This is a genomic window from Streptomyces sp. BBFR51 (assembly GCF_044591655.1).
Lineage (GTDB): Bacteria > Actinomycetota > Actinomycetes > Streptomycetales > Streptomycetaceae > Streptomyces.
On record NZ_CP172448.1, the window covers coordinates 2,871,661 to 3,102,346 of the forward strand.

General features: G+C 72.0%; 185 protein-coding genes, 6 tRNA genes and 4 pseudogenes (2 of these 195 running past the window's edge). 78 read left to right on the forward strand and 117 right to left on the reverse strand.

The genetic code is table 11. The annotated features are described in order from the left end of the window. A protein-coding gene (gene hrcA / locus ACGH7X_RS13065; RefSeq protein ID WP_399884877.1) for a heat-inducible transcriptional repressor HrcA crosses the window boundary here: on the reverse strand, nt 1-421 show its 5' end (the start). 596 nt of this gene lie to the left of the window's left edge; 421 of the gene's 1,017 nt are visible here — the first part of the coding sequence; it begins with the start codon at nt 419-421; its stop codon lies beyond the left edge, outside the window. A 163-nt stretch (nt 422-584) separates the two neighbouring features. On the opposite strand from hrcA, the gene ACGH7X_RS13070 reads away from it, so the two are divergent. Together ACGH7X_RS13070 and ACGH7X_RS13075 are read left to right on the forward strand one after the other, a co-directional pair. After that, a complete protein-coding gene (locus tag ACGH7X_RS13070; RefSeq protein ID WP_399884879.1) occupies nt 585-1,331 on the forward strand; it encodes an MBL fold metallo-hydrolase in 747 nt (248 codons plus the stop codon). A 34-nt stretch (nt 1,332-1,365) separates the two neighbouring features. After that, nucleotides 1,366-2,190: a DUF3097 domain-containing protein gene (locus tag ACGH7X_RS13075; RefSeq protein ID WP_399884881.1), complete on the forward strand. Its 825-nt coding sequence runs from the start codon at nt 1,366-1,368 to the stop codon at nt 2,188-2,190. Here the strand turns inward: ACGH7X_RS13075 and ACGH7X_RS13080 are convergent. The 5 genes from ACGH7X_RS13080 to lepA form a co-directional block, all read right to left on the reverse strand. Next, nucleotides 2,168-2,746 carry a Uma2 family endonuclease gene (locus ACGH7X_RS13080; protein WP_399884883.1) on the reverse strand — a complete coding sequence of 193 codons (579 nt, stop codon included), beginning with the start codon at nt 2,744-2,746 and terminating at the stop codon, nt 2,168-2,170. The genes ACGH7X_RS13075 and ACGH7X_RS13080 overlap by 23 nt on opposite strands. Before the next feature lie 100 nt (nt 2,747-2,846). Beyond that, nucleotides 2,847-4,079, reverse strand: coding sequence for a radical SAM family heme chaperone HemW (gene hemW, locus ACGH7X_RS13085; protein WP_399884885.1), 1,233 nt, complete (start codon nt 4,077-4,079; stop codon nt 2,847-2,849). Between the two features lie 44 nt (nt 4,080-4,123). Next, nucleotides 4,124-6,295: a SpoIIE family protein phosphatase gene (locus ACGH7X_RS13090; protein ID WP_399884887.1), complete on the reverse strand. Its 2,172-nt coding sequence runs from the start codon at nt 6,293-6,295 to the stop codon at nt 4,124-4,126. Between the two features lie 271 nt (nt 6,296-6,566). Beyond that, the gene (locus ACGH7X_RS13095) at nt 6,567-8,444 is read right to left on the reverse strand and encodes an AMP-dependent synthetase/ligase (protein WP_399884889.1); all 1,878 of its coding nucleotides are present in this window, start codon (nt 8,442-8,444) and stop codon (nt 6,567-6,569) included. A gap of 297 nt (nt 8,445-8,741) precedes the next feature. Beyond that, entirely contained in the window at nt 8,742-10,610 is a 1,869-nt protein-coding gene (gene lepA / locus ACGH7X_RS13100; protein WP_399884892.1) for a translation elongation factor 4, read from the reverse strand. Nucleotides 10,611-10,847: 237 nt separating this feature from the next. Between lepA and rpsT the strand changes: the two genes are divergently transcribed. After that, nucleotides 10,848-11,114 carry a 30S ribosomal protein S20 gene (gene rpsT / locus ACGH7X_RS13105; RefSeq protein WP_399884894.1) on the forward strand — a complete coding sequence of 89 codons (267 nt, stop codon included), beginning with the start codon at nt 10,848-10,850 and terminating at the stop codon, nt 11,112-11,114. 303 nt (nt 11,115-11,417) lie between these two features. Here the strand turns inward: rpsT and holA are convergent, their stop codons facing one another. From holA to leuS, 10 genes and pseudogenes are all read right to left on the reverse strand, one after another. Beyond that, nucleotides 11,418-12,407, reverse strand: a complete 990-nt coding sequence (gene holA, locus ACGH7X_RS13110) for a DNA polymerase III subunit delta (protein WP_399884896.1) — start codon at nt 12,405-12,407, stop codon at nt 11,418-11,420. Nucleotides 12,408-12,483: 76 nt separating this feature from the next. After that, a complete protein-coding gene (locus ACGH7X_RS13115; protein WP_399884898.1) occupies nt 12,484-12,729 on the reverse strand; it encodes a hypothetical protein in 246 nt (81 codons plus the stop codon). 54 nt (nt 12,730-12,783) lie between these two features. Next, nucleotides 12,784-13,665, reverse strand: coding sequence for a YceI family protein (locus tag ACGH7X_RS13120; protein WP_399884900.1), 882 nt, complete (start codon nt 13,663-13,665; stop codon nt 12,784-12,786). Between the two features lie 180 nt (nt 13,666-13,845). After that, nucleotides 13,846-14,649 (reverse strand): arylamine N-acetyltransferase, encoded by an 804-nt coding sequence (locus ACGH7X_RS13125; RefSeq protein ID WP_399884902.1) that lies wholly within the window; start codon nt 14,647-14,649, stop codon nt 13,846-13,848. A 4-nt stretch (nt 14,650-14,653) separates the two neighbouring features. After that, a pseudogene (locus ACGH7X_RS13130) lies at nt 14,654-15,124 on the reverse strand (ComEC/Rec2 family competence protein); the annotation flags it as partial. A 28-nt stretch (nt 15,125-15,152) separates the two neighbouring features. After that, nucleotides 15,153-17,657, reverse strand: a complete 2,505-nt coding sequence (locus tag ACGH7X_RS13135; RefSeq protein WP_399884904.1) for a ComEC/Rec2 family competence protein — start codon at nt 17,655-17,657, stop codon at nt 15,153-15,155. Nucleotides 17,658-17,773: 116 nt separating this feature from the next. Then, a complete protein-coding gene (locus ACGH7X_RS13140) occupies nt 17,774-18,844 on the reverse strand; it encodes a helix-hairpin-helix domain-containing protein (protein WP_399884906.1) in 1,071 nt (356 codons plus the stop codon). Nucleotides 18,845-19,020: 176 nt separating this feature from the next. After that, nucleotides 19,021-19,866, reverse strand: a complete 846-nt coding sequence (locus ACGH7X_RS13145; RefSeq protein ID WP_399884908.1) for a DegV family protein — start codon at nt 19,864-19,866, stop codon at nt 19,021-19,023. A gap of 95 nt (nt 19,867-19,961) precedes the next feature. Continuing rightward, nucleotides 19,962-20,696: a hypothetical protein gene (locus tag ACGH7X_RS13150; RefSeq protein ID WP_399884910.1), complete on the reverse strand. Its 735-nt coding sequence runs from the start codon at nt 20,694-20,696 to the stop codon at nt 19,962-19,964. A gap of 168 nt (nt 20,697-20,864) precedes the next feature. Next, nucleotides 20,865-23,765 carry a leucine--tRNA ligase gene (gene leuS, locus ACGH7X_RS13155; RefSeq protein WP_399884912.1) on the reverse strand — a complete coding sequence of 967 codons (2,901 nt, stop codon included), beginning with the start codon at nt 23,763-23,765 and terminating at the stop codon, nt 20,865-20,867. A 502-nt stretch (nt 23,766-24,267) separates the two neighbouring features. Between leuS and ACGH7X_RS13160 the strand changes: the two genes are divergently transcribed. Continuing rightward, nucleotides 24,268-25,515, forward strand: a complete 1,248-nt coding sequence (locus tag ACGH7X_RS13160) for a cytochrome b/b6 domain-containing protein (protein ID WP_399884914.1) — start codon at nt 24,268-24,270, stop codon at nt 25,513-25,515. Next, a complete protein-coding gene (locus ACGH7X_RS13165) occupies nt 25,512-27,125 on the forward strand; it encodes an NADH-ubiquinone oxidoreductase-F iron-sulfur binding region domain-containing protein (RefSeq protein WP_399884916.1) in 1,614 nt (537 codons plus the stop codon). Before ACGH7X_RS13160 ends, ACGH7X_RS13165 begins: the two co-directional genes overlap by 4 nt. A 50-nt stretch (nt 27,126-27,175) precedes the next feature. On the opposite strand, the gene ACGH7X_RS13170 is transcribed toward ACGH7X_RS13165, so the two are convergent. The 9 genes from ACGH7X_RS13170 to ACGH7X_RS13210 form a co-directional block, all read right to left on the reverse strand. After that, a tRNA-Ala gene (locus ACGH7X_RS13170) sits at nt 27,176-27,248 on the reverse strand. 133 nt (nt 27,249-27,381) lie between these two features. Then, nucleotides 27,382-27,615 (reverse strand): hypothetical protein, encoded by a 234-nt coding sequence (locus ACGH7X_RS13175; RefSeq protein WP_003976229.1) that lies wholly within the window; start codon nt 27,613-27,615, stop codon nt 27,382-27,384. A gap of 377 nt (nt 27,616-27,992) precedes the next feature. Beyond that, nucleotides 27,993-28,065: transfer RNA gene (locus tag ACGH7X_RS13180), tRNA-Ala, on the reverse strand. 121 nt (nt 28,066-28,186) lie between these two features. Continuing rightward, nucleotides 28,187-28,858 (reverse strand): histidine phosphatase family protein, encoded by a 672-nt coding sequence (locus ACGH7X_RS13185; protein ID WP_399884918.1) that lies wholly within the window; start codon nt 28,856-28,858, stop codon nt 28,187-28,189. Next, the gene (rsfS, locus tag ACGH7X_RS13190) at nt 28,855-29,301 is read right to left on the reverse strand and encodes a ribosome silencing factor (protein ID WP_399884920.1); all 447 of its coding nucleotides are present in this window, start codon (nt 29,299-29,301) and stop codon (nt 28,855-28,857) included. The genes ACGH7X_RS13185 and rsfS overlap by 4 nt, the downstream gene beginning before the upstream one ends. 82 nt (nt 29,302-29,383) lie before the next feature. Then, entirely contained in the window at nt 29,384-31,186 is a 1,803-nt protein-coding gene (locus ACGH7X_RS13195; protein WP_399884922.1) for an LCP family protein, read from the reverse strand. A 16-nt stretch (nt 31,187-31,202) separates the two neighbouring features. Further along, nucleotides 31,203-31,892 carry a nicotinate-nucleotide adenylyltransferase gene (gene nadD / locus ACGH7X_RS13200; RefSeq protein WP_399884924.1) on the reverse strand — a complete coding sequence of 230 codons (690 nt, stop codon included), beginning with the start codon at nt 31,890-31,892 and terminating at the stop codon, nt 31,203-31,205. Nucleotides 31,893-31,951: 59 nt separating this feature from the next. Beyond that, nucleotides 31,952-32,119, reverse strand: a complete 168-nt coding sequence (locus tag ACGH7X_RS13205) for a hypothetical protein (protein WP_003976223.1) — start codon at nt 32,117-32,119, stop codon at nt 31,952-31,954. Between the two features lie 140 nt (nt 32,120-32,259). Then, nucleotides 32,260-32,421: a hypothetical protein gene (locus ACGH7X_RS13210; protein ID WP_399884926.1), complete on the reverse strand. Its 162-nt coding sequence runs from the start codon at nt 32,419-32,421 to the stop codon at nt 32,260-32,262. A gap of 141 nt (nt 32,422-32,562) precedes the next feature. On the opposite strand from ACGH7X_RS13210, the gene ACGH7X_RS13215 reads away from it, so the two are divergent. Then, nucleotides 32,563-33,726 (forward strand): M48 family metallopeptidase, encoded by a 1,164-nt coding sequence (locus ACGH7X_RS13215; protein WP_399896983.1) that lies wholly within the window; start codon nt 32,563-32,565, stop codon nt 33,724-33,726. A 4-nt stretch (nt 33,727-33,730) separates the two neighbouring features. Here the strand turns inward: ACGH7X_RS13215 and ACGH7X_RS13220 are convergent, their stop codons facing one another. The 5 genes from ACGH7X_RS13220 to proB form a co-directional block, all read right to left on the reverse strand. Beyond that, nucleotides 33,731-34,801 (reverse strand): hypothetical protein, encoded by a 1,071-nt coding sequence (locus ACGH7X_RS13220; RefSeq protein ID WP_399884929.1) that lies wholly within the window; start codon nt 34,799-34,801, stop codon nt 33,731-33,733. An 85-nt stretch (nt 34,802-34,886) separates the two neighbouring features. Then, nucleotides 34,887-35,456 (reverse strand): hypothetical protein, encoded by a 570-nt coding sequence (locus ACGH7X_RS13225; protein ID WP_399884931.1) that lies wholly within the window; start codon nt 35,454-35,456, stop codon nt 34,887-34,889. A gap of 120 nt (nt 35,457-35,576) precedes the next feature. Next, nucleotides 35,577-36,863 carry a glutamate-5-semialdehyde dehydrogenase gene (locus ACGH7X_RS13230; RefSeq protein WP_399884933.1) on the reverse strand — a complete coding sequence of 429 codons (1,287 nt, stop codon included), beginning with the start codon at nt 36,861-36,863 and terminating at the stop codon, nt 35,577-35,579. Nucleotides 36,864-37,051: 188 nt separating this feature from the next. Next, a complete protein-coding gene (locus ACGH7X_RS13235; protein WP_399884935.1) occupies nt 37,052-37,600 on the reverse strand; it encodes a hypothetical protein in 549 nt (182 codons plus the stop codon). 136 nt (nt 37,601-37,736) lie between these two features. Next, nucleotides 37,737-38,840 (reverse strand): glutamate 5-kinase, encoded by a 1,104-nt coding sequence (gene proB, locus ACGH7X_RS13240; RefSeq protein WP_399884937.1) that lies wholly within the window; start codon nt 38,838-38,840, stop codon nt 37,737-37,739. Nucleotides 38,841-39,096: 256 nt separating this feature from the next. On the opposite strand from proB, the gene ACGH7X_RS13245 reads away from it, so the two are divergent. The 3 genes from ACGH7X_RS13245 (at nt 39,097) to ACGH7X_RS13255 (ending at nt 47,617) form a co-directional block, all read left to right on the forward strand. Further along, entirely contained in the window at nt 39,097-41,226 is a 2,130-nt protein-coding gene (locus tag ACGH7X_RS13245; protein ID WP_399884939.1) for a hypothetical protein, read from the forward strand. Between the two features lie 572 nt (nt 41,227-41,798). After that, nucleotides 41,799-44,030, forward strand: coding sequence for a CDP-glycerol glycerophosphotransferase family protein (locus ACGH7X_RS13250; protein WP_399884941.1), 2,232 nt, complete (start codon nt 41,799-41,801; stop codon nt 44,028-44,030). 23 nt (nt 44,031-44,053) lie between these two features. Continuing rightward, on the forward strand, nt 44,054-47,617 hold the full coding sequence (locus ACGH7X_RS13255) for a CDP-glycerol glycerophosphotransferase family protein (RefSeq protein ID WP_399884943.1): 3,564 nt from the start codon (nt 44,054-44,056) through the stop codon (nt 47,615-47,617). A gap of 13 nt (nt 47,618-47,630) precedes the next feature. On the opposite strand, the gene ACGH7X_RS13260 is transcribed toward ACGH7X_RS13255, so the two are convergent. The 3 genes from ACGH7X_RS13260 to ACGH7X_RS13270 all read right to left on the reverse strand — a co-directional run bounded on the left by ACGH7X_RS13260 (nt 47,631) and on the right by ACGH7X_RS13270 (nt 54,402). Further along, nucleotides 47,631-48,854 carry a glycosyltransferase family 2 protein gene (locus tag ACGH7X_RS13260; protein ID WP_399884945.1) on the reverse strand — a complete coding sequence of 408 codons (1,224 nt, stop codon included), beginning with the start codon at nt 48,852-48,854 and terminating at the stop codon, nt 47,631-47,633. 162 nt (nt 48,855-49,016) lie between these two features. Beyond that, nucleotides 49,017-49,985 carry a UDP-glucose 4-epimerase GalE gene (gene galE / locus ACGH7X_RS13265; RefSeq protein WP_399884947.1) on the reverse strand — a complete coding sequence of 323 codons (969 nt, stop codon included), beginning with the start codon at nt 49,983-49,985 and terminating at the stop codon, nt 49,017-49,019. A 7-nt stretch (nt 49,986-49,992) separates the two neighbouring features. Next, entirely contained in the window at nt 49,993-54,402 is a 4,410-nt protein-coding gene (locus ACGH7X_RS13270) for a glycosyltransferase (RefSeq protein WP_399884949.1), read from the reverse strand. 510 nt (nt 54,403-54,912) lie between these two features. Here ACGH7X_RS13270 and ACGH7X_RS13275 point away from each other — a divergent pair. Then, complete coding sequence (locus ACGH7X_RS13275; RefSeq protein WP_399884951.1) at nt 54,913-55,914, forward strand: CDP-alcohol phosphatidyltransferase family protein; 1,002 nt, start codon at nt 54,913-54,915, stop codon at nt 55,912-55,914. Nucleotides 55,915-56,046: 132 nt separating this feature from the next. Next, on the forward strand, nt 56,047-57,435 hold the full coding sequence (locus ACGH7X_RS13280) for a glycosyltransferase family 2 protein (protein ID WP_399884953.1): 1,389 nt from the start codon (nt 56,047-56,049) through the stop codon (nt 57,433-57,435). Between the two features lie 27 nt (nt 57,436-57,462). Here ACGH7X_RS13280 and obgE read toward each other — a convergent pair whose 3' ends face one another. The 4 genes from obgE to ACGH7X_RS13300 form a co-directional block, all read right to left on the reverse strand. After that, entirely contained in the window at nt 57,463-58,905 is a 1,443-nt protein-coding gene (gene obgE / locus ACGH7X_RS13285) for a GTPase ObgE (protein ID WP_399884955.1), read from the reverse strand. A gap of 111 nt (nt 58,906-59,016) precedes the next feature. Beyond that, nucleotides 59,017-59,271, reverse strand: coding sequence for a 50S ribosomal protein L27 (rpmA, locus tag ACGH7X_RS13290; RefSeq protein WP_003976205.1), 255 nt, complete (start codon nt 59,269-59,271; stop codon nt 59,017-59,019). 14 nt (nt 59,272-59,285) lie between these two features. Then, nucleotides 59,286-59,606 carry a 50S ribosomal protein L21 gene (rplU, locus tag ACGH7X_RS13295; protein WP_007449531.1) on the reverse strand — a complete coding sequence of 107 codons (321 nt, stop codon included), beginning with the start codon at nt 59,604-59,606 and terminating at the stop codon, nt 59,286-59,288. A 245-nt stretch (nt 59,607-59,851) separates the two neighbouring features. Continuing rightward, nucleotides 59,852-60,334, reverse strand: coding sequence for a hypothetical protein (locus tag ACGH7X_RS13300; RefSeq protein ID WP_399884957.1), 483 nt, complete (start codon nt 60,332-60,334; stop codon nt 59,852-59,854). 176 nt (nt 60,335-60,510) lie between these two features. Between ACGH7X_RS13300 and ACGH7X_RS13305 the strand changes: the two genes are divergently transcribed. Further along, entirely contained in the window at nt 60,511-61,107 is a 597-nt protein-coding gene (locus tag ACGH7X_RS13305; RefSeq protein ID WP_399884959.1) for an acyltransferase, read from the forward strand. Between the two features lie 99 nt (nt 61,108-61,206). Here the strand turns inward: ACGH7X_RS13305 and ACGH7X_RS13310 are convergent, their stop codons facing one another. The 18 genes from ACGH7X_RS13310 to ACGH7X_RS13395 all read right to left on the reverse strand — a co-directional run bounded on the left by ACGH7X_RS13310 (nt 61,207) and on the right by ACGH7X_RS13395 (nt 89,114). Then, the gene (locus ACGH7X_RS13310) at nt 61,207-63,300 is read right to left on the reverse strand and encodes a glycosyltransferase family 1 protein (RefSeq protein ID WP_399884961.1); all 2,094 of its coding nucleotides are present in this window, start codon (nt 63,298-63,300) and stop codon (nt 61,207-61,209) included. Beyond that, entirely contained in the window at nt 63,300-64,676 is a 1,377-nt protein-coding gene (locus tag ACGH7X_RS13315) for a glycosyl transferase (protein ID WP_399884963.1), read from the reverse strand. Before ACGH7X_RS13315 ends, ACGH7X_RS13310 begins: the two co-directional genes overlap by 1 nt. 56 nt (nt 64,677-64,732) lie before the next feature. Further along, a complete protein-coding gene (locus ACGH7X_RS13320; protein ID WP_399884965.1) occupies nt 64,733-66,016 on the reverse strand; it encodes a nucleotide sugar dehydrogenase in 1,284 nt (427 codons plus the stop codon). A gap of 76 nt (nt 66,017-66,092) precedes the next feature. Continuing rightward, nucleotides 66,093-67,073, reverse strand: coding sequence for a Gfo/Idh/MocA family protein (locus tag ACGH7X_RS13325; protein WP_399896986.1), 981 nt, complete (start codon nt 67,071-67,073; stop codon nt 66,093-66,095). Between the two features lie 41 nt (nt 67,074-67,114). Then, on the reverse strand, nt 67,115-68,230 hold the full coding sequence (locus tag ACGH7X_RS13330; RefSeq protein ID WP_399884967.1) for a DegT/DnrJ/EryC1/StrS family aminotransferase: 1,116 nt from the start codon (nt 68,228-68,230) through the stop codon (nt 67,115-67,117). A gap of 473 nt (nt 68,231-68,703) precedes the next feature. Further along, on the reverse strand, nt 68,704-72,687 hold the full coding sequence (locus tag ACGH7X_RS13335; RefSeq protein WP_399884969.1) for a ribonuclease E/G: 3,984 nt from the start codon (nt 72,685-72,687) through the stop codon (nt 68,704-68,706). Between the two features lie 274 nt (nt 72,688-72,961). After that, nucleotides 72,962-73,738, reverse strand: a complete 777-nt coding sequence (locus ACGH7X_RS13340) for a TIGR03936 family radical SAM-associated protein (protein WP_399884971.1) — start codon at nt 73,736-73,738, stop codon at nt 72,962-72,964. A gap of 48 nt (nt 73,739-73,786) precedes the next feature. Further along, complete coding sequence (locus ACGH7X_RS13345; protein WP_399884973.1) at nt 73,787-74,884, reverse strand: hypothetical protein; 1,098 nt, start codon at nt 74,882-74,884, stop codon at nt 73,787-73,789. A 52-nt stretch (nt 74,885-74,936) separates the two neighbouring features. Continuing rightward, entirely contained in the window at nt 74,937-76,880 is a 1,944-nt protein-coding gene (locus ACGH7X_RS13350) for a TIGR03960 family B12-binding radical SAM protein (RefSeq protein ID WP_399884975.1), read from the reverse strand. Nucleotides 76,881-76,971: 91 nt separating this feature from the next. Then, complete coding sequence (gene rodA / locus ACGH7X_RS13355; RefSeq protein ID WP_399884977.1) at nt 76,972-78,171, reverse strand: rod shape-determining protein RodA; 1,200 nt, start codon at nt 78,169-78,171, stop codon at nt 76,972-76,974. After that, nucleotides 78,168-80,456, reverse strand: coding sequence for a penicillin-binding protein 2 (gene mrdA / locus ACGH7X_RS13360; RefSeq protein ID WP_399884979.1), 2,289 nt, complete (start codon nt 80,454-80,456; stop codon nt 78,168-78,170). The genes rodA and mrdA overlap by 4 nt, the downstream gene beginning before the upstream one ends. 67 nt (nt 80,457-80,523) lie before the next feature. Continuing rightward, entirely contained in the window at nt 80,524-81,195 is a 672-nt protein-coding gene (mreD, locus tag ACGH7X_RS13365) for a rod shape-determining protein MreD (RefSeq protein WP_399884981.1), read from the reverse strand. 13 nt (nt 81,196-81,208) lie between these two features. Beyond that, a complete protein-coding gene (gene mreC, locus ACGH7X_RS13370; protein ID WP_399884983.1) occupies nt 81,209-82,252 on the reverse strand; it encodes a rod shape-determining protein MreC in 1,044 nt (347 codons plus the stop codon). Nucleotides 82,253-82,460: 208 nt separating this feature from the next. Next, nucleotides 82,461-83,480 (reverse strand): rod shape-determining protein, encoded by a 1,020-nt coding sequence (locus ACGH7X_RS13375; protein WP_115742108.1) that lies wholly within the window; start codon nt 83,478-83,480, stop codon nt 82,461-82,463. 318 nt (nt 83,481-83,798) lie between these two features. Beyond that, nucleotides 83,799-84,212: a nucleoside-diphosphate kinase gene (gene ndk / locus ACGH7X_RS13380; protein WP_399884985.1), complete on the reverse strand. Its 414-nt coding sequence runs from the start codon at nt 84,210-84,212 to the stop codon at nt 83,799-83,801. Nucleotides 84,213-84,338: 126 nt separating this feature from the next. Continuing rightward, nucleotides 84,339-84,695, reverse strand: a complete 357-nt coding sequence (locus tag ACGH7X_RS13385; protein WP_399884987.1) for a DUF4233 domain-containing protein — start codon at nt 84,693-84,695, stop codon at nt 84,339-84,341. A gap of 6 nt (nt 84,696-84,701) precedes the next feature. Beyond that, on the reverse strand, nt 84,702-86,216 hold the full coding sequence (locus ACGH7X_RS13390) for a bifunctional folylpolyglutamate synthase/dihydrofolate synthase (protein ID WP_399884989.1): 1,515 nt from the start codon (nt 86,214-86,216) through the stop codon (nt 84,702-84,704). Between the two features lie 246 nt (nt 86,217-86,462). Beyond that, the gene (locus ACGH7X_RS13395) at nt 86,463-89,114 is read right to left on the reverse strand and encodes a valine--tRNA ligase (protein ID WP_399884991.1); all 2,652 of its coding nucleotides are present in this window, start codon (nt 89,112-89,114) and stop codon (nt 86,463-86,465) included. 136 nt (nt 89,115-89,250) lie between these two features. On the opposite strand from ACGH7X_RS13395, the gene ACGH7X_RS13400 reads away from it, so the two are divergent. Beyond that, nucleotides 89,251-90,258: a hypothetical protein gene (locus tag ACGH7X_RS13400; protein WP_399884993.1), complete on the forward strand. Its 1,008-nt coding sequence runs from the start codon at nt 89,251-89,253 to the stop codon at nt 90,256-90,258. A gap of 69 nt (nt 90,259-90,327) precedes the next feature. Here ACGH7X_RS13400 and clpX read toward each other — a convergent pair whose 3' ends face one another. The 5 genes from clpX to ACGH7X_RS13425 all read right to left on the reverse strand — a co-directional run bounded on the left by clpX (nt 90,328) and on the right by ACGH7X_RS13425 (nt 95,252). Beyond that, entirely contained in the window at nt 90,328-91,614 is a 1,287-nt protein-coding gene (gene clpX / locus ACGH7X_RS13405) for an ATP-dependent Clp protease ATP-binding subunit ClpX (RefSeq protein WP_217169954.1), read from the reverse strand. A 191-nt stretch (nt 91,615-91,805) separates the two neighbouring features. After that, nucleotides 91,806-92,519, reverse strand: coding sequence for an ATP-dependent Clp protease proteolytic subunit (locus ACGH7X_RS13410; protein ID WP_399884995.1), 714 nt, complete (start codon nt 92,517-92,519; stop codon nt 91,806-91,808). An 80-nt stretch (nt 92,520-92,599) separates the two neighbouring features. Further along, nucleotides 92,600-93,205, reverse strand: coding sequence for an ATP-dependent Clp protease proteolytic subunit (locus ACGH7X_RS13415; protein ID WP_393801497.1), 606 nt, complete (start codon nt 93,203-93,205; stop codon nt 92,600-92,602). A 296-nt stretch (nt 93,206-93,501) separates the two neighbouring features. Beyond that, nucleotides 93,502-94,923: a trigger factor gene (gene tig / locus ACGH7X_RS13420; RefSeq protein WP_399884997.1), complete on the reverse strand. Its 1,422-nt coding sequence runs from the start codon at nt 94,921-94,923 to the stop codon at nt 93,502-93,504. Nucleotides 94,924-95,175: 252 nt separating this feature from the next. Continuing rightward, nucleotides 95,176-95,252 (reverse strand) — tRNA-Pro (locus tag ACGH7X_RS13425). A 163-nt stretch (nt 95,253-95,415) separates the two neighbouring features. On the opposite strand from ACGH7X_RS13425, the gene ACGH7X_RS13430 reads away from it, so the two are divergent. Continuing rightward, nucleotides 95,416-95,486 (forward strand) — tRNA-Gly (locus ACGH7X_RS13430). 92 nt (nt 95,487-95,578) lie between these two features. On the opposite strand, the gene ACGH7X_RS13435 is transcribed toward ACGH7X_RS13430, so the two are convergent. Continuing rightward, nucleotides 95,579-95,773, reverse strand: coding sequence for a hypothetical protein (locus ACGH7X_RS13435; RefSeq protein ID WP_217169938.1), 195 nt, complete (start codon nt 95,771-95,773; stop codon nt 95,579-95,581). A gap of 679 nt (nt 95,774-96,452) precedes the next feature. On the opposite strand from ACGH7X_RS13435, the gene ACGH7X_RS13440 reads away from it, so the two are divergent. After that, the gene (locus ACGH7X_RS13440) at nt 96,453-97,658 is read left to right on the forward strand and encodes an acyltransferase family protein (protein WP_399884999.1); all 1,206 of its coding nucleotides are present in this window, start codon (nt 96,453-96,455) and stop codon (nt 97,656-97,658) included. A 15-nt stretch (nt 97,659-97,673) separates the two neighbouring features. Here ACGH7X_RS13440 and ACGH7X_RS13445 read toward each other — a convergent pair whose 3' ends face one another. Then, on the reverse strand, nt 97,674-98,156 hold the full coding sequence (locus ACGH7X_RS13445) for an HD domain-containing protein (protein WP_399885001.1): 483 nt from the start codon (nt 98,154-98,156) through the stop codon (nt 97,674-97,676). Between the two features lie 12 nt (nt 98,157-98,168). Beyond that, a complete protein-coding gene (locus ACGH7X_RS13450; protein ID WP_399885003.1) occupies nt 98,169-99,392 on the reverse strand; it encodes a PP2C family protein-serine/threonine phosphatase in 1,224 nt (407 codons plus the stop codon). Between the two features lie 162 nt (nt 99,393-99,554). Here ACGH7X_RS13450 and ACGH7X_RS13455 point away from each other — a divergent pair, with 162 nt between their 5' ends. Beyond that, nucleotides 99,555-100,817 (forward strand): GNAT family N-acetyltransferase, encoded by a 1,263-nt coding sequence (locus ACGH7X_RS13455; RefSeq protein ID WP_399885005.1) that lies wholly within the window; start codon nt 99,555-99,557, stop codon nt 100,815-100,817. 24 nt (nt 100,818-100,841) lie between these two features. Here ACGH7X_RS13455 and ACGH7X_RS13460 read toward each other — a convergent pair whose 3' ends face one another. After that, on the reverse strand, nt 100,842-101,660 hold the full coding sequence (locus tag ACGH7X_RS13460) for an Fpg/Nei family DNA glycosylase (protein WP_399885007.1): 819 nt from the start codon (nt 101,658-101,660) through the stop codon (nt 100,842-100,844). Between the two features lie 754 nt (nt 101,661-102,414). Next, a complete protein-coding gene (locus ACGH7X_RS13465; protein WP_399885009.1) occupies nt 102,415-102,900 on the reverse strand; it encodes a ribose-5-phosphate isomerase in 486 nt (161 codons plus the stop codon). Between the two features lie 205 nt (nt 102,901-103,105). On the opposite strand from ACGH7X_RS13465, the gene ACGH7X_RS13470 reads away from it, so the two are divergent. Further along, nucleotides 103,106-104,548: an amino acid permease gene (locus ACGH7X_RS13470; RefSeq protein ID WP_399885011.1), complete on the forward strand. Its 1,443-nt coding sequence runs from the start codon at nt 103,106-103,108 to the stop codon at nt 104,546-104,548. Between the two features lie 89 nt (nt 104,549-104,637). On the opposite strand, the gene ACGH7X_RS13475 is transcribed toward ACGH7X_RS13470, so the two are convergent. After that, nucleotides 104,638-105,219: a biotin transporter BioY gene (locus ACGH7X_RS13475; RefSeq protein ID WP_399885013.1), complete on the reverse strand. Its 582-nt coding sequence runs from the start codon at nt 105,217-105,219 to the stop codon at nt 104,638-104,640. Between the two features lie 339 nt (nt 105,220-105,558). Between ACGH7X_RS13475 and ACGH7X_RS13480 the strand changes: the two genes are divergently transcribed. The 9 genes from ACGH7X_RS13480 to ACGH7X_RS13520 all read left to right on the forward strand — a co-directional run bounded on the left by ACGH7X_RS13480 (nt 105,559) and on the right by ACGH7X_RS13520 (nt 114,849). Next, entirely contained in the window at nt 105,559-106,950 is a 1,392-nt protein-coding gene (locus tag ACGH7X_RS13480) for an amino acid permease (protein WP_399885015.1), read from the forward strand. A 176-nt stretch (nt 106,951-107,126) separates the two neighbouring features. Further along, the gene (locus tag ACGH7X_RS13485; protein WP_399885017.1) at nt 107,127-107,768 is read left to right on the forward strand and encodes a superoxide dismutase; all 642 of its coding nucleotides are present in this window, start codon (nt 107,127-107,129) and stop codon (nt 107,766-107,768) included. Nucleotides 107,769-108,200: 432 nt separating this feature from the next. Beyond that, nucleotides 108,201-109,400: an ROK family transcriptional regulator gene (locus ACGH7X_RS13490; protein WP_399885019.1), complete on the forward strand. Its 1,200-nt coding sequence runs from the start codon at nt 108,201-108,203 to the stop codon at nt 109,398-109,400. Between the two features lie 237 nt (nt 109,401-109,637). Beyond that, nucleotides 109,638-110,702, forward strand: coding sequence for an ABC transporter substrate-binding protein (locus ACGH7X_RS13495; protein WP_399885021.1), 1,065 nt, complete (start codon nt 109,638-109,640; stop codon nt 110,700-110,702). A 5-nt stretch (nt 110,703-110,707) separates the two neighbouring features. Further along, nucleotides 110,708-111,562: an ABC transporter permease gene (locus ACGH7X_RS13500; protein ID WP_399885023.1), complete on the forward strand. Its 855-nt coding sequence runs from the start codon at nt 110,708-110,710 to the stop codon at nt 111,560-111,562. Then, nucleotides 111,538-112,269 (forward strand): ABC transporter ATP-binding protein, encoded by a 732-nt coding sequence (locus tag ACGH7X_RS13505; protein WP_399885025.1) that lies wholly within the window; start codon nt 111,538-111,540, stop codon nt 112,267-112,269. The genes ACGH7X_RS13500 and ACGH7X_RS13505 overlap by 25 nt, the downstream gene beginning before the upstream one ends. Further along, the gene (locus ACGH7X_RS13510) at nt 112,269-113,672 is read left to right on the forward strand and encodes an LLM class flavin-dependent oxidoreductase (RefSeq protein ID WP_399885027.1); all 1,404 of its coding nucleotides are present in this window, start codon (nt 112,269-112,271) and stop codon (nt 113,670-113,672) included. Before ACGH7X_RS13505 ends, ACGH7X_RS13510 begins: the two co-directional genes overlap by 1 nt. A gap of 14 nt (nt 113,673-113,686) precedes the next feature. Further along, complete coding sequence (locus ACGH7X_RS13515; protein WP_399885029.1) at nt 113,687-114,580, forward strand: TauD/TfdA dioxygenase family protein; 894 nt, start codon at nt 113,687-113,689, stop codon at nt 114,578-114,580. Between the two features lie 83 nt (nt 114,581-114,663). Then, a complete protein-coding gene (locus ACGH7X_RS13520) occupies nt 114,664-114,849 on the forward strand; it encodes a hypothetical protein (RefSeq protein WP_399885031.1) in 186 nt (61 codons plus the stop codon). A 54-nt stretch (nt 114,850-114,903) separates the two neighbouring features. On the opposite strand, the gene ACGH7X_RS13525 is transcribed toward ACGH7X_RS13520, so the two are convergent. Then, nucleotides 114,904-115,542: a DsbA family protein gene (locus ACGH7X_RS13525; RefSeq protein ID WP_399885033.1), complete on the reverse strand. Its 639-nt coding sequence runs from the start codon at nt 115,540-115,542 to the stop codon at nt 114,904-114,906. A gap of 145 nt (nt 115,543-115,687) precedes the next feature. Here ACGH7X_RS13525 and pepN (ACGH7X_RS13530) point away from each other — a divergent pair, with 145 nt between their 5' ends. From pepN (ACGH7X_RS13530) to ACGH7X_RS13540, 3 genes are all read left to right on the forward strand, one after another. After that, nucleotides 115,688-118,270, forward strand: coding sequence for an aminopeptidase N (gene pepN, locus ACGH7X_RS13530; protein ID WP_399885035.1), 2,583 nt, complete (start codon nt 115,688-115,690; stop codon nt 118,268-118,270). Nucleotides 118,271-118,517: 247 nt separating this feature from the next. Then, the gene (locus ACGH7X_RS13535; RefSeq protein ID WP_399885037.1) at nt 118,518-119,600 is read left to right on the forward strand and encodes a hypothetical protein; all 1,083 of its coding nucleotides are present in this window, start codon (nt 118,518-118,520) and stop codon (nt 119,598-119,600) included. Between the two features lie 282 nt (nt 119,601-119,882). Then, a complete protein-coding gene (locus ACGH7X_RS13540; RefSeq protein WP_399885039.1) occupies nt 119,883-123,176 on the forward strand; it encodes a S8 family serine peptidase in 3,294 nt (1,097 codons plus the stop codon). Between the two features lie 71 nt (nt 123,177-123,247). On the opposite strand, the gene ACGH7X_RS13545 is transcribed toward ACGH7X_RS13540, so the two are convergent. Next, nucleotides 123,248-123,991: a hypothetical protein gene (locus ACGH7X_RS13545; RefSeq protein WP_399885041.1), complete on the reverse strand. Its 744-nt coding sequence runs from the start codon at nt 123,989-123,991 to the stop codon at nt 123,248-123,250. 1 nt (nt 123,992) lies between these two features. Next, nucleotides 123,993-124,523 carry an RNA polymerase sigma factor gene (locus ACGH7X_RS13550; RefSeq protein ID WP_399885043.1) on the reverse strand — a complete coding sequence of 177 codons (531 nt, stop codon included), beginning with the start codon at nt 124,521-124,523 and terminating at the stop codon, nt 123,993-123,995. A 354-nt stretch (nt 124,524-124,877) separates the two neighbouring features. Here ACGH7X_RS13550 and ACGH7X_RS13555 point away from each other — a divergent pair, with 354 nt between their 5' ends. Beyond that, entirely contained in the window at nt 124,878-125,894 is a 1,017-nt protein-coding gene (locus tag ACGH7X_RS13555; RefSeq protein WP_399885045.1) for an aspartate-semialdehyde dehydrogenase, read from the forward strand. Here ACGH7X_RS13555 and ACGH7X_RS13560 read toward each other — a convergent pair. Then, entirely contained in the window at nt 125,891-126,364 is a 474-nt protein-coding gene (locus ACGH7X_RS13560; protein WP_399885047.1) for a DUF1203 domain-containing protein, read from the reverse strand. The genes ACGH7X_RS13555 and ACGH7X_RS13560 overlap by 4 nt on opposite strands. 111 nt (nt 126,365-126,475) lie before the next feature. Here ACGH7X_RS13560 and pepN (ACGH7X_RS13565) point away from each other — a divergent pair, with 111 nt between their 5' ends. Then, nucleotides 126,476-129,049, forward strand: coding sequence for an aminopeptidase N (pepN, locus tag ACGH7X_RS13565; RefSeq protein ID WP_399885049.1), 2,574 nt, complete (start codon nt 126,476-126,478; stop codon nt 129,047-129,049). Between the two features lie 65 nt (nt 129,050-129,114). On the opposite strand, the gene ACGH7X_RS13570 is transcribed toward pepN (ACGH7X_RS13565), so the two are convergent. After that, nucleotides 129,115-130,038, reverse strand: a complete 924-nt coding sequence (locus ACGH7X_RS13570; RefSeq protein ID WP_399885051.1) for an EamA family transporter — start codon at nt 130,036-130,038, stop codon at nt 129,115-129,117. 137 nt (nt 130,039-130,175) lie between these two features. On the opposite strand from ACGH7X_RS13570, the gene ACGH7X_RS13575 reads away from it, so the two are divergent. After that, a complete protein-coding gene (locus ACGH7X_RS13575) occupies nt 130,176-130,709 on the forward strand; it encodes a MarR family winged helix-turn-helix transcriptional regulator (protein WP_399885053.1) in 534 nt (177 codons plus the stop codon). 8 nt (nt 130,710-130,717) lie between these two features. Here ACGH7X_RS13575 and ACGH7X_RS13580 read toward each other — a convergent pair whose 3' ends face one another. After that, nucleotides 130,718-132,217 carry an FAD-dependent monooxygenase gene (locus ACGH7X_RS13580; RefSeq protein WP_399885055.1) on the reverse strand — a complete coding sequence of 500 codons (1,500 nt, stop codon included), beginning with the start codon at nt 132,215-132,217 and terminating at the stop codon, nt 130,718-130,720. Nucleotides 132,218-132,331: 114 nt separating this feature from the next. Between ACGH7X_RS13580 and ACGH7X_RS13585 the strand changes: the two genes are divergently transcribed. After that, the gene (locus tag ACGH7X_RS13585) at nt 132,332-132,931 is read left to right on the forward strand and encodes a TetR family transcriptional regulator (RefSeq protein ID WP_399885057.1); all 600 of its coding nucleotides are present in this window, start codon (nt 132,332-132,334) and stop codon (nt 132,929-132,931) included. 105 nt (nt 132,932-133,036) lie between these two features. On the opposite strand, the gene ACGH7X_RS13590 is transcribed toward ACGH7X_RS13585, so the two are convergent. The 3 genes from ACGH7X_RS13590 to ACGH7X_RS13600 all read right to left on the reverse strand — a co-directional run bounded on the left by ACGH7X_RS13590 (nt 133,037) and on the right by ACGH7X_RS13600 (nt 135,858). Next, on the reverse strand, nt 133,037-133,330 hold the full coding sequence (locus ACGH7X_RS13590; RefSeq protein ID WP_399885059.1) for a hypothetical protein: 294 nt from the start codon (nt 133,328-133,330) through the stop codon (nt 133,037-133,039). A 95-nt stretch (nt 133,331-133,425) separates the two neighbouring features. Then, nucleotides 133,426-135,537: a 4-alpha-glucanotransferase gene (malQ, locus tag ACGH7X_RS13595; RefSeq protein WP_399885061.1), complete on the reverse strand. Its 2,112-nt coding sequence runs from the start codon at nt 135,535-135,537 to the stop codon at nt 133,426-133,428. Between the two features lie 9 nt (nt 135,538-135,546). After that, nucleotides 135,547-135,858: a hypothetical protein gene (locus ACGH7X_RS13600; RefSeq protein ID WP_217169916.1), complete on the reverse strand. Its 312-nt coding sequence runs from the start codon at nt 135,856-135,858 to the stop codon at nt 135,547-135,549. 354 nt (nt 135,859-136,212) lie between these two features. Here ACGH7X_RS13600 and ACGH7X_RS13605 point away from each other — a divergent pair, with 354 nt between their 5' ends. Continuing rightward, nucleotides 136,213-136,869 (forward strand): class I SAM-dependent methyltransferase, encoded by a 657-nt coding sequence (locus ACGH7X_RS13605; protein ID WP_399885063.1) that lies wholly within the window; start codon nt 136,213-136,215, stop codon nt 136,867-136,869. Here ACGH7X_RS13605 and ACGH7X_RS13610 read toward each other — a convergent pair. Together ACGH7X_RS13610 and ACGH7X_RS13615 are read right to left on the reverse strand one after the other, a co-directional pair. After that, the gene (locus ACGH7X_RS13610) at nt 136,850-137,053 is read right to left on the reverse strand and encodes a DUF397 domain-containing protein (RefSeq protein ID WP_399885065.1); all 204 of its coding nucleotides are present in this window, start codon (nt 137,051-137,053) and stop codon (nt 136,850-136,852) included. The two genes, ACGH7X_RS13605 and ACGH7X_RS13610, sit on opposite strands and share 20 nt — an antisense overlap. Before the next feature lie 3 nt (nt 137,054-137,056). Then, entirely contained in the window at nt 137,057-137,941 is an 885-nt protein-coding gene (locus tag ACGH7X_RS13615) for a DUF5753 domain-containing protein (RefSeq protein WP_399885067.1), read from the reverse strand. A gap of 199 nt (nt 137,942-138,140) precedes the next feature. On the opposite strand from ACGH7X_RS13615, the gene ACGH7X_RS13620 reads away from it, so the two are divergent. Next, nucleotides 138,141-138,758: an ATP-binding protein gene (locus ACGH7X_RS13620; protein WP_399885069.1), complete on the forward strand. Its 618-nt coding sequence runs from the start codon at nt 138,141-138,143 to the stop codon at nt 138,756-138,758. 26 nt (nt 138,759-138,784) lie between these two features. Here ACGH7X_RS13620 and ACGH7X_RS13625 read toward each other — a convergent pair whose 3' ends face one another. Next, on the reverse strand, nt 138,785-139,321 hold the full coding sequence (locus ACGH7X_RS13625; protein WP_217169910.1) for an HNH endonuclease: 537 nt from the start codon (nt 139,319-139,321) through the stop codon (nt 138,785-138,787). 256 nt (nt 139,322-139,577) lie between these two features. On the opposite strand from ACGH7X_RS13625, the gene ACGH7X_RS13630 reads away from it, so the two are divergent. Beyond that, a complete protein-coding gene (locus ACGH7X_RS13630) occupies nt 139,578-140,732 on the forward strand; it encodes a mechanosensitive ion channel family protein (RefSeq protein ID WP_399896990.1) in 1,155 nt (384 codons plus the stop codon). A gap of 246 nt (nt 140,733-140,978) precedes the next feature. Continuing rightward, nucleotides 140,979-141,101, forward strand: a pseudogene (locus tag ACGH7X_RS13635) (MarR family transcriptional regulator); the annotation flags it as partial. A 238-nt stretch (nt 141,102-141,339) separates the two neighbouring features. On the opposite strand, the gene ACGH7X_RS13640 reads toward ACGH7X_RS13635, so the two are convergent. Continuing rightward, a tRNA-Leu gene (locus ACGH7X_RS13640) sits at nt 141,340-141,437 on the reverse strand. 57 nt (nt 141,438-141,494) lie between these two features. On the opposite strand from ACGH7X_RS13640, the gene ACGH7X_RS13645 reads away from it, so the two are divergent. From ACGH7X_RS13645 to ACGH7X_RS13705, 13 genes are all read left to right on the forward strand, one after another. Then, nucleotides 141,495-142,142 (forward strand): ROK family protein, encoded by a 648-nt coding sequence (locus tag ACGH7X_RS13645; RefSeq protein WP_399897763.1) that lies wholly within the window; start codon nt 141,495-141,497, stop codon nt 142,140-142,142. Nucleotides 142,143-142,204: 62 nt separating this feature from the next. Continuing rightward, on the forward strand, nt 142,205-143,548 hold the full coding sequence (locus ACGH7X_RS13650) for an ABC transporter substrate-binding protein (protein WP_399885071.1): 1,344 nt from the start codon (nt 142,205-142,207) through the stop codon (nt 143,546-143,548). A 6-nt stretch (nt 143,549-143,554) separates the two neighbouring features. Further along, the gene (locus tag ACGH7X_RS13655; protein WP_399885073.1) at nt 143,555-144,517 is read left to right on the forward strand and encodes a carbohydrate ABC transporter permease; all 963 of its coding nucleotides are present in this window, start codon (nt 143,555-143,557) and stop codon (nt 144,515-144,517) included. Next, a complete protein-coding gene (locus ACGH7X_RS13660) occupies nt 144,514-145,404 on the forward strand; it encodes a carbohydrate ABC transporter permease (RefSeq protein ID WP_399885075.1) in 891 nt (296 codons plus the stop codon). The genes ACGH7X_RS13655 and ACGH7X_RS13660 overlap by 4 nt, the downstream gene beginning before the upstream one ends. 7 nt (nt 145,405-145,411) lie before the next feature. Then, a complete protein-coding gene (locus ACGH7X_RS13665) occupies nt 145,412-146,677 on the forward strand; it encodes a 6-phospho-beta-glucosidase (RefSeq protein ID WP_399885077.1) in 1,266 nt (421 codons plus the stop codon). Next, nucleotides 146,668-147,639, forward strand: coding sequence for an N-acetylglucosamine kinase (locus ACGH7X_RS13670; RefSeq protein ID WP_399885079.1), 972 nt, complete (start codon nt 146,668-146,670; stop codon nt 147,637-147,639). The genes ACGH7X_RS13665 and ACGH7X_RS13670 overlap by 10 nt, the downstream gene beginning before the upstream one ends. 162 nt (nt 147,640-147,801) lie before the next feature. Further along, a complete protein-coding gene (locus ACGH7X_RS13675; RefSeq protein WP_399885081.1) occupies nt 147,802-149,277 on the forward strand; it encodes a hypothetical protein in 1,476 nt (491 codons plus the stop codon). A 59-nt stretch (nt 149,278-149,336) separates the two neighbouring features. Continuing rightward, a complete protein-coding gene (locus ACGH7X_RS13680; protein WP_399885083.1) occupies nt 149,337-150,383 on the forward strand; it encodes a glutamate ABC transporter substrate-binding protein in 1,047 nt (348 codons plus the stop codon). Between the two features lie 59 nt (nt 150,384-150,442). Further along, the gene (locus tag ACGH7X_RS13685) at nt 150,443-151,777 is read left to right on the forward strand and encodes a hypothetical protein (protein WP_399885085.1); all 1,335 of its coding nucleotides are present in this window, start codon (nt 150,443-150,445) and stop codon (nt 151,775-151,777) included. 48 nt (nt 151,778-151,825) lie between these two features. Then, nucleotides 151,826-154,576 carry a tetratricopeptide repeat protein gene (locus tag ACGH7X_RS13690; RefSeq protein WP_399885087.1) on the forward strand — a complete coding sequence of 917 codons (2,751 nt, stop codon included), beginning with the start codon at nt 151,826-151,828 and terminating at the stop codon, nt 154,574-154,576. Further along, nucleotides 154,577-155,965 (forward strand): PP2C family serine/threonine-protein phosphatase, encoded by a 1,389-nt coding sequence (locus tag ACGH7X_RS13695; RefSeq protein ID WP_399885089.1) that lies wholly within the window; start codon nt 154,577-154,579, stop codon nt 155,963-155,965. Nucleotides 155,966-156,079: 114 nt separating this feature from the next. Then, a complete protein-coding gene (locus ACGH7X_RS13700; protein WP_399885091.1) occupies nt 156,080-157,426 on the forward strand; it encodes a VWA domain-containing protein in 1,347 nt (448 codons plus the stop codon). A gap of 46 nt (nt 157,427-157,472) precedes the next feature. After that, complete coding sequence (locus ACGH7X_RS13705) at nt 157,473-158,960, forward strand: FHA domain-containing protein (RefSeq protein WP_399885093.1); 1,488 nt, start codon at nt 157,473-157,475, stop codon at nt 158,958-158,960. A gap of 32 nt (nt 158,961-158,992) precedes the next feature. Here ACGH7X_RS13705 and ACGH7X_RS13710 read toward each other — a convergent pair whose 3' ends face one another. Next, nucleotides 158,993-159,967 (reverse strand): methyltransferase domain-containing protein, encoded by a 975-nt coding sequence (locus tag ACGH7X_RS13710; protein WP_399885095.1) that lies wholly within the window; start codon nt 159,965-159,967, stop codon nt 158,993-158,995. An 88-nt stretch (nt 159,968-160,055) separates the two neighbouring features. Between ACGH7X_RS13710 and ACGH7X_RS13715 the strand changes: the two genes are divergently transcribed. The 4 genes from ACGH7X_RS13715 to ACGH7X_RS13730 all read left to right on the forward strand — a co-directional run bounded on the left by ACGH7X_RS13715 (nt 160,056) and on the right by ACGH7X_RS13730 (nt 167,840). Next, nucleotides 160,056-160,469, forward strand: a complete 414-nt coding sequence (locus ACGH7X_RS13715) for a globin (protein WP_399896993.1) — start codon at nt 160,056-160,058, stop codon at nt 160,467-160,469. A 197-nt stretch (nt 160,470-160,666) separates the two neighbouring features. Next, the gene (locus tag ACGH7X_RS13720) at nt 160,667-163,993 is read left to right on the forward strand and encodes an FtsX-like permease family protein (RefSeq protein ID WP_399896996.1); all 3,327 of its coding nucleotides are present in this window, start codon (nt 160,667-160,669) and stop codon (nt 163,991-163,993) included. 5 nt (nt 163,994-163,998) lie between these two features. After that, nucleotides 163,999-166,719, forward strand: a complete 2,721-nt coding sequence (locus ACGH7X_RS13725; protein WP_399885097.1) for an FtsX-like permease family protein — start codon at nt 163,999-164,001, stop codon at nt 166,717-166,719. 161 nt (nt 166,720-166,880) lie between these two features. Continuing rightward, nucleotides 166,881-167,840 carry an ABC transporter ATP-binding protein gene (locus ACGH7X_RS13730; RefSeq protein ID WP_399896999.1) on the forward strand — a complete coding sequence of 320 codons (960 nt, stop codon included), beginning with the start codon at nt 166,881-166,883 and terminating at the stop codon, nt 167,838-167,840. Between the two features lie 61 nt (nt 167,841-167,901). Here the strand turns inward: ACGH7X_RS13730 and ACGH7X_RS13735 are convergent, their stop codons facing one another. From ACGH7X_RS13735 to ettA, 3 genes are read right to left on the reverse strand one after another with little or no spacing between them, the layout of a single operon-like run. Next, a complete protein-coding gene (locus tag ACGH7X_RS13735) occupies nt 167,902-168,591 on the reverse strand; it encodes a hypothetical protein (RefSeq protein WP_399885099.1) in 690 nt (229 codons plus the stop codon). After that, nucleotides 168,588-168,998 (reverse strand): acyl-CoA thioesterase, encoded by a 411-nt coding sequence (locus ACGH7X_RS13740; RefSeq protein ID WP_399885101.1) that lies wholly within the window; start codon nt 168,996-168,998, stop codon nt 168,588-168,590. The genes ACGH7X_RS13735 and ACGH7X_RS13740 overlap by 4 nt, the downstream gene beginning before the upstream one ends. A gap of 2 nt (nt 168,999-169,000) precedes the next feature. Next, the gene (gene ettA, locus ACGH7X_RS13745) at nt 169,001-170,665 is read right to left on the reverse strand and encodes an energy-dependent translational throttle protein EttA (protein ID WP_399885103.1); all 1,665 of its coding nucleotides are present in this window, start codon (nt 170,663-170,665) and stop codon (nt 169,001-169,003) included. A 134-nt stretch (nt 170,666-170,799) separates the two neighbouring features. On the opposite strand from ettA, the gene ACGH7X_RS13750 reads away from it, so the two are divergent. Next, a complete protein-coding gene (locus ACGH7X_RS13750; RefSeq protein ID WP_399885105.1) occupies nt 170,800-171,294 on the forward strand; it encodes an HAD domain-containing protein in 495 nt (164 codons plus the stop codon). A gap of 64 nt (nt 171,295-171,358) precedes the next feature. Here ACGH7X_RS13750 and ACGH7X_RS13755 read toward each other — a convergent pair whose 3' ends face one another. The 4 genes from ACGH7X_RS13755 to ACGH7X_RS13770 form a co-directional block, all read right to left on the reverse strand. After that, a complete protein-coding gene (locus ACGH7X_RS13755; RefSeq protein WP_399885107.1) occupies nt 171,359-172,771 on the reverse strand; it encodes a Cys-Gln thioester bond-forming surface protein in 1,413 nt (470 codons plus the stop codon). Between the two features lie 262 nt (nt 172,772-173,033). Further along, entirely contained in the window at nt 173,034-173,501 is a 468-nt protein-coding gene (locus ACGH7X_RS13760) for a single-stranded DNA-binding protein (RefSeq protein ID WP_399885109.1), read from the reverse strand. 266 nt (nt 173,502-173,767) lie between these two features. Beyond that, complete coding sequence (locus tag ACGH7X_RS13765) at nt 173,768-175,873, reverse strand: GTPase (protein ID WP_399885111.1); 2,106 nt, start codon at nt 175,871-175,873, stop codon at nt 173,768-173,770. 3 nt (nt 175,874-175,876) lie between these two features. Beyond that, on the reverse strand, nt 175,877-177,487 hold the full coding sequence (locus ACGH7X_RS13770) for a dynamin family protein (RefSeq protein WP_399885113.1): 1,611 nt from the start codon (nt 177,485-177,487) through the stop codon (nt 175,877-175,879). Nucleotides 177,488-177,808: 321 nt separating this feature from the next. Between ACGH7X_RS13770 and ACGH7X_RS13775 the strand changes: the two genes are divergently transcribed. Both ACGH7X_RS13775 and ACGH7X_RS13780 read left to right on the forward strand, forming a co-directional pair. Beyond that, a tRNA-Arg gene (locus ACGH7X_RS13775) sits at nt 177,809-177,884 on the forward strand. A gap of 30 nt (nt 177,885-177,914) precedes the next feature. Then, complete coding sequence (locus tag ACGH7X_RS13780; RefSeq protein ID WP_399885115.1) at nt 177,915-178,892, forward strand: D-2-hydroxyacid dehydrogenase family protein; 978 nt, start codon at nt 177,915-177,917, stop codon at nt 178,890-178,892. A gap of 6 nt (nt 178,893-178,898) precedes the next feature. On the opposite strand, the gene ACGH7X_RS13785 is transcribed toward ACGH7X_RS13780, so the two are convergent. Continuing rightward, complete coding sequence (locus ACGH7X_RS13785; protein WP_399897002.1) at nt 178,899-179,474, reverse strand: DUF2087 domain-containing protein; 576 nt, start codon at nt 179,472-179,474, stop codon at nt 178,899-178,901. A 288-nt stretch (nt 179,475-179,762) separates the two neighbouring features. On the opposite strand from ACGH7X_RS13785, the gene chpF reads away from it, so the two are divergent. Then, nucleotides 179,763-180,038: a chaplin ChpF gene (chpF, locus tag ACGH7X_RS13790; RefSeq protein ID WP_399885117.1), complete on the forward strand. Its 276-nt coding sequence runs from the start codon at nt 179,763-179,765 to the stop codon at nt 180,036-180,038. A gap of 148 nt (nt 180,039-180,186) precedes the next feature. Here the strand turns inward: chpF and ACGH7X_RS13795 are convergent, their stop codons facing one another. From ACGH7X_RS13795 to chpG, 6 genes are all read right to left on the reverse strand, one after another. Further along, nucleotides 180,187-181,053, reverse strand: a complete 867-nt coding sequence (locus tag ACGH7X_RS13795) for a tyrosinase family protein (RefSeq protein WP_399885119.1) — start codon at nt 181,051-181,053, stop codon at nt 180,187-180,189. Beyond that, nucleotides 181,037-181,633, reverse strand: coding sequence for a tyrosinase family oxidase copper chaperone (locus ACGH7X_RS13800; protein WP_399885121.1), 597 nt, complete (start codon nt 181,631-181,633; stop codon nt 181,037-181,039). The genes ACGH7X_RS13795 and ACGH7X_RS13800 overlap by 17 nt, the downstream gene beginning before the upstream one ends. A 119-nt stretch (nt 181,634-181,752) precedes the next feature. Then, a complete protein-coding gene (locus ACGH7X_RS13805) occupies nt 181,753-182,268 on the reverse strand; it encodes a hypothetical protein (protein WP_399885123.1) in 516 nt (171 codons plus the stop codon). Nucleotides 182,269-182,347: 79 nt separating this feature from the next. After that, nucleotides 182,348-182,638 (reverse strand): hypothetical protein, encoded by a 291-nt coding sequence (locus tag ACGH7X_RS13810; RefSeq protein WP_399885125.1) that lies wholly within the window; start codon nt 182,636-182,638, stop codon nt 182,348-182,350. 206 nt (nt 182,639-182,844) lie between these two features. After that, the gene (locus ACGH7X_RS13815; protein ID WP_399885127.1) at nt 182,845-183,579 is read right to left on the reverse strand and encodes a hypothetical protein; all 735 of its coding nucleotides are present in this window, start codon (nt 183,577-183,579) and stop codon (nt 182,845-182,847) included. Nucleotides 183,580-183,852: 273 nt separating this feature from the next. Beyond that, nucleotides 183,853-184,092, reverse strand: a complete 240-nt coding sequence (chpG, locus tag ACGH7X_RS13820) for a chaplin ChpG (protein WP_007449696.1) — start codon at nt 184,090-184,092, stop codon at nt 183,853-183,855. A 264-nt stretch (nt 184,093-184,356) separates the two neighbouring features. On the opposite strand from chpG, the gene ACGH7X_RS13825 reads away from it, so the two are divergent. The 8 genes from ACGH7X_RS13825 to ACGH7X_RS13860 are packed head-to-tail and all read left to right on the forward strand — an operon-like array spanning nt 184,357 to nt 194,250. Continuing rightward, nucleotides 184,357-185,679 (forward strand): glycosyltransferase, encoded by a 1,323-nt coding sequence (locus tag ACGH7X_RS13825; protein WP_399885129.1) that lies wholly within the window; start codon nt 184,357-184,359, stop codon nt 185,677-185,679. Beyond that, nucleotides 185,676-187,124, forward strand: a complete 1,449-nt coding sequence (locus tag ACGH7X_RS13830) for a sugar transferase (protein WP_399885131.1) — start codon at nt 185,676-185,678, stop codon at nt 187,122-187,124. Before ACGH7X_RS13825 ends, ACGH7X_RS13830 begins: the two co-directional genes overlap by 4 nt. Nucleotides 187,125-187,129: 5 nt before the next feature. Further along, nucleotides 187,130-188,452 (forward strand): O-antigen ligase family protein, encoded by a 1,323-nt coding sequence (locus ACGH7X_RS13835; RefSeq protein ID WP_399885133.1) that lies wholly within the window; start codon nt 187,130-187,132, stop codon nt 188,450-188,452. Beyond that, nucleotides 188,449-190,479 (forward strand): murein biosynthesis integral membrane protein MurJ, encoded by a 2,031-nt coding sequence (murJ, locus tag ACGH7X_RS13840; protein WP_399885135.1) that lies wholly within the window; start codon nt 188,449-188,451, stop codon nt 190,477-190,479. The genes ACGH7X_RS13835 and murJ overlap by 4 nt, the downstream gene beginning before the upstream one ends. Nucleotides 190,480-190,516: 37 nt before the next feature. Beyond that, nucleotides 190,517-191,206, forward strand: coding sequence for a polysaccharide deacetylase family protein (locus ACGH7X_RS13845; protein ID WP_399885137.1), 690 nt, complete (start codon nt 190,517-190,519; stop codon nt 191,204-191,206). 1 nt (nt 191,207) lies between these two features. Further along, nucleotides 191,208-192,368, forward strand: coding sequence for a glycosyltransferase (locus tag ACGH7X_RS13850; RefSeq protein WP_399885139.1), 1,161 nt, complete (start codon nt 191,208-191,210; stop codon nt 192,366-192,368). Further along, entirely contained in the window at nt 192,365-193,093 is a 729-nt protein-coding gene (locus tag ACGH7X_RS13855; RefSeq protein WP_399885141.1) for a lipopolysaccharide biosynthesis protein, read from the forward strand. The genes ACGH7X_RS13850 and ACGH7X_RS13855 overlap by 4 nt, the downstream gene beginning before the upstream one ends. Continuing rightward, nucleotides 193,090-194,250, forward strand: coding sequence for a GNAT family N-acetyltransferase (locus tag ACGH7X_RS13860; protein ID WP_399885143.1), 1,161 nt, complete (start codon nt 193,090-193,092; stop codon nt 194,248-194,250). Before ACGH7X_RS13855 ends, ACGH7X_RS13860 begins: the two co-directional genes overlap by 4 nt. Nucleotides 194,251-194,272: 22 nt before the next feature. On the opposite strand, the gene ACGH7X_RS13865 is transcribed toward ACGH7X_RS13860, so the two are convergent. Beyond that, the gene (locus ACGH7X_RS13865) at nt 194,273-195,457 is read right to left on the reverse strand and encodes a glycoside hydrolase family 26 protein (RefSeq protein ID WP_399885145.1); all 1,185 of its coding nucleotides are present in this window, start codon (nt 195,455-195,457) and stop codon (nt 194,273-194,275) included. Nucleotides 195,458-195,611: 154 nt separating this feature from the next. On the opposite strand from ACGH7X_RS13865, the gene ACGH7X_RS13870 reads away from it, so the two are divergent. Further along, on the forward strand, nt 195,612-196,919 hold the full coding sequence (locus ACGH7X_RS13870) for an ATP-grasp domain-containing protein (RefSeq protein ID WP_399885147.1): 1,308 nt from the start codon (nt 195,612-195,614) through the stop codon (nt 196,917-196,919). A gap of 70 nt (nt 196,920-196,989) precedes the next feature. On the opposite strand, the gene chpA is transcribed toward ACGH7X_RS13870, so the two are convergent. The 3 genes from chpA to rdlA all read right to left on the reverse strand — a co-directional run bounded on the left by chpA (nt 196,990) and on the right by rdlA (nt 198,813). Then, nucleotides 196,990-197,760, reverse strand: coding sequence for an LAXTG-anchored chaplin ChpA (gene chpA, locus ACGH7X_RS13875; RefSeq protein ID WP_399885149.1), 771 nt, complete (start codon nt 197,758-197,760; stop codon nt 196,990-196,992). Between the two features lie 144 nt (nt 197,761-197,904). After that, nucleotides 197,905-198,132 carry a chaplin ChpD gene (gene chpD, locus ACGH7X_RS13880; RefSeq protein ID WP_064727947.1) on the reverse strand — a complete coding sequence of 76 codons (228 nt, stop codon included), beginning with the start codon at nt 198,130-198,132 and terminating at the stop codon, nt 197,905-197,907. Between the two features lie 285 nt (nt 198,133-198,417). Then, nucleotides 198,418-198,813: a rodlin RdlA gene (gene rdlA, locus ACGH7X_RS13885; RefSeq protein ID WP_399885151.1), complete on the reverse strand. Its 396-nt coding sequence runs from the start codon at nt 198,811-198,813 to the stop codon at nt 198,418-198,420. 261 nt (nt 198,814-199,074) lie between these two features. On the opposite strand from rdlA, the gene rdlB reads away from it, so the two are divergent. Then, nucleotides 199,075-199,479 (forward strand): rodlin RdlB, encoded by a 405-nt coding sequence (rdlB, locus tag ACGH7X_RS13890; protein ID WP_399885153.1) that lies wholly within the window; start codon nt 199,075-199,077, stop codon nt 199,477-199,479. Between the two features lie 60 nt (nt 199,480-199,539). Here rdlB and ACGH7X_RS13895 read toward each other — a convergent pair whose 3' ends face one another. The 4 genes from ACGH7X_RS13895 to ACGH7X_RS13910 form a co-directional block, all read right to left on the reverse strand. Next, a complete protein-coding gene (locus ACGH7X_RS13895; RefSeq protein ID WP_399885155.1) occupies nt 199,540-201,471 on the reverse strand; it encodes an AMP-dependent synthetase/ligase in 1,932 nt (643 codons plus the stop codon). A gap of 170 nt (nt 201,472-201,641) precedes the next feature. Beyond that, complete coding sequence (locus tag ACGH7X_RS13900; RefSeq protein WP_399885157.1) at nt 201,642-203,249, reverse strand: von Willebrand factor type A domain-containing protein; 1,608 nt, start codon at nt 203,247-203,249, stop codon at nt 201,642-201,644. A 147-nt stretch (nt 203,250-203,396) separates the two neighbouring features. Further along, entirely contained in the window at nt 203,397-204,302 is a 906-nt protein-coding gene (locus tag ACGH7X_RS13905; protein WP_399885159.1) for an ABC transporter permease, read from the reverse strand. Further along, nucleotides 204,299-206,950, reverse strand: coding sequence for a CocE/NonD family hydrolase (locus tag ACGH7X_RS13910; RefSeq protein WP_399885161.1), 2,652 nt, complete (start codon nt 206,948-206,950; stop codon nt 204,299-204,301). Before ACGH7X_RS13910 ends, ACGH7X_RS13905 begins: the two co-directional genes overlap by 4 nt. A gap of 260 nt (nt 206,951-207,210) precedes the next feature. Here ACGH7X_RS13910 and ACGH7X_RS13915 point away from each other — a divergent pair, with 260 nt between their 5' ends. Beyond that, nucleotides 207,211-208,104: a hypothetical protein gene (locus tag ACGH7X_RS13915; protein ID WP_399885163.1), complete on the forward strand. Its 894-nt coding sequence runs from the start codon at nt 207,211-207,213 to the stop codon at nt 208,102-208,104. A gap of 73 nt (nt 208,105-208,177) precedes the next feature. Here the strand turns inward: ACGH7X_RS13915 and mmsA are convergent, their stop codons facing one another. Next, nucleotides 208,178-209,680: a CoA-acylating methylmalonate-semialdehyde dehydrogenase gene (gene mmsA, locus ACGH7X_RS13920; RefSeq protein WP_399885165.1), complete on the reverse strand. Its 1,503-nt coding sequence runs from the start codon at nt 209,678-209,680 to the stop codon at nt 208,178-208,180. 778 nt (nt 209,681-210,458) lie between these two features. Between mmsA and ACGH7X_RS13925 the strand changes: the two genes are divergently transcribed. Both ACGH7X_RS13925 and ACGH7X_RS13930 read left to right on the forward strand, forming a co-directional pair. Beyond that, on the forward strand, nt 210,459-210,650 hold the full coding sequence (locus ACGH7X_RS13925; protein WP_399885167.1) for a helix-turn-helix transcriptional regulator: 192 nt from the start codon (nt 210,459-210,461) through the stop codon (nt 210,648-210,650). A gap of 89 nt (nt 210,651-210,739) precedes the next feature. Further along, nucleotides 210,740-211,321, forward strand: a complete 582-nt coding sequence (locus tag ACGH7X_RS13930; RefSeq protein WP_399885169.1) for a GNAT family N-acetyltransferase — start codon at nt 210,740-210,742, stop codon at nt 211,319-211,321. Here the strand turns inward: ACGH7X_RS13930 and ACGH7X_RS13935 are convergent. Next, nucleotides 211,308-212,345, reverse strand: coding sequence for a zinc-dependent alcohol dehydrogenase family protein (locus ACGH7X_RS13935; RefSeq protein WP_399885172.1), 1,038 nt, complete (start codon nt 212,343-212,345; stop codon nt 211,308-211,310). The genes ACGH7X_RS13930 and ACGH7X_RS13935 overlap by 14 nt on opposite strands. A 182-nt stretch (nt 212,346-212,527) precedes the next feature. Here ACGH7X_RS13935 and ACGH7X_RS13940 point away from each other — a divergent pair, with 182 nt between their 5' ends. Beyond that, nucleotides 212,528-212,767, forward strand: a complete 240-nt coding sequence (locus ACGH7X_RS13940) for a heavy-metal-associated domain-containing protein (protein ID WP_217169860.1) — start codon at nt 212,528-212,530, stop codon at nt 212,765-212,767. 34 nt (nt 212,768-212,801) lie between these two features. Then, nucleotides 212,802-215,144: a heavy metal translocating P-type ATPase gene (locus tag ACGH7X_RS13945; protein WP_399885174.1), complete on the forward strand. Its 2,343-nt coding sequence runs from the start codon at nt 212,802-212,804 to the stop codon at nt 215,142-215,144. Nucleotides 215,145-215,753: 609 nt separating this feature from the next. Here the strand turns inward: ACGH7X_RS13945 and ACGH7X_RS13950 are convergent. Next, nucleotides 215,754-217,043, reverse strand: coding sequence for a citrate synthase (locus ACGH7X_RS13950; protein WP_399885176.1), 1,290 nt, complete (start codon nt 217,041-217,043; stop codon nt 215,754-215,756). A 237-nt stretch (nt 217,044-217,280) separates the two neighbouring features. Beyond that, on the reverse strand, nt 217,281-219,545 hold the full coding sequence (locus tag ACGH7X_RS13955; RefSeq protein ID WP_399885178.1) for an ATP-dependent RecD-like DNA helicase: 2,265 nt from the start codon (nt 219,543-219,545) through the stop codon (nt 217,281-217,283). 66 nt (nt 219,546-219,611) lie between these two features. On the opposite strand from ACGH7X_RS13955, the gene ACGH7X_RS13960 reads away from it, so the two are divergent. Further along, nucleotides 219,612-220,184, forward strand: a complete 573-nt coding sequence (locus ACGH7X_RS13960) for a Uma2 family endonuclease (RefSeq protein WP_399885180.1) — start codon at nt 219,612-219,614, stop codon at nt 220,182-220,184. On the opposite strand, the gene ACGH7X_RS13965 is transcribed toward ACGH7X_RS13960, so the two are convergent. The 3 genes from ACGH7X_RS13965 to ACGH7X_RS13975 are packed head-to-tail and all read right to left on the reverse strand — an operon-like array spanning nt 220,181 to nt 221,402. Beyond that, nucleotides 220,181-220,375, reverse strand: coding sequence for a DUF397 domain-containing protein (locus tag ACGH7X_RS13965; RefSeq protein WP_399885182.1), 195 nt, complete (start codon nt 220,373-220,375; stop codon nt 220,181-220,183). The two genes, ACGH7X_RS13960 and ACGH7X_RS13965, sit on opposite strands and share 4 nt — an antisense overlap. Then, nucleotides 220,372-220,560 carry a DUF397 domain-containing protein gene (locus tag ACGH7X_RS13970; protein ID WP_399885184.1) on the reverse strand — a complete coding sequence of 63 codons (189 nt, stop codon included), beginning with the start codon at nt 220,558-220,560 and terminating at the stop codon, nt 220,372-220,374. The genes ACGH7X_RS13965 and ACGH7X_RS13970 overlap by 4 nt, the downstream gene beginning before the upstream one ends. Nucleotides 220,561-220,565: 5 nt before the next feature. Beyond that, nucleotides 220,566-221,402 carry a helix-turn-helix transcriptional regulator gene (locus ACGH7X_RS13975; protein ID WP_399885186.1) on the reverse strand — a complete coding sequence of 279 codons (837 nt, stop codon included), beginning with the start codon at nt 221,400-221,402 and terminating at the stop codon, nt 220,566-220,568. 219 nt (nt 221,403-221,621) lie between these two features. On the opposite strand from ACGH7X_RS13975, the gene ACGH7X_RS13980 reads away from it, so the two are divergent. Next, nucleotides 221,622-222,032 (forward strand): ATP-binding protein, encoded by a 411-nt coding sequence (locus tag ACGH7X_RS13980; RefSeq protein ID WP_399885188.1) that lies wholly within the window; start codon nt 221,622-221,624, stop codon nt 222,030-222,032. Nucleotides 222,033-222,169: 137 nt separating this feature from the next. Here ACGH7X_RS13980 and ACGH7X_RS13985 read toward each other — a convergent pair whose 3' ends face one another. From ACGH7X_RS13985 to ACGH7X_RS14000, 4 genes are read right to left on the reverse strand one after another with little or no spacing between them, the layout of a single operon-like run. Beyond that, nucleotides 222,170-223,075: a hypothetical protein gene (locus tag ACGH7X_RS13985; protein ID WP_399885190.1), complete on the reverse strand. Its 906-nt coding sequence runs from the start codon at nt 223,073-223,075 to the stop codon at nt 222,170-222,172. Nucleotides 223,076-223,132: 57 nt separating this feature from the next. Beyond that, nucleotides 223,133-224,023, reverse strand: a complete 891-nt coding sequence (locus ACGH7X_RS13990) for a fumarylacetoacetate hydrolase family protein (RefSeq protein ID WP_399885192.1) — start codon at nt 224,021-224,023, stop codon at nt 223,133-223,135. After that, entirely contained in the window at nt 224,020-224,262 is a 243-nt protein-coding gene (locus tag ACGH7X_RS13995; protein ID WP_399885194.1) for a hypothetical protein, read from the reverse strand. Before ACGH7X_RS13995 ends, ACGH7X_RS13990 begins: the two co-directional genes overlap by 4 nt. Next, entirely contained in the window at nt 224,262-225,371 is a 1,110-nt protein-coding gene (locus ACGH7X_RS14000; RefSeq protein WP_399885196.1) for an epoxide hydrolase family protein, read from the reverse strand. The genes ACGH7X_RS13995 and ACGH7X_RS14000 overlap by 1 nt, the downstream gene beginning before the upstream one ends. A gap of 94 nt (nt 225,372-225,465) precedes the next feature. Here ACGH7X_RS14000 and ACGH7X_RS14005 point away from each other — a divergent pair, with 94 nt between their 5' ends. Then, entirely contained in the window at nt 225,466-226,392 is a 927-nt protein-coding gene (locus tag ACGH7X_RS14005) for a LysR family transcriptional regulator (RefSeq protein WP_399885198.1), read from the forward strand. Between the two features lie 233 nt (nt 226,393-226,625). On the opposite strand, the pseudogene ACGH7X_RS14010 reads toward ACGH7X_RS14005, so the two are convergent. From ACGH7X_RS14010 to ACGH7X_RS14020, 3 genes and pseudogenes are all read right to left on the reverse strand, one after another. After that, a pseudogene (locus tag ACGH7X_RS14010) lies at nt 226,626-226,778 on the reverse strand (flavodoxin family protein); the annotation flags it as partial. 64 nt (nt 226,779-226,842) lie between these two features. After that, nucleotides 226,843-227,247 (reverse strand): annotated as a pseudogene (locus ACGH7X_RS14015) (DUF4241 domain-containing protein); the annotation flags it as partial. Between the two features lie 275 nt (nt 227,248-227,522). Beyond that, nucleotides 227,523-228,128: a TetR family transcriptional regulator gene (locus tag ACGH7X_RS14020; RefSeq protein ID WP_399885200.1), complete on the reverse strand. Its 606-nt coding sequence runs from the start codon at nt 228,126-228,128 to the stop codon at nt 227,523-227,525. Nucleotides 228,129-228,208: 80 nt separating this feature from the next. Between ACGH7X_RS14020 and ACGH7X_RS14025 the strand changes: the two genes are divergently transcribed. Then, nucleotides 228,209-229,069 carry an SDR family NAD(P)-dependent oxidoreductase gene (locus ACGH7X_RS14025; protein ID WP_399885202.1) on the forward strand — a complete coding sequence of 287 codons (861 nt, stop codon included), beginning with the start codon at nt 228,209-228,211 and terminating at the stop codon, nt 229,067-229,069. Between the two features lie 29 nt (nt 229,070-229,098). Here ACGH7X_RS14025 and ACGH7X_RS14030 read toward each other — a convergent pair whose 3' ends face one another. After that, nucleotides 229,099-229,878, reverse strand: a complete 780-nt coding sequence (locus ACGH7X_RS14030; protein ID WP_399885204.1) for an NAD(P)H-dependent oxidoreductase — start codon at nt 229,876-229,878, stop codon at nt 229,099-229,101. 157 nt (nt 229,879-230,035) lie between these two features. On the opposite strand from ACGH7X_RS14030, the gene ACGH7X_RS14035 reads away from it, so the two are divergent. Beyond that, on the forward strand, nt 230,036-230,686 hold the 5' portion of the coding sequence (locus ACGH7X_RS14035; protein WP_399885206.1) for a helix-turn-helix transcriptional regulator. It continues 198 nt past the right edge of the window; the window shows 651 of its 849 coding nt (coding positions 1-651); its start codon is at nt 230,036-230,038; its stop codon lies beyond the right edge, outside the window.

A 230,686-nucleotide genomic window follows, 5' to 3' on the forward strand; every position in this document is an offset into this window, starting at 1 on the left:
GCGAGAGCAGCTCCACGTGCCGCACGGTCGAGCGGGTCAGCGACGGATACTGCACGACGGCGACCTGCCGGGTCAGCTGCGCGAGCAGCCGCACCGTGCGGGCCACGACGTCGTCGAGGTCGACGGCGCCCTCCAGGAAGTTCTGGATGGCACGCCGCTCGGGCGCGGTCATCGGCTTGACGCCGGCCAGCTTGTCGACGAAGAGCCGGTAGCCCTTGTCGGTCGGGATGCGCCCGGCGCTGGTGTGCGGCTGGGCGATGAACCCCTCGTCCTCCAGGGCCGCCATGTCATTGCGCACGGTGGCCGGGGAGACGCCGAGGTTGTGCCGCTCGGTGAGGGCCTTGGAGCCGACGGGCTCCTCGGTGCCGACGTAGTCCTGGACGATGGCGCGCAGCACCTGGAGCCTGCGTTCACTGAGCATTCGCGCGCACCTCCAGCATGTCGTCCGCCCGTTTACTGCCTGTCTGCTACTGCCTGGCCGCCTTGGCACTCACGGCTCGCGAGTGCCAGACTTCCCCGGCCCAGTGTACGGCCGTGGGGTACGCCCCCGGCAAGGGCGTGGCCATGCCGTTAGCGTCGGCGTCGTGACGGTGACTTGGGAAGACCTGGGATGGGAGCGGTTGGCCGCCGGGGTGGGGCGGTGCCGGCTGCCGGGGTGGGACTGCACGGCCGGGCTGGTCGTCGGTGAGGACGCCGCGCTGATGGTCGACGCGGGGTCGAGCCTCGACGAGGGCGCCCGGTTGCGCGCGGGGGCGCAGGAGCTGGCCGGTCGCCGTGTGACACATCTCGCGCTGACCCACCCGCATTTCGACCACGTCTTCGGCGCCGCGGCGTTCCCGGGTGCCCGCGTGTACGGCGCGGCGGGCGTGGACGCGCTGTTCGCGCCGGGCGGACAGGGGCGGGAGGCGCTGCGCTCGGACGCGGTGGCTGAGGGGCTGGACGCGTGGCGGGCGCGGGAGGCGGTGGACGCGCTCGTCACCGTCCGGCACGAGGTGCACCGCGCGTGCACGCTCGACCTGGGTGGCGGCCGCCGGGTCCGGCTCGCCGACGTGGGCCCCGGGCACACCGGGCACGACCTCGCGGTGCTGGTGCCGGTGCTGGTGCCGGGCGCCCCGGCCGTCGTGTTCTGCGGCGACCTGGTCGAGGAGTCCGGTGAGCCGCAGGCGGGGCCCGACGCGGTGCCGTCGCGCTGGCCCGCCGCGCTGGACCGGCTGCTCGAACTGGGCGGTGACGACGCGCTGTACGTCCCCGGTCACGGAGCGGTGGTGGACGCGGCGTTCGTCCGGGCCCAACGGGACGCGCTGGCCGCCCGGTTCGGCGTGTCGCGCTGATCATGGGGCGCGTGTTCCTCGTATCGTCGTCAGAATGCGCCAGTACTCCGCCGACCTGACCCCTCCGTGGAAGAAGCCGCAGCAGCCGGTACCCGAGGTCCCGGCCGACCCGGGCCTGGTGGTCGAGGAGCCCGGCACCGGGTTCTGCGGCGCGGTGATCGGCTGCGAGGCGGGCACGGTGACCCTGGAGGACCGCTTCGGCAAGCACCGGGTGTTCCCGATGGAGCCGCGCGGCTTCCTGCTGGAGGGGCGCGTGGTGACACTGGTACGGCCGTCGTCCGGTCGTCCGGCGCGGTCTGCCCCCTCTCGTACGGCGTCCGGTTCGGTCGCCGTCCCCGGCGCACGCGCGCGCGTGGCTCGCGCCGGGCGCATCTACGTCGAGGGGCGGCACGACGCCGAGCTGGTCGAGAAGGTGTGGGGCGACGACCTGCGCATCGAGGGCGTCGTCGTGGAGTACCTGGGCGGTGTGGACGACCTGCCGTCGATCGTCGCCGACTTCGCCCCGGGTCCGGACGCGCGGCTGGGCGTCCTGGTGGACCACCTCGTGCCGGGTTCCAAGGAGTGGCGCATCGCGGAGGCGGTGACGAGCGAGCACGCGCTGGTCGTGGGCCACCCCTACATCGACATCTGGGAGGCCGTGAAGCCGTCGGCGGTCGGGATCGACGCCTGGCCCCGGGTGCCGCGCGGCCAGGACTGGAAGACCGGGGTGTGCCGGGCACTGGGGTGGCCGTCCGAGAACACGGGAGCGGTGTGGCAGGCGATCCTGGCCCGGGTGGGGTCTTACAAGGACCTGGAGCCGGAGCTGCTGGGGCGGGTGGAGGAGCTGATCGATTTCGTTACGGGTAGCGGTGGGGCTTGACGCCGGTGAAGGTGCCGAATTCGCTGGTGTCGAGTTCGAGCCCGAGCATCTCCAGTGGCAGCGGATCGCCGAACTTCACCGTCAGCTGCGCCTGGTAGTCCGCGTCGTCTCCGCCTCCGGCGGGCAAGGTGAACAGCACGCAGTGCGCCATGATCGGATCGACCACGAGGTAGGCCGGGACTCTGCCCGCGGCGTAGATCGACCGCTTGACGGTGTAGTCCCGGATGACACTGGTCTTGGACACGACCTCGACCACCAGCGTCATGAGCCCGGACGGCAACAGACGGCCGGATCCCGGCAGAGCATCGCGTGTGAGGACCACCAGGTCCGGCACCGGCTCGCTGGCTTCGTCGATGATGTCGACGTCCTGAGTCTGCAGCCGGGACCACCGCTTGCGCGGGATCTGGTCCACAATGTCTTCCACGATCATGTTGTGGACCAGATCAGGGCTGGCCATCATCACGATTTCCCCCCGGAGAAGCTCGACCCGCACACCCTCGGGGGGCTCAAGCTCCTCGAAGTACCTGGTCATTCCGCGTTCGTCCACAGCGGTCATCTCCGTGGCCCTCCACATCCGCCGCGTCCTTTTGGCGGCAGCCTACGAACCAGACTAGGGACCGAACTCCCGATCCGCACCGATTCACTCCCCCGACTGATCAGTCCACCAGGTCCCGCACCACCGCGTCCGCCAGCAGCCGCCCGCGCAGTGTCAGCACCGCGCTCCCGTCCTCGTACGGCCCCTCCTGAAGGAGCCCCTCGCCCAGCGCCCGCCGCGACGCCGTGAGCCCCGCCTCCCGCAGGAGTGACAGCGGGACGCCCTCCCGCAGCCGCAGCTCCAGCAGGATGCGCTCCACGCGCCGGTCCTCGTCCGTGAGGATCTCGCGCCCGGCGCCCGGGGACCTCCCCGCCGCCAGTGCTCCCGCGTACGCCCCCGGGTGCTTCACGTTCCACCAGCGCACGCCGCCCACGTGGGAGTGCGCGCCCGGGCCCGCGCCCCACCAGTCGGCGCCCCGCCAGTACAGCTCGTTGTGCAGGCAGCGTCCGGCGTCGGAGGTGGCCCAGTTCGACACCTCGTACCAGTCGAAGCCCGCCGCGGACAGGGTCTCCTCGGCGATCAGGTACCGGTCGGCGTGGACGTCGTCGTCGGTCATGGGGACCTCGCCGCGCCGGATGCGCCGGGCGAGCTGGGTGCCCTCCTCGACGATCAGGGCGTACGCCGAGACGTGGTCGGGTCCGGCGCCGAGCGCGGCGTCCAGGGAGGCGCGCCAGTCGTCGTCGGACTCGCCGGGGGTGCCGTAGATCAGGTCGAGGTTGACGTGGTCGAAGCCGGCCGCGCGGGCCTCGGCGACGCAGGCCTCGGGGCGGCCGGGGGTGTGGGTGCGGTCCAGGACCTTCAGGACGTGCTGCCGGGCGCTCTGCATGCCGAAGGAGATCCGGTTGAAGCCGCCGTCGCGGAGGGTGGCGAGGTACGACGGGTCGACCGACTCGGGGTTGGCCTCCGTCGTGATCTCCGCGTCCGGCGCCAGGCCGAACTCGTCGCGGATCGCGCCCAGCATCCGTACCAGGTCACCGGCGGCCAGCAGGGTGGGCGTACCACCGCCGACGAAGACCGTGCGGACCTCGCGCGGGTCGTCGCCGAGGACCTTGCGGGCCAGGCGGACCTCGTCGACGAGTGTCTCGGCGTAGTTGTCGCGGGAGGCGAGGACGCCGCCGGTGCCGCGCAGCTCGGTCGCGGTGTAGGTGTTGAAGTCGCAGTAGCCGCAGCGGGTCGCGCAGTACGGCACGTGAAGGTAGAAGCCGAGGGGGCGGTCGGCGGCACCGGCGAGCGCGGGCGCGGGCAGCGCGCCGTCGGCGGGGACGGGTTCGCCGTCGGGGAGTGCGGAGGGCATGCGTTCCATTGTCCCGCACCCGGCCGGATCCCCTGCCCGCCCGCTCACTCCGCCTGGAGGACCAGCAGGGCCAGGTCGTCCTCCGGGGGCCGGGACCCGAACTCGTGCACCAGCCTCCTGATGCGCTCGGCGATCAGCTCGGCGTCCATGCCCGCGCACCCGGCCAGCGCCGCGGCGAGCCCGTCGCCGTCGTCGAACTGTCGGGAGCCGCTGCGCCGCTCGGTGATCCCGTCCGTGACGCACAGCAGGGTGTCGCCGGACCGCAGCTCGAAGGTCTCGCTGGTGTACGTCGCGTCCTCGACGACGCCGAGCAGGGTCTGCGGGCGGGCGACCGTGCGCACAGCGCCGTCGGGTCCGAGGAGCAGCGGCAGCGGATGCCCGGCGGACGCGAGGATGCAGCGGACGCCGCCGTCGAAGGGGACCAGTTCGCCGTAGAGCAGGGACAGGAAGCGGGTCTGCGGTCCGTCGCCCGGGGCAACCGGTGGGCCGCCGGCGGCGACCAGGGCGCGGGCGGCGGCGTCGGCGGCCTCGGTGGCGTCGTCCAGGAGGAGCTGGTTGAGGCGGTCCAGGACGTCGGGGACGTCGTACTCCTCGCGGGCCAGCAGGCGCAGCCAGGGCCGGGCGAGCCCGATGACGACGGCGGCCTCGGGCCCCTTGCCCTGGACGTCGCCGACGGCGAAGCACCAGCGGCCCTCGCCGGCCGGGAAGAGGTCGTAGAAGTCGCCGCTGGGGCCGCCCTTGTCGCACGGTTCGTAGACGAGGGCGCTGCGCACGCCGGGAATCTCGGCGACGGCGCCGGGCAGCAGGCCGCGCTGGAGGACGGCGCTGATGGTGGCCTGCCGGGCGTACTGGCGGGCGGCGCCGATGGCGAGGGCCACCCGGCGGCTGAGATCCTCGACCAGGCCGGTAATCTCGTCGGGGAAACCGGGCGAGCCGGGGGCGCCTGCCCGTCCGATGACGAGGGTGCCCAGGGGTCTGCCGCCGGCGACCAGGCGGTAGGCGAGCGCGGCGCCGTGCGTGCCGTCCGGGCCGAGCGCGTCACCGGGCCAGGGATGTCCGACGGGACCGGATCGCCAGGGGTCGCGCGGGCGGGGCGGTTCCTTCTCCAGGGCCGCGCGCAGCTCGTCGAGGTGTCCCTCACCGGTGTGCCACACGCGGGCCAGCCGTGCGCCCACGGCCGCGCCGGGGCCGTCGCTCCAGGCACCCCGGCCCAGGGACTCGTCCTCCAGCCACACGCCGCACCAGTCGGCGAGCCGGGGCACGATCAGCTGCCCGGTGAGGGAGGCGACCAGGTCCTCGTCGAGCTGCCCGGCCAGGAGGTCGGAGGCCTCGGCGAGGAACGACAGGGCACCACGGCCCAGCCACTCCCGGTCGCGGACGCCACGCCGGACGGTGGGGGCGGAGGGGCCGGTGGCGGGGCCGGTGGCGGTGGCGGTGGCGGTGACGGCGGGCATGCCGTCGGGGCCGTCCAGCAGGTTGAAGATCCCGGGCTGCGCGGGCCTCCCGGCCTCCTCCTCCGCCGACGAATCCGACGAACGGTCGGCCGGTGCGTCGGTGCGCCGCGCCCCACGCCGCCGCGCGCCGTACGCCTCGGTCCGCTCGGCGGCGACCCCGGCAGCCTCGCCGACCTCCACGACCCCGGCAGCCGCTCCGGCCCCAGCGGCCCCGGCTGTCCCGCCACCGGTACCCGCCCCGGCCCCGTCGGCGCCCTCCGTACCCGCGGCCGGCAACCGTGCCCACACCGTCTTGGTGCCCGGTCGGTACGTGATGCCCCAGGCCTCCGCGAGCGCGGCGACGAGTCGCAGGCCGCGCCCGTACTCGGGGAGTTCGTGCGGTGTCTCGTGGTCGCCGCCGCTCGGTGCGCGGGACGGGTGGTGGTCCGTGGCCTCGACGACGAGGGTGCCGGTCTCCTCCACCCGGCAGGTCACCTCGACGTCGGTGCCGGCGTGCACCACGGCGTTGGTGACCAGCTCGCTGACGACGACCAGGGCGTCTGCGGCCAGGTGCTCGGTCAGCTGTTCCGTACCCGGCAGCCCGAGCGCCGACCAGTCGGCGAGCGCGGCCCGCACCATCTCGCGGGCGGCGCCCGGCGCCAGGGAGCTGCCGAGCAGGGTCACGCGCGCCAGCGCGCACTCCTCGGCGGATGCCTCAGTGGTGTGCGCGGGCGCCGCGCTGGCGCGGGAGACGGTCTCCCGCTGCGTCGGAATGGCCCCCATGGACGGCTCCCCGGGCAGTTCGTGCGAATCCCTCGCAGTCAATGCCGACAGAGTGACAGACCGATCCCGGCCATAAGCGCGGAGTTACCGAAGTGGGCCGCCATGGGTGAGAACCGTGCTAGGCGAACACTCGAAGACGACCGGAAAACGGACGTCTTCGAACATCCACCGCGCGGAGCGGACGGTCACGGGTCCGAGCCGTGCCGAGCGCCCCCGCCAGGAGGCCGCGCCTCGCGCATCGCACCCCGCGCCACGCGTCACGCGTCACGCGTCACGCCTCGCGCGAGCCCTCGTACATCTCCTCGATCAGGTGCTTGTACTCCCGCTCCACCACCGGCCGCTTCAGCTTCAGGCTCGGGGTGATCTCGCCGTGCTCGACGTCGAGATCGCGGGGCAGCAGGCGGAACTTCTTGATGGTCTGCCAGCGCTGGAGGCCCTGGTTGAGTTCCTTGACGTAGCCGTCGACCATCTCGACGGTCGCGGGCGCCGCGACGATCTCCGCGTACGGCTTGCCCTCCAGGCCGTTCTCCTTCGCCCACTCGGTGATCGCGATCTCGTCGAGGGCGATGAGGGCGGTGCAGAAGTTCCGGTCGGCGCCGTGCACCAGGATGTTGGAGACGTAGGGGCACACCGCCTTGAACTGGCCCTCGACCTCGGCGGGCGCGATGTACTTGCCGCCGGACGTCTTGATGAGGTCCTTCTTGCGGTCGGTGATGCGAAGGTAGCCGTCGGGCGACAGCTCGCCGATGTCGCCGGTGTGGAACCAGCCGTCGGCCTCAAGGACCTCGGCGGTCTTCTCGGGCAGCTTGTGGTAGCCCTCCATGATGCCGGGGCCGCGCAGCAGGATCTCGCCGTCGTCCGCGACGCGCACCTCCGTGCCGGGCAACGGCTTGCCGACCGTGCCGGTGCGGTAGGCCTCCCCGGGGTTGACGAAGGACGCGGCGGAGGTCTCGGTGAGGCCGTACCCCTCGAGGATGTGGATGCCGGCGCCGGCGAAGAAGTAGCCGATCTCCGGGGCGAGGGCGGCCGAGCCTGACACGCAGGCGCGCAGGTTGCCGCCGAAGGCCTCGCGGATCTTGGCGTAGACGAGCTTGTCGGCGACGGCGTGCTTGGTGCGCAGGCCGGCGGGGGCGCTCGCGGTGCCGGTGCGCTTGAAGTTGTCCTGGGTGACCTTGGCGTACTCGCGGGCGACGCCGGCGGCCCACTGGAAGATCTTGTACTTGGCCCCGCCGCCCGCGCGTGCCTTGGCGGCGACGCCGTTGTAGACCTTCTCGAAGATGCGCGGCACGGCCGCCATGTAGGTCGGCTGGACCACCGGGAGGTTCTCGATGATCTTGTCCACGCGGCCGTCGACGGCGGTGACGTGACCGGCCTCGATCTGGCCGGAGGTCAGCACCTTGCCGAAGACGTGCGCGAGCGGCAGCCACAGGTACTGCACGTCGTCCTTGGAGACCAGGCCGGTCGCCGCGATCGCCTTGGCCATGTACGACCAGCAGTCGTGCGGGAGCCGGACACCCTTGGGCCGGCCGGTGGTGCCGGAGGTGTAGATGAGGGTCGCGAGCTGGTCCTTGGTGAGCGCGCCGACCCGCTTCTTGACCAGCTCGGGGTCCTGCTCCAGGTGGGCCGTGCCCCGGCGCTCCAGCTCGTCGAGGGTGAGGACCCAGTCCTCGGAGGTGTCCGCGCCGGTCGCGTCGATCACGACCACGTGGGTGAGGTCGGGCAGCTCGGCCCGCTTCTCCTTCGCCTTGGCCAGCTGCGCGGCGTCCTCCGCGATCAGCACCCGGCTCTCGGAGTCGGAGAGGATGTACGCCGACTCCTCGGCGTTGGTCTGCGGATAGACGGTGGTCGTCGCCGCGCCGGCGCACATGATGCCGAGGTCGGCGAGGATCCACTCGAGGCGGGTCGAGGACGCCAGCGCCACCCGCTGCTCCGGCTGCACGCCCAGCTCGATGAGGCCGGCCGCGATCGCGTAGACCCGCTCGGCGGCCTGCGCCCAGGTGAGCGACTTCCAGTCGTCGGGGCCCTCGCCCGAGGCCGGCGGCACCGGGTAGCGGTACGCCTCGGCGTCCGGCGTGGCCGCCACCCGCTCCAGGAAGAGTCCCGCCACGGAGGGGGGACGGTTCTCGATCAGTGTCTGCGTGTCGCTCACGACATCCTCCGGGCCCGCGACGGTGCGGCTGGCTCGTTGCGGTTGGCTCAGGTGTGGCTGGTTCACTCTCGGGCGGTGTTCAGGCGGTGACGGGGACAGTTGCCCGATCACTTGTTTAACTCACGAGTAACTACGGGGCAGGCATCAGGGTAAAGGGCGACCGGCCCCGGCGTAAGAGTCCGCGCCCTGTCACTTCCTACAGAGGCGCGCCCGTGACATGCGAAGGGACCCGCCGCACTTTCGTACGACGAGCCCCTTCGTGTCCGTTTCGCCCGGACTTGGCGTGTGGCGTGGTGGTTACTTCTTGCCCTTGCCCGACCCCGCGCTGTCATCGCTGGACAGGACCGCGATGAAGGCCTCCTGCGGAACCTCCACGGAACCCACCATCTTCATCCGCTTCTTGCCTTCCTTCTGCTTCTCCAGCAGCTTCCGCTTCCGGGAGATGTCACCGCCGTAGCACTTGGCGAGGACGTCCTTGCGGATGGCGCGGATGGTCTCGCGGGCGATCACCCGTGAGCCGATGGCCGCCTGGATGGGCACCTCGAAGGCCTGGCGCGGGATCAGCTCGCGCAGCTTGGCGACCAGCCGCACGCCGTACGCGTACGCCGCGTCCTTGTGGGTGATCGCCGAGAAGGCGTCCACCTTGTCGCCGTGCAGCAGGATGTCGACCTTGACCAGGCTGGAGGTCTGCTCGCCGGTGGGCTCGTAGTCGAGGGAGGCGTAGCCGCGGGTCTTCGACTTCAGCTGGTCGAAGAAGTCGAAGACGATCTCCGCGAGCGGGAGGGTGTAGCGGATCTCGACGCGGTCCTCGGAGAGGTAGTCCATGCCGAGGAGCGTGCCGCGCCGGGTCTGGCACAGCTCCATGATCGCGCCGATGAACTCGGTCGGCGCGAGGATCGTGGCGCGCACGACCGGCTCGTACACCTCGTTGATCTTGCCCTCGGGGAACTCGCTCGGGTTGGTGACGGTGTGCTCGACGCCGTCCTCCATGATCACCCGGTAGACCACGTTGGGCGCGGTGGCGATGAGGTCGAGGCCGAACTCGCGCTCCAGCCGCTCACGGATCACGTCGAGGTGGAGCAGGCCGAGGAAGCCGACGCGGAAGCCGAAGCCGAGGGCGGCGGAGGTCTCCGGCTCGTAGACCAGGGCGGCGTCGTTGAGCAGGAGCTTGTCCAGGGCCTCGCGCAGCAGGGGGTAGTCCGAGCCGTCCAGCGGATACAGACCGGAGAAGACCATGGGCCTGGGGTCCTTGTAGCCGCCGAGCGCCTCCTCGGCACCCTTGTGCATGCTGGTGACGGTGTCACCGACCTTGGACTGGCGGACGTCCTTCACGCCGGTGATCAGGTACCCCACCTCGCCCACGCCGAGGCCGTCGGCGGAACGCATCTCCGGCGAGTTGGTGCCGATCTCCAGCAGCTCGTGCGTGGCGCCGGTGGACATCATCCGGATCCGCTCGCGCTTGTTGAGCTGGCCGTCGATGACACGGACGTACGTCACGACACCGCGGTAGGAGTCGTAGACGGAGTCGAAGATCATCGCGCGGGCGGGGGCGTCCTTGACGCCGACCGGGGGCGGGACGTCGGCGACGACCTTGTCCAGCAGCGCCTCGACCCCGAGGCCGGTCTTGGCGGAGACCTTGAGCACGTCGTCGGGGTCGCAGCCGATCAGGTTGGCGAGTTCCTCGGCGAACTTCTCGGGCTGCGCGGCAGGCAGGTCGATCTTGTTCAGCACGGGGACGATCGTGAGGTCGTTCTCCATCGCCAGGTAGAGGTTGGCGAGGGTCTGGGCCTCGATGCCCTGGGCGGCGTCGACGAGGAGGATCGTGCCCTCGCACGCGGCCAGGGACCGCGACACCTCGTAGGTGAAGTCGACGTGCCCGGGCGTGTCGATCATGTTGAGGATGTGCGTGTCGCTCTTGTCGTGGGTCGGGGCCCACGGCAAACGCACCGCCTGGGACTTGATCGTGATGCCGCGCTCGCGCTCGATGTCCATGCGGTCGAGGTACTGGGCGCGCATCTGCCGCTGATCGACCACACCGGTCAGCTGGAGCATCCGGTCGGCGAGCGTGGACTTGCCGTGGTCGATGTGCGCGATGATGCAGAAGTTGCGGATCAGCGCCGGGTCGGTACGGCTCGGCTCGGGCACATGGCTGGGGATCGCGGGCACGCAGGGTCCTGATTCTTGAGGCGTCCGCAGTGTCTGCGGTCTCGGGTCTCGGGTCGGATCGATACGTAGCCTCCATCGTCCCACGGGTGGGGAGTCGGTATGGGTTTGGGACCCTCGATGACCCGCTGGTAGTGTGGGTGGCTGTGTCTCTTGCCCTCTCAGCGCGAGGCACTCCTTCAAGAAATCATCGGCACGGGACCCTCGCGGCCTCGTGCCTGAACCTGCAAAGGCTCATTCGTGGCGAACATCAAGTCCCAGATCAAGCGGAACAAGACCAACGAGAAGGCCCGGCTGCGCAACAAGGCCGTCAAGTCCTCTCTGAAGACCGCGATCCGCAAGGCCCGTGAGGCCGCTGCCGCGGGTGACGCCGAGAAGGCCACCGAGTACCAGCGCGTCGCTTCGCGTCAGCTCGACAAGGCCGTCTCCAAGGGCGTCATCCACAAGAACCAGGCCGCCAACAAGAAGTCGGCGCTGGCGTCGAAGGTCGGCGCCCTCAAGGGCTGATCCCCTTATCTGGTTATCTGGTCTGATCGCCGGAAGGACCCAGAGCGGGCCCTCTCTCATCCGCTCCCGTCCGGCACCCAGGATCCATGCGCGGCCTGCGTTCGCCACGCGGGCATGGATCCGCGAGCTTGATCCGAAGGCCCCGGTGGCCGTCCTTCCCCAGGACGGACGCACCGGGGCCTTCGGTCTGCCCCGGGCAGGGAGGGCGGTCAGGAGAAGGGAGCGGGGCAGGAGGAGGGGCAGGAGGGTGGGCCGGTCAGGAGGAGGGCGGGTCAGGAGGTGGGCGGGTCAGGACGGGGTGGCTTACGACCGTCCTCGCGAACGCGCCGCCCGGGCGATGGTCACCACGGCCTTCTCCAGGGCGTACTCGGGGTCGTCTCCGGCGCCCTTCACGCCCGCGTCCGCCTCGGCCACCGCGCGCAGGGCCACGGAGACGCCGTCCGGGGTCCAGCCGCGCATCTGCTGCCGGACGCGGTCGATCTTCCACGGCGGCATGCCCAGCTCGCGGGCCAGGTCGGCGGGGCGTCCGCCGCGCGCGGAGGACAGCTTGCCGATGGCCCGCACGCCCTGGGCCAGGGCGCTGGTGATCAGCACCGGGGCCACTCCGGTCGACAGCGACCAGCGCAGCGCCTCCAGGGCCTCCGCCGCGCGTCCCTCGACGGCCCGGTCGGCGACGGTGAAGCTGGAGGCCTCCGCCCGGCCGGTGTAGTACCGCCCGACGACCGCCTCGTCGATCGTCCCCTCCACGTCGGCGGTCAGCTGGGACACCGCCGAGGCCAGCTCCCTGAGGTCGCTGCCGATCGCGTCGACCAGCGCCTGGCACGCCTCGGGGGTGGCCGACCGCCCGGCCGTACGGAACTCCGCCCGTACGAAGCCCAGCCGGTCGGCGGGCTTGGTCATCTTGGGGCACGCCACCTCGCGCGCGCCCGCCTTGCGGCCGGCGTCGAGCAGGCCCTTGCCCTTCGCGCCGCCCGCGTGCAGCAGGACGAGGGTGATCTCCTCGGCGGGGGCGCCGAGGTAGGCCTTGACGTCCTTGACCGTGTCGGCGGACAGGTCCTGCGCATTGCGTACGACCACGACCTTGCGCTCGGCGAAGAGCGAGGGGCTGGTCAGCTCGGCGAGCGTGCCGGGCTGCAACTGGTCCGGGGTCAGGTCGCGTACGTCCGTGTCGGCGTCTGCGGCCTTCGCGGCGGCCACCACCTCCTGCACGGCACGGTCGAGCAGGAGGTCCTCCTGGCCCACGGCAAGGGTCACCGGGGCGAGAGGGTCGTCATTCGCAGTCTTCCTGGCCATCGCGACAAGCATCGCACGCACCACTGACAACGGGCGCCGGGCCCGGCGGCTGCGCCGAGGCGGCCCGGGCGGACGCTCACGGCTCCTCGCGCCAGCCCTCCCACTCCCCCGCGAACTCGTCCAGCTCGCCGGGGTCCAGCTGCTCCCTTTCGTCGCGCAGGACGACGAGCCACTGGGCGTCCTCGGCGTCGTCCTCGCCGGCGAGGGCGTCCCGGACGAGCCGGGGTTCCTCGTCGAGCCCGAACCGCTCCCCGAGCGCCTGGGCCGCCTCCTCCGCGGCGTCGCGGTCGGGCAGCACCAGCACATGTCTCACGTCACTCACGGGTGCCATTGTCGGCCACCGGCCGGTGTGCCCGGCGGTCGGGCGGGCGTCGGGTCAGCCCTTGGGCACGATCTGCACGTCGAGGTCGATGCGGATGCTGGGGCCGACGACGGCGATGCCGCGGGCCAGCATCGTCTGCCAGCTCACCGTGAAGTCGTCGCGGTGCAGCTCGGTGGTGGCGCGGCAGGCCGCCCGCGTCTCACCCTCCATGCCGTTGCCGAGTCCGAGGTACTCGGCGTCCAGCGTGACCGTGCGCGTCACGCCGTGCAGGGACAGCGCCCCCGTGACGGCCCACCGGTTGCCGCCTCGGTGGGTGAAGCGGTCGCTGTAGAACTCCAGGGTCGGAAACCGCTGCACGTCCAGGAAGTCGGCCGACCGCAGGTGGTCGTCGCGCATCTTCACGTTGGTGTCGATGGACGCCGCGTCGATCACCACGTGCATCGCGGACTGGTCCATCTCGTCCCCGATCCGCACCGCGCCCGCGAAGGAGTTGAACCGGCCGTGGATCCGGGCCAGCCCGATGTGCCGCGCGGTGAACGCGATCGAGGAGTGCGCCGGCTCGATCTCCCAGTCACCCGCACCGGGCAGCTCGGGCGGCTGGGCCACCTGCAGCGTGACGTCGCCGAGCGAGGCCAGCGAGTCCTCGGTGACCGTCGCGGAGGCGCGGTAGGGGGTGTAGCCCTCGGCGGACACCGCGAGCCGGTACTCCCCGGCGGGCACCGTCGCCACGAACGACCCGAAGGGGTCCGTACCGCCGCCGACCACCTTGCGCCCCATGGCGTCGCTGACCGTGAACTCCGCGTTCGGCACCGGATCGCTGACGGGGTCCAGGACGCGGCAGCTCAGCACACCCGCGTCCGGCGGGGTGCGCACCGCCGCCAGGGGACCCGTCCGTTGCATCCGCTTCGTGCGGCTTCCCAGCAAGCGGCCGATCATCTGCGACACCCTCTGCACGACATGAGAAAAGTAGTTGACGGAGAAACATTCGATCACCGATGTGGCTTTCGAGGCAACACGGGACCACATCGCGGGAAACCGTCGCATGTGCTGGGAGTGCGTACGAGTGGCCTCGTGTGGGCCCGTGTGGCCCGGTATCACCGCACCGGACCGCATTTCTCACAGCCGGGACACAGCGGGCACCCGGTCGAGGTCGATGCCGAAGTGATCGCGGTAGGACGCGAGCACCTCCTCGTCCGTGTCCAGTTCACGCTCCTCCCGGACGCCGTCGGCGGCCGTCGTCGTGAGCCGGCGGCCACTGAGCGTGATCCTGCCTCCGTCCTCCGTGAGCCGCGAACAGACCGGCGACTGGAGGAAGTGCGACCGGGGCGAGGTGCTGTGCCACCAGGCACCGGACACGAAGTCGTCGAGCACCCTGGGCCGCGGTTCCACCCGGTACACGGGCCTCCCGTCCCGCAGGACATCGAGGTCGCCGGTCACCCCGGCAGCGTCCGGCCCCGCCTCGACGACCCGGAACGTCCCCCCGGGATCCACCTGCTCACCCCGCTCCCCGAACGCCAGTGGACCATGACTGTGCGCCCCGAACCCGACGTCCGCCAGCCGCTCTCCCCCGTCCACCGTCCGCACCAGCAGCGCCATGTGGTCGTACGGGATCCCGAGCCGGCCCCCGTCCCCGTACACCCGCGCCGCCAGCAGCGTGACCTCGTACCCGAGGGCCGCGAGCAACGCCCCGAAGAGCCCGTTGAGTTCGTAACAGAATCCGCCCCTCCCCCCGCCCACGACCTTGTCCAGCAGCCGCTTCTCCTCCAGCACGATCTCCTCGCCCAGGTGGACGGACAGGTTCTCGAAGGGCACCGTCCGCAGATGACGCAGGTGCAGCGCGCGCAGGGACTCGGTGCTGGGCCCCGCGGGGTACTCGGCTCCCAGCCGGCGGAGGTAGGCATCGACCTGTGAGGAATCCATTGCGTCAGTCTCCCGCCACCCGCAACTCCCTCCCCGTACCGGCGACCGCCACCGCCCCGTCCTGGTCCGTGCGCAGCACCGTCGCCCCCTGGGCGCGCAGTGCCGCGACCGTGCCGGGCGCAGGGTGGCCGTAGGTGTTGTCCTCACCGCAGCTGATGAGCGCCAGGCGCGGGGCCACCTTCCGTATGAGCGCGAAGTCCTGGTGGGCGGAGCCGTGGTGGGCCACCTTCAGGACGTCGATGTCCTTCAGCTCCGCTGCCGCCGGGGAGCGGGCCAGGTCCCGCTGGGCCGGGGGCTCCAGGTCGCCGAGCAGCAGCAGGCGCAGGCCCGCCGTGCGGACCAGGAGGGTGACGCTGGCGTCGTTGGGGCCGCCTTCCGTGCCCGGTGCCGTGGTCGTCGGTGGGCTCGGCGGAGGCCACACCACCTGCCAGGACAGCGGGCCGGAACGGCGCTGCTCTCCTGCGGCCGCCTGCCGTAAATCGACCTGTGAGGAATCCATTGCGTCAGTCTCCCGCCACCCGCAACTCCCTCCCCGTACCGGCGACCGCCACCGCCCCGTCCTGGTCCGTGCGCAGCACCGTCGCCCCCTGGGCGCGCAGTGCCGCGACCGTGCCGGGCGCAGGGTGGCCGTAGGTGTTGTCCTCGCCGCAGCTGATGAGCGCCAGGCGCGGGGCCACCTTCCGTATGAGCGCGAAGTCCTGGTGGGCGGAGCCGTGGTGGGCCACCTTCAGGACGTCGATGTCCTTCAGCTCCGCTGCCGCCGGGGAGCGGGCCAGCTCCCGCTGGGCCGGGGGCTCCAGGTCGCCGAGCAGCAGCAGGCGCAGGCCCGCCGTGCGGACCAGGAGGGTGACGCTGGCGTCGTTGGGGCCGCCTTCCGTGCCCGGTGCCGTGGTCGTCGGTGGGTTCGGCGGAGGCCACACCACCTGCCAGGACAGCGGGCCGGAACGGCGCTGCTCTCCTGCGGCCGCCTGCCGTAAGGGGATCCCGTGGGCCGCCGCCTGTCTGCGCACGGCCTCGGCCCGGTCCGCCGGCTCCTCCAGGGCCGTCGTCTCGATCGCGCCCACCGAACGGCCCCGCAACACACCGGGCAGGCCCGCCACGTGGTCGGCGTGGAAGTGGGTCAGCAGCACGAGGGGGACGCGGGTGATGCCGAGGGAGCGCAGGCAGTGGTCGACCAAGGTGGGGTCGGGGCCCGCGTCCACGACCACGCCCCTCCCCTCTCCCGCCGCCAGGACCAACGCGTCGCCCTGGCCCACGTCGCACATCACCATCCGCCAGCCCGGTGGGGGCCACCCCTTGATCACCCGGGCCAGTGGCGGCGGCTGCACCACCGCGAGGAGCAGCAGCAGCGCGCAGACACCGCACCACCAGGGGTGTCGCAACAGGCGCCTGCCGACCAGCAGTACGCACACCGTGACGAGGGCGAGCAGCGCCGCCCCGGCCCAGTCGCCCGGCCAGTCCACTCCCGCGCCGGGCAGCGCGGCCCCGGTGCGGGCGATCCCGGCGATCCACTCGGCCGGCCAGCCCCCGCACCAGGCCAGGGCCTTGGCCGCCGGCAACGCCACCGGCGCCGTCGCCAGTGCCGCGAAGCCGAGCACGGTGGCCGGGGCCACCGCGAACTCCGCCAACAGGTTGCACGGCACCCCCACCAGGCTCACCCGCGCCGACAGCACGGCGACGACCGGCGCGCACAGGGCCTGCGCGGCCCCCGCGGCGGCCAGCGCCTCCGCGAGCCGGGGCGGCACCCGGCGCCGGCGCAACGCCGCGCTCCACCGCGGGGCGAGCGTGAGCAGCGCCCCCGTGGCCAGCACGGAGAGCAGGAAACCGTAACTTCGCGCGAGCCAGGGGTCGTACAGCACCAGCAGCAGTACCGCCGTCGCCAGCGCCGGGAGGAGTGATCTGCGGCGTCCGGTGGCCAGGGCGAGCAGGGCGACGGACCCGCAGGCCGCCGCCCGCAGCACGCTCGGGTCGGGCCGGCACACGACGACGAAGGCGAGCGCGAGCAGCACGCCGAGCAGCGCGGTCGTCCGCAGGTGCAGGCCGAGCCGGGGCGCCAGGCCACGGCGCTCGCTGCGCTGGGCCAGTCCCGGCGGGCCGAGGAGCAGCGCGAGCACGATCGTGAAGTTGGCGCCCGAGACGGCCAGCGTGTGGGTCAGGTCGGTCTCCTTGAACGCCTCTTCCAGCTCAGGCGTGACGCGCGAGGTGTCGCCCACGACCAGACCCGGCAGCAGCGCCCTCGCGTCCGCCGGCAGGTCCTCGGTCGCCTCGCGCAGACCGGCCCGCAACCGGCCGGCCAGGCGCTGCGCTCCCGACGGCTCCGCCACCACGTCCGGCGGCTGCCGACCGGCCCGTACGCGCAGCACCGCGGCGATCCGGTCGCCGCGCGTCCTCGGGGGCGCCAGCCGGGCGGCGGTGACGCGGAGGCTCGTGGTCGGCAGCAGGTTCAGCCAGCGGGAGGGTCCCGGTCCTGCGTGGGACCGCTCGTCTCCCTTGCCGACGTCTACGAGTACGAGGACCGGCGTTCGGGTCGTCACCGCCGCCCCGCCCGGTTCCGTCACCCGCCGTACGTCGGCTTCGATCAGCACCGTGGGCGGCATCGCACGGTCGCCCCGGACGCGCGGCCGCGTGAGGCGAGGGTCGGCCGTGACCTCCACCTCGGCGGTGACGGTGGCATACCGCCGCGCCAGGTCCGGCACGGGTCCCCGGCGCAGGTCCGCGCCGTGCAGCGCGGCGGAGGTGGCGGACGCGGCGACGCAGAGGAGCAGGGCGGCGAGTGCCGCGCGGGGGCCTCCGCGCGCCCTCCGCCCCTCCCGCGTCGGCCTCAGCAGCAGTGCCCCGGCCAGGACCACGCCGACGGCCACGACGCCCACGGCCCAGCCGGTCGGCACGTCCAGCACCAGCGCCGCCGTCGCCCAGGCCGCGAGCGCGGGCGGCACCAGCCGCAGGTCCGTGGGGCCTTCCTGCCGGGGGTGGGCCGCACCGAGCCGGTGGCCCGAGGCGGCGTGCACCGCGGCACGTGCGGCCCGTGCCCGGCCGACAGGCTCCCTCGGTTCCCCCGGCCCTCCCGACTCCCCCGGCCCTCCCGGCTCTCCCGGCCGACTCGTGTCCGTCCTCACGTCCGTGCTCATGGCCGTACGAGATCCCGCAGGTCGGCGAAGCGGCGTTCACCGATGCCGTTGACCTCGCGCAGCTCGTCCACCGAGCGGAAACCGCCGTGCTGGGCGCGGTAGTCGATGATGTGCTGGGCGAGCACCGGGCCGACGCCCGGGAGGGTTTCCAGCTGGTCGGCCGTCGCCGTGTTGAGGGACACCGGTGCCGCGGGGGCCCCTCCCGCCGGTGCCCCGCCCGGTCCGCCGGCATCAGGCGCCGCCCCGGGTGCGGGCGCGGCTCCGACGATCACCTGCTCGCCGTCCACCAGGAAGCGGGCCTGGTTCAGTCCGTCGGTCTTGGTGCCGGGCCGCACGCCCCCGGCGGCACGCAGGGCGTCGGCCACCCGTGAGCCGGCCGGGAGGCTGTGGATTCCGGGCTTGCGGACCTTGCCGCCGACGTCCACGACGATCTCGGCCCCGGCCGTGGCTGTGGCCGCGGTCGCGGTCGCCGATGCGGCTTTGGGCTCGCGGTCTCCCGCCGTCGGCCCCGCTTCACCGGCTCCGAATGCCGCCGCCTCCCGCACCACCTCGGGTGCCGCCACGGGCTGGGTGCGGCCGGACCAGAAGTGCTGCATCGCGAAGGCGGCCGCGACGACGAGCAGCACCGTGAGCGCGACCACGCTGCGCCGCTCCAGCCCGCACCGGGTCTGCAGCCACACCGGCATCCGCTCCCGCACCGCCTGCCCGGCTCGCTCCCGCCAGGGCGCCCCTACGACGCCGACGCCCGTATCGGCGTCGGCAGCCGCTGCCTGGCCCCCGTCGTCCCGCCGCACCACGCCACGGCCGGGCAACGGCGGCCCCTTCCCCGACTCACCCTGCGACCCGGCGTGCTCGGCACTCTCGACAGGCTCAGTGTGCTCAGCGAAGAGTGCCTGCGCGCGTCGGCGCAGCTCCTCGGTTGGTGCATGCCGGCGCCCGTGCCGGGCCGCCCTGCCGTGGGAGCCGGGGCGAGGTGCGCGGCGGTGGCGGAGCCGACCGTCGGATGCCGGGGCGCGGCCCGGGCCGCTGGTCGCGGGTGCGGTGCGTGAGCGTGATCGAAGAGCCATGCGCCGAGGATCGGACACTCGGGCCCACCCGCGATGATCATGCTCAATTCCCGGGGACTACTGCCGGGTTGTGGAAAACTCCGGCCCCCACACGGGTGACACGAGACGCCAACGGCGACGACGACACCCACAGCGACAGTGACAGTGACGGCGACGCGCCACCGCGCGGACGCCCCTCACCTCGTCGAGACCACGACCCCCAACAGCCCGGGCCCCGTATGCGCCCCGATCACCGCACCGACCTCGCTCACATGCAGGTCGCCCAGCCCGGGAACTCGGTCCCGCAGGCGGTCCGCCAGGGCCGACGCCCGGTCGGGGGCGGCGAGATGATGGACGGCGATGTCGACGGGCGCACTGCCCGCCCGGTCGGCGGCGATCTCCTCCAGCCGGGCGATGGCCTTGGACGCCGTCCGGACCTTCTCCAGGGGTTCGATGCGGCCGCCGTCCAGTTGCAGCAGCGGCTTCACGGCGAGCGCGGAGCCGAACAGGGCCTGGGCCGCCCCGATCCGGCCGCCGCGGCGCAGATAGTCGAGGGTGTCGACGTAGAAGTAGGCGGAGGTGCCCGCGGCCCGTTTCTCGGCGGCCGTGACGGCCTCGTCCACCGTGCCGCCCGCCTCGGCCGCCTCCGCGGCGGCGAGCGCGCAGAACCCGAGGGCCATCGCGATCATCCCGGTGTCCACGACCCGCACCGGCACCGGTGCCTCACGCGCCGCGACGACGGCCGCGTCGTGCGTGCCGGAGAGCTCGGCGGAGAGGTGGAGGGAGACGATGCCGTCCGCGCCCGCCTCGGCGATCCTGCGGTAGGTCTCGGCGAAGAGTTCGGGGCTGGGGCGAGAGGTGGTGACAGGTCGCCGTTTCTGCAGGGCCTGGGCCAGGGAGCGGGTCGAGATCTCGGTGCCCTCTTCCAGGGCTCTGTTGCCCAGGACGACGGTCAGGGGTACCGCGGTGATGCCGTGCCGCTCCATCGTCCGGGCCGGGAGGTAGGCCGTTGAATCCGTGACGATAGCGACATGGCGGGACATGAGCTGGAGGTTACCTGGCGTAGTGCCCGTACGGCAGTCCGGCCCCGGCGCCCGGGCGTTCACAGGGCCATGATCGGGTGATCGATCCGGTCGGGTCAGGTGGTGCTCTCCGGGCGGGGCTTCTTCTGCCAGGGGTACACCGGGCTCGGTGCGGGTGGGGTGATGGCGGGCGGCGCGGGCTCCTCGGCCGGCTCGTGCCGTGGGGCCTCGGGCCAACTCTGCCGGGCGGACGGGGCGTCGGCGGCCGGGGCCTCGGGCCAGGACTGCGGCGCGGCGGCGGGTTCCGTCTCCGTCCAGTGCCGCAGGGCACCGGCCTCGACGTCGATCTGTGCGCTCAGCGAGTCCAGGTCGTCGTCCGCGAAGCGGCGGGCGCGGTCGCGGGTCGCCCAGCGCAGGGCGTCCGCCGAGCGGGTGATGCGCTCGGTGCGCTCGCGCAGGTCGGGCAGGCGCTCGGCGAGGGTGACGCGGTCCGGCTCGGACTCCAGGCGTCGCAGTTCGGCGTCCAGCTCGAACCCGTGCGCGCCGAGCCGGTCGAAGAGGGCGAGGGACTCCTTGAGGGACTCGTCCTCGGCCACGCGCGCGTGCAGGGCGTCCTGCGTGGCCCGCATCGAGGTACGCAGCGTCAGCCGCAGCTGGGCCAGCTCGGCGGCCGGGCCCACCTGGACGAGGGACTTGGCGCGCAGGGTGTGGTCCTCGACCGTGCGGCGGGCCTGCGTGATGCCGCGGTCCACGCTGCGCTTGGCGGCGCCGACGGCCTTCACCGTGGCGTAGACGCCCAGCACGACGGCGAGCAGGAAGAGCAGGGCGAAGACGGTGATGGCTGCTTCCACGAAGCTCCTCCTCCGAGCGTCCGGCCCGCGGGCCGGCAGGCCACGGCGCGGCACCCGTCGCGCCGCTCTTCCACGGTAAACGCAACGGGCAGGCCCAGGGTTCCGCAAGAACCCCGAACCTGCCCGTACCCGACCCGTAGGGGACGCTCCGGGCGCCCCGGTCGCTGCCTATGCCGGAACGATGTTCACCAGCTTCGGCGCCCGCACGATCACCTTGCGGATGCCGGCCCCGCCCAGCGCGGCCACGACCTTCTCGTCGGCCAGCGCCGCCTTCTCCAGGTCGTCCTCGGAGATGGACGGGGCGACCTCCAGCCGCGCCTTGACCTTGCCCTTGATCTGGACGACGCAGGTCACGGTCTCGTCGACGACGTAGGCGGGATCGGCCACCGGGAAGTCCCGGTGCACCACGGAGTCCGTGTGCCCCAGCTTGCGCCACAGTTCCTCGGCGACGTGCGGGGCCAGCGGGGCGACCAGCAGGACCAGGCTCTCGGCGACCGGGCGCGGGACCGTGCCGCCCGCCTTCGTCAGGTGGTTGTTCAGCTCGGTGACCTTGGCGATGGCGGTGTTGAACCGCATGCCCTCCAGGTCCTGCCGCACGCCGTCGATGGCCTTGTGCAGGGCGCGCAGGGTGTCGGTGTCGACGTCGCTCTCCGCGACGTCGGCCACCGACAGCTCGCCGGTGTTCTCGTCGACGACGTTGCGCCACAGCCGCTGCAGCAGCCGGAACTGGCCGACCACCGCGCGCGTGTCCCACGGCCGGGAGACGTCCAGCGGGCCCATCGCCATCTCGTACAGGCGCAGGGTGTCCGCGCCGTACTCGGCGCAGATCTCGTCGGGGGTGACCGCGTTCTTCAGGGACTTGCCCATCTTGCCCAGCAGCCGGGAGACCCGCTCGCCCTGGTAGTAGTGGGCGCCGTCGCGCTCCTCCACCTCGGCGGCCGGGACGGCGATCCCGCGCGCGTCACGGTAGACGTAGGCCTGGATCATGCCCTGGTTGAACAGCTTGTGGAACGGCTCGGCCGAGGAGACGTGTCCCAGGTCGAACAGGACCTTGGACCAGAAGCGCGCGTACAGCAGGTGCAGCACGGCGTGCTCGGCGCCGCCGACGTACAGGTCGACGCCGCCGTGCGGCAGGCCCTCGCGCGGGCCCATCCAGTACTGCTCGATCTCGGGGTCGACCAGCCGCTCGCTGTTGTGCGGGTCCAGGTAGCGCAGCTCGTACCAGCAGGAGCCTGCCCAGTTGGGCATGGTGTTGGTCTCGCGGCGGTACTTGCGCGGGCCGCGGCCGTCGCCCAGGTCCAGGGTGACGTTCACCCAGTCCTCGTTGCGCGACAGCGGGGTCTCGGGGCGGGTGTCGGCGTCGTCCGGGTCGAAGGTGCGCGGGGAGTAGTCCTCGACCTCGGGCAGCTCCAGCGGCAGCATCGACGCGGGCAGCGGGTGGGCGATGCCGTCCTCGTCGTAGACGATCGGGAAGGGTTCGCCCCAGTAGCGCTGGCGGCTGAACAGCCAGTCGCGCAGGCGGAAGTTGACGGTGCCCTCGCCGGCGCCGGTGCGTTCCAGCCACTCGGTGATGCGCTCCTTGGCCTCGACGACGGGCAGGCCGTCCAGGCTGATCTCGCCGTTGGACGAGTTCATGATCTTCGCGTCGTAGGAGCCGAAGGCGTCCTCCCACGTCGCGGGGTCGGTGCCCCGGCCGTCGGTCGGCTCGACGATGCAGCGGATCGGCAGCTCGAAGGCGCGCGCGAACTCGAAGTCGCGCTGGTCGCCCGCCGGGACGGCCATGATCGCGCCGGTGCCGTAGCCCATCAGCACGTAGTCGGCGATGAAGACCGGGACCTGCTCGCCGTTGACCGGGTTGGTCGCGTAGGCGCCGATGAAGACGCCGGTCTTGTCCTTGGCCTCGGCCTGCCGCTCGACGTCGGACTTCGAGGCGGCCTGCGCGCGGTACGCGGCGACGGCCTCGGCCGGGGTGGCGTGACCGCCGGTCCACACGCCGTGCGTGCCCTCGGGCCAGGCGTCGGGGGTGAACTTCTCGACCAGCGGGTGCTCGGGCGCCAGCACCATGTAGGTGGCGCCGAACAGGGTGTCCTGGCGGGTGGTGAAGACGGTGATGCGCTCCCCGTCGACGGGGAAGTCGACGCGGGCACCCTCGGAGCGGCCGATCCAGTTGCGCTGCTGCAGCTTGATGGCCTCGGGCCAGTCCAGCTCGTCCAGGTCGTCCAGCAGCCGGTCGGCGTAGGCGGTGATGCGCATGTTCCACTGGCGCAGCTTGGACTTGAAGACGGGGAAGTTGCCGCGCTCGGAGCGGCCGTCGGCGGTGACCTCCTCGTTGGCCAGTACGGTGCCCAGTCCCGGGCACCAGTTGACGGGCGCGTCGGAGGCGTAGGCCAGGCGGTACTCGCCCAGTACGTCGGCGCGTTCGGCGTCGCTCAGCGCGTCCCACGCCCGTCCGGGGTGGCCCGGGACCGCCCGCTCACCGGAGGCGAACTGCGCGACCAGCTCGGCGATCGGGCGGGCCTTGTCGGCCTCGTCGTCGTACCAGGAGTTGAAGATCTGCAGGAAGATCCACTGGGTCCACTTGTAGTACTCCGGGTCGATCGTGGCGAACGACCGGCGCTTGTCGTGGCCCAGGCCCAGCCGGCGCAGCTGGCTCTGCATGTTCTTCATGTTGGCTTCGGTGGACGCGCGCGGGTGCGTGCCGGTCTGCACGGCGTACTGCTCGGCGGGCAGGCCGAAGGCGTCGAAGCCCAGGGTGTGCAGGACGTTGTGGCCGGTCATCCGCTGGAAGCGGGCGAAGACGTCGGTGGCGATGTAGCCCAGGGGGTGGCCGACGTGCAGGCCCGCGCCGGAGGGGTACGGGAACATGTCCATGATGAACTTCTTGGGCCTGGCGACCAGCTCCGGGTCGCCCGCCAGGTCACCCTTGGGGTTCGGCGCGGCGTACGTCCCCTCGGCGTCCCAGAAGTCCTGCCAGCGTGCCTCGATCTCGGCGGCCATGGCAGCCGTGTAGCGGTGCGGCGCGGCGTCCGCCGACACAGGGGCACTCGCCGCGGGGTTCGTCTCGCTCATGATCCTCAAAGCTCCATCGATCGTCTCTGCCAGCGGCTGCGACCTTCATGACCAGCGGCTGCGAGGGCCGGGAAATGAAAAATCCCCTCGCACAGGAGGGGACGCCGCGCCGATTCCGGCCACCGGACTACGACCGGGGTCGGGACTGATCAGCGCGGCTCGCTAAGCAGAAGGCGTACGGCACGCATGGCGTCAGGGTACCGCAGTCGCCGAGCGGGCCGCGACGGGCTTTCGGCCACCGAAACGGGCGCCAACCCTGAACCAAGGTCAAAGGTTACTTCGCGTAACGACCACTAAGGGACATCACTACGAGCGCATTGTCGTTTGATAACAACGCAATAACTCAAACCTCGTACCCACGGGTATGACGCCACTTAGAGTGCGGCAGCGGGACCGCTTTCCCGAACCGCTCCGGAGTTGCCCCCATGAACCCTCCCCCGATCCACCCGCGCGACACCAGCTCGCCGCCTCTCCTCACGTCCCTGACGTGGGGTGGTCTGCCGTGGTGACGAACGACAGCACGGTGGACGACACCTTCGCCCAGTTCCTCAACTTCGGCGCCGGAGTCCTCTCCCTGGTCTTCCTCAGCTGCTCGGTGATCTGGGGACTGCTCGCCCAGGACCGGATCGTCCTCGACACCCGGCAGCGGATCCTGGCCCAGGCGGTGCACCGGACCACCGCCGTCGCCTCTGTCGTGTTCCTGCTGGTGCACATCGTCGTCAAGCTGGTCCTCGACCACACCACCTGGGTCGCCGCGATCCTCCCGTTCGGGCTCCTGGCCACGGACGACGAGGAGTTCGGCGGCCGGGCCGTCCTCATCGGCTTCGGCACCCTGGCCAGCATGCTCATGATCTTCGTGGGCGTCACCGGCGCCCTGCGCAACCGCTTCGCGTCCCCGGCCCCCGTGGCCGCCCGCTGGCGGGCCATGCACATGCTGGCCTACCCGGCGTGGTGCCTGGCCCTGGTGCACGGGCTCTACGCGGGTCGCGCGGCGAAGCCCGTCTTCACGATCCTTTACGCCCTGTCCGTGGTCGGCGTCATGGCGGCTCTGGCACTGCGCGCCGCACCCCGCCCGGTCAAGCGCAAGGTCGCCGACCGGATCGCGGGCGTTTTCGGGACCGGGGAGCGGCCGGCCCGCGAGGAGCAGGAGGAGAGCCGGCCGAGGGACACCCCCGCCCTGCCGGGCTACGAGCGCGCCGGGGCCTCGCGAGCGCGCGGAACGTCCCCGTCCGCCCCGCTGTACGAGTCCGCGGAGCGCCTCACCTCCCCCGAACCCGCGGGCGGCTTCGCGGCGGCCTACCGTGCCGTGTCCGGCCCCTCGGGCCCTTACCGCCCGCCGCTGACGGCCGACCCGGCCGCCTCCGCCCAGTTGCCGCCCGACATGCGGCCCACCGAGGCGATGCCCTTCGTGGACGGCGGTGGCAGCACCTCGGGCAGCTGGCCCATACCGTCGCCGCCACCGGTCGGCGAAGCACCCCCGTCGGTCTACGACCCGCTCAACGACACGGGACACACCATTCCGGTCTATGGCAATACGGACGCCTCGGGCTACGGCTCGAGTGACGTGTACGACACCCGTGAGACGAACGCGGTCTACGACACGTACTACCCCAACGACACGTACAACAGCGGTCCCGCCACTGAACCAACCCCCGGTACGCCGTCACCCGGTGCGCCGTCCTCGGCCTACGACTTCGACGCACCGGGTTCGGGTGAACCCTGGAACACGCCTTCCGGAGGCCGGAATTGAACGAGGCCCTGCCCGACGTCCCAGAAGTCCGCGTGGTCGGTCTTCCCCAGCTCACGTCGGGCTTCGACCTTGTCGAGCGCCTGGATCTGCCGATGCACCTCAAGGTGCACGGCCCGCTCGAACCGATGGGCGGGGAGCAGCTCGCGCAGCTCTCCGAACGCATCAACCTCAAGGGCCGCGGCGGCGCGGGCTTCCCCTTCCACAAGAAGCTGCGCTCGGTCGCCGAGGCGGCGATCAAACGCGGCGTACGGCCGGTCGTGGTCGTCAACGGCAGCGAGGACGAGCCCGCCTGCCGCAAGGACACGGTGCTCATCAACCGTGCCCCGCACCTGATCCTGGACGGGGCGCTGCTGTGCGCCGAGGCGATGGGCGCCCGCACGCTCGTCATCGGGGTCACCCGTGAGTCCACGCAGCGCTCCATGGAGGCCGCCCTGGCCGAGCGCGGCCTGAGCAACGGGCGCCGCTCCGCCCTCCGCGCGCGCGTGCAGCGCAACCCGGTGCGCATGGTCACCGGCGCGGCGGCCTCGCTGGTCCGCTCCATCGACGGCGGCCCGGCGATCCCGCCCGGCCGCAAGATCAGCGCCTCCAAGAGCGGCGTCGGCGGCGCGCCGACCCTGCTGTCCAACGCCGAGACGTTCGCCCAGCTGGCCATCGCCGCCCGCATCGGCCCCGAGCGCTACGGCAACACCGGCCTGTACGACGAGCCGGGCACCGTGATGCTCACGGTCTCCGGCGCGGTGGCCCGCCCCATGGTCATCGAGGTGCCGACGGGCGTGCCGCTGCGCTACGTCCTCCAGCTGGCGGGCGCCCCGCCGGTGCCGCAGGGTGTGCTGACCGGCGGCTACCACGGCAAGTGGATCGACGCGGCGACCGTGGACGAGGCGATCGTCTCCCGCAACTCATTGCAGCAGGTGGGCGGCTCGCTCGGCGCGGGCGCGATCCTGCCGATCAGTCAGGACACCTGCCCGCTGGGCGAGTCGCTGCGGGTGGCGCAGTGGCTGGCCGAGGAGAGCGCCGGCCAGTGCGGCCCCTGCTACCTCGGCCTGCCGGCCGCCGCGCGGGGCCTGGAGGACATCCTGAACGGCGGCGGCCCGGCCGCCCTGGAGGCGGTCAAGCAGGTCGCGAGGAACGTCAAGCGGCGCGGCGCCTGTTCGCACCCGGACGGCTCGGCGATGTTCCTGGAGTCGACCGTCAAGGCGTTCACGGACGACCTGGCCGCCCATGTCCTCGGCAACGGCTGCGGACGGCCCGTGGAGGGCGTCCTGCCGCTCTTCGAGGGGGGCAGGGCCCCTACGGGCATTCCGGGCGGCGGCGGGGAGGAGAACGGGCCCAGTCGCCAGAAGATCTTCGTCGACTGGACGCTGTGCCGGGGCCACGGGCTGTGCGCGGACATCCTCCCGGAGGTCTTCCAGCTCGGCGCCGACGGCTTCCCGACCGTCGCGCAGGCGGAGGTGCCGCGCTTCGCGGAGGCCAAGGCGGTGCGCGCGGTGCGCCGCTGCCCGGCACTGGCGCTGCGCATCGAGGAGGACACCCGCGGGCCGGCGCCGGCCTCGCGAAACAACCTGCCGGTGCTGTCCCAGGGCCGCGGCCGCCGGGCGCTCGGGCGCTGAGGCCGAAGACGAACAAACCCCCCGGATCGAAGATCCGGGGGGTTTTCCTGTGGAGCTAAGGAGAATTGAACTCCTGACCTCCTGCATGCCATGCAGGCGCTCTACCAACTGAGCTATAGCCCCTTGCCGCCTGCCGCCCGGTCTCCCCGGCGGCGACGCCAACATTACACGTTCCACCGGGCCCACCGCCAAATCGTTTCCGTTCTGTCTGATTTGACCCGATGTGCCCTTTACTCGCCCGTGAGTCACCCGTTGGTCAGGCCGTGACGAACGAGTAGAACCGCTTGAGCGTGCAGTGCTCCTCCAGGAGCCGGCCGTAGATCGGCTCGCCCTCGAGTTCGCGGTACGTCTCGATCGGGTCGCCCTTTATGATCAGCGCCCGCGCGCACTCCTCGCACCAGTACTGGTAGTCCGGATTCACCGGCTCCATGTCCCGCACGATCGGGGTGCCGCTGCCGCACCAGTCGCACTTTCGCCTGTGTGCACCCATCGATCAGCTCCAGCTGTGGCCGCAGGCCGTGCACACGTACGAGATTCCGCCGTTGTCGCCGAGGACTTGGGCCACATGGCCGGAACCGCAGGAAGGGCACCTGAGGCGGGTGGCCGTGTTCCTTGCCACCGCTCCGCCGAGGAGGTGACCGACCTCCTCGAGGATGCTCCCAGGCATCGCCACTCCCTCCCGTCGGGCCGCGGTCCCCTCCGGCCGTTTGATTCTGCCACGAGCGGGCCAATACGGTCAGCGACGCCTCAGTACCGGTCCGGACACGGAGTCCCACAGGGGTATACGCCTGTGGGACGCCTGTTGCTCAAGCGGGCGGAGACGAAAAATCCCGCCCCCCGAAGGGGACGGGATTCGTCCGTGGGCTGTGGAGCTAAGGAGAATTGAACTCCTGACCTCCTGCATGCCATGCAGGCGCTCTACCAACTGAGCTATAGCCCCTGGTGCCACGCGGCGGGGCCGCATGGTCTCTTTCGCTCCGCTCGGCGGGGCGAACAAGAAGAACTTTAGCCTGCGACCTGCCGGAAAGTGAAATCCGGGTACCGGCCCCAGCGCCTGCGGCTCAGTCGTCGTCGCCGAGCACCGGTTCCGGCAGCGTGCCGGCGTTGTGCTCCAGCAGACGCCAGCCGCGGGCGCCCTCGCCGAGGACCGACCAGCAGCAGTTGGTCAGGCCGCCGAGGCTCTCCCAGCTGTGGGGTTCGAGGCCGAGCAGGCGGCCGATGGTGGTGCGGATCGTGCCGCCGTGGCTGACCACGACGAGGGTGCCGTCCTCGGGGAGCTTCTCGGCGTGCCGGAGCACCACGGGGGCGGCGCGGTCGGCGACCTCGGTCTCCAGCTCGCCGCCGCCGCGGCGCACGGGCTCGCCGCGCTTCCACGCCGTGTACTCGTCGCCGTGCCGGGCGATGATCTCCTCGTGGGTCAGGCCCTGCCAGACGCCGGCGTAGGTCTCCCGCAGGCCCTCCTCCAGGGTCACCTCGAGGCGGGTGAGCACGGACAGCTCGGCTGCCGTGTTCGCGGCGCGCGCGAGGTCGGAGGCGACGATCGCGTCGGGCCTGAGGTGCACGAGCAGCTGGGCCGCGCGGCGGGCCTGGGCCACGCCGGTGTCGGTCAGCTCGACGTCCGTGCTGCCCTGGAAGCGGCGTTCCACGTTCCACGCGGTCTGGCCGTGCCGCCACAGGATGACGCGCCGGCCGCGGCCCGGTGTGCCGGCCGTCACCTCGCCGGTGGCGCTCACCGCCAGTCCCCGTCGGTCTGCGTCGCCTCCTCGGCGGCCTGGAGCTTCGCGTGCTCCTCCGCCTTGCCGCGGGTCTCCTTGGCGTCGGCGGGCAGCTCCAGCTCGGGGCAGTCCTTCCACAGCCGCTCCAGGGCGTAGAAGACGCGCTCCTCGCTGTGCTGGACGTGGACGACGATGTCGACGTAGTCGAGCAGGACCCAGCGGGCCTCGCGGTCGCCCTCGCGGCGCACCGGCTTGACGCCGAGTTCCTTGCCGAGCCGCTCCTCGATCTCGTCGACGATCGACTTGACCTGGCGGTCGTTGGGCGCGGAGGCCAGCAGGAAGGCATCCGTGATCGACAGCACGTCGCTGACGTCGTAGGCGATGATGTCGTGCGCGAGCTTGTCGGCCGCCGCCTGCGCGGCGGTGTTGATGAGTTCGATGGAGCGGTCGGTCGCGGTCACTGCCTGGCTTTCGGGTCGGCGGTCGGTTGACCTCAAGGGTCTCACGACCGCCGACAGCCGCCCACGCGATAAGCGCCCGCCCCTAGGACGCTGGTTTGTAGTCCTGGCCGAGGACCACCGAGACCCGCGCGTTCGCGGAGACCTTCCCCTGGGTGACGGAGTCCGTGGGCAGGCCCAGGGTCTTGGCGACCTGGACGGCGTTCTCCTTGTCGGCGGCCTCGGCGTAGGTCACCTCCGACGCCGCCTCGGTGCCGGACGCGGTGCCGCCGGACACGAAGGTGAAGCCGCCGTTGAGGAGGACGACGCGGGCCTTGCCGGTACGGTCCTCCACGCCGGTGGCGTTGCGCACGGAGACACTGACCGCCGCGTCCTTGTCGGGGGCCTTGGCGGTGCCGCCGAGGACGTCCTTGACGACGCTGTCACTGGCCTCGGCGCTGAGCCCGCCGTCGTCCTGGACGGGGAGCAGCGCGGTCTTGAAGTCGCCGCTCTTGGCGCGGTCGGAGAGGCCGGCGAGGAAGGAGCCGAGGTCCTTCTCGGTCAGCGGCGGGTCGAGGATCAGCCCGAGGGTCTGGACGGTGGTCGTCGCGGCCTGCGGGTCGGAGGAGAGCTTGCGCAGCACCCCCTGCATGACCTGCCCGAACCGCTGCAGCTGGGCGTTCGCCTCCTCGCCCTTGCCGCTGTAGGTGGCGTAGGCGACGGCCATCTTGCCGCTGAGGGTCTGGCCCTCGCCCTTGTGCACGAGGGGCGCGGCGCCCTTGTCCTTGGACTCCGGGTCGGGCACGTCGGCGTCGGTGTCCACGTCGATGTTGCCGACCAGGTCGACGAGGATCTGGAGGTAGGGCGTGTCCAGGCGCCAGGTGCCCTCGATGTCGGTGCCGAGGGCGGAGTCGAGCGCGGTCCGGGTCGCGTCGGGACCCTCGTCGTCGACGGACTTGGCGAGCGTGGTGGTGCTGCCGTCGTCGCCGGTCAGGTCGAGCGCGTTGGGCACCAGTACGGCGGTGCCCTGCTTGGTGGTGGTGTTGTTCACGAGCAGCGCGGTGGAGGTGCCGCCGCCCTTGGTGTCGTGCAGGTGGACGGCGATCACGTCGCGCTTCTGGGCGCCGGCCGTCGTCGCGGCGCCCGTCTTGTCGTCGGAGGAGGACAGTCCGGGCAGCTTTCCGGCGTACCAGAGGTACCCGACGCCGCCGACGGCGACCAGCGCCAGGACGACGACCAGGGCGACGACACGCGCGCGTGCGCGCCGCCGGGCCTCCTCGCGGCGTTCGGTGCGGTTCTCCGTGAACTTCATCCAGTCGATGACGTCCTCGGAGTCGCCTTCCGGCTCCTCGACGAAGGCGAACTGCTCGGTCCGGTACTCCCGGTCGGGTTCGGCCGCGGCGGCCGCCTCCGGGTCCTCGCGCGGGCCCGCCTGCTGCGGGATGTGGGCGGTCTGCTCGGCGACCCGGGGCTGCCGGCCGCTGGTGGCGGCCTGGCCGTACGGGTCGTACGGCTGCTGCGCGGGGCCGCCTCCGTGGGCGCCGGGGGCGTAGCCGTCGTAGGAGCCCTGGTCGGGGACGGGCGGCTGCTGACCGGTGTCGTAGCCGCCCTGGTGGCCGTAGGGGTCGTACGGCTGCTGCGGGGCCTGGTGGCCGCCGGTGGCGTACGGGTCGTAGCCGTAGCCCTGCTGCTGTCCGTAGTCCTGTCCGTACTGCTGCCCCTGCTGCCCCTGCTGCTGTGCGTACGGGTCGTACTGCTGCTGTCCGCCGGGCTGGGTCGGGACCTGTCCCTGGCCGTGGCCCTGGGTCCGGCCCTGGGCCTGGCGGTACACGGGCCGGCCGTACTCGTCGTACCCGACCAGCTCGTACTGGTCGTCGCCGCCGTATCCCGCGTCGTATCCGTCGTTCACCGGTGCCCCTCTCGGCTCACTCGCCGCGGTACAGCTGGCGTTTGTCGATATAGCGCACGACTCCGTCCGGCACCAGGTACCAGACGGGATCGCCCTTGGCGACTCTCGCACGGCAGTCCGTGGAGGAGATGGCGAGGGCGGGGACCTCGACGAGCGAGACACCGCCCTTGGGGAGTCCGGCGTCCGTGAGGGTGTGGCCGGGCCGGGTGACGCCGATGAAGTGCGCGAGGCAGAACAGCTCCTCGCTGTTGCGCCAGGTCAGGATCTGGGCGAGGGCGTCGGCCCCGGTGATGAAGAACAGGTCCGCGTCCGGGTTGAGGGCGCGCAGGTCGCGCAGGGTGTCCGCGGTGTAGGTGGGGCCGCCGCGGTCGATGTCGATGCGGCTCACCGAGAACTGCGGGTTCTCGACGGTCGCGACGACCGTCATCAGATAGCGGTCCTCGGCCGCCGAGACCGCGCGGTGGCTCTTCTGCCACGGCTGCCCGGTCGGCACGAACACCACCTCGTCGAGCTGGAACTGCGCGGCGACCTCGCTGGCCGCCACGAGGTGACCGTGGTGGATCGGGTCGAAGGTGCCGCCCATGACGCCCAGGCGGCGCTTGCCCGACGGGCCGTTGCCGGGGCCGGTGGCGCGGGCGGGCACCGCGTTCTGCGTGCCGCGCGCCGGCGCGTGCGCCGGGCCGGTAGGCGTGTCCTGCTCTCCCATGCGAGCAGACCCTACCGGCCCGCCCCGAGCGACCCGGCCGCGCCCACGGTGGCGCGGGCTCAGCGGTCGCGGTTGAACCGGGTGGTGATCCACAGCAGGAGCAGCAGGATGACGAACGCGCCGATGCCGGTGACGTAGGGGCTGAGGCTCTCGTGGTTGCCGCCGTGCTCCTCGCCGCCCTCGGCGGCGAGGGTGACGAACTGGGCGGCGCTGAGGGGAAGGCTCATCTTCGGCAGGACCTATCCGGTGTGGGCGGGACAAGACGTCCGCTCATCGTATGCGGGCGCCTCGCGGGCGATCACGCCGACTCCGCCGTTGGGGACGGGCCGGGAGGGTCCTGGGAGGTCCGGGGAACCTTGGGATCGCCTCAGTCGTCCTTCTGCTTGTACCCCCGCAGCAGGAACCACGCGGTCAGGACACAGCCCAGCACCATGACGATCAGGATGATCCGGAGCAGATTCCCCGGCCCCTGCTGCTCGGCGGCGGTCGTGGCCCCGGCGAGCCAGTCGGCGTGGGGGATGTGCTGCATTTCGTGGACTCCTTCGACGTACTGCCCGTCCACGGTATCTCCGCCTAGGCTGGGCCCGGCGTCGGGGGCGCAAAGGACCGCACAAGGGTTCGCAAAGGCCAGACATACGCACAGGCCACACACACGCACATGGGGGAAGACATGTCCGACGGCCACCACAACGGGCACGAGAACGTGCCGAGCAGGCAGCGCAGGCGCTTCCCCGGAATCTCCTCGCGTGCGTACGAGCATCCGGCCGACCGCAGTGCCCTGGTGGCGCTGCGCAAGCTGAGCGGCTTCGACACGGTCTTCAAGGCGCTGAGCGGCCTGCTGCCCGAGCGGAGCCTGCGGCTGCTGTTCCTGTCCGACTCGGTGCGCGTCTCGGACCGCCAGTTCGCCCATCTGAACGTCATGCTGCGCGACGCCTGCTACATCCTGGACCTGGAGAAGGTCCCGCCGATGTACGTCAACCAGGACCCGACTCCGAACGCGATGTGCATCGGCCTGGACGAGCCGATCATCGTGGTCACCACGGGCCTGGTCGAGCTGCTCGACGAGGAGGAGATGCGGGCGGTCGTCGGGCACGAGGTCGGGCACGCGCTGTCCGGGCACTCGGTCTACCGCACCATCCTGCTCTTCCTGACCTCCCTGGCCGTCCGGGTCGCCTGGATCCCGCTGGGCAACGTGGCGATCATGGCGATCGTGACCGCCCTGCGCGAGTGGTTCCGCAAGTCGGAGCTGTCCGCCGACCGCGCGGGCCTGCTGGTCGGCCAGGACCCGCAGGCCTCCATGCGGGGCCTGATGAAGATCGCGGGCGGCAACCACCTGCACGAGATGAACGTGGACGCGTTCCTGGAACAGGCCGAGGAGTACGAGGCCGGGGGCGACCTGCGCGACTCCGTGCTGAAGATCCTGAACGTGCTGCCCCGCTCCCACCCGTTCACCACGGTGCGGGCCGCCGAGCTGAAGAAGTGGACGGCCTCCCGCGAGTACCAGCGGATCATGGACGGCCACTACCCGCGGCGCGACGAGGACAAGGACACCTCCGTCCGGGACTCCTTCCGGGAGTCGGCGTCCCACTACGCCACGCATGTGCGCAGCTCCAAGGACCCGCTGATGAAGCTGGTGAACGACATCGCGGGCGGCGCCGGTGACCTCGGCGACCGGATGCGACGCGGCTTCGGCGGCTTCACCGCCTCCCAGCCGAGGCCGCCCCAGGACGAGGGAGGACCGGCGGAGGGCCCTGCGGGGTCCGAGGGCCCCGAGGGGCCTGGCGGCGACGGCCCGGAGTCCGGGGAGGACCGCCCGCCGCGCGACGGCGCCTGACGCCTCACACCTTCGGCTGGGCGTTCGCCGCGAGGGTGCCGCACAGGGCGGTGGCGTTGTCCGAGGTGTACGGGTCGGTGCCGGCCGGGGTGCCGGTCCTGGCCGTCTGGCCGGCCAGCAGCGGACGCAGGTGGTTCGCCGAGTCCTCGGCGCAGGAGAGCGGACCGGCCTGGACGTAGGAGGCGACGAGCTGCGCCTGGTGCAGCCGCAGGTCGTCGCGGTCGAAGCGGAAGTGCAGCTCGCGCCGGACGGTGAACAGCGACGTCTCGGCCCTGGCGTCGCCGGCCGGCCGCAGGGCGTACACCATGGTGTGGTCGGTGGTGACCTCCAGCGTGGACGCGTCGCTCTCCACGACCCGCAGGCTGCCGTTCACCCGGATCTCGGGGTCGGCCAGTTCGGCCCGGGCCGGATCGAAGCGGACCAGCCATCCGCTGGGCGCGTGCCGGCCGTCCGCGGTGGGCCTCTCGAAGCTCTCGTCGAACTGGTGGAGCTGGTCCGGGTCGAGCAGCACCCGCACCGAGCGGACCTCCCCGCCGCCGAGCACGCCGGGGTCGAGCGCCGAGCGGACGATGTAGTTCTTGGCGGTGGTCAGGGCGTTCAGCACCTGGTCCTCGGAGAAGTGCGCGGTGCGCCGGGCCCCCGGCAGCGGGACGCCCTCGGCCGCGGTGCGGAAGTCCGCGGCGGGACTGTGTTCGTACAGGAACGCGGCGTCGTCGGCGCCGGGCACCTTGTCCCTGGGGGCGAGCGGGACGACGGTCATCCGCACCGCCTCGGCGGCCCGCTGCCCGGAGGGGCTCTGGTAGGGGTGCCGTACGCCCATGTAGATGGCGGTGCCGAAGGCGACGGCGATCAGCACGACGAGGATCAGCGCCTGCCGGGACAGGCCGGCCCGGCGCAGGGGCGGACGGCGGCGGACGGCGGGCGCGTGGTCGGTGATGCGCTCCTGGGCGGAGAATTCCTGGAGCCGGGCAGCGCGGACGAACGACTCGTCGAAGACGACGGATCGGTACTCGTCCTCTCCGCCTCCGGGTGCGCCCTCGGGCGTTCCTCCGGGCGGACCGCCAAGCCCTGCCATACCTTCAGAGTAGGTCTGCGGAAGGTCCCGTAAACGCGCCGGTGCAGGTCAAGTTGGGACAGCTTGCCGCCCTCGGAGGGGCAGGTCAGGGGCTGCGCGGAATCACCGACACGGCCGGCTGGGAGTAGTCGGCGGAGGCCGAGGGCGTCACGCTGCCACCCTGTTCGGGGCCGGTCGAGGCGGGAGGCGGCACCGGCTGCGGACCGCCGCCCGAGGACGCGCCCCGGTAGACGGCCACGAAGGCCAGCGCGACCATGCCGACGCCCATCACCAGGGCGAGCATCCAGGCGACCGGCCGGTGCCAGCGCACCTGCTTGCCGTACGCCGCGGGAGCGCCGTAGGGGCGGTCGAGGAGGTCGCGGTCGTCGTCCGGGTCGTCGAGGTCGGGATCATGGCCGAAATCGCCGTACCCGTCGTCGTAGCGCTCGGCCCTGCTGCGGCCGCGGCGGGCCGCTTCCGCCTCGGTGGCCTCGGCTCTGGCCTGGGCGGCGGCCAGGAGGCGTTCGACGGCGGTCGGCTCGTGCACCGCGGCCGCCTGTACGAAGGCCTCGTCGAAGACCACGGAGGCGAACTCTTCGTCCGACACCCCGCGGTCATGATCGTCGTCGGGCTCCCAGCCGTCAGGGAACGGCCTACCCCCCACGTCCTCCGGCACGGCTCCAGAGTAGACCTGGGGGGTCGTTTTGGGCAGACGGCGGGGAAATTCATCCGGTGGGTGAGATGCCCCGTTCGGTCCGCGGGCGCGGGGCCTGCCGGTCAGCGCCGTACGGGCCCGTCAGCGCCGTACGTGCCCGTCGCCGGTGACGATGTACTTGGTGCTGGTCAGCTCCGGCAGGCCCATCGGGCCGCGGGCGTGCAGCTTCTGCGTGGAGATGCCGATCTCGGCGCCGAAGCCGAACTGGCCGCCGTCGGTGAAGCGGGTGGAGGTGTTCACCGCGACGGTGGTGGAGTCGACCAGCTGGGTGAAGCGCCGGGCGGCCTGCTGCGAGGTCGTCACGATCGCCTCGGTGTGGCCGGAGGTCCACAGCCGGATGTGCTCGACGGCCCGGTCCAGCGAGTCCACGACGGCCGCCGCGATGTCGTACGACAGGTACTCCGTCTCCCAGTCCTCGGGACTCGCCTCGACGAGCGTCGCCCGGGAGTCCTTGCCGTACGCCAGCACGCGCTCGTCGGCGTGCACGGTGACCCCGGCCTCGGCGAGGGCGTCCAGCGCGCGGGGCAGGAAGTCGGCGGCGATGTCCTGGTGGACCAGGAGGGTCTCGGCGGCGTTGCAGACGCTGACGCGCTGGGCCTTGGAGTTGATCAGGATGTCGACGGCCATGTCGAGGTCGGCCTGCGCGTCGACGTAGACGTGGCAGTTGCCGGTGCCGGTCTCGATGACGGGGACGGTGGACTCCTGGACGACGGTGTTGATCAGCGAGGCGCCGCCGCGCGGGATGAGCACGTCGACCAGGCCGCGGGCGCGCATCAGCTCACGCACGCTCTCGCGGCTCTCGCCGGGCACCAGCTGCACGGCGTCGGCGGGCAGCCCGGCCCCGCCCACGGCGTCGCGGACGACGCGGACCAGGGCGGTGTTGGACTGGTAGGCCGAGGACGAGCCCCGCAGGAGCACCGCGTTGCCGGACTTCAGGCACAGGGCGGCGGCGTCGACGGTGACGTTGGGCCGGCCCTCGTAGATGATGCCGACCACGCCGAGCGGCACGCGGACCTGGCGCAGGTCGATGCCGTTGGGCAGGGTGGAGCCGCGCACGACCTCGCCGACCGGGTCGGGCAGCGCGACGACGTCGCGCACGTCGGAGGCGATGGCGCGGACCCGCTCCGGGGTCAGGGTGAGCCGGTCGATGATGCCCTCGCTGGTCCCGGCGGCGCGGGCCTTGGCCACGTCCTGGGCGTTGGCCTCGACGATCTCGCTCGTACGGACCTCCAGCGCGTCCGCGACGGCGAGCAGCGCGTCGTCCTTGGCGGCCCGCGGCAACGGCGCGAGGTCGGCCGCGGCGGACTTGGCCCGGTAGGCGGCCCGGGTGACCGGGGACATCGAGTCGTACGGCGAGAGCGTGGTCATGGGGGAAGCGTAGTGTGCCGGGCGGAGCCGCCCAGGGGGTGTCCCGAACCCCGAGATACCCCTTTGCGCCTGAACCGGCGCCGCTCTCGCGGAGGTGGTTGCTCACCGTGGGCTGCGCAATTGATGGTTTCGGTCCGCGGTCGCCATAGGGAACGGTCCGCGGTCGCCTTACTGGTCGTTACTGATCATTAGAACGGATGCACCCCGACCGGGGTCGCCGGGGCCGGTCCGTACCCCGCGGCGATGCGCTGGTGGTAGGTGGCCCGGTCGATGACCTCCAGGCCGACGATCTCCCAGGGCGGCAGGCCCGCGGTCTGCCGGTGTTCGCCCCACAGGCGCAGGGCGACGGCGGCGGCGTCGTGCAGGTCGCGGGCCTCCTCCCAGTACCGGATCTCCGCGTGGTCGTCGGCGTATCGGCTGGTCAGCAGGAAGGGGTGGTCGTGCGCGAGCTGTTCGAGCGCCCGGCGCACCTCGGTGAGCGGGGCGCGGGCGCCGGAGACGCTGAGGGTGACGTGCCACAGGCGCGGGGTGTGCTCGGGCTCCTCGCCGTGGAACCGGTCGCCGGCCGCGACGCTGGTCAGGGCGCGCTCCTCACCGGCCGCGCGGGTTGCGCCCCGGGCGCCGCCGGAGCGCGCGCCGGTACCACCGCGGGCGCCCGCGCCGCCTCGGGAGGCGGTACCGGCACGGGAGGCGCTACCACCGCGGGACGCCGCCGATCCAGGGCGCACTCCGCTCACGACGGCCTCCTTCACGCACACGGCATCGGCCCGGTGGTCGGCCGGGCTTGTCCCTGAGGAAAGTTGAGCAGGCGCCAGGAGATCGCGGGGCGATTTTGCGGAACGTCCACCACCGATTCGGGGACGTTTCGACCCATTACGGGTGCAGGATCACCAGATCGTCCCTGTGTACGACCTCGCGTTCGTACGCGGGTCCGAGTTCGCGCGCCAGTTCCCGGGTGGAGCGGCCGATCAGCCGGGGGATCTCCTTGGCGTCGAAGTTGACCAGTCCCCGGGCCACCGCGCGGCCCGTGCCGTCCCGCAGCTCGACGGGGTCGCCCGCGGCGAACTCGCCCTCGACGCCGGCGATCCCGGCCGGCAGCAGCGACTTGCGGCCCTGGACGACCGCCCGTACCGCCCCGTCGTCGAGGACGAGTGCCCCCTGCGGGGCTGAGGCGTGCTGGAGCCACAGCAGCCGGTCGGCGAAGCGCCTGCCGGTGGCGTGGAAGTAGGTGCCGGTGTCGCCGCCGGCCAGGGCGTCGGTCGCGTGGACCGCGCTGGTCAGCACCACGGGAATGCCGGCCGCGGCGGCGATGCGGGCCGCCTCGACCTTGGTGACCATGCCGCCGGTGCCGACGCCCGCCTTGCCCGCGCTGCCGATATCGACGCCCGCGAGGTCGGCCATGTCCCGCACCTCGGACAGCCGCGAGGTGCCCGGCCGGCTCGGGTCGCCGTCGTACACGCCGTCCACGTCGGACAGCAGCACCAGCAGGTCGGCGCGGACCAGGTGGGCGACGAGGGCGGCGAGCCGGTCGTTGTCGCCGAAGCGGATCTCGTCGGTGGCGACGGTGTCGTTCTCGTTGACGATCGGGAAGGCGCCCATCGCCAGCAGCTTGTCCAGGGTGCGGGAGGCGTTGCGGTGGTGGGCGCGGCGGCTCATGTCGTCGCTGGTCAGCAGCACCTGGCCGACGCGGACGCCGTAGCGGGCGAAGGAGGCGGTGTAGCGCGCGACGAGCAGTCCCTGGCCGACGCTGGCGGCGGCCTGCTGGCGGGCCAGGTCGCTCGGGCGGCGCGGCAGGCCCAGCGGGGCGAGTCCGGCGGCGATGGCGCCGGAGGAGACGAGGACGATCTCCCGGTCCGCCGCCCGCGCCTTGGCCAGCACGTCGACGAGCGCGTCGACCCGGTCGGCGTCCAGGCCGCCCGCCGCGGTGGTCAGCGAGGAGGAACCGACCTTGACGACGATCCTGCGGGCCTCGCCCACGGCCTGCCTGGCCCCTGGCCCTGCCCCCGGCTCTCGCCCCGGCTCTGTCCCCGGCCTTGCCCCTGCCACGGCCCCGTCCGCCTCTCCCGTCGACGCGCGCCGAACCCTGCGCTCGCCAGGCAATCTACGCGAACGGGAACGCGCGCCGCACCACAGTTCAAGCCGCGGACGGGCGCTGTGGAATCCGCCGCGTCGAGGGGAGACGTCAACACGCGCGTGTCGTCGGACGGTCACCGCGCGTTAACCCGTTCGTCCGATGCGCGACGAGCCTGGAGCGACCGCAGTGCCCCTATCCCCGCCCCGCCGCCGACTCCCCCGCCTGCCCGGGCGGCGGACCGCCGTGCAGCTGCTCGTCCTGGGCGTGCTGGCGACCGCCTTCGCCGCGCAGGCCGTGGGCGCCCTGCTGCCGCACGTACCGCTGCTGCTCGCGGCGACCGCCGGCTCGCTGGCCGCCGAGGGGGTGCTGTACCGGTGGCAGCGGGGCATGGTGTCGCTGTTCGCCAAGTCGCACGCCGACGTCACGGTGCGGCACGTGCTGCGGGACCTGCTGCTCGTGGTGGGCCTGCTACGGCTCGGCGAGCAGCACCGGGAGGGGGTGTACGCCCCGCTCGTCGCCGCTCTGCTCGTCTTCTACGCGCTGCACTGGGCGATCCAGGCGCTCTCCGTCCTGGTCCGGCGCACCCGGACACTGCCCGTGGTGACCCGCAACATCGACGCCTCGGCGCTGCGCCTGACCCCGGCGCCCCCGGTGCTGCTGCGCCGCCCAGGGCACCGGCTGGCGGCGTTCGGGCTGCCCGCGACGACCGGGCTGCTCGCGACGGCGGCGACCGACGCGCCGGTGTACGGGGCGGCGGGGCTCGCACTGTCCCTGGCCGTGGCGCTGACGGGCCTGGGCGCCCTGCTGCTGCGGCTGCTGCCGGGGCGCCGTCCCGCCACCGAGCAGGAGGTGCTCGACTGGTTCGAGGCGTGGCTGGCCCGGTACCGGCCGACGGTCGGCCTGTACTTCTCGGGCGGGGCGTCCTCGGCGTACCAGGCGAACATGTGGCTGGAGCCGCTGGCACGGCTGGACGGGCGACCGGTGATCGTGCTGCGCGAGCGGTTCATGGTGCAGCGGATCGCGGCGACCGACATCCCGGTGGTGTGCCTGCCGAAGGTGTCGACCCTGATGCGTCTTGAGCACTCCACGCTCCGCGTCCTCCTGCATCCCTCCAATTCCGGGAAGACCTCGCAGGTCCTGCGCATCCCGACCATCAAGCACGCCTTCGTCAACCACGGGGAGAGCGACAAGCTGTCCTCCTGCAACCCGTACGCGAAGGCCTACGACGAGGTGTGGGTGGCGGGCCCTGCGGCGCGCGAGCGGTACGCGCTCGCGGAGGTCGGCGTCGAGGACAAGGACGTGGTGGAGATCGGCCGCCCGCAGCTGGACGCCGTACGGCCGTACGCGGGGCCGCCCGCGCCCGGGGCGTTCACGACGGTCCTGTACGCGCCGACCTGGGAGGGCTGGGACGGCAACCCCGGCAACACGTCGGTGGTGGAGGCCGGCGAGAGCCTGGTGCGGGCGCTGCTCGCGGACCCGGGGGTACGGCTGCTGTACAAGCCGCATCCGCTGACGGGGTCGGTGGACCCGCGGGCCCGGGCCGCCGATCTGCGCGTGCGGGAGCTGGTGCGGGCGGCGAACCGCGAGCGGGGCGGGCCCCGGCCCGAGGCGTCGGCGACCACCGCTCTGGCCCGGCGGGCGGCGGAGCTGGACCGGCTCACCGCGGCCGGTTTCCGCTCGGCGGCGGACCAGGTGGAGCGGATGCTGCGGCAGCCGGCGCCGGAGCCCGGACGGGCCGAGATGGTGCGGCGGGCGACGGGCGCGTGGGAGGAGGCGTACTGGGCCTCGCTGCCCGAGTGGGAGCACCAGGTCGTCACGGACGCCCGGCCGCCGCTCTACGCCTGCTTCAACCGCGCCGACCTGCTGATCAGCGATGTGTCGAGCGTCATCAGCGACTTCCTGGCGAGCGGCAAGCCCTACGCGGTGGCCAACACCAGCGCTCTGGCCGAGGACGTGTTCCGCAAGTCGTTCCCGACGGTGGCGGCGGCGACCGTGCTGACGCCGGACGCGGCCGGGGTGCCGGCGCTGCTGGACGCGGTGCGGCATCCGGAGCGGGACGAACTGGCCGACGCCCGCGCCGCGTTGGCCCTGCGCCTGCTGGGTCCGGCCGAGCCGTCGTCCCGGGAGCGCTTCGCCGGTGCGGTGCGGGACCTGTGCGCGGCGGCCGGGCAGCACCGGGCCCGGATGGCGGAGCGGCTCGCCGGGGAGGTGCCGCTCCCCGGCCCGCGCCGCGAACACGGCCGGCCGTCCGCCCCCGCGGCGGCCCCGGAGCCGCACCGCCACGTCTGAGTCCGGGCGCCCCCACCGGCCGTTTGTCACAGCATGGTCACGAAGTCACGGCCTCCAGGAGGGCTCGGACACCGGCCGGCGGGCAAGTCGTGGACATGACGGTTGCGGGACGCATCGACGTACACAAACCCGCCTGCGCCGCCCCCGCGCCCCTTCGCAGCAGCCGGCCGGGGCGCGCAGCCGACGCGCGTCGGCGCACCCGGATCCGCCCGTGACCAGCCAGCTCGCCCGCACACCTCCCGCTCCTCCGTATCCGGGTGCAGACTCCGTCATGGGCCCGCCGAAATCGAGTCGGGGCACATGAGGCGGAACCCCACGCAAGTCGGTGAAGAGGACAGGGGGGCCGAATGTGAGGAAGTTCTCCAGCCGCCTCCGAGCGGCCCATTCGGGCGGCCGATCCGGCCATTTCCCGGGGCTCCGGCGCACAGGACGGCCCGCTACCGTGCCCACAGAAACTCCACGTGAATCCCCTACGCTGATGCGGCGGCGCGCCCCACGCCCGAGTGGCGTCCGGAGCGCGTGCCGGTCCCAGCCCGCAGTCCCGTGGTCAGTTCTCGGAACAGGTTGTAAGGATGCCCAAATTCTCTCTCGTTGCCCCCGTGTACAAGGTTCAGGGCTATCTGCCCGAGTGCCTTGACTCCGTACTCGGTCAGGACTGCACGGACTTCGAGATCATCGCGGTCGACGACTGCTCGCCGGACGGGTCGGGTGCCATTCTCGACGAGTACGCGAAACGCGACACCCGGATTCATGTGATTCACCTCACGGAAAACGTGGGCCTGGGGCGTGCGCGCAACGTCGGACTGGAAAAGGCCACCGGCGATTACGTGTTGTTCCTGGACAGTGACGACACGTTGTCCGACGGCGCCTTGTCCGCCATTCGGGACCGTCTCGAGGCCGCGGGCGATCCCGAGATCCTGATCTTCGACTACCAGCGCACCTACTGGGACGGCCAGGTCCGCCCGAACATGCGGGCCGACCTGCTCAAGGAGAAGGGCCCGGACAGCTTCTCCCTCGCCGAGCGCCCCCAGCTGCTCGACCTGCTCCAGATCGTGTGGAACAAGGCATACCGGCGCGACTTCGTCACCCGGACCGGGCTCACCTTCCCGCCCGGGTACTACGAGGACGCCCCCTGGACGTTCTGCTCCCTGATCAGCGCCCAGCAGATCGCCGTCCTCGACCGGGTCTGCGTGCACTACCGGCAGCGGCGCGAGGGCGGCAACATCCTCAAGACGGTCAGCCGTAAGCACTTCGACGTCTTCGACCAGTACCAGCGGGTCTTCGACTACCTCGACGCGCACGAGGAACTCACCGAGTGGCGCGGCCCGTTGTTCCGCAAGATGGTCGACCACTACCTGACCGTCCTGGAGCGCCCGGGCCGCCTGCCGCAGGACGCGCGCGCGGAGTTCTTCCACCGCGCCTCGGCCGACTACCGCGCCCGCGTGCCGAAGGGCTTCACCCGGCCGGGCGCCAGGCGCGGCATCAAGTACGGGCTGCTGGAGCGCGACGCCTACACGACGATGATGAGCGCCCTGGCGGCGGTGAAGCTCCGCCAGCGGGTCAAGACCCGCGCCCGCACCGCGCTCAACCGGTCCAAGCGCGTCGCGATGGGCGCCTTCTACCAGTCGCAGCGCAGACTGCCGCTGGACGAGAAACTGGTGCTGTTCTCCGCCTACTGGAGCCGCAGCGTCTCCTGCAACCCCGCCGCGATCGACGCCGAACTGGCCCGGCTGGCCCCGGACATGCGCCGTGTGTGGGCGGTCCGCGCGGACCACGCGGACCGGGTGCCCAAGGGTGTGAAGGCCGTCCGCGTGGGCTCCCGGGACTACTGGACGGCCCTGGCCCGCGCCAAGTACCTGGTGAACAACGTGAACTTCGCGGACTCCGTGGTCAAGCGCGAGGGCCAGATCCATGTGCAGACCCATCACGGCACACCGCTGAAGACGATGGGCCTGGACCAGCAGAAGTTCCCGGCCTCCACCGACATGGACTTCGAGAAGCTCCTTCAGCGGTGCGACCGCTGGGACTACAGCATCAGCGCCAACCAGTTCTCGACCGTGGTCTGGGAGCGGGTCTACCCCTGCTCGTACACCTCGCTGGAGACCGGCTACCCGCGCAACGACGTCCTCGTGCGCGCCGGCTCCGAGGACGTGCGCGCGGCGCGCGCCGCGCTCGGGCTGGCCGACGGTTCCAAGGCGTTCCTGTACATGCCGACGCACCGCGAGTACCAGCCGGGCTTCACCCCGCCCCTGGACCTGGGCCGGTTCGCCCGCGAACTCGGGCCCGACGTGACCCTGCTGGTGCGCGGCCACTACTTCTACAGCAGCTCCCCGCACCTGGCCGAGCTGCGCCGCACCGGCCGCATCATGGACGTCTCCGGGCACGCCCGGGTGGAGGAGCTGTACCTCGCGGCCGACGCCCTGATCACGGACTACTCCTCGGCGATGTTCGACTACGCCGTGCTGGACCGCCCGATCATCAGCTACGTCCCCGACTGGGACGTCTACTCCGCGGTCCGCGGCACCTACTTCGACCTGCTCCAGGAACCGCCCGGCGCGGTGGCCACCACCCAGACGGAGCTGCTGCGGCTGCTCTCCTCCGGCGCGTACGACAGCCCGGAGACGACCGGGTACCGGGACATCTTCCGCCGGCGTTTCTGTGAATTCGACGACGGCCACGCGGCGGAACGGGTCGTACGACGCGTCTTCCTCGGTGAGGAGGGCCTGCCTCCCGTCGTTCCCTTCGACGAACGCCGCCACGCCCCGACCCCCACCCAGGCGCTCGAACTGGTCGAGCGGGCCTGACCCGGAAAGGAAATCACCAAGCCATGGCCCCTCGGCTCAGTGTCATCGTCCCGATCTACGACGTGGAGCGTTACCTGCCGGCCTGTCTCGACTCGCTCGCCGCGCAGACCTTCCGGGACCTCGAGGTCCTGATGGTCGACGACGGTTCGCCCGACGGATCGGCCGCCATCGCCGCCGAGTACGCCGACCGCGACGCGCGGTTCAAGCTGATCCGCAAGGAGAACGGCGGACTCGGAGCCGCCCGCAACACGGGCATATCCCACATATCGCCCGACTCCGAGTACCTGACCTTCGTCGACAGCGACGACGTGATCCCGCCGGACGCCTACCGGCTGATGGTCACCAGCCTCGACGAGTCCCGCTCGGACTTCGCCACCGGCAACGTCTTCCATCTCAAGGGCGAGAAGTCCTGGCAGGTGCCGCTGCTGCAGATGCTGGCCGGCGAGGCCCGCAAGCGCACGCACATATCGAAGAACGCCCGCCTGGTGGCCGACCGCATCGCCTGCAACAAGGTCTTCCGGCGCACCTTCTGGGACAAGCACCGCTTCTCCTTCCCCGAGGGCATCCTGCACGAGGACATCCCGGTGGTGCTGCCCGCCTACTACCGGGCCGAGGCCGTCGACATCATCGGCGAGCCGACCTACTTCTGGCGGCTGCGCGAGGGCGAGTCAGCGCCGTCGATCACCCAGCGCCGCAAGGAACCCCAGGCGATCCGCGACCGGGTCACCGCCGTGAGCATGGTCAGCGACTACCTGTCGCGCCAGCCGGGCGCCGAGTTCACCGCGTACAAGAACCAGTACGACGACCGGGTGCTCCGCGACGACCTGCGGCTGTTCCTGCGGGTGCTGCCGGACGCGACGGCGGAGTTCCACGAGGCCTTCCTGGAGGCCGCCAACCGCTACCTCGACAGCGTCGACCCGAAGATCGTGATGGGTCTGCCGACGGATCTGCGGGTTCAGTGGCTGCTGGTGCGCAAGCACGCCATGCCCGAGCTGATCGCCCTGCTCGCCTCCCAGCGCCGCAAGGATCCGGTCGAGGTGTCGGGTGCCTTCCGCAAGTACGCCAGCTACCGCACGCTGGAGGAGAGCGGCCTCGAACTGCCCAAGTCGGCGCTGCGCATCGACGGCGACCTCACGCTGCGCGCCCCGCTGCAGTCGGTGACCTGGCACAACGGCAGGCTCCAGCTGTCCGGCAACGCCTACATCGACAAGATCGACCTGCCGTCGAAGCGCAGCAGCGTCAAGGTCGTCCAGCTCAAGCGGGACGGCTCGCGCCGCCGCATGTACCTGCCGGCCAGGAACGTCCACCGTCCGGAGTGCACCACGGACTCCGGCCAGCAGCGCTACAACTACGACTGGGCCGGCTGGGAGCTGGAGCTCGACCCCGCCAAGCTGCGCAAGGGCGGCCGCTGGCAGGAAGGGCTGTGGCACGTCGGCATCAACGTCTACGCGTCCGGCCTGGTGCGCCGCAGCGGTGTCTGGGCCCGCGGCGGCTCCGCCGCCAACTACCCTCCGTACCAGTGGCTCGACGAGAACTTCCGGCTGCTGCCGACGGTCACGCGCGGCGCCCTCAAGCTGCGGATCGAGAAGGTCCGCGCCCTGATCACCGACCGCGGCCTCGACGGTGACTCGCTCGCGGTGGCCGGCGAGGTCCGGGTGCCGCTCAAGCCGGGCGAGACGCTGGCGTTCCGGCTGACGAACGCCAAGAGCGGCGAGGTCCGCAAGTACCCCGTCGACGTGACACAGCAGGGCACTCGGACCGCCTTCGACGTCCGCGTGCCGCTGACCGACGTCGCGCTGCTCGGTGACGACACCGTCGACGAGAACGCCCAGCTCGACCGCCGGCTCTGGAGCACGGCACTGCTGGCCACCGCGGTGGACGGCACCGAGCGCCAGTTCGGCAGCGTCGTCAAGGAGGGCCTCGAGGATCTCTCCTTCGACCTGCCCGCGTCCTTCGGTGAGCCCGGCGCGCACCGGGAACTCGCCGTCGTCTCCGGCCACAACGGCTATCTGAAGATCTTCGGCCGGACCCGCCGGGCCACGATCACCGGCGTCGCCCTGCGCGACGGCCGGATCGCGGTCGAGGGCCGAACCAGCCCCGCGCTGGTGGGCTCGGAGCTGGTCCTCAAGGCCCGCAGCCGCTACGACGAGCGTGCCACCGCCGTCGAGTGGTCCGACGACGGCAGCTTCCGCACGTCCTTCGATCCGTCGGTGATGGGCGGCTCCGGTGGGGTCCCGCTCAAGGCCGGCCGGTGGAATCTGCTGCTGCGCTCGGCGGACGCGGACGTGCCGGACACCGAGTTCGTCATCGACCGCCTGGCCGTGGCCCAGTTCCCGGTCCACGCGGAAGTGGACGGTCGCCGCTACTGGTTCGAGAACCGCTGGGGTGACTTCCCGCAGCTCAACTGCCGCTCCGAGCTGAGCGACCTGGAGCGCGGACCGTACCGCCAGCTCCAGCAGCGCCGCGAGGTCTACGAGCCCGCCCGCGAACTGCCGCTGCGCGACCAGGTGTTCTTCTTCAGCTACAACGGCAAGCAGTACTCGGACAGCCCGCGGGCGATGCACGAGGAGCTGCTGCGCCGGGACAGCGGCATGAAGTACCTGTGGGCCGTGCGCGACGGCCAGGTCGTCCTGCCGCCGACCGCCGACAAGGTCCGCATGTGGGGCCGGGAGTGGTTCGAGGCACTGGCCACCTCCCGCTACATCGTCACCAACGGGCACCTGCCCGAGTGGGTCGTGCGCCGCCCGGGCCAGGTGATCGTGCAGACCTGGCACGGCACGATGCTGAAGAAGATCGGCCACGACATCGAGACCCTCTACTTCGACCGCGAGTACCAGAACCGCCTGGCCCTGGAGGCGAAGAACTGGAGCCTGCTGGTCTCGTCGAACCGCTTCTCCACGCCGATCCTGAAGCGCGCCTTCTCCTACGACGGGGAGATCCAGGAGGCCGGCTACCCGCGCAACGACTACCTCTACTCCCCCGACCGGGACAAGATCGCCGAGCAGGTCAAGGAGACGCTGAAGCTGCCGGCGGACAAGAAGGTCGTGCTGTACGCGCCGACGTGGCGGGACGACCAGTCCCACAGCGCCGGGCAGTACCTGTTCGACCTGCGGATCGACCTGGAGGACGCGCGCAGGCGCCTGGGCGACGACCACGTCCTGCTCATCCGCCGCCACTCCAACGTCGTCGACCAGGTCCCGGGCGCGGGCAACGGCTTCGTGTTCGACGCCTCGGAGTACCCGGACATCGCGGACCTGTACCTCGCGGCGGACATCATGATCACGGACTACTCGTCGGTGATGTTCGACTACGCGCACCTGAAGCGGCCGATGCTGTTCTTCACGTACGACCTCGAGCACTACCGGGACACGCTGCGCGGGTTCTACTTCGACTTCGAGCAGGACGCCCCCGGTCCGCTGATCGGCAACTCCAGGGAACTGGTCGACGCGATCCGGGACATCGACCAGGTCCAGGCCAAGTACCAGGACCGGTTCGACCGCTTCCACCACTTGTTCTGCGACCTGGACGACGGTCACGCCTCCGCGCGCGTCGTCGACCGGATGCTGGAGCAGAGCCGGGAGCTGTGACCGGGAGCACGTCTCAGGGAGCCCGAACGGGTTCGGTGGCGGGGCCGGGGCTGGAGTCGACGCGCCGGCCCCGGATCCGGCGGCGGCCGACGGCCAGGATTCTGGCGAGTGCGGAACGGCCCCGCGCCGGGCGCACGTTGATCCGGGCCGTGCCCGCGGCGGGCGCGGGGTTCGTCGCCGCCGAGGCCGACGTCTGCGCGGGCACCGGCGCGGGCTGCGGCGCGGAGTCCGCCTTGGGCTTGGGCTTGGGCTTGGGCTTGGGGACCAGGGTGGTCAGGGCGGTGAGCTCCTCGATGCGTGCCTGGGAGATCAGCAGGCAGCGCAGCCTGGCCAGCGGCGGCAGCTCGTCGACCAGTTCCTTGGGGAAGAAGTCCCGCAGCAGCTCGTCGACCAGCTTCACGTACTGCGTACGCGTCTCCTGCGGGAGCCCGGCGAAGCCGTTGCCGAAGCGGCCGAGGACCTCGAGGCTGAGCCAGCGGTAGAGGAGCGTGTTGCGCTTCTCGCCGGGCGGGACGTGCGCCGTGACGATGTCCAGCACGTCGCGTACGTTGCCGAAGAACGGAACCGGGTCGGGGGTCTGCTGGGTCAGGTGCGGGAAGCCGTCACGCCGCACCAGGTGGTAGCAGTCGTAGTCCGAGACCACGGAGATCGACCTGGCGTGCAGGTAGGCCGGCACGACGAACACCTGCTCCTCGGCCAGGCGAAGGCCCTCCGCGAACCGCAGCCCGTGCTCCGTCACCAGGGAGCGTCGGAAGAGCTTGTGCGCGGTCAGCGTCCAGACGGCCTTGGTGGTGAAGATGTCACCGCCCTCGACGTTCTCCCGGAACGGCGTGGCGGGCGCCTTGCGTCCCACGCCCTTGATCTTTCCGAGCACCACGTCGGAGTCGTTGCGCTCGGCGGCGGCCACCATGCGCTCCAGCGCCTCGGTGCCCAGGTAGTCGTCGGGGTCGGCGAAGAACAGGAACTCGCCCCCGGCCCTCCCGATGGCTCGGTTGCGGGGCCCGCCCGGCGCACCGGAGTTCGCCTGACGCATCACCCGGATCCGCCCGGGGTGACGCTCCGCCCACGCGTCGAGCAGGGCACCGCTGCCGTCGGTGGAGCCGTCGTCGACCGCGACGACCTCGATGTTCGCGAAGCCGATCGTCTGGTCGACGATCGACCGCAGACACTCGGGCAGATGGTCGACCGCGTTGTAGACCGGAATAATCACCGACACTTTGGGCGAGTCAATGCCCATTTGTCTCCCCCCAGAGAACACAAGAAAATAGGTGAGATCACCTTATCTGTGCTTCTGGGGGGATTAAGTTTCACCGGGCCAACGGTCTTTTCAAGATCATGTAACGGCCGGATCGGGTCCTGGGACGGTTCGAAGCCAGGCACAGTGCCCGACGAGCACCGGTCACGCGTGCCGGCGGCACCAGCCCCGCCAGGCCGACTCGATCATGTCGTCCAGGCCGTACCGGGCCGACCAGCCGAGTTCCTCGCGGACCCGGTCGGCGGACGCGACGACGCGGGCGGCGTCGCCGGGCCTGCGGTCGGTCACCTCGGCGTCGACGCCCTGCCGGTCGGCGACCTTGAGGATGCGATCCACCATCTCGCGTACGGAACTGCCCTCGCCCCGGCCGACGTTGAGCGTGAGGGCGGTGCCTTTCGCCGCTTCCTCCAGCCGGACGGCGGCCGCCAGGTGGGCGGAGGCGATGTCCTCGACGTGAATGTAGTCGCGTACGCAGGTGCCGTCGGGGGTGGCGTAGTCGTCCCCGAAGATCCGCGGTGCCTCGCCGGCCTCCAGGCGTTCAAAGACCATGGGGATGAGGTTGAACACGCCGGTGTCGGCCAGTTCGGGGGTGGCACAACCGGCGACGTTGAAGTACCGCAGGGAGGCGCTGCGAAGGCCGTGGGCCCGGGCCGAGGCGTTGATCAGCCACTCGCCGACAAGCTTGCTCTCGCCGTACGGGCTGAGCGGCCGGCAGTCGGTCTCCTCGGTGACCAGCTCGACGTCCGGCATGCCGTACACGGCCGCCGACGAGGAGAAGACCAGCCGGTCGACTCCGGTGGCGGTCATCGTCTCCAGCAGCGTCTGCAGACCGGTGACGTTCTCCCGGTAGTAGTACAGGGGGCGTTCCACCGACTCGCCCACCTGCTTCTTGCCGGCGATGTGCACGACACCGGTCACACCGTGCTCACGGATCGCGGCGGCCAGCCGGCTCCCGTCGAGCACGCTCCCGACCACCAGGGGCACGCCTTCGGGCACGCGGTCCCGGCTGCCGGTCGAGAGGTCGTCGTACACCATGACCTGCTGGCCGCCTTCGGTCATCGCGCGCACGACGTGCGCTCCGATGAAGCCGGCGCCGCCCGTGATCATCCACATGCCTGGGTCATCCCTTTCCGTGGCGCCGCGTGTCCAGCCCGTCGATGGCCTGGAAGACGCGTGCGCAGTTCTCCGTGTCGCGCTGGCCGAAGAAGTGCTCGACGCGCCGGGCGTACGGCTCACCGACCGAGAAGCCGCGGTCGACCGCCGCGACGATCTCGTCGACGGCCCCCTCCACCGTCCGGCACACCGGTCCGAACCCGTCACGGGTCAGGTCGTAGTAGCCGCGGCGGTAGTGCCGGCCGTAGAAGTCGTCCTCGTCGAAGGGCACGTAGACGAGGGGCTTGCCCATGTAGGCCACGTCGAAGAAGACGGACGAGTAGTCGGTGACGAGGAGCGAGCACTCCTTCATCGCCTCCTGCACACCGCGTTTGGTCTGGTCGGCCACGGTGATGTTGGGGTGGTCGACCTTGAAGTGACGCAGGTGCGGGCGGATTTCGTAGTGCGGGTAGAACTCCAGCCTGACGTCGGCGCGCTCCAGCGCGGCCCGCAGCCGCTCGTCCTCCAGCAGCTGCGAGAAGAACCGGAAGTACTCCGAGGCCGCGAACTGGACCCGCGGCCGCAGCCTGCGGTTGTACGACGGCACCACGATGTCGCGTCGCCACGTCGGCATGAGCAGCACGGTGCGCGGTCCTTCGACGGGCTGCAGCTTGTCGAACCGGGGGAAGCCCAGGGCCTGCACCTCGTCGGGCGCGTAGCCCATCTCCTCGCGGATGTACGCGGCCTCGTCCTCGGACGCGGCCACGAACAGGTCGACGCTCGTGGCCTGCCGGTGCGCGGACTGCGACACGTCGTTGTAGGTCACGCCGTGCTGGAGGAACACCCGGCGGTACTTCAGCAGGTCGCCGTAGACGCGCAGGTAGTTGAGCTTGCTCATGCTGGGCGGCGCGAGGTACGCCTCCAGGTCGTACGGCGATATCAGCCGCGTGGCGTTGAGCAGGTAGAGCCGGTGCTTGAGCGAGCCGAGGGCGAGGACGTTGCCGCAGTCCTGGACCTTGGCCCGGTCGGCCGCCTGCGCGTCGATGACGTAGTAGACGTTGCGCCGGGGATGGTTCTGGCGCACCCAGCGGAAGAAGTGGTGGCCGTTGTCCTGTGCGGTGTCGTGGCGCTCGCCGACGATCCAGATGTCACGACGGCCGAGGACGGGCCGGGTGAGCCAGTAGAGCAGCCGCAGCAGCCAGCCGGGCTTGCGGGTGGCGATCCGGCCGGCCTCACCGCGCAGGCGGCGCAGTCTGTCGGCGACGCCCGCGGCCGACCGCCTCCGGGCGACCCTCATGCGGGCCGTGCCCTCGGGGTCCGTCGACACCTCGTAGCGGAAGGCGCCGATACGGTCGACGCCCTTGAAGCGGTGGAAGGCCGGCCGGCTCGTCACCGGGATGTCGACGAAGCCGCCCGGTCCGTGCAGTCGCACCGACAGGGAGTACGCGCCCCCGTGCAGCGCCGACAGCTCGTCGGGGCCGAGTTCGGCCCGCCAGCCGCTGTACAGGTCCTGCTGCTTGCGGACGTGCCAGCGGTCGCGCCGGTACACCTGCCGCGCCCGCACGGCGTGCTCCCGGCCGCCGGGCGCGCCGAACACGAGTTCCAGTCGGTTGCCGAAGTCCTCACCGATGTCGACCTGGTCGAGGGCGAGGAATCCCTCGACGCGCAGCACGTCGTCGACGCCCCGGACGGCCTCCGCCTGGGCCGACAGGGTCCTGACGCGCAGCAGCGTGGAGTCGTCCACGTCGCCCTCGGTCCGGCGGTGGACCACGGGCCCGGCGACGGCCAGTTCGGGCAGGAAGCGGGGCTCCTCGAAGGGCCGGGTGAAGAGTCCGGTGTTGCCCGCCTTCACGGCGTGGTGCGGAAGGAGGGAGGCGTTCGGGCCGGCGCACTCCAGGACGATGTCGTCCGGGATGTCCCGGTAGAGGGTCCGCAGCCGCGGGAAGAGCGCCTCCAGCTCTTCGACGACCCCCGCCTTGGGCAGGCTCACCAGGTACGGGTGGAAGCTTCCGGCCACGAAACGCTGGAGCGCCGCCCGCTGTTCCTCCCCCGAGGCCGCGTGGGCGTCCAGCAGCGACTGGTACAGGGCCAGCAGGTCCCGGGCGGTCTCGAGGCGGTTCCGGGTGGCGAATCCCGCCCTGGCCTCGTCGGTGACGCCGTACACGAGCGCACCGGTCACACGGATGCGGCGCGCGGCCAGCAGGATGGTGGCCACGGAGGTGATGTGCTCGAGGTCCCGGCCGTCCCCGACGTGGAAGCCGCGTTCACGCAGCAGGTCGGACCGGAACAACTTGCCGCCGGGCGAAGCGGCGAAGAGCAGCTCGGGGGCGTTGGTGAGGTCGCCGACGGTCCGGTCACCGGATGCGAAGCACGTCCGCAGGAACGTGTCGGCCTCGCCCAGCGCCTCCGAGTCCTTCCAGGTGTCGGCGACGACGACGTCGGGGTCGTCCGTGGCCGCCTCGGCGAGGAGTCTGGTCAGCGCGCCCTGGGAAAGGACACCGGCTCCGTCCATGAAGGCCGCGTACGGTCCGGCCAGCCGCTCGAGCACCGGTTGCGGCACGTCCCCGGCGGCGCGGGTGTCGTCGACGCGGACGATGCTCGTGTTGTCGTAGCGGTCGGCGAACTCGACGGCGGCCGGCGCGTCCGGGTCCGCACCGGCCGTGACCAGGAGCACCTGCGTCCGGCCGAACTCCTCCTGGCAGGCCAGGGAGTTCAGGGCGGCCCGCAGTGTGTCGTCGCCGTATCCGGTGCAGAAGACCACGACACTCGCGGCGGGCGCGGCGGGCGCGGCGGCCTGCGCCGGCAACTCGCGCGTGCGCCACCACTGCCAGTGTTCCGGGCTCGGCGCCTCGCGAGTGGACGTCTTGGCGACGCTCTGGTCGAGGGGGCGCCAGACGAGGTTGCCGCTGCCCGTGATGTCCGCCCACCGGCCGACGGGCTTCAGCACGTGGTCGAGCGGTGCGAGATCGACGTCGCGCACGCACAGGGCCGTGGTGTGCTTGCGTCCCTCCCAATGCACCTGAAGGTTCAGGTTGACGAGGCTGTGCGAGGAGAGCACCGTCGCGGCCGCACCGCTGTCGAGGGAGACCCGGTAGGTGACGTGGGACTCGTCCACTCGCACGTCCGGCACGTCTACGACGACCCGCTCGCCCGTGTCCTTGGCGCGCACGTGCAGCACCAGCCGCAGGGCATCGTCGGGCTTGAAGCGCTGGAACTGGTTGAGGATCCGGCCCTCGAACGTGAGCGTCTCGCCCTCGACGACAAGGGAAGTGATCTCGTTGAACAGCTTCGAGTTCTCGAACTTCTCGTCCTGCAGGCCGAGTTCGGTCACGTCGAGGTGCTTGTCCGCGTCCGGGAGATCGGCGTGCCGGGCCGACCAGTACACACGGTCCCCGCGGCGCACCAGGTCGGTGGACAGGACGCCGCGCCGCTGCTCGAAGTCGCTGACCGTGAGGGCGGCGTCGGCCAGCCGGTGCCGGAGGAAGAAGGCGCGTACCCGGTCCAGCGGCCCGCACAGCGCGTAGGCCCGCTCGTCGATCTCGGTCAGGTACTCGGAGACGATGTCCAGGAAGGCGGTGCGGAACCGCTCGTCGCCGGACCGGAGCTCCTTGCCGTAGAGCCGGACGTCATGGCTGATGAAGCGGGCGTCCTTGTAGGTCTTGACCTCCTCGGCGCCGGCGTCACGCAGGAACGCGTCCGCCCGCCGGTGCACCTCGACCCGGTCGGAGATGCTGCGGATCTCCGCACGCCGGTTGGTGATCGAGGCCGAGCCGTCCTGCGCGTCCTCCCAGATCCACCGGTAGACCGGTTCGGCGAGGACGGAGATTCCGGACGCGAGCGTGTAGGACTTGGCCGAGAAGAAGGTGTCCTCGTAGAAGAGGCCCTCGGGGAAGAAGATCTCGTTCCCGAGCAGGAAGTCCCGTCGGTAGAGCTTCGCCGCGGCGATGGGGTCGTTGATCAGCTCGGGCCAGTTCCGGATGCCGTCCACGCTCCGGTCGGCGCCGTAGAGCAGGGGCTGCCACACGTGCGTCGTGCCGCGTTGCGGGTTGACCCGGTTGGCGCGGCCGGCGGTGATGTCCGCACCGGTGTTCCGGGCCGACTCCAGCAGCAGCTCGCACGCCTTGACTGGCAGTTCGTCGTCGGAGTCGAGGAACATGACGTATTCGCCGCGTGCGGCACGAATTCCGTCGTTTCGGGGGGCACCCACGCCCCCGCTGTTGGTCTGCCTGGATATGAGCCTCAGGCGTGGGATTCGGTCCGCGTAACTTTCCGCGACCACCCGGCTGCTGTCCTGGGAGGCGTCATCCACGACCAGGACCTCGAGATCCTGGCATGTCTGCACGACCAGGGAGTCGAGGGCCCGGCCAAGGGTGGCCGCTGCGTTATACGCGGGGACGATGACGGTGATGCTCGGTACAGCATCCACGCGCGGGGACATCACGCCTCCAGTACCAGGGATGAAAGTCGAGATCGCAGCTCCCACCCCGTGGAGGGCGCCCGAACCTCGGCTCGCGCGGCAAGGGGACTCCCGGAGGGACCGAGCCACGGGGCCGTGTCGGGCGGCAAAGGCCGAGCATCGCGGGGCAGCGACTGACTATTGAGCAGATTAACTCACCTGATGTGTCAACCCCACCGAAAAATGCCCCCAAGTCGGGCACAAGCCTGCCTATCGGCCAACCGTTTGTGATTCACAACACAAGAGTCCGTGAGCACCGCAACCATCCGCGGTAGACCATTGTCTTAAGTCTGAGAGAACGGCGTATGGTTGGCCGCGCCCGGCCCACACAGCGGTGACATTTCACTGGTGGATACCGTGGTACGCGGGCGGTGTCTTCACCGGTGAGCCCTCAATGGATCCACCCATCCGCGTCCGTGGCACGACCGACCACCCCCGCGTGCCCCTCGGTGTCTCGCCGAGGGCAACCCCTGAAAGGGCTTCCTCCTAACCATGGACATACCTCCGCTCGCGGAAGTGCGCCGCCTCACTGAGAAGAAGCGGGACGCCTGGTGGACCGTCCTCCTCGTCGATCCGGTGGCCACGCCGCTGGTGCGGTGGACGGCCAAGTGGACCAGGGTCACGCCGAACCAGATCACGTGGGCGGCGCTCGTGCTCGGTATAGGTGCGGCGGTCTGCTTCGCCCAGGGCGAGTGGCTGTGGCTGGCCGTCGGCGCGGCCATATACCACGTCAGCTTCATCCTGGACTGCATGGACGGGAAGCTGGCCCGCCTCACCGGGAACGGATCCGAGTTCGGCGCGTGGCTCGACTACGTCTTCGACCGCATCCGGGTCCTCATCTGCGCCATCGCCCTCATGAACGGCCAGTACGAGCGTACCGGCGACGTGGCCTACGTCTGGTTGGCCCTGGTCGTCGTGTTCCTGGACGCGCTCCGCTACATCGACGCGCTGCAGATCTTCAAGGTGCGCCAGGGCATGCGTGCCAAGCTCCTGCAGGCTGCCGGGCAGGTCGCCGAGGTGACCCAGGCTCCCGCGCCCCAGGGGGATTTGGCCGACCGCATCGCCGCCGAGGCCAGGAACGAGCCCGACGGCGTCGAAGCCGTCGACGACGACAAGGCGGAGGACCACTCGTCCGCCGACCAGGCCGACGTCCCGTCGCTGGGCGCCGTCACGCAGCAGTCGTTCGTCCGCCGGTTCACCCAGTACACGAAGATCCGCGACTTCCTGATCAACCGCCGCATCCGCACCCATCTGGTCAGTGGCATCGAGTTCCAGATGGCGGTGTTCATCATCGGCCCGCTCGTGGGCGCGATCATGGGTGTGACCATCGCAGCCGGTGCGCTGCTGGTGCTGTTCGAACTCGCCATCATCTACAAGCTGATGCTGTCGACCCGCGACTTCGAGCGTGCGATGGCCTCGTACAACCGTATCCTGGCCGAGCACGCGGCCGACGCGCCGGAGCAGGTCAGGGTGGGGGCCCCGGCCGACGCCTGACGCCCTCCCCTCGTACCCGGTACACCGCGGCGCCGGTCTCCCAGCATCCTGGAGACCGGCGTCGGCGTGTTCCCGGTCCCGGCCGTCGAAGGGCGCCCGCCCTCCCCCGCACTCTCAGTACTGGAGCCTTCGGTGACGGACCAGCACGCGTACGACGCCGCCCTCATCGTGCCCTGTTACAACGTGGTGGAGCATCTGTCCGCCTTCCTGGCGTCGGTCGCCGCCCTGGACGGATTCGACCGGACCCAGGTGATCCTGGTCGACGACGGGTCGACGGACGGCACGCACGAGTTGCTCGCCACGTTCGCCGACCGGCATCCGCACGTGCGGCTGATCACCCAGCCCAACAAGGGCCCCGGCGCCGCCCGCAATCGCGGTCTGCGCGAGGTCCGCGCCGGACACGTGGCGTTCGCCGACGCCGACGACGTGCTGGTGCCCGACGGGCTTTCGGCCATGCTGGCCTCCGCCCGGACCAACGACGCCGACCTGGTCGTGGCGGACTTCACCAATGTGCCGCTGCGGCCGTACGGCCGCTGGAAGCGCTACTTCGGCGGCGGCGACCGGTGTGTCGAGAGCATCACCGACTACCCGGACCTGGTCTTCTCCGCGAGCGTGTGGAACAAGCTGTTCTCCGTGCCGTTCCTGCGGCGCACCGAGGCCGTCTTCCCCGAAGGTGTGCTGTTCGAGGATGCGTGGTTCAGCATCCCGTGCCTGCTGTCGGCACGTCGCGTGAACCTGCTCGACCGCTCCGTCTACCTCTACCGGCAGCGCGGCGACGGCTCGTCGATCATGGACTCGCTGCGGCGGAACGTGGGCAACTACCGCGACCATCTCGACCTCAACCTGCACCTGCTCGACGTGGGCGGGCGCCACGGCCCCGAAGTGCGACGGCTGATGGAGCGCTACGCGGCCTTCACCTATCTCGGCTTCCTCAGAAGGCTGCCCGAGGCTCCGCCCGAACTCGATCTCGCGGCACTCCTGCCCGACGTGGGCCGGCTCTACCGGGGTATCCGCGACGACGTGCTGCGGGAGTTCGTCGCGAGCCGCCGGGACGCGGCACTGCAGACGGCGGCGAAGTCGGACGGTCTCGGCGACTGGCTCGCCGCTCCCCGGCCACTGCTGTCCGAGGACGACCGGCCGGCCGATCGCGAGTGGCGGGACCTGCCGCTCAACCCCGCAGTCACCGCCCATGACGGCCCGCCCCGCTACCGGCTGAACGGCGACCGCGTCGAACTCAGCGGTGCGGTCACCCCACTCGACGGCGCCGGATTCGGTTCCCGTTGGACCTCCAGTACGACGCCGATCAGCGCCGTACTGGACACCGCGGTGAGCCCGGCCCGCACTCATCGCGGTGTCGCGCTGCTCCAGACGCTGCCGGCGTCCACGCTCAACGTGGCCACCCTGCGGATCTCCGAGGGTGGCGTGCTGACGCTGTCGCTGCCGCGCGTGGAGGCGCTGCCGGGCTGGGTCGACCTGTCGGCGATGACGTGGCCGCTGCCGGAGCCGGTAACGTCCGGCTGACCGGCGGCGGCGCCGCGAGCACGTCTCCTACGAGGAGAAGGGGTCGAACTCCGCGTACTCGCCGTCCGCCTCGTCCTTCTCGGCCTGCCGGTCCCGGCGCCGCTGAGCGGCGGGACGCGGCTCCTCGAAGCGGTGGTCCTCGCCGCGGCGGCCGAGCATCTCGGCACCGGCCGTCACCGACGGCTCCCAGTCGAAGACGACCGCGTTGTCCTCGGGGCCGATGGCCACGCCGTCGCCGTTGCGGGCGCCCGCCTTCATCAACTTGTCCTCGACACCGAGGCGGTTGAGCCGGTCGGAGAGGTAGCCGACGGCCTCGTCGTTGTTGAAGTCAGTCTGGCGCACCCAGCGTTCGGGCTTCTCGCCGCGCACCCGGAACAGGCCGTCCTCCTCGCGGGTGACGGTGAACCCGGCGTCGTCGACGGCCTTGGGCCGGATGACGATCCGCGTGGACTCGTCCCTGGGCCGCGCGGCACGCGCCTGGGCGACCAGCTCGGCCAGCGCGAAGGACAGCTCCCTGAGGCCCATGTGGGCCACCGCCGACGCCTCGAAGACCCGATAGCCGCGCGCCTCCAGGTCCGGCCGGACCATCTCGGCGAGGTCCTTGCCGTCGGGTACGTCGATCTTGTTGAGGACGACGATCCGGGGCCGGTTGTCCAGGCCGCCGTACTCGCTGAGCTCGGCCTCGATGATGTCCAGGTCGGAGACCGGGTCGCGCTCGGACTCCAGCGTCGCCGTGTCCAGGACGTGCACCAGTACGCTGCACCGCTCCACGTGCCGCAGGAACTCCAGACCGAGGCCCTTGCCCTGGCTGGCACCGGGGATGAGTCCGGGGACGTCCGCGACGGTGTACACGGTCTCGCCGGCCGTCACCACGCCCAGGTTCGGGACGAGCGTCGTGAAGGGGTAGTCGGCGATCTTCGGCTTGGCCGCGCTCAGCACGGAGATCAGCGAGGACTTGCCGGCGCTCGGGTAGCCGACCAGCGCCACGTCGGCGACGGTCTTCAGCTCCAGGTGGATGTCCTGGAGGTCACCGGGCTCGCCGAGCAGCGCGAAGCCGGGCGCCTTGCGCCGCGCGGAGGCGAGTGCCGCGTTGCCGAGGCCGCCCCGGCCGCCCTGGGCCGCGACGTAGGAGGTGCCGTGGCCGACGAGGTCGGCCAGCACGTTGCCCGCGCCGTCGAGGACGACGGTGCCGTCGGGTACGGGCAGGACCAGGTCCTGGCCGTCCTTGCCGGAGCGGTTGCCGCCCTCGCCTGGCTTGCCGCCCGTGGCCTTGCGGTGCGGGGAGTGGTGGTAGTCGAGGAGCGTGGTCACCGACTGGTCGACGGTGAGGATCACGTCGCCGCCCCGGCCGCCGTTGCCGCCGTCCGGGCCGCCGAGCGGCTTGAACTTCTCACGGTGGACGGAGGCACAGCCGTGGCCTCCGTTACCCGCGGCGACGTGCAGCTCGACGCGGTCCACGAAGGTGGTCATGGGATGTGCCTCCAGTTACTACTTACTGCCGGGAATGTCTCTTGGTCAACACGCGAAAGGCGGACCCGCTTCCCCTGGGGGAAGTGAGGCCCGCCTCGCGAAAGTGTCCGATCAGGCGACCGGAACGATGTTCACGACCTTGCGGCCACGGTGGGTGCCGAACTGCACCGCACCGGCCTGCAGGGCGAACAGCGTGTCGTCGCCGCCACGGCCGACGCCGGCGCCGGGGTGGAAGTGGGTGCCACGCTGGCGGACCAGGATCTCACCCGCGTTGACGGCCTGACCGCCGAAGCGCTTCACGCCGAGCCGCTGGGCATTGGAGTCGCGACCGTTCCGGGTGGACGATGCGCCCTTCTTGTGTGCCATGTCTCCTCAGTCCCTTACTTCGCAGCCGCGGGGATCTCAGTGACCTTGATCGCCGTGTACTGCTGGCGGTGGCCCTGACGACGGCGGTAGCCGGTCTTGTTCTTGTAGCGCAGAATGTCGATCTTCTGGCCCTTGTGGTGGTCCACGACCTCGGCCTGGACCTTGATGCCGGCCAGCACCCACGGGTCGCTGGTCACAGCGTCGCCGTCGACAACGAGCAGGGTCGAGAGCTCGACCGTGTCGCCTACCTGGGCGGTGGAAATCTTGTCAACCTCAACGATGTCGCCGACAGCAACCTTGTGCTGGCGACCACCGCTGCGCACGATGGCGTACACGCGGATCTCACTCTCTCGCTCGGAAACGGCACCCCCGCAGTCCAGCTGCCCGGTACAACACGGGCAGCCTCTCCCGGCCGGGGCCGCGAAGGCCCACACCCGGAAGGGAAAGAGGTTTACGGGGATGTGACGCGTCAGTCGACACGCCGACGATCCAGGTTACGGGGCCCGGCCAGAGGGGTCAAACCGGGTCCGGTGCGGCCGACTGTGCCGTGGCTGACGGCGGTGCCCCGTCGTGGAGCGGATCAGCCGCAGGGAACGTACTGTCCGTTGGCCGTCGCGGCGGTCACCCTGGTGAGGGTCAGTTCCACCGTGGCGCTGCTGGTGCGCCAACAGTTGCCCACCTGCACCGTGGGCGCGTAACACCCCGCGGTTCTCCCCGCTGCGAGGTTGGTGGGTGCGCACCAGACGTCGCCCCCGAGCTGAGACTCGAAGATCACTCTGCCCTTGCTGAGGTACTGGTCCGAAGTCCCCGCGTTCTGGACGACGAGCACCGCCTGTGCACCTCCGGAGCTGTTGGTCACGATGCACGCCTTGAGTTTGATGTGCGCTCTGTCGTTGTGCCCTATGTACGCCCCGCAGCTCCAGTTCGAGTTCGTGGACACCGGCTTCCACTTCACGGTGTCACTGGCGTGGGCCTGAGGAGCGGAGAACAGAACGATCCCCACCATGGCGGCCAGCAGAGCTGACAGACGACGGCGCGCGAACACGGTTCGTATGATGATCATGACGCATTGTCGTATCACGGTGGGGGCGATCCCGGTTCCTGTTCTGGGAACTGCTGGTGACTGACAGGAGGGATTCGGCCAAGGCTTCCCTGCACGACGCCAGGCGGGAGGAGGCCCACTGCCGTCCCCGTATGCTCGGCAGGCGAAGCGGGACAGTGGACGGAAGGCGAACAAGAGTGAACTACAGGGTCCAGCCCAGTGCCCAGGTGGACGCGAGTGCCGAGATCGGTACGGGGAGCAGCGTCTGGGACCTCGCGCAGATCCGCGAGCAGGCCCGCCTCGGTGAGGGCTGCGTCGTCGGGCGGGGCGCGTACATCGGCACTGGCGTGCGCATGGGCGACAACGTCAAGGTGCAGAACTACGCCCTCGTCTACGAGCCGGCCGAGCTGGGAGACGGCGTCTTCGTCGGCCCCGCCGCCGTCTTCACCAACGACCACAACCCCCGTTCCGTCGACCCCGAGGGCCGGCAGAAGCGTGGCGGCGACTGGGAGGCCGTCGGCGTGACGGTGGCCGAAGGGGCGTCCGTGGGGGCACGCTCGGTGTGTGTCGCCCCGGTCCGCGTGGGCCGCTGGGCCATGGTCGCCGCCGGTGCGGTCGTCACCAAGGACGTGCCCGACTTCGCCCTGGTGATGGGAGTGCCGGCCCGGCAGACCGGCTGGGTGGGGCGTGCCGGGCACAAGCTCGTGCAGAAGGAGTCCGAGGTGTGGCAGTGCCCGGAGACGGGTGCACTGTACGACGAGAAGGACGGCGTCCTCACCGAGCGCGACGCCTGACGGGGCCGACACGCGCGTACGCGAAACGGCCCGTGGCCCGCAGGAGCCTTCCTGCGGGCCACGGGCCGTTCTCCGCATCGTCTCGCCGCGTCCGCCCCGTCAGCCGATGCCGAAGACCCGGTCGAACTCTCCACGGACCACCGGCCAGTCCCACGAGGCCAGGGCGTGCTTCTCACTCGCCCGGCAGTGCTGCGACCACGTCTCCTCGTCGGCGGTGACGGCCAGGATCCGGTCCGCGGCCGCCTCCGGAGTGCTCACCACCCAGTCCGCCGGATACAGCGTCGAGGCGCCGTGCTTCTGCCCGGCGAAGAAAGGCCAGTCGCGGACGACGGGGACCGCTCCGCTGGCGGCGCCCTCCATCACACCCACGTGACAGCCCTCACGCACCGAGCTGCTGAGGATGACCCCGATGTCCCGGAGGTTGCCGGGCACGTCGCTGGTGACTCCACGGCGCTCCACCGCTCCCGCTGCCTCCAGCGCGGTCACCTTGCGCCGGAAGGAACGCTCGTAGGCGGCCACCGCCTGACTGGCCTTGGTGTTCATGTCGCCGCCGATCAGCACCAGCCGGTACCGCTCGTCGCGACGGCGCAGCTCCCGGATCACGCGCAGGGCCCACAGGGGGTCCTTGGCAACCTGCCCGATGCCCACCATGCCCACGGTGAATCGGGCGTCGGCGTTCTTCGCGAGAGCGAAGCCCGCGAGGTCCATGCCGTTGTCGACGATGTGTGTACGCGGCGCCTGCGGGCCGGTCAGGGCCGGGACGGAGCCCAGGGCCAGGTCACGGATGTGGTCCGCGACGAAGACCAGGTCGTCGACGCGGGAGAAGTCCGTCAGCCGGGGCCAGTGGGAGAACGCCTCATAGCTGTGCAGCCGCACCACGATGCGGGCGGTACCCGGGTCCACTGAGGTGAACAGCGCCGCCGCGGCGGCACACCAGTCGATGAAGACCGTATCCGCCCAGTCGAGGTGGGGGCGCAGGTGCTGCTCGGCGGTGAAGCCGTACATCGGGTCGCCGCCGAGACGGTACTCCATGAGCCGCCGGCGGTTGCCGGCGAGTCGCTTGATGCCGGGATGGTCGGCGATGTCGAGGAACTTCAGCTCGACGTCCGGGTTCGACTCGTAGTGGTTCCTGATCAGGCCGAGGAAGTTGTCGTTGCCGTCCGTCACGACCAGCAGTCGGCGCGGTCGGCCGGGCTCCGGTGCTGCCGCCGGACGGGACCGGCCGCGTTCCCCCGCCACAACGGACGCGGCCGTCGACGCAGCGGTCAGCCGGGCGAACTCCGCTGCCCGACCGGTCAGCGGGCTCTCGCGCTGATCGATGTGGGCCACCCGGTGGAAGGCCGTGGTCAGGGCATGGTTGACGAACTCGGCGGCACCTGCCGGGTCCTGCGTCTCGTACAGGTGATCGGCATGGGCGAGGTCCGCCTCGGCCGAGGCCAGCAGGGTGTCCGGCGTCGATCCCTGCACCAGCGCACGCCGAGTCGCCGCGCGCAGTACCTCGGAGCGCGCCCGGGTGTCGCGCAACCTGCTTGCCGTCGCGGACGCGGTCGCCAGCGCCGCCTGGTTCCGCTTCGTGGCGAACAGCCCCACCACCAGGTTGCGGGTCATGTCGACGCGGGTCTTCTCGCTCAGCGGCAGGAGCGGCACGCGCCGGGCGAGGGCCGCACCGACCTTGCTGCCCAGCAGCTTCTCGTTCCCGAGGAGCAGGGCAAGGTCCGAGGAACTCTCCTCCTGCCTGCCGTCCGACTCGCTCTGCTGCTCGGCGAGGGGCGGCCGGGCCGTCCCGTCGCGCAGCGCCTGTGCGATGCGCTGCGCCGCGGCGAAGCCCACGCACGCGTGCGCCCCCGGGTTGAGCCGGGCCAGTTCCCAGGCGCTGTAGTAGGCCTTGGCGTCGACCGCGACGATCACGTCGGCGGCCTTGGTCAGACGCAGTACGTCCTGGTCAGCGCCTACATAGGCCCAGAAACGCTCGTTCGGGTGGACCTCAAGGGCGTGAGCCCGGGCTCGCCAGTCCAGGTTGGCGCCGTCCGTCGCCACCCGTCGCACGCTGTCCAGTCCCCAGTCGGCGTCGATGGCGCGCTCGGAGAAGGTGCCGACGACATGAACGCGCGCGTCGATCTCCTTCAGCTCGGCGACGAACGCGGAGAGGGTGTCGGTGTTGGGCGTGCGCCCCACCACGACGAGCACGTCCATCACGATTCTACCTTCTCCTTGGTCGCGGAAGCCGCTCCGGTGACCAGTTCCGTCAGAGCCTGCACCGCGGGCCTCATGAGGGCACCGCGCTCATAGGCCTCGCCGTGTGCACGTGCCGCCCGGCGCTGCCCGTCGGTGGCCGAGACGGCGAGGTGGGCTGCGCGGCAGAAGGACTCCGTCAGCTTGTCGACGTCGAGTCCGTGCGCACCGGTCCACAGGGGGTGACCGTCCAGGAGATGGGACGCGTCGTGCTCCCGCTCGTGCATGGACACGATCGGAAGGCCGGTGCTCATGTACTCGTAGACCTTGCCGGAGGTCATGTGCCGACCGCCCAGGATGACGAGCACCAGGGCGTCCCAGCCGCCGTAGACCTCGCACACCTCGGCCTTGGGTACCGGGCCGTCCACCACGACCCCGTCGTCGGCGGCCTGGCGCAGCAGCTCCATGTGCCTGTTGGCCCCGCGGTTGGCACCGACCCCGATGTGGCCGCGCACCTCCAGCCTGGCCGAGGCGACCAGCGGGTCACGGACCCGTGCGGCCCTCCAGGCCTCCAGGACCTTCTCCAGCAGCCGTACCGAGAAGCTGACCGTGCCCAGGTGACCGAAGACCAGAGGGTCATCGGCGGACCGCTGCCGGGCCGGTAGATCCACGCTGTCGGCGTCGTAGCCGTTGCGGACGACGTGTACGCGGCCGCGGTGTTCGGGATAGCGGTTTCGGTAGTGCTCGGCGATGGGATCGTTGACACACCAGAAGGACACCGCGTCGGCGATGACCCGCTCTTCCCACTTGCCCGCTTCGGAGTCCCGGGGGAAGGCCTCCACGTCGTCCACCACGTCGACGGACCAGCCGTCCCGGAAGTCCACCGCGTAGGGAACGTCGCATTCCTCGTACAGGCGCCGGATGGCGGCCAGTTGGACATACGGGACGCAGCTGGCCAGGGAGAGCGTCACCGGGTTCTCCCGGTGGATGCGCAGCGCTGCCTCTTCGAGTTCGTACCGCCAGCCGCCGAAGACGGGGTCGGGGAAGACGGTTGACGCCCGTTCCCGCATGGCGGTGTGCCACGGCTGCGGATCGATGGCCCGTGCCCGGGAGAACTGACGCAGGTCGGTTTCCAGGTCTTCCCGGGACAACGGCAGCTTCAGGATGTCGATCCGGGGGTCGACGGACGCGAGGAGCGTCTGGTCGATGCCGCAGTCACCCAGCCATCCCTCGTCCTCGATGGTGACGACGGTGACCCGCCATCCCAGCGACGCGAACTGATTGGCGGTCTCACGCATGCGGAAGACACAGCTCTTGGCCGCGGGCGGGAAACCAATGGCGAAGTACAACAGGTGGGGGCGGTCGTCCGCCTCGGGTCTTGCGGGAGCGGTAGACAAGAGAGCTTCCTCGGCTGGAAAGTGCGGGGTGGGCGCGGGCATCCGGTCCGCCTGTGTCAGCCCCCGATGACGACCCGCCGCACGCCCTCCCAGCGGGTCGGGTCGGTGGTGCGGCGGCCGTCGACCAGGACGCGGACGTCGGGCAGGTCGGTTGCGGACAGCTCGCGGTACTCGGCGTGGTCGGCCTGAAGGATCGCGGCGGTCACGGTCTGGCCCTCGTGCGGGGGCAGACCGTGCGCCGTCAGTTCCTCGGCGGTGTACATCGGGTCGGAGACGTAGGGCACCGCACCGCGCTCGCGCAATGCTTCCACCGTGCCGTAGACCCCGGAGAACGCGGTCTCCTTGACACCGCCGCGATAGGCAGCGCCCAGCACCAGGACAGCAACGCCGGTCAGGTCGCCGTGCGCGGCCGCGAGGAGGTCGACGGCGTACGACGGCATCGCGGCGTTGGCCTCGCGCGCGGCGCGGACCACGGTGGCCTGCGGGTCGTTCCACAGGTACATCCGGGGGTAGATCGGGATGCAGTGGCCGCCGACGGCGATGCCCGGCTGGTGGATGTGGCTGTAGGGCTGGCTGTTGCAGGCCTCGATGACCTTCTTGACGTCGATGCCCGCGGTGTCGGCGAAGCGCGCGAACTGGTTGGCCAGACCGATGTTGACGTCGCGGTAGGTGGTCTCGGCGAGCTTGGCCATCTCGGACGCCTCCGAAGTGCCCAGGTCCCACACGCCGTTGGGCCGCGGCAGGTCGTCTCGCTCGTCGAAGTCGAGAACCTGCCGGTAGAAGTCCACGCCCCGCAGCGTCGACGCCTCGTCGATGCCGCCGACGAGCTTAGGGTAGCGCCGCAGGTCGGCGAAGACCCGGCCGGTGAGGACCCGCTCCGGGGAGAAGACCAGGTGGAAGTCCTCGCCCGCCCGCAGTCCGGAGCCCTCGGCCAGCATCGGCGCCCAGCGGTCACGGGTGGTACCGACGGGCAGCGTGGTCTCGTACGACACCAGGGTGCCCGGCTTCAGCCCTTGGGCGATCGCTTTGGTGGCCGCGTCCATCCAGCCGAAGTCCGGCACACCCTCGGCGTCCACGAACAGCGGCACGACCACGACGACGGCCTCCGAGCGGGCCACCGCGTCGGCGGTGTCGGTGGTGGCGGTGAGCAGCCCCTCGTCGACGGCCCGCTTGAGCCGGACGTCGAGGTCGTGCTCGCCGGGGAAGGGCTCGGTGCCGGCGTTGACCAGTTCGACGACCTTCTCGTTGACGTCGGCGCCGATCACGCGGTGGCCCTTGGACGCGAACTGCACGGCGAGCGGCAGGCCGATCTTTCCCAGGGCGACTACGCAGATGTTCATGGGCGGGTTGCCTCTTTCTCGCAACGTTCTGCGGGACCGGGACACGGGGTCCGGACCGGAAACGGTGGGCTGTGCTTCAGACCCCGGACGGCACGGCGTCCTCGGCCGTGTCCAGCCGCACGGTGGCGCCGCTCTCGGCGGACGCGAGCACCGCGGCGGCCACCTCGACCGTCCGCATGCCCTCGCGCAGGGTGGAGATCTCGTGCGAGCGGCCGAGCACGGCGTCCCGGAAGAACTCGTGCTCGACCAGGAGCGGCTCCCGCTTGGGGATCGCGTAGCGGATCATGTCGCCCTCGGCGACACCGCGGAACGCCCGCAGGGCCTCCCATTCGGTCGCGACGGCCGCGTTGGAGTGGAAGGTCAGGTCCGCGGTGAGGGTGTCGGCGACGAAGCAGCCGCGCTCACCGGTGACCGAGGTGAATCGTTCCTTGAGCGGGCTCAGCCAGTTGACCAGGTGGTTGACCATGGTGCCGTCGGCCAGCTGCCCGACGGCGGCGACCATGTCCTCGTGCGGCCGGCCGCTCTTGGAGACGGTGTGCGCGGAGACCGACACATACGGTGTGCCGGTGACCCACGCGGTCAGGTCGATGTCGTGGGTGGCCAGGTCCTTGACCACACCCACGTCGGCTATGCGGTGCGGGAAGGGGCCCTGGCGGCGGGTCACGACCTGGAACACCTCGCCCAGTTCGCCCGCCTGCAGCCGTGCGCGCAGGTTCTGCAGAGCCGGGTTGTAGCGCTCGATGTGACCGACACCGGCCACCAGGCCGCGGGCCTCGAACGCCTCGACCATGCGCCGGGCGCCCTCGACGGTGTCGGCCACCGGCTTCTCGACCAGGGCGTGCACCCCGGCCTCGGCGAGCCGCAGGCCGATCTCCTCGTGAAGCGCGGTGGGACAGGCCACCACCGTGTAGTCGACGCCCTGTGCGATGAGCTGCTCGACGGTCTCCAGGACGGGCACCCCGCGCGCGACGCCGAACTTGTCGCCCATCGGGTCGACCACGGCGACCAGGTCCACGCCGTCGAGTTCGGACAGGACTCTGCAGTGGTGGCGGCCCATCGACCCCAGGCCGACGAGGCCGGCCCGCAGTTTCTTGTTGCTCACAGGGCTGCTCCCAGGCTGTTCACGGCTTCGACGATGCGCGTGAGATCGGCATCGGTCAGCGACGGGTGGACCGGCAGGGACACGACCTGGGCCGCGGCCCGCTCGGTCTCCGGCAGGTGCCAGGTCCGGCCGAGCTTCTGGTCCGGCTCCCAGTACGGCCTGAGCCGGTGGATGGGAGTGGGGTAGTAGACGGCGTTGCCCACTCCGGCGGCCGTGAGCCGCTCCTGAAGGACGTCCCGGTCCATGCCCTCGGGCACCCGCACCGTGTACTGGTGGTAGACGTGCCGCGCGCCCTCGGCGACCGGCGGGGTGACCAGGGTGGTGATGTGCTCGTCGAGATGGGCCGCGTTGGCGCGGCGGCGGTCCGTCCAGTCCGCCAGCCGGCCGAGCTGCACGCGGCCGACGGCGGCGGCCACGTCCGTCATCCGCATGTTGGCGCCGACGATCTCGTTCGCGTAGCGCTGCTCCATGCCCTGGTTGCGCAGCAGGCGCAGGGTGCGTGCCAGTTGGGCGTCGGCGGTGCTGACCATGCCGCCCTCCAGGGCATGCATGTTCTTGGTCGGGTAGAAGCTGAAGGTCCCCGCGGTCCCGAAGGCGCCGACCGGCGTTCCGTTCAGCCCCGCGGCGTGCGCCTGGCAGGCGTCCTCGACGACGGCGAGGCCGTGCTTCTCGGCGATCGGCGTCAGGCGGTCCATGGCCGCCGGGTGCCCGTACAGGTGGACCGGCATGATGGCGGCGGTGCGCGGCGTGACGGCCGCCTCGACCGCGGCCGGGTCCAGGCAGAAGCTGCCGGGTTCGATGTCGGCGAAGACCACGTCGGCGCCCACCAGCCGCACGGCGTTGGCGGAGGCCGCGAAGGAGAACGACGGCACGACGACCTCGTCGCCCGGGCCGATGCCGAGCGCCATCAGCGTCAGGTGGAGCGCGGAGGTCCCGGAGTTCACGGCGACGCAGTGGCGTCCGTCGACGAGTTCGGCGAACTCCGACTCGAAGGCGGCCACTTCGGGCCCCTGTACGACACGTCCGCTGCGCAGCACACGCACGGCGGCCTCGATCTCCTCCTCGCCGATCACCGGCCGGGCGGCCGGGATCGACTCAAGGGCGTCAGTCATCGACGTCCCTCCTCTTCAACGGCCTCGTGGGCGCTCGGCTTGCAGGGATCAGGAAGTGGACAGCGCCGGGTACGGCAGTCCGCGGCCCGAGGGTCGCCGACGCCCGGCGGAGGCGAACAGCTGTTCTGCGGCCCCCCGGTCCCCCCGGTGCTCCGCGGAACGGACAGCCGTGAGTGGGAAGTGGTCCTGACGTACTCGCCGGCTGCGGTGGTCGACGCCCCTGATCGGCAGCCGACACCGCCGGTCAGATTATCAGGAGATATACCCGTGTTCCCCTGGGTGTTACTTCGTCGCAACCTTCCCGGCCGCCAGGCCGACGGGAGGAGTGGCCGGGCGGGTACGCCGCCAACCTGTAGGGCACCTGTGCCCCGCCCGTGCACCGTACGACCTGGGGCGTACAACACCACGGCGCGGGTCCCGCCGGGACCCGCGCCGTGGTGTTACCGCGTGACTGTGCCGCCGTCAGTCCTGCGTCAGTCCTCCGTCGGGGCGGTGACCGAGGACGGTGCCTGCTGGGCGGCGGCCGCGGTCTTCTTCGACGCCGTCTTCTTGGCCGTGGTCTTCTTGGCGGTCGTCGTCTTGGCCGCCTTCTTGGCCGTGGCCTTCTTCGCGGTCGTCGTCTTCTTGGCCGCGGTCTTCTTGGTGGCGGCCTTCTTCGCCGTCGCCTTCTTGGCCGTCTTGCGGGCCGCCGCCTTCTTGGCCGGGGCGGCCTCGGCGTCGGGCTGCGCGTCCGGTGCCTCCTCCGCCGGGGCCGACGGGACGACCATCACGGCCGCCTCCTCGGACGCCGTGGAGGTGGTGGGCTTGCGCACCGCCCGGCGCCGCGGGCGGGCCGGGGCCGCGCTCTCGGCCGCCGTGCCCGACGGCTCCGTGGCCGCCTCGGCGGCGGCCTCGGCCTCGGGTGCCTGCTCGGACGCCGCGGTCTCCGGGACCGTCAGTACGGCGGCCTCGGCTCCCGTGGGCGAACCGGCCGGTGCGGACACCTTCCGGGTGGCCCGACGCCGGGTACGGCCCTTGGGCGCCGCCTCCTCGGCCACGGGCGCAGGGGCCTCGGCCGGAGCCGGAGCCGGGGCGCCGGAGACGGCGTCCTCGACGGCGGCGGGCTCGGCCAGCACCTCGGCGGCGGCCTCGCGCCGCACGGGACGCTCGACCTCCTCCTTCGCCGTGACGTCCTGCGCGGTCGGGGCATCCGCGCGGGCGGCCTCGCCCTTCGCGGCCTTGGGCGCACCCGCCGGGGCGGACGCCCGCCGGCCGGTACGACGCCGCCCGCGACCGCGCGTGGCGGCGGCCTCGGCCTCCGCGGCGCTGCTGTACAGCTCCTCGTCCGCGCTGAAGTCGGGCGCCGGGAGGGCGACCGGCTCGGCCACCTCGGCGGCCACCTCGGACTCGGACTCGGTGTCCACCTCCTGCTCCGCGGTCGGCCCGGTCTCGACCCCGGCCACGGCCTCGTGCTCGTGCGGCTGGTCGGCACCGGCACGCGCCCGCTTGCTGCGGCGCTTGCTCCCGCCCCCGCCACCGGCGGCGGCCGGCTGGTCGAGGTGGACGATGACACCGCGACCGTTGCAGTGGACGCAGGTCTCCGAGAAGGACTCCAGCAGACCCTGGCCGACCCGCTTGCGGGTCATCTGGACCAGACCCAGCGAGGTCACCTCGGCCACCTGGTGCTTGGTCCGGTCCCGGCCCAGGCACTCCAGCAGGCGCCGCAGCACCAGGTCACGGTTGGACTCGAGCACCATGTCGATGAAGTCGATGACGATGATGCCGCCGAGGTCGCGCAGCCTGAGCTGGCGCACGATCTCCTCGGCCGCCTCCAGGTTGTTCCTGGTGACCGTCTCCTCGAGGTTGCCGCCCTGACCGGTGAACTTGCCGGTGTTGACGTCGACGACGATCATCGCCTCGGTCCGGTCGATCACCAGCGAACCGCCGCTGGGCAGCCAGACCTTGCGGTCCAGCGCCTTGGCGAGCTGCTCGTCGATCCGGTACGTGGCGAAGACGTCGACCTCGCTGGTCCACTTGGACAGCCGGTCGGCGAGGTCCGGCGCCACATGGGCCACGTAGCCGTGGATGGTCTGCCAGGCCTCGTCGCCGCTGACGACGACCTTGGTGAAGTCCTCGTTGAAGATGTCGCGCACGACGCGGACGGTCATGTCCGGCTCGCCGTAGAGCAGCGTGGGCGCGCTGGAGCTGCCGCCGCTCTTCGCCTTCTTCTGGATGTCCTCCCACTGCCCCTGGAGCCGCTCGACGTCACGGCGCAGCTCGTCCTCGCTGGCGCCCTCGGCGGCGGTGCGCACGATGACGCCCGCGTCCTCGGGGACGATCTTCTTAAGGATCGTCTTCAGCCGGGACCGCTCGGTGTCGGGCAGCTTGCGGCTGATGCCGGTCATCGAGCCCTCGGGCACGTAGACCAGGTAGCGGCCGGGCAGCGAGACCTGGCTGGTCAGGCGGGCACCCTTGTGGCCGATCGGGTCCTTGGTGACCTGCACGAGGACCGACTGGCCGGACTTGAGGGCGGACTCGATGCGGCGCGGGCCGCCCGACATGCCCAGCGCCTCGAAGTTGACCTCACCGGCGTACAGGACGGCGTTGCGGCCCTTGCCGATGTCGATGAAGGCGGCCTCCATCGACGGCAGCACGTTCTGCACCTTGCCGAGGTAGACGTTGCCGACGTACGAGGTGGCCTGCTCCTTGTTGACGTAGTGCTCGACGAGCACCCCGTCCTCCAGGACGCCGATCTGGGTGCGCTCGCCGTGCTGGCGGACGACCATGACGCGCTCGACGGCCTCACGGCGGGCCAGGAACTCGGCCTCGGTGATGATCGGCACGCGCCGGCGGCCCTGCTCGCGGCCCTCCCGGCGGCGCTGCTTCTTGGCCTCCAGACGGGTCGAGCCCTTGATGGACTGCACCTCGTCGGACGGCTCAGCCTTCGGCCGGGGCTCGCGGACCTTGACCACGGTGCGCTCGGGGTCGTCGGTGGAGGAGGACTCGGAGTCGCCCGAGCCGTCCCCGGCCCGGCGGCGACGGCGACGGCGGCGACGGCTGCTGCTGGAGCCACCGCTCTCGCCGGAGGCGTCCTCGCCGTCCTCGGCGTCCTCGTCCGCCTGCTCGGCGGTGTCCGCGGCGTCCCTGTCGGCCCTGTCGGCCCGGTCGCCCTCGGCGGCCGTGTGCTCGGCTTCGCCGTCCGTCAGGTCACCGTCGGCGGAGTCACCGCGGCGACGGCGACGGCCGCCCCGGCGACGGCGGCGACGCGAGCCGGACTCCTCGAAGCCGTCGGCGTCGTCCTGGTCCTCGCCCGACTCGTCGGAGTCGGCGTCGGCGTCGGAGTCGCTCTCGGCCTCGGCGTCCGTGCCGCTCTTGGCAGCCGGCTCGTCCTGTGCGACGGCGGCGGTGGCGGTGGCGCGCTCCTCGGCGGCCTCCTCGGCCGCGGCACCCCGGCGCTTGCGGCGGCGCCGCGATGCGGCGGGCTGCTCCTCCTGAACCTCCTGGGGCTCCCGGGACTCCTCGACCGCCTTCACGGGCTCGGTACCGGCTGCCTCCGCGGCGGCCTCGGCGGCGGCCCGCTCGGGCGTCTGGAACTGGGGCTCGGCGAACACGGGCGCCTGGAACACGGCGACCGCGGGACGCGACGGACGCTTGGGAGCCTCCGCCTCGTCGGAGGCCGCGGCGGCGGTCTGCGCCGGGGCGGCGAAACCGGAGGCGGCCTTACGGGTGGACCGGCGGCGCGCACGACGCGGAGCGGCGTCCTCGACGGGCTCGGCGGGCGCGGCGGTCTCAGGAGCCTTCGCGGTCTCGGGCTCGGCGGCAGGCGCCGGTTCACTCACCTCGGCGGCGGCCTCGGCGGGCGCCTCGCTCGGAGCGGACACGCGGCGCGTCGCACGACGGCGGGCACGGCCCTTGGGCGCGGCCTCCTCGGCCTCGGCGGGCGCGGGCGCCTCGACGGGCTCCGGGGCCACCGCGGCGGCCTCGGCGGCGTCCGGCTCGGTGGCGGAGGTCACGCTGCGCGTGGCACGACGCCGGGTGCGGCGCGGAGCGGCACCCTCGGTGGCCTCATCGGCCTCGGCGGCGGGCTCGGGCGCGGCGGACCGCGCCGGTGTCTCGGCGGCCGCGGACGCGGAGACGACCGTCTCGGCCGCCTCAGCCGACGTCGGGGTCCCGACTGGCGCGGAGGCACGGCGTACCGCACGGCGCCGCGGCCGGGCGGCGGCCACGGGCTCCGGTGCCGTCTCGGGGGTCTCGGCGGCGCTCTCTTCGGCGTCCGCCTCCTCGGCCTCGTCGGCCACCGGGGTCACCTCGGCCGGCGCGACGGTCTCCGCCGGCGCCTCGGAGCCACCGGCCGGCGGACCCGCCGGGCGGGACGCGGCCCTGCGCCGACGACGCGGCGGCAGGGTGTCGCTGGGGGTGTTCGAATCGGAGTCCGTCGAGGGGTTCGACGACTCGGTGGGTTCGGTCGGTTCGAGCATGCGGGGGTTTCTCCCGTCAGGCTCCCGGGCGCCGCGCCTGGTCCGGCATCGATCATGTCGACCACCGGTGACGTCCGCGGCTCGCGCGATGCGCGGTCGCCGCCGTCCGGGGCGCGGGCGCCGCTCGGAAGCTCTCCGTGTCTTGTCTCACCGGTTCCGTACCCCTTGTCGGGCACGGCCTGGCGAAAGTCTTGTGGTGGGTGCGCTGCCCGACCCAGGTGGCTCCCGAGTTCGAGGGCGGCGCTACGACGTCCGTCCCTACGCGGAACCTTCCTTACGCCGACGCCTTCGCGGCGGCGGAAGCGGCGGCCGGTTGCGACTCGGGCGCTTCTGCCTCGCGGTCGGGCGCGAGCGGGTCGGTCACCGCACCGGTCTCTTCATCGAACAGCCCCTGCGCCAGCCTGGTCACCGCTGCGGGGACCGGCGGCGCCAGGTCGGCCACGGCGCGAAGACCGGACAGGACGTCGTCGGGTCGTACGGCAGGCGTCACGTGCCGAACAACCAGCCGCAGTATCGCACAGGGCTGGTCGGTCGGCCTATCAGCCGGTGAACCGTGCGTGGTGACGCTCTCGAGACACACGACCGCGGAGCGGGTGTCGAAGGTACGCACGCCGTTCTTCGTACGGCGCTGGACCTCCACCGCGGGGGCCGCGTTGAAGGCCGCGACAGCGCCTTCGGCCTCCGCGGACTCCACACCGGCCAGCCGCAGCTCCCACACGGAGGCCGTCAGCCGGTCGGCGAGCCCGGAGGTCCGGGCCTCGACCGCGTCGACGACGTCGAGCCCGGTGGGCAGCGACTCGTCGAGCAGCAGCCTGAGCTGCTCCGGGTCGCGCGCTGCGGTGAGCGCGATCTCCAGGTACTCCGCCTCACTGCCCGTGCCGGTGGGTGCGGCATTGGCGTACGACACCTTCGGGTGCGGGGTGAACCCCGCCGAGTACGCCATCGGCACCTCGGCGCGGCGCAGCGCACGCTCGAAGGCGCGCTGGAAGTCACGGTGGCTGGTGAACCGGAGGCGGCCGCGCTTGGTGTAGCGCAGTCGGATGCGCTGCACCGCGGGAACGGGCGGCGGGCCTTCGGGCTGTCGCTTGCCCAGTGTCGTTCAGTCCTTCGTGAGTGCGGTCGTACTGCTACCAAGAGTACGTGTCTCGGCGGCGGATGGTTCCCGTCGGACCGCCGGCCGCTGCTCGGCCGGCTCTCCGAAGAGCATCCGGCGCACGTCGGCGCGGGCCTGCCGTACGGACAGCCAGGCCGAGGCAAGCGCCTGCCGGGCCGCACGCCCCGCGCTGCGCCCGGCCTCGGCGAGGGGCCGTACGACGGTGTCCCGCACGGCGTGCCCCACCGGCGTCAGGACGCTCCGGTACACCCATCGCGCCGGGTCGGCGACGATCCACCGGAAGAGGGTGCCCAGGAACCGCCCGACGGCGCGCGAGACGTACCCGGCGATCCGCCAGGCGTGCCCGAGGGCGTCCCAGACCTCCCGCCCGACCACCGCGAGCACCCGGCCGACCGGCGCGAGCACCCACCGCCACAGTGCGAGGGCCGGCAGCACCAGCAGCACCCGGACGATCCAGTACAGGACCACGCCGACGCCGGTGACGGCCAGGCCCACACCCCGTGCCACTCCCCTGCCGCACCACAGCAGCCCCCTGCCGCACCAGGCGAGCGCGTGCCCCACCGGGGTCAGCACCCACGCGTAGAGCCATCCGGCGGGTACGGCGACGAGGTACCGCGCGAGCCACGCGAGGCCGGTGTACAGCCCGCGCCCGACGGCGGCGAACACGGCGCCCACACCCCTGCCGCACCACGCGAGCGCGTGCCCCACCGGCGTCAGCACCCACCGGTACACCCACACCGCCGGCAACACGAGCAGCACGTGCCCCAGCCGGCCCAGGCCCTTGGCCAGCGGCACGACGACGTACCGCCACGCCGCGACCAGCGGCCACACGAAGACGGCCCGCGCGAGCCAACCCAGCGCCCGTCCGACGGGCCGCAGCACCGTGTCCCGCGCGAACCGCCCCGCGACGACCAGCACGTCCCACACCATGCGCACCGGTACGACCAGGACCAGCACGACGATCCGCACCGGTATCCGGATCGCCACGGCGAGGCACCCCTCGGCGTCCGACCGCCGCACCGGCTCACCCTGCTCCGCCTGCGGGTTCGCGCCGGGCGCCTTCTCCAAATCCACCATGCACATGAAGACGCCGCGGAACCCGATTCGGATCCCGCGGCGTCGCGCCGTGCGTGTACTACTTCACCACGGACAACGGCAGCAGCTTCTTGCCGGTCGGACCGACCTGAATGGTCGTGTCCATGGCAGGACAGACCCCGCAGTCAAAGCACGGGGTCCAGCGGCAGTCGTCGACCTCGGTCTCGTCGAGGGCGTCCTGCCAGTCCTCCCAGAGCCACTCCTTGTCGAGGCCGGAGTCGAGGTGGTCCCAGGGCAGGACCTCCTCGTAGCCGCGCTCGCGGGTGGTGTACCAGGCGACGTCGACGCCGGTCGGCTCCAGGGCCTTGTCGGCGCAGGCCATCCAGCGGTCGTAGGAGAAGTGCTCGCGCCAGCCGTCGAAGCGGCCGCCGTCCTCGTAGACGGCGCGGATGACGGCGCCGAGCCGGCGGTCGCCGCGGGAGAGGAGGCCCTCGACGATGCCGGGCTTGCCGTCGTGGTAGCGGAAGCCGATGGAGCGGCCGTACTTCTTGTCGCCGCGGATCTTGTCGCGGAGCTTCTGGAGGCGGGCGTCCGTCTCCTCCGCCGACAGTTGCGGGGCCCACTGGAAGGGGGTGTGGGGCTTGGGGACGAAGCCGCCGATCGAGACCGTGCAGCGGATGTCGCCGGAGCCGGAGACCTCGCGGCCCTTGGCGATGACCCGGGTGGCCATGTCGGCGATCTGAAGGACGTCGTCGTCGGTCTCGGTGGGCAGGCCGCACATGAAGTACAGCTTCACCTGGCGCCAGCCGTTGCCGTAGGCCGTCGCGACGGTGCGGATGAGGTCGTCCTCCGAGACCATCTTGTTGATGACCTTGCGGATGCGCTCGGAGCCGCCCTCGGGGGCGAAGGTGAGGCCGGAGCGGCGGCCGTTGCGGGTCAGCTCGTTGGCCAGGTCGATGTTGAAGGCGTCGACGCGGGTGGAAGGGAGGGACAGGCCGATCTTGTCCTCCTCGTACCGGTCGGCGAGGCCCTTGGCGACGTCGGCGATCTCCGAGTGGTCCGCGGAGGAGAGGGACAGGAGGCCGACCTCTTCGAAGCCCGTCGCCTTCAGGCCCTTGTCGACCATCTCGCCGATACCGGTGATGGAGCGCTCGCGCACCGGGCGGGTGATCATGCCGGCCTGGCAGAAGCGGCAGCCGCGGGTGCAGCCGCGGAAGATCTCGACCGACATGCGCTCGTGGACGGTCTCGGCGAGCGGGACGAGGGGCTGCTTGGGGTAGGGCCACTCGTCGAGGTCCATGACCGTGTGCTTGCTGACGCGCCACGGGACGCCGGAGCGGTTGGGTACGACGCGGGCGATACGGCCGTCGGGGAGGTACTCGACGTCGTAGTAGCCGGGGACGTAGACGCCGCCGGTCTTCGCCAGGCGGAGGAGGAGTTCCTCGCGGCCCCCGGGGCGGCCCTCGGCCTTCCAGGCGCGGATGATCGCGGTGACTTCCAGGACGGCCTGCTCGCCGTCGCCGATGACCGCGCAGTCGATGAAGTCGGCGATCGGCTCGGGGTTGAAGGCGGCGTGGCCGCCGGCCAGCACGATCGGGTCGTCGATGCCGCGGTCCGCCGCCTGGAGCGGGATGCCCGCCAGGTCCAGGGCGGTGAGCATGTTGGTGTAGCCCAGCTCGGTGGAGAAGGAGAGGCCGAAGACGTCGAAGGCGCCGACCGGGCGGTGGCCGTCGACCGTGAACTGGGGGACGGAGTGCTCCCGCATCAGCTCCTCGAGGTCCGGCCACACGCTGTAGGTGCGCTCGGCGAGGACGCCCTGCTGCTCGTTGAGTACCTCGTAGAGGATCATGACGCCCTGGTTGGGCAGGCCGACCTCGTACGCGTCGGGGTACATCAGGGCCCAGCGGACGTCGCAGGATTCCCAGTCCTTGACCGTGGAGTTGAGCTCTCCGCCGACGTACTGGATCGGCTTCTGCACATGCGGGAGCAGAGCTTCGAGCTGCGGAAACACGGACTTCACAGACTCGGCGGCTTCGGCAGGCATCTCAGGGGACCTTTGTGTGCTGACAAGGGGGACCATCCAGCCTAACCCGGCCGGGACGGTCCCCCTTACCGCGCACCCCACGGGTGCCCGGCTACGCCGACATCGGTCTCTGCACCGTGATCGACTGGAGCAGGCCCACCGCTATCCAGACGGCGAACATCGACGAGCCGCCGTAGGAGACGAAGGGCAGGGGCAGGCCGGTGACCGGCATGATGCCGAGCGTCATGCCGACGTTCTCGAAGGTCTGGAAGGCGAACCACGCGACGATCCCGGCGGCGACGACCGTCCCGTACAGGTCGGGGGTCCCGCGGGCGATGCGGCAGGCGCGCCACAGGACCACGCCGAGCAGGGCGATGATGAGACCGGCGCCGAGGAAGCCGAGTTCCTCGCCGGCGACGGTGAAGACGAAGTCGGTCTGCTGTTCGGGGACGAACCGGCCGGTGGTCTGCGAGCCGTGGAAGAGGCCGGAGCCGGTCAGGCCGCCCGAGCCGATGGCGATGCGGGCCTGGTTGGTGTTGTAGCCGACGCCCGCCGGGTCGAGGGCCGGGTTGGCGAAGGCGGCGAAGCGGGCGATCTGGTAGTCGTCCAGGATGCCCAGCTGCCACACCGCGAGCGCCCCGGCGGTGCCCGCGCCGAGCAGTCCGAAGATCCAGCGGTTGCTGGCGCCGGAGGCGAGCAGGATGCCGAGCACGATGATGACCATGACCATGACCGACCCGAGGTCGGGCATGAGCATCACGATGAGCATCGGCACGGTGGCCAGACCCAGGGCCTGGAGCACGGTGCGGTGGTCGGGGTGGGGCCGGTCCCCGGCGTCGACGCGTGCGGCCAGCAGCATCGCCATGCCCAGGATGATCGTGATCTTCACGAACTCCGAGGGCTGGAGGGAGAAGCCGCCCGGGAGCTTGATCCAGGAGTGGGCGCCGTTGATGGTCGAGCCGAGCGGGGTGAGCACCAGCAGGATCAGGAACACGGACGCGCCGTACAGGACCGGCACGGCGGTGCGCAGGGCGCGGTGGCCGAGCCAGACGGTGGCGACCATCAGGGCGAGCCCGATGCCGGTGTTCAGGAGGTGCCGGGTCAGGAAGTAGTACTGGTCGCCCTGGTTGAGTTCGGTGCGGTTGCGGGTCGCGGAGTAGACGAGCAGCGAGCCCATCAGGGAGAGCGCGACGGCGGCGAGCAGTATCGGCCAGTCGAGCCGCCGTGCCATGGAGTCGCGGGCGAAGAGGCGGGTCCAGCCGGCCTTCTCGGGTCCGTATCCGGAGACCTGGAAGCTGTTGGCCCCGGTCATGCGCGTGCCCTCCGGCTTCTTCCGTTGCCGCCGCGCCGGGCGCCGCCGCGCCGTCGGTGCCGGCGGGTGTCGCGGTTCTCCCCGTTCTGGTTGGGGGTGGTCGCCGGCTGGTCCTGTTCCTCGACGGGGGCGTACTCCTCGTCCGGGGTCGCCTTCTCGTCGGGCTGGAGTTCCTTGACGACGTCCTTGGGCATCTTCGGGGACAGGATGGTCCCGTCCGCCTTGATCTTCGGGAGCTTGGCCTGCGGCTGGGGCAGCAGGGCCCTCTTCGGGTCGATGTCGCCGTCGTCCGAGACGCCGTACAGCGCGTCGTAGATGTTGCGGACGGCGGGGCCGGAGGCGCCGGAACCCGTACCGCCCTGGGAGATCGTCATGACGATCGAGTAGTCCTTGGTGTACGTCGCGAACCAGGACGTGGTCTGCTTGCCGTAGACCTCGGCGGTGCCGGTCTTGGCGTGCATCGGGATCTTGTCCTGCGGCCAGCCGACCTGCGCGAAGCGCCAGGCGGCGGTGCCGCGGCTGGCGACGCCGGCGAGGGCCTCGTCCATCTTGGCGAGCGTCGTCTTGCTTATCGGCAGCTTGCCGTGTGCCGTGGGCGCGATCTCGTCGACCGTCTTGCCGTCGGGGCTGACGACCGCCTTGCCGATGCTGGGGTCGTAGAGGGTGCCGCCGTTGGAGATGGCCGCGTAGATGGTGGCCATCTGGATGGGGGTGACGAGGGTGTCGCCCTGGCCGATGGAGTAGTTGATGGAGTCACCGGCGCGCATCTTGTTGCCGCTGTGGCAGTTCTCGTACGCGATCTTCTCGACGTAGGAGCCGTCCTTCTTGCCGGTCTTGCACCAGGCGTCCTTGTTGGCCTCCCAGTAGTCCTGCTTCCACTGGCGGTCGGGGACGCGGCCGGTGACCTCGTTGGGGAGGTCGATGCCGGTCTTGGCGCCGAGGCCGAACTGGTGGGCGGCCTTGTAGAAGTAGTCGTTGGGGTTCTTGGGGTTCATCCCGCCGTCCTTCTTCCACTCCTGGTGGGACAGGCGGTAGAAGACGGTGTCGCAGGAGAGCTCCAGGGCGCGGCCGATGCTGATCATGCCTTCGTTGGCCGACTCGAAGTTCTTGAAGACCTGGCCGCCGACGTCGTAGGCGCTGGAGCAGTTGTAGTTGCCGTCGAAGTCGTAGCCGGCCTCCACCGCGCCGGCCGAGGAGACCACCTTGAAGATGGAGCCGGGGGCCGCCTGGCCCTGGGTGGCGCGGTTGAGCAGCGGGTAGTTGGAGTCCTTGCCGGTGAGCTTCTTGTAGTCCTTGGCGGAGATGCCGCCGACCCAGGCGTTCGGGTCGTAGTCGGGGTTGGAGGCCATGGCGACGACCCGGCCGGTCTTGGCCTCCATCACCACGACGGCGCCGGCGTCGGCCTCGTAGGTCCGGTTGGTGTTGCGGTCCATCTCCTTGCGGGCGGCCTTCATCGCCTCGTTCAGCTCGTACTCGGCGACCCGCTGGACGCGGGCGTCGATGCTGGTGACGAGGTTGGAGCCGGGGGTGCCCGGGTCGGACTCGGCCTCGCCGATGACGCGGCCGAGGTTGTCGACCTCGTAGCGGGTGACGCCGGCCTTGCCGCGCAGCGCCTTGTCGTACTGGCGCTCGATGCCGGAGCGGCCGACCTGGTCCGAGCGCAGGAAGGGCGAGTCGGTGTCCTGGGCCTTCTGCAGCTCCTCGTCGGTGACCGGCGAGAGGTAGCCGAGGACCTGGGCGGTGTTGGACTGGCCGGGTGCGGCGTAGCGGCGTACGGCCATGGGTTCGGCGGTGATGCCGGGGAAGTCCTCGGCGCGCTCGCGGATCTGCAGGGCCTGCTTGACGGTGGCCTCGTCGGTGACGGGGATCGGCTGGTAGGGCGAACCGTTCCAGCAGGGCTGGGGGGTCTCGGCGTCGCAGAGCCGGACCTTGTCGATGACGTCCTGGGGCTTCATGCCGAGGACGCCGGCGAGCTTGGTGAGGACGGCCTTGCCGTCGTCCTTCATCTTCAGCAGGTCGGTGCGGGAGGCGGAGACGACGAGGCGGGTCTCGTTGTCGGCGAGCGCCACGCCGCGGGCGTCCAGGATCGAGCCGCGGGTGGCGGGCTGGACGACCTGCTGGACGTGGTTGCCCGAGGCCTCCTCCGCGTACTCGTCGCCCTGGCGGATCTGGAGGTACCAGAGCCGGCCGCCGAGGGTGGCGAGCAGGGAGAGGACCAGGATCTGGATGACGACGAGCCGGGTCCGGACGCGGGTGCTGCGGCCGGTCTCGGGGATGTTGGTCACTGCTGCCTCCCCCTCACGAGGTGCGTACTCCTGGTGTGGTGCGGTGTCGCCGGGTGCTGGCGCCTCGTCACAGCCGCTTTACCCCCTTGATGCGTCCGGCCCTGGCCGCGCGGGCCCGGGCCGTCTTCACCCGCAGGCCGCCGCGCTGTCTGCCGATGCGCAGGCCGGTGCCGCCGGAGAGCCAGCCGGAGGCGATGTCGGGGCTCTGGGCGGCGGAGTTGGTGTCGGCCAGCGGGTCGTTCTCGGCGCGCCGGGCGAGCGCCATGATGCCGGGGACGACGAAGGGCGCGAGCAGGAGGTCGTACAGGGCGGCCGTGAACAGCAGGCTGGGCAGGCCGACGTGGCGGGCGGCGGTGTCGCCGACGAGGGCGCCGACGCCGGCGTAGAGCAGGGTGGTGCCGACGGCCGCGGCGACGACCACGACCATGGGGCCGGTGGCCGAGCGGAGCCGGCCGTTGTCGGGCTTGGCGAGGCCGGCCAGGTAGCCGATGACGCAGAGCACCAGGGCGTAGCGGCCGGCGGCGTGGTCGGCGGGTGGGGCGAGGTCGGCGAGGAGTCCGGCGCCGAAGCCGACGAGGGCGCCGCCCACGTGGCCGTAGACCAGGGCGAGGCCGAGGACGGTGAGCAGCAGCAGGTCGGGGACGGCGCCGGGCAGGTGGAGGCGGGCGAGGACGCTCACCTGGACCACCAGGGCGACGACGACCAGGGCGACGGACAGCAGGATCCGGTTGACGCGCATGGGGTGAAGGCTCCTACGGTTCGGGCTGCTCGTTCTGCTGCTCTGTCTGGTCGTTCTGGCCGGTCGCGTCGCTCTCGCCGGTCGCGTCGTTCTGCCCCGTCGCGTCGTTCTGCCCGGCCTCGTCGTTCCCGGTCTGGCCCTCGGGGTCGGCTCCCGGGGTGACGGTGACCGTCACGGTCGGCGTGGGCTTCGGCTCGTCCTTCTCCGGGAGCACCGTGTCGCGCGGGTCCTTCTGCGGCGCCTGTACGACGACGCCGACCACGTCGAGCTTGGTGAAGCTGACGAACGGCGTGACCTCGAGGATGCGGGTCAGGTCGCCACCGTTGGGGTCGACGCGGGAGACGGTGCCGACGGGCACACCCGGTACGAACGGCTTGTCGGCCTGGGAGCCGAAGGTGACGAGTCGGTCGCCCTTCTTGACGTCGGCCTTGCCGTTGAGGAGTTCGACGCGGAAGGGGCGGCTGCCCTGCCCGGCGGCGAAGCCGAGTTCGTCACCGGACTCCATCCGGGTGCCGACGGTGAAGTCCGGGTCGTTGGCGAGCAGCACGGTGGCGCTGTTCGGGCCGACGGTGGTCACGCGTCCCACGAGACCGTCGCCGTTGAGGACGGTCATGTCGCGCTTGACGCCGTCGCCCGCGCCGACGTCGATGGTGATGGTCCAGGAGAAGCCCTGGGCCGCTCCTATGGCGATGACCTGGGCACCCTTGATGCCGTACTGGCCGGCGCCGGCCAGGCCGAGCATCTTGTCGAACTGCTTGAGCCGGCTGCGGCCGCGTTCGTCGCTGCCGAGCTTCGCCTTCAGGGCGGCGTTCTGCGTCTGCAGTTCGGCGAGCCGGTCGTGCCGGTCGCCGGAGTCACGGATGGCGGAGACCGCGTTGCCGACCGGATCGACCGCGGACGACACGCCGTTCTCGATCGGACCGAAGACGTTGGCCGCGGCCTGCCGGGCACCGTCGACCGGTGAGTCCTCCCCGCCGCGGATGTCCACCGTGATCAGCGCGAACGCGATGGCGATCAGCAGCACCAGGAGCAGCCGGCTCTCTTTCGTGTCCCTCACGTGCGGCGGCCGTGCCTTCCTCGTCGAATTCGGGAATCTCGGAATGTACGTGGCGGTGTTCAGGAATTCAGCTGATTCGGTACTTCGGGTACTTCGGGTACTTCAGGCACTTCGGGTGTGTGAGGTACGTCCGGTACCGGAACCCTCTATATCAACGATCCGCCGCACGAGAGGAGATCGTCTCGTACGGCGGAACCGAAGTGTTACGTCATCTGCGGGGTGAGGCGTCCAGCACCTGCTGGAGGGCCTCGAACTCCTCGACGCACTTGCCGCTGCCGAGCGCCACGCTGTCCAGCGGGTCCTCGGCGATGTGGATCGGCATTCCGGTCTCCCGGCGCAGCCGTTCGTCGAGCCCGCGCAGCAGCGCGCCGCCGCCCGTCAGGACGATGCCCCGGTCCATGATGTCGCCGGACAGCTCCGGCGGACACTTGTCGAGGGTCGTCTTGACGGCGTCGACGATCGCGTTGACCGGCTCCTCGATCGCCTTGCGCACTTCGGCGGCGGAGATGACGACGGTCTTGGGCAGCCCGGAGACGAGGTCCCGGCCGCGGATTTCGGTGTGCTCGTCGGAGTCGAGGTCGTACGCCGAACCGACCGTGATCTTGATCTGTTCGGCTGTGCGCTCGCCCAGCAGAAGGCTGTACTCCTTCTTCACGTGCTGGATGATCGCGTTGTCCAGCTCGTCACCCGCGACGCGGATGGACTGGGCCGTGACGATGCCGCCGAGCGAGATGACCGCGACCTCCGTGGTGCCGCCGCCGATGTCCACCACCATGTTGCCCGTGGCCTCGTGGACCGGCAGGCCGGAACCGATGGCCGCGGCCATGGGCTCCTCGATGATGTGCACCTGTCGGGCGCCGGCCTGGGACGACGCCTCGATGACGGCGCGGCGCTCGACGCCGGTGATGCCCGAGGGCACACAGACGACGACCCGCGGACGAGCCAGATACCGGCGCTTGTGGATCTTCAGGATGAAGTAGCGCAGCATCCGCTCGGTGATCTCGAAGTCGGCGATCACGCCGTCCTTCAGCGGGCGCACGGCAACGATGTTGCCCGGTGTGCGCCCGATCATCTTCTTCGCTTCGGCGCCGACCGCGAGGATGCCACCGGTGTTGGTGTTGATCGCGACGACGGACGGCTCGTTGAGTACGATCCCGCGACCCCTGACGTACACCAGCGTGTTGGCGGTCCCGAGGTCGACAGCCATGTCACGGCCGATGAACGACATTGAGTTCCCCATCAGGATTCGACTGGCCTTCCCAGGAGCTTTTGAGGGCTTTTCAGGTAGGCGAAGTGGGTGCAGTGACGCGTGGAGGCTTCCATCGTAGACGCGCTTTCGCGAACACTGCGCGAGGGTCTTCGCCATTGTCAGCAGATGGCGCACCGCCTCGCTTGTGGAGACGGGCCAACGGTGGGATCCGTTCCCCCGATCAGGCGCGCATATGCCACAGGGCGGCCGCTTTTACGCGACCGCCCCGGCTCCGCCTGACCCATCCGGCTGACGTGGTGTCAGAAAAAAGCCTCTTCGGCGTGTCCCGAAGAAGGCTCAGACCCGGCCCGGGAAGAAGATCTTCAGCTCGCGCTCGGCGGACTCCTCGGAGTCGGAGGCGTGGATCAGGTTCTCGCGGACGATCACACCGTAGTCCCCGCGGATGGAGCCGGGGGCGGCGGCGATCGGGTCGGTCGGGCCGGCCAGCGCGCGCACGCCCTCGATGACCCGCTCGCCCTCGACGACCAGGGCGACGACCGGACCGGACGCCATGAACTCCACGAGCGGCTCGTAGAAGGGCTTGCCCTTGTGCTCGCCGTAGTGCTGCTCCAGCGTCTCGGTGTCCAGGGTGCGCAGTTCCAGCGCGGTGATCTGCCAGCCGGCCTTGCGCTCGATACGGCTGATGATCTCGCCGGTCAGGCCACGACGGACGGCGTCGGGCTTGAGGAGGACGAGGCTGCGCTGGGTCACGAGGGGCTCCCTTGGAGATGTGCGGTTGTGCGGGTGATGACTGAGGTTACCGGGCGTGTCGCGGCGCCCGTCACGCAGCGTCAGGCATACCGGGCCCGCCAACCCCGTCGGCCACGGCCGGGCACGTCAGGCGGCGTCGGCCGCCGAGGCCTCGGCCTGCGCGGCGAACCTCGCCTTCGCCTCGTCGATCTTCCGCCCGTAGTGCACGGAGGCCCACCACAGGGCGGCGAAGACCGCGCCCAGGAAGAACATGGTCGGCACGACGAAGCCGGAGGCGATGAGCACGACCTGGAGCGCCCAGCCGAGCGCGATACCGCCGGGCCGGGTGATCATCCCGCACAGCAGCACGCACAGGAGCATGGCGATGCCGCTGACCGCCCACACCGTCCCCGCGGACAGGTCGGGGTCCTTCATGGCGACCAGTCCGGCGAAGCCGATCACGAAGAACTCGCCGATCAGAGTCGAAGCACAGAGCGTACGCACGGTTTCTCAGCCCTTCCCCAGGAGCAGTCGGGCCTCGCCGACGGTGATGACGGAACCGGTGACGAGCACACCGCCGCCGGCGAACTCGCCCTCCTCCTCGGCCAGCGTGATCGCGGCCTCCAGGGCGTCCGGCAGCCGCGGCTCGACCTGGACGCGGTCCTCGCCGAACACCTCCACGGCGATACCGGCCAGCTCGTCGGCGTCCATCGCGCGGTGGCTGGAGTTCTGGGTGACGACGATCTCGGCGAAGACCGGCTCGAAGGCCTCGAGCAGCCCCCGTACGTTCTTGTCGCCGCTGGCGCCGACGACCCCGATGAGCCGGCTGAACTGGAATGCCTCCCCGACCGCCTCGGCGGTGACCCGGGCACCGGCCGGATTGTGCGCGGCGTCCAGCACCACGGTCGGCGAACGCCGCACCACTTCCATCCGCCCCGGTGAGGCGACGGCGGCGAAGGCCTTGCGTACGGTGTCGACGTCCAGCGGCTCGGGGCGCTGCGCGCCGACGCCGAAGAACGCCTCGACGGCGGCCAGCGCGACCGCCGCGTTGTGCGCCTGGTGGGCGCCGTGCAGCGGCAGGTAGACCTCGGTGTACTCGCCGCCGAGCCCGCGCAGGGTCACCAGCTGACCGCCGACGGCGACCTCCCGGGCGACGACGCCGAACTCCAGCCCCTCGCGGGCCACGGTGGCGTTCACGTCCACCGCCTTCTTCAGCATCACCTGCGCCGCGTCCACCGGCTGCTGCGCCAGGATCACGGTGGCGTCCTGCTTGACGATGCCGGCCTTCTCGGTCGCGATCTCGCCGGGCGTCTCGCCGAGCCGGTCGGTGTGGTCCAGGTCGATGGGGGTGACGACGGCGACGTCCCCGTCGATGACGTTGGTCGCGTCCCAGGAGCCACCCATCCCGACCTCGACGACGGCCACGTCCACGGGCGCGTCGGCGAAGGCCGCGTACGCCATGCCGGTCAGCACCTCGAAGAACGACAGCCGGTACTCCTGCCGCGCGTCGACCATCTCGACGTACGGCTTGATGTCCTCGTACGTCTCGACGAACCGCTCGGCGGAGATCGGCGCCCCGTCCAGGCTGATGCGCTCGGTGACCGACTGCACGTGCGGCGAGGTGTACCGCCCGGTGCGCAGCTCGAAGGCGCCGAGCAGGGCCTCGATCATGCGGGCGGTGGAGGTCTTGCCGTTGGTCCCCGTGATGTGGATGGAGGGGTACGCGCGCTGCGGCTCGCCCAGCACGTCCATCAGCGCGGCGATCCTGGCGACGGACGGCTCCAGCTTGGTCTCGCCCCAGCGGGACGCCAGCTCCGTCTCGACGGCGCGCAGGGCCGCGTCCACCTCGGGATCCTCGGGGCGCCCGGGGATGTCGGCCTGCGGGGGGCCGCCCTGGGTGCGCAGGGTGCGGCTGCCGGCCTCGATGACGGCGAGGTCGGGGTCGCGGGTGGTCTCCGCGTCGATGATCTCGTCGAAGGAGTCGAGGGGGTCGGGCTGGTCGTTCTGGCCGGGGTTGTCGCTCACGCGGACAGTCTACGTACCCGGCGCTGCGGGCAGTCGTGCCGCTGGGGCGGCACGGGTGGGCGCGGCGGCACCCCGTTCAGCGCCGGGCTGCGCGACTCCCTGCGGGGCGCCAACGGAGTGGGGTGGTTGAGGTCTCGCGGCGAGTGCGGCGCCGTTGTGGTCGGTCGCGCAGTTCCCCGCGCCCCTGGGCAAGTGACGGCCCCCGGCGCCAGCGCGGTACCGGGGGCCGTCTTGACGTAACGGCGTCTACGCCTCCGGCAGCTTCTCCAGCTGGGCGGTAATGCGGGCGATGTCCTCGTCCGCCTTGGCCAGCCGACCCCGGATCTTGTCCACGACGTGGTCCGGCGCCTTCGCGAGGAACGCCTCGTTGCCGAGCTTGGCGTTGGCCTGGGCCTTCTCCTTCTCGGCCGCCGCGAGGTCCTTCGCCAGCCGCTTGCGCTCCGCCGCGAAGTCGATGACCCCGGAGAGGTCGAGGGCCACCTCGACGCCCGCGACCGGCAGCGTCGCCGTCGCGGTGAAGGCGTCGCCCTCCGGCTGGAGGCGGAGCAACTGGCGGACCGCCGCCTCGTGCGCGGCCAGCGCCGTGCCCTCCAGGGTCAGCCGGGCCGGGACCCGCTGGCCGGGCTGGAGACCCTGGTCGGCGCGGAAGCGGCGGACCTCGGTGATCACCGACTGGACGGTCCCGATCTCCCGCTCCGCGTCCGCGTCCCGGAAGCCCCCCGGGGCGTCAGCCCCGGGAACAGACACAGCGGACGGCCAGGAGGCGATGACGACCGACTCACCACCGGTGAGGGTGGTCCACAGGGTCTCCGTGACGAAGGGAACGACCGGGTGCAGCAGCCGCAGCGTGACGTCGAGGACCTCACCGAGGACGCGCTTGGAGACCTCGGCCGCCTCGCCGCCCGCCTGGAAGGTGGTCTTGGACAGCTCGACGTACCAGTCGAAGACCTCGTCCCACGCGAAGTGGAACAGGGCGTCGGACAGCTTCGCGAACTGGTAGTCCTCGTAGTACGCGTCGACCTCGGCGACGACCGAGTTGAGCCTGGAGAGGATCCAGCGGTCGGTCGAGGACATCCTCGACGCGTCCGGCAGCGGGCCCTCCACCGTCGCGCCGTTCATCAGCGCGAAGCGGGTGGCGTTCCAGATCTTGTTGGCGAAGTTCCGCGAGCCCTGGACCCAGTCCTCGCCGATCGGGACGTCGACGCCCGGGTTGGCGCCGCGCGCGAGGGTGAAGCGCAGGGCGTCCGAGCCGTACTTGTCCATCCAGTCCAGCGGGTTCACGACGTTCCCGAAGGACTTGGACATCTTCTTGCCGTTCTGGTCACGGACCATGCCGTGCAGGGCGATGGTGTGGAACGGCGGGGTGCCGTCCATCGCGTAGAGGCCGAACATCATCATCCGGGCGACCCAGAAGAAGAGGATGTCGTAGCCGGTGACCAGGACGGAGTTCGGGTAGAACTTCGCGAGCGACTCGGTCTGCTCGGGCCAGCCGAGCGTGGAGAACGGCCACAGGCCGGAGGAGAACCAGGTGTCCAGGACGTCGGAGTCCTGGTGCCAGCCCTCGCCGCTCGGCGGCTCCTCGTCGGGGCCGACGCAGACGACCTCGCCCTCGGGGCCGTACCAGACCGGGATGCGGTGGCCCCACCACAGCTGGCGCGAGATGCACCAGTCGTGGAGGTTGTCGACCCAGTCGAAGTACCGCTTCTCCATCTCCTGCGGGTGGATCTTGACCTTGCCGTCGCGGACCGCGTCACCGGCGGCCTTGGCCAGCGGGCCGACCTTGACCCACCACTGCATGGACAGGCGCGGCTCGACGGTGGTCTTGCAGCGCGAGCAGTGGCCGACGCTGTGGACGTAGGGCCGCTTCTCGGCGACGATCCGGCCCTCGGCACGCAGCGCGGCGACGATGGCGGAACGGGCCTCCAGCCGGTCCAGGCCCTGGAAGGGGCCGTGGGCGGTGATGACGGCGTGCTCGTCCATGACCGCGACGGCGGGCAGGTCGTGGCGCCGGCCGATCTCGAAGTCGTTCGGGTCGTGGGCGGGCGTCACCTTGACGGCGCCGGTGCCGAACTCGGGGTCGACGTGCTCGTCGGCGACGACCGGGATGGAACGCTCGGTCAGCGGCAGCTTGATGAGCTTGCCGACCAGGTGCTTGTAGCGCTCGTCCTCGGGGTGGACGGCGACGGCCGTGTCGCCGAGCATCGTCTCCGCGCGGGTGGTGGCGACGACGATCGTCTCGTCCCCGTCTCCGTACTTCATGGAGACCAGCTCGCCGTCGTCGTCCTGGTACTCGACCTCGATGTCGGAGATCGCGGTCAGGCAGCGCGGGCACCAGTTGATGATGCGCTCGGCGCGGTAGATCAGCTCGTCGTCGTAGAGCTTCTTGAAGATGGTCTGGACGGCCTGGGACAGGCCCTCGTCCATGGTGAAGCGCTCACGCGACCAGGCGACGGCGTCGCCGAGGCGGCGCATCTGCCCGCTGATCTGCCCGCCGGACTCGCTCTTCCACTGCCAGACGCGCTCGACGAAGGCCTCGCGGCCGAGGTCGTGCCGGGACTTGCCCTCCTTGCCCAGCTCCCGCTCGACGACGTTCTGCGTGGCGATGCCGGCGTGGTCCATGCCGGGCTGCCACAGCGTCTCGAAGCCCTGCATGCGCTTGCGGCGGGTCAGGGCGTCGATGAGCGTGTGCTCGAAGGCGTGCCCGAGGTGCAGGCTGCCCGTGACGTTCGGCGGCGGGATGACGACGGTGTACGGCGGCTTCTCGCTCTTCGCGTCCGCCTCGAAGTAACCCCGTTCTACCCAGCGCTCGTACAGCTGCCCCTCTACATCGGCCGGCGTGTACTGGGTCGGCAGATCGGTGGTGGGCGCTGGCTGCGGCTGCTGAGAGTTCTCGGTCACGGGGGCAGTTTACGGGCGTCACGGCCCTGTCCCGAAACCCGTTTCGTTTGTAACGGTGCGGCCCCCGGTGACCTGCGCACGCCAGGTCTGAGTCAGGATGTCAGAACCACGTAAGCATCTGGAGGGGAACCCAGTAATGAGTCACAACCAGCCGGGCCCGTACGGCGGGCAGCCCCAGCAGCCCGGACCGTACGGCCAGCCGGGACCGTACGGCCAGCAGCCGCCGCAGGCCCCCCAGCCCGGCTACGGCTACCCCCAGCAGACGCCTCCCCCGCAGCAGCCGGGCTACGGCTACCCGCAGCAGCCCCAGCAGGGCGGCGTCCCGCCGCAGACTCCCCCGTACGGCCAGCAGCCTCCCTACGGCCAGCAGCCCCCGTACGGTCAGCAGCCTCCCGGTCAGCCGCCCTACGGCATGCCGCAGCCTCCTGCGCCGGGCGGCGGCAAGAAGAAGACCGGGCTGATCATCGGCGCGGTGGCGGTCGTGGCGGCGATCGGTGTGGGCGCGTACTTCGTGCTGGGCGGCAGCGGCAGTGACAGCGCCGGCGGGGTGGAGGACGACGGTCCGCACAAGCTGACGACGCCGGCGACGGTCCTCACCGACTACAAGCGCGCCAGCGAAGAGGGCGCCGAGACCGACAAGGACACGGTCGAGGACCTGAAGAAGAGCGGGGTCGAGGACGGCACGAGCGTGACCGGCTTCTACACCACCGCCGACCTGACCGGTTACGACCCCTCCGACCCGAGCACCGCTCCCGACCCGAGCGAGATGGCGACGGCCAAGGGCATCACCTACATCGGTGCCTACGGGAAGATCTCCGAACCGGAGGTCGTGCTCGACAAGTTCTTCGCCGAGTTCAAGAAGGAGTCCGAGAAGAACGCGTCCTCGTCGTCCGAGTCCGGCGGTGGCGGCAAGGTCGTGGGCGAGCCCGAGTCGGTCGACATCGACGGCGCGGTCATGAAGTGCCAGGGCGTCGAGGGCAAGAACCCGGTCACCAAGAAGGACAAGACCGACTGGATCTGCGCCTGGGCCGACAACAGCACGATCGCCCTGGTCTCCCCCGGTGACGCCACCAAGGGTGTGACGAAGGACGTCGCCGTCGACGTGACGACCAAGCTCCGCAAGGAGATCCGCGTCAAGGCCTGAGCCGGGCGGACATGTGAAGGGGCCCCGGTCGGGAGTCGACCGGGGCCCCTTCACATGTCCGTAACGCGGTTACGCCGTCTTCTGCTCGCCCGGGCCGCGGCCCCGCGAATCCCTGGGGATCAGCGTCGGGTTGACGTTGGAGAGGACCACGTCGGCGGTGATGACGACGCGGGCGACGTCCTTGCGGGAGGGGACCTCGTACATGACGCCCTGGAGGACTTCCTCCATGATGGCGCGCAGGCCGCGGGCGCCGGTCTGGCGGAGGATGGCCTGGTCGGCGATGGCCTCCAGGGCCTCGCGCTCGAAGTCCAGCTCGACGCCGTCGAGTTCGAAGAGGCGCTCGTACTGCTTGACGAGGGCGTTGCGCGGCTCGACCAGGATCTGGAGGAGCGCCTCGCGGTCGAGGTTGTGCACCGAGGTGATGACGGGCAGCCGGCCGATGAACTCGGGGATCATGCCGAACTTGACCAGGTCCTCGGGCATGACCTGCTCGAACTGGTCCTTGGACTCGATCTCCCGCTTGGAGCGGATCGTCGCGCCGAAGCCGATGCCCTTGGCGCCGGCCCGGCCCTCGATGATCTTCTCCAGGCCCGAGAAGGCACCGCCCACGATGAACAGGACGTTCGTCGTGTCGATCTGGATGAACTCCTGGTGCGGGTGCTTGCGTCCGCCCTGCGGCGGGACGGAGGCGGTGGTGCCCTCGAGGATCTTCAGCAGGGCCTGCTGGACGCCCTCGCCCGACACGTCGCGGGTGATGGAGGGGTTCTCGCTCTTCCTCGCGACCTTGTCGATCTCGTCGATGTAGATGATCCCGGTCTCGGCCTTCTTGACGTCGTAGTCCGCCGCCTGGATCAGCTTGAGCAGGATGTTCTCGACGTCCTCGCCGACGTACCCCGCCTCGGTGAGCGCGGTGGCGTCGGCGATGGCGAAGGGGACGTTCAGCATGCGGGCCAGGGTCTGGGCGAGGAGGGTCTTGCCGGAGCCCGTGGGGCCCAGCAGGAGGATGTTGGACTTCGCCAACTCGATGGCGTCCTCGCGGCCTTGGGCGCCGCCGTTCTCGCCCGCCTGGACCCGCTTGTAGTGGTTGTAGACCGCGACGGAGAGGGCCTTCTTGGCCGACTCCTGGCCGACCACGTAGCCCTCGAGGAACTCGTAGATCTCGCGGGGCTTGGGGAGTTCCTCCCAGCGCACCTCGCTGGTCTCGGCCAGCTCTTCCTCGATGATCTCGTTGCAGAGGTCGATGCACTCGTCGCAGATGTACACACCGGGCCCTGCGATGAGCTTCTTGACCTGCTTCTGGCTCTTTCCGCAGAACGAGCACTTGAGCAGATCGCCGCCGTCACCGATGCGTGCCACGGTGTGCTTCCCCTTCGCCTGGGAGACGCCCAGCCGTCGACGTCACGTCAACGGCCGGCGGACTCCTGGTGCTGCCTTATGTCCGACGGTACCTTGCCGGGCCCCTCGTCCGGGCCCCCCTTGGCACGGTTCGCTTTGACGTGAACCGCGTCAAACCGTGCCAAGGAGCGGCAGACGATACAGCCTCCCGCCTAGCGGAGAGAGGAGTTGTCCATCTTCCGGGTGGTGATGATCTGGTCGATGAGGCCGTAGCTCAGCGCGTCCTCGGCCGTGAGGATCTTGTCGCGCTCGATGTCCTCGCGGATCTTCTCGACCGGCGTGGTGGAGTGCTTGGCCAGCATCTCCTCCAGCTGCGAGCGCATCCGGAGGATCTCGTTGGCGGCGATCTCCAGGTCGGAGACCTGTCCACGGCCGGTCTCGCTGTACGGCTGGTGGATCAGCACGCGGGCGTTCGGCAGCGCCATGCGCTTGCCGGGCGTACCGGCGGCCAGCAGGACGGCCGCGGCGGAGGCGGCCTGGCCCATGCAGACCGTCTGGATGTCGGGCTTCACGTACTGCATCGTGTCGTAGATGGCCGTGAGCGCCGTGAAGGAGCCGCCGGGGCTGTTGATGTAGACCGAGATGTCCCGGTCGGGGTCCATCGACTCCAGGCACAGCAGCTGCGCCATGACGTCGTTGGCGGAGGCGTCGTCGATCTGGACGCCCAGGAAGATCACGCGCTCCTCGAAGAGCTTCGCGTACGGGTCGTACTCGCGCACGCCCTGCGAGGTGCGCTCGACGAAGCGCGGGATCACGTAGCGGGACTCGGCGGAGGGGCCGGTGTAGCGGCCCTGGGAGGCGGCGGCGCGCATGTCCTGTGTGGCGTTCGCGCGGTCGTACAGGCCGCTGCCGGGGAAGTCGTTCACAGTGTCTCCTGGAAAGGGGCTGAGGCGGTCTCGGGGCTGGCTGGGGTGCCGCTGGGACCCCGCTGGGGCCCGCGGAGGGCTCAGGCCCCGGTGCCGCCGCCGCCCGGCATGCCGGCGGCCGTCGTCATCACGTCGTCGATGAGGCCGTACTCCTTGGCCTCGAAGGCGTCGAACCAGCGGTCGCGGTCCGAGTCGCGGGTGATCTGCTCGATCGTCTGGCCGGTGTGCTGGGAGGTCAGCTCGGCCATGCGCTTCTTGGTGTGCAGCAGCCGCTCGGCGTGGATCTTGATGTCCGACGCGGAGCCGGCCAGGCCGGCCGAGGGCTGGTGGATCAGGATCTCGGCGTTCGGCAGCGCGAAGCGCTTGCCGGGGGTGCCCGCGCTGAGCAGGAACTGGCCCATGGAGGCCGCCAGGCCCATGGCGATGGTCACCACGTCGTTCTTGATGTACTGCATGGTGTCGTAGATCGCCATGCCGGCCGTGATCGAGCCGCCGGGGCTGTTGATGTACAGGTAGATGTCCTTCTCCGGATCGGAGGCAAGGAGCAGCAGCTGTGCGGTGATCTTGTTGGCGATGTCGTCGTCGACCGGCTGGCCGAGGAAGATGATCCGCTCGCCGAGCAGCCGGTTGTAGACCTGGTCGCCGAGGCCACCACCGATGGAGGGCTCGCCGGCGGCTGAGGGCATCAGATTCGTCACGTATCCACCTGCTCGTCTTACGACGGCGCCGGGCCGTCTCACGTTTCCCTGCGGGGCTGGAGCCGCTTTCGGGGACTCCCCTGCCCTCGTATTCATGGACCCTAACGCGGTGACCCTGCGGTGCCATCCCGGTTCTGCGGGTGTTCGCTGTGAGCGCATGTCGCTGCGCAGGGTGAGCACGGGGGCGGCGCGCCCGGGGGCGGCGTCCCGCCGTACGACGAACGGGCCCCGGTGTTGATTCCGGGGCCCGTCGTACGTCCGTCAGATCAGAGGTGACGCGAGGGTCAGCCCTCGGTCTTCTCCTCTGCCTCGTCCTCGGTCTTGTCCTCGGCCTTGTCGTCACCGGACTCGGTGGACTCGGCGGCGGCCTCGGCGGCCTCCGTCTCCTCGTCCTCCTCGTCGTCGAGGTCGACGACCTCGCCGTTGGTGTCCTTGACCGTGGCCTTCTCGACCACGGAGGCCAGGGCCTTGCCGCGGGCGACCTCGCCGACGAGGAGCGGGACCTGGCCCTGCTCGACGACGGCCTGGGCGAACTGGTCGGGGGACATGCCGGAGGAGGCGGCGCGGCGCATGAGGTGCTCGGTCAGCTCTTCCTGGCTGACGTTGTGCTTCTCCTGCTTGACCAGCTCGTCGAGGACGAACTGGGTCTTGATGCCCTTGACCGCGGCCTCGCGGGTCTCGGTCTCGAACTCCTCGGCGGTCTTGCCCTGGAGCTCGAGGTACTTCTCGAGGTCGAGACCCATCTGGCCGAGCTGGTGGTGCTCGAGGTTGTGCTTACGGGTGTTGATCTCGTCCTCGAGGAGCTTCTCGGGGACCGGGACCTCGACCAGCTCGAGCAGCTTGTCCAGGACGCGCTCCTGGGCCTGCGTGGCCTGGTCGTACTGCTTCATGTTGGCGAGGCGCTTGCGGCTGTCGGCCTGCAGCTCCTCCAGGGTGTCGAACTCCGACGCGAGCTGCGCGAAGTCGTCGTCCAGCTCGGGCAGCTCGCGCGCGGCGACCTGGCTGACCTTGACGGTCACCTCGGCCTCCTTGCCGGCCGCCGAGCCGCCCTTGAGCTCGGAGGCGAAGGTGGCCTCGCCACCGGCCGCCAGGCCCTTGACGGCCTCGTCGATGCCGTCCAGCAGCTCGCCGGAGCCGACGGTGTAGGACACGCCGTCGGCGACGCCGTCCTCGAGGACCTCGCCGTCGACCTTGGCCTCCAGGTCGAGGGTGAGGACGTCGCCGTCCTCGGCGGCGCGCTCGACCGGGGAGGTCGAGGCGAAGCGCTCACGCAGCTGCTCCACCGACTTCTCGACGTCCTCGTCGCTGATCTCGACGGCGTCGACCTCGACCTCGATGCCGGAGTAGTCCGGGATCTCGATGGTCGGGCGGATGTCGACCTCGGCGGTGAAGTTCAGCGTCTCGCCGTCCTTCAGCTCCGTGATGTCGACCTCGGGCTGGCCGAGCGGGTTCAGCTCGGCCTCGTTGACCGCGTCGGTGTAGAACTTGGGAAGCGCGTCGTTGACCGCCTCCTCCAGAACCGCACCGCGGCCGAACCGCTGGTCGATGACCCGGGCCGGGATCTTGCCCTTGCGGAAGCCCTTCACCGTGACCTGCTGGTTGATCTTCTTGTACGCCGCGTCGAGGCTGTCCTTGAGCTCCTCGAAGGGCACCTCGACAGTGAGCCGAACCCGGGTCGGGTTCAGGGTCTCCACGGCGCTCTTCACGGTTCGGTCTCCTTGGTGGCTGACTTCTTTGGGTTCCGCCGGATCCAGAGCGGATGTCCGGCGGATTTCGCCGCCCGGAGACTTCATACGCTGAGACACACGGGCGTGCAGCTTGCATAGTAACGGCAGCGACTACACGGCCCAAAAGGCGATCACTCGTGCCCGTCCGAGGAGATCGGCCGACGGCGGCCGACGACGGTCGCGCTGAAGGCCGCGGCGATGGCCGCGGTGATGATCGGCGGTGGTCGGTGGTGGTCGGGGTGGCGGGATTTGAACCCACGGCCTTCCGCTCCCAAAGCGGACGCGCTACCAAGCTGCGCCACACCCCGTCTGGTGCGACACGTAGGGTACATGCCGCCAGGCACCGGGGACCTCAGGGTTTCCCGAGCGTCGGTGAAGGTCCGGCGCGGACCGGAAGGGGTGTGCGGTGAGGGGTGACGACCCGCTACGATGCTCCAGTGCCGCGGTCACCGACCTCGCGGCGCGCGCTGTGCGGGCGTAGCTCAATGGTAGAGCCCCAGTCTTCCAAACTGGCTACGCGGGTTCGATTCCCGTCGCCCGCTCCGAGAGGCCTCCGGCCCGGTCCCCCAGGGGATCGGGCCGGAGGCCTTTGTGCGGTCCGGGCAGGCCTCCCGAGGGGGCCCGCCCGGCAGCGCTAGAACTGGATGGAGTTGAGCGTCTCCGCTATCGAGTCCAGGAACCGCTGGATGTCGTCGGCCATGCCGGTCGAGGCCAGGAAGAAGCCGAAGAGGACCGCGACGACCGCCGGCCCCGCCTTGATGGAGCCTCCCCGCAGCAGCACCACCAGGATGATTGCCAACAGCAGCACCACTGACAGTGAAATGGCCACAACTGATCACACCCTCGGTCGGTCCGCTCTCCCGGCCCGGAGGTGCGACGCCGCGCACCCCCGCCAGAACCATCGTGCCACCAACCGGGCCCCGCTATGCGGCGGGTGACACATCGTCCGGCTGGATCCCCGGACGTCACGCTCCCCCACGCACGCGGGCGTACCCCACCATCGCATCCCGTACAGAAATTCGAAAGGTCACCCGTGCGGGGAATTCCGGCCACTTCGTTTCCATGCCCACACAACGCGTTCGCAGCTATTTCGAATTGTCGCGGCGGCCACATCCACGGATACCCCGGCAGGCCCATCACAGGGAGATCACAGGATCACCCCGCACCCCCGCAAGCGCATCGAAGCGGACATTCCAGTGGAGTCGCCCGCCGGTCTTATGCGCCGTTTAGTCAGGACGAGTCAGGACAAGTGGGGTGCTCTAGACGGCCCTTCGGCGTGTGAGGGCCCCCGGGATGTGTGGGGGGCGCCACTCGCCCGCAGAGGCACGTACCCGAAATGCACGGGGGTACTCGCAACGCACTCAGGGGGCGAATACAGGAATGACGTCGAGGGTTTTACGGAATCGCGCGGGGAACGCTATGGTGCCTCAGATGTTCTACGCTGCCTCGTCCCCCACCAGAGCAGCGAGGTCCTGTGACCACTCGCCGAGTTTTCGGCGGGGGGTTGCATGACTAGCTCGCTGCGACCGCACGGCGACCGGAAATCGCCGTCCCCGCCGGACCAGCAGACACAGCGGACCCAGCCGAGTCGGCAGCGCGACGCGTTCTTCGACAACGCCAAGTACCTGGCGATCGTGCTGGTCGGTGTCGGTCACGCCTGGGGACAGATCCTGGACGGGAACCGGACCGTGGAGACCCTCTACCGGGTCCTGTACACGTTCCACATGCCGGCGTTCATCATCGTCTCCGGCTACTTCTCGCGCAGTTTCGATCTGAGCCCCAAGCGCGTCAAACGGCTGATCACCGGCGTCGCCGTCCCCTACCTCGTCTTCGAGGTCGCCTACACGCTGCACCGCCGCGCCAGCGAGGACCCGCAGAGCGACTTCAGCCTGCTGGACCCCACCTATCTTCTGTGGTTCCTGTGCGCGCTGTTCGTCTGGCGGCTGACCACCCCCATCTGGCAGACGGTCCGTTGGCCGCTCCCGATCGCCCTGGGCATCGCCGCGCTGGCCTCCGTGACGCCCAGCGTCGGCAACGACCTGAACATGCAGCGGGTGCTGCAGTTCCTGCCGTGCTTCGTGCTGGGCCTGGTGCTGCGCCCCGAGCACTTCCAGCTGGTGCGGCGCCGCTCGGTGCGGATCCTGTCCGTGCCGGTGGTCGCGGCGGCGCTGGTGATCGCCTGGTGGTCGGTGCCGCGCATGGAGACCGGCTGGTTCTACCGCAACGCCGCCGTGCAGGGTACGGGCGCCCCGTGGTGGTCCGGGCCGGTGGTGACGCTCGCGCTCTTCGGCTGCTCGGTGGTGCTGTCGGCGTGCTTCTTCGCCTGGGTGCCCGGCCGGCGCATGTGGTTCACGGCGCTGGGCGCCGGCACGATCTACGGCTACCTGCTGCACGGCTTCCTGGTGAAGGAGGGCACCTTCACCGGCTGGTTCCAGCACCCCGCGCTGGACCGGCCGCTCGGCGAGATCGGACTCACCGTCCTCGGTGCCACCGTCATCACCCTGCTGTGCACCAAGCCCGTCCAGCGGGTCCTGCGCTGCGTCGTGGAACCGAGGATGGAGTGGGCCTTCACCCGCGATCCCGGCGAGGCCGCCCGGGGCCGCGAGAAGCGGGAGGGGACGCAGGCGCGCGAGACGTCCACCGCACCCGCCGCGGCCGCTGCGTCCACCGCGCCCGCCGCGCCGAACGGCAGCGGCGAGAAGGCCTCCGTCTAGGTCTCCGGCCGGCGATCACCCCAGACCGAGAAGTGCGCGCATCCGCGTGTACTTCTCGGTCAGTCGTGTGCGGGTGGCCCCGTCGAGGACGGCGAGCCGCGCGGGGTCGGCGTTGTGCGCCAGGTCCGCCTCCTTGACCAGCACCGCACCGGGGGTGGCGAGGATCCGCGCGGCGTACGTCTCGGGCGGCTCCCCCGCGCGCTTGGTGAGGGCGAGGACGATGTCCTTGGTACGGCGGCTCAGCGCGGCCTCGTACAGCCACCGTTCGGACAGCGCGTCGTCCTCGACGGCGTCGTGCAGCCAGGCCGCCGCGATCTGCTCGTCGTCCCCGCCGCGCCGCCGCACGCCCTCGGCGACGGCCCTCAGGTGCTCGGCGTACGGCCGGCCCGCCTTGTCGGTCTGTCCGGCGTGGGCGGCGCGGGCGGTGGCCTCGACCTCGGCGAGGGAGAGCGGCGGGGTCGGTGACGGGAGGCGGGACGCGGAGGAGTCCTGGGACATGCACCCAGTGTGTCAGTGCGCCGCCGAGGCGGAGTCGGTCGTCGACTCGGGGTGGGCGGTCGACGCGGAGTGGGCCGTCGGGCCCTCCCGGCAGATCAGCAGCAGCGCCCGGTCGTCGTTGACGTCCTTGGCCACCGCCTCGATCAGATGCCAGGCGGCGCCGTGGAAACCGCCGGCGACGTAGCGGTCGGCCTCGCCGGTGAGGCGGTCGATGCCCTCGGCGATGTCCCGCTCGGAGGTCTCCACCAGTCCGTCCGTGAACACCATCAGCACGTCCCCGGGACGCAGTGAGCCCTTCACCGGGTCGAACTGCGCACCGTCGTACACGCCGAGGAGCGGTCCCTCGGCCGACTTCTCCTCCCAGCGGCCGGTGCCCGCGCTGAGCTGGAGGCCGGGCGGGTGTCCGGCGGAGTACAGCTCGTAGTCGCCGGAGTCGAGGTCCAGGACGAGGTGGATGGAGGTGGCGAAGCCCTCGTCCCAGTCCTGGCGGAGCAGATAGCCGTTGGCGGCCGGCAGGAAGGAGTGCGGGGGCAGGCTGCCCAGCAGTCCGCCGAAGGCGCCCGACAGCAGCAGCGCGCGCGAGGCCGCGTCCATGCCCTTGCCGGAGACGTCGGTGAGGACCACCTCCAGCGTCCGGCCGCCGTTCGTACGGGCCGCGACGACGAAGTCGCCGGAGAAGGACTGGCCGCCGGCCGGGCGCAGCGCCATCTCCCGGTGCCAGCCGCGCGGCAGCTGGGGGAGCTTGCTCTGCACGCGGATGCGTTCGCGCAGGTCGAAGAGCATGGTGCCGCCGCGCCGCCAGGGCACGCCGACCCGGCTGCGGAACTGGGCGACCAGGAGGCCGAAGAATCCGCAGGCCGCGACGACCAGGACCACGCCGGGGGTGACCCTGGAGGGGCCCTCGGTGTACGGGCCCAGTTGCACGGACTCCACGATCAGCGCGGTGGCCGCCGCCGCGTACAGGCCGAGCAGGCTCGCCGGGCGCAGCAGCAGGCCGCCCGCGACGATGGGGATGACCAGAGCGGAGGGTGAGCACCACACGGAGTTCGCCATCGTGGTGGCCGCGATGACGGGGATCGTCAGCAGGAGTCCGGCGAGCGCGATCCAGTCCGAGCCGTCGCCGCGGAAGTAGTCGACGGCGGATCGGCGCACGCCGACGCGGGCCCGGTGCCACTGCTTCTTCCACCGGGCCGTGAACGTGTCGGCTTCCGCGCGCCGCTGTCGTCCTGCTGCCATTAGTTCGGGACCCTATCCATCGGACCGGCCGCTTGGCACGGGAGGTCCCACTTGTCCCCCGTCCGAGGCCCGACTTCACAGTCAACTTCACGAACGGCCTTCGCGCCGCAACCCTGCGGAAATTCTCTCGTCCATCTCGGGCGGTCCTGGTACGCATGGTTCATGGGACGGTCTACGAGCGATGACGGCGGCGCGAGGACGATGGAACCGCGGGTGCTGCGGCGGGACGAGTGGGAGACCTGGTACGGGACGCTGCTCGGTGCCTTCGGCGGCATTCCGGAGCCGGCCGAAACGCTGGAGCTGTACAGGGAGCTGACGCAGGTCGACCGGTCCCTGGGTGTCTGGGACGGCGACGAATGCGTCGGGACGGCGGGTGCGTTCGGTTTCGAGATGACCGTGCCGGGCGGTACGGCGGTGCCCGCGGCGGGCGTGACGATGGTGAGCGTCGCCGCCACGCACCGGCGCCGGGGTGTACTCACGTCGATGATGCGGCGGCAATTGGACGACGTACGGTCCTGGGGCGAGCCGCTGGCCGTACTGACCGCCTCCGAGCCGGCGATCTACGGCCGGTTCGGGTACGGCGCCGCGACCTTCCAGGTCAACGCGGAGATCGACACGGACCGGGTCCGGCTGTCGGTGCCGGAGGGCACGGACGACGTACGGCTGCGGTACGCGGCGCCCTCCGACGTGCTCGACGTGTGCGAGGCGGTGTACGCGCGGCTGGTGCCCGGACGGCCCGGGATGCTGGCCCGGCGGCCGGGCTGGGAGCGGGTGGCGCTGCTCGACCCGGAGAGCGGACGGGACGGTGCCTCGCCCCTGCGGTGTGTCCTCGCCCGGCGGGACGGTGAGGTCACCGGGTACGCACGGTTCCGGGTGCGGCCCACCTGGGGTGACGCGGGGCCCCGGGGCACGGTGGTGCTCGACGACCTGGCGGGGCTCGACCCGGCGACGGACGCGGCGCTGTGGCGCTTCCTGTTCGGCGTCGACCTGACCTCCACGCTGGCGGTGCGGGGGCGGCCGGTCGACGAGGCGTGGCGGTACCAGGTGTCGGACATCCGACGGTGCCGGCCGACGCTGCGGGACGCGTTGTACGTACGGCTGGTGGACGTGGGGGCGGCGCTCGCGGCGCGCACGTACCAGGCGCCGGTGGACGTGGTGTTCGAGGTGGAGGACGCCTTCTGCCCCTGGAACGCGGGGCGTTGGCGGCTGAGCGGCGACGCGAAGGGGGCGTCCTGCGAGCGTACGTCCGACGCGGCGGAGCTCGCGTTGTCCGTACGGGAGTTGGGGGCGGCGTATCTCGGCGGCGTGAGCCTGGCCTCGCTCGGTGCGGCCGGGCGGGTGCGTCAGGTGCGGCCGGGGGCGCTGGCGGAGGCGTCGGTGGGGTTCGGGTCGGTCGTCGCGCCGTGGCTGCCGCACGGGTTCTGAGGGGCTGGTGTTTTCGGGTGCTCCTTACCGCTGTTGGCAGGTGGGGCACCAGAAGAGGTTGCGGGCGGCGAGGTCAGCGGTGCGGATCGGGTCGCCGCACAGGTGGCAGGACTGGTTGGCCCGGCGGTAGACGTAGACCTCGCCGCCGTGGTCGTCGACGCGGGGTGGGCGGGCCATGGCCTCGGGGGTGTGTTCCGGGCGGACGGTGTCGATGCGGTTGTTCCGCACGCCCTCGCGCATGAGGGCGACGAGGTCGTGCCAGATCGCGTCCCACTCGGCGGGGGTGATGTCCTTGCCGGGGCGGTACGGGTCGATGCCGTGGCGGAAGAGGACCTCGGCGCGGTAGACGTTGCCGACGCCGGCGATGACCTTCTGGTCCATGAGCAGCGCGGCGATGGTGGTGCGGCTGCGGGAGATCCGGCGGTGGGCGGCATCGGGGTCGGCGTCCGGGCGCAGGGGGTCGGGGCCGAGGCGGTCGTGTATCGCCTGCTTCTCCGGGTCCGTGATCAGGGCGCAGGTGGTGGGGCCGCGGAGGTCGACGTAGGTGGTGTCGTTCGCGAGGCGGAGGCGGACGGTGTCCGTGGGCGGGGGTGCGGGGGTGGGGCCGAAGGTGACCTTGCCGAAGAGGCCGAGGTGGATGTGGACCCAGCCGGGGTTCTCGGCTGCGCCGAAGCCGAGGAAGAGGTGTTTGCCGTGGGCGTCGGCGGTGTCCAGGACGGTGTTGTCGAGGAGGGCCGCGGAGTCGGCGAACTTGCCCTGGGGGCTGGTGACGTGGACTGCCGTCCGGGCGAAGGCGGCGGTGTAGTCCTGGGCCAGCCGGTGGATCGTGTGCCCCTCTGGCACGGAGGTGTCCTTTCCTCGCGCCTGTCCGCGGGGCTCCGCGGGAGGCGTGTCCTTGCCTTTGCCCACCCACCCACCCGACTCGGTCGGTCGACAGGCTCAACCCGTCCCGGGGCTCCGCCCCGTCCCCCGGCGGGGACTCCGTCCCCTGCACCCCTACGGGTCTACTCCCCCGCCCGACGGCGCTCACGTCCCCGCCCAGCGGGTCTGCCTCCCCGCCCGGCGGAGCTTACTTCCCCGCCCAGCGCGTCTGCCTCTCTGCCCGACGGAGCTCACGTCCCCGCCCCGCGGGTCTGCTTCCCGGTCCCGCGGGTCTGCCTCCCCGCCCAGCCGAGCTTGCGTCCCCGCCCAGCAGGTCAGCCTCGCTGCCCGCGCGCCCTGCTTCCCCACCCTGCGAGTCTGCCTCCCCGGCCAGCGGGCTGGCATCCCCACCCTGTGGGCCGGCCTCGCTGCCCCGCGAGCCCCGCTCCCCCGCCCCGCTCCCCACCTGGCGGAACTTGTGTGCCCACCCTGTGGGTCTGCTTTCCGGTCCCGCGGACCTGCCTCCCCGCGCCCGGCGGGTCTGCTTCTGCTTCCCCGCCCCACCGGCCTTCCCCCCTGCCCGGCGGGGCTTGCGTCGACGTTGGTGTGGGTTGGGTTCTGTGGCGTGGGGCGGGTTCGCCGTTCGGTGGAGGTTGCTTCGGTGTTTTGTGGGGGTGCGGCGTCCGCGGTGGTCACGTGAGCGGGACGGAGGGTGGTGGTGCTTGCCGGCAGGGAGCTACTGCTGGGGGTGGTGGGGCGGGACGGGAGGGAGGTCGCCGGTGGTTTCGTAGGACGTGAGCATGTCGATGCGGCGGATGTGGCGTTCGTCGCCGGAGAACGGGGTGGCGAGGAAGGTCTCGACGAACTTCGTCGCCTCCTCCCGCGTGTGCATGCGGGCGCCGACCGCGACGACGTTGGCGTCGTTGTGCTGGCGGCCGAGCGACGCGGTCTCCTCGCTCCAGGCCAGCGCCGCGCGCACGCCCTTCACCTTGTTCGCCGCGATCTGCTCGCCGTTGCCGGAGCCGCCGATCACGATGCCGAGGGCGCCCGGGTCCGCGGCCGTGCGCTCGGCGGCGCGGAGGCAGAAGGGCGGGTAGTCGTCCTGGGCGTCGTAGATGTGCGGGCCGCAGTCGACGGGCTCGTGGCCCGCCGCCTCGAGCCACTCGACGAGGTGGTTCTTGAGTTCGTAGCCCGCATGGTCGGAGCCGAGATACACGCGCATGGGTCGAGTGTGACACGCGGCCCTCGGGGCGGCAGCGTCGGGTGTGGGCTCTGGGAAGGGTACGTAGAGCTTTGGAACCTCAGGGAAAGCTCAAGTAACGATCCGGATTCGAAGGTTCCCGAATTCAGTCACCTCCGTTTCACTGGTCCGGCTCGTACACCGCTCGTACGAGAAAGTGCTCGACCGGCGCAAAGGAAAACCCCCCATGACTTCGCAGCCGACCCTGACGAAGCCCGAGGACGGGCCCACGGGCCCCTCCGGACCCGGATCAGGACTTCAGGCCGGGCTCAAGAACCGCCACCTTTCGATGATCGCCATTGGCGGGGTCATCGGGGCCGGGCTGTTCGTGGGCTCCAGCTCGGGAATCGCGACCGCGGGCCCCGGCATCCTTCTCTCGTACGCCCTCGTCGGCACGCTCGTGGTGCTGGTGATGCGGATGCTCGGGGAGATGTCGGCCGCCAACCCGACCTCGGGTTCCTTCTCCGCACACGCCGACCGGGCGCTCGGGCCCTGGGCCGGGTTCTCCATCGGCTGGCTCTACTGGTTCTTCTGGGTCGTCGTGCTGGCCGTCGAGGCGACCGCCGGGGCCAAGATCCTGGAGGGCTGGATACCGGCCGTGCCCCAGTGGGGCTGGGCCCTGATCGTGATGCTCGTGCTGACCGCCACCAACCTCGCCTCGGTCGGCTCCTACGGCGAGTTCGAGTTCTGGTTCGCCGGGATCAAGGTCGTCGCGATCGCCGCGTTCATCGTCGTGGGCGGCCTGGCCGTCTTCGGGGTGCTGCCCGGCGTGGACAGCGAGCAGGCGGGGCTGGGCAATCTGACCGAGCACGGCGGGTTCCTGCCGAACGGGGCCGGGGCCATCCTCACCGGTGTGCTGCTCGTCGTCTTCTCCTTCATGGGCAGCGAGATCCCCACCCTCGCCGCCGGTGAGTCCGAGGACCCGCAGCGGGCCGTGACCAAGGCGACCAACAGCATCATCTGGCGTATCGCCGTCTTCTACCTGGGCTCCATCTTCGTCGTGATCGCCCTGCTGCCGTGGGACTCGCAGTCGATCATCGACAAGGGCTCCTACGTCGCCGCCCTGGACTCCCTCGGGATCGCGAACGCCGGTCAGATCATGAACTTCATCGTGCTGACGTCCGTGCTGTCCTGTCTGAACTCCGGGCTGTACACGGCTTCGCGCATGGCCTTCTCGCTCGGTGAGCGCGGTGACGCCCCGAAGGCGTTCGCCCGCACCACCCGGCGCGGGGTGCCGCGGACGGCGATCCTGGTCTCCGTGGTGTTCGGCTTCGTCGCCGTCTTCTTCAACTACGAGTTCCCGGACTCCGTCTTCCTCTTCCTCGTCAACTCCTCCGGCGCCGTCGCCCTCTTCGTGTGGCTGGTGATCTGCTTGTCCCAGCTGCGGATGCGGAAGATCATCCAGGCGGAGGCGCCGGAGAAGCTGGTGGTGCGGATGTGGCTGTTCCCGTACCTGACGTGGGCGGCCGCCGCCGTGATCGTCTTCGTGCTCGGGTACATGCTGACCGACACCGAGCACGACGGGCGCACCACCGTGCTGCTGTCGCTGCTCGTCGCCGCGCTCGTCCTCGTGGTCGCCTTCGTCAAGCAGCGGATCACCGCACAGAAGGCCGTCGCCGGGAAGGACTGACGTCCGCCGGAATCACGCGCATACGTGAAAGAGGCTCGCCGGGTCGCTGCTGCGATCCGGCGAGCCTCTTCTCGTGGGCCTGCGGCGTCCTACCGCTTGTCGACCAGCTTCCAGGCGGTGGGCAGCACGCCCATCGCCAGCGCGGCCTTCAGCGCGTCGCCGATCAGGAACGGGGTGAGGCCGGCCGCGATCGCGGCGGTGAGGGACATGTCGGCGGCGAGGGCCAGGTACGGCACGCCGACGGCGTAGATGATCGCCTCGCCGAGCAGCATCGTGCCGGCCGTGCGCAGCATCGAGCGGTCGGCGCCGCGGCGGGCCAGGGCGCCCACCGCCGTGGCGGCGAGCAGCATGCCGAAGACGTAGCCGAGGGACGGGGCGGCGGTGCCGGAGCCGCCTTCCGCGAACCAGGGCACGCCGGCCATGCCGACCATGGCGTAGAGGGCGAGGGAGAGCAGGCCGCGGCGGGCGCCGAGCGAGGTGCCGACGAGCAGCGCGGCGAAGGTCTGGCCGGTCACCGGCACCGGGGAGCCGGGCACGGGCACCGCGATCTGGGCCGCGACGCCGGTGAGCACGGCGCCGCCGGCCACGAGCGCGACGTCCCGGACTCGGGAGGAGGGGATGAGGTCGGCGAGGACCTGCCCGGTTCGGGCGGAAACGGCAGCGGTGCTCATGGGGACTCCGCGGTGGTGTGGACATGTCGGGACACCGCGACGCTATCCCAGCGGCCGGGTCCGATCACCAGCAGCGCTCGACAAAGGCCCGCTCGCAAGCTTGGTGGGCTCTCGACAAAGGGCGCGCGATACACGTGATCGGGGGTGACACCGGTCACCAAGGGGGTGAGGCGGGCGTCACGAGGCAGGCGGAACCCCGCATTCGGACGATCACATTCCGTATGCGCGCCGTCCGTATCGTGGGCGGTCGCTGTCGCCGACCGGCGCGACCCCTGAGACTGTGGGCGTTTTTGCCCTGCCCCAGCCCGCCCCTCCCCCACGCATCGGACGAGCCGCTCCATGTCCCACAGCACCACCAGCAAGGCGCCGCAGCAGCCGGCGGACGCCTCCCTGTCCCACGGCCTCAAGCAGCGCCACCTGTCGATGATCGCCCTCGGCGGGGTGATCGGCGCCGGGCTGTTCGTCGGCTCCGGGGCCGGCATCGCCGCCGCCGGGCCCTCCATCGTCGTCGCCTACACCGTCTCCGGTCTCCTCGTGATGCTGGTGATGCGGATGCTGGGCGAGATGTCCGCCGCGTATCCCTCCTCGGGCTCCTTCTCCGCGCACGCCGAGCGGGCGATCGGCCCCTGGGCCGGTTTCACCGCGGGCTGGGCGTTCTGGGTGCTGCTGTGCACGGCCGTCGGCCTGGAGGGCATCGGCGCCGCGCAGATCGTGCACGGCTGGCTGCCGGGCACGCCCGAGTGGGCGTGGGTGGCGCTGTTCATGGTGGTGTTCTGCGGGACGAACCTGGCCGCCGTGAAGAACTTCGGCGAGTTCGAGTTCTGGTTCGCCGCCCTCAAGGTCGGCGCCATCTCGCTGTTCCTGGTACTCGGCGTGCTGGCGATCTGCGGCATCCTGCCGGGCACCGACGCTCCCGGCACCTCCCACCTGAGCGATTTCCTGCCGAACGGCGGCAACGGTCTGATCATCGGCCTGCTGGCCTCGGTGTTCGCCTACGGCGGGCTGGAGACGGTGACCATCGCCGCGGCCGAGTCGGAGAACCCGGTCAAGGGCGTGGCGAGTGCCGTGCGCACGGCGATGTGGCGCATCGCGCTGTTCTACATCGGCTCGATGGCGGTCATCGTGACCCTGGTCCCCTGGGACTCCCCCGAGGTCGTCGAGAAGGGCCCGTACATCGCCGCCCTCGACGAGCTGGGCATTCCGGGCGCGGGTCAGCTCATGAACATCGTGGTGCTGGTCGCGCTGCTCAGCGCGATGAACGCCAACATCTACGGCGCCTCGCGCATCGGCTACTCGCTGGTCGAGCGCGGCCAGGGTCCGAAGACGCTGGGCCGGGTGTCGGGCGGGGTGCCGCGGATCGCGGTGCTGGTGTCCTCCCTCTTCGGCTTCGGGTGCGTGCTGCTCAGCTACTGGCGGCCGGACGACGTCTTCTCCTGGCTGCTGAACATGATCGGCGCGGTCATCCTGGTCGTCTGGATCTTCATCGCCGCCGCGCAGCTGCGGCTGCGCCGCCGCCTGGAGCGGGAGGCGCCCGGGAAGCTGGTCGTGCGCATGTGGGGCTTCCCGTGGCTGACCTGGGTGGCGCTGGCGGGCATGGCCGCGGTGTTCGTGCTGATGGCCCGCGAGCCGGACACGCGGGTGCAGCTGTACTCGACGGGCGGGATGACGCTGGCCCTGGCGGCCGTCGGCTACGCCCGGCAGCGGCGGCGCGCCCGGGACCTCTCCTCCTAGCCGAAGACACCCCGACACCCCGACACGCATCGAGGGCCCCCGCACGGACACGTGCGGGGGCCCCTTCCGGTGCACGGGGTCCTTTCGGGTGGCCCGCCCCTCCGCGCCTTCGAGGCCTCTTGCTGCTAGCGTGCACTTGCAAGCCTTTTGCAATAAGAGGTCGGAGGGGATCCGCCATGTCCGTCTACACGCTTCCTGAACTGCCGTACGACTACTCCGCGCTGGCCCCCGTGATCAGCCCCGAGATCATCGAGCTGCACCACGACAAGCACCACGCCGCCTACGTCAAGGGCGCCAACGACACGCTGGAGCAGCTCGCCGAGGCGCGGGACAAGGAGACGTGGGGCTCGATCAACGGCCTGGAGAAGAATCTGGCCTTCCACCTCTCCGGCCACATCCTGCACTCGATCTACTGGCACAACATGACCGGCGACGGTGGCGGCGAGCCCCTGGACAAGGACGGCGTGGGCGAGCTGGCCGACGCGATCGCCGAGTCCTTCGGCTCCTACGCCGGTTTCAAGGCGCAGCTCACCAAGGCCGCCGCGACCACCCAGGGCTCGGGCTGGGGGGTGCTGGCGTACGAACCGCTGAGCGGCCGGCTGATCGTCGAGCAGGTCTACGACCACCAGGGCAACGTCGGCCAGGGCGCCACCCCGATCCTGGTCTTCGACGCCTGGGAGCACGCCTTCTACCTGCAGTACAGGAACCAGAAGGTCGACTTCATCGACGCCATGTGGGCGGTCGTCAACTGGCAGGACGTGGCGAAGCGCTACGAGGCGGCCAAGTCCCGCACCAACACACTGCTGCTGGCGCCGTGAGAGTCGTCTCCTGATCGCCCTGCCTCGTGATCGTCTTCTCAACCTTCACCGGGCAGGCGGAATGAGGAAGGCCCCCGTGAGGACGTGACTCGCGGGGGCCTTCTGTCATGCCTGCCGGTGCCCTCCGTCTCGCCCGTCGGTCGCCGTCTGGGCAGGGCGGTTCCGCTTTGCTAGCTTCGAACACATGGTTGCCCAGGCCCGGAACTTCACGTCGCGTCGCTATGTCGACCTGCGGCGCCAGGGCACTGCCACCTGTCTCCGTACACGCGTGAGCTGACGGGGCGACACCGCCGGTTCGGCGTGCTGCCGTACCGGTTCGGATGCCCCCCGGCGTACGAGTCATCAGATCCGTGAGGCGGGCGGAGTGGATCCGGCGCGCCTCGATCCGTTCAGACGGCGCAGTGTCGGACCCGTTCCGGAGGAGACCCAGCCATGCCCCGTACCGCGGCACCCCCGCTCGCTTCCCCCGTTCCACGCGGCGCCGACCGCGACCGGCGGAGGGCCAGCGCCAGTGTCGTCCTGCGTTCCGTGCTGGAGCACGGCCCCGTGGCGCGCAGCACCATCGCCCGGCTGACCGGGCTGTCCCCGGCGTCCGTGACGGACTACTGCGCCCGCTTCACCCGGCTCGGGCTGGTCCGCGAGGCCGAGTCGCCCCGGCGGTCGAGGGGCGTCGGGCGCCCGCACGTGCCCCTGGACCTCGACGACTCGCGGTTCGTGGTCGGCGGGATGCACGTGGCCGTCCCGTACACGACGGTGGCGCTGCTCGACCTGCGCGGCCGGGTGGTGCGGCGGCGGGAGCTGAGGCACGAGAGCACCGACCCCGAGCGGGTGCTGTCCGGCGCGGCGGCAGCACTGGCGGCGATGCTCGCCGAGGCCGGGGACGTCCGGCCGCTCGGGGTCGGTCTTGCGGCCGGCGGCTGGGTGGACCGGGACTCCGGGACGATCGTCGAGCACGGGCTGCTGGGCTGGCGGGACGTGCCGGTGCGTGAGGTACTCGGTGCGCTGACCGGACTGCCGGTCCACGTCGACGGCCACGCACGGGCGTTGGTCAACGGTGAGCGGCTGTTCGGGCGGGCGCGCGGCAGCGGGAGCGTGCTGCACCTCTTCGTCGGCAACGTGGTCGACGCGGCGTTCGCCACGCACGACGAGGTGCACCACGGGCCGCGTTCGCAGGCGGGCGCGATCGCGCATCTGCCGGTGCCCGGCGGCAGCGAACCGTGCGAGTGCGGGGGTGCCGGCTGCCTCCAGGCGGAGCTGAGCGAGCGGACCCTGTGCCGCCGGGCCCGTGCGGCCCGGATCACCGACGGGGTCAATCCGCGGCACGTGCTCGCCGCGGCGAACTCCGGTGACCCGGTGGCCGCCGCTCTGCTGCTGGAGCGCTCACGGGCCACCGGGCGGGCCGCGGGACTGCTGCTCGACGTGCTCAATCCGGAGACGGTCGTGGTGACCGAGATCGGCGCCATGCACCGGGAGGACTGCCTGGCCGCGCTGCGGGAGGCGGTCGGCTCGGAACGCGCGGCGGACGTCTTCCCGACGAGCTTCGCCGATTCCGTGCTGGCCGTCGCGGGGGGCTCGGTCGTTCTGGACGTGCTGTACCGGGACCCGCTGGGCGCTTCACCTGAGGCTATTTAATTCAGAAACGCGGAATGTTGACATGGATCGCCGATGACCGGAAGCATTCACCTCATGAGCTGTCGCACTCTCTGTTGCTGACGCCCCGGCGCGCCCGGAGCGCGTATCCCGCTGCGTGAATTCCCTTTCCCGTCACCGGAATTCCGCATGCCCCCAAGCCTGTCCCCACCTGTTTCGCCGTTTCGCCTTCCCGGCTGCCCTTGTGCCCCCTTCCGTATGAGATCAGGGAGTTCTCCCATGCCCTCTCCGCCTGTCACAGGCATTGACCGACGCCTCTTTCTCACCTCGCTGATCGGCGCCTCGGCAGCCGTCGCCGGTCTCAGCGGCTGCGCCAACGGCAGTGCCGCCGCCGAAACGAAGGGGGCCTCCACCGCTCCGCTCGCCACCAAGGTGCCCGAGGGCACCAGCCTGAAGATCGCCTCCTATCAGGACACCCAGCAGATCCAGTTCGAACTGGCCCGTCTGAAAGTTCCGTTCGAGGTGTCGGACTGGCTGAACATCGGTGCGGGACCCGATGTCATCAACGCCTTCCGCGCGAAGTCCCTCGATCTCGCCAACAACGCGGGCATCCCGCCGATACAGGCGTACTACCAGGGCTTCGACGCGAAGATCGTCGCGATCAACGTCACCCGCAAGCCCAACTATCTGTTCGCGACGAAACCCGGCAGCGACATCCGTACGACCGCGGACTTCGAGGGCAAGAAGCTGGCCTTCTCGCAGGGGCAGGCGCAGGGCGTCGTGCTGCTGCGGGCGCTGAAGGAGGCGGGGCTCGAATACGACCAGGTGGAACTGGTGCCACTGACCAGCAACCAGTTCCTGACCGCGCTCCAGTCCGGTCAGGTGGACATCGCCCCGCTCGCCAACAGCCAGGCACCCGCCTATCTGAAGCAGTACGGGTCCAAGGGCGCGCACACCATCGAGACCGACGTGGTCGACCTGCTCAGCCTGCTGTGGGCACCGCAGTCCGTACTGAACGACCGTGCGAAGGCCGCCGCCGTCGCCGCCTACATCCCGCAGTGGGTCAAGGGTCTGGTGTGGACGTGGGAACACCCGGACGAGTGGAACGAGGAGTTCTACGTCAAGACGCAGAACCTGACCCTCGCGCAGGCGAAGGCCGTCACCGAACTGGCCAACAAGCCGCTGTTCCCGCCGAGCTGGGACGAGGCGATCAAGTGGGAGCAGGAGACGGCGGATCTGCTGGCGGAGGGCGGCTTCGTGGAGAAGTTCGACGTGACGCGGCTCTTCGACCGCCGCTTCGAGGCCGTCGCGGCGCGGGCCGCGACGGCGGAGTACCGGAGGTGAGCGCCGTGACCAGCGCAGTGACCGACGCCGTGGCCGCCGAAAGCGCGGTCGTCGTCGAGGAGGACGCCCACCAGGTGCGCCGGCGCCGCCGGCTCTCACCCGGGAAGCAGTGGCCCGCCGCCCGGCTGACCGGCCCCCTGCTGGTGGTCGTCCTGTGGACGGTCGCCTCCGCCGCGGGGGCGCTGGACCCCGGTGCGATCCCGGCGCCCTGGACGGTGGTGGAGACGGCCGGCCGGCTGTGGGCGGACGGGACGCTCGCCACCGATGTCGTCACCTCGCTGCGCCGGGCGGCGATCGGGTTCGCGATCGGGCTCGGCGCCGGGGTGCTGCTGGCGCTGGCCGCCGGGCTCAGCCGGGTGGGCGACGCCCTGATCGACGGGACGGTGCAGCTCAACCGGGCCGTGCCGACGCTGGGTCTGATCCCGCTGTTCATTCTGTGGCTGGGCATCGGCGAGACCTTCAAGATCGCCATCATCGCGATCGTCGTGTACATCCCGATGTACCTGAACACGCATGCCGCGCTGTCCGGCATCGACAGCCGCTACGTCGAACTGGCCGAGGTGCAGGGGCTGTCCCGGCTGCGGTTCGTGCGCCAGGTGGTGATCCCCGGCTCGCTGCCCGGCTTCTTCGTGGGGCTCAGGCTCAGCGTGACCGGCTCCTGGCTGGGCCTGGTGGTGCTGGAGCAGATCAACGCCACCAGCGGTCTCGGCTACATGATGTTCCAGGCCCAGAACTACGGCCAGACGGACGTGATCCTCGTCGGCCTGCTGATCTACGGCGTCTTCGGTCTGGTCTCCGACAGCGTGGTCCGTCTGATCGAGCGGAGGGTGCTGTCGTGGCGACGCACACTGAGCAGCTGAACCGTCCGGCCGTCCGGCTGCACGGCCTGACCAGGTCCTTCGAGGGGCGTACGGTGCTCGACGGCATCGATCTCGAACTGCCCGCGGGCCAGTTCACGGCGCTGCTGGGGCACAGCGGTTCCGGCAAGAGCACGCTGCTGCGGGCCGTGGCCGGCCTGGACCACGGTGTCGAGGGCGAGGGGCGGCTGTCCGCGCCCGAGCGAGTGTCGGTGGTCTTCCAGGACTCCCGGCTGCTGCCCTGGCGCCGGGTGCTGGACAACGTACTGCTCGGCGCCGGGGGCAAGGAGGCCGCCGAGCAGGGCCGGTCCGCCCTGGCCGAGGTGGGCCTCAAGGGACGCGAACGGGCCTGGCCCGGGGAGCTGTCCGGCGGCGAGGCGCAGCGTGCGGCCCTGGCGCGGGCCCTGGTGCGGGAGCCGCAGCTGCTGCTCGCCGACGAGCCGTTCGGCGCGCTCGACGCCCTGACCCGGATCAGGATGCACAACCTGCTGCGCGAGCTGTGGGAGCGGCACCGGCCCTCGGTGCTGCTGGTCACCCACGACGTCGACGAGGCGATCGTGCTCGCGGACCGGGTTCTCGTGCTCGAGAACGGCCGTATCGGACTCGACCTGACCATCGACCGGCCCCATCCGCGCTCCTACCGGGAGCCGGTGCTGGGTGAGTACCGGGAGCGGCTGCTGGCCGCGCTCGGTGTGACGGAGGACCACTGATGACCCGCCGGCTGCATCTGAACGCGTTCCTGATGAACACCGGCCACCACGAGGCGTCGTGGCGGCTGCCGGAGAGCGACCCGTACGCGCACGTGAGTCTCGCGCACTACGTGCACTTGGCGCGGACCGCCGAACGGGGCACGTTCGACTCGCTGTTCCTCGCGGACGGCCCGCAGCTGTGGAGCAACCTCGCGCAGCGGCCCGCCGGCGCGCTGGAACCGCTCACCCTGCTGACCGCGCTGGCGACGGCGACCGAGCACATCGGGCTCATCGCGACGGCGTCCACGTCCTACAACTCGCCCTACAACCTGGCCCGCAAGTTCGCCTCGCTGGACGTCATCAGCGGTGGCCGGGCGGGCTGGAACATCGTCACCACCGCCGGGGCCGAGGCGGCCCGCAACTTCGGCCTGGACGCCGAGCCGGCGCACGCGGAACGCTACGCCCGCGCCGCCGAGTTCGTGGACGTGGCGCTGAAGCTGTGGGACAGCTGGGAGGACGACGCGATCCTCGCCGACAAGGCGGCCGGTGTGTGGGGCGACGACGCCCGCATCCATCCGCCGCGTCACAGGGGGACGTACTTCAGTGTCGAGGGCGCGCTCAACGTGCCCCGTACGCCGCAGGGTTACCCGCTGCTGGTGCAGGCCGGCTCCTCGGCGGACGGCAAGGCCTTCGCGGCGCGGTACGCGGAGGCGGTGTTCACCGCACAGCAGACGATCGAGGACGCGCGGTCCTTCTACGCCGACCTCAAGGCCCGCACCGGGCGTGCGGGACGCGATCCGGAGCACATCAAGGTGCTGCCGGGCATCGTCCCGGTGATCGGTTCCACCGAGGCGGAGGCGCGCGCCGCGGAGCAGGTCCTCGAGGACCACATCGTGCACGCGCACGGGGTGCGGCGCCTGGAGGACCTGCTGCGGCTGGAGCCCGGCAGCCTGGACCTGGACGGTCCGCTGCCGGACGGCCTGCCGCCCGAGAGTGCCATCGAGGGCGCCAAGAGCCGCTACACGCTGATCGTGGAGCTGGCCCGGCGCGAGAGCCTGACCGTGCGGCAGCTGATCGGGCGGCTGGGCGGCGGGCGTGGCCATCTGACGTTCACGGGGACGCCGGAGCAGGTGGCCGACCAGATCGAGTCGTGGTTCACGCGGGGGGCGGCCGACGGCTTCAACATCATGCCGCCGGTGCTGCCCTCGGGCCTCGAGACCTTCGTCGACCACGTCGTCCCGATCCTGCGCGAGCGGGGTCTGCTGCGCACCGGGTACGGGCCCCGGCAGACGCTGCGCGAGCGCTACGGCCTGCCCCGGCCCCGCAACCAGTACGTCCCCCAGTCCACGGACCCGGATCCGGCCCCGGCTCCGGCTCCGGCTCCGGCCGGGCCCGGGGATTCGGCCGCACTCACCCGCATCTGAGAGAGGACCTCATCATGACCGATCTGCGGATCAGCAAGATCACCTCCCGTATCGGCGCCAAGGTGTCCGGTGTCGACGTCTCCCGGCCGCTGGACAAGGTGACCGTCACCGCGCTGGGGGCCGCCCTGGCCGAGCACAAGGCGCTGGTCTTCGACGACGTGAACCTCGACGACGAGGGCCAGCAGGCCTTCGTGCGCTCCTTCGGGGACCTCACCACCGCCCACCCGACCGTCGGCGCCGTGAACGGGGCTCCCAACGTGCTGCCGGTGGACAGCGAACGGGGCCGTGCCAACCACTGGCACACCGACGTCACGTTCGTCCTGAACCCGCCGCAGGCCACCTCGCTGCGCAGCCTGACGGTCCCGCCGTACGGCGGCGAGACCCTGATCGCGTCCTCGGCGGGCGCCTACCGCGACCTGCCGGAGCCGCTGCGGCTGCTGGCCGACCGGCTGTGGGCGGAGCACACCAACGACTACGACTACGCGGTGGCGGACGAGGACATCGACGCGGAGAAGGCCGCGCACCGGTCCCAGTTCACCTCGATCAAGTACCGCACGGCGCACCCGGTGGTGCGCGTCCACCCGCTGACCGGCGAGCGCGGACTGTTCATCGGCGGGTTCGCGCAGCGGATCACGGGCCTGTCGGTGGGCGAGTCGCGCAAGCTGCTCGAACTGCTCCAGTCCTACGTCACCCGCCCGGAGAACGTGCTGCGGCACCGCTGGTCGGAGAACCAGCTGGTGCTGTTCGACAACCGCATCACCCAGCACTACGCCATCGACAACTACGACGGACGGCCGCGCCGACTGCACCGCGTGACGCTCGCCGGCCCCGTGCCGGTGGGCATCGAGGGCAAGGAGAGCTACTCGATCGAGGGCGACGCCTCGCACTACACCCCGCTCGCCGCGTAACCGGAACCGGAACCGGAACCGGACAGGAGCCTGAGGAAGACCCCCGTGGGTAGGGCGCCCGGTGTCCGAACTGCGGCGACACGATGCACGAGTTCCGGGAGCTGGAGGGGGACGAGGAGAAGGCAGCGGCGCGGCTGGCGCTCGAGAAGCCGCTGGACGGGGAGGTCTTCGTCGCCAAGGCCTACCACCGCTGTACGTACGACGGCTGCCGGCGGACCCAGCGGAAGAATCGGTGGTGGCTCCGCGCGACGCTGCCCGAGGAGGGCTGACCGCCGGTTCCCCGCGCCCCGTGAAAACGGCGTGGGGAACCGGGCGTGGTCGGGTCAGAGGTTGCTGAAGTCCGGGCCCTTGGTGCGGGTGCGCTTGATCTCGTAGAAGCCCGGCACGGAGGCCACGGCGAGGGTGCCGTCCCAGAGCTTGGCCGCGTCCTCGCCCTTGGGGGCGGGGGTGACGACCGGGCCGAAGAAGGCGAGCTGGCCGCCGTCGGCGCCGGGTACGGCGATGACCGGGGTGCCGACCTCCTGGCCGACCTTGTCGATGCCCTCCTTGTGGGAGGCGCGCAGCTGGGGCTCGTACGGGGTGGTGTCCCAGTGGTCCATGAGGGACTCGGGCAGGCCGGCGTCCTTCAGGGCGGCGGCGACGGTGTCCTTGCCCGGGCCCTGCTCCTGGTTGTGGATGCGGGTGCCGAGCGCCGTGTAGAGGTCGCCGAGCACCTCCTGGCCGTGCTCCTCCTGGGCCGCGATGACGACGCGGACCGGGCCCCACGCCTTGGTCGAGAGCAGCTCGCGGTAGTCCTCGGGCAGGTCGTCGAGCTTGTCCTCGTTGAGGACGGCGAGGCTCATCACATGCCAGTGGACCTTGATGTCCCGGACCTTCTCCACCTCCAGGACCCAGCGGGAGGTCATCCAGGCCCAGGGGCACAGCGGGTCGAACCAGAAGTCGACGGGGGTCTTCTCCGACATGACTCTCCTCGTGAGGCGGCGCAAGCGAGCGTTTCCCGGGGCAACCGAGCGGCCGCCCCGCCCATTCCCGGCTGCCGCGTGTCAGGACCGCATGGCAGGATCGGGGCTGTCCGCATACTGAACACCACCCGAGGGAGTGCCGCCCGTGCCCGGTGAGAATCTGTCCCGCGACGAGGCCCGGGAGCGGGCCGCCCTGCTGTCCGTCGACGGGTACGAGGTGTCCCTCGACGTGCGCTCGGCCACCGGTGACGTGCGGGGCGAGGGTCCCCGCACCTTCCGCTCCGTCACCACGATCCGCTTCCGCTGCAACGAGCCGGGCGCGAGCAGCTTCGCCGACCTGATCGCGCCGGGCGTCACCGCCGTCTGTCTCAACGGCCGCGATCTCGACCCGAGCGAGGTCTTCGACGGCTCCCGGATCGCCCTGGAGGACCTGGCCGCCGACAACGAGCTGGTGGTCGACGCCCAGTGCGCCTACTCCCGCACCGGCGAGGGCCTGCACCGCTTCGTCGACCCCGAGGACGGCGAGGTGTACCTGTACACGCAGTACGAGCCGGCCGACTCCCGCCGGGTCTTCGCCAACTTCGAGCAGCCCGACCTCAAGGCGCCCTTCCGTTTCGAGGTGCGGGCGCCCGAGGAGTGGACGGTGTGGAGCAACGGCGCGGGTGAGCGCGCCGACGGGGTGTGGCGGTTCGCGGAGACGAAGCCGATCTCGACGTACATCACGTGTGTGGTCGCGGGGCCGTACCACTATGTGACGGACTCCTACGAGCGCGTCCTCGAGGACGGCACCCGGCTGGAGATCCCGCTCGGCGCGCTGTGCCGCAAGGGTCTGGCGCCGCACTTCGACGCCGACGACGTCTTCCTGATCACCAAGCAGGGCCTGGACTTCTTCCACGACCGCTTCGACTACCCGTACCCCTTCGGGAAGTACGACCAGGCCTTCGTGCCGGAGTACAACCTGGGCGCGATGGAGAACCCGGGGATGGTGACCTTCCGGGAGGAGTACATCTTCCGCGGGAAGGTGACGCGGGCGTCGTACGAGGGGCGCGCCAACACGATCCTGCACGAGATGGCGCACATGTGGTTCGGCGACCTGGTCACCATGGAGTGGTGGGACGACCTGTGGCTGAAGGAGTCCTTCGCCGACTTCATGGGCGCGTTCGCCAACGTCGGCGCGACCCGGTTCAAGGATGCCTGGATCACGTTCGCCAACCGCCGCAAAGCCTGGGCGTACCGCGCCGACCAGCTGCCGTCCACGCACCCGATCACGGCCGACATCCGTGACCTGGAGGACGCCAAGCTCAACTTCGACGGCATCACGTACGCCAAGGGCGCCTCGGTGCTGAAGCAGCTGGTGGCGTACGCGGGGCAGGACGCGTTCCTGGAGGGCGCCCGGCGCTACTTCAAGCGGCACGCGTACGGGAACACGCGCCTCGGTGATCTGCTGTCGGTGCTCGAGGAGACCAGCGGGCGGGACATGGCGGCCTGGGCCCGCTCCTGGCTCCAGACGGCCGGCGTCAACTCGCTGACCCCGCAGGTGCTGCTGAGCGGGGCGGGCACGGTCGACGAGCTGGCCGTGGTGCAGGAGGCCGCCGAGTCGAACCCCGAACTGCGCCCGCACCGGGTCGCGGTGGGCCTGTACCGGCGTACGGCCGAGGGTGCTCTCGAGCGGTACGCGCGCGCCGAGGTGGACGTCGAGGGGCCGCGCACGGTGGTGGCGGAGCTGGCCGGCGCCGAGGCGCCCGAGCTGGTTTTGGTCAACGACGACGACCTGACGTACTGCAAGACGCGCTTCGACGACACCTCGCTGGCGACGCTGCGCGAGCACCTGGGCGCGCTGACCGACCCGCTGGCCCGCGCGCTGTGCTGGTCGGCGCTGTGGAACATGACGCGGGACGCGCTGCTGCCGGCCCGGGACTTCGCCGGCCTGGTGCTGCGCTTCGCGGGACGCGAGTCGGACATCGGCGTCCTGCAGATGCTGCACGCCTGGACGAACTCGGCGCTGACCAACTACGCGGCCCCCGACTGGCGGGAGACCGGTGGCCGGCTGCTCGGCGAGGGTGCGCTGCGTGAGCTGCGGGAGGCGGCGCCGGGCAGCGAGCAGCAGCTGGCGTGGGCGCGGTTCTTCGCGTCGGTGGCGTCCGACGAGGACGAACTGCTGTTGCTGCGCGGGCTGCTGGAAGGCACCGAGAAGATCGACGGCCTTGACGTGGACCAGGAGCTGCGCTGGGCGTTCCTCTCCCCGCTCGCGGCACACGGCGCCGCCGACGAGGGCGTGCTGGCCGCCGAGCTGGCCCGCGACGACACGGCCTCCGGCAAGCGCCACCAGGTGCGCTGTCTGGCCGCCCGCCCCTCAGCAGCGGTGAAGGCGCAGGCCTGGGCGCAGGTCGTGGAGTCCGACGCGCTGTCCAACGCCCTGGTGGAGGCGACCATCGCGGGCTTCGCGCAGGCCTCCCAGCGGGAACTGCTCGCGCCGTACACCGAGAAGTACTTCGCGGCGATCGAGCGGGTGTGGGCCGAGCGGTCCATCCAGATCGGGATGGACGTGGTCCGGGGCCTGTTCCCCTCGCTGCGGGACTCCCGGGACACGCTGGACGCGACGGACGCCTGGCTGTCCGCGCACGAGGACGCCGCGCCCGCGCTGCGCCGGCTGGTGCTGGAGGCCCGGGACGACCTGGCACGGGCACTGCGGGCACAGGCGTACGACGCGGCGGCGGGGGGCCGCTGACACCTCGCCGGCACCCCCGATCTCCGGCCGATCCCTGGCCGATCCCTGGCCGATCTCTGGCCAATGATTGGGCGTTCAGTCATCGTTACAAGATGAGTGCACTGCGGCCGTAACCCCTGGTCCCACCCGTTCGGACCAGGGGTTTCGGCATCCGAACACCCGTCCTTTAGTCCGGCCTTGTCCCGGTTCGGCGATGGGCGTGTAACAGCGGTTAAGGGACGGATCGGGCACGGGAAAACCCCCGGTCATGACGCACAACACCCCGCTCTCCCCCCGCCCCCGCCCGCTCCACGACCTGGCCGACGGCCGGCGTCGCCTGATGACGGCCGCCCAGTTGCGGGCGCACGGTGTCTCCGCCGCCGAGGCCAACGAGCAGTGCCGTCCCGGCGGGCCCTGGCAGCAGCTCCTGCCGAACGTCGTCCTGCTCCGCCCCGGGCCGCCGACCAGCGAGGAGCGCCTGCACGCGGTGCTGCTCTACGCGGCGCGGGAACGCACCGCCGGCGCGACCCCGGGTGCGGCTCCCGGCGTGACCGCGTCCGTGCCGGTCCAGCCGGGCCCGGGGCACCCGCCCGTCCCCGCCTACGCGGAGGCGATGATCACGGGGCTGGCCGCGCTGACGCTGCACGGGTTCTCCGCCGCTCCCCCGCTGCCGTCCCTGGCCCTCATCGACGTCCTGGTCCCGCGGCTGCGCCGGCTGCGTACGACGGGCTGCGCGCGCATCGTCCGCACGACCGCGCTGCCCACCGCCGTGCAGCTGACCGGGGTGCCGGTGGCGCCGGTGGCGCGGGCCCTGGCGGACGCGGTGGCGGAGCTGACCGACCCGGGCGCCGTGCGCCGGCTGCTGACGGAGGCGGTGCGCGGCGGGCACTGCGAACCGGCCGCAGTGGTCCGGGAGCTGAACCGGGCCCGGCTGCTCAGCCGCCCGCACGTGGTGGACGCCGTGGACTCGCTGGTCGCCGAGGGGCGCGCGCTGGCCGAGCAGCGCCTGTACCGGATGGTGCGCGAGCACGCCCTGCCGGAGCCGGTGTGGAACGTCGACCTGCGCCTGCCCGGCGGCCCCTACCTGGGCGGCGTGGACGCCTTCTGGCCCGAGCAGGCGGTGGCGCTGGAGCTGGACACCCGGGCCCACCGGCAGCAGGAGGACGACGCCGCCCGGGCGGAACACACCCGCAAGCGCGAGCACCTGGAGCGCCTGGGGATCACGGTCGTGCACCTCACCGCGCGCGGGCTGCGGGACTCCCTTGAGCACCAGGCGGCCGTGGTCCGTACGGCGTTGATGGCGGCCGGGGACCGGGAACCCGCGGCGTACGTCGTGGTGCTGCCCCGGTAGTGACGGACCGGGGCGTCGCCAGGAGGGGAGAGGAGGGGCCGCGGGGTGCGCAACCCGGCGGCCCCTCCTCATGGCCCGGGATTGTCACGGCCCGCCCCTTGTGTCCGCGATGGCGTATGGCGGAAGTACGCCATGGCTCCATCCCGTCCCGGACAACTCTCCCCAAACAGTGATCCCTTGAGTAAAGCTGAGCGGTCGTCCGGGATCGGATTCCGGACTGCGTCGGTCAGGGCCGATCGGCCTTGGTCGTTCCGTACGTTCCTTTACCTACAAGGGATGCCGATGACCCACAGCCCCCAGCGGGAACCGATACCCGGCGCGAGACGCACGGCCCGCATCGCCCTGGCCGCCGGCCTCGTCGCCGCGCTCGCCGCGGTCGGGCCCGTCCCCGTGGCCCTCGCCGCCGACGGCCCGGCGACCGCGCCCCCCGTCGACGCCGTCGTCAAGTCCGCGCACGACAAGCTCGGTTCCGACGACGCGGACCTGCTCGCCGAGGCGAAGGCCGGCGGCGAGAAGAACGTCACGATGATGGTCGCCACCGCGCCGGGCCGGACCGAGCAGGTGGCCAAGGAGCTGGACGGGGTCGCCGGCGGCACCGTCGGCCGCACCTACGACGAGCTGGGCTACGTCCGCGCCACCGTCCCCACCGCCAAGGCGGACTCGGCCATCGCGGCCGCCGCGAAGCTCTCCTCCGTGCACGGCATCGACCTGCGCGAGGAGATACCGCTGGACGACCCGACGCCGAGCGCCGACATGGCGAAGGGCGCCTCGCACAAGGGCCGTTCCTACCCGGCGCCGGACCGCAGGACGCCCGCCGAGAACCCGTACAACCCGTCCTTCGAGACGGGCGCCGTCGACTTCGTGAAGAAGTACCCGAAGGCGGACGGCCGCGGGATCACCATCGGCATCCTCGACTCGGGCGTCGACCTCGGCCACCCGGCGCTGCAGAAGACCACCACCGGCGAGCGCAAGATCGTCGACTGGATCACCGCGACCGACCCCGTCGTCGACGGCGACCGGACCTGGCGCCCGATGACCACCTCCGTGGCCGGCCCGACCTTCACCTACGGCGGGCAGACGTGGACGGCGCCCGCGGGCTCGTACCGGGTCAGCACCTTCCTGGAGTCCTACACCACCGGCGGTGACGCCGCGGGCGACGCCAACCGGGACGGCGACACCACCGACTCCTGGGGTGTCCTGTACGACGCGAAGGCCGGCACGGTCCGCGTCGACCTGAACAACAACCACGACTTCTCCGACGACAAGCCGATGAAGCCCTACAAGGACGGCTTCCAGGTCGGGTACTTCGGCACCGACGACCCGAAGACGGACGTGGCCGAGCGCCAGCCCTTCGTGGTCGAGATCCGGGGGGACGTCGTCTACAACTCCGCGGGCGCCAAGGCCGACTTCGTCAACATCGGCGTCATCGAGTCCGAGCACGGCACGCACGTCGCCGGACTCACCGCCGCCAACGGGCTGTTCGGCGGCCGGATGGACGGCGCCGCGCCCGGCGCGAAGATCGTCTCCTCCCGGGCGTGCACCTGGAGCGGCGGCTGCACCAACGTCGCGCTCACCGAGGGCATGATCGACCTCGTCGTCAACCGGGGCGTCGACATCGTCAACATGTCGATCGGCGGCCTGCCCGCCCTCAACGACGGCAACAACGCGCGCGCCGAGCTGTACACCCGGCTCATCGACACCTACGGCGTGCAGCTCGTCATCTCCGCGGGCAACTCGGGACCCGGCGCCAACACCATCGGCGACCCCGGCCTCGCCGACAAGGTGATCTCCGTCGGCGCGTCCGTCTCCCGCGAGACCTGGGCCGCCAACTACGGCTCCGCGGTGAAGACCAAGTACCAGATGATGCCGTTCTCCTCGCGCGGCCCGCGTGAGGACGGCGGCTTCACGCCGACGCTGACCGCGCCCGGCGCCGCGGTCAACTCCATCCAGACCTGGATGCCCGGCGCCCCGGTTCCCGAGGCGGGCTACGACCTGCCCGCCGGCTACGGCATGCTCCAGGGCACCTCGATGGCGTCCCCGCAGGCCGCCGGCGCCTCGGCGCTGCTCCTGTCGGCGGCCGAGCAGGCCCGCATCGACCTCACCCCGGCGAAGCTGCGCACGGCGCTGACCTCCACGGCCGACCACATCAAGGGTGTGCAGGCGTACGAGGAGGGCGCGGGCCTGATCAACGTCCCCGACGCCTGGAAGTCGATCCGGCACGGCGCCACCGCCCACGAGTACACGGTGAAGGCACCGGTCGACACCGCGATCGACCAGTTCCTCGAGACCCCGGGCTACGGCACCGGCCTCTACGACCGCGAGGGCGGCCTGAAGGCCGGGCAGAAGAAGACGTACGAGATCACGCTCACGCGTACCTCCGGCGCCGACCGGCCGATCCGGCACGAGCTGGACTTCGAGAACAACGCGGGGCACACCTTCCGGATCGTCGGCCGGGACGAGGTGAAGCTGCCGCTGAACGAGCCGGTGACCGTGAAGGTCGAGGCCCGGCCCGGCTCGGCCGGTCTCAAGAGCGCGATCCTCGAGGTCGACGACCCGCGCACCCAGGGCGTCGACAAGCAGGTCCTCACCACGGTCGTCGTCTCCGCCCCGCTGAAGTACGACTTCTCCGCGAAGAGCTCGGTGCAGCGCAACAGCACCAAGTCCTACTTCGTGACCGTCCCCGAGGGCGCGAAGTCGCTGGAGGTGGCGATCGGCGGGCTCAAGGGTGAGAGCCAGACCCGGTTCATCTCCATCCACCCGTACGGCGTCCCGTCCGACAACACCTCCACGCCGTACTGCTACAACAACTACCTCGACGGCAACGGCTGCCGCCCCGACGTGCGTGCGTACGCCGACCCGCAGCCCGGTGTCTGGGAGGTCGAGGTCGAGGCACGGCGCACCTCGCCGCTGCTCGACAACCCCTACAAGCTGGACGTCACCGTGCTCGGCGCGGCCTTCGACCCGGAGGTCGTGACCGTGCCCGAGGCCAAGGCCGGCACCCCGGCCGACGCCTCCTGGACGGTGACCAACCGGTACGCCCCGCTCGAGGGCAAGCTGGTCGGCGGCCCGCTCGGCTCCTCCGAGACGTCCCGTCCGTCCATCGAGCAGGGCGAGACGGCCACCTCCACGGTCGAGGTGCCCGAGGGCGCCGAGTCGCTGGACGTCGCCATCGGAGGCGTCTCCGACGCGGCCGCCGACCTGGACCTGACGGTCTACGACGAGGACGGCGCCGTCGTCGCCCAGTCCGCCGACGGCGACTCGGAGGAGTCGGTCTCCCTCGCGAAGCCGGCCGCCGGTACGTACACCGTCGAGGTCGCGGGCTACTCGGTACCGTCGGGCAGCACGGAGTACGACTACCGGGACGTGTACTTCGCGGCCACGCTCGGCTCGGTCACCGTGGACGGCTCGGCGCCGGTGAAGCTCGGTACGGGCGCCTCGGCGACGGTGACCGGCAGCGTCACCGCGCTGGCCGCCGCCCCCGAGGGCCGCGAGTTCTTCGGCCGGGTCCAGCTGGTCAACGCCCACGGCACGGTCGCGGGCCTGGGCAGCGTACGGATCGGGAAGGTCGTGCCGTAGTCCGGTGCGGTACGGAAGGGGGCGGGCGCTCAGTGCTGGGCGCCCGCCCCTTTCGCGTGTTCCGGGGAGGATCAGTCGCAGGTGAGGGTGCGGGACTCGGGCAGGGAGGCGGTGATCCAGGTGCGGGCGGTGGCGATGTTCCCCTCGCCGGTGATCACCGTGTCGGGGGTGGGCCGGTCCCGCAGGGCGCCGACCAGCACCCGGTGGCCGGGGGCGAGGGTGGCGAGGCTGTCGTCCAGGACGAACGTCGTCGTGGGCCCGGTGCTCCCCTCGGGCGCGTAGGCATGCGTCACGCGCAGCGTGATCCGGTGCCGTGCGGTGCCCGGTACCGGTTCGGCGGCGGTCACCGTGCCCTCGGCGACCAGCCGGGCGCAGGCGAGGTAGCGGGGGGTGCCGAAGACCACGGCGGCCTCCCGGCCCGCGGAGGGGCTGTCCGGCCGCGCCGCGGACTTGTCGGCCGCGCTGTCGCCCGCCGCGTCCTGGGTGGCGCCGGTGCCGCTCTGCACCGCCAGCCAGCCCAGGCCCGTGACCACGACACCCGCGCAGGCCGCCGCGAGGACACCGAGGGCGAGGCGGAAGGGACGGCGGCGGCGCGGCGCGGGGACCTGAACGGGGGCCGGAGCCGAACGCTCTGCCGGGGCGGCCTCGCCCAGGGCGTCACCGAGCAGGGCCAGCTGCTCGCGCAGCAGCGCCACGTCGGCCGTCGCCGACCGGTACTCGCCGTGGGCGTCCGCGCCCGCGTCGGGCGGCAGCGGCTGGCCCGTGATCGCGGCCATCAGCGCGTCGTACCCACCGGGGTGCTGTTCGGCGGCCATCTCACACCACCTCGTCCTCGTGCAGGCGGGCGCGCAGGGCCCGTACCGCCGTGTGCAGCCTGCTCTTGACCGTGCCCTCGGGGACGCCCAGCTCCTCGGCGATGCCGCGCACCGGCAGGTCGGCGTAGAAACGCAGGACGAGGACCTGGCGCTGGGCGTCGGGCAGCTCGTCCAGGCCCCGGGCGACGGCGAGGGAGAGGACGCTGGTGTCCTCGTCGCGGGGATGCTCCGTCTGACGCAGTGCGGCCAGGCGTTCACCGAGCCGGTCCTGGCGGCGCCTGGCCCGGTGCCAGTCCATGGCCAGGTTGGAGGCGACGACGGCGACCCAGGCGGACACGTCGCGCGGCGCCTCGCGGCCACTGGCCGCCCGCTCCAGCAGCCGCAGGCGGACCTGCTGCACCCCGTCCGGCAGGTCCGCCTGCGGTACCCCGCCCAGCGCGAGCACGGCCCGCACCCGGCGTTCCTGTGCCGCGTCCAGAGGGTCGTCGCCCACGGCGTCCCCCTGGCCGCGGCGGGCCTTCCTGCGCAGCACAGCCACTCCTCCCCCAGCCACGTTTCCCCTAGGACGCCGGCGGGGCCCGAAACGTTCGCCGGGACGACCGCCTTCGGTGCGAGGTGTACGTCACATCGTCGTGTGCGGCGGGAAGGGATGGGCAGGGGCGGAACAGCACAGCTTGCGGCGCGGGCCACGGCCGGGGGAATTTCTGCAGGTCGGAACGGCCTTTTGCCGAAGGACCGCGTCCGCCGTCCGAGTCGCCGCGTTCCGGCGTGCGGGCACACCGCGCAAAGGATTGGACAGGCGGGCCGGGCTTCGCCCCATGATGGAAAAGTCTCGGCCGAGCAAAGCGCGCGTGAAGACACGCGTACAAACGGAGAAGGAGTCACCGTGAGGGTCGGAATCGTCGGAGCCACCGGTCAGGTCGGCACGGTCATGCGCAGGATCCTCACGGAGCGCGACTTTCCGGTCACCGAGCTGCGTCTGTTCGCCTCGGCGCGCAGCGCCGGCAGGGAGCTGGACGGCGTGACGGTGGAGGACGCGACCACCGCCGACTACTCCGGCCTCGACATCGTGCTGTTCTCCGCGGGCGGCGCCACCTCCAAGGCACTGGCCGAAAAGGTCGCCGCCCAGGGGCCGGTCGTGATCGACAACTCCTCCGCCTGGCGCCGCGACCCCGAGGTCCCCCTGGTGGTCTCCGAGGTGAACCCGCACGCGATCGCCGACCGCCCCAAGGGCATCATCGCCAACCCGAACTGCACCACGATGGCCGCGATGCCGGTCCTGCGTCCGCTGCACGCGGAGGCGGGCCTCGAGGCCGTCGTCGTCGCCACCTACCAGGCGGTGTCCGGCTCCGGCCTGGCCGGCGTGGACGAGCTGTTCGAGCAGGTCCAGAAGGTGGGCGCGGACGCCCCCAAGCTGACCCACGACGGCTCCGCCGTTCAGTTCCCGAAGCCGGACAAGTACGTGGCGCCGATCGCGTACAACGTGCTGCCGCTGGCCGGCTCGATCGTCGACGACGGTCTGCACGAGACGGACGAGGAGCAGAAGCTCCGCCACGAGTCCCGCAAGATCCTCGAGATCCCCGGGCTGAAGGTCTCCGGCACCTGTGTGCGGGTGCCCGTCTTCAGCGGCCACTCCCTCCAGATCAACGCCCGTTTCGCCCGCCCGATCAGCGTCGAGCGCGCCAAGGAGCTGCTGGCCGGTGCCCCCGGCGTCGCGCTCACCGAGGTGCCGACCCCGCTGGAGGCGGCCGGCCAGGACCCGTCGTACGTGGGCCGCATCCGCCAGGACGAGACCGTGGACCACGGCCTCGCCCTGTTCGTCTCCAACGACAACCTGCGCAAGGGCGCGGCCCTGAACGCGGTGCAGATCGCGGAGCTGGTGGCGGCGGAGCTGAAGGGCTAGGGCCTGGGCACCTCGTAGAGGAAGCAGCCGTACTCGACGGCCCGGACGTGGACGAACGCCACGGCCGGGTCGTCGAACGCGTGATGGAGGGCGGGCGCGAACCCGTCGGGTTCGACCAGGTGTCCGCCCAGGATGCGCCCCTCGGCGGAGTAGCGGCGCACGGTGCGGTGCGCGTTGGTGAAGGCGAGGCCCTCACCCTCCGGCCCCGCGCAGTCCTCGGCGTGGATGAAGACCGGCCCCTGCTCGTCGTAGGCGCCCGGGTCGGCGCCGGTCCGCGCGGCCCAGCGGCGCAGCGGGGCGTAGGAGACCAGGGCGATCCGGTCGCCGGGGCGGCTGCGGCGCAGGCAGCAGCGCAGGGGGGCGCCGCCCTCGTCGTCGGTCCGGGGAGCGGGGGCGCGGCCCGCGTCGTCGGTCGTGCGCAGTTCCTCGAGGGCGGGGCGGGGGATGGGTCGTGCCGTGTAACCGTTCATGCGTCCAGGCTCACGCGCGAGCGGCCCGCGCACCGGCGGGAAACGGACATCGCGTTCGGCACAGGTCACGTGGAAGGATGGCGCGACCACACATGACGAGGAGATGACCGCGTGCCTGGCACAAACCTGACTCGCGAAGAGGCGCGGCAGCGGGCGACGCTGCTGACCGTTGACTCGTACGAGATCGATCTCGACCTCACCGGCGCGCAGGAGGGCGGCACCTACCGGTCCGTGACCACGGTGCGCTTCGACGTCGCGGAGACCGGCGGCGAGTCCTTCATCGACCTGGTCGCGCCGACGGTCCACGAGGTGACGCTGAACGGCGACGCCCTCGATGCCGCCGAGGTGTTCCAGGACTCCCGCATCGCCCTTCCGGGGCTGCTGCCGGGCCGCAACATCCTGCGCGTGGCCGCCGACTGCGCTTACACCAACACCGGCGAGGGCCTGCACCGCTTCGTCGACCCGGTGGACGACCAGGCGTACCTGTACACGCAGTTCGAGGTGCCGGACGCGCGACGGGTCTTCGCGAGCTTCGAGCAGCCGGACCTGAAGGCGACGTTCCAGTTCACCGTGACGGCGCCCGAGGGCTGGACGGTCATCTCCAACTCGCCGACGCCGGAGCCCCGGGAGAACGTCTGGGTCTTCGAGCCGACCCCGCGCATCTCGTCGTACATCACGGCGCTGATCGTCGGCCCGTACCACTCGGTGCACAGCGTGTACAAGAAGGACGGCCAGTCCGTCCCGCTCGGCATCTACTGCCGGCCCTCGCTGGCCGAACACCTCGACTCGGACGCCATCTTCGAGGTGACCCGGCAGGGCTTCGACTGGTTCCAGGAGAAGTTCGACTACCAGTACCCGTTCAAGAAGTACGACCAGCTCTTCGTGCCGGAGTTCAACGCGGGCGCGATGGAGAACGCGGGCGCGGTGACCATTCGCGACCAGTACGTGTTCCGCTCGAAGGTGACGGACGCCGCGTACGAGGTGCGGGCGGCGACGATCCTGCACGAGCTGGCGCACATGTGGTTCGGCGACCTGGTCACCATGGAGTGGTGGAACGACCTGTGGCTGAACGAGTCGTTCGCCACCTACGCGGAGGCCGCCTGCCAGGCCGACGCGCCCGGCTCGAAGTGGCCGCACTCGTGGACGACGTTCGCCAACCAGATGAAGACCTGGGCGTACCGGCAGGACCAGCTGCCCTCCACGCACCCGATCATGGCGGACATCAGCGACCTGGACGACGTGCTCGTCAACTTCGACGGCATCACGTACGCCAAGGGCGCCTCGGTGCTCAAGCAGCTCGTCGCGTACGTCGGTGAGGACGCGTTCTTCCAGGGCGTGCAGGCGTACTTCAAGCGGCACGCGTTCGGCAACACGCGCCTGTCGGACCTGCTGGGCGCGCTGGAGGAGACCTCCGGCCGCGATCTGAAGACCTGGTCGAAGGCGTGGCTGGAGACGGCCGGCATCAACGTCCTGCGTCCGGAGATCGAGACGGACGCGAACGGTGTCGTCACGTCCTTCGCCATCCGCCAGGAGGCCCCTGCGCTCCCGGCCGGCGCGAAGGGGGAGCCGACGTTGCGCCCGCACCGCATCGCGATCGGCGCCTACGACCTGGACGCGAGCGGCAAGCTGGTGCGCGGGGAGCGCGTCGAACTGGACGTGGACGGCGAGTCGACGTCCGTACCGCAGCTGGTCGGCAAGCCCCGCCCGGCGGTGCTGCTCCTGAACGACGACGACCTGTCGTACGCCAAGGTCCGCCTCGACGAGCAGTCCCTGGCCGTCGTCACCGAGCACCTCGGCGACTTCACCGAGTCGCTGCCGCGCGCCCTGTGCTGGGCGTCGGCGTGGGACATGACGCGGGACGCGGAGCTGGCCACCCGCGACTACCTCTCGCTGGTCCTGTCGGGCATCGGCAAGGAGTCCGACATCGGTGTCGTGCAGTCGCTGCACCGCCAGGTGAAGCTGGCCATCGACCAGTACGCCGACCCCACCGCCCGCGAGGCGCTGCTCACCCGCTGGACCGAGGCCACGCTGGCCCACCTGCGGGCGGCCGAGGCAGGCAGCGACCACCAGCTTGCGTGGGCGCGCGCGTTCGCGGCGACGGCGAGGACGCCGGAGCAGCTGGACCTGCTGGACGCGCTGCTCGACGGCACGCAGACCATCGAGGGCCTGGCCGTGGACACCGAGCTGCGCTGGGCATTCGTGCAGCGGCTCGCGGCCGTGGGCCGGTTCGGCGGTTCGGAGATCCAGAGCGAGTACGAGCGGGACAAGACGGCCGCCGGTGAGCGCCACGCCGCCACCGCGCGTGCCGCCCGCCCGACCGAGGCGGCCAAGGCGGAGGCCTGGGAGTCGGTCGTCGACTCCGACAAGCTGCCGAACGCCGTGCAGGAGGCGGTCATCGCCGGCTTCGTCCAGACCGACCAGCGCGAGCTGCTGGCGTCGTACACGGAGCGGTACTTCGAGGCGCTGAAGAGCGTCTGGGAGTCCCGTTCGCACGAGATGGCGCAGCAGATCGCGGTCGGCCTGTACCCGGCGGTGCAGGTCTCCCGGGAGACCCTGGAGCGGACGGACGCCTGGCTGTCCTCCGCCGAGCCGAACGCCGCCCTGCGGCGGCTGGTCTCGGAGTCCCGCTCGGGCGTCGAGCGCGCCCTGCGGGCGCAGGCGGCGGACGCGGCGGCATCGGAGTAGGCAGCGGGAGTACGTACACGTTCGAGGGCGCCCGGTGTCTCGCCGGGCGCCCTCGGACGTGGGGCCTACTTCGGGGCAGGAGCGAAGGGTGGCTCCAGGGCCCTCCCGGTCGGCCGGAGGGTGCGGGGCGCGAGCTGCCCCGCGAGGGTCGCTCCGAACGCCAGTGCCATGCCCCCCAGTTGCACCGGTCCGAGCGTCTCGCCGAGCGCCGCCCAGCCGATCACGGCGGCGGTCAGCGGCGAGAGCGGGCCGAGGAAGGTGACCTGGGTGGCGGAGAGCCGGCCGATGCCGCGGAACCAGAGCCAGTACGCCAACGCCGTGTTGGCCAGCGCCAGGTAGAGGTAGCCGCCGGCCGCCCGGGCGTCCAGGGCGGGTGGGGCGCCCTCGGCCAGCAGGGCGATGGGCGCGATGAGCAGTCCGCCCGCGGTGAGCTGCCAGCCGGTGAGCGCGAGCGGGCCGACGCCGGCGGGGCGTCCCCACCGCTTGGTGAGGACGGTGCCGGTGGACATGGACGCGGTGGCGGCGACGGCCGCCGACACACCGAGCGCGTCCAGTCCCCCGGCCGCCTTCAGGACCACCAGACCGACGCCGAACGCGGCGACGACGCCGGTGAGCACGGAACGGGTGCCGGCCCGCTGCCCGAGCAGCAGCGCCGAGAGCCCGACGACGAACAGCGGACCGGCCGAGCCGACGACGGCGGCCATACCGCCCGGCATCCGGTAGGCGGAGAGGAACAGCAGCGGGAAGAAGGCCCCGATGTTCAGCACGCCCAGCACCGCCGACTTCCACCACCAGGCACCGCGCGGCAGCACCCGGGCGAGGGCGAGCAGCAGCAGTCCGGCGGGCAGGGCACGCATCAGCCCGGTGAACAGGGGACGGTCGGCCGGCAGGAACTCGGTGGTCACGGCGTAGGTGGTGCCCCAGGAGACGGGGGCGAGGGCGGTGAGCGCTATGAGGGCGGGGCGGGTGGCTGGGCGGGCGGCGGCCATGAGGGCACCCCTTCGGGCGGACGGCGAGGACCTGAAGCTCGGCAGCATGAAGCTCGGTAGTAAGTAGCTTACTTCTAAGCCAGTTTCCGTCAAGCTACTTTCTTGCGGTCCAGCGGACCGGACTCGATACTCGTGCCATGACTGAACGCCCCGAGCAGCGGCCCGAGCAGCGGTCCGCGCCGCACAAGGACCCCGTCGACGCGATCATCGACCAGTGGGCGACGGTGCGGCCCGACCTGGACACGGCCGCCATGGAGGTGTTCGGCCGGGTCTTCCGGCTGGCGCGCGCGATGGGCGACCGGATGGAGAAGGCGTACGCGCGCTTCGGCATCTCGCGCGGGGAGTTCGACGCGCTGGCCACCCTGCGCCGCTCCGGCGAGCCCTACACGCTCTCTCCGCGGCAGCTCTCGGCCACACTGATGCTCACCACCGGCGGCATGACCGGCCGCCTCGACAAACTCGAACGGGCCGGACTGCTGCGCCGCTCCCCCGACCCGCACGACCGCCGGGCACTTCAGGTCACCCTCACCGACCGGGGTCTCGAGCTGATCGACGAGGCGGTCGGCGCGGGCCTCGACGTCCAGACCCAGGCCCTGGCCTCCCTCGACGCCGAGCGGGCCGGTCAACTGACCGGCCTGCTGCGGGACCTGCTCGCCGGCACCGAGAAGTAGGCGGCCGCTCAGCCCACGTGCGCGGCGACGGCCGCCCGGGCCTGCGCCGCACTCGCGTCGTCCGCCGCCCAGGCCACGTACCCGTCGGGCCGCACCAGCACCGTCGTACGGCGTCCACTCGCCCAGCGCTCCACGGCCAGCCGCTCCCCCGGGGTCGCCTCCGGGGCCGCGTCCGAAGCTGTCTCCGGGGCTGCCTCCGGGGTGATCAGCACGAACCGTCCGCCGCGCAGTGCCTCGTAGAGCCGGCTTCCGCCCGCGAGGGCCACGTCGGGCACGCGGGTGCCGGTCAGCCGGTGGGACCCGCGGGGGGCCGGGTAGCGCAGGCCGACGCCGGTGATGTGGCCGGTCGCCCTGCGACGGGCCGGGCCCACGTGGTCGAGGACGGTGGTGACGACCGCCCGCAGCGCCAGCGTCCAGGGGCGCTTGGCCATGGCGAGGCGGACGATCCCGCCGCTGCTGCGCAGCACCGACCTGCCCACGGGGTGCCGTTCGGCCTGGTAGGTGTCCAGCAGTTCGGGCCCGGCGTGCCCGTGCAGCACGGCCGCCAGTTTCCAGCTCAGGTTCGCCGCGTCCTGGAGGCCGGTGTTCATGCCCTGGCCGCCGGCCGGCGTGTGCACGTGCGCCGCGTCGCCGGCGAGGAAGACGCGGCCCACGCGGTAGGCGGGCGCCTGCCGCTCGTCGCTGTGGAACCGCGACATCCAGCGGGCGTCGTACATCCCGAAGTCGCGGCCCAGCGCGAGACGGGTGATCTCCTTGACCTCGTCGAGGTCGAGGGGCTCGCTGTCGGGGACATCGCGCCCGCGGTGCCAGCCGATCACGCGGTGGTACCCGTCGCCGAACGGCGCGAGGAAGGCGAAGGCGTCCCCGACGGCGTTGACGGTCAGCAGCGTCTCCGGCTCCTCGGCGAGGCGCACGTCGGCGAGGACGACGGAACGGATGACCGAGCGCCCGGGAAACGGCAGGCCGACCGCGTCGCGCACGGTGCTGCGCATGCCGTCGGCGCCGACGACGTAGGCCGCGCGCAGCGTCCGCGTCTCCCCGTCCGGGCCGCGGACCTCGACGATGACGCCGCCCTCCGCCGGATCCTGCCCGGGGTCCTGGCGCACGCCGGTGGTCTCGGTCTCGTACCGGAACTCCACCCCAGCCTCCACCGCCCGCCGCTCCAGCACCTTCTCGACCTCGTACTGCGGGAGGACGAGGAGGTGGCGGAACCGGGAGGGCAGGGTGGCGAGGTCGACGGTGAGGCGGCCGAAGAGACGGAGGCGGTCCAGGGGCCTGCCCACGGCCTCCAGGTCGTCCGCGAGGGCGCGGGCGTCGAGCTGCTCGAGGGTGCGGGCGTGCAGCACGAAGGCGCGGGAGAGGTTGCTGATCCGGTGCGGGCGCTTCTCGACGAGGGTGACGGGGATGCCGGCGGTGGCGAGGTCACCGGCCAGGAGCAGGCCGGTGGGACCCGAGCCGACGACGATCACGGAGCGGGGGGACTCGTGGCGGGTGCCGGTGCCGTTCATGGGGCCTCCTTGCGATGCCAACGCTTGTTTGCCAACGCTCGTTGTCACCCTAGGGGCGTGCGGCGTCGACGTCAACACTTGTTGGCCTACGTGTGTTGGCCTACGCTTGTGGGCATGCCCCGTACAGCACTCCACGGCAGGACCGAGGACAACGAGCCGCCCGCCCGCCGCTCCGACACCACCCGCGCCGCCATCCTCGACGCGGCCCGCGAGCGCTTCGCCGCCGACGGCTACGAGCGGGCCACCATCCGCGCCGTCGCCCGGGACGCGAGCATCGACCCGTCGATGGTGATGCGGTACTACGGCAACAAGGAGGGCCTGTTCGCGGCGGCCGTCACCGTCGACCTCGCCCTGCCCGACCTGACCGAGCGGCCGCGCGAGGAGGTCGGGCGGGTCCTGGTGACCCACTTCCTCGCCATGTGGGAGGAGAACGAGGTGCTCACGGCGCTGCTCCGGGTCGGGGTCACCAACCAGGCGGGGGCCGAGCGCATGCAGGGCATCTTCCGCGACCAGCTGCTGCCGGTCGCCCAGCGGGTGTGCCCGGACCCCGAGCAGGCCCCCGCGCGGGCCGCGCTCGTCGCGACGCAGGTGCTCGGCCTGGCACTCACCCGGTACGTGCTGCGGTTCGGGCCGGCCGTGGCGCTCCACCGCGAGGAGGTCGTGGCCTGGCTGGCGCCCACGGTCCAGCGTTATCTGACGGCACCGAGCCCCTGACCGCCGAAAGGCCTACACACCGAAGGGCGCCGTCCCCGTCCGCGTACGAGCTGACGCGCGTACGTGCGGTGGGGGCGGCGCCCTCGGTGAAGCTGAAGCGGAGGGTCAGGCCTTCGCGCCGGCCTTGAGCTTGGCCTTGGACTTGGCCTTGGCGCCGGGAGTCGTCACCCGGTGCTCGGGGTGGGACCTGTCCAGGACCATGATCAGGCCCGCGATGATCGCGAACAGCGCGATCGGGGCCAGGACGTAGAGGCCCAGCGTCTCGACGACGCTCAGGCCGGTGCCGGGGTCGTCGCCGTCGTCGCGGGTCAGCGCGAGCGCGGGGGACGACATGAGCAGCATCATCAGCGTCGTACCGGCTGCCAGGGCGCCGGCGCGCAGGGCGTTCTTCTTGTCCACGGTGCAAAGTTAGCGAACGGCCGCGGCGACCGCGCGCCCGGGGTGCCCGTACGGGGCCGCGGACGCCCCGCCGTCGTCCCGCCCGGCCGCCCCGCTCAGCCGTTCCGGTCGTCGCCGCGTTCCCGTACGACGTCGATCAGGGCGTGCAGGCGGGGCGAGGCGGCCAGTTCCTCCAGGGTCACCGGGCGGCCCTCCGCGTCGGCGACGGGCAGCCGCCAGTTCGGGTACTGGTCCCAGGTACCGGGCAGGTTCTGCGGGCGGCGGTCGCCGACGGCGTCCGGGAGCCAGATGCCGACCATGCGGGCGGGGGTGCGCAGCAGGAAGCGGTGCACGGCCTGGATCTTCGCCTCCTCGGCGGGCGTTCCGGTGCCGCCGCCGGTGCCGTGCAGCAGCCCGAGCCGGGCCAGCACGTCCAGCCACTGGGCCGTGTCCGCGGACGCCTCGGCGCGTTCCTCCTCCAGCGGGCGGGTGAGCAGCCCGAGCCGGTCGCGGAGTTCGACGTGTTCGCCGGTGAGGCGGGCGGCGGTGGACGGCAGGTCGTGCGTGGTGGCGGTGGCCAGGCAGTCGGCGCGCCACCGCTCGGGCGGCAGGGGACGGCCGTCGCCGGTCCAGTCCCGCTCGAACCAGAGCACGGAGGTGCCGAGCACCCCGCGTTCGCGCAGCGTCTCGCGCACCCCGGGTTCCACGGTGCCCAGGTCCTCGCCGATGACCAGGGCGCCGGCCCGGGCGGCCTCCAGGACGAGGACGGCGAGCATGGCCTCGGCGTCGTAGTGGACGTAGGTGCCCTCGGTGGGCGGGTGGCCCTCGGGGACCCACCAGAGCCGGAACAGGCCCATGACGTGGTCGATGCGCAGGGCCCCGGCGTGGCGGAACAGGCCCCGCAGCAGGCGCCGGAAGGGTGCGTAGCCGCAGTCGGCGAGGCGGTCGGGGCGCCAGGGCGGCAGGCCCCAGTCCTGGCCGAGGGAGTTGAAGGCGTCCGGCGGCGCGCCCACCGACATGCCGGCGGCGAAGTACTCCTGCTGGGCCCAGGAGTCGGCGCCTCGCGGGTGCACGCCGACGGCGAGGTCGTGGACGATCCCGACCGGCATGCCCGCCTCGCGGGCGGTGTGCTGGACGGCGGTGAGCTGGGTGTCGGTGAGCCAGGTGAGGCGGGAGTGGAAGTCGACGCGGTCCATCAGCTCGGTGCGGGCCCGGTCGGTCTCGGCCGAGCGGGGGTCGCGCAGGCCCTCGGGCCACCGGTGCCAGTCGGATCCGTGGACCTCGGCGAGCGCGCACCAGGTGGCGTGGTCCTCGAGGGCGGTGCCCTGTTCGGCGAGGTAGTCGCAGTAGGCGGCGCGGCGGCCCGGGCCGAGGGGGATCTCGTGGAGCAGTTCGAGGGCGTCGCGCTTGAGCTCCCACACGGCGTCCCGGTCGATGAGGGCGCCCTTGTCCAGCACGCCCTCGCGCAGCCGCCCGGCCCGTTCCCGCAGGGTCCCGACGCGCTCGTGGTCGGTGACGTACGCGAACTCGGGCACGTCCTCGATCCGCAGATGCACCGGGTCGGGGAAGCGGCGCGAGGAGGGCCGGTAGGGGGAGGGGTCGGTGGGGGCGCCGGGCACGGCCGCGTGCAACGGGTTGACCTGCACGAATCCGGCGCCGAGGGCGCGTCCGGCCCAGGCGGCCAGCTCGCCGAGGTCGCCGAGGTCGCCCATGCCCCAGGAGCGGCGGGAGAGGAGGGAGTAGAGCTGGACGAGGAGCCCGTAGGAGCGGGTGGCGGGGGTGGGCAGCCGGGCGGGCGCGACGATCAGGTGGGCCTCGGCGGTGCGCCCGTCGGGCGCGGTGGCGGTCAGCCGGTGGACGCCGGGCGGGAGCAGCTCGGCTCCGTCGCGGCGCTCGCCCTGCTCGGTGTCGACGCGCAGCCGGGTGCCCTCGGGCAGGGCCGCCAGGGCGGCCGGGGTGCCGCAGCCGTCCCAGCGGACGACGGTGGGCGGCAGCAGCCGCTCACGCAGCTCCCCCTCGCGGGCGGCGAGCGCGGCCCGTACGGCCTCGGGCGTGCTCGTGTCCACGCCGAGGGCGGCCAGCGCGAGGGTGACGGCGGTGGCCGAGGCCGGGACGGTGCGGTCCGGGGACGGACGGTAGGAGGTGGCGACGCCGTGCAGGGCGGCGAGCCTGGTCAGATCCTCGGGAAGGTCCTCGTCGGGGGGCTCGGCCGGCCGGGCTGCGGGCATCTGCTTCCTCTACGACCTCGTGGGTTCCGGAACGGGGACGGCGAAGGAGGGGCCACCCTGCTCCGGCACGTCCGCCGTGAGCTCGGGCGAGGACTCGCTGGTCAGCGGTACGGCGTCGGCGAACGGCGACTCGCTGGTGAGGGGCTCGGCGTCGGGCAGCGGCGGTTCGCTGGTCAGCGGGGCCTCGGCGCAGCTGCCGGTCGCGCCGAAGACGCAGTAGTGCGGGGTCTCGGAGGCGGCGGAGGGCTCCGCCCAGGGTGTGGACGGCTCCGCCACGGGTTTGGACGGGGCCGGGAGCAGAAGCGGTGCCAGTGCAGCCACGGGGATCTCCTTCATCGAGCTTGGGTCGAGCTCTGTCGAGCACGCTTTTGGCGGGTTACGGCAGCCCTACCCAGTCCGCGCGAAGACAGGCGCCCCGACCTCGCCAACGTGGCCCTGGTCACACCCTGCCAGCCGCAAAGGTGATGAACCCGATCAAAAATTCACCTTAACCCTCCGCCGGTTCACGCAAACCGGTCACGTCGGCGTCACCTGCCCCGCAGCCGGCTCCGTCCTGGCGAGGGTGGGGTCGTGCTGAAAGGCGTGAGCAGTCGGCGGACAAGTGTCATTTGGGCGCTCAAAGGAGCGGCTTGAGGACAGTAGGGGCACGAGTGTTCACGGTGTCAAAGTAGTCAGATGACGTCCCTGCCGCCTCGGCTCCTCCAGGCGCTCGACCGGTTCAACGCCGCCCACCCCTGGGACCACAACACCCACTACCACCGCCGGATCCTGCGTCAACTCCCCCACCGCTTCGGCAGCGCACTGGACGTCGGCTCAGGCACCGGCGACCTGGCCCGGCTCCTCGCCACCCGCGCCGCCGAAGTCCACGGCGTCGACTCCGACCCCGCGATCACCTCACGGGCACGCGCACTGACCCCCGAGGGGACGGCGGCGTCCTTCACCGTCGCGGACGCCCTGACGGAGCTCCCCGCCGGACCTCACGACGTCATCACCTGCGTCGCCACCCTCCACCACCTGCCGTTCACCGAAGCCCTCGACGCCTTCCGCCGGCACCTGGCTCCCGGCGGAACCCTGGTCGTCGTCGGCCTCTACCGGCCACAGACCGCCACGGACCACCTGCTCGGCGCGACCGCAGTCCTCCCGAACGCCGTCATCGGATGGCTCAAGAACAGGGGCCGGAGCGCCACCCCGCCCACCTCGATGACCGCCCGGACCCGACCGGCCGACATGCCCTTCTCCGCCATCGCCGCGACGGCCCACACGGTCCTGCCCGGCGCCCGGCTACACCGCCGCCTCTTCTGGCGCTACACCCTCACCTGGCGTCATCCCTGACCGGCCCGTCGCCCCAACTCCCCGCGAACCGCGCCCACGCGTGCGGCGCGAGGCGGAGTATCGGCCCGTCGGCAGCGTCCTTGGAGTCGCGGACGGCCACGGCCCCGGTGACGTTCAAGGCCACCTCGACGCATTCGCCGGACGTGTTGCTGTAGCTGGACTTCACGAAGTCGAACCTGAGCACCGGTCAAATCTCCTGTCGAATAGCCTCGATGAGCTGGATGGAGTCACTTTGTGCAAGGCTCCGTCGGGCCGTGCGATCGAAGAGGTCGCTGTACTCGCTGCTTGCCGCTTCGTTCTCCACCCACACGCTGGACGCGATGGTGTCGGCCTGGATCACGTCCACCGCTTCGGTCTCGTTGAACGACAGGATGGTAAACGGGCCCGTGATGCACGGATGCCCTCCAGCATGGAACGGCAGGACCTGTAGGCGGACGTTCTCCAGCGCGGCAACCTCCAGGAGCCGTTCCAACTGCCCTCGCATGGTCGAGGAGCCCCCGATCAGCTGCCGCAACGCTGCTTCCCAAACTACGGCGTACACCTCAAGCGGACGTTCCCCCACCAGGCGCTCCTGCCGACGCAACCTGATGTCGACGACCCGCTCGATCTCCGCAGGGTCCTCCCAGGACCCAACCCCCTCGCTGACTGCCAGCGACCGGGCGTATTCAGGAGTCTGGAAGAGGCCCGGCACAAGTGACAGCTGCCATGTGCGCACGCGGCTGGCTGCGTCTTCCATGGCGATGAACTCGGTGAGCGCACCAGGATGCGGAGAGTCCTGCCACCACCCCTTCGCCTTGCGCCTTTCACGGTCCAACCTGGCAAGTTCCAGCAGTTGGGCCACGGCCCTGGTGTCCACCAAACCGTAGAACTCGCACAGCGCACGGATATCCGGATCGCGCATCGGCACCCAGCCGCGCTCCATCTTGACGATCTTCGAGTTGGTCGCGCTGATGACCTCCGCAGCCTGTTGCTGCGTACTGGCCGCAGCATCCCGCAGACGCAGTAGTTCTCCACCGAGCCTGCGCCCGAGCACAGTTGACGCCCTGTTGCCGAGTTGCGTGGTTCGAGTCACCCCCACATGGTGCCGGACTCAACTCCCGTCATCACCCCTGGAGACACTTGTCTCCGAAACAGTTGCGCCAGAGATAACCGAGCCGCTACTTTCAGTGTCCGGCCGCTCACTCCGCGGTCCCACCTTCGGCGGAAGCGCACCATCCTGCCCAGCAGGCATGGCAGAGACACCGCCACCCCCCACCTGGAGGCACCGCTCCATGACAGAACCCGCTCCCCTGCCACGTTCCGCACCGCCCCTCCACGAAGACCTGCTCGACTACACCCCCACCCAGCGCAGCGTCCCCCTCGCCCGGCGCAGAGCCGCACGGCTCGTCGCGGAGTGGGGGCAGCCGGGCCTCGCGGGAGACGCCGCCCTCGTCGTGTCGGAGCTGATGACCAACGCCCTGTTGCACGGCAGCCTCCGGGGACGGCTCATCCGCGTACACATCACCGTCGATCCCCGGACCCTTCGGGTCGAGGTGAGCGACCCGCGTGGCGAGCGGCTGCCCCGCCCGCGCCCGGTCGGGGAGGTCGACGAGCAGTTCGGGCGCGGACTCCTGCTGGTGGGGGCCCTGGCCACGCGGTGGGGCTGGGAGCCGCGGAGTGTCGGCAAGACCGTGTACGCCGAGTGGGACCTGCCCACCGCCGCAGCGGAGACCGGCATCCCGGTGCACCTGCTCATCGACCGGGACACCTGCGAGGTCAAGGTGCACAGCCGTCCGGACGGGAGACGGTACGAGACCGTGCAGACGTTGCCCTTCGGCAAGGAGGTCGCGCTGCCCGAGCCGGTCGGGATCGCCCTGGACACCGAGCCGCTGAAGAACTGGGTGCGCTGACCCGGGTCAGACAGAGACCCGGACCGTCAGGCGGAAATGCCGTCGATCCGGGCCATGGCGTCCTCCGCGCCGTACGGCTGCAAGTACGGCAGCCAGCGCGGGTCCCGGTGGCCGGTGCCGATGATGCGCCAGGCCAGACCGGTGGGCGGGGCCGGTTTGTGGCGCAGGCGCCAGCCCAGCTCGACCAGGTGGCGGTCGGCCTTGACGTGGTTGCAGCGGCGGCAGGACGCGACCACGTTCTCCCACGCGTGCAGGCCCCCGCGGCTGCGCGGGATGACGTGGTCGACGCTGGTGGCGACGGCGCCGCAGTACATGCAGCGGCCTCCGTCGCGGGCGAAGAGGGCACGGCGGGTGAGCGGGACGGGCCCCCGGTAGGGCACCCGGACGAATCGCTTGAGCCGGACCACGCTGGGTGCGGGCACGGTGACGGTCGCGCTGTGCAGAAAGGCGCCGGACTCCTCGAGGCACACGGCCTTGTTCTCCAGGACGAGGACGAGCGCGCGGCGGAGCGGTACGACGCCGAGCGGCTCGTACGACGCGTTGAGGACCAGGACATGCGGCACGGGTGCCTCCTTGGGCGTCGGCGGCGCGTGGCTCGCGCCGGGACGATCTGGTTCAGTGTCCCCTCATGCCTGGTCGTAGCGCCACCATGTCCCGGTAACGGGCTGGGAGTGTTTTCGAACACACGGAACGCCGGGTCACGGGCGTGACCAGTCCGAGCGCGGGTGAGTACCGTCTCTCCCGCCCATTTCGGGCCGAACCGCGTCCGGTGCCCCGTTAGTGTGGTGCATCTGCCCGTCCGGTGACCTTTCCGTGACCTTGGACCGGACCTCGGACCGGACCGCGCAGGACGGGCCGCCGCACCTGGAGGTATCCGTCGTGTCCCTGTCCGCCGCCGTCCTGCTGGCCGCCGGTTCGTCACCCTCGCCGTCACCGTCCCCGACGGCCCCGGCCGTGCCCTCGCTGCGGGAGGCCCACGAGAGCGCGACGAACGCCGCGGGCTGGGTCGAGGAGAACTGGTCGACGTGGCTCGCGATCGGACTGCGGGTGCTGCTGATCGTGGTGATCGCGGTGGTGCTGCGCGCCGTCGTGCGGCGGGCGATCAGCAAGCTCATAGAGCGGATGAACCGGCGGACCGGGACGTCCGGCGGCACCGCGCTGAGCGGGCTGCTGGTCAACGCCGAACGGCGCCGGCAGCGCTCGGAGGCCATCGGGTCCGTACTGCGCTCGGTGGCCAGCTTCCTCATCCTCGGCACCGCGGCGCTGATGGTGCTGGGCACCTTCCAGATCAACCTGGCCCCGCTGCTGGCGTCCGCCGGTGTCGCCGGTGTGGCGATCGGCTTCGGCGCCCGCAACCTGGTCACCGACTTCCTCTCCGGCGTCTTCATGATCCTGGAGGACCAGTACGGCGTCGGCGACAGCATCGACGCGGGCGTGGCCTCCGGCGAGGTCATCGAGGTCGGGCTGCGGGTGACCAAGCTGCGCGGGGTCGACGGCGAGATCTGGTACGTCCGCAACGGCGAGGTCAAGCGGATCGGCAACCTCTCCCAGGGCTGGTCCACGGCCGGCGTGGACGTGACCGTCCGTTCCGACGAGGACCTCGACAAGGTGAAGGAGACCCTCGCCGGGGTCGGCGAGCGGATGAGCAAGGAGGAGCCCTGGAACGAGATGCTCTGGGGCCCGATCGAGGTTCTCGGCCTGGACTCCGTGCTGCTCGACTCCATGGTGGTGCGGGTCTCCGCGAAGACCATGCCCGGCAAGGCCCTCACCGTCGAGCGTGAGCTGCGCTGGCGCATCAAGCGCGCCTTCGACGCGGCCGGCATCGCGATCGTCGGCGGGGCCACGGTCCCGCTGGACAGCGCCTCCGTCCCCGATCCGACGGCGGGCGTCGCGGCGCCCTCGGCGTACGCGAGCACGGTCTCGCCGCAGTCCGTCGCGGCGTCCCCCATCCCCCCGCCGAGCACCAGCAAGTAGCGGCTCCCGCACTCTTCCCGCCCCCGAGGTAACGACTGCGTTGCCTCGGGGGCGGTCTCTTGACGGCTCCTTGCGGGCGGCCTACGTTTCTCAGCCAACAGGAAACTTTCCTAACAAACCCATTCCGTGATCGGTGCGGTGGACTTCCCCCGCCGCACCCTGAAAAGCTGAGCGGTCGAGAGGCAGGTGTGGACACGCATGGCAGGAACCGCCGGCACGCCGGGCACCCCGCGCGTCCTGCGCGCCATGAACGACCGGGCCGCACTCGACCTCCTCCTGGAGCACGGGCCGCTGTCCCGGACCCGGATCGGCAAGCTGACCGGCCTGTCGAAGCCCACCGCCTCGCAGTTGCTGGCCCGGCTGGAGGCCGCGGGGCTGGTCCTGGCCGGGGGGACGACCGAGGGGCGTCCCGGGCCCGGGGCCCAGCTCTACGAGGTCAACCCGGCCGCCGCGTACGCCGCCGGACTCGACGTGACCCCGGGCCGCATCCTGGCCGCGGTCGCCGACGTCACCGGGCGCACGGTCGGCCGGCACGAGCTGCCCACCCCGGGCCGGCGTGCCGCCACCCCCGTCGTCCAGCAGGTCACCGACGCGCTCGACGGCGCGGTGAAGGCGGCCGGACTCGCCCGGACCGACGTCCACCGTCTCGTCATCGGCACCCCGGGCGCCTTCGACCCGGGCACCGGACGGCTGCGCTACGCCTCCCACCTGCCCGGCTGGCACTCCCCCGCCCTCCTCGACGAACTCGCCGCCGCCCTGCCGATGCCGGTCGAGTACGAGAACGACGTGAACCTCGCGGCCGTGGCCGAACAGCGCCTCGGTGCGGCCCGGGGCCACGAGGACTTCGTCCTGCTGTGGAACCAGGAGGGCCTGGGCGCCGCCCTGGTCCTCGGCGGCCGGCTGCACCGGGGCTGGACCGGCGGCGCGGGCGAGGTCGGGTTCCTGCCCGTGCCCGGCGCGCCGCTGGTGCGCAAGGTCAGCCGTACCGGGAGCGGCGGTTTCCAGGAGCTGGCCGGTTCCCAGGCCCTGGCGGGACTGGCCCGGGAGCTGGGCGTCACCGACGTGCCCTCGGGGCCGTACCCGGAGGTCGCCGCCGCCCTCGTCGCCCGCGCCGCACAGACCGACGACGACCCGCACCGACGGCTGCTGCAGACCTACGCCACCCGCCTGGCCACCGGCCTCGCCTCCCTCGTCTCGGTACTGGACCCCGAGCTGGTGGTCCTGAGCGGCACCTCCCTCACCGCGGGCGGTGCGGCGCTGCGCGACCTGGTCCAGGACGAGCTGGAGGAGCTGGCCGCCTCCCGGCCCCGGCTCGCCGTCGCCGACGTGACCGAGCATCCAGTACTGCGCGGCGCGCTGGAGAGCGCGCTCGCGACCACCCGCGACGAGGTCTTCGACACCTCGCGCTGACCCCCGCGCCACCCCCGGTCCCATCCTTCGTCCCACCCCGCCCTGCCCCTGGGAGATTCGCCATGCCCGGAATATCCAGAAAAGCGGCCTTCGCGGTCGCCGCCTCCGCCTCCCTCGCCCTGCTCGCCACCGCCTGCACCGGTCAGTCCGAATCCGGCGCCTCCGACGACCCGAACGCCGAGACGACCATCACCTTCTGGCACGGCTGGAGCGCGCCCGCCGAGGTGAAGGCCGTACAGGCGAACGTGGACCGCTTCGAGAAGGCCCACCCCAACATCAAGGTCGAGGTCGTCGGCAACATCAACGACGACAAGCTCAACCAGGCCCTGCGGGCGGGCGGTTCGAGCGGCCCGGACGTGGTGTCCTCGTTCACCACCTCCAACATCGGCAAGTTCTGTTCCTCGGGCGCCTTCCTCGACCTGAAGCCGTTCATCGAGAAGTCCGAGCTCGACCTGGACGCGCTCATCCCGAAGCCGATGCTGGAGTACACGCAGTTCGAGGGCACGCGCTGCGCCCTGCCGCTGCTCGGCGACGCCTACGGCCTCTACTACGACAAGGACGCCTTCGAGGCGGCCGGGATCACCCAACCGCCGAAGACCTGGTCGGAGTTCGCCGAGGTGGCGAAGAAGCTCACCAAGGCCAAGCCCGGCGGCGACGGTTACGAGCAGCTCGGCTTCATGCCGAACTACCACGGCTACGAGACGGTCGTCGACCACTACATGTCGCAGTGGGACCACGCCTACTTCGGCCAGGACGGCAAGTCGAGCGTCGCCAAGGACCCGGCGTTCGCGGAGATGTTCACGTACCAGAAGAAGCTCGTCGACGACCTCGGCGGCTTCGAGAAACTGGAGAAGTACCGCAACACCTTCGGTGACGAGTGGGGAGCCAAGCACCCCTTCCACACCGGCCAGGTGGCCATGCAGCTCGACGGCGAGTGGCGGCTCGGCATGGCGAAGGACGCGGGCGTCGACTTCGAGATCGGCACCGCGCCGATGCCCGTCGCCGACGACGAGGTGGACGAGTACGGCAAGGGTTTCCTGTCCGGCACCGTCATGGGCATCGCCCCGCAGAGCAAGAAGCAGAACGCCGCGTGGGAGTTGGTGAAGTACATGACGACCGACACCGAGGCCGTCGTCGCCTTCGCCAACGCCATCCGCAACGTGCCCTCCACCTTCCCGGCCCTGAAGTCGCCCGACCTCAAGACCGACCCGGAGTTCAAGACCTTCCTCGACATCGCCCAGCACCCCGGGTCGAACTCCCCGCCGGCCTCCGTCAACGGCGCCACCTACCAGCTGACGCTCCAGGACTTCGGATACCAGTACGAGTCGGGCAAGGTGAAGGACCTCGAGGCCGGACTCGAGAAGACCGCCAAGCAGATCGACCGCGACATCGAGCAGACGAAGTAGCGGTCCATGACCACGCACACGCACACCAACGCGAACACTCTGCGCGCGAAGCGCCGGTCCTCGGCGCTTCGGACGGTGGCCTTCATGTCACCGTGGATCGTCGGGTTCGGCGTCTTCTTCGCCTATCCCCTGGTGTCCACCGTGTACTTCTCGCTGATGAAGTACGACGGCTTCGGCGTCCCGGAGTTCCGGGGCCTGGACAACTGGACGTACGTCTTCCAGGACTACCCGCTGTTCTGGCCCGCCCTGCGCAACACCCTGTGGCTAGTCCTGGTGATGGTGACCTGCCGCGTGGTGTTCGGGCTCGGGGTCGGGCTGCTCATCACGAAGATCAGGACGGGGGCGGGCGTCTTCCGCACCCTCTTCTACCTGCCCTACCTCGCCCCGCCCGTCGCCGCGACCCTGGCCTTCGTCTTCCTCCTCAACCCCGGCACCGGACCGGTCAACTCCGTCCTGGAGGGCCTCGGTGTCCCGGCGCCCGGCTGGTTCACGGACTCCGCCTGGTCCAAACCGGCGCTGACCGCGCTCGCGGTGTGGGGCGTCGGCGACCTCATGGTGATCTTCATGGCCGCGCTGCTCGACGTACCGAAGGAGCAGTACGAGGCGGCCGAGCTGGACGGGGCGTCGGCCTGGCAGCGGTTCCGGTTCGTGACGCTGCCGAACATCTCGCCCATCGTGCTGTTCGCCGTGGTCACGGGCGTGATCCAGACCATGCAGTACTACACGCAGCCGCTGGTCGCGGGGAAGGTCGCCTCCGGGATCATCGGCGGCTCCGGCCAGTCCTTCGAACCCGGCTATCCCGACAAGTCGACCCTCACCCTCCCCCAGCTCGTCTACAACCTCGGCTTCCAGCGCTTCGACTACGGCTCCGCCTGTGTGGTCGCCCTCGTGCTGTTCGCGCTGGCCATGGCGTTCACGGCGCTGCTGATGCGCCGCCGGGGCGGACTGATCCAGGCAGGTGACCGATGACCCAGGTACTGGACCGGCCTCTCGTGACCGGCACGCCGCCCACCGAGGAGCGCACCGCCCGCCGGCGCCTCCTGCTGCACTGGATCGCCGTCCACTCCCTCGGCGTGGCCGCCGCCCTCTTCTTCACGCTGCCGTTCGTGTTCGTGGTGCTCACCTCGCTGATGAGCGACCAGCAGGCCCTCACCCGCGACCTGTGGCCGCACACCTGGGAGTGGGGCAACTACCGCGCGGTCCTGGACACGCCGGGCTTCCTCACCTGGTGGAAGAACACGCTGCTGTACGCGGGGCTCGGCACCGTCCTGACCGTGGCGTCGTCGATCCCGGTGGCGTACGCGCTGGCCAAGTTCCGCTTCCGGGGCCGGCATCTGTCCCTGATGCTGGTGATCTCGATGATGATGCTGCCCCCGCAGGTGATCATCATCCCGATGTACCTGTTCTGGGCGAAGCAGCTGGACCTGTCCGGCACGCTGTGGCCGCTGATCATCCCGATGGCCTTCGGCGACGCCTTCTCCATCTTCCTGCTGCGGCAGTTCCTGCTGACCATCCCGGACGAGTACCTGGACGCGGCGAGGGTCGACGGCTGCGGGGAGCTGCGCACCCTGCTGAAGGTCGTCCTGCCGATGGCGAAGCCGGGCATCGCGGCGGTGGCCCTCTTCCAGTTCTTCTACGCCTGGAACGACTACTTCGGGCCACAGATCTACGCCTCCGAGAACCCCGGCGCCTGGACGCTCTCCTACGGCCTGGAGTCCTTCAAGGGCGCCCACCACACCGACTGGAACCTCACCATGGCCGCGACCGTGCTGGTCATGGCCCCCGTGATCCTCGTGTTCTTCTTCGCGCAGAAGGCGTTCGTCGAGGGTGTCACGCTCACCGGAGTAAAGGGTTGATGACTGCATGAAACTCACCGTGGTCGGCGGCGGTTCGACCTACACGCCCGAACTCGTGGACGGCTTCGCCCGGTTGCGGGACACGCTGCCGGTGGAGGAGCTGGTGCTCGTCGACCCGGCCGCGGACCGGCTGGAGTTGGTGGGCGGGCTCGCCCGACGCATCTTCGCCAAGCAGGGCCACGGCGGCCGCGTGGTCACCACCTCCGACCTGGACGCGGCCGTGGACGGCGCCGACGCGGTGCTGCTCCAGCTGCGCGTCGGCGGTCAGGCCGCCAGGCAGCAGGACGAGACCTGGCCGCTGGAGTGCGGCTGCGTCGGCCAGGAGACCACCGGCGCGGGCGGCCTCGCCAAGGCGCTGCGCACGGTGCCGGTGGTGCTGGACATCGCCGAGCGGGTGCGCCGGGCCAATCCGGACGCCTGGATCATCGACTTCACCAACCCGGTCGGCATCGTGACCCGCGCCCTGCTCCAGGCGGGACACCGGGCGGTCGGCCTGTGCAACGTGGCGATCGGGCTCCAGCGCAAGTTCGCCGCGCTGCTCGGGGTGGCGGCCGCCGACGTCCACCTGGACCACGTGGGCCTCAACCACCTCACCTGGGAGACCGGCGTCCGGCTCGGCGGCCCCGAGGGCGAGGACGTCCTGCCCCGCCTGCTGGCCGAGCACGGGGACACGGTCGCCGCCGACCTGCGCCTGCCCCGGCCGCTCCTGGACCGCCTGGGCGTCGTCCCGTCCTACTACCTGCGCTACTACTACGCCCACGACGAGGTCGTCGACGAACTGCGCACCAAGCCGTCCCGGGCCGCCGAGGTCGCGGAGATGGAGCGGCAGCTGCTGGAGATGTACGGCGACCCGGCCCTGGACGAGAAGCCCGCCCTGCTCGCCAAGCGCGGCGGCGCCTACTACTCCGAGGCGGCCGTCGACCTGGCCGCCGCCCTGCTCGGCGGCGCGGGCTCCCCGTACCAGGTGGTGAACACGTACAACCGGGGCACGCTGCCCTTCCTCCCCGACGACGCGGTGATCGAGGTGCCCGCCGCGGTGGGCGGCAAGGGCACCGCTCCCCTGCCGGTGCCGGCCGTGGACCCGCTGTACGCGGGCCTGATGGCGAACGTGACGGCGTACGAGGACCTCGCGCTGGACGCGGCCCTGCGCGGCGGCCGGGACCGGGTGTTCCGGGCGCTGCTCGCCCACCCCCTCGTCGGCCAGTACACGTACGCCGAGCAGCTCACCGACCGGCTGATCGCACACAACCGGGAGCACCTGGCGTGGGCCTGACCGCAAGCCTGCTCGCCGTCGACGCGGGCAACAGCAAGACCGACGTGGCCGTAGTGACGGCCGACGGGGAGGTTCTCGCCACGGCCCGCGGCGGCGCCTTCCGGCCGCCCGCGGTGGGTGTCGAGCGGGCGGTGGACGCCCTCGCGGAGGCGGTGACGCGGGCCTTCGAGTCGGCGGGCGTCACCTCCGTCGACCACGTGTCGGCGTGCCTGGCCAACGCCGACCTGCCCGTGGAGGAGGAGCAGTTGGCCGCCGCGCTGCACGCGCGCGCGTGGGGCGCGAGTGTCGAGGTACGCAACGACACGTTCGCGATCCTGCGGGCCGGTGTCGACGAGCCCCTCGGCGTGGCCGTCGTGTGCGGGGCCGGCGTCAACTGCGTGGGCATGCGCCCCGACGGCCGCACCGCCCGTTTCCCGGCCATCGGGCGCATCTCCGGCGACTGGGGCGGCGGCTGGGGGCTGGCCGAGGAGGCGCTGTGGCACGCGGCGCGCGCGGAGGACGGTCGGGGCGGCCCGACGGAACTGGCCCGGACCCTGCCGGCGCACTTCGGGCTCGACTCGATGTACGCCCTCATCGAGGCCCTGCACCTGCGGCGCGTCGAGCCCGTGCGGCGGCACGAGCTGACCCCCGTGCTGTTCGCCACGGCGGCCGGCGGCGACCCGCTCGCGCGGTCGGTCGTGGACCGGCAGGCCGACGAGGTGGTGGCCATGGCCGCGGTCGCGCTGACCCGCCTCGACCTGCTGGCCGAAGCGGCGCCGGTCCTGCTGGGCGGCAGCGTGCTGGCGGCCCGGCATCCGCAGCTCGACGACCGGATACGGGAGCTGCTGGCGGCCCGCGCCCCCAAGGCCGTACCCCGCGTGGTGACGGCCCGGCCCGTCCTGGGCGCGGTGCTGCTGGGCCTCGACCACGTGGGCGCGGCGCCCGGGGCCCATGCGCGGGTGCGGGAGCACTTCGCCGTCTGACCCCTGTGGCCCCTCGGGGAACCGAACCGGTTCCGGTGACGTATTCATGGGCAGGGGTGGTGCGTTGCACCGGGGACGCATCAAGATCGGGTGAAGGCCGGTGCGAATGTCGGTGCGGGCAGCGATACTTGCGGCGACGGATGACCATGGGGGAGGTCAGCAGTGACTCAACCGCCGAGGGGCAGCGCGGCACCGCCGCCGGGCACGGGCGTGCGGGGCGGCCCCACCCTGCCCGCCGTACCGCCGCCGTCCGGCCCCGTGCCGGGGCAGCGCTCGGGCGGCGCGCCCGCCGCTCCCCCGTCTCCGCCCCCGCCTCCGGAGCCGCGCCGCACCGCCTTCGCCGAGGGGGTGGACCGGCTGCGCGCCGCGGCCGTCACCGAGCCGGGGCGGCTGCGCATCATCGGCGCGCTGCTGGCCGTGCTCGTCGTCGCGTTCGGCGCCGTCACCGCGTGGCAGATGAACGAGCGGTCCACGGCGGCGGACGACGTGCTGACCCGCAGCCAGCCGCTCAGCTCGGCCGCGGCCGACATCTACCGCTCCCTCGCCGAGGCCAACACCGCGGCCTCCAGCGGCTTCCTCGCCGGCGGCCAGGAGACGAAGGACTCCCGCACCCGGTACGACCGCGGGATCAGCGCGGCCGCCGAGGGGCTCGTGACGGCCGCCGCCAACTCCGAGCCGAAGTCGCCGGCCGCGACGACCATCGCCAAGCTCAACCGCCTGCTGCCCGAGTACAAGGGCCTGGTCGAGCGCGCCCGCATCTACAACCGGCAGGGCTTCCCGGTCGGCGGCGCCTATCTGCGCTACGCCAACGAGAAGATGCAGAAGGAGATGCTCCCGGCGGCGGAGGACCTCTACAAGAAGGAGAACCAGCGGCTGAGCGCCGACTACGGCGACGCCAAGCCCTACCCCTGGGCGGCGATCGCCCTCGGCGTCGTCCTGCTCGCCGCACTGGCCTGGGCCCAGCTCCGCAACTACCGGCGCACCAACCGCGTCCTGAACCACGGCCTGGTCGCCGCCACGACCGCCGCCACGATCGTGCTGCTCTGGCTGGTCGTCGGCCACAGCGTCGCCCGGTCGAACCTGACCGACTCCTACGAGCACGGCGTGCGCTCCCTGAACGCGCTGAACGAGGCCCGCATCGCCTCCCTCAAGGCCCGCGGCAACGAGAACCTCACCCTGGTCTCCCGCGGCGCGGAGACCACGAAGGTGGGCGACAAGACGTACGACTCCTACGATCTGGCCTTCGGCAAGAACATCGACGCCCTCGGCAAGGCGCTGGCCGAGGCGGGGCGGTTCGCCGACGACAAGGCCGGCGAGCAGCCGGTCGACACGGCGAACGGCAACATGACGGAGTGGAAGAAGCGGCACACCTCGGCCCGTGAGCAGGACGAGAACGGCAACTACCAGCAGGCCCTGGACCTGGTGATCGGCGGTGACGGCGCCACGGTCGAGTGCTTCGACGGCGTCGACGAGGCACTCGCCACCGCACTCGAGCACGAGAAGAAGGAGTTCCAGCAGGCGGCGGGCGACGGCCTGGACGCCATGGGCTACCTGCCGGAGGGCGCCGGGGTACTCGCCGCGCTGGGTGCGGCCGGCGCGCTGCTCGGCATCGGCCGCAGGCTGTCGGAGTACCGGTGAAGCGGGGTGCGGGCCGGGCGGGCCGGCGGGAAGGGGTACCCGTGGAAGGAGGCGTGAGGATGCGCGCGGGACGGTTGCGGACCGGTCTGAAGGGCTGGGGCGGTGTCGGGGCGATGGCGTTCGCCTGCGTCCTCGCGGTGCTGTCGGCCCTGCTCCTGCCGACGGTCCGCTCGCACGGCGAGGGCGGCGGTGAGGACGGCGGCCACGGCGTCGCCCACGGCACCCGGACGCGGGCCGCGCAGGCGTGCACGGACCCGGAGAAGCAGACCCTCTCCCCGTCCGGGGACGACGGCCCCACCATCGCCGAGATCCGCGGCCGCGAGGGCGAGAAGCGCAAGCTGATCGTCGGCATCGACCAGAACAGCTACCGCTGGGGCTACCGCGACCCGAACCGCGGCGGGGACGCGGAGCTGGAGGGCTTCGACATCGACCTCGCGCACCGGATCGCGAAGGACATCCTCGGCGACGAGAACGCCGTGCAGTTCAAGGCGATACCCACCAACCAGCGTGAGCCGGCGATCCAGGACGGCCGGGTGGACATGGTGGTCCGCACCATGACCATCAACTGCGACCGGCTGGAGAAGGTCGCGTTCTCCGCCCCGTACTTCAAGACGGGCCAGCAGCTGCTGGCGCCCAAGTCCTCGCCGATCACCGGCTACGACGACACCCTGGCCGGCCAGAGGATCTGCACGGCGGCGGGCTCGACGGCGCTGAGCACGCTGGAGCAGGACCAGAAGGACGGCACGCTCGCCGCCGACGCCGACCTGGGCACCACCGTGCCCAACCAACTGGACTGCCTGGTAAGGCTCCAGCTCGGTGACGTCGACGCGGTCGTCACCGACGGCGCGCTCGCCGCGAGCCAGGCCGCGCAGGACCCGACGGTCGAGCTGAAGGGCGACGCCTTCACCACGGAGTACTACGGCGTGGCTATGAAGAAGGACGCCGACGATCTGGTACGCCGGGTCAACCGGATCCTCGTCGAGTGGCGTGCGGACGAGGCCGACGGCTGGCAGCAGTCGTACGAGCACTGGCTGTCGGAGACGATGGGTGACGACTGGCAGAAGTCGGAGCCGCCGACACCGCCGCAGTACCTGCGCAAGAGCTGACCGAAGGCCGCACCGCAGGCGAAGAGCACAGGCAAGTCCGCGACAGCGAGAGGTGATCGATGGGCGACACGGGACCCACCGGGCCGGTGATGGACCGGGACGAGGTGGACCGTGCGCTGGCGCGGCTCGGCGCGGAGCACGAGGCGATCGAGACCTCGCTCCTCGCCCTCCAGGACCACGCGGGCCGCAGACTCCTCGAGGGCGCCGAGCTGACGGGCGTCACCGTCGAGCGCTGGGCCACCGCGGAGGCGTCGATCACGCTGCTGTGGACCTACTTCGACGCGTACACGGGCGCGCTGCGCACGACCCGGGAGATCCGCTCCCGGCGCCGCTGGTCCAGCCGCGAGGACCTGGCGGAGCTGACGGAGCTGCTGCGCGGCGAGGCCGTCACGGTGGCCGGCAGCGCGGCCGCCACCGCCAACGCGCCCACCCCGCACGGCGGTCCGGGCCGGCTCAGCGAGCGGTATTCGCTGGTGACGCTGGTGGAGCGGATGAACCAGCTGTACGCGACCTCGCTGGACATGGTGGTCGCCGCCGACGCGGTGTGGTCGGCGCTGCCCGCCCGGATCGATTTACTCGCCGCCGAGCTCCAGCGCACCCGCAAGCTCGCGCACTCCGTGGGCGTGCGCCCCGGCGAGCACCCGGCCGGCGACGACCTGGAGCGGATCACCCGCACCCTGACGCGGCTGCGCGAGCGGGTGGTGTCCGACCCGCTCGCCTTCTGGCTGCCGGCGCAGGGCAGTTCGGCACCGGGCGGCGGCCGTCCCGACACCACGGTGTACGACCGGGAGGCACGCGCCCTGGAGGAAGTGCGCCGCGAGATCGACGCGGTGCTGGCCGTGCGCCAGGACGCCGAGCAGCGGATCGTGCGGCTGCGGGACGTGCTCTCCCGCGCGGACCGCACGCTGGCCGAGGCCCGCACCGCGCGCGGCGAGGTGCTGGCGAAGATCGCCGCGACGGAGGTGCCGGTCGTCGGCGGGCCGCCGATCGTGCTCCAGGAGCAGCTGGCGGCGGCCGCCGAGTACCGCAGGCACGCCCAGTGGCACCGGCTGTCGCCGCTCCTGGAGTCCCTGGAGGAGAAGGCGGAGGACGAACTGCTGCGCGCCCGGGAGTCGTTGACGGCGGTCACCGCGCCGCTCGCGGTCCGTGCCGAGCTGCGCGGCCGGCTCGACGCGTACAAGGCGAAGATGGCCCGGCTGGGCCACGCCGAGGATCCGGAGCTGGTCGAGAAGTACGAGAAGGCGCGGCGCATGCTGTGGAGCGCGCCCTGCGACCTGCGCGTCGCCGAGCAGGCCGTCCTGCGCTACCAGCACGCGGCGGCCGAACTGCTGGGCTCCGCACGGCGCGTGCCCGGCCAGGGCGGCCCGGTGGACCGGACGGGGCCCGGCGCATGAGCGACAAGACGGGGTCCGGCGCACGAAGGACGAGGGGGAAGCAGCGTCATGAGTGAGGCAGGGCGGACGTGTCAGCGTCCCGGCTGCGACGGGGCCTACGAGGACATGGGCGGCGGCGAGCTGTACTGCGACACGTGCGGTCTCGCGCCGGTCGTCGCCGCGGGCGGCATGATCGGCTCGACCCCGACCGGCGTCACCGGGGGCGGGGGCTCGCGCGGGTCCTCGGGCAGCGGGAGTTCCCGCTCCAGCGGCCGCAGTTCGCGTACGTCGTCCCAGTCCTCACGCTCGTCGAAGTCGCGGCGCTCGGTGTCGGGGCGGCTCTCGCGAGCGGTCTCGGGCCGGTCCACGGGGCGTTCGGTGTCGGTGCGCAGCTCCGGTTCGGGCGCGGGTTCCACCGGGCGCGGGCGCCTGGGCGTCGGCCTCGTCGAGGTGCCCGCGGTCCCGCGGCCCGACCCGCGTGCGATGGTCATGGACCATCCCGAGGTGCCCGAGCGCAAGCGGTTCTGCTCGCGTTCGGACTGCGGGGCGCCGGTCGGGCGGGCCCGCGGGGAGCGGCCGGGCCGCACGGAGGGCTTCTGCACCAAGTGCGGTCACCCGTACTCGTTCGTGCCGAAGCTGAACGCCGGGGACGTCGTGCACGGCCAGTACGAGGTGGTGGGCTGTCTCGCGCACGGCGGGCTCGGCTGGGTCTACCTCGCCGTCGACAAGGCGGTCTCCGACCGCTGGGTGGTCCTCAAGGGCCTGCTGGACACCGGCGACCAGGACGCGATGGCGGCGGCGATCTCCGAGCGGCGCTTCCTCGCCGAGATCGAGCACGCCAACATCGTGCGGATCTACAACTTCGTCGAGCACCTCGACCAGCGCACCGGCTCCCTCGACGGCTACATAGTGATGGAGTACGTCGGCGGCAAGTCGCTCAAGGAGATCGCCAACGCCCGGCGCTCCCCGCAGGGCCGGCGCGACCCGCTGCCGGTCGAGCAGGCCTGCGCGTACGGCATCGAGGCGCTGGAGGCGCTCGGCCACCTGCACAGCCGCAAGCTGCTGTACTGCGACTTCAAGGTCGACAACGCCATCCAGACCGAGGACCAGCTCAAGCTGATCGACATGGGCGCGGTCCGCCGCATGGACGACGACGAGTCGGCCATCTACGGCACGGTGGGCTACCAGGCCCCGGAGGTCGCCGACGTCGGCCCGTCGGTGGCGTCCGACCTGTACACCGTCGGCCGCACCCTCGCCGTGCTGTCGTTCGACTTCCAGGGCTACACCACCGTCTACGCCGACTCGCTGCCGGACCCCGACAGCATCGAGGTCTTCCGGCACTACGAGTCGTTCTACCGGCTGCTGGTGCGGGCCACCGACCCCGATCCGGCCCGCAGATTCGCCTCCGCGCAGGAGATGGCGGAGCAGCTGACGGGGGTGCTGCGCGAGGTGGTCTCGCTCCAGACGGGCCGGGCCCGGCCCGCCGTGTCCACGCTGTTCGGGCCCGAGCTCCGGGTGACGGACACGGAGTTGTTCCCGCGGCTGGACGGCGAGGTGTCGCGGCTCGGGGCCCGGGTGGCCCCTGCCAAGCGACGCGGCGCCGCGTCGCCGCCGGGCGGCGCGGGCACCGGTCCGGCCCTGCCGGGCGGGGCGGGGCCCGCCGTGGGGGCGCCGGGCGGGACCGTCGCGGTCGCCGGACCGGACGGCGGCCCGGTCGCGGGCGGCGGTACGGGCACGGGTGCCGGGCCGGTCGGCGGCGCGGCCGCGGTGGCGGGGGCGAGCGCCTCGCTGGCCGGTGCCGTGAGTTCCGTCGGCGGTGTTGAAGGTGCGGGAGGTGTCCCTGGTGTCGGCGGTGTCGGCGGTGGGGCCTCCGGCCTGGTCAAGTCGGCCGACGCGCCCACCGCATCCCTCGCGCTGCCGGTCCCCCGGGTCGACGCCGGTGACCCCAACGCGGGTTTCCTGGCGGGCCTCATGGCGTCCGCGCCGGGCGAGCTGCTGACCGCGCTGGCCGCCGCGCCGGCGCCGTCGACCGAGACACGGCTGCGGCAGATCCGCGCCCGGCTGGAGAACGGCGACGCGACCGGCGCGCTGGAGGGCCTGGAGACGCTGGAGGGCGAGCGCCCCGACGACTGGCGGGTGGTCTGGTACCGCGGTCTCGCCGCGCTGGTGACCGGCGACCACGAGGACGCCGCGCTGGCCTTCGACGCGATCTACGACGCCTTCCCCGGCGAGATCGCGCCCAAGCTGGCGCTCGGCCTGTGCGCGGAGGTGCTGGGGCAGCTCGACAACGCCGCCGAGTACTACCGGCTGGTGTGGTCCTCCGACCCGAGCCATGTCAGCGCGGCGTTCGGGCTGGCCCGGGTCCAGCTCGCCGGCGGCGACCGGGGCGGCGCGGTACGCACGCTGGAGTCGGTGCCGGAGTCGTCCGTCCACTGCACCGGCGCGCGCGTGGCGGCCGTACGGGCGCGGCTGCGGCAGCGCACCGCGGCCGCGGGCGACCTGGCGTTCCTGGACGATCTGATCGCCGCCGCGCGGCAGGTCGAGGCGCTGGACGTGTACGGTCTGGATCCGGCACGGCGCGAGCAACTGTCGGCCGAGGTCCTCGGTTGCGCGCTGGACTGGGTACTCTCCGGAGGTCGGGGTTCCGTCCCTCCCGCCGCCGGGGGACGGACGCTGCTCGGCAGCGGCCTGGACGAACGCGGCCTGCGTTTCGGCCTGGAGCGTTCGTACCGCACGCTGGCCCGGCTGGCGCGGGGCGGCGAGGAGAGGATCGACCTGGTGGAACGTGCCAATCGTTACCGCCCCCGGACGTGGGTGTAGTTGATGTCGCAGATGCCCCAGCAGGCCGCTGTGCGGAAGTGCCCGAGCTGCGAGGAACCCCTCGAGTCGGGTGACCGGTACTGCGGTGCGTGCGGATACGACCTGTCCGTCGTGCCCGCGCGGCCCGAGGACAGCCCCACCATCGCCATCAACGGCGCGATGGCCGCCGCCCCGGAGCCCGCCCCGGAGCCCGCAGCGGAGCCCGCTCCGGACGGCGTGGACTGGCCCGTGGCCCGGGATTCGGACGGCCACGGCCGCCCCGCCCCGGTGCACGCCGCGGCCGAACTGCCGGGCACCGACTCGGGCGGCTCCCCGCTGCCGCCGGCACCGCCGGCCCCGCCCGAGGCACCGCCGGAACCGTCCCCGGCCGGCGTGCGGTTCGACCGGCCGAGCGAGCCCGACGAGTACCCCTTGCAGGCGCCCGACCCGCGGCTGACCGCCGAACAGGCGGCCCCCGCCGAGCCGGCGGCGGCCGAGAAGGTGTGCGTGGCCTGCCGCGCGGGCCGGGTCGACGACGACGGCTACTGCGAGAACTGCGGGCACGCCCAGCCCCGCGAACGCGACCACATGGAGCAGGAGTCGGGACCGATCGCCGCCGTCAGCGACCGCGGCCTGCGCCACCACCGCAACGAGGACGCGTTCTCCGTGGGCTGCACCGCGCTGCCCGACGGCGCCCCCGCGTCCGTGGCGATCGTCTGCGACGGCGTGTCCTCGGCGACCCGCCCCGACGACGCCTCCCTCGCCGCGTCGCGTGCGGCCGGCGAGCTGCTGCTGACCGCCCTGCCGCGCGGCACGCACCCGCAGCAGGCCATGCACGACGCCATCCTCGCCGCCTCGCACGCCGTCAACGCCCTGGCCGACGAGCCCGCCACCGCCCGCGAGCAGGCCCCGCACCAGAACGCGCCCGCCTGCACCCTGGTCGGCGCCGTCGTCACCGCCGGACTGCTGGTCGTCGGCTGGGTCGGCGACAGCCGCGTCTACTGGGTGCCGGCCGACCGCGCCACCCCACCAGCCCGGCTCACCGAGGACGACTCGTGGGCCGCGCAGATGGTCGCCGCGGGACTGATGAACGAGGCCGAGGCCTACGCGGACGAGCGCGCCCACGCGATCACCGGCTGGCTGGGCGCCGACGCCTACGAACTCGAACCGCACACCGCGTCCTTCAAGCCGGACCGGCCCGGAGTGGTCGTGGTCTGCACGGACGGTCTGTGGAACTACGCGGAGTCCGCCGAGGAGATGGCCGAGGCCATGCCCCTGGACGCCGCCGCCCGCCCGCTGCACAGCGCCCGCGTTCTGGTCGGCCACGCCCTGGACGGCGGGGGCCACGACAACGTAACAGTGGCCCTCGTGCCGTTCCCGGCCCCGCCCCAGGGGGCAGGATCGGCCTGAGGCCCCCGCACGGGTTCAGGTGGAGGGGCGGCCTCGCGGACCGCAGGGGGCGGTCCGCACCAGCAAGCCAAGACCCCCACCGCTGTGGGGACGTAGAGGGGGATGCGATCCGGCATGGCCAATTTCTCGAAGTCGAACGTGCCGCAGTTCGCGGTGGACGTCTACCAGAACGAATACCTGCCCGAGGGCGGCCGTGAGGTCAACGCCATCGTGACGGTCACCGCGACCGGCGGCGGCACCATCGGGAGCGCGGTCGCCGCGCCCCACCTGTACGCGCCGGGCCAGGGCCCGTCCGCCGCCGTGGCGTTGATGGTCGACTGTTCGGGCTCGATGGACTATCCGCCGACCAAGATGCGCAACGCCCGCGACGCCACCGCCGCCGCGATCGACACCCTGCGCGACGGCGTGCACTTCGCCGTGGTCGGCGGCACCCACGTGGCCAAGGAGGTCTACCCGGGCGGCGGCCGGCTCGCGGTCGCCGACGCGGCCACCCGGGAGCAGGCCAAGCAGGCGCTGCGCAGGCTCAGCGCGGGCGGCGGCACCGCCATCGGCACCTGGCTGCGGCTGGCCGACCGGCTGCTGTCCACCGCGGACGTCGCCATCCGGCACGGCATCCTGCTCACCGACGGCCGTAACGAGCACGAGTCGCCCGAGGACCTCAAAGCGGCGCTCGACGCCTGCGCCGGGCGTTTCACCTGCGACGCCCGTGGCGTGGGCACCGACTGGGAAGTGAAAGAAGTCACAGGGATCGCCTCGGCGTTGCTCGGCACCGCCGACATCGTCGCCGATCCGGCGGGCCTGGCCGCCGACTTCACGCAGATGATGGAGACGGCCATGGGCAAGGAGGTCTCGGACGTCGCGCTACGCCTGTGGACCCCGGTCGGCACCACGGTGAAGTTCGTCAAGCAGGTGGCCCCGACGGTCGAGGAGCTGACCGACCGGCGCACCGAGGCGGGGCCCCGGGCCGGGGACTACCCCATCGGTTCCTGGGGCGACGAGTCCCGTGACTACCACGTCTGCGTGGAGGTACCGGCCGCGGACCTGGGCCAGGAGATGCTGGCCGCCCGGGTGTCCCTGGTCATCCCGGAGCCCGACGGATCCGTCCAGAACCTCGGCGCGCAGGGTCTCGTACGGGCCGTGTGGACGGACGACATGACGGCCTCCACGTCGATCAACCCGCAAGTCGCCCACTACACCGGGCAGGCAGAACTGGCACAAGTCATCCAACAGGGGCTGGATCTGCGCAAAGCGGGAGACATCGACGGAGCAACGGCCAAACTGGGCCGCGCGGTTCAGCTCGCCGGGGTCTCCGGAAACGCGGATACGGCGAAACTGCTTGCGAAGGTGGTGGACGTGGTGGACGCGGCGGCAGGTACTGTGCGACTGAAAGCGAAGGTCGAGGAGGCCGACGAGATGACTCTCGAGACCCGGTCGACAAAGACTGTTCGTGTAAAGAAGTGACGCAGGACAACAGCGCGACAAGCCCGCAAGAGAGGGAAGCTCCGACATGCCGACCTGCCCGAACGGACACCAGTCGGGTTCCGACGACTGGTGCGAGGTCTGCGGTCACCGCATGGCCGGTGCCGTGCCGCCCCCTCCGCCGCCACCGCCTCCCGGCGGCGGTTACGGCTTCCCGCCGCCCGGTGGCCCCGGCGGCGGTCCCGGTGGTCCGGGCGCCGAGCCGCAGCTGTGCCCGCAGTGCCGCACGCCGCGTGAGGGCGGTGCGCCGTTCTGCGAGGAGTGCCGGTGGAACTTCCTGACCAACACGGCCACCTCGTACACCCCGGCCGCCCCGCGCCCCCCGGCGCCCGGCGGTGCGGCACCGCACTTCCAGCCGCCGCCGGCGGGTCCGTCGTACGGCGGCGGTGACTCGTACGACTACCAGGGCTCCCGCCCGTCCCAGATGAACCGTCCCGCCGAGCCGATCCCCCCGGGCCCGCCCTTCGGCGGCGACCCGTCGGGTCGCGGCGGTCCGGCCGGTCCCGGTGGCCCGGGCGGGCCTGTGGGCGGCCCCGGTGGTCCGGCGGGCGGCCCGGGCGGTCCCTACGGTCCTGGTGGTCCCGGCGGTCCGAACGGCCCCGGCGGTCCCGGTGGCCAGGGCGGTCCCGTCGGTCCCGGCGGCTTTGGCGGCCCCGGTGGGCAGGGCGGCCCCCACGGTCCCGGTGGTCCTGGTGGTCCTGGTGGTCCTGGTGGCCCGAACGGTCCCTCCGGTCCGCCGGCCCCGCCCGGTTTCGGCGGCGACCCGTCGCGTCCGGTTCCGCCGCCGCCCGGGCCCGTTGCGCCTCCGCCCGGTGGCCCCGGTGGCCCCGGCGGCCCCGGCGGTGCGCCGCAGGGGTACCAGTCCGGTCCGCCGGCCCCGCCCGCCTTCCCGCAGGAGACCAACCGTCCGCAGCAGGGCGGCCCGTCCTTCGGCGGCGGTGAAGACGACTGGGTGCTCTCGCCCCCGTCGTCCACCGGACCGGGAGGACAGGGCGGCCCGCACGGCCCGGGTCCGGCCCAGGGCGGCGGCTACGGCTACCCGCAGCCCGGCGCCACCCAGGCCCCGCCCGGCCAGGGCTTCCCGCAGCAGCCACAGCAGCCGCAGCAGCCGATGACCTGGTCGGCGACCATCGGTCCCGACCGCGAGTACTTCATGGCGATGATGCACCGCTCGGGGCCCGAGGCCGCGGGCCTGAACCTGCCCGCGTACTCGCCCGAGCAGCAGCGCGCGCTCACGGGCAACCAGATCACCATCGGCCGCCGCCGGCACTCCACCGGCGACACCCCGGACATCGATCTGGCCGTGCCGCCGGAGGACCCGGGCGTCTCGCACCAGCACGCGGTGCTGGTGCAGCAGCCGGACGGCAGTTGGGCGGTCGTCGACCAGAACTCGACGAACGGCACGACGGTCAACAACGGCGAGGAGCCGATCCAGCCCTTCGTGCCGGTGCCGCTCCAGGACGGCGACCGGGTGCACGTCGGCGCCTGGACGACGATCACGATCCGCCGGGGCTAGCGCGACGGCGCGGCAGACGTTCGTTCCGCGCGTCAGGTGAACGGCCAGGCGTACGGGCCCTCGGGGTCGTCCAGCCACGCCCAGGCCCGTTCGCCGCGGACGGTGATGCCGTAGCGCTCCCGGCGCGGGGCGTCCTCGCGCTCCCACAGCGCGTAGGCCTCCTGCGGGTCGAGGCTGCCCCGGCTCAGCGCCAGCAGGAAGCGGAACAGGTCGTCGTCCCGGGCCCGGCGCGGCACTCCGCCCAGGCCCGGCGTCTGGGGCTCGGAGCGGTCCGCGCCGCGCAGCGGCACGAAGTACGCGGGCGTGCGCAGGAAGCGCCCCTCGGCGTGCCCGGCGTCGCGGACGGTGAGCGCGACGAGGCCGGTGGCGAGCGGGGTCAGGATCCGGCCGCCGGGGCGGCACTGGGCCAGCCAGGCGCGCGGCACCGAGGACAGCGTGCAGGTGGCGAGGATCCGGTCGTAGGGAGCGCGTTCGGGAACGCCGCGGGCGCCGTCCCCCGTGACGACGGCCGGGTGGTACCCGGCGCCGGCCAGGTGCCGGCGGGCCGACTCGGTGATCTCGGGGTCCAGGTCGACGGTGGTGACCAGGCCGTCGTCGCCGAGCCGGTGGGCGAGCAGGGCGGCGTTGTAGCCGGTGCCCGCGCCGATCTCCAGGATCCGGTCGCCGTCCCGCACGTCCAGCTCCACCAGCATCATCGCCATCAGCGAGGGCTGGCTGCTGGAGGAGAGCAGTTCGCCGTCGCGCATCCTGGTCGCCAGCGGGGCGTCGGTGTAGGCGCCGCGGATCCAGTGCTCACGGGCGCCTGGGTCGGGGTGCTCGCCCCACCGGCGTTCGTAGCCGCCCCGGACGCCGACGTAGTAGTACGGCACGAAGAGGTGGCGCGGGACCGCCAGGAACGCCTCCCGCCACACCGGGTCGGCGCTCCAGGCGCCGCTCAGCTCGATCTCCCGCACCAGCTCCGCCCGCGCGGAGGCGGCGAGGGTGTCCAGATCCTCGTACCCGCCCATGTCTCCACAGTACGGGCCGGGCGGGCCGCGGGCAGGGTCCCCGGGCGGGGTCCTAGGTCTTGAGTCCTATGTCCCCGTGTCTGAGACCATGGACGGCGTGAACGAGATTCGGCGCGGCACGCTTCAGGAGCAGACCTTCTACGAGCAGGTCGGCGGGGAGGAGACCTTCCGCCGGCTCGTCCACCGTTTTTACCAGGGGGTCGCCGAGGACCCGATTCTGCGGCCGATGTACCCCGAGGACGACCTCGGTCCGGCCGAGGAGCGCTTCACGCTGTTCCTGATGCAGTACTGGGGCGGCCCGACGACGTACAGCGACAACCGCGGCCATCCGCGGCTGCGGATGCGGCACGCCCCCTTCGTCGTCGACCAGGCCGCGCACGACGCCTGGCTGAAGCACATGCGGGTCGCGCTCGACGAGCTGGGCCTGTCCGAGGAGCACGAGCAGACGCTGTGGAAGTACCTGACGTACGCGGCGGCCTCGATGATCAACACCCCTGGCTGATCCCTGCCTGATCCCTGCTGACCGGGCCTGGATGACGGGCGCATTCCGGTCATCCGACGCCGGAATCCGGTCACAATCCGGTCAAGTCCACGTCCCAAGCGCTTACTTCCGCACCTCCTCCTCTGACAACATCCGGAGAGGTCTGGACAACAGGGGCGGGGGGCCGGGTGGCGGGGTACGGGGGGCTCGTGGGGTTCGTGCTGCTGCGGGCGCGGGCGCACCGCCTGCTGCTCGCCGCCGCCCTGCTCACCGTGCTGCTGACCACGACGGTGCTGGCCACCCTCACCGCCTACTCGGGCGCCATCGGCGACGCGGCCCTGCGGCACGCCCTCGCCGACTCGCGCACCGGGGCCGAGGCCGCGCTGGTCGTGAAGGCGGACGTACCGGTCGAACAGCGGGCGGCGGCCGACGCCACCGTGCGCGAGGGCGCCGAGAGGACCTTCGACGGGCTGCCGCGTACGGTACGGACCCTGGTGCGCTCGGGCCCGTACGCGCTGCCGGACTCCCTGCGGCCCCCGACCGAGCGGTCCGACGACCCCGATCTGACGTACTTCGCGGCGCTCGACCCGTCGCAGGTCCGCGTCGAGGGGCGCATGCCCGTGGCCGGGGACGCCGGCGGGACGGTCGAGGTGGCGGTGCCCGTGGCCGCCGCCGAGCGCACCGGCGTCCGTCCCGGCGACCGGTTCACGCTCACCGACCGGCTCGACGGCCCGGCCGTCCGCGTCGTGGTGAGCGGCCTGTACCGGCCGGTCGACACCGGGTCGCCGTACTGGGGCCTCGACGACCTGGCCGGGCGCGGCGTCAAGGAGGGCGGCTTCACGACGTACGGGCCGCTGCTGGCCCCGCCCGGCGCGCTGAGCGGCGGACGGGTCAGCGCGGGCTCCTCCGGATGGCTGGTCACGGCGGACTATTCGTCGCTGACGACCGGACGGACCGACGCCTTGCGGGAGGCGGCGCGGGACGGCGTGGCGTGGCTGCGCGAGCGGCCGGTGCTCAGCGGCACCACCGCGGCGACGACGGAACTGCCCACGATCCTCGACCGTCTCGACCGCTCGCTGGTGGTCTCCCGTTCCACGCTCCTCGTCATCGCGCTCCAGCTCGTCCTGCTCGCGGGCGGCGCGCTGCTCCTCGTGGCACGGCTGCTGAGCGTGGAGCGCGCGGGCGAGCTGCGGCTGCTGCGGGCCCGCGGCGCCTCCCGGGCCCGGCTGGCGGCGGGGTCCGCGCTGGAGGCGCTGCTGCTGGCCGTGCCCGCGCTGATCTGCGCGCCGCTGCTCTCCGGACCGCTGATCCGGCTGCTGGCCGGGCAGGGGGCGCCGGCCCGGATCGGCCTCGGCTGGGAGCCGACGGCCCTCGGCAGCGGCACGGTGTGGCTGGTGGCGGCGGTCGCGGCCCTCGGGTGCACCCTCGCCGTGACGCTGCCGGCGCTGACCCTGGCGCCGGAGGCCCGCGGCCGGACCCGGGCGCTGCCGGGCTGGCTGCGCGCCGGCGCGGACGTGGGCCTGCTGGTGCTCGCCGGCATCGCCTACTGGCAGCTGGACCAGCAGACCTCCGCCGACGGCACGGGCGAGGCCCGGGACGCGGGCACTCTGGGGATCGATCCGCTGTTCGTGGTGACGCCGACGCTGGCGCTGCTGGCCGGGACGGTGCTGGCGCTGCGGCTGCTGCCGCTGGTGGCGCGGCTCGCGGAGCGCAGGGCGGCGAGCGGGCGCGGGCTGGCCGCGGCGCTGGCCGGCTGGCAGCTGAGCCGGCGTCCGATGCGCGGGGCGGGCCCCGTACTGCTGCTGGTGCTCGCCGTGGCGCTCGGCACGATGGCGGTCGGCCAGGGCGCCTCGTGGTCCCGTTCGCAGGACGACCAGGCCGACTTCCGCACGGGCGCGCCGATACGGATGCAGGCCTCCGGCACGACGGGCCCCGGCCGCACCGACCGGATAGCGGACGTCACCGGCGTACAGGAGGTCGCGCCCGCGGCCCGGTCCGAGGTCTCGCTGTCCGGCGACCGGACGGCGACCGTGCTAGCGCTGGACACCTCGCACGCGGCGGACATGATGCTGATGCGGCCGGACCTGGCCGACGAGTCACCGCGCGGGCTGCTGGCGGGGATGGCGCCCGAGCAGCCGTCGAAGGGCGCGAAGATCCCGGCCGGGACGGCCGGGATCGCGCTGACGGCGACCCTGACCGTCCCGGACGCCGGCTCCCCCTCCGGCTCCTCCTCCGACGCGGCTTCCGGCCCGACATCCGGCCCGACTTCCGGCCCGTCCTCCGGTCCGTCCTCCGCCGACTCGCGGTCGGCGGACGTGACGGTGACCGTCGAGGACCGCTGGGGCACCCCGTACCGGCTGGAGGCCGGTTCGCTGGCCGCCGACGGCCGGGAGCACACGCTCGCCATGGACGTCTCCGGCGGACCGTTCACCCTGACCGGCGTCGAGTCCACGGTGGTCCAGCCCACGGGCCGGGGAGAGGAACACCGCCTGACCGTACGGCAGGTGACGGCCACGACCGCCGACGGGACCGTACGGCCGGTGCCGCTGCCCGACGCCTGGACGGCCGGGTCGGAACTGTCGCCCGCGTCGATCGCGCCGGGCGCGAGCGGTGCCCCGTCCACGCCGCGTGTGCCGGCTTCCGGTCCGCTCGCCGTCGAGTACGACACGGGCGTCTCGGCCAATCCGCAGATCACCACGCTGACCGTGCGGCTGCGGGTCGCGCAGCCGAAGCCGGCCGAAGTGACCGCCGTAGCGACCGACCGTTTCCTCGACTCCGCGGGCGCCCGCACCGGGCAGCGCGTCACGGTGCTGATCGGCGCCCACGACGTGCCGGTGCGGATCGTGCGCTCCGCGCGCGAGCTGCCGGGCACCGCGCCCGAGACCGCCCCGGCGCAGTCCGGCGGGGCGCTGCTGGTGGATCTGCGGGCGGTGAACCGGGTGTTGCAGGGCAAGTACGGCGCCGCCCTCGCGCCGACCGAGTGGTGGCTGGGGACCGGGCCGGGGAAGACCGGCGAGGCGGCGAAGGGCCTGCGGGCGTTCCCGGACACGGCACCGGCCCAGGTCCTGGTGCGCGACGAGGTCGCCGAGCGGCTGCGCGACGACCCGTTCGGCGCCGGTCCCGGGGCGGCGTTCGCCGCGGCGACCCTGGTGGCGGCGGCGCTGGCGGCGGTCGGCTTCGCGGTGAGCGCGGCCGGGTCACTGCGCGAGCGGGGCACCGAGTTCTCCGTACTGCGCGCCCTGGGCGCCTCCCGCCGCCGGCTGGCCCGCACGGTCGCCGTCGAACAGGGTGTGCTGACCGGCCTGGCGCTGCTGACCGGCGCCGCCCTGGGCGCGGTCCTGACCCGGGCGGTGATCCCGCTGACCGTGCTGACCCCGCAGGCCACCCGGCCCGTGCCGGACGTGCACGTGACCCTGCCGGGGGGCCGAATCGCCCTGCTGGTGGCCGGCATGGCCGTCGTCCCGCTGCTGGTCACGGCCGCGCTGGCGCTGCGCCGCACGGACACGACGGTGACTCTCAAGGAGCACGGAGGTGCCGGACGGTGAACCCCGTGACCGCCCCGTGGGTACGCACCCGGCTGCGGGCCGCCCCCGGCGCCGCCCTCGCGCTGGCGGTGCTGGTGGCGCTGACCGCGTGCCTGGCCGCCGCGTTCCCCCGCGCGCTGGACCGGTACACGGACGCCGGTCTGCGCCAGGCCGTCGACCGGGCCGCGGCCGACGAGAGAAGCGTGCTGGTGGACTCCGCTCCCACCCTCGGGGGAAGCGTGGCGGAGGCCGAGGACAGCGTCCGGCCCAAGAGCCTCGCCGGCGGCTACCGGTCCGTCCTCGGCATCGTCGAACGCCCGCTCGTCATCGACGAGAAGCAGTCGTCCTACGGCGTCCGCGTCACCGAGAGCCTGCCCTCACCGGAGAAGTGGCTGCCCCGGCCCGACGGGCTCCCCGCGGAGATGGCCCTCGCGGCCCAGCAGGGTCTCGCCGACCACACCCGGGTGCGTTCCGGCCGGCTGCCCGAGGTCCCCGGCGGGCGGGCGACCATCTCGACCGCCGAGGTGGAGGCCGCGGTGACCGAGGAGACGGCCCGCACGCTGCACATGAAGGTGGGCTCGGTCGTCCACGTGCCGGGACAGCGCGACCTCACCGTCCGCGTCACCGGCATCGTCACGCCGGAGCGGCCCGACAGCGCCTACTGGTCCGTCGACTCCGTGCTGCGCACCCCCTCCCTGCGGCGCACGCCGGGTCCGCCCGGCGCCCCCAGCCCCACCTACTGGGTCGGCGGCCTGCTGCTCGCCCCCGAGGCGGGCCCCGCGCTGCTCGGCACGGCGCGGGTGGGCCGCTACTGGCACCTGGCACCCGACCCGGACTCGGTGCACAGCCGCGACCTCGACAAACTCGCCTCCGCCGTGGCCTCCCTGGAGTCCGGTCCCGGCCTGGAGCAGCTGCACTCGACGATCGACCCCCTGACGGAGGTCACGACGGGCCTCGACGACGTCTTCACCTCGTACGGGCAACTCCGCGGCGACGTCGGTCCGCTGGTCGTCGTCGCCGCGTCGGGCGCGGGCACGGTCGCCGCCGTCGTCCTGCTGATGGCGGGCGGCCTGGCCACCGACCGGCGCCGCGCCGAGCTGGCCCTGCTGCGGGCGCGCGGCGCCTCGGTGCGGGGCCTGGCGGGGCGGCTGCTGGCCGAGACGGCGGTCGTGGCCGTGCCCGCGGGCGCGCTCGGCCTCGGCGTGGCCCTGCTCGCGCTGCCCGGCGCCCGACTGCTCCCGGCGCTCTGGGCGGCCGCCGCGGTCACCGCCGTGGCCTGCCTCGCGCTGCCGCTGCGGGCCGCCGCCGCGCACCGCTCCGTACGGATCCACGACGGCCGGCGCGACGTGGCGTCGGCGCGTGCCTCCCGGCGCCGTACGGTCGCCGAACTGACGGTCGTGGTCCTGGCCCTCGGCGCCGTGGAGATGCTGCGCCGGCGCGGGGCGACGGAGGGTGCCGGCGATCTGGTGGCGGTGGCGCCGGTACTGATCGGAGTGATCGCCGCGCTGGTGCTGGTGCGCCTGTACCCACTGCCGCTGCGCGGCCTTGCCCGGCCGGCCCGGCGGCTGCGCGGCGCCGTCGGCCCGCTCGCGCTGGCCCGGGCCGGCCGCACCTCCGCCTCCGCCGTGCTGCCCCTGCTCGCGCTGCTGACCGCGTTCACCGTGGCGGCGTTCGGCGGCTCGGTCCTGAGCGGCGTGACCGACGCCCGCGACCGGGCGGCGCTGCTCGCCGTCGGCGCCGACGCCCGGGTGGAGGCGTCCGACGCGCTGCCCTCCGGCCTGCCCGACCGTCTCGGGCGGGCGTCCGGGGTGCGGGAGGTCACCGAGGTCGGCGTCGACTACCAGGCCAGGACACTGGACGGCCGCCAGTCGCTGCCCCTCGCGGGCGTGGACCCCGATGCGTACGCGGGGCTGGCACAGCGGACGGGCCTCGGCGCGTTCCCCGGGGGGAAGCTGACGCGGCCGGACGGCGCCGAGGGCGGCTCCGAGGACGCCGTACTGCCGGCGTTGGCCTCCCCCACGGTCGCCGAACGGTTCGGCGGCGGGGCGTTCCCGCTGCGCCTGGCCGACGGCAGCGTCGCCACGCTGCGGATCGTGCTGGTCCGCGACCACACCCCGGGCGTGCCCGGCGACGACTTCCTCGTCGTGGACCGGGCCGGGCTGTCCGGCGGGGCCGCGCGGCCGAACGTACTGCTGCTGACCGGCGACGACCTGAACGCGGGTGCGCTGCGCCGGGCGGCGGACGGCGCCGGCACCGTCCACCTGCGGTCCGTGGAGCGCGGCAAGTACGTGGACTCACCGCTGCAGTCCGGCGCGGAGCACATCTACACGGCCGCCGTGGCCGCCGCCGCCGGCTTCGCCGCCCTGGCCCTGCTGCTGTCCCTCGCGAGCACCGCGCCCGAACGCGCCGCGCTCCTCGCCCGGCTGCGCACCATGGGCCTCACCCGCGCCCAGGGCCGCCGCCTGCTCGTCCTGGAGTCCCTCCCCCAGGCCCTGCCCGCCGCGCTGGGCGGCATCCTGACCGGCTGGGCGGCGGTCCGGCTGCTCTCCCCCGGCATCGACCTGACGACCATCGCCCTGTCGACGGCGTCCCCGGTGGGCAGCGCCGAACTGCGCACCGACCCGTGGTCGCTGGCCGTCCCCGCGGTGGCGGTGCTGGTGCTCGCGGTGGGAGTGGCGGCACTCCAGGCGTGGTGGTCGGGCAGACGCGGGGCGGTGGCGGAACTCCGGGCGGGCGACGCGCGATGAACGGCGACGACGGCGGCCGGACCGCGCGGAGCCGCTCCGGCGTACGGGACGGAGCGGAGTCCGCGGACGAAGACACGGAGGAGACCGCGGAGGAAGACACGGAGGAGACCGCGGACGGAGACACGGAGGAGACCGCGGAGGAAGACACGGAGGAGACCCCGATGACGACCAACCCCACCCTCGCCGACCTGGCCGACCGCGCCACCGCGTCCCGGGACCGGCCCGCCTACGGCCACGACGCCCTGATCACCTGCGACCGCCTGGTCCGGATCTTCAGCGCGGACGGGGTGGAGGTGCAGGCCCTTCAGGGACTCGACCTGCTGGTCCGTGAGGGTGAGCTGATGGCCCTGGTCGGTGCCTCGGGCAGCGGCAAGTCCACGCTGATGAACATCCTGGCCGGCCTGGACACGCCGACCGCGGGGGCGGCCCGGGTCGCGGGGCGCGACCTGCTCGCGATGACGGCGAAGGACCGCCTGGCCTACCGCCGCACGGTGGTCGGCTTCGTGTGGCAGCAGACGTCCCGGAATCTCATGCCTTACCTGACGGCCGCGCAGAACGTGGCCCTGCCCATGCAGTTGGCCGGCACCGGCGGACGCCGGGCGGCGCGCACCGAACGTGCGCTGGAACTCCTGGACCTGATGGACCTCGCCGACTGCCGCGACCGCCGCCCGCAGCAGCTGTCCGGCGGGCAGCAGCAGCGGGTCGCCATCGCCGTGGCCCTCGCCGGCGACCCCTCGGTCCTGCTGGCCGACGAGCCGACGGGCGAACTGGACTCCCACACCGCGGAACAGATCTTCGCCGCCTTCCGCACCGCGAACGAACAGCTGGGCACCACCATCGTCATCGTCACCCACGACCAGGCGGTGGCCGGCGAGGTCCGCCGCACGGTCGCCATCCGCGACGGCCGCACCTCCACGGAGGTCCTGCGCCGCAGCGAGGTGGACGCCGAGACCGGCCACGAGACGGTGGTCGCCCGCGAGTACGCCATGCTCGACCGCGCCGGCCGGCTCCAGCTGCCCGCCGACTACACCGCGGCCCTCGGCATGCGCGACCGCGTCGCCCTGGAACTGGAGAGCGACCACATCGCCGTACGCCCGGACGACAGCGACACCCACCACTGAGCAGCCGGGGACGCCGGGAAGCCCGGGGGCTTCAGCCGGGGACGCGGCAAGCCCCGGGGGCTCAGCGCACGCTGATGCCCAGGGCCCCGGTGCCCGCCCGCCGCAGCGCGACGGACCCGTAGGGCGTGCGCAGCCGCAGCCACGAGCCCGAGGAGAAGAGCTTCGGCGCGTCCTCGCGGGAGCCCGACGCTCCGGGCGGCCGCAGGAACCCGAGCGACTGGGCCGCGTGCACGGCCCGCACCGGCAACCCGATGTCCCCGACCGTCCGGGACCAAATCTCCCCCCCGATCCGGTCGAGTTCGGCGCGGGTACGGGCCTCGGGTGCCAGCTCCCCCGTACGCGTACGGAACTCGGCGACCGCGGCGGAGACCAGCGCGCGCAGGGCGTCCGGCGCGGGCAGCCCCGGCTCGGCCCGCCAGCCGCCGCGCGGGGGCAGCACCCCGGCCCACGGCGGCCCCGTCACCGCACCGGGAACACGGGCGACGGCCGCCCGCTCGTCCACCGTCTCCAGCAGTTCCCCGGCGGAGACGGTCACGTCCAGCGTGACGTCGAGCCCGTTCTCGTACGGCTTGGCGAGCCGTGCCGCGCGCACGGCCAGCACCTCGAAGGAGGGCGGCCGTCCGAAGACGGCGAGGGCCGTGCCGGCCGCCTGGAGGCGCACGGCGGCCGAACGGTCGTAGTGGAGCAGGCGGGAGAGGAAGGCCGCGAGATCCGCGGCCTCCCCCTCGTCGGCCAGGTGGAGCACCGTCATGCGGCGACGGCCTCCTCCTTGGCGTCCGTGTACTCCTCGAGGAACTCCCGCTCCTCGGCGGTGAGCCGCCGGGGCCGCTGTGCCTCGAAGTCGAACGGCACGATCACCGTGGAGGCGCGGACGTAGATCTCGTCCCCGTCCTTGACCTCGTAGGTGAGGGTGAAGGAGGCGGCCCTGATCTGCGTGACCCACAGCTCGACGTCGACCGGGTGGTGCCGGTGGACGAGCTGCCGCTTGTAGTCGATCTCATGGCGTGCCACCACGGACCCCTGCTTGAAGTCCTTCTCCGGGCGGAACAGGAAGTCGATACGGGCCTCCTCCAGATAGCGGAGGAAGACCACGTTGTTGACGTGGCCGTACGCGTCCATGTCCGCCCAGCGCAGTGGGCAGCGGTAGATGTGCCGCAAGATCAGCCCCGGGTCAGCTTCTTGTAGGTGGCGCGGTGCGGACGGGCGGCGTCCGCGCCCAGCCGCTCGACCTTGTTCTTCTCGTACGACTCGAAGTTGCCCTCGAACCAGAACCACTTGGACTCGCCCTCGTAGGCGAGGATGTGCGTGGCGACCCGGTCGAGGAACCACCGGTCGTGGGAGACGACCACGGCGCAGCCGGGGAACTCGAGCAGCGCGTTCTCGAGGCTGGAGAGGGTCTCGACGTCGAGGTCGTTGGTCGGCTCGTCGAGGAGCAGCAGGTTGCCGCCCTGCTTGAGGGTGAGCGCGAGGTTCAGCCGGTTGCGCTCACCGCCGGAGAGCACGCCGGCCGCCTTCTGCTGGTCCGGCCCCTTGAACCCGAAGGCGGAGACGTACGCCCGCGAGGGCATCTCGACCTGCCCGACATTGATGTAGTCCAGCTCGTCGGAGACGACAGCCCACAGCGACTTCTTGGGGTCGATGTTCTCTCGGCTCTGGTCGACGTAGGAGATCTTGACGGTGTCGCCGACCTTGATGCTGCCGGCGTCCGGCTCCTCGAAGCCCTGGATCATCTTGAAGAGCGTCGTCTTGCCGGCGCCGTTGGGCCCGATGACCCCGACGATCCCGTTGCGCGGCAGCGTGAAGGAGAGGTCGTCGATGAGGACCTTCTCTCCGAAGGCCTTGCTCAGGTTGTTCACCTCGACGACGACGCTGCCGAGCCGCGGCCCCGGCGGGATCTGGATCTCCTCGAAGTCCAGCTTCCGCATCTTGTCGGCCTCGGCGGCCATCTCCTCGTACCGCGCGAGGCGGGCCTTGGATTTGGCCTGCCGTCCCTTGGCGTTGGAGCGCACCCAGTCCAGCTCGTCCTTGAGGCGCTTCTGCCGCTTGGCGTCCTTGGCACCCTCGACCTTGAGGCGGGTGGCCTTGGTCTCCAGGTACTTGGAGTAGTTGCCCTCGTAGCCGTGCAGCCGGCCGCGGTCGACCTCGCAGATCCAGCCGGCGACGTTGTCCAGGAAGTACCGGTCGTGGGTGACGGCCACGACGGTGCCCTCGTACTTGGCGAGGTGCTGCTCCAGCCAGTTCACCGACTCGGCGTCGAGGTGGTTGGTGGGCTCGTCGAGCAGCAGCAGGTCGGGCGCCTCGAGCAGCAGCTTGCACAGCGCCACGCGGCGCTTCTCGCCACCGGAGAGGTTGGCGACGGCCGAGTCACCGGGCGGGCAGCCCAGCGCGTCCATCGCCTGCTCCAGCTGGGCGTCGAGGTCCCAGGCGTTGGCGTGGTCGAGCTCCTCCTGAAGCTTGCCCATCTCCTCGAGCAGCGCGTCCGAGTAGTCCGTCGCCATCTGCTCGGCGATCTCGTTGAACCGGTCGAGCTTGCCCTTGACCTCGGAGACACCCTCCTGGACGTTCTCCAGGACGGTCTTCTCCTCGTTCAGCGGGGGCTCCTGGAGCAGGATGCCGACCGTGTAACCGGGAGCCAGGAAGGCATCCCCGTTCGACGGCTGCTCAAGCCCCGCCATGATCTTCAGAACGGTCGACTTACCGGCGCCGTTCGGTCCGACCACACCGATCTTCGCGCCGGGCAGGAAGCTCAGGGTGACGTCATCAAGGATCACCTTGTCGCCGTGCGCCTTGCGCGCCTTGCGCATGGTGTAAATGTACTCAGCCAAGAGAAACCGTCCGGCAGCTTGATCAGGCAGTGGGCAGATACACCCCATCTTGCCGCACCGCCACCCCTGCGCGGAAACGCGTTCCGCCCGGCGCTTCTGACCAGGCATTTCTCGCACCGGGCTAGGGTGCCGCCATGACCAGCGCTCCGGAGCGCCCCCTCCTCTTCCTCGACGTCGACGGCCCACTGATCCCGTTCGGATCACCGACCGGCGCCTCGACACCCGCCGATCACGGAAATCCACTGCTGGCCCGACTCGACCCCGGAATCGGGGCGCGGCTCATGGCGTTGGGCTGCGATCTCGTATGGGCGACGACGTGGATGGAGGAGGCGAACGAGGTCGTCGCCCCACGCATCGGACTACCGAGGCTGCCCGTGCTGGACTGGCCGGAGCACAGCGCCGAGGAAGGGCCGCGTGGCCTGCACTGGAAGACGCGCCCCCTGGTCGAGTGGGCCCACGGCCGCCCCTTCGTCTGGGTCGACGACGAGATCAACGCCATGGACCGCCAGTGGATCGCCGCCGGCCACCCCGGGCCGTCACTGCTTCGTCAGGTCGACCCGGCCAAGGGACTCGAAGGCGCTGACTTCTGTGCCCTCGCGGGATGGCTCGGTGCCGTCACGCGGGGGTGAGTAGCGCCTCGGGAATTCGGTCCGCGTCCGCGCCTGGTGCCGTCGGCGGTTGAGGAGGGCCGGGTCAGCTCTCCTGCTTCCCGCGCAGGAGCAGCAGGACCGCGCCGCCGATGACGACCAGGCCGATGGCCGCGCCGCCGATGAGGGGGGTCGCGTTCGAGCTGCCGGTTTCGGCGAGGTTGGGATCCGGGGTGGGGGTGGTGACGGGCGTGGTGGGGGCCGGTTCGCTGAGGGGGTGGGTGGTGTCGGTCAGGGCGGCGCTCCGGGTGCGGCAGTCGAGGACGCCGGTGAAGCGCTGTGCGAAGCCGGCCGGGCCGCGGATGGTGAAGTCGTAGGCGCGGTCCTCCGGGAGCGGGACCGGCACCGTGCGGGTCTCACCCGGCGCGATGGTGTACTCGGCGTCCAGGAGTTCGAAGGTGAAGGGCTCGTCGCCCTTGTTGAGTGCGGTGATGTCCAGGGCACCCTCGGCACAGTCCTTCTCGGCGGACAGGGCGGGTATCGCGCCGCCGGCGGCCCAGGTGGCGGTCGCCGTCGCGGCGACCGTGGACTCGCTGGAGCCGGCCAGGATCTGGGTCTGGCTGCGGCTCTCGGAGGCGAAGGCGCGGCCGACCGGCACGGTGGTCGACGCCTGGACGGACAGCTCGGCGGTGCCTGGCTCGGCGTCCTCGGGGACGTCGAAGAAGATCTGGCTGCCGTCGGTGACCTCGGTGACGGGTATGCCCTTCTTGTCGACGACGCGGACCGCGTCGTCGGCGGTGGCGGTGGCGGCCACCGGGGGTGTCACCGTCGCGCCGTCGGCGTTGGTGTGGACGGTCACCGGGCCGAGCCGCTCACCGGGGTGGCCGGAGACGGCGGGCGGGTCCAGGGTGAGGGACGCCTCGGGCTCCGCGAGGGCGCGGGCGTGCTTCTCCAGGTAGTCGGCGAGCCGCTCGGCCTGCGGGTCGACGGCCTCGACGTCCGTGTCGTCCGAGTAACGCCAGATGGCGACCTGCGTACCGACCGCCGCCTCCTCTTCGGTGAGCGCGCGGACGTCCGCCTTCTTCGCGAGCGCGGCGAGGTCGTTGACCTGCGGGTAGCTGTTCTGCAGGATCCAACGGACGCGGCCGGCGTCCTTGTTGGTGCCCAGCGACGTCCCGCTCCAGGGCGTTTCCTGGTACTTGGCGTCCTTCTGCGTCGGGTTCTGGATGTCGACGCAGTACGTCTGGAGCATGCCGCCGCCCTCGACGGACATCTCGAACAGGCCGGCCGGCACCTCCTGGTCGCCGTCGTCCCCGTGGATGACGGCGGTGCCGTGCGTCTTGAGGCCTCCTATGGTGGCCGTCGCCCCGCCCTGACCCCGCGACCCGTCCTGGGCGGCGGCGGCCGGAGCGGCACCGTTCACCACACCGGCGACGGCGAGCGCGGACACCAGCGCCGCGGCGGCGAGGCGCGCCGCCCCTCGACCGGGCAGAGACGGCACAGTGAGCGAAGAAAACACCAAATTCCCCTTCGAGCAGGACCCGTTGGCGTGGGGGGCACGGTCCCACCAGCAGAATCAGCAGCCCCACAGGGCTCGTTCGGCATCCTAAGGACGTGACGGACCGCGCTTGCCGTTGATGTTCGTCCGCACGGTGATCCGACTCGGAATCGTTATCGCCGGGAGTGCCTGTGAGCAGGGCTTATCGACAAATCCACCCGCGCTCGTCCGGGCACATGCGCCGATAAGCCGTACTCCGGGCGGTTCCGGCAGACCCCCGGTTTCATGCCACCGCTACGGGCTCCGGTCGCTGTTCGTGGGCCTGGCCGGCCGGCTCCGCCGCCGGGGTCTCCCAGTTGGGCTCCGGCTGCGGTGGCGAGACCGATGTCTCCGCCCTGCCGGTGCGCCGGAACGCCGCCGTGCCGCGCGCCAGGTCGTGGCCGATCGCCACCGCGTCGATGTCGGCCGAGGTCCGGCTCTGTCCGTCGCGCACGTCCGTGCGCACCTTCAACCGGCCCTGGACGACGACGGGGTCGCCCACCGCCAGCGACGCCGAGGCGTTGGTGGCGAGCTGCCGGTTGGCCCACACCGTGAAGAAGTTGGTGTGGCCGTCGGTCCAGGCGCTCTTGTCGCGGTCCCAGTAGCGCGCGGTGACGGCGAGCCGGAAGCGCGCCGACGGTCCGTTCGCCAGGTCCCGGAAGACCGGCTGGGTTGCCACGTTGCCCACGGCGCAGATCATCGTCTCGTTCATCGCGAGTCCTCCCTCCCGTACGGGCCCCTCCCGTACGGCGGCCGTGGCGACCGCGTCCGTCGCGATCGCCGCGAAGCCAGAGTGCCCGCGTCCGGCCGCGCCCGCCGGGGGCTGTGGATCGGCCGTCCACCTGTGGAGAACTCCGCCACCCGTGCGGGTGGATGGACACCGCGACGCGGGACCACACGCCCCCGCGCACACGCACCAGCGCCCCGCGCCGGACCTCAGCCCGCCACCTCGCCGCGCCCCCTACCTCACCGCGCCCCCTACCTCGCCGCGGCCCCCACTCCCGTCACCCGCCCGTACTGTTCCCGCACCTCGCGGTACCGCAGCAGTTCCGCCGCCAGCGGATCCAGCACCCTGGCCCGGCCGCATCCCGCGGCCGCCTCCCGCAACAGGCGTTCCGCCTCGTGGCCGTAGCGCCTGGCGGGTCCACGTGCCGCCAGGCGGCAGCTCCACTCGATGAGGGGGCCGCCGACGATGCCGGCCACCATCAGCAGCACCGGCACGCCCAGGTTCGGCGGCACGAAGCCGATGATCTGGGCCAGCAGCCACAGGCCGCCCACCACCTGGAGCAGCGTCATGGACGCCTGGGCGAGGACCGCCACCGGCCACCACCCGGGCCGCGGCGGGCGCCCCGGCGGCAGTCCCGTGCGCACCGCCAGCTCGTCGAGGGCCTCGGGCAGCCCCTGGGCGCCGCGGACGGCCGCCTCGCGCATCGCCTGTGCCCAGGGCGCCGGCAGTCCCGCCGACGCCCGTTCCGACACCGTACGCACCGCCTGCTCCACGCGCTGACGGGCCGTGGCCTCCTCGTCCGCCTGGGCGCGCGGCGACAGCCGTCCCGTGGCGGGTTCGCGCCGGTCGTGGTGCCAGCGCCACAGTCGCAGCCAGGGCGTCCCGCATGCGCGGTTGGCGTTGCGCAGCCAGGCGCGTTCGGCCGCCTCGCCCGCCGCGGTGGCGCCCACCGCGTCCGCGAGCCGGCCCGCGAACTCCTCCCGCGCCTCCTCGCTGAGCCCGGTCCGCCGCCCGGTGACGTACACGGGGCGCAGGTGCCGGGCCGCGGCGTCCACGTCGGCCGCGATGCGGCGGGCGGGGGCCTGCCGCTCGGCGACGAACTGGCCCAGTGTCTCGCGCAGTTCGCCGATGCCCTCCCCGGTGAGCGCGGACAGGGCGAGCACGGTCGCGCCGGGTTCGCCGTACTCGCCCAGCGCGATGCCGTCCTCGTCGAGCAGGCGCCGCAGGTCGTCGAGGACCTGCTCGGCGGCCTCGCCGGGGAGCCGGTCGACCTGGTTGAGGACGACGAAGGTGACCTCCGCGTGGCCCGCCATCGGCCGCAGATAGCGCTCGTGGAGCACGGCGTCGGCGTACTTCTCCGGGTCGACGACCCAGATGACGGCGTCGACCAGCGCCAGAATGCGGTCCACCTGCTCGCGGTGCTGCACCGCCGCCGAGTCGTGGTCGGGCAGGTCGATGAGGACCAGCCCGCGCAGCGGCGACTCGGCGTCGGGGTGCTGGAGCGGGCGGCGGCGCAGCCGGCCGGGGATGCCGAGCCGGTCCAGGAGGCTGGCCGCGCCGTCGCTCCAACTGCACGCGATGGGCGCGGCGGTGGTCGGCCGGCGGACGCCCGTCTCGGAGATCGTCACCCCGGCGAGGGTGTTGAACAGCTGCGACTTGCCGCTGCCGGTCGCGCCCGCGATGGCGACGACGGTGTGCTGTCCGGAGAGCCTGCGCCGCGCGGCGGCCTCGTCGAGGACCCGGCCCGCCTCGGCCAGGGTCCCGCTGTCGAGCCGGGTCCGGGAGAGCCCCACCAGTTCGCGCAGCGCGTCCAGCCGTGACCTGAGCTGCCCGTCGTAGGCGAGCGGCATCAGGGCGGCCGAGGAGGAGGCGGGCCGGCTCGGCAGGACGGCGTACTGCTCCGCCGTGCCGTTCTCGTCCACCCGCCGCGCGATCAGCCCGTCGCCCCAGGCGCCCTCCCCGTCCCCGGAACCGGCCGCACCACCGGACGTACCCCCGGCAGCAGCACCTGACTTCCCACCGGCCGCACCACCGTCAAAACCGCCGGACGAACCGCCTGACGAACCGCCTGACGAACCGCCTGACGATCCGCCTGACGAACCCCCGGCCGCACCCTCGGCACGGTCCGCGCGGCGGGACCCCCCGGCGTCGTCCTTCACGCGCGCGGGGGACACGTCGTCCCGGTCGGGGCGCTCACGGCCGGCGGCGGCCTCCTTCTCGGCGGGCCGCTCCGGACTCCGGCCGTCCCACCGGCCCGGATCGCCGGCGCCGCCCGCACGCACTGCCGCCGCCTCCTCCTTCGTCGTCGTCGTGTGGTCGGTGTGCTCGGTGGGGTCCTGGTCAGTGACGGCGGTCACCGGTCACCTCTCCTTCTGCAGTACGGACAGCGCGGCGATGAGTTCGGCCTGCGGCTCGGGGTGCACCTCGAGACCGTCGAGCGGCGCCAGCCTGCGCTCGCGCTCGACGTGCATGACCCGGTCGACGTGTTCGTCCAGCAGCCGCCCGCCCCGGTCGCGCAGCCGCAGCGCGCCGTGGGCGCCGATCCGCTCGGCGAGCCGCTCCCCGGCGACGCGTGCGCGCCGGCCGCCCAGCAGCACGGTGGCGACCAGGCCGGCCACCACCCCGGGGTCCGGTGCCAGGTTCCGGTCCAGCTCGCGCACCTCCTCCTCGGCGTACTCCTCCAGCTCCCGGCGCCACCGCCGTACGGCCAGCCCGATGCGGTGCTCGGCGCTCTCCGGCACGGGGGTACGCGCCGCGAGTTCGGGGGCGCCCGCAGCCGGTTCGTGCCGCCAGGCCCCGTCCACGCGTTCGTCGGCGGCGGTGACGGCGCACAGCAGCAGGGCGCTGAGGCTCTCCACCAGAGAGTCGAGGAGTTCCTCGGGGGAGCAGTCGAGGGGGAAGGCCCGCCAGCGCTTCAGCGCGTCCCCGGCGAGTACGGCGCCCGCCTGCAACCGCCCCCGCACGCGCGCGTGCTCCCCGTCGTAGGCGCCGTCGACGGCGGCGGTGAGCCGCAGCGCGGCCGCGTACTGCGCGGCGGTGGCACCGGCCAGTTCGGGCATCCGGGACTTGAGCGAGTCCAGGATGCCGTGCGCCGTACGGGCCATGGCGTGGTGCCGGGCGTCGAGTTCCTGGGCCCGGTGGACGAGCCAGGAGCGCAGCGGCGCCACGGCGCTGGCCGGCAGCAGGCCGCCGCCCCAGGCCGACTCGGGCAGTTCGGGGACGGTGAAGCGGGGGACGTCGCCTAGCCCGGCCTTGGTGAGCAGGGCCCCGTACTGCCGCGACACCTCGGACACCACCTGGTGGGGCACCCGGTCGAGCACGGTGACCAGGGTGGCGTCGTACTCCTTGGCGGTGCGCAGCAGATGCCAGGGCACCGCGTCGGCGTAGCGGGCGGCCGTGGTGACCATCACCCAGATGTCGGCGGCACAGAGCAGTTCGGCCGCCAGGACGCGGTTGTCGGCGACGAGGGAGTCGATGTCGGGCGCGTCCAGGAGGGCGACGCCGGGCGGCAGGGTGTCGGCGGTCTCGACACGCAGCACGCGCGCGGGGTTCTCGCCGGGCAGCAGCAGGTCGTCGTCCGGGTCCTCCCGGTGGGGCACCCACACGCGCGTGAGGTCGGGCAGCACCCGCATGCCGCTGAACCAGTGGTGGTCCTCCGGGTGGCACACCAGGACCGGCGTGCGGGTCGTGGGCCGCAGCACACCCGCCTCGCTGACCCGGCGCCCCACCAGGGAGTTCACCAGGGTCGACTTACCGGCGCCGGTGGATCCGCCCACCACGGCCAGCAAGGGCGCCTCGGGCTCTTTCAGGCGGGGCACCAGGTAGTCGTCGAGCTGGGCGAGCAGCTCGTCGCGGTTGGCACGCGCGCGTGGGGCCCCCGCCAGGGGCAGCGGGAAGCGTGCGGCCGCGACACGGTCGCGCAGGGCGGAGAGTGCGTCGAGCAACTGAGGCCGTACGTCCAAGGTCACCACATGTGAAGAATGCCCAATTTTAGGGGAATTCTGAAGCATATGAGCATGTCTGCGCGCCGAGCGGACACTTCGGGCGGAAGGGACTACTGGGACGTGAGGACAGTCCAGGCATAACGAGTGGACAACACCCGATGCGCGAGACGCCAAAAGCGATGCACGATTCGTACCTGCCTGCGATTATCAGGACCGCTTCACCGAACCTCCACATCGAGCCACGGAGGCGAGGCATGAGGGACATGGAGCCGGGAGCCCTATCCTTGTCCCCGGCGACGTCACGGACCGGCCCACACCAGGGCACCACGACCGAGGCCACCACACCAGGCCCCCGTAGCTCAGTGGATAGAGCAGGCGCCTTCTAAGCGCTTGGCCGCAGGTTCGAGTCCTGCCGGGGGCGCCACTGCCCGTTTGGCGGGAGGGACCGGACGACGTGCGACTGCGCTGCGCGGTGCTGGACGACTTCCAGCAGGTGGCGACCGAGATCGCCGACTGGTCCCCGATCGCCGACGCCGTGGACGTCGTGTCCTTCGACACCCATTTCACCGACGAGGACGCGCTCGCCGCGGCGCTCGCCGACATCGACATCGTGGTCACGCTGCGCGAACGCGTGTCCTTCCCCGGGTCACTGATCGCCCGGCTGCCCCGGCTGAAGCTGATCGTCGCCTCGGGCATGCGCAACAGCGTGATCGACTACGCCGCCGCCGACGCGCACGGCGTCACCGTCTGCGGTACGGCCTCGTCCTCGACCCCGCCCGTCGAGCTGACCTGGGCCCTGCTGCTCGGCCTGGCCCGCGGCATCGTCGAGGAGGGCGTCGGACTGCGCGAGGGCGGTCCCTGGCAGCGGACGGTGGGCGCCGACCTGCACGGCCGCCGGCTCGGGCTGCTGGGCCTGGGCAAGATCGGCGGCCGGGTGGCGCAGGTCGGCCTCGCCTTCGGCATGCGGGTGAGCGCCTGGAGCCAGAACCTCACCCGGGAACGCGCCGAGGAGGTCGGCGTCGAACTCGCCCCCTCCAAGGAGGAGCTCCTGCGGACCGCCGACTTCGTCTCCGTCCACCTGGCGCTGGGCGACCGCACCCGCGGCCTGCTCGGCCCCGCCGAACTGGCCCTGCTCAAGCCGACCGCCTATCTGATCAACACCTCGCGCGCGGCCGTCGTCGACCAGGAGGCCCTGCTCGCGGTGCTGCACGAGGGCCGCATCGCGGGTGCGGGCGTGGACGTCTTCGACACCGAGCCACTGCCCGCCGGCCATCCGATGCGCACCGCCCCGCGCCTGCTCGCGACACCCCACCTCGGGTATGTCTCGCGCGCCAACTACGCCACGTACTACGGCCAGGCCGTCGAGGCGATCCAGGCATACCTCGCCGGCTCCCCCGTACGCCGTCTGCCCGTGCCCCCGCCCTCGGCGTAAGGGCGCTCAGGCGGTGCCCGCACGGGTGGAGTCCGCCGGGCGCGAGTAGATTCCGTCGCTCCGACGCAGGTGACCGAAGTCCACCAGATGGCGCCGGAGCGTCACATGGTCGACCTCGCCGTCCTCGCACCACGCCCGCAGCTTCCCGTCGACGGTGCGCTCCGGGTACTCCACGCCGGGGGCGAAGGTCTGCTCGGCGATGTGCCGCAGCACCACCTTCTTGCGCGTCCAGCGCGCGGGGAGGCGGACCAGCCGGCCGTCCCTGACGAAGGTCCGCACGATCATGCCGACCCGGTCGTCCTCGCCCTCCCCCTGCTCCCCGGCCGCCTCCGCCACCGGGCGGCCGGCGCGGGCCAGCTCCCGGAAGCGGTCATGGGCGACGACGAGCTCACCGTCGTGCCCGGACGTCACCACGCCCTGTTCCCGCAGCCGGCGCAGCGCGCCGGCCGTCTCCTTCGCGGAGAGGCCTGCCGTCCGGGCCACCCGCGTGGCGTCGCCCGCGCCCAGCGCCACGGCCGCGAAGGCCCGCACCCGGCTCTCTTCGGCGAACAGACCGGGCAGCGCGGCCAGTGCGGACGCCACAGACGGTGCGGACGCCACGGACGGTGCGGACGCCACGGACGGTGCGGTCGGGGCGGACGCTGCGGACGGCTCCGGTGACTCGATGGACGAGTCGGATCGGTCGTTTGGCATGCCGGGAGGCTAGTGGACACGGCACGGCGCACGGCAACGGTTTTCGGCCCTCCGCCCTCCCCTCCAAAAAGGGTGATCCGCACATTCCCCCCGTGACCCGCCGCGACCGGGTGCGTTGAACCGGCAGTGCGGCGGCGCGTCCTGCCGTCGCGCTCCCCGAGTCAGAAGGAGAACGTGATGTCTCGCATCGCGAAGGCCGCAGGCGTCGCCCTCGGCGCCGGTGCCGTGGTGCTCAGCGGCACCGGCCTGGCCATGGCGGACGCGGGCGCGGAGGGCGCGGCCGTCGGCTCGCCCGGCGTCCTGTCCGGCAACGTCGTCCAGGTGCCGGTGCACGTGCCGGTCAACCTGTGCGGCAACACCATCGACGTGATCGGCCTGCTGAACCCGGCCTTCGGCAACGCCTGCGAAAACGGCGACGACGACGGCGACAAGAGCGGCGGCTACGGCGGCTGAGTCCCCCAGGCACCCGAGAAGAGCCCCGGCCTTCCCAGCCGGGGCTCTTCCCGTACCCGAGCCGGCTCCGCTCGGACCTACCGGCTCCGCTCGGATGTACCGGCTCTGCTCGGACGTACCGGCCCTGACCGGACGCGCCGGACCCGGCTCAGGCGTACCGGTAGATCCCGCCGACGTCCTCCAGTTCGTCCGGCGTCACGTCCCACGGCGGCAGCTTCTCGTGCCGTGCGACGATCCGCCCGCGCTGCGCGCTGCCCCGGCCGGGCGGCTCGGCGGGCAGGTAGCGGGCGCCGCGGTGACGGGCCTGCCAGCGGGACCACTGCAGGTCGATGAAGGCGTGGTGCAGCCAGAACACCGGGTCGTTGACCGAGGCGCCGCCGACCATCGCCCCGCCGACCCAGCGGTGCACGCGGTTGTGGTTGCGCCAGGAGACGCTGCCGCGCCCGGTCCCCCACCCCTCCAGCTTGTTGCGGAACCCCTTGCGGACCGTGGAGTCGTACGGTGAGACGTCGTACTTCGGGTCGTCCAGTGCCCACTCCAGGTCGCTCTTGGAGGGCAGGTCGATGGGGTCGCCCGCGCGTCCGAGGTCCCGGGTGAGGTACTCCGTGTCGGTGACGTTCACCTTCAGGGTCCAGTCGCCCCCGGCGTGGGCGAACGGCCCGGTGGTGACCCGGTGGTCGGAGCGCCGCCCGGTGCCGCCCAGGAGGTCGGCGGTCCAGGGCGTGGAGGCGGCGCCGCGGTTCTTCGTCCAGTCCCAGTACGGCACCGTGACCGACGAGTCGACCCGGCGCAGCGCCTCCTCCAGGTCCAGCAGGAACCGGCGGTGCCAGGGCAGGAAGGACGGCGCCATGTGTGCCGTACGCAGCCCGTCCTCGCCGTCGGAGACGTAGTACTCGATGTGGGTGCGCACGAACTCGTCGTACTCGCCGCGCCGTTTGATCTCCAGCAGCGCCTTGACGAACCGCCGCTTCTCGGCGCGGGTCAGCGTGCTGACGTCCTTACGCGTGTACGCCATGGTGCCCCCCGGAGTGCTGGTCGTGGCCGGTGGCCGGCGTGTCGCGCAGCTGCTCGCCGGGGCCGAGTTCGTCGACGGCGCCGCGGGCCGCGTCGAGCGGGGTGGGGTAGGAGCGGTAGTGGTCGACCATGCTCAGCCAGCTGCCGTCGGCCCGGCGCATCAGGTGCAGCGGCCGGCCGTCCACCGTGACGTGCCAGGTGCCGGCGCCGACGGCCCGTCCGGCGGCGGAGCGGATGCCACGGATGCGCCGGCCGCGGTAGGTCTCGTCGAACGCGGCGTTCCCGGCGGGCTCGACGAGCTCGACGGCGTGCGGCTCGGGGTGCGCGTGCCCCGCCGCGCCGCCGGTGGCGGCAGCGTCGGGGGCGACGGTCTCGGCTGCCCCGGAGGGCCGGGAGGCGGCGACCAGCGGCGCCAGGCCGACGGCGAGGGCCGCCGGGGCGAGCAGCCCCCGCATCAGCTGCCGCCGCGTTCCGAACGCCGGCCCGCCTCTCGCCGCCCCCTCCGCCGCGTACTCCCGCTCCGGCTTCCGCTCCGTGCCTCTCGCTCCCGCGTTCGTGTTCGTGTTCGTGTCGATGACCATGACTCGCTCCTCGTCCGGTTCCGGTGGTCCGCACCGCTAACCGCACGGCGGGCCCCGCGGTCACCGCCCGCAGGGCCACTCGGAGCACGGCCGCTCCAGGAGCGAGGTCGCCGCAGGGGCTACAGCCCCGGTCCGACGCCCAGGTCGGCCACCGGAACCGTCTGGACCACCGGGGCCAGCAGCCCGGCCTGCGGGAGCTTGGCGGCCGGCAGGCCGAGGGCGTCGGGGTTCGGCGCGGTGAGCGGGGCGTCCAGGGACAGACCCGGCGCCAGGGTCCGCAGCTCGGCGGCGGGGGCGTCGAGGGCGGCGTGGTCGAAGTCGTCGCCGAGGACGTGCGGCAGCGGCTGGCGCAGGTCGGCGCCGGGCAGCCCGCCGTGCACCGGCAACTGCGGCAGTGTCCGCTCCGGCAGCAGCCGGCCCTCGACATACCGCGGGCCCTCCGGCGCGCCGGCCGTCGGCACGGGCAGCTCGCCCGCCACCTCGGGCAGTTCCATGCCGAGGGCCGTCTCCGCGCCCTCCAGCGGCACCGGCACGGGGATCGCGCCGGCCGCGGCGGCGGGGGTCGCGGCTACGCCCACGGCGGCGGCCACACCGGTGACGACGGCGGCCAGGGTTCGTCTGGTGGTCGACTTCATGACAGGCACGGTCCCTTTCAGGAATGCGGGAAGGCTCGCGGAGAGAACACGACGGGGTTCCGGCGGCGTGGAACTTGGCTCAGCCGCCCAGCGGGAGGCCGCCGAGCAGGCCGCTCGCGGAGTTCAGCTCGCCGGCCGCGCCGTTCACGGTGTGCAGCACGGAGTCCTTGTTCTCGGTGTTCAGCGCGTCCGACTGGTGCTTCAGCGGCATGACGTCGATGGGCTCCGCGGTCAGCGCGTTCACGGCGCCGTTGAGGCTGGTGGGCGTGAGGGCGGCGGCGTCGGCGGCGTCGTAGGCGAACGCGGGGGCGGCGGATCCGACGGCGGCCAGGGACCCGGCGACGACAGCGACGGCCTTGAGGGACTTCATCGTGTTCCTTTCCTCGGCGACCCGTGTCACCGGAGTCACCGGAGCAATTGCTGACGCCATGCGTAACGACCTGCACCGGGCGCGGAAACCCCGCTTCCGGAAGACATATGAGATCTCCGGAGGACGAGACCAGGGGGACGAAACGGAGAACGGGCCGTCGCGCCATCCCCGCGGGGATGGCGCGACGGCCCGGAACGCCGTGGGCGTCAGGAGGGGTTCGCCGGTGCGGCGGCCTCCGGTGTGGTGGCCTCGGGCGCGCTCGGCACCGCCGGCAGGCCGGCCAGGTCCGCGGCGGGCAGGCCGTTGCCGACCAGCGTGGCGGCGACGACGTTGACGATGCCCGTCATCACGTCCTTGACGGCCGGGCTCACCTGTTCGGCGGTACCGGAGGTGGTGGCCTTGACCAGGGCGTCGACCTGCTTCTGAAGAGCGGCGTGCGCGGTGGCGGACAGGTCGGACGCCGCCGCCGTCCCGTCACCGCTCTGCGCCGTGACGGGCGCCGTGACGGGTGCCGGCAGCGTGACCGGGGTGTCGGCCTCCGGCGCGGTCACGGCCGGCGGCTGCGCCGGGGTGCTCGTGCCGGGAGTGGTCGCCGCGTCGTCGGTGTCCGTACCCGCCGCGGCCGCCGCGTCCGCCTTGGCGAGGGCGTCCTTGACGGCGGTGGAGAGCTTGTCCGCGTCGGCGGCGGAGAGTTGGCCGTTGTCGGCCTTCAGGACGGCGCCGAGCATGTCGGTGACCGGCGTGAGCACTCCGCCCAGGCCGGCCAGGCTGCCGACCTGGCTCTGGAGTTCGTCCGCGTCGGGGAGGGGTGCGTGGGAGGCCGCGTGGGTGCGTTCCCGGACCGATTCGCCATCGGCCGCCATCACCGCCGGACCGGAGAGGCCGATCAGCAGGCCGGCGCAGAGAGCGGTGCCGGCGATTCGCCGTGCGGGCAGACGCATGAGGGGTTCCTTTCGGTGGTGCGTCGGATCTTGTGCCCACCGTGGAAGCGCCCCTCGCCCTCTGCAACCGAGCGGTGACCGGACCTGACCGCCCGCCTTTCTTACTGTCGTCGTCCTGCCTGGTGAGACGCCTGTCAAGTCCCGTACGCCGTGTCGGCGTCCGGAACCCCCATTCGGGGCAGCACACCGCCGTCCGTGCGGCAACGCGAACCGGCCGCCCGCTCGCGGAGAACCGCGGTACGGACGGCCGGCAGGAGGAGTTGCGAGCCGACGTCAGTCGTTCTCGCACTCGTTGCCGAACGCCGGGTTCAGCAGGCCGATGACGTCGATGGTGTTACCGCAGACGTTGACCGGGATGTGGACCGGGACCTGCACCACGTTGCCGGACAGGACGCCCGGGGAGTGGGCGGCGGCGGCCTGCGCGCCGCTGTCGGCAGCGGCGACACCGGCGGTGCCCGCCACCGCGGCGGCGGCGACGGAGGTCAGGGCCAGGCCCTTCGCGATACGCGACATGGAGAAGTGCTCCTTGGGGGTTGTCACACACATCCGGGCGGCTGCCCGGCGCAGTGTCAACGCGTGGCACGGGCGTGAGTTGTGCCGCCAAAGGGGTGATCCGGCGAAATACCGGCGTTCACAAATCCAACACACTTACCCGGTTTCGCCGTATTAGTACGGATAGCGGTTAGAGTCCCACACCATTCGACGCATCCGACGCACCCCTTTTGCACCATGGGGGACACCGGCCGAGGGACGTGCTCCGTAAGCGAGGAAACGCGCATGCACCTGCCACCGACCGGCTTACGGCCGCGGGTTCTGCACATCACCCAGCCGGTGGACGGCGGGGTCGCCCGGGTGGTGACGGATGTGACGCGGGCTCAGCTCGCCGCCGGGCTGCGCGTCGCGGTCGCCTGTCCCGACGGGCCTCTCGCCGACCGGCTGCGTTCGCTGGGTGCCGACGTGCGGCACTGGCCGGCGACGCGCTCGCCGGGCCCGGCGCTGCTGCCGGAGGTACGGCGGCTCGTCCGCGTGCTGGCGGACGTACGGCCCGACGTGGTGCACGCGCACAGCGCGAAGGCCGGTCTCGCGGGGCGGCTCGCCGTACGGGGCCGGATCCCGACCGTGTTCCAGCCGCACGCCTGGTCGTTCGAGGCGGTCGGCGGGGCTCCCGCGGCCCTCGCGCTCGGCTGGGAGCGGTGGGCGGCCCGGTGGGCGGCCCGGACGGTGTGCGTGAGCGAGGCGGAGCGGTTGCGGGGCGTGCGGGCCGGGGTCCGCGGGCCCTGGACGGTGATCCCGAACGGCATCGACCTCGACCGCTTCCACACCGGCGCCCGCGACGACACGGAGGTCGACGCGGACGTCGACGCGGTCCACGGCGTACGGCTGCGGCACGGCGTCGCACCGCACGCCCCGTTGGTGGTCTGCGTGGGGCGGCTGTGCCGGCAGAAGGGACAGGACGTCCTGCTGAGCGCCTGGGAGTCGGTCCACGCGCGGGTGCCCCACGCCCGGCTGGTCCTCGTCGGCGACGGCCCGGACCGCATCCGGCTCGCCGAGCGGGCCCCGGCGTCCGTGCTGTTCGCGGGCGCCGTCGCCGACGCGGCAGTCTGGTACCGGGCCGCCGACCTGGTCGTGCTGCCGTCGCGCTGGGAGGGCATGGCGCTGGCGCCGCTGGAGGCGATGGCCTGTGGGCGGCCCGTAGTGGTGACCGACGTGGACGGCGCCCGCGAGGGCCTGCCGCCGGCCCTCGTACCGCACTGTCTGGTGCCGCCCGAGGACCCCTCGGCGCTGGCCGACGCCGTGACCGCGCTGCTGCGCGACGCCCCGCTGCGCACGTCGCTCGGCCACCGGGGCCGCGCGCACGTCCGGTCCGCGCACGACGTACGGCACACCGCGGCGGCGGTCGCGGCGGTGTACGGCGACCTCCTCGGCACCGCACGCACGACCGGAACGCACGCCGTCCACGACGACGGCCCCACCGGCGCGGACATGTCTCTCCCGCACGGACCGTCCACCGCAGCGCCCCTCCTCCCCGGCGACCGGCCCGCAGCCGTGGACCGGCCGGCCGTCGTGCCCCTCGAGTACAGGGAGTCCACCCACCCGTGAGCGCGGAAAGCACCGTCCCCTCCCCCGCCGGCCAGTCGCGCGACCTCGGCTCGTCCCCCGTATCGGTGCTGCCGCAGCGCGACGGCACCGCGGGCCGCCGGCTGCCTGCCGGGCGTACCGCACCGCGCCCGGACTCCCCGTTGCCGCTGCTTCTCGCGGACGGCACGGCGGCCCTGCCGGGCTCGCTGGTCCTCACCGGCACCCCGCACCAGCCCCTGCTCGCCGCCCTGCTGGTCGCCGCCTCGCTGCTGCTGCGCCCGCGGCCGCACCCGGCCCGGCGGCCGCCCGGCGTGCTGGACGACCTGCCCGCCCTGTGCGGCCGCATCGCGGTGGTCTGGCTGACGCTGGCGGCGCTCGTCGCGGCGTACGCCCCACCGCACGCGCTGTCCGCGCGCACCCTGCTTCTCGGCTTCCTGCTGCACGCGGCGACGGGCTGCGCGGGCCGGGGCGCCGTGCACCGCAGACACCGTACGGCGCTGCTGAACCGCCCCGGCGCGGCCCTCGTCGTCGGGCCCGCCGCGACCGCCCAGCGCGTGGCCTCGGCGCTGCTGCGCCACCCGCGTTGCGGGGTGCGCCCCGTCGGGATCGTCACCGACGAGCCGGGCGGCACCTCGGGCCTGCCCGTGCTGTCCACGGGCGAGGAGGTGCGGCGGGCGGTCGTGCAGAACGGCGTACGGGACGTCCTGGCCGTGTACCCCGCCCTGCGGCCCCGGCAGACGGCGCTGGTGCGCGCGCTGGCCGAGTCGGGCTGCACGGTGTGGGAGGTCGACACGGACGCCCCCTCCCACGCCCAGGCCCCCTCGCCCGTCGGCCGTCACCGCATCGCCGGGTTCGCCTGCCGCCCCCTGCACCCGGGCCCTCGGCGGCCGGGCGGCGCCGGCAAGCGGCTGCTGGACGTGACGGTGTCCGGGGCGCTGTTGCTGCTGCTGAGCCCCCTGTTGCTGGCCTGTGCGACGGTGCTGAGGGTGCTGAGCGGGCCCGGCGTGCTGTTCCGGCAGGAGCGCGTAGGCAAGGACGGCCGGCCGTTCACGCTGTTGAAGTTCCGCACCCATCGCCCCGCCGACGCGCACGAGTCGGCGACCCGGTGGAGCGTGGCGGACGAGCGGCGGATGCCGTGGTTCTGCCGCTTCCTGCGGCGCTCGTCGCTCGACGAGCTGCTCCAGCTGTGGAACGTCTTCCGCGGCGACATGAGCCTGGTCGGCCCGCGCCCCGAACGCCCGTACTTCGTGGCGCAGTTCAGCCGGGCCCACCCCGGTTACGCCGCCCGCCACCGGGTGCAGGCCGGCATCACCGGCCTGGCCCAGATCAACGGGCTGCGCGGGGACACCTCCATCGAGGACCGGGCCCGCTTCGACAACGCCTATATCGACGACTGGTCGCTGTGGCAGGACGTGTGCATCCTGCTGCGTACCGCCGCCGCGCTCGTGCGTCCCACGGGGAGCTGAGCGGGGTGAGCGGCCACGCCCTGCCCCTGTGGTCCACCGGGAGCGTGCGGCGGCTGCCTCCCGTGCTGGCGGTGGTCGCGGTCGTCGCGCTGCTCGCCCTTCCCCTCGCGCCGGACGACGGGGGCGGCGCGCATCCGGCCGACGCGGTGTCCGCGCTGGTGGTGCTGTACTGCGTCGTGCGGCTGGTACGCGACCGGCGGCGTCCCCTGTCCCGTACGGCGGCCGTGGTGCTCGGCCTGCCCGTGCTGGGCCTGGCCGTCGCGGCCGTGGGCGCCGCCTCGCCGGGGGCCGCGCTCACCGGCCTCGGCCGCTACCTCCAGGTCTTCGTCCTCGTCCCCGCGGCCGTGGTGCTGCTGGTCCGCGACGAGGACGACGTACGGCTGCTCGCCCGGTCCATGGTCGCGCTGGCCGTGTGGCAGGGGGCGGTCGGCGTGCACCAGTACGTCACCGGGACCGGCGCCTCCTACCAGGGCGAGCGGATCAGGGCCGTGGGCACCTTCGGGCCGCAGGACGTGATGGGGATGGCGACCGTGGTCTCGCTCGGCGTGGTCTGCGCGGTCGGTCTCGCGCTGGGCCGGACACCGGTACGGCACCGGCTGCTCGCCGCCGGCTGCGCGCTCGCCCTGCTGCTGCCGCTGGCCCTGTCGTTCAGCCGCGGGGCGTGGATCGCGACGGCGGTGACGTGCGCGGCGCAGCTGCTGCTCGCCGGGGTGCGCAGGGCGCTCGCGGTGGGGGCGGCCGTGGTCGCGGCGGCGGTGGTGCTGGTCGGCGGGTTCGGGGTCGGTACGGCGATGCTCCAGGAGCGGGTGGGCAGTATCACGCAGGTCACCGACGCCCCGGACCAGTCGGTGACCGACCGGTACACGATGTGGGCGGCGGCGGCCGGCATGTGGCGGGAGCGTCCGCTGACCGGGGTGGGGCTGAAGGGCTTTCCCGAACACCGTGACTCGCACGCCTCGTTGGCGCTGTCCTCGGGCAGCGAGACCGACGGGGCGGGCGCCGGCTACCGCAGGCAGCCGCTGCTGTCCCCGCACAACATGTATCTGCTGGTGCTGGCCGAGCAGGGCCTGATCGGGCTGCTCGCGCTCGCCGGGAGCTGGCTGGCGCTGCTCGTGCTCGGCCTGCGCAGGCTGCGCGCCGTACGCCGGGAGCGGGGGGCCGGGCCGGACTGCGCGCTGGTCGCCTGCGGGCTGCTGGTGTGGCAGCTGACCGACTTCGCGTACGCCGACATCGGCGGGCCCTCGACCGTGCTGACGGCGGTGTGCTTCGGGCTGGCGGCCCGGTGGGCGCTCGGGTCCGGTACGGGGGACGGGGTAGCGGCGCGGTGAGGACGAGCCTGCCGGGGGCGGCGGACCGGGCGTCGTCGTCCGTCCTGGCGGCCCGGACCGTCGCGCCGAACGCGGACACCACGGCGGCCGCCGAGGACACCGCGGCCGCCGAAGGCACCGGAGCCCCCGAGAGCACCGCGGCCGCCGAGTGCACCGCAGCCCCCGAGGACACCGCAGCTTCCGAGAGCACGGCAGCCCCCGCCGGAAGCCGGTCCCCCGAGAGCACCGCAGCCCTCACCGGGAGCCGATCCCCCGAGAGCCGGTCCTCCGGGAGCCGATCCCCCGAAAGCCGATCCTCCGGCAGCCGATCCCCCGAAAGCCGGTCCTCCGCGGGCTTCCTCGCCCGCGCCGCCCTCGTCACGGCCGTGCTCTCGGTCGCCGGGTCGGTGCTCGGGCTGGCCCGGGACCAGGCGCTGGCGCGGCTGTTCGGGGCCGGGAGTGAGACGGATGCCTTCCTGGTGGCGTGGACGGTGCCGGAGTTCGCGGCGACGCTGCTGATCGAGGACGGGCTGGCCTTCGCGCTGGTCCCGATGTTCAGCCTGGCCCTGGCCCGCCGCGCGCGGGGCGCCCCGGGCGACCCGGTGCGCGCGCTGGTCGCCTCGACGCTGCCCCGGCTGGCGCCGGCCTTCGCCGCGGTCGGCGTGCTCGTGATCGTCTGTGCGCCCCAGCTGGTCCGGGCCCTGGCGCCGGGGCTGCCCGACCACGCCCTCGCGGTGGACTGCACCCGCCTCACCGCCACCTGCGTGGTCAGCTTCGGGCTCGCCGGGTACTGCAGCGCGGCGCTGCGGGCGCACCGGCGGTTCCTGGCCCCGGCGGCGATCTACGTCGCCTACAACACCGGCATCATCACGGCGATGTTCGTGCTGGGCGGGCGCTGGGGGGTGCGCTCGGCGGCGGTCGGGGTCGCGGCGGGCGGTGTCCTGATGGTGGCGGCGCAGTTGCCGTCGCTGCTGCGCCAGTTGCGGCGCCGGGACGGCGGCACGCGGCCGACACGCGCCAAGGAGGAGGACCCGGCACGCCCGCTCGCCCTCGCGCTGTTCGCGACCGTCCTGCTGTTCGGCCTGTGCCGCCAGTCCCAGGTCCTCATCGAGCGCTTCCTGGCCTCCGGGCTCCCCTCCGGGGCCATCTCGCACCTGAACTACGCGCAGAAGGTCGCCCAGATCCCGATGACGCTGTCGCTGATGCTGTGCACGGTCACCTTCCCGGTGGTGGCCCGCGCGCTGGCCGACGGCGACACCGAACGGGCCCGCGACCGGGTCGAGCGGGACGTGGCGCTGGCGGCCTGCCTGGTGCTGCTCGGCGCGGCCGCCGTCGTCGCCTGCGCCCCGCAGATCATCCACCTGCTCTTTCAGCGCGGCGCGTTCACGGCGGCGGACACGGCGGCGACCGCGGGCGTCATGCGCGTGTACGCCCTCGGGCTGCTCGGGCAGACCGTGGTGGGCGCGCTGGCCCGCTCCTACTTCTCGGCGGGCCGCGCCTCCTGGTACCCCTTCGGCGCGATGGCCGTCGGCATCGCCGCCACCGCGGGAGTCGGCGCCCGGGCCGTCGGCCCGTGGGGCGTGAGCGGCATCGCCGCCGCCAATGCCGCCGGGATCACCGTCACCGCCGCCCTGCTCCTCGCCGGGATGGGCCCGCGCAGCGTCCCGGTCCGGATCCCGCGGGTACTGGGCGACCTGGGCCGGCCGGTGCTGGCGGCGGCCGTGGCGACCGGCGCGGGCGCGCTGGTCGCGGGCCGGTTCGCCGCCCCCGGTGCCGCGCTGGCCGCCGGCACCGCGACCGTCGGCGCCGTCTTCGTCCTCCTCGGCCTGGCCCTGGGCGTCCAGGGCGTCGGCCCCGCCCTGATGTCAGTCCGCTCCCTCCCCCCGGTCCGCTCCGGCCGTCACATCCGCCCCGTCACGCGAAGGCTCCCGCATGGCCGTCTCAGCTTCCCCGCCCGCCTCCGATCCCGCCTCCGCCTCCGGTCCCACCTCCGATCCCGCCTCCGCCTCCGGTCCCGCCTCCGATCCCGCCTCCGCCGCGCCCGTTGACGCCGGCCGCCGCCCCGGCGCCGTCCCCTGGGTGGCGATGTACCACTCCGTCGGTGACCCCTCGGACGATCCGTACCGCATCACGGTCACGCCCGAACGGCTGGACGCTCAGCTCGGCTGGCTGCGGCGGCGCGGGCTGCGGGGCGTGCCGGTCGGCGAGCTGCTGGCCGCCCGGGCCCGGGGCGGGGGCGGTGACCTGGTGGGGCTGACCTTCGACGACGGGTACGCCGACTTCGTCGAGCACGCGCTGCCGTGCCTGCGCCGCCGGGGCTGCGGGGCCACCCTCTTCGTACTGCCGGGACGGCTCGGCGGCGACAACGCGTGGGACCCGCTGGGCCCGCGCAAGCCGCTGCTGACCGCGGACGGCATCCGGCGCGCCGCCGCCGAGGGCGTCGAGATCGGCTCGCACGGTCTCACCCACGTCGACCTGACCCGGGCGGACGACGCCGCGCTGAGGGCCGAGACCGCCGAAAGCAGAGCGCGGCTCGCGGAGCTGACCGGCGCTCCGGTCGCCGGCTTCTGCTACCCGTACGGCACGGTCGACGCCCGCGCCGCCGACGCCGTACGCGCCGCCGGCTACACCTACGCCTGCGCCATCGACCCCGGCCCGCTGACCGGCCCGTACGCCGTGCCGCGCGTGCACGTGGGCCAGAGCGACACGGCCGTACGCCTGCTGCTCAAGACCCGGCTGCACCGGTTGCGGCGCCGTCCCGCGACGGGGGTGTGAGGTGAAGGCCCTGCACGTCATCACCGGCCTCGGCGTCGGCGGCGCCGAGCAGCAACTGCGGCTGCTGCTGCGGCATCTCCCCGTCGACTGCGACGTCGTGACGCTCACCAACCCCGGCCCCGTCGCCGACGGGCTGCTGGCCGACGGGGTGAACGTCGTCCACCTCGGCATGACCGGCAACCGCGACCTGGCGGCGCTGCCCCGCCTCGCCCGCCTCATCCGCACCGGCGGCTACGACCTCGTGCACACCCACCTCTACCGCGCCTGCCTCTACGGCCGCATCGCCGCCCGCCTGGCCGGCGTACGGGCCGTCGTCGCCACCGAACACTCCCTCGGCGACTCCCAGATGGAGGGCCGCCCGCTCACCCCGGGCGTCCGCGCCCTGTACCTGGCCGGGGAGCGGCTGGGCAGCGCCACCGTCGCGGTCTCCCCCACCGTCGCCGACCGGCTGCGGCGCTGGGGCGTGCCCGAGCCCCGCATCGAGATCGTCCCGAACGGCATCGACCTGGCCCGCTTCCGCTTCGATCCCGTCGCCCGGCTGCGCACCCGCCGCCGCCTCGGCCTGCCCGAGGGCGCGTACGTCGTCGGCGGCGTCGGCCGGCTCACCGCGGCCAAACGCTTCGACGTCCTGGTCCGTGCGCTGGCCCGGCTCCCCGGCGACTGCTGGCTGCTGCTGGTCGGTGGCGGCCCCCAGGAGCACCTGCTGCGCCGTACGGCCCACGAGGCCGGGGTCGCCGACCGCGTCCTGCTCACCGGCGAACGCCCGTACCTGCCCGACGGCTCCCCCGGTCCCGACCTGCCCGCGCTCGCCGCCGCGATGGACGTCCTCGCGTCGCCGTCCCCGGAGGAGGCCTTCGGCCTGGCCGCCGTGGAGGGCCTCGCGTCCGGGCTGCCGGTGCTGTACGCGTCCTGCCCGGCGATCGAGGACCTGCCTCCGATGTCCGCGCCCACGGCACGGCGCGTCACCGGCGGCGCCGGGGAGTTCGCGCGCGCCCTCGCCGAGGTCCGCGCGGCCGGCGGCGCGGTCCCGGGACCGCGCCTCGCGCCCGGGGCGGCCGCCCACTACTGCGTCACCCGCAGCGCCGCCCGGCTGATGGACGTGTACGCCACCACCCTCACGCACCCGTTGTCCCCGGCACCCCAGGGAGGCAGTTCCGCATGACCGAGCCCCTCACCCAGTCCCCGGCCGAACCGGCGGCGGACCACGCGACCGAGCCGCCCGCCCGTCCGCGCCGTCCGCGCCGCGCGCGCACCGCCCTGCACGGCGCCGTGCGGCGCCTGCGTTCCCTGCCGCCCTGGTCCCCGCTCGCGGCCGGTGTCCTGGCCGGCGGACTGCTCGGCGCCGGGTACGGTCTGCTCGCCACGCCGCAGTACACGGCGACCAGTTACGTCGTCGCCGTCCCCTCCGACAAGTCCGACCCGGCGTCCGCGCTGGGCTTCGCGCAGGCCTACGGCCGGGTCGCCACGCAGCTCGCGGTGCTCGGGGACGCGCAGATGTGGGCGCACGTGCCGGTGGCGACCCTGGAGGAGAGCGTGCGCACCGCGACCTCGCCGGACGCGCCGATGGTCTCGGTGACGGCCACCTCCGAACACCCCGAGGAGGCCGCCGACATGGCCAACGCGGTCGCCCGCGCACTGACCCGGCACGCGGCCGCCTCCGCCGACGACACCCACGTGGAGCTGCGGCAGTTCGCGCGGGCCACCGAGCCCACCGAGGCGTCCTCGGCGTCCGCCGCCGTCACGGGTCTCGTGGGCGCGAGCGCGGGCGGTCTGCTGGGCGGGCTGGCCCTGCTGGTCCGCCCGCGCCGCACCGCCCGGGAGCCGGGCCGGGCAGCCGCGGCCGTCCCCGGACCGGCGTCGGCGGCCGACGTCCGCGGACAGCTGTGACGTCCCCGGTGCGGCACCCGCGCGCACTCCCGCCCGGCCGCACGACCGACCTGGTCACCGAACTGGTCACGGACGGGCGCGCCTTCGCCGCACTGGCCCCGCAGTGGGCGCGGCTGTACGGCCGGTGTGCCACCGCGACCCCGTTCCAGAGCCACGCCTGGCTGCTCTCCTGGTGGCGTTCGTACGGCTCGGGCGGCCGGCTGCGGCTGGTGCTGGCCCGCGACGGCCGCGAACTGGTCGCCGCCGCACCGCTGACGCTCGTACGGCGCCCGGTGCCCGCGCTGGTGCCGCTGGGCGGGGCGATCTCGGACTACGGGGACGTCCTGCTGGACGACGAGCGCGGTCAGGACGCGGTGACCGCGCTCACCGAAGGCCTCGCCGCGGCGGCCCGCACCGCGCTGATCGACCTGCGCGAGGTGCGGCCGGGCGCCGCCGCCGAGCGGGTCTACGAACGCTGGCGCGGGCCCCGCCGCCGGGTGGCGGACTCGCTCTGCCTGGAACTGCCCGCCCTCCCGATGGACCAACTGGTCGCCCGGCTGCCCTCGGCCAAGGCCAGGCAGCGGGTCCGCGCGCAGCTGCGCCGGCTGGACGCGCTCGGCGTCAAGAGCCGGCCGGTGCTGCCCGACGAGGCGGAGGCGGCGCTGCGGCGGCTGCTCGAGCTGCACCGGTTGCAGTGGCAGGGGCGGAAGGTGACGGGCGAGCACCTGCGCGCACGGTTTCGCGAGCATCTGGTGCGCGCGGTGGGGCCGATGGTGCGGGCCGGGGACGCGGTGGTCACCGAGTTCCGGATGGACGACGAGGTGGTGGCCGTGGACGTGACGCTGCTGTCGCGCCGGCTGGCCGGCGGCTACCTGTACGGCGCGCATCCCCGGCTGCGGGAGCGGCGGGCGGACGTGGCGGTGATGCTGCTGGAGGCGTGCGCCGAGCACGCCCGCCTCCCGGGGCGCGGCACGCTGAGCCTGCTGCGGGGCGACGAGCCGTACAAGCACCACTGGCGCCCGGAGCCGGCGGTGAACCAGCGGCTGCTGCTGGCCCGCCGGCGCACCGCGCCGCTGCTTGCGGCGGCCCTGTGCGACGACGCCGCCCGGCGGCGCGGCAAGGAGCTGCTGCGCCGGCGCGCCCAGCGGAAGGAGCGCGACGGTGACGGCGGCCCCTGACCGGTCCCGCCGCCACCGGCCGCTACTTGTCGCGCGAGTACCAGTCGAGCCGCATGCAGAGCTTCCCGCCGAGCCAGTACTCGACCCAGTCGCCGAGCTCCAGCGGCGAGCAGCCGACTGGTGGCTGCGGCGTGGTGGACGGCACCGGGGGCACGGGCGGTGCGGTGGGCGTGGCGGGCGCGCTGGGCTCCGGGGCCGTCGGTGCGGGCTCGTCGGTGCGGCCGAAGAGCACGGACCGGTAGACGGCGGTGGAGCGGGGATTGTCGTCGCACTGCCACACGCCGTGCGGGCAGTAGTCGGTGACCGTGTTGTAGACGGGTTTGTGCTCGTCCATCCAGGCCAGCATGCGCCGCATGTACGCGGCGTTGTCGCCGTTGCGGAACAGCCCCCACTCGGGATAGGAGATCGGCTTTCCGTGCGCCTTCGCGAAATCCACGTGCGCCTGGAGTCCGTAGGGTTCCTTCACCTGTTCGTCGAACTTCATTCCGCGTGGCTGGTCGTACGAGTCCATGCCGATGATGTCGACGGTGGCGTCCCCCGGATAGCACTGCGTCCAGGGCACGGCGTCCTGCCCGCGGCTCGGCGCGAAGTCGAACCGGAACTTCTGGCCGGGCACCGCGCGCATGGTGGTGACGATCCGGTTCCAGTACGTCTTCCAGGCCTCGGGGTCGGGGCCGCAGCGGTGGGTGTAGGTGGTGCCGTTCATCTCCCAGCCGAGCACGAGGACCGTGTCCGGCACCTTGAGTGCGACGAGGCGTTCGGCGAGGGCCCGGAAGTGGTGGTCGAAGCGTCCGGCGGCGCCCTGGCGCAGCAGTTCGCGCACCTCGTCGTCGTCGACGTGCTCCTCGTTGCGCTCCATCATGGGCACGTTGAGGACGAGCATCCGGTCGGCCTTGCGGGTGCGCCAGTCGGCCCACACGTCGAGGAAGCCGGGGGCGCCCTCGATGTTGCTCCAGCGGTCGCCGGGCAGGTAGGTGTGGCCGACGCGCAGTTCGGCGTCGCCGAGCCAGTGGCTCAGGGCGGCCATCCGGGCCACGCCGCGCGGGCCGTAGTCCAGGTAGGCGCCGAAGGCTGGCGTGGGTTCGGGCGCGGCCGGTTCGCCGGCGGCGACACCGGGGCCCGCGGCCAGCAGCGCCGCCGCCGCGATCGCCGTCGCCGCGGCGCGTGCCGGGCGCCTGGACCGGTTCCGTGACTGCCGAACGGCCATGCCGGCTCCTTTCGTCGCCGTGAATTGCACTCCGTTACTGACACCCAGTCATATGAAATGCCATCACGCCACCGCCGTTACGGCTTTCGAGTGCGCCTGTCGCCCGCACCGGTGAACCGAATCGTCGAACGCCCGCATACGAAGGAAGAATCCCGTGTCGCTGTTCGACACCCGTGTCCCCGCCGTTGTGCTGCGGATCGACCGGAATCCCTTTCACCACGGAACGCTGGGTGCCGTGCGTTCCCTCGGCCGCGCGGGGGTGGACGTGCACGTGGTCGCCGACTGCGCGGACAGCCCGGTCGGCGCCTCCCGCTACCTGAGCCGGCTGCACACTCCCCCGCCGCCCGGCGCGTCGCCCGCCGACATCGCGGTGGTCCTGCGCCGTGTCGCCGCGCGGATCGCCCGGCCCGCCGTGCTGATCGCGATGGACGACGCGTGTGCCGTGGCGGTGGGCCGGGCGCGGGCGGAACTGGGGCCCGCGTATCTGCTGCCCGACCAGCCGGGGGCGCTGGCCGAACGCGTGGCCGACAAGGCGGAGCTGGCCGGGGTGTGCGCGGCCCTGGACGTTCCGCACCCCGAGACCCTCGTCCCGGACGGCCCGGCCGAGGCCGCGCGGGCCGCGTGGCGCCTCGGCCTGCCGGTGGTGGCGAAGTGGAGCCGGCCCTGGCTGGTGCCCCCGGACGGCGGGCTGCGCAGCACCGTGCTGGTGCGCTCGGCGCGGGAGGCCGGGGAGCTGTACCGGCGGGCCGAGGAGGCGGGCAGCAGGCTGCTGCTCCAGGCGTTCCTGCCACCGGGTCCCGACCGGGACTGGTTCTTCCACGGGTACGCGGACCGCTCGGGCGCGGTCCGGGCGGGCGGTCCCGGCCGCAAGACCCGCGCCAGGCCGCGCGGTGCCGGTCTGACGGCGGTGGGCCGCTGGACGCCGAACCCGCAGGTGCGGGCGCTCGCCGAGCGGGTCACCGCCGAGCTGGGCTACCGGGGCGTGTTCGACCTCGACTTCCGGCGCTGCGGCACGACGGGCCGCTATCACCTGCTGGACTTCAATCCGCGTCCCGGCGCCCAGTTCCGGCTCTTCACCGACACGGCCGGGCTGGACGTCGTACGCGCCCTGCACCTGGACCTGACCCACCGGCCGCTGCCGCAGGGGGCGCCGCGGCCGGGGCGGACGTTCGTGGTGGAGAACTACGCGCCGCTGAGCGCCCTGCGTCCGGCTCCGGAGGGACGCGAGCTGGCCTGGCACGCGCCGGACGACCGGGCGCCGGGCCGGGCCCTGTGGGCCCTGTGGGGCCGCCATGTGAGCGCACGGCTGCGGGAGCGCCTGCGCCGGGGCGACGCGCGTCCGGGCGCCGGGGCCCCGGCGCGTGCCCGCGTCGTACGCCAGGCCTCCGCGCCGCCCGGCGACCGCACCGGTGCCTCGGACCGCTCGGACCGTTCCGACGAGGACCGGGCGGGCAGCCACTGACGCGGCGCGCACGACGCCCCCGGTGGCCCGTGTGGGCCGGCCGGGGGCGTCGGGACGAACAGGGGTGGGGTCAGCGGCCGGCGACGGCCCGGCCCCGGCGGTACAGGATCGCTCCGCCCGCGATCAGCACGGCACCGGCGGCCGCGGCACCCAGCGTGCCCTCGCTGCCGGTCTCCGCCAGGGCGGGCGGCTGCTCCGTCTGGGGAGTCGGCGGGGTGTGCTCCTCCTCGGTGGGCGGCGGGGTCTCCTCCTCGGGGGGCGGAGGCTTCTCCTCGTCGGTGGGCGGCGGGGGCTCCTCCTCGCCGTAGCCCGGGGGCGTGGTCGGGGGCGGCTCCTCCTCGCCGTACCCGGGGGGCTCCTCGGAGCTGTTCTCGCACGCGTTGCCGAAGACCGGGTTCAGCGCGGCGATCACGTCGATCGTGTTGCCGCAGAGGTTCACCGGCACGTCGACGGGGACCTGCGCGTTGTTGCCGGAGCCGACGCCGGGCGAGCCCTCGCTCACGCCTTCCGCGTGGGCGCCGGAGGAGGACGAGGAGGTCGGGGACGAGGACTGGGCGTCCTCCCCGTACCCACCGCCCGAGCCGCCCCGCTGCTCGTCCGAGCTGTTCTCGCACTCGTTGCCGAAGGCGGGGTTGAGCACGGCGATCACGTCGACGGTGTTGCCGCAGGCGTTCACCGGCACGTCGATGGGGGCCTGGACGGCGTTGCCGGACGCGGCGCCCGGCGAGTTCTTGGCGGCCCCGTCCGCATGCGAGTCGGCAAGGGCGGGGCTGCCGCACAGGGAAAGGATGCCCGTCGCGGCGGCTGCCGCGACCATCCCCCTGCTCAGGGTCTGTCGCACTCTGGTTGTCTTCCTGCTTGTAGAGATGAGAGATGGCTGGAGAGCCAACTGGGGGGACGGGCTGCAGAAAGGGGAAAAGCCGGCCCTGAACCAAACGAGTTGGCCAAGGCCGGCCGTGACGCAGCCGGTCGGTGCGGAACGACGTCAGTCGTTCTCGCACTCGTTGCCGAACGCCGGGTTCAGCAGACCAACGACGTTGATGCTGTTGCCGCACACGTTGACGGGAACGTGCACGGGAACCTGGATGACGTTGCCGGACAGGACGCCCGGGGAGCCTACGGCGGCCCCCTCGGCGCCGGCGTCGGCGAAGGCCGGGGCGGCCATGCCGAGGGCCATGATCGCGCCCGCGACGACAGCAGCGCTCTTCTTCATGAACTTTCCCTTCTCTGCGGTCATGCCTGAATGACGGCCGAAACCGCGCGAGCACAGCATTGACGGCTCGCACCATGACCTGCAGCCTGCAAACGAGGAATTGACGGCCGGAGAAACTACTGAACGTGGGACACCCCGAAATTCACTCGGATGCCTCACGACACGGCCCGGCCGTTCCCCCAGGAGAGCGACGACGTCGTTCCGCTCCCCGGCGAAATCCCGACCGTTACGGCCGGGCGGCCCACGGGGAGGTCAGCAGGCCGCCCGGGCCGGGCGGAATACGGCTCAGCGGCCCTCGCCGTTCGCCGACAGCACCGACAGGTCTTCCAGGACGTGCGACAGGGCGCCATCCCGCTTGGCCTGCGTGGAGTTGTCCGCGCACTGCTGGTTCAGGTCGTCCGACAGGACGCTGACGTCCTGGATCGGGACGAGGTTGATGACGGCGGCGTTGACGTCCTCGACACCGAGGCACGGCTTGTTCAGCGAGCCCTCGACCAGCGACAGCTGCGGGCTCATGTCGCCCTTGGTCGCCGAGTTGCCGAACGCCGACGTGGCGCCGTTGCCGTTGGCCACGGCCGGCCCGTTGTCGTCCCCGATGGCAAGAGCCTGGGGAGCGGCGGCAGCCGACATGCCGATCACAGAAGCGGCAGCCGCCGCGGCGACCATTGCCTTCTTGAGCACTTCGCGTTCCTTTCGTCGTAGCGACGCACTGTCCTACGGCCTCATCAACCCGGTGAGCGGTGATTGGTTGCGGGCGTTCACCCGGTTGGCCCGCACGGGATCTCAAAAACGCCGCAAAAATCGCTGAAATCCGGGGGCGAACGCGGACCCGTACACATTTCCCGTTGTCCGCCGACGGAGTGAACGGGAGAAACCCGACCGGACCCACGGAGTTGACCAGTGCGCTCCGGCGAACGGGGTTTCCTCAGAAAGGACTGGCCAGTGATCAAGAAGGTAGTTGCCTACGCGGCGATCGCCGCCTCCGTCATGGGTGCCTCCGCTGCCGCGGCCCCGCAGGCGATGGCGATCGGCGACGACAGCGGGCCGGTCGCCGCCAACGGGAACGGCGCCTCGCAGTACTTCGGCAACTCGATGACCACGGGCAACATGAGCCCGCAGATGGCGCTCATCCAGGGCTCGTTCAACAAGCCGTGCATCGCGGTCAGCGACATCCCGGTCAGTGTCGTCGGCCTGGTCCCGATCCAGGACATCCCGGTCCTGTCGGACGACCTGAACCAGCAGTGCGCCGAGAACTCCACGCAGACCAAGCGCGACGGTGCGCTGGCCCACCTGCTGGAGGACGTCTCGATCCTGTCCTCCAACGGCGAGGACGGCGGCAAGGGCTGACGGCCCGCGAAAAGGGGCGGGCCGCCGAGCACATCGGCGGCCCGCCCCTTTCGTATGCCGTCAGCCCGGCTTCGGGGCCGCGTACAGCGCCTCGATCTCGTCCGCGTACGCCGCGACGGCCGCGTGCCGCTTCACCTTCAGGGACGGGGTCAGCAGCCCGTTCTCCTCGGTGAACTCGCCGTCGACGAGCCGGAAGGCGCGGATCGACTCGGCCCGGGAGACGGCCGCGTTGGCGTGGTCCACGGCCTTCTGGACGTCGGCGCGCATCCGCTCGTCCCGCACGAGCTCGGACATGGGGGTGCCGGCGGGCAGCCCGCGCACCGCCAGCCAGTGGGCGACGGCGTCCGGGTCGAGGGTGACCAGGGCGGCGACGAAGGGCCGGTTGTCGCCGACGACGAGGCACTGGGCGACGGGCGGGCGGCTGCGCAGCCGGTCCTCCAGGACGGCCGGGGAGACGTTCTTGCCGCCGGAGGTGACCAGGATGTCCTTCTTGCGTCCGGTGATGGTGAGATAGCCGTCGGCGTCGAGGGCGCCGAGGTCGCCGGTGGCGAACCAGCCGTCGGTGAGCACGGCGTCGGTGGCCTCCTGGTTGCCCCGGTAGGCGCCGAAGACGATGCCGCCCCTGACGAGCACCTCGCCGTCGTCCGCGATGCGCACGGCGGTGCCGGGGACCGGCGGGCCGACGGTGCCGGGGCGGGGGCCGAGCGGCGGGACGATGGTGGCGGCCGCGGTGGTCTCGGTCAGGCCGTAGCCCTCGTAGACCATGATTCCGGCGGCGTAGAAGAACAGGTTGAGGTCGCTCTCCAGCGGGGAGCCGCCGCTGATGGCGTACCGCATCCGGCCGCCCAGCTCCGCCCGCACCCGGCGGTAGACCAGCAGGTCGTACAGGGCCCAGCCGGCCCACAAGCCGAGGGTGGGGCCCTTGCCGCGGCCGAGGAAGCGTTCCAGGTGCGCGGCGCCGAAGCGGACGGCGAGGCGGTGGGCGCGCTCGAAGGAGGCGCCGCGGCCGATCTTCTCGGCGGTGGCGCGGCCCGTGTCGTGGATCTTCTCGAAGAGGTACGGGACGCCGACCAGGAAGGTCGGGCGGAACGACTTGAGCGCGGGGCGCAGTTCGTCGGGCCTGATGCTCGGGAAGTGGCCGATCTCGATGCGGGCCAGCAGGCAGGCGATCTGGATGGTGCGGCCCAGGATGTGGGCGAGGGGAAGGAAGAGGAGGGTCGAGGCGGTCTGGCCGGTGACCTCCTTGAAGATCGGGTGCAGCAGCTCGACGGTGTTGGCGGCCTCGGCGTGCAGGTTGGCGTGGGTGAGGACGCAGCCCTTGGGGCGGCCGGTGGTGCCGGAGGTGTAGCAGACGGTGGCGACCGTGTCCAAGGTGAGGGCGGTGCGGCGCTTGGTGACCTCCTCGTCGCTCACGCCCAGGCCGAGGGCGGTGAGGTCGGCGAGCGCGCCGGCGTCGAGTTCCCAGACGCGCGGGCGCTCGGGGTGGGCGGCCGTGCCGGCCAGGACCGTGGCGGTGTTGGCGGCCGTCTCCGTCACCGCGTACCGGGCGCCCGAGTCGCGGACGATCCACTCGACCTGGTCGGCCGAGGAGGTGGCGTAGACGGGGACGGTCTGGCCGCCGGCCGTCCAGATCGCGAAGTCCAGGACCGTCCACTCGTAGCGGGTGCGGGACATGACGGCGACCCGGCCGCCGGGTTCCAGGCCGGCGGCGATCAGGCCCTTGGCGACGGCGGTCACCTCGCGGGCGAACCCGGCGGCGGTGACGGGCCGCCAGACGCCGTTCACCTCGCGGCGCAGGACCACCGCGTCGGGGGCCTCGGCCGCGTTGGTGAACGGGATGTCGGCGGTGCTGCCCGTGGTGGGGCTCTGCGCGAGCGGTGCGGTGCGGGCCTCGCGGACGGTGCCGTGCGCGTCCCTGACGGTCTCGGTGCTCGTGCGGGACGCCAGGTCACCGCGGTCTCTCGCCCGTTTCAGGTCCTTGCGTACGCCCATGACGGCTCCCGGTCGCGGATCGGACTGCTGCGCTGTCGCGTGAACTCACTACGAACTTACTCCGGAGTAAACTTACTCACGCGTAAGGAAACGTCAATGGGCCGGGGTCCGGGGCCGGGGTCGGGACCGACCCGGACTCCGGCCCCGGACTCCGGCCCCGTCCCCGGCGCTCAGGCCAGCCGGTTCGCCTCCTCGATCGCCTCCGCCAGCTCGCGGACGTCGGCGTCCTCCGTGCGGTCCGCCAGGACGTCCGCCCGCTCGGTCAGTTCCGCGAGCCCCGGCGCGCCCGGCAGCCAGTCGCCCCCGCCGGACGGGGAGCGCAGCGCGTCGGCGAAGTAGGCGGCGGTCGCCGTGACCCGCAGCCCGCGGCCGGCGTCCCAGACGGAGCCGTCGAGGGTCTCGGCCTCCACGTCGCCGGACTCCTCGTGCGGGGCGCGGCTGTCGGGGTCGAGCCAGCGGACGGTGGCCGTGGCGAGGTGGCCGTCGGCGCCGGGCCTGGTGCGGACGGCGTACAGCGCGGTGACGGTGTGACCGGGGCCGACCTCGCCGCCGTCGACGCGGTCGTCGCGGAAGTCCTCGTCGGCGACCTGCCGGTTGTCGTAGCCGACGAGGCGGAACTCGGCGACGGTCTCCGGGTCGAAGGCCACTTGGGCCTTGGCATCGCGCGCGGTCAGCTCGATGTGGCGCGGGAGCTGCTCGCAGAAGACCTCGCGGGCGTCCTCCGTGTCCGAGACGTACGTGGTGTGCCCGTCGCCCTTGTCGGCGAGGCGTTCCATCAGGGCGTCGCCGTAGTCGCTGCCGACGCCGACGCCGAAGAGCGTGATGCCGTGCTCCCGGCGCTCGGTGGAGACGCGTTCGAGGATGGTGTCCGCGTCGGTGTCGCCGGTGTTGGCGAGGGCGTCGGAGACGAGGACGACGCGGTTGGTGACGCCTTCGCGGCGGCCCTCGACGGCGGTTTCGTAGCCGGTCTCCACGCCCGCGCCGAGGTTGGTGGAGTCGGCCGGCTCCAGGCTGTCGATCGCGTCGTGGACCCGGCCGCGGTGGTCGCCGAGCCGGGTCATGGGCAGGACGGTCTCGGCCTCGTCGCTGAAGGCGACCAGCGCCACCGAGTCGTCGTCCCTCAGCCGGTCGGTCATGGTGCCCAGGGCCTCCTGGGCGAGGTCGAGGCGGCCGGGCTCGCCCATGGAGCCGGAGATGTCGATGACGAACGTCAGGGCGGCCGGCGGGCGTTCCTCCCGCTGCTCGGCGGAGCGGGTGGCCAGGCCCACGCGGACCAGCGACCAGTCCTCGTCGTCGGTGCGGGCGCCGTCCACGGTCACCGAGAAGCCGTCGCCGTCGGGACGGTCGTAGTCCTGGCGGAAGCTGTTGACGAACTCCTCGGGGCGGACCGTCGACGGATCGGGCAGCCGGCCCTCGGCGAGGGTGCGGCGGGCGTAGCCGTAGGAGGCGGTGTCGACGTCGAGGGCGAAGGTGGAGAGGTAGTCGGGGTCGGGGGCGATCTCGCGGGAGTCGCCGTTCTTCCCCGTTTCCCCCCTGTCCCCTGTTTCTCCCTCGCCGGCGGTCGTGCCGCCGTCGTAGCGCTGCTCGCCCTCGCCGCGCGGGCGGTCGGGGGCGGGCATCGGGGCCGAGCCGCCCCGGGAGTCGGCCGCGGAGTCCTTCGCCCCGTGCGACCCGTCGTCCGTCCCGCCGCAGCCGGTGAGCAGCAGCCCGCCCGCCAGGGTGAGCGCGAGCAGCGTGCCGCGCCGCCCCCGCTTCCCGTGGTTCCCGTACCGGTTCATCGTCCGTCCCCCTGTGATTCGTCGGCGCCGGTGTACGTGACTGTGACGGCGCGGCGGGGTGAAACGTGCGGCACGGGGCGTTACGGCTGTGTCTCGAAGCGGGCACGGGGGCGGGGCGTCGAGACCGGTGGGTGATCCTCCGGTGACCTACGAGACGATGTCCTTGCGGGCGAATCCCCTGAAGGCCAGGGCGAACAGCACCAGCGCGTACGTCACCGAGACGGCGCTGCCCTGGATCATGCCCGACCACTCCAAAGTGGGCTGTACGGCGTCCGCCCAGGCGAACTGCCAGTGCGCGGGCAGGAAGTCGCGCCAGCCGCCGAGGGCCGTCACGGCGTCCAGGACATTGCCGACGATGGTGAGGCCGACCGCGCCGCCGACCGCGCCGAGCGGTGCGTCGGTCTTGGTCGACAGCCAGAACGCGAGACCCGCGGTGACCAGTTGGGACACGAAGATGTACGCCACGACCACCACCAGGCGCTGCGCGGCCGTACCCGGGGCGAGCGAACCGCCGGTGGGGATGGCCAGCGGTCCCCAGCCGTAGGCGACCGAGCCCACGGCCAGGGCCACCAGGGGCAGCAGCACCATCGCGGCCAGGCTCAGCCCGAGCCCGACGGCCAGCTTGGACGCGAGCAGCCGGGCGCGCGGCACCGGCGCGGCGAGCAGGTAGCGCAGGGAGGACCAGCTCGCCTCGGAGGCCACGGTGTCCCCGCAGAACAGGGCGACCGGAACGACCAGCAGGAAGCCCGCCGACACGAAGAGGTTGACCGCGGCGAAGTTGGCGCCGGAGGACGTGGCGGTGTCCATCAGGGTGATGCGGTCGCCCTGCCCTTCCGGCTCGCCGCCGATCGCGAAGGCGACGACGAGGACGAACGGCAGGACGGCGAGGATCGCGGCCATGACCTGGGTGCGGCGGCGCTTGAGCTGGCGCACCAGCTCCACCCGCAGGGGCAGGGTGCGGCCCGCCCGGTAGCCGTACGCCGACTCGGACGCGGACTCGGACGGGGTCGCGCTCGTGGACGCCGTCGTGGCGGGCTTGGTGGGGGTGCTCACGCGGAACCTCCGATCAGGGTGAGGAAGGCGTCCTCCAGGCGGCGGTGCGGACCGACCGACGCCACGGGCACCTCGAGCCGGACCAGTTCGGCGACCAGGCCGGGCGCGGTGCCGCCGGTGTCGAGGCGGACCAGGAGCCCGTCGTCGGTGTGCACGACGGAGGCCACGCCCGGCAGCGCGGCGACCTTGTCCACGAGCGGTTCGTCCACGGGCAGGCCGGTGCCGACGAGGAGCGTGTCGCCGGAACCGATGATCTCGGCGACCGGGCCCGCCTGGACCAGCCGGCCCCGGTCCATGACCACGAGGTGGGTGCAGGACTGCTCGACCTCGGCCAGCAGGTGGCTGGAGACGATGACGGTGCGGCCGGCCGCGGCGTAGCGGATCATCACCTCGCGCATCTCGCGGATCTGCGGCGGGTCGAGGCCGTTGGTCGGCTCGTCGAGAATGAGGAGGTCGGGCAGGCCGAGCATGGCCTGGGCGATGGCGAGGCGCTGGCGCATGCCCTGGGAGTAGGTGCGCACCGCGCGGGCGAGCGCGTCGCCGAGGCCGGCGATCTCCAGGGCCTCGTCGAGGTGGGCGTCCTCGGGCGGCCGGCCGGTCGCCCGCCAGTACAGCTCCAGGTTCTCCCGGCCGGACAGGTGCGGCAGGAAGCCCGCGCCCTCGACGAAGGCGCCGACCCGGGACAGCACCGGGGCGCCGGGCCGGATGGCGTGGCCGAAGACGCGGATCTCGCCGTCGTCCGGCTTGATCAGGCCCATCAGCATCCGCAGGGTGGTCGTCTTGCCCGCGCCGTTGGGCCCGAGCAGGCCGAGCACCTGCCCCTTCTCGACACGGAAGGACAGCTCCCGTACCGCGTACCGCTCGGCGGACCCGGCGTAGCGCTTGCTCAGGCCGGTGATCTGCAGGGGTGTGTCGGCCAGCGCGGGGTCGGGCGCCGGTGCGGCGGTGCGGCGGCGGGCCGTCCACAGCAGGGCCAGCGCGACGGCGGCACCGGCCAGGGGCAGCCACCACACCCACGCGGGCAGCGGGGCGGCGGCGGTGGTCACGCCGGGGGCGGTCGGCACCTCCAGGTCGCCCTCGAGGGAGACGGTGTACGTCGCCGGGGCGGCCGGGGAGGCGTAGCCGAGGTCGGTGGAGGCGAGGACCAGGCGCAGGCGGTGGCCCTGCTCCACCTCGTGGTCGATGGCCGGGAGGGTGACCGTCACGTCCTTGCCCGCCTTGGCGTCCTCGACGCGGACGGGGGTCACCAGCTGGGAGGGGAGCACCGGCGCGGTGCCGCCGGGGCCGACGTCGTACACCTTGGCGAACAGGACGGCGTCGTCGGTGGTGGAGCGGACGTGGACGGTGGCCGTCGGTGAGCCGGTGATCCGCAGGTCGTCTCCGACCGGGGCGGACTCGAACGCGGCGTACTGGCCGGGGAAGTCCAGGGACACCCCGACGCCGAGCGAGGAGAGCTGGGAGAGTCCTCCGGAGCCGCCGATGCCGGGGAGGGCGGAGACGGCGGGCGGGTTCGCGCCCGCGGGGTTGTCGACGCTCTGCTCGCGGCCGGTCAGGGGCACGGACCGCTGTCCGTTCGCCAGGCCCGGGTAGCGGTCCGCGCTCGCGCCGCGCAACTGTGCCTGTCCGTCGGTGGAGTCGACGCCTCCGGTGCGGGTGACGCGGAAGGCCGGGCCGGTGTCGGCGCCCTTGTCGTCCTTGAGATAGCGGTCGAACCAGTCGTCCACCCGCGTCTGGACGCGGTCGCCCTCCATGTCGCCGCCGTCATGGCCGCCGGCGATCCAGTCGACGTCCACGGGCGCGCCGTTCGCCCGGATCGCCTTCGCCGCGGCGTCGGCCTGGCCGAGCGGGAAGAGGGAGTCGGTCTGGCCCTGCGTCAGCAGCGTGGGCACCTCGATGCGGTCGCCCACGGCCTGCGGGCTGCGCTCCTCGAGGAGCTTCACCGCCTCGGCGTCGGGCGTGCCGGACTCGGCGACCCGTTGGTACATGCGGCACAGGTCCGCCTCGAACCGGTCGCAGCCGCCGCCGGAGTTGACGAAGATGCCGGCCCACAGCTTCTTGAAGACGCCGTTCGGGAACAGGGCGTCGGCGAGGTTCCAGTACGTGATGGCGGGGGCGATGGCGTCCACCCGCCCGTCGTGCCCGGCGGCGAGCAGCGCGATCGCGCCGCCGTAGGAGCCGCCCGCGATGCCCACGCGGGGGTCGCCGTCCTTGTCCAGCTGGACCTGGGGCTGCTCCGCGAGCCAGTCGATCAGCCGGGACACGTCGGCGACCTCGCCGTCCGGCGCGTTCAGCCCGATCTTCCCCGTGGACTTGCCGAAGCCGCGCGCCGACCAGGTGAGGACGGCGTACCCGTCCCGGGCGAGGTCCTCGGCCTGCTCCCGTACGTCGGCCTTGCTGCCGCCGAAGCCGTGCGCGAGCAAAACCGCGGGGCGCCGGCCGCCGGAACCCGCCGTGAAGTACGAGGTGTCCAGGCGCACGCCGTCGCCCACGGCCGCCACCCGGTCCGCGCGCCGCACCGGGGCCGGGTCGTCCCCGGCGACGGCCGTCCATGTCCCGGCGCCGGCGAGTACGACGACGGCGGCCGCGGCGGAGAGCATCCGCCGCGGCCCCCGTAGCAGCCCTCGCACGCGGGGCAGTCGAAGATCCATGCGTCAACGGTACGGGCCGCTTCCGACAACGGGGGCAGCCCCGGGGCTGAACCGGCGGCCCTCCCACGGAAGTACGGGGCCGGTGCCGCGTACCACGGGCGCGGTAGGCCGGTCCCGGCCCGGCGGCCGCGACGAGCGGGGCGACGGCGGTGACCGCGACGCCGGTGACGCCGTCGTCCGGTATCCGGACGCTGTCGGTGGCGCCCGGTAGAGTCCTGCGCACAGATGAATCACAGGAACACAGCAACGGGTGGGGACTCATGAAGCTGACATACACCGCTGCCTGGGTGGGGCTGACGGCGGCGGCGATGGTCGCGGCGACCGCGTGCGGCTCGGACGGCGCGAAGACGGCGGCCGAGAAGGCCGACAAGACCGTCGACAGGCCCGTGGACAAGCCCGTCGAGAAGCCCGCCGGCAACGCGGCCACGGTCATGGCGGCGCTCACCAGGGCCACCGACCGGACCGAGGAGCTGGGCTCCGCCGAGATCAGGACGACGACCGAGCTGGCCGCGACCGGCGGCGAGCCGATCTCCATGGACGGTACGTACTCCTGGGGGGACGGCGCGGCCATGGACGTCGAGATGGACACCGCCGCCGCGCAGATGAGCGCACTCCAGGACGACCCGACGACGCGGGTCGTCATGGTCGACGGCGCCTACTACTACGACGTCGATCCCCAGCCGAGCGGCCCCATCGCGGGCAAGGAGTGGATGCGCGTCGACGTCGCCGCCGTGACGGGCGAGGCGGGCGCCGACAACATGGCGGCCAACGCCGACCCGACGGCGTCGCTGCGCTACATGACGGCCTCCACGGAGGTGAAGGACCTCGGCAAGGAGACGGTCCTCGGCAAGGAGACCACCCACTACCGGGGCAGCGTCGGCGCGGAGCACATCGAGAAGTCCAAGCTCACCGAGGCCGAGAAGAGGGCCGCCATCACCGCCCTGGAGGCGAGCGGCGGAAAGCTGACCTGCGACATCTGGGTCGACGGCGAGGACCTGCCGGTGCGGATGTCGCAGACCGGCGCCGGAATGACCGTGAACATGGACTTCCTGAAGTTCGGGGCCACCGAGAAGATCACGGCTCCGCCCGCCGCCCAGACCGGCGACCTCACCGAGCAGGTCAGGCAGCAGCGGGACGCGGCGATCGGCCAGTGACCCGCCGGCGCCCCCGGTCCGCCGTGTCGCTCGGCGGGCCGGGGGCGTCCGCGCAGCCGGCGTCCGCGCCGCCTCAGTGGTTGCGCGGGAAGCCCAGGTCCACGCCCGCCGGGGCGTCGGCCGGGTCGGGCCAGCGGGTGGTGACGACCTTGCCGCGGGTGTAGAAGTGCGTGCCGTCGTTGCCGTAGATGTGGTGGTCGCCGAAGAGGGAGTCCTTCCAGCCGCCGAAGGAGTGGTAGCCGACGGGGACGGGGATCGGGACGTTCACGCCGACCATGCCGGCCTCGATCTCCAGCTGGAAGCGGCGGGCCGCGCCGCCGTCCCGGGTGAAGATCGCGGTGCCGTTGCCGAACGGCGAGGCGTTGATGAGCGCCACGCCCTCCTCGTACGTCTCCGCGCGCAGCACGCACAGCACCGGGCCGAAGATCTCGTCCTGGTAGGCCTTCGCGGTGGTCGGCACCCGGTCGAGCAGGGAGATGCCGATCCAGTGGCCGTCCTCGTGGCCGTCGACGGTGAGGCCGGTGCCGTCCAGGACGACCTCGCAGCCCTCGGCCGCCGCGCCCTCGACGTAGGTGGCGACCTTGTCGCGGTGCGCCTTGGTGATCAGCGGGCCCATCTCGGAGGACGGGTCGGTGCCGGGGCCGATCTTGATCTTCTCGGCGCGCTCGCGGATCTTCTCGACCAGTTCGTCGCCGACGGCGCCGACCGCGACGACCGCGGAGATCGCCATGCAGCGCTCGCCCGCCGAGCCGTAGGCCGCGCTCACCGCAGCGTCGGCCGCCGCGTCGAGGTCGGCGTCCGGCAGTACCAGCATGTGGTTCTTGGCGCCGCCCAGCGCCTGGACGCGCTTGCCGTTGGCGGAGGCGGTGGTGTGGATGTAGCGGGCGATCGGGGTCGAGCCGACGAAGGAGACGGCCTTGACGTCCGGGTGCTCCAGGAGGCGGTCCACGGCCACCTTGTCGCCGTGCACGACGTTGAAGACGCCGTCCGGCAGTCCGGCCTCGGAGAGCAGCTCGGCGACCTTCACGGCGGCCGACGGGTCCTTCTCGCTCGGCTTGAGCACGAAGGTGTTGCCGCAGGCGATGGCGATGGGGAACATCCACAGCGGCACCATCGCCGGGAAGTTGAACGGCGTGATGCCCGCGACCACCCCGAGCGGCTGCCGGATCGAGGACACGTCGACGCGGGTGGCGACCTGCGTCGACAGCTCGCCCTTGAGCTGCACGTTGATGCCGCAGGCCAGGTCGACGATCTCCAGGCCGCGCGCGACCTCGCCGAGCGCGTCGGAGTGCACCTTGCCGTGCTCGGCGGTGATCAGCTCGGCGATCTCGTCGCGGTGCGCGTCCAGCAGCGCCCGGAACCGGAAGAGGATGGAGGTGCGCTGGGCCAGCGAGGACTGACCCCAGGTCAGGTAGGCCTCCTTGGCGGCGGCGACCGCGGAGTCCACCTCGTCGACGGAGGCGAAGGCGACCTTGGTGGTGACCGCGCCGGTCGCCGGGTTCGTCACCGGCCCGTACGTGCCCGAGGCGCCTTCGGCGGTCTTGCCGCCGATCCAGTGGTTGACGATGTTCGTCATGACCGAGAACTCCTTCGCAGATGGCGGCGACGGGTCGAGACGTGCCGTGGGTACTGACTCCATCCCAGCAGCCGGACGCGCCGGGCGCGCCCGACACTGTGTCTGCGGTTTGGGTGTCCGCGTAGACACGTGGGGCAGTGTGGGCGGCCCGCCCCGCCACGGGACGCGGAACCCACGGGAGACGGCGACGCGGGAATCGGCGACGCGGGAATCGGCGACGCGGGGAACGGCAACGCGGGGAACCTCCGGCGCGGAGCCGGTGCGAGCGGGGAGTTGGCGCTCGTGCCTCGCTCCTGCCAGGGCGAGGCGGCCTTCCCGCGCCGGAGGCGTTCGGTGGGGGAACCGGCGACCGGGCGGTGTGCCCTCAGGTCGTGCGCCATCGCGTTCCCTTCTTGCCCGCCCTTGCGTCTCCCCGGTTTCTAGCCCCGCGCGTGCGGCCTGTCAATGTTTTGTCCGGACATTCGGACGACTTGATCCGGGTGGCCGTTCGTGAGCCGGGGGCGCGGGCGTACGGCGGAACACCCCCGGCCGCCACAGTCAACGCGCCGCGCCTGAACGACGGCGTACGCCTTTGTGGCACTCGTGTCACAAAAGCGCTCCCCCGGTCACACATGTCACGCGCACGCGGGTCTTCCGTCACACCCGGGAACGGCCCCTGACCGCCCCTCACTCCGCGTCGTTCACCCGGGACAGGCTTGGTGATCGCCAGCGCAGCGCCCGGCTCCCCCCGGCGGCCGTCCCCGGCCGCCGCCGCGGCATGCGCAGGGAGGTGCAACTAGTGACCGACCGAAGGCTCTGGTCCTACAAGGACATCGCGGCCCACATCCGGGTCCAGACGGACACCGTGCGGTCGTACCGCAAGCACGGGCTGCTGCCCCCGCCCGACCACGTGGAGGGCGGGAAGCCCTACTGGTACGCGGACACGATCCGGGCCTGGGTGGCCTCCCGCCCCCGCAACCGGAACCGGTAGACCGAGCCGGCAGATAGAGCCGGCAGATGGAGCCGGTAGACCGGAAAAACGTTCTGTGCCCCACGGTCTCGTGGGGCACAGTGCCGTGCATGGACTTTTCCGTGAAACCCGTCCTGACCGGCGACAGGACCGTGCTGCGACCCTTCACCGAGGCCGACGCCGAGCGCATGTGGGAGATCATCAACGACACCGAGGTCGCGCACTTCACCGGCGCCCCGCCGCACGAACTCACCCCTGAGGTGCTGCGCGACTGGTACGGCACGCGCGGCGCGCAGACGGACCGGCTCGACCTGGCCGTCACCGATCCCGCCGGCGGCGAGGTCCTCGGCGAGGTGGTACTCCACGACTGGGAGCCCGAGCACCGTTCCTGCACCTTCCGCACCCTGGTCGGCGCCCGCGGCCGCGGCCGCGGGATGGGCACCGAGGCGGTCCGGCTGATCGTCGGCCACGGCTTCGAGCAACTGGGGCTGCACCGCATCCAGTTGGACGCCTACGGCTACAACCACCGGGCCCTGCGGGTCTACGAGAAGGTCGGCTTCGTGAGGGAGGGAGTGCGGCGTGAGGCGGAGTGGCGGAACGGCGCCTGGGTGGACGAGGTGCTGATGTCCGTCCTCGACCACGAGTGGGCCGCCCACCGCGGGTACCCCGCCGGCGCCGTCACGGCTCGATGACCGTCACCCCGGCGCCGGGCGCCGTCCCCATCGCCGCCAGGGCCGCCGGGACCGCGTCCAGCCCGATGGTGGACGTCACCAGCAGGTCGGGCCGGAGCACTCCCGCGCGGACCAGCTCCAGCATCGGCGGGTAGGTGTGGGCGGCCATCCCGTGGCTGCCGAGGAGTTCGAGCTCCAGGGCGACGGCGCGGGCCATCGGCACCGGTGTGGTGCCGTCGGGCGAGGGCAGCAGACCGACCTGGACGTGCCGGCCCCGGCGGCGCAGGCCGCCGACGGAGGCGGCGCAGGTGGCGGGTGAGCCGAGGGCGTCCAGGGAGAGGTGGGCGCCGCCGCCGGTGAGGTCGCGGACGGCGGCCGCGGTGTCCGGCGTCCGGGACGCGTCCACGCACTGCGCGGCACCGAAGGACCGCGCCAGGTCCAGCGCGCGGGGCGACACGTCCACGGCGACGACCCGCGCACCCGAGGCCGCGGCGATCATCACCGCCGACAGCCCGACGCCTCCGCAGCCGTGCACCGCGACCCACTCCCCCGCCGCGACGCGCCCCTGCCGCACCACGGCCCGGAACGCGGTGGCGAACCGGCAGCCGAGCGAGGCGGCCGTGGCGTGCGACATGCCCTCGGGCACGGCGACGAGGTTGACGTCGGCGTGGTCGAGCGCCACGTACTGGGCGAAGGAGCCCCAGTGGGTGAAGCCGGGCTGGGTCTGCCGCTCGCACACCTGCTGATCGCCCGCCGCGCACGCCGCGCAGCCGCCGCAGGCGCAGACGAAGGGCGCGGTCACCCGGTCGCCGGGCCGCCAGGCGGTCACCCGGTCGCCGACCGCCTCGACGACTCCGGCGAGTTCGTGACCGGGCACGTGCGGCAGGACGATGTCCGGGTCGTGGCCCTGCCAGCCGTGCCAGTCGCTGCGGCACAGCCCCGTGGCCCCGACCCGGACCACGACGCCGTGCGGCGCGGGCTCCGGATCGGCGACCTCCCGTACCTCGGCAGGCTCCCCGAACCGCTCGAACACGACCGCGCGCATCCGCCACCCTCACTTCCGTACCGGTCCGCACCGGCGTTCCCGCTGCTCGTCCCACTTCTCAGGGAAGGCTAAGCGGCCCCCATACCCCCTAGGGGTAAGGTGGGGAGTGACGTGGTCCCCGCGGGACCACGGGAGCGGCGGGGTACCCGCCCCTGAACGTACCGACGACGAGGAGTAACGACATGACCGCCCAGACCGACACCCAGGGCTCCGTCACCACCGTCTACAAGGTGAGCGGAATGAGCTGCGGCCACTGCGAGGGCGCCGTTTCCGGCGAGATCTCCGAGATCGCGGGCGTCGGCTCGGTGCAGGCCGTCGCCTCCACCGGCGAGGTGACCGTCGTCTCCGAGGCCCCCCTCGACGACGCGGCCGTACGCGCAGCCGTGGACGAGGCGGGCTTCGAGCTCGTCGGCAGGGCCTGAGCCTTCGCGCACGCACCGTTCTGGAGTCCGGACCATGACCAGCACCACCGCGGATTCACGCACCGCCACGACGGCCGCCGACCCCGGCCACCCAGGCTCCGCCGAGGTCGAGCTGCTCATCGGCGGAATGACCTGCGCCTCCTGCGCGGCCCGCGTCGAGAAGAAGCTCAACCGCATGGACGGTGTCACCGCCACGGTGAACTACGCGACGGAGAAGGCCCGGATCACCCGCCCGGCGACCACCCCGGTCGCCGACCTGATCGCCACCGTCGTGAAGACCGGGTACACCGCCGAGGAACCGGCACCGCCGCCGGAGCCCGCCGACGAGGCCGAGCCCTCGGGGGACGGCGAGGACCCCGAGTTGTCGGCCCTGCGCCGGCGCCTGGTCGTCTCGGCGCTCCTCGCCGCCCCGGTGGTGCTGCTCGCGATGGTCCCGGCGCTCCAGTTCGACAACTGGCAGTGGCTCTCGCTCACCCTGGCCGCGCCCGTCGTCGTCTGGGGCGGGCTGCCCTTCCACCGCGCCGCCTGGACCAACCTCCGGCACGGCGCGGCCACCATGGACACGCTGGTCTCGCTCGGCACGCTGGCGGCGTTCGGCTGGTCCCTGTGGGCGCTGTTCTTCGGGGACGCGGGCATGCCGGGCATGCGGCACGGCTTCGACCTCACCGTCTCCCGCACCGACGGCGCCTCCACGATCTACCTGGAGGCGGCCGCCGGGGTCACCGCCTTCCTGCTGCTCGGGCGCTGGCTGGAGGCCCGCTCCAAGCGCAGCGCGGGTGCCGCGCTGCGGGCGCTGATGGAGCTGGGCGCCAAGGACGTCGCGGTACTGCGGGAGGGGCGCGAGGTGCGGATACCCGTGTCCCGGCTGGCCGTGGGCGACCGGTTCGTGGTCCGGCCCGGCGAGAAGATCGCCACCGACGGCACGGTGGCCGAGGGCGCCTCGGCGGTGGACGCCTCCCTGCTGACCGGCGAGTCCGTGCCGGTGGACGTGAGTGTCGGCGACGCCGTCACCGGCGCCACGGTCAACGCCGGGGGCCGGCTGGTGGTCGAGGCGACGCGGGTCGGCGCGGACACCCAGTTGGCGCGGATGGCGAAGCTGGTCGAGGACGCGCAGAGCGGCAAGGCCGAGGTGCAGCGGCTCGCCGACCGGATCTCCGGGGTCTTCGTGCCCGTCGTGCTGCTGATCGCGGTCGCCACCTTCGGCGGCTGGCTGGGCGCCACCGGTGACACGGTCGCCGCGTTCACCGCGGCCGTCGCCGTCCTGATCATCGCCTGCCCCTGCGCGCTGGGCCTGGCCACGCCGACCGCGCTGCTGGTCGGCACCGGGCGCGGCGCCCAGCTCGGCATCCTCATCAAGGGCCCGGAGGTGCTGGAGTCCACGCGGCGCGTCGACACGGTCGTCCTGGACAAGACCGGCACCGTCACCACCGGCCGCATGACCCTGCACGAGGTGTACGCCGCCGAGGGCACCGACGAGGCGGAGCTGCTGCGCCTCGCGGGCGCCGTCGAACACGCCTCCGAGCACCCGGTGGCCCGCGCGGTCGCGGCCGGCGCGGAGGAACGGCTCGGCGCGCTGCCGGGCGTCGAGGACTTCGAGAACGTCCCGGGGCGCGGCGTACGCGCCCGCGTGGAGGGCCGTGCGGTGGCCGTGGGGCGCCTCTACGACACCCTGCCGCCCGAGGTGGCCCGCGCCAGGGACGAGGCCGAGCGCAGCGGTCGTACGGCCGTCGTCGTCGGCTGGGACGGCGTGGCGCGCGGTGTCGTCGCCGTGGCCGACGCGGTCAAGGAGACCAGCGCCGAGGCGGTGGCCGAGCTGCGCAGGCTGGGCCTGACGCCCGTCCTGCTGACCGGCGACAACCGGCGGGTGGCCGAGTCGGTGGCGGCGGCCGTCGGCATCGACGAGGTGATCGCCGAGGTGCTGCCCGAGGAGAAGGTCGCCGTGGTGGAGCGGCTGCGGGCCGAGGGCCGTACGGTCGCCATGGTCGGGGACGGCGTCAACGACGCGGCCGCGCTCGCCACCGCCGATCTGGGCCTGGCGATGGGTACGGGGACGGACGCGGCCATCGAGGCGGGTGACCTGACGCTGGTGCGCGGGGACCTGCGGGTGGCGGCGGACGCGATCCGGCTGTCCCGGCGCACGCTGTCCACGATCAAGGGCAACCTGGTGTGGGCCTTCGGCTACAACGTGGCCGCGCTGCCGCTGGCCGCCGCCGGACTGCTGAACCCGATGATCGCGGGGGCGGCGATGGCCTTCTCGTCGGTGTTCGTGGTCACCAACAGCCTCCGGCTGCGGGCCTTTCGCCGCTCCCCCCGCTCGTCCGCATTTCACGCAGGTCGTGGGGCTGCGCCTCTGGAGTCCGGCACTCGCCTCACATAAGCTCTTCACAAGGCTCGCGCATCTTCCTTACGCTTGAGTCCCGTGCGACGTACGGGGCTCTTGCGCACCTAACGGACATATGCAAGAGACGCAGATCACAGTGCTACGAACGTAACCATCGAAGGGGTTCGAAGGTCTAAGTTGGCGATGTCAGGCAGCGTCTTGGGGGGCGCCACCTGGCATCTGGGGATGTCTTGGGGGACTTTCCCAGAGCTGCGTTGCCGGGACACGTGCACCGGGAAGCTTTGAGCGGCCCTCCCGGGCGTGCGCTGTCCCGGCAGACCGCACGACAGCACGGCGAGTACGACAGGCACGACAGGCACGACCGGTACGACGAGTTCTGCTCGTTGTGCTCACACAGCGAATTCAGGCGCTGTCCTCACAGACGCCCGGCCGGATCCCGTGGGGGGAATCCGCACCGGGACATGGGAAGGCGCCCTGGATCGTCGGCCCGTGGGGGGACCGGCGCCAGGGCGCCTTCTGCTGTTCGCACCCGCTCACACCCGCTCGCACCCGCTCACACCCGCCCAGACCCGGGGCCGGGCACGGAAAAGTCCCGTGCCGGCCGGCACGGGACTCTTCTTGCGCGCTGCGGGGGTGCCTGGCGGTTCAGCGCTCCTCGACGGGGATGAAGTCGCGCTCGACGACGCCCGTGTAGATCTGGCGCGGGCGGCCGATGCGGGAACCCGGCTCCTTGATCATCTCGTGCCACTGGGCGATCCAGCCCGGAAGCCGGCCGAGGGCGAACAGGACCGTGAACATCTCGGTCGGGAAGCCCATGGCCCGGTAGATCAGGCCGGTGTAGAAGTCGACGTTCGGGTAGAGGCTGCGCGAGACGAAGTAGTCGTCGGAGAGCGCGTGCTCCTCCAGCTTCAGGGCGATGTCCAGCAGCTCGTCGGACTTGCCGAGGGCGGAGAGCACGTCGTGCGCGGCGGCCTTGATGATCTTGGCGCGCGGGTCGAAGTTCTTGTAGACCCGGTGGCCGAAGCCCATCAGGCGGACGCCGTCCTCCTTGTTCTTCACCTTGCGGATGAAGGAGTCGACGTCGCCGCCCGCGTCGCGGATGCCCTCGAGCATCTCCAGCACCGACTGGTTGGCGCCGCCGTGCAGCGGGCCCCAGAGGGCGTTGATGCCGGCCGAGATCGAGGCGAACATGTTCGCCTGCGAGGAGCCGACCAGGCGGACCGTGGAGGTCGAACAGTTCTGCTCGTGGTCCGCGTGCAGGATCAGCAGCTTGTCGAGCGCGGCGACGACCGTCGGGTCCAGCTCGTACTCCTGCGCCGGGACCGAGAAGGTCATGCGCAGGAAGTTCTCGACGTAGCCGAGGTTGTTGGCCGGGTAGACGAACGGGTGGCCGATCGACTTCTTGTACGCGTAGGCCGCGATCGTCGGGAGCTTCGCGAGCAGCCGGATCGTGGAGAGGTTGCGCTGACGCTCGTCGAACGGGTTGTGGCTGTCCTGGTAGAACGTCGACAGCGCCGAGACCACCGACGACAGCATGGCCATCGGGTGGGCGTCGCGCGGGAAGCCCTTGTAGAAGTTCTTGACGTCCTCGTGCAGCAGGGTGTGCTGCGTGATCTCGTCCTTGAACGAGGACAGCTCGTCGACGGTCGGCAGCTCGCCGTTGATCAGCAGGTAGGCGACCTCCACGAAGGAGGAGCGCTCGGCCAGCTGCTCGATCGGGTAGCCGCGGTAGCGGAGGATCCCCGCCTCGCCGTCCAGATACGTAATGGCGGATTTGTAGGCGGCGGTGTTGCCGTAACCGCTGTCCAGCGTCACCAGACCGGTCTGGGCGCGGAGCTTCCCGATGTCGAAGCCCTTGTCGCCGACGGTGCTGTCGATCACCGGGTAGGTGTACTCGCCATCGCCGAACCGCAGTACTACAGAGTTGTCGCTCACGTCTTCCCTCACCGACGTAGTGCCTCATCTTCGAGGTGCCCTGACTGTCTCTACCATCCCCCACTTGGCTCAGGAGAGTGCACTCGGGGTCGACCATCGGGCCTATCGGCGGCACTCAGTGCCGCCAACTTGCTCATCCTGCCCCCTCCGGTCCCCTTCCGGAAGTGCTGTGTGACCTTTACGACTCGTTTGATCGATCATTTATTTCACACAGGCCGGGAGGTTTACCGGAAGGTTTCAAGGGTGAGAGCCCGCCAGCCGGAAGTCGAGCGCCGTGCAGCGCCGGCCGGCCGACACCGTGCGCACCGCCTGTCCGATCGCCTTGCGCGAACCGACGAGGACGACCAGCCGCTTGGCGCGGGTGACCGCCGTGTACAGCAGGTTCCGCTGGAGCATCATCCAGGCCCCGGTCGTCACGGGAATCACGACCGCCGGGTACTCGCTCCCCTGGGACCGGTGGATGGTCACCGCGTACGCGTGGGCCAGCTCGTCCAGTTCGTCGAATTCGTACGGCACCTCCTCGTCCTCGTCCGTCAGTACGGTCAGACGCTGGTCGACGGGGTCGAGCGAGGTGACGACGCCCACGGTGCCGTTGAAGACCCCGTTCTCGCCCTTCTCGTAATTGTTGCGGATCTGGGTGACCTTGTCGCCGACCCGGAAGACCCGGCCGCCGAACCGCTTCTCCGGCACGTCCGGACGGCCCGGGGTGACGGCCTGCTGAAGCAGCCCGTTCAGCGCCCCGGCCCCGGCGGGACCGCGGTGCATGGGTGCCAGCACCTGCACGTCCCGGCGCGGATCGAGCCCGAACTTCTGCGGGATGCGGCGCGCGGCGACGTCCACGGTGAGCCGCCCCGCCTCCTCGGTGTCGTCCTCGACGAAGAGGAAGAAGTCCTTCATGCCCTCGGTGAGCGGGTGCTGCCCGCCGTTGATCCGGTGCGCGTTCGTCACGACCCCCGACTGCTGGGCCTGCCGGAAGACACGGGTGAGCCGGACGGCGGGGACCGGGCTGCCGGGCGCGAGCAGGTCCCTCAGCACCTCCCCCGCCCCCACGCTGGGCAACTGGTCGACGTCCCCGACGAGGAGCAGATGAGCCCCCGGCGGCACGGCTTTGGCGAGCTTGTTGGCGAGGAGGAGATCGAGCATGGATGCCTCGTCCACCACGACCAGATCGGCGTCGAGCGGCCGCTCCCGGTCGTAGGCCGCGTCGCCGCCGGGCTTCAGCTCCAGCAGCCGGTGCACGGTGGACGCGTCGGCGCCGGTCAGCTCGGCGAGACGCTTGGCGGCCCGCCCGGTGGGCGCGGCGAGCACGACCTTCGCCTTCTTCGCCCGCGCCAGCTCCACGATCGACCGCACGGTGAAGGACTTGCCACACCCCGGCCCGCCGGTGAGGACGGCGACCTTCTCGGTGAGCGCGAGCCGGACGGCGGCCTCCTGCTCGGGCGCGAGTTCGGCCTTCGTCCGCCGCTTGAGCCACCCGAGCGCCTTGTCCCAGGCCACGTCCTGGAAGCCGGGCATCCGGTCCTCGCCGGTGTGGAGGAGGCGGCGCAGCTGTCCGGCCAGGGCCTGCTCGGCACGGTGGAAGGGGACGAGGTAGACGGCCGTGATGGGCTCGCCGCCCTCGGGGTGGGGCACCTTCTCCCGTACGACACCGGGATCGCCGTCCGGTTCCTCGGGCTCGGCGGCCAGCTCGCCCAGGCACTCGATGACGAGCCCGGTGTCCACCTGGAGCAGCTTCACCGCGTCGGCGATCAGCTTCTCCTCGGGGAGATAGCAGTGCCCTTGGTCGGTGGCCTGCGACAGCGCGTACTGAAGCCCGGCCTTCACCCGATCGGGGCTGTCGTGCGGGATGCCGACGGACTGGGCGATCTTGTCGGCGGTGAGGAAACCGATGCCCCAGACGTCGGAGGCGAGCCGGTAGGGCTGGTTCTTCACGACGGAGATCGAGGCGTCCCCGTACTTCTTGTAAATGCGTACGGCGATGGACGTCGACACCTCGACGGTCTGGAGGAAGAGCATGACCTCCTTGATCGCCTTCTGCTCCTCCCAGGCCTCGGCGATCTTCTTGGTCCGCTTGGGCCCGAGCCCGGGCACCTCGATGAGCCGCTTGGGCTCCTCCTCGATGATGGTGAGCGTGTCGAGCCCGAAGTGCTGCGTGATCCGGTCGGCGAAGATCGGCCCGATGCCCTTGACCAGCCCGGACCCGAGGTAGCGCCGGATGCCCTGCACGGTGGCGGGCAGCAGCGTCGTGTAGTTCTCCACGTGGAACTGCTTGCCGTACTGGGGATGCGACCCCCAGCGCCCCTCCATCCGCAGGGACTCCCCCACCTGCGCGCCGAGCAGCGCGCCGACGACGGTCAGCAGATCGCCGGCGCCTCTGCCGGTGTCGACGCGGGCGACCGTGTAGCCGTTCTCCTCGTTGGCGTACGTGACGCGCTCCAGGACACCTTCGAGGGTGGCGAGCCGCCGCTCGCCGGGGGCGGCAGCCGCGGACTGGTTGGACATGATCCGACGGTACCGGTGGGGACTGACAGGGCGGCCGGAGAGTCGCCTTCTCAGTACTCTGGGCTCATGGACTACGCCAAGATGCGCGCCATCGCCACAGAGCTCGGGGCTTACTCGGAGCAGCTCGAGGGGTCGTGGAGTGTCGAGATCGGGCCCTCCGGTCCGATACTGGCGATGATGTGCCCGTCGAAGCGCCACGAGGGGACTGTCCGCCGCATCTGCAAGCAGTTGGACGCGCAACTGCCCCGCACCCACCCCGGTCACATCTGCGCGAACGGACCGGAGATCGAGCACCCGGCCATCGGGCGCATGCGCCGCCCCGATGCCGTCGTGATCCCCGAAGCCACCCTCGACGAAGAGGGCCTGGCGGTCGACGCGACGCAGGTGCTGGCTGCCGTCGAGATCGTCTCACCGTCCAACCCGAGCAACGACTACGACGAGAAGTTGGCCGACTATCCGGCCATGGGCATCCCGCACTACATGATCGTCGACCCGCGCACCGGCACGATCGAGGTGCACTCCGAGCCGTGCAAGGGCCGCTACAGCAGCAAGGAGCCGTACATCTTCGGCGACGCGGTGCCGTTCGGGCCGTGGACGGTGGAGACGTCGGAGTTCCGCAGGTACGGCAGGGACGGCTAGCGGCGCGCGTCCGATTTGAGGACTTCGAGGAAGGGGGCGAAGGCCTCCGGCGGGAAGGTGAGGGTGGCCCGGGCGGGGGCCTTGGAGTCGCGGACGGCGACGTGGGTGGTCGAGGTGGCTATCTCCACGCACTCGTTGCCGTCACCCGGGCCCGAGTGGGACGACTTGCGCCAGTTGTCCGCACGCCTCACAGCTCCTTCTCCGCCCCCTTGACCGCGCCGACGAAGGTTCTGAAGGCCTCGATGCGGAGAGTGAGCGTTCCGTAGGCAGGAGCCTTGGAGTCACGGATGGCTATGCAAGTGGGTGAGCTCGCGATCTCCACGCATTCGTTGCCGTCGTCGGGACCCGAGTAGGACGACTTCCGCCAGTTGTCCATGCGCCTCACAGCTCCTTCGCCAGCCGGTTGATGAAGTCCCGCGAGCGTTCGGGGTCGAGCGATACGGCTTCCACTTTACGGAAGCGGGTTCGAAAAGCGCCGAGTTGGGCCTCGGAGTCGATGAAGGCCGAGCCATGCGGTACGTCACGCACCACTGTGTCCAGTTTGGGTACTGCGGCGCCCACATACGTCATGGTGCTGGCAGCTCTGGCAAAGCCGTCCAGGTCGAAGGGGATGACGCGCACAGTGATGTTGTCTGCTTCGGAGAGATCAACGAGCCTGACGAGTTGGGCTCGCGAGGCGACACGGTCGCCGACCCTGATACGGAGGGCAGCCTCGTGGATCACCAACTCGTACGGGACGGTGATCCCCTGAGACGCCATGCGGTGGCGGACACGCAAGTCAAGTTCTTCGCAGGCGAGTTCGGGCACTCGTCCGGAGAAGACAGCACGGGCATACTCCTCCGTTTGCAACAGCCCCGGCACGTACAGAATGGCCACGTCGCGACGGAACGAGGCGTAGTGGTTCAGTTCTGACAGGTCCAGGAACGATGTGGGCAGCAGGCCCCGGTACTCCTCCCACCAACCGCGCGTCCGGTCGGTCGCCATCTCTACCAAAGCGTTGACGAACTCTTCATCCGCACAAGCGTAATGAGATGCCAGACGTCGGAGCCGCTGCTCACTCACTCCCGACAGTCCTGCTTCGATCTGACTGATCTGTACGTTACTCACGCCGAGCATGGCCGCAGCCTGCCGAGCGGTGAGGCCCGCCGCCTCGCGGAGTCTGCGGAGTTCTACCGCGAGGCGCAGTTGCCGTGCCGTTGGTTCGCGCCTCGTGGGCATTGACCGTTCCTCCATCCAACGCGCCTGGCAACGCAACTCGTTCGGGGCCAGATTACGCGACCAGCTTGCCGCGCCGAAACTTTCAGGTCTACCGTCGGTGACGCGACGTACACAGTGCGACACCGGGCTCCGGAAGCGCACCGCCCTGTCCTGCCATGACGGCTGCGGCATTGCCACCTGGCCCGCCACAAACCCACCACGCCCGATCAGGAGTCCCGCATGCCCGAAAACGAACCGTGGGAGTACTCCCTCTACATCCCCAACGACCTCCGTGCCGTCACCGTCAGCCGCCGCACCCTCCGCCTGGTCCTCACCATGCACGGCCTGATCCGCCTCGTCGACGTCGCCGAACTGCTCGCCACGGAGCTGGTCTCCAACGCCGTACGGCACACCAAGGGCCCCGCCGCCCTCCGTATCCGCTGGTCGCCGCCGGGCACGCTGCGGATCGGGGCGTGGGACGCGGATCCCGAACCGCCCGAGCCGCCCGCGCGGTTCGAGAGGGTGGCGGAGCTGGAGGAAGGGCGGGGGCTGGCGCTGGTGCGGGCCTGCGCGGACGTGTGGGGGTGGCATCCGCTGGCCCGGCACGGCAACCGGGGCAAGTACGTGTGGTGCGAGCTGGCGGCGTCCTGACGACTCAGGCCCGCCGCGCGATTGACATGCAGCCTTTCAGTTGTCTAATCGCTGTACCGCCAGCCTCGCGCCCGGTCCAGCCCCCGGCGCCACCCTGCGCTACATGTCCGTTCGTCACGGCTGCGCGAGAACGGGGCCTACCTGGCGGCCTCCGGGTCGGCGGACCGCGTTTCTCCCGTCTCCACGCGGAAGGGGTATGTCCCGGCTGCGGTGAACGCGTCGTGGATCGGCCTGATGAGCGAGGTGAGGCGACGGACGTCGGCGTCGCCGATCGGCGTCCACAGCGCCGCGCAGTGCTCGTCGGTCTCGACCTCGATCTGCTCGCGCGCCGCGATGCCGGCATCGGTAGCGGTGCCGTCGGCGTCGAGCCAGCCGCGTGCGACGAGGCGTGTCGTTGCCGCGGCCACCTCCTCGTCGTCCCACATCCGGGTGGCACGCGCGATGGCTTCCGGGAAGTGACCTGTCGCGGTTTGCAGCACGTTACAGTCACACGGCCCGAGGCCGCCCGCCGCGAGCACGGTGAAATGCGCGTCGCCGCGCCACTCGCGCAGCACCGTGATCTGCTGCCACAGCGCGACGAGCGGATCGGCCGGGAGGGGGACCGAGGCGTTGGCGGCGGCCATCGTCTTCCCGGCGTGGTCGGCGCTCGCGACGACCGGGTCGATCAGCGATCGTGCCTCGGCGATCTGATCGGCGGTGAGGCTCACGCCGACGCGCTGCAACGCACGGTCGACGGCTGTGAAGCGAGCGGCCTGCCACTCCTGTGGCGGCGCTGTGTCCCAGACGCCTGCCATGGCCTGCACCGACCGCGGGCTGAAGTTGTAGAAGGCCGCGAGCGTGACCTGCCATGGGACTGCGCCCATCGGGGCTGACCGGAACGCGAAGTACGCCGGTCCGTACTCGGTCACGCCCAGCTTGGCGGCCTCTTCCGGTGCCTCGGGGATGAAGTAGACGAACAGATGGGTCGCGTTGATGGTGAGGCTGACCTCGCGGACGGCGTCCAGATCCTTGTCGGCGCGAGCGAAGGTGCTGGCGAGATGCATCGTGGTGGTCTCCCGGCAAGAGGAATGATCAAGGTCGTTCTTGGTGCGTCCGGTAAGTCAGGACGGCTCTGGCGCGGTGATCCGTGCGGAGATCGCGCCGAGTTCCTGCACTTCGATCCGGACCGTGTCTCCCGGTGCCAGGTAGGGGCGGCGGCCGGACGACTCCTGGATGCAGCCGGTGCCCACAGGGCCGCTGGCGATGATGTCACCGGCTCGCAGCGAGGTGCCGCGCGACGCGTGCGCCAGCATCTCGCCGAACGACCAGTGGATCTCGTCCCAACTGCCGCCGCCGTAATGCTCGTCGTTGACGTACCCGTCCATCCGCAACGCATAGCCCCGACCCGAGCGGTAGGGCTCCAGTTCGTCGGGGGTGACGAGGAACGGGCCGAGGCTGGTCGAGGCGTCCTTGCTCTTGGACGGGCCGTACACGAACCCCATCTCGCTCGCGGAGATGTCGCGTGCGCTCCAGTCGCAGTAGACCAGGTAGCCGGCGATGTGGTTCTCCGCCGTGGCGGCGTCGAGGTTCGAGCAGTCCCCGGCGATCACCGCGGCGACCTCGACCTCGTAGTCCCACAGCTGAGCGCCCGGGGCGATGGCGACCTCGTCGTGCGGTCCCTTGATCGCCGCCGGGTTGGAGAAATGGAAGAGCGGATACTCGTACCAGACCGGGCTGACCCTGCCGTCGCCGACTGCTGCCTTACCCGCGTTGCTGATGTGACGTTCGAACGCGGCGAAGTCCCGGACCGCCGGGGGTACCGGTATCGGTGCCAGCAGGTCGGCGGTGGCCGGCTCGACGATCTCGGTCGGTTTCCTGGTTGCGGCGGCCTCCAGCCCGCCTTCGGCGCGCAGCAGCTCCAACAGGTCCCTGCCCACGGCGTGGATCTTGTTGTCGCGCAGCACGCCGCAGCGCGTGGAGCCGTCGGCGGAGCGGTAGCTGACCCACTTCATCGGGCAAGCACCTCCCGGGCGCGGTCGTAGAGGCGTCGTGCGTCGGCGAGGGAGGATGCCTGAGGGCCCGGGATCTCCTTGACGGCGGTCTCGAAACGCCCGGCGCCGTCGGCGGTCTTCGTACGCCCGGGGCGCTGGAACCGGGCGCCGGGCTCGGCCTCGGCCCTGTCGGTCCCGACGGCCACGACCCGGTCCCCACGCCCGATGCCGTCCGTGCCCCCGCTGATCTCGACCGTCATCACGCGGCCACCGTCCGCGCGAACTTGACGATCTCCTCGACGAACAGCTCAGGCTGCTCCAAGGCGGCGAAGTGGCCGCCCGCGGGGATGTCGTCGTTGAAGTAGCGCAGGTCGCGATAGGCGCGCTCGGCCCAGATGCGCGGGATACGCGTCAGTTCGTCCGGGAAGACGCTGACCCCGACGGGAAGGTCCAGCTCGGTGGGAGCGAGCGGCTGCCGGGCGTACTCCCAGTACAGGCGGGCGGAGGAAGCAGCGGTGCCGGTGAACCAGTACAGGGAGATGTGGTCGAGGATCTCGTCGGGGGTGAGGGCGTCGGGCCGGGCCCAGTCGAGGAACTTCTCGTAGATCCAGGCGGCCTGCCCGGCCGGGGAGTCGGTCAGGGCGTAGCCGATGGTCTGCGGCCGGGTGCGCTGCACGACGTGGTATCCGGAATGGACGGCGAAGAAGCGGCTGCCCTGTTCGAGTGCGGCCTTCTCCTCGGGGGCCGGGTCGTCGCCGACCGGTGGTGCGGCGAGGAACTCGGGGAAGTTGACGTGGATCGCATGCAGGCCCGTCAGGCGCTGCGCCCCCATGCGGGTCGCGACGACACCGCCCCAGTCGCCTCCCTGGGCCAGGTAGGAGTCATAGCCGAGGCGCCGCATGAGCACGCCGTACGCGCGGGCGATCCGGTCTGGGCCCCAACCGGTGGCGGTGGGGTGGTCGGAGAATCCGTAGCCGGGCATCGAGGGGACGACGAGGTGGAAGCCGTGCTCGGTGAGAGGGCCGACGGTCTTGAGGAACTCCAGGAACGAGCCCGGCCATCCGTGCAGCAGCAACAGGGGGGTGGCGTCGGGGCGGGTCGAGCGTACGTGCAGGAAGTGGAGGCCGAGACCGTCGATGGTCGTGCGGAACTGGCCCAGCTCGTTGAGCCGCCGCTCCAGATCGCGCCAGTCGTACCCGGTGGCCCAGTACTCCAGCAGCTCCTCCAGGCGCTCCCGCCGCACTCCCTGGCTGCTGTCCGGCGCTGTCTCCCGGCCGGCGAGGCGTACCCGGTGGAGCCGGTCCTTCAGATCCTCCAGGGCGCTGTCCGCGATGTCGATACGAAAAGGTGTCACGCTGTCCGATGTCATGGTCACCACGGTGCGGCCGTGACGAGCGCACAGTCCAATGATTGTTCCGACACGTGTAATACGGTCGCCGTATAAGGCCAGGTAGAGTGGGGTGGTGTCCGAACGCTTCCCCGCACCCGTGGACCTCGACCTCCGGCTGGTGCAGTGCTTCACGGTGGTCGCCGAGCACCAGCACTTCGGCCGTGCCGCCGAGGCGCTGCACACCACCCAGCCGTCACTGAGCCGGCAGATCCGCCGCCTCGAACAGCAGGTGGGCGTCCGCCTGCTCGACCGCACCACGCGCGGCACCCGGCTCAGCGAGGCCGGCGAGGCTTTCCTGCCCCAGGCCCAGGAACTGCTGCGCGCCGCGGTCGAGGCGATGGCCCGCACCCGGGCCGCGGCCCGGCCCAGCAGCATCACCATCGGCTACACCAAGGGGCTGGTCGTCACCGCGGCCGTGCGGGCCCTGCGGGACCGCCATCCCGACGCCGAGGTCCACACCCGCCTGCTCGCCTGGAACGACTCGCGCGGCGCGCTGCTGGAGCACCGCGTCGACGCGGTGGTGACCCGTCTGCCCTTCCCCACCGACCGGCTGCGCGTCACCGTCCTCTACGACGAACCGCGCGTGCTGGTCGTACCTCGGGACCACCGTCTGGCCGACAAGGAGTCGGTCACCCTCGACGACATCGCCGACGAGCCGATCCCCCACGTACGCCAGTCCGACCCGTTGCTGAACGCCTACTGGCGGCTCGATCCCCGGCCCGACGGGCGGCCCGCGCCCGACGGCCCCCTGGCCGAAGCCCTTGAGGACAAACACGAACTCATCGCCGCCGGGCAGGCCGTGGCGATCGGGCCCCCCCTCGACCACGCGACCGGCCTGCATCCCAGCCTCATCACCGTCCCGTTGCGCGGAGTGGAACCGAGCCAGGTCGTACTCGCCACGCGCTCCGGCGACCGCGGCCGTCTGGTCACCGCTTTCCGTAAGCATGCCGAAGCTCTGCTCACCGGAACCCACCGTGCGGGACCGATCCGCACGACATGATCAGCGGCGGCTCCGCCCGCACCCGCAAGCGATCATGACCCTTGCCCGGTCTGCCGCCACAGCGTCCCGACGAGCTCGGGGACTCCTCCTCCTTGGAGGAGAAGTCCCGGAAGTTCGTGGGCACGAAACCGCTGATCGGCCGACCAGATCGTGTGGCTCGCCGACGGCACCCCCGGCACGGACTGGCGCCGCGCAATCCCGTAACGGGAGCCGGGGTTTGGGGAAGGTTCCGGTCAGTCGCGCACATGCAGCCCGAAACCCGTGCGGCCCGCAGGTTCCAGCCGCTCCTTCAGGTGGAGTGGGCGGAACGCGATCGGCTCGGTCGACTCCAGGGTGAGCAGGCGCTGTTCCCAGGCCTTGGCGACGTCCAGCACGAACGGCGGCAGTGACGTCCTTCTGGAAGTCGACGACGACGCAACCAACCTGTCCGTCATCGGTGCGGCCGATCCAGACGGGGTAGGCCCCGTCACCCCAGCCGGCACGGAAGGCGATGAGGTTCGGCTCGGGCTCCGTGCTGGGCAGCCCCAGGTCCTCGTCGGGCAGGAGGGCCATTTCCCACTCGTGGGGCGGGGTGTCCAGGAACGTCACCCTGGCCGCGGCGACCCTGGCCCCGCGTGTCGTGCGCGAAAGCGACAGCGTGACCGGGAACTCGCCGGGTGGCACAGCGACGGTCCGCGAAGTCTCTCCGATCGAGCCGGGGTCCGAGACCGCCAGCTGCCCTGACGTGATCCGCAGCAGGCCGGCGTCGACGAGCTCGACGGCGGCCGGCCCATCCGGAGCGTCGCACGCGCCCGGACTGAACGGGTGCTCGATGCCGGTGGCGCGCAGCGGTCCCAATCCCTCGTCCACCAACACGTCGCTCAGGACTATGGTCGTGGCGGGCTCGTGGCTTGAGGTCGATCACCTGCATGCGCCAGGACCTGAGCTTCGTCGTGCCGCAGTCTGCCACTGAGGTGTGACACATGGGATTGACACCCTGCGGCACGAGGACACACACCGGCCAACTGTTCACCACCCGCCCATTTGAGCGGGCCACGCACAATACAAGGCCAACTGTTCACGGTTGAGCCGAAGGGGCAGAACGTATGCCCCGGGTGGCCGCGCCTGGGCGAAACGGCGGGACGGCGCCCTCACTCCACGCCGTATGCAGCCCCCATGGCACGGTCCAGGATCTCCGGAAGTGGCCGCGGCCGGGCGTCCGAAGTCCACGCGAGCAGAGTTGCCTCGACGCACCCCAGGGCTGCGGCGATCACGGCGTTGGCACGAGGGTCGGAAGCGTCGGCCGGGTCGGCTCCGAGGCGTCGGGCGATCTCGGGCCGGAGCAGTTCATGCCACCGAGCGTTCTTCTCCCGATGCCAGGCGGCCAGCGGCGGTGTGTTCACGATCAGCCGAGTGAGGCGTCGGGTGCGCTCGTCGCCGGCCCCGTACTCCTCCATCAGCGGAGTGAGCGCGCGCCGCATGGCGACCCAGGGCGCCTCGTCGAGCGGGCGGGCGGCGAGCGCGTCGCGCAGATACTCACCGGCATCGGCCGTGACTCCGAAGAGAGCCTCCTCCTTGGAGGAGAAGTACCGGAAGAACGTACTGCGGGAGATCTCGGCGGCCGTGCAGATGTCGTCCACGGTCGTCCGCTCGTAGCCGTGCTCGAGGACCAGATCCTGAACCGTCCTGGCCACTTCGCCACGCATGGCCTGGCGCGCCCGCTCCCGTGCGCCGCGCGCGGTCTGCTGAGGACTCATAGGCCCACGGTACTACATTTCGAAGCTGGTACTGTGTCTCATGTACGGGATTGCATCCTACGAAAAGGGGCTGATGAGCGATGAACGGCAAGAAGGTGATCGTCATCACGGGTGCGAGCGACGGCATCGGGGCGGCGGCGGCGCGGCGACTGTGCGCGGCCGGGCACACCGTCGTCGTCGTGGGCCGCTCGATCGAGAAGACCCGTGCAGTCGCCGAGGAACTCTCGGTCGACAGCTACGTCGCCGACTTCACCCACCTCGACGACGTCGAGCGGCTCGCCGGTCAGCTGCGTGACGCGTACCCCCGTATCGACGTGCTCGCCAACAACGCCGGCGGGGTGTTCGGCACGCGCCGAAAGACTGTGGACGGCTTCGAGAAGACGTTCCAGGTCAACCACCTCGCACCGTTCCTGCTCACGCGGCGGCTGCTGGACACGCTCATCGCCTCGCGAGCGTCGGTGCTCCAGACCTCCAGCACGGTGAGGTTCGCCAAGGAGATCCACCTGGACGACCTCGACCACGATCGTCACTACGATCCGGTGCACGCCTACGGCGCGTCCAAGCTGGAGAACATTCTGTTCACGACGGAGCTGCACCGGCGTCATCACGCCGACGGCCTTGCGGCAGCCTCCTTCTATCCGGGCAACATCTCAACGAACTTCGCGTCCGACACCACCAGTCCGGTCATGCGTTTCGTCCGCTTCGTGGGCACGAAACCGCTGATCGGCCGCGCCCTGCTCGATACGCCCGAGCAGGGCGCCGACCAGATCGTGTGGCTCGCCGACGGCACCCCCGGCACGGACTGGCGGTCGGGGGCCTATTACTACAAGCGCAAGGACGTGGCGCCGCGCAATCCGCAAGCAGCCGACGCGGATCTCGCTCGGGGACTGTGGGAACGCTCCGAGGAACTGCTCGCGGGGCGGCTGTCCGACGCGGCGTAACGAGAGCCGGGGTTGGGGGAAGGTTCCGGTCAGTCGCGCACGTGCAGCCCGAAACCCGTGCGGCCCGCAGGTTCCAGCCGCTCCTTCAGGTGGAGCGAGGGGATCTCGTAGTCGCCGAGGTTCTGTGGGCGGAACGCGATCGGCTCGGTCGACTCCAGGGTGAGCAGGCGCTGTTCCCAGGCCTTGGCGACGTCCGGGTACTCCTGGTCGGTCAACCGGTCGGTGCCGTGCAGCACGAACGGCGGCAGTACCTCGATGCCCGGGTAGTAGAGGATGCCGTGCTGGATCGGGAACAGCAGGTCGTCGATGGGGCCGTTGATCCCGCGAGCGGCGTAATGCGACTCCGGGCCGCCGACGGTCACCGACAGCAGAGCCTTCCTGCCCGCCAGCGTGCCTTCCCCGAAGCGCTCGCCGTACTTGGTGTCGCTGTGCTCGCCGACGCCGTACGCGAAGCGGTATGTGAACACCCGGTCCACCCAGCCCTTGAGGATCGCGGGCATCGTGTACCACCACAGCGGGAACTGGAAGATGATCGTTTCGGCCCACAGCAGTTTCTCCTGCTCGGCGCGGACGTCCGGGGTGAGCGTCCCGGCCTCGAAGGCCCGGCCCGAGTCCCGGGCGACCCTGAGCGGACTCGAGGCATGCGGGCCGTAGTCCGCGGCGTCCGCCACCGCCTTCCAGTTCGTCGCGTACAGGTCGCTCACCCGTACCTCGTGCCCGGCGGCGTGCAGAGTGGAGACGGCGAGGTCCTTCAGCGAGCCGTTGAGCGACTTCGGCTCCGGGTGGGCGTAGACGATCAGCGTCTTCATGGGAACTCCTTCGGATCGGGGCGCCTTTGCAGGCCGGACGCTTCGGATTCTGGGCGCCGCGGCGCCCGGCTTTCAGGGGCGCCGCTTCCGTCGGACGGGACTTCCTGGTATCGGCAGGACCACCCTCGCGGGCACGACCCGCGCCCATACTGGGGACATGGACGATCTCGCGGGCTTCCTGCGGACCCGGCGTTCCCGGGTCGACCCGAAGGCCGTCGGCATCCCCACCGACAGCCGCCGCCGGGTCGAAGGGCTGCGTCGCGAAGAGGTCGCGCACCTGTCCGGAGTCAGCGTCGACTACTACGTACGCCTGGAGCAGGGGCGCGCGACCCAGCCCTCCGAGCAGGTCCTCGACGCGCTCGCCCGCGTCCTCGGCCTCGACGAGACCGAACGCGAGCACCTCGACCGGCTCGCACGCCAGCGCCGCCGACGCGCCAAGGCGCCGAGCGGGCGGGTCCGGCCGGAGCTGCTGCGCGTCCTCGGCCTGGTCGCCGACGCGCCCGCGCTGATCATGGACCACCGCCTGGACGTGCTCGCCGGAAACCGTCTCGCCGGGCTCCTCTACGGCCGGCCGTTGCACGGCCTGAACACCGCCCGGCACATCTTCCTCGAGGAGGCCGAACGCGGCCTCTACGCGGACTGGGAGAACTGCACCCTCGCCGTGGTCGGGCACCTGCGCCTGGCGGCCGGCAAATACCCCGAGGACCCCCGCCTGGCCTCGCTCATCGGCGAGCTGGCCATGGGCAGCGAACGCTTCCGTCGCCTCTGGGCCCGCGCGGACGTGCGCGCCCGCACACATGGACGCAAG

Excerpts from the sequence above, each read along its gene's own strand:
- ACGH7X_RS13075 (WP_399884881.1), top strand. The coding sequence starts at position 1,366 with ATGCGCCAGTACTCCGCCGACCTGACCCCTCCGTGGAAGAAGCCGCAG.
- ACGH7X_RS13080 (WP_399884883.1), bottom strand. The coding sequence starts at position 2,746 with ATGACCGCTGTGGACGAACGCGGAATGACCAGGTACTTCGAGGAGCTT.
- hemW (WP_399884885.1), bottom strand. The coding sequence starts at position 4,079 with ATGCCCTCCGCACTCCCCGACGGCGAACCCGTCCCCGCCGACGGCGCG.
- ACGH7X_RS13090 (WP_399884887.1), bottom strand. The coding sequence starts at position 6,295 with ATGGGGGCCATTCCGACGCAGCGGGAGACCGTCTCCCGCGCCAGCGCG.
- holA (WP_399884896.1), bottom strand. The coding sequence starts at position 12,407 with ATGGCCAGGAAGACTGCGAATGACGACCCTCTCGCCCCGGTGACCCTT.
- ACGH7X_RS13120 (WP_399884900.1), bottom strand. The coding sequence starts at position 13,665 with ATGATCGGCCGCTTGCTGGGAAGCCGCACGAAGCGGATGCAACGGACG.
- ACGH7X_RS13125 (WP_399884902.1), bottom strand. The coding sequence starts at position 14,649 with ATGGATTCCTCACAGGTCGATGCCTACCTCCGCCGGCTGGGAGCCGAG.
- ACGH7X_RS13140 (WP_399884906.1), bottom strand. The coding sequence starts at position 18,844 with ATGGCTCTTCGATCACGCTCACGCACCGCACCCGCGACCAGCGGCCCG.
- ACGH7X_RS13145 (WP_399884908.1), bottom strand. The coding sequence starts at position 19,866 with ATGTCCCGCCATGTCGCTATCGTCACGGATTCAACGGCCTACCTCCCG.
- leuS (WP_399884912.1), bottom strand. The coding sequence starts at position 23,765 with ATGAGCGAGACGAACCCCGCGGCGAGTGCCCCTGTGTCGGCGGACGCC.
- ACGH7X_RS13175 (WP_003976229.1), bottom strand. The coding sequence starts at position 27,615 with ATGGGTGCACACAGGCGAAAGTGCGACTGGTGCGGCAGCGGCACCCCG.
- nadD (WP_399884924.1), bottom strand. The coding sequence starts at position 31,892 with ATGGGAGAGCAGGACACGCCTACCGGCCCGGCGCACGCGCCGGCGCGC.
- ACGH7X_RS13205 (WP_003976223.1), bottom strand. The coding sequence starts at position 32,119 with ATGAGCCTTCCCCTCAGCGCCGCCCAGTTCGTCACCCTCGCCGCCGAG.
- ACGH7X_RS13210 (WP_399884926.1), bottom strand. The coding sequence starts at position 32,421 with ATGCAGCACATCCCCCACGCCGACTGGCTCGCCGGGGCCACGACCGCC.
- ACGH7X_RS13215 (WP_399896983.1), top strand. The coding sequence starts at position 32,563 with ATGTCCGACGGCCACCACAACGGGCACGAGAACGTGCCGAGCAGGCAG.
- ACGH7X_RS13220 (WP_399884929.1), bottom strand. The coding sequence starts at position 34,801 with ATGGCAGGGCTTGGCGGTCCGCCCGGAGGAACGCCCGAGGGCGCACCC.
- ACGH7X_RS13230 (WP_399884933.1), bottom strand. The coding sequence starts at position 36,863 with ATGACCACGCTCTCGCCGTACGACTCGATGTCCCCGGTCACCCGGGCC.
- ACGH7X_RS13245 (WP_399884939.1), top strand. The coding sequence starts at position 39,097 with ATGCGCGACGAGCCTGGAGCGACCGCAGTGCCCCTATCCCCGCCCCGC.
- ACGH7X_RS13250 (WP_399884941.1), top strand. The coding sequence starts at position 41,799 with ATGCCCAAATTCTCTCTCGTTGCCCCCGTGTACAAGGTTCAGGGCTAT.
- ACGH7X_RS13255 (WP_399884943.1), top strand. The coding sequence starts at position 44,054 with ATGGCCCCTCGGCTCAGTGTCATCGTCCCGATCTACGACGTGGAGCGT.
- ACGH7X_RS13260 (WP_399884945.1), bottom strand. The coding sequence starts at position 48,854 with ATGGGCATTGACTCGCCCAAAGTGTCGGTGATTATTCCGGTCTACAAC.
- galE (WP_399884947.1), bottom strand. The coding sequence starts at position 49,985 with ATGTGGATGATCACGGGCGGCGCCGGCTTCATCGGAGCGCACGTCGTG.
- ACGH7X_RS13270 (WP_399884949.1), bottom strand. The coding sequence starts at position 54,402 with ATGTCCCCGCGCGTGGATGCTGTACCGAGCATCACCGTCATCGTCCCC.
- ACGH7X_RS13275 (WP_399884951.1), top strand. The coding sequence starts at position 54,913 with ATGGACATACCTCCGCTCGCGGAAGTGCGCCGCCTCACTGAGAAGAAG.
- obgE (WP_399884955.1), bottom strand. The coding sequence starts at position 58,905 with ATGACCACCTTCGTGGACCGCGTCGAGCTGCACGTCGCCGCGGGTAAC.
- rpmA (WP_003976205.1), bottom strand. The coding sequence starts at position 59,271 with ATGGCACACAAGAAGGGCGCATCGTCCACCCGGAACGGTCGCGACTCC.
- ACGH7X_RS13300 (WP_399884957.1), bottom strand. The coding sequence starts at position 60,334 with ATGATCATCATACGAACCGTGTTCGCGCGCCGTCGTCTGTCAGCTCTG.
- ACGH7X_RS13310 (WP_399884961.1), bottom strand. The coding sequence starts at position 63,300 with ATGGACGTGCTCGTCGTGGTGGGGCGCACGCCCAACACCGACACCCTC.
- ACGH7X_RS13320 (WP_399884965.1), bottom strand. The coding sequence starts at position 66,016 with ATGAACATCTGCGTAGTCGCCCTGGGAAAGATCGGCCTGCCGCTCGCC.
- ACGH7X_RS13325 (WP_399896986.1), bottom strand. The coding sequence starts at position 67,073 with ATGGGCCGCCACCACTGCAGAGTCCTGTCCGAACTCGACGGCGTGGAC.
- ACGH7X_RS13330 (WP_399884967.1), bottom strand. The coding sequence starts at position 68,230 with ATGACTGACGCCCTTGAGTCGATCCCGGCCGCCCGGCCGGTGATCGGC.
- ACGH7X_RS13335 (WP_399884969.1), bottom strand. The coding sequence starts at position 72,687 with ATGCTCGAACCGACCGAACCCACCGAGTCGTCGAACCCCTCGACGGAC.
- ACGH7X_RS13345 (WP_399884973.1), bottom strand. The coding sequence starts at position 74,884 with ATGTGCATGGTGGATTTGGAGAAGGCGCCCGGCGCGAACCCGCAGGCG.
- ACGH7X_RS13350 (WP_399884975.1), bottom strand. The coding sequence starts at position 76,880 with ATGCCTGCCGAAGCCGCCGAGTCTGTGAAGTCCGTGTTTCCGCAGCTC.
- rodA (WP_399884977.1), bottom strand. The coding sequence starts at position 78,171 with ATGACCGGGGCCAACAGCTTCCAGGTCTCCGGATACGGACCCGAGAAG.
- mreD (WP_399884981.1), bottom strand. The coding sequence starts at position 81,195 with ATGCGCGTCAACCGGATCCTGCTGTCCGTCGCCCTGGTCGTCGTCGCC.
- ACGH7X_RS13375 (WP_115742108.1), bottom strand. The coding sequence starts at position 83,480 with ATGTCGTTCATCGGCCGTGACATGGCTGTCGACCTCGGGACCGCCAAC.
- ACGH7X_RS13400 (WP_399884993.1), top strand. The coding sequence starts at position 89,251 with ATGAGTCACAACCAGCCGGGCCCGTACGGCGGGCAGCCCCAGCAGCCC.
- ACGH7X_RS13415 (WP_393801497.1), bottom strand. The coding sequence starts at position 93,205 with ATGCCCTCAGCCGCCGGCGAGCCCTCCATCGGTGGTGGCCTCGGCGAC.
- ACGH7X_RS13440 (WP_399884999.1), top strand. The coding sequence starts at position 96,453 with ATGACTAGCTCGCTGCGACCGCACGGCGACCGGAAATCGCCGTCCCCG.
- ACGH7X_RS13445 (WP_399885001.1), bottom strand. The coding sequence starts at position 98,156 with ATGTCCCAGGACTCCTCCGCGTCCCGCCTCCCGTCACCGACCCCGCCG.
- ACGH7X_RS13450 (WP_399885003.1), bottom strand. The coding sequence starts at position 99,392 with ATGGCAGCAGGACGACAGCGGCGCGCGGAAGCCGACACGTTCACGGCC.
- ACGH7X_RS13455 (WP_399885005.1), top strand. The coding sequence starts at position 99,555 with ATGGGACGGTCTACGAGCGATGACGGCGGCGCGAGGACGATGGAACCG.
- ACGH7X_RS13465 (WP_399885009.1), bottom strand. The coding sequence starts at position 102,900 with ATGCGCGTGTATCTCGGCTCCGACCATGCGGGCTACGAACTCAAGAAC.
- ACGH7X_RS13470 (WP_399885011.1), top strand. The coding sequence starts at position 103,106 with ATGACTTCGCAGCCGACCCTGACGAAGCCCGAGGACGGGCCCACGGGC.
- ACGH7X_RS13475 (WP_399885013.1), bottom strand. The coding sequence starts at position 105,219 with ATGAGCACCGCTGCCGTTTCCGCCCGAACCGGGCAGGTCCTCGCCGAC.
- ACGH7X_RS13480 (WP_399885015.1), top strand. The coding sequence starts at position 105,559 with ATGTCCCACAGCACCACCAGCAAGGCGCCGCAGCAGCCGGCGGACGCC.
- ACGH7X_RS13485 (WP_399885017.1), top strand. The coding sequence starts at position 107,127 with ATGTCCGTCTACACGCTTCCTGAACTGCCGTACGACTACTCCGCGCTG.
- ACGH7X_RS13490 (WP_399885019.1), top strand. The coding sequence starts at position 108,201 with ATGCCCCGTACCGCGGCACCCCCGCTCGCTTCCCCCGTTCCACGCGGC.
- ACGH7X_RS13495 (WP_399885021.1), top strand. The coding sequence starts at position 109,638 with ATGCCCTCTCCGCCTGTCACAGGCATTGACCGACGCCTCTTTCTCACC.
- ACGH7X_RS13510 (WP_399885027.1), top strand. The coding sequence starts at position 112,269 with ATGACCCGCCGGCTGCATCTGAACGCGTTCCTGATGAACACCGGCCAC.
- ACGH7X_RS13515 (WP_399885029.1), top strand. The coding sequence starts at position 113,687 with ATGACCGATCTGCGGATCAGCAAGATCACCTCCCGTATCGGCGCCAAG.
- ACGH7X_RS13520 (WP_399885031.1), top strand. The coding sequence starts at position 114,664 with ATGCACGAGTTCCGGGAGCTGGAGGGGGACGAGGAGAAGGCAGCGGCG.
- ACGH7X_RS13525 (WP_399885033.1), bottom strand. The coding sequence starts at position 115,542 with ATGTCGGAGAAGACCCCCGTCGACTTCTGGTTCGACCCGCTGTGCCCC.
- ACGH7X_RS13535 (WP_399885037.1), top strand. The coding sequence starts at position 118,518 with ATGACGCACAACACCCCGCTCTCCCCCCGCCCCCGCCCGCTCCACGAC.
- ACGH7X_RS13540 (WP_399885039.1), top strand. The coding sequence starts at position 119,883 with ATGACCCACAGCCCCCAGCGGGAACCGATACCCGGCGCGAGACGCACG.
- ACGH7X_RS13545 (WP_399885041.1), bottom strand. The coding sequence starts at position 123,991 with ATGGCCGCCGAACAGCACCCCGGTGGGTACGACGCGCTGATGGCCGCG.
- ACGH7X_RS13560 (WP_399885047.1), bottom strand. The coding sequence starts at position 126,364 with ATGAACGGTTACACGGCACGACCCATCCCCCGCCCCGCCCTCGAGGAA.
- ACGH7X_RS13570 (WP_399885051.1), bottom strand. The coding sequence starts at position 130,038 with ATGGCCGCCGCCCGCCCAGCCACCCGCCCCGCCCTCATAGCGCTCACC.
- ACGH7X_RS13575 (WP_399885053.1), top strand. The coding sequence starts at position 130,176 with ATGACTGAACGCCCCGAGCAGCGGCCCGAGCAGCGGTCCGCGCCGCAC.
- ACGH7X_RS13580 (WP_399885055.1), bottom strand. The coding sequence starts at position 132,217 with ATGAACGGCACCGGCACCCGCCACGAGTCCCCCCGCTCCGTGATCGTC.
- ACGH7X_RS13585 (WP_399885057.1), top strand. The coding sequence starts at position 132,332 with ATGCCCCGTACAGCACTCCACGGCAGGACCGAGGACAACGAGCCGCCC.
- malQ (WP_399885061.1), bottom strand. The coding sequence starts at position 135,537 with ATGCCCGCAGCCCGGCCGGCCGAGCCCCCCGACGAGGACCTTCCCGAG.
- ACGH7X_RS13605 (WP_399885063.1), top strand. The coding sequence starts at position 136,213 with ATGACGTCCCTGCCGCCTCGGCTCCTCCAGGCGCTCGACCGGTTCAAC.
- ACGH7X_RS13620 (WP_399885069.1), top strand. The coding sequence starts at position 138,141 with ATGACAGAACCCGCTCCCCTGCCACGTTCCGCACCGCCCCTCCACGAA.
- ACGH7X_RS13645 (WP_399897763.1), top strand. The coding sequence starts at position 141,495 with ATGCCGGTCGAGTACGAGAACGACGTGAACCTCGCGGCCGTGGCCGAA.
- ACGH7X_RS13650 (WP_399885071.1), top strand. The coding sequence starts at position 142,205 with ATGCCCGGAATATCCAGAAAAGCGGCCTTCGCGGTCGCCGCCTCCGCC.
- ACGH7X_RS13655 (WP_399885073.1), top strand. The coding sequence starts at position 143,555 with ATGACCACGCACACGCACACCAACGCGAACACTCTGCGCGCGAAGCGC.
- ACGH7X_RS13660 (WP_399885075.1), top strand. The coding sequence starts at position 144,514 with ATGACCCAGGTACTGGACCGGCCTCTCGTGACCGGCACGCCGCCCACC.
- ACGH7X_RS13665 (WP_399885077.1), top strand. The coding sequence starts at position 145,412 with ATGAAACTCACCGTGGTCGGCGGCGGTTCGACCTACACGCCCGAACTC.
- ACGH7X_RS13680 (WP_399885083.1), top strand. The coding sequence starts at position 149,337 with ATGCGCGCGGGACGGTTGCGGACCGGTCTGAAGGGCTGGGGCGGTGTC.
- ACGH7X_RS13685 (WP_399885085.1), top strand. The coding sequence starts at position 150,443 with ATGGGCGACACGGGACCCACCGGGCCGGTGATGGACCGGGACGAGGTG.
- ACGH7X_RS13690 (WP_399885087.1), top strand. The coding sequence starts at position 151,826 with ATGAGTGAGGCAGGGCGGACGTGTCAGCGTCCCGGCTGCGACGGGGCC.
- ACGH7X_RS13700 (WP_399885091.1), top strand. The coding sequence starts at position 156,080 with ATGGCCAATTTCTCGAAGTCGAACGTGCCGCAGTTCGCGGTGGACGTC.
- ACGH7X_RS13705 (WP_399885093.1), top strand. The coding sequence starts at position 157,473 with ATGCCGACCTGCCCGAACGGACACCAGTCGGGTTCCGACGACTGGTGC.
- ACGH7X_RS13710 (WP_399885095.1), bottom strand. The coding sequence starts at position 159,967 with ATGGGCGGGTACGAGGATCTGGACACCCTCGCCGCCTCCGCGCGGGCG.
- ACGH7X_RS13715 (WP_399896993.1), top strand. The coding sequence starts at position 160,056 with ATGGACGGCGTGAACGAGATTCGGCGCGGCACGCTTCAGGAGCAGACC.
- ACGH7X_RS13730 (WP_399896999.1), top strand. The coding sequence starts at position 166,881 with ATGACGACCAACCCCACCCTCGCCGACCTGGCCGACCGCGCCACCGCG.
- ACGH7X_RS13735 (WP_399885099.1), bottom strand. The coding sequence starts at position 168,591 with ATGACGGTGCTCCACCTGGCCGACGAGGGGGAGGCCGCGGATCTCGCG.
- ACGH7X_RS13750 (WP_399885105.1), top strand. The coding sequence starts at position 170,800 with ATGACCAGCGCTCCGGAGCGCCCCCTCCTCTTCCTCGACGTCGACGGC.
- ACGH7X_RS13760 (WP_399885109.1), bottom strand. The coding sequence starts at position 173,501 with ATGAACGAGACGATGATCTGCGCCGTGGGCAACGTGGCAACCCAGCCG.
- chpF (WP_399885117.1), top strand. The coding sequence starts at position 179,763 with ATGTCTCGCATCGCGAAGGCCGCAGGCGTCGCCCTCGGCGCCGGTGCC.
- ACGH7X_RS13795 (WP_399885119.1), bottom strand. The coding sequence starts at position 181,053 with ATGGCGTACACGCGTAAGGACGTCAGCACGCTGACCCGCGCCGAGAAG.
- ACGH7X_RS13800 (WP_399885121.1), bottom strand. The coding sequence starts at position 181,633 with ATGGTCATCGACACGAACACGAACACGAACGCGGGAGCGAGAGGCACG.
- ACGH7X_RS13805 (WP_399885123.1), bottom strand. The coding sequence starts at position 182,268 with ATGAAGTCGACCACCAGACGAACCCTGGCCGCCGTCGTCACCGGTGTG.
- ACGH7X_RS13810 (WP_399885125.1), bottom strand. The coding sequence starts at position 182,638 with ATGAAGTCCCTCAAGGCCGTCGCTGTCGTCGCCGGGTCCCTGGCCGCC.
- ACGH7X_RS13815 (WP_399885127.1), bottom strand. The coding sequence starts at position 183,579 with ATGCGTCTGCCCGCACGGCGAATCGCCGGCACCGCTCTCTGCGCCGGC.
- chpG (WP_007449696.1), bottom strand. The coding sequence starts at position 184,092 with ATGTCGCGTATCGCGAAGGGCCTGGCCCTGACCTCCGTCGCCGCCGCC.
- ACGH7X_RS13825 (WP_399885129.1), top strand. The coding sequence starts at position 184,357 with ATGCACCTGCCACCGACCGGCTTACGGCCGCGGGTTCTGCACATCACC.
- ACGH7X_RS13845 (WP_399885137.1), top strand. The coding sequence starts at position 190,517 with ATGTACCACTCCGTCGGTGACCCCTCGGACGATCCGTACCGCATCACG.
- ACGH7X_RS13855 (WP_399885141.1), top strand. The coding sequence starts at position 192,365 with ATGACCGAGCCCCTCACCCAGTCCCCGGCCGAACCGGCGGCGGACCAC.
- ACGH7X_RS13865 (WP_399885145.1), bottom strand. The coding sequence starts at position 195,457 with ATGGCCGTTCGGCAGTCACGGAACCGGTCCAGGCGCCCGGCACGCGCC.
- chpD (WP_064727947.1), bottom strand. The coding sequence starts at position 198,132 with ATGAAGAAGAGCGCTGCTGTCGTCGCGGGCGCGATCATGGCCCTCGGC.
- ACGH7X_RS13895 (WP_399885155.1), bottom strand. The coding sequence starts at position 201,471 with ATGGGCGTACGCAAGGACCTGAAACGGGCGAGAGACCGCGGTGACCTG.
- ACGH7X_RS13900 (WP_399885157.1), bottom strand. The coding sequence starts at position 203,249 with ATGAACCGGTACGGGAACCACGGGAAGCGGGGGCGGCGCGGCACGCTG.
- ACGH7X_RS13910 (WP_399885161.1), bottom strand. The coding sequence starts at position 206,950 with ATGGATCTTCGACTGCCCCGCGTGCGAGGGCTGCTACGGGGGCCGCGG.
- ACGH7X_RS13915 (WP_399885163.1), top strand. The coding sequence starts at position 207,211 with ATGAAGCTGACATACACCGCTGCCTGGGTGGGGCTGACGGCGGCGGCG.
- mmsA (WP_399885165.1), bottom strand. The coding sequence starts at position 209,680 with ATGACGAACATCGTCAACCACTGGATCGGCGGCAAGACCGCCGAAGGC.
- ACGH7X_RS13930 (WP_399885169.1), top strand. The coding sequence starts at position 210,740 with ATGGACTTTTCCGTGAAACCCGTCCTGACCGGCGACAGGACCGTGCTG.
- ACGH7X_RS13935 (WP_399885172.1), bottom strand. The coding sequence starts at position 212,345 with ATGCGCGCGGTCGTGTTCGAGCGGTTCGGGGAGCCTGCCGAGGTACGG.
- ACGH7X_RS13940 (WP_217169860.1), top strand. The coding sequence starts at position 212,528 with ATGACCGCCCAGACCGACACCCAGGGCTCCGTCACCACCGTCTACAAG.
- ACGH7X_RS13945 (WP_399885174.1), top strand. The coding sequence starts at position 212,802 with ATGACCAGCACCACCGCGGATTCACGCACCGCCACGACGGCCGCCGAC.
- ACGH7X_RS13955 (WP_399885178.1), bottom strand. The coding sequence starts at position 219,545 with ATGTCCAACCAGTCCGCGGCTGCCGCCCCCGGCGAGCGGCGGCTCGCC.
- ACGH7X_RS13960 (WP_399885180.1), top strand. The coding sequence starts at position 219,612 with ATGGACTACGCCAAGATGCGCGCCATCGCCACAGAGCTCGGGGCTTAC.
- ACGH7X_RS13970 (WP_399885184.1), bottom strand. The coding sequence starts at position 220,560 with ATGGACAACTGGCGGAAGTCGTCCTACTCGGGTCCCGACGACGGCAAC.
- ACGH7X_RS13975 (WP_399885186.1), bottom strand. The coding sequence starts at position 221,402 with ATGCCCACGAGGCGCGAACCAACGGCACGGCAACTGCGCCTCGCGGTA.
- ACGH7X_RS13980 (WP_399885188.1), top strand. The coding sequence starts at position 221,622 with ATGCCCGAAAACGAACCGTGGGAGTACTCCCTCTACATCCCCAACGAC.
- ACGH7X_RS13985 (WP_399885190.1), bottom strand. The coding sequence starts at position 223,075 with ATGCATCTCGCCAGCACCTTCGCTCGCGCCGACAAGGATCTGGACGCC.
- ACGH7X_RS13990 (WP_399885192.1), bottom strand. The coding sequence starts at position 224,023 with ATGAAGTGGGTCAGCTACCGCTCCGCCGACGGCTCCACGCGCTGCGGC.
- ACGH7X_RS13995 (WP_399885194.1), bottom strand. The coding sequence starts at position 224,262 with ATGACGGTCGAGATCAGCGGGGGCACGGACGGCATCGGGCGTGGGGAC.
- ACGH7X_RS14000 (WP_399885196.1), bottom strand. The coding sequence starts at position 225,371 with ATGACATCGGACAGCGTGACACCTTTTCGTATCGACATCGCGGACAGC.
- ACGH7X_RS14020 (WP_399885200.1), bottom strand. The coding sequence starts at position 228,128 with ATGAGTCCTCAGCAGACCGCGCGCGGCGCACGGGAGCGGGCGCGCCAG.
- ACGH7X_RS14025 (WP_399885202.1), top strand. The coding sequence starts at position 228,209 with ATGAACGGCAAGAAGGTGATCGTCATCACGGGTGCGAGCGACGGCATC.
- ACGH7X_RS14030 (WP_399885204.1), bottom strand. The coding sequence starts at position 229,878 with ATGAAGACGCTGATCGTCTACGCCCACCCGGAGCCGAAGTCGCTCAAC.